229 protein-coding genes, 3 tRNA genes and 3 pseudogenes (2 of these 235 only partly in view) are annotated in these 223,478 nt (G+C 63.3%); 124 read left to right on the top strand and 111 right to left on the bottom strand.

Annotation, left to right across the window (positions count from 1 at the left end; genetic code table 11):
• The 6 genes and pseudogenes from CRO01_RS01460 to CRO01_RS01480 all read left to right on the top strand — a co-directional run.
• On the top strand, window positions 1–2,976 hold the 3' portion of the coding sequence (locus tag CRO01_RS01460; RefSeq protein WP_097007347.1) for a hypothetical protein. Its footprint begins 102 nt before the window's first position; 2,976 of the gene's 3,078 nt are visible here — the last part of the coding sequence; its start codon lies beyond the left edge, outside the window; it ends in the stop codon at window positions 2,974–2,976.
• 1 nt (window position 2,977) lies between these two features.
• A complete protein-coding gene (locus tag CRO01_RS01465) occupies window positions 2,978–3,814 on the top strand; it encodes a hypothetical protein (RefSeq protein ID WP_089787276.1) in 837 nt (278 codons plus the stop codon).
• 2 nt (window positions 3,815–3,816) lie between these two features.
• On the top strand, window positions 3,817–9,345 hold the full coding sequence (locus CRO01_RS01470) for a DEAD/DEAH box helicase (protein ID WP_097007348.1): 5,529 nt from the start codon (window positions 3,817–3,819) through the stop codon (window positions 9,343–9,345).
• A 224-nt stretch (window positions 9,346–9,569) separates the two neighbouring features.
• Window positions 9,570–9,917: pseudogene (locus CRO01_RS16860) on the top strand (DEAD/DEAH box helicase); the annotation flags it as partial.
• Window positions 9,918–10,547: 630 nt separating this feature from the next.
• Window positions 10,548–14,822, top strand: a complete 4,275-nt coding sequence (locus tag CRO01_RS01475) for a helicase-related protein (protein ID WP_245838512.1) — start codon at window positions 10,548–10,550, stop codon at window positions 14,820–14,822.
• Window positions 14,815–16,791, top strand: a complete 1,977-nt coding sequence (locus CRO01_RS01480) for a hypothetical protein (protein ID WP_097007350.1) — start codon at window positions 14,815–14,817, stop codon at window positions 16,789–16,791. Before CRO01_RS01475 ends, CRO01_RS01480 begins: the two co-directional genes overlap by 8 nt.
• A 1,084-nt stretch (window positions 16,792–17,875) precedes the next feature.
• Here CRO01_RS01480 and CRO01_RS01485 read toward each other — a convergent pair.
• The 3 genes from CRO01_RS01485 to CRO01_RS01495 all read right to left on the bottom strand — a co-directional run bounded on the left by CRO01_RS01485 (window position 17,876) and on the right by CRO01_RS01495 (window position 20,074).
• Window positions 17,876–18,142: a hypothetical protein gene (locus CRO01_RS01485; protein ID WP_097007351.1), complete on the bottom strand. Its 267-nt coding sequence runs from the start codon at window positions 18,140–18,142 to the stop codon at window positions 17,876–17,878.
• Between the two features lie 254 nt (window positions 18,143–18,396).
• A complete protein-coding gene (locus CRO01_RS01490; RefSeq protein WP_097007352.1) occupies window positions 18,397–18,750 on the bottom strand; it encodes a DUF7344 domain-containing protein in 354 nt (117 codons plus the stop codon).
• A gap of 331 nt (window positions 18,751–19,081) precedes the next feature.
• Window positions 19,082–20,074 carry an endonuclease/exonuclease/phosphatase family protein gene (locus CRO01_RS01495; protein ID WP_097007353.1) on the bottom strand — a complete coding sequence of 331 codons (993 nt, stop codon included), beginning with the start codon at window positions 20,072–20,074 and terminating at the stop codon, window positions 19,082–19,084.
• Window positions 20,075–20,235: 161 nt separating this feature from the next.
• Between CRO01_RS01495 and CRO01_RS01500 the strand changes: the two genes are divergently transcribed.
• The 4 genes from CRO01_RS01500 to CRO01_RS01515 all read left to right on the top strand — a co-directional run bounded on the left by CRO01_RS01500 (window position 20,236) and on the right by CRO01_RS01515 (window position 26,321).
• Window positions 20,236–23,139, top strand: coding sequence for a queuine tRNA-ribosyltransferase tRNA-guanine transglycosylase (locus CRO01_RS01500; RefSeq protein WP_097007354.1), 2,904 nt, complete (start codon window positions 20,236–20,238; stop codon window positions 23,137–23,139).
• 97 nt (window positions 23,140–23,236) lie between these two features.
• Window positions 23,237–24,271: a tRNA-guanine transglycosylase gene (locus CRO01_RS01505; RefSeq protein WP_097007355.1), complete on the top strand. Its 1,035-nt coding sequence runs from the start codon at window positions 23,237–23,239 to the stop codon at window positions 24,269–24,271.
• On the top strand, window positions 24,268–25,164 hold the full coding sequence (locus CRO01_RS01510; protein WP_097007356.1) for a hypothetical protein: 897 nt from the start codon (window positions 24,268–24,270) through the stop codon (window positions 25,162–25,164). The genes CRO01_RS01505 and CRO01_RS01510 overlap by 4 nt, the downstream gene beginning before the upstream one ends.
• Window positions 25,164–26,321 (top strand): BREX system ATP-binding domain-containing protein, encoded by a 1,158-nt coding sequence (locus CRO01_RS01515; protein WP_097007357.1) that lies wholly within the window; start codon window positions 25,164–25,166, stop codon window positions 26,319–26,321. The genes CRO01_RS01510 and CRO01_RS01515 overlap by 1 nt, the downstream gene beginning before the upstream one ends.
• A 265-nt stretch (window positions 26,322–26,586) precedes the next feature.
• Here CRO01_RS01515 and CRO01_RS01520 read toward each other — a convergent pair whose 3' ends face one another.
• From CRO01_RS01520 to CRO01_RS01540, 5 genes are all read right to left on the bottom strand, one after another.
• Window positions 26,587–27,366, bottom strand: a complete 780-nt coding sequence (locus CRO01_RS01520; protein WP_097007358.1) for a hypothetical protein — start codon at window positions 27,364–27,366, stop codon at window positions 26,587–26,589.
• 154 nt (window positions 27,367–27,520) lie between these two features.
• Window positions 27,521–27,901 carry a hypothetical protein gene (locus CRO01_RS01525; RefSeq protein WP_097007359.1) on the bottom strand — a complete coding sequence of 127 codons (381 nt, stop codon included), beginning with the start codon at window positions 27,899–27,901 and terminating at the stop codon, window positions 27,521–27,523.
• Between the two features lie 2 nt (window positions 27,902–27,903).
• Entirely contained in the window at window positions 27,904–28,755 is an 852-nt protein-coding gene (locus CRO01_RS01530; RefSeq protein WP_097007360.1) for a ParA family protein, read from the bottom strand.
• A gap of 132 nt (window positions 28,756–28,887) precedes the next feature.
• A complete protein-coding gene (locus tag CRO01_RS01535; RefSeq protein ID WP_143824884.1) occupies window positions 28,888–29,997 on the bottom strand; it encodes a competence protein CoiA family protein in 1,110 nt (369 codons plus the stop codon).
• 116 nt (window positions 29,998–30,113) lie between these two features.
• Window positions 30,114–30,941, bottom strand: a complete 828-nt coding sequence (locus CRO01_RS01540; RefSeq protein ID WP_097007362.1) for an HFX_2341 family transcriptional regulator domain-containing protein — start codon at window positions 30,939–30,941, stop codon at window positions 30,114–30,116.
• A 134-nt stretch (window positions 30,942–31,075) separates the two neighbouring features.
• On the opposite strand from CRO01_RS01540, the gene CRO01_RS01545 reads away from it, so the two are divergent.
• The 7 genes from CRO01_RS01545 (at window position 31,076) to CRO01_RS16285 (ending at window position 37,657) form a co-directional block, all read left to right on the top strand.
• On the top strand, window positions 31,076–32,071 hold the full coding sequence (locus CRO01_RS01545) for a DUF2797 domain-containing protein (protein WP_097007363.1): 996 nt from the start codon (window positions 31,076–31,078) through the stop codon (window positions 32,069–32,071).
• Complete coding sequence (locus CRO01_RS01550) at window positions 32,068–34,722, top strand: hypothetical protein (RefSeq protein WP_097007364.1); 2,655 nt, start codon at window positions 32,068–32,070, stop codon at window positions 34,720–34,722. The genes CRO01_RS01545 and CRO01_RS01550 overlap by 4 nt, the downstream gene beginning before the upstream one ends.
• Before the next feature lie 438 nt (window positions 34,723–35,160).
• A complete protein-coding gene (locus CRO01_RS01555) occupies window positions 35,161–35,520 on the top strand; it encodes a hypothetical protein (RefSeq protein ID WP_097007365.1) in 360 nt (119 codons plus the stop codon).
• Window positions 35,517–36,248, top strand: coding sequence for a hypothetical protein (locus CRO01_RS01560; RefSeq protein ID WP_097007366.1), 732 nt, complete (start codon window positions 35,517–35,519; stop codon window positions 36,246–36,248). Before CRO01_RS01555 ends, CRO01_RS01560 begins: the two co-directional genes overlap by 4 nt.
• Window positions 36,249–36,415: 167 nt before the next feature.
• Complete coding sequence (locus CRO01_RS01565) at window positions 36,416–36,604, top strand: hypothetical protein (RefSeq protein ID WP_097007367.1); 189 nt, start codon at window positions 36,416–36,418, stop codon at window positions 36,602–36,604.
• On the top strand, window positions 36,597–37,385 hold the full coding sequence (locus CRO01_RS01570; RefSeq protein WP_097007368.1) for a resolvase: 789 nt from the start codon (window positions 36,597–36,599) through the stop codon (window positions 37,383–37,385). Before CRO01_RS01565 ends, CRO01_RS01570 begins: the two co-directional genes overlap by 8 nt.
• Complete coding sequence (locus CRO01_RS16285) at window positions 37,382–37,657, top strand: hypothetical protein (RefSeq protein ID WP_143824885.1); 276 nt, start codon at window positions 37,382–37,384, stop codon at window positions 37,655–37,657. The genes CRO01_RS01570 and CRO01_RS16285 overlap by 4 nt, the downstream gene beginning before the upstream one ends.
• A 382-nt stretch (window positions 37,658–38,039) precedes the next feature.
• Here the strand turns inward: CRO01_RS16285 and CRO01_RS16290 are convergent, their stop codons facing one another.
• From CRO01_RS16290 to CRO01_RS01575, 3 genes are all read right to left on the bottom strand, one after another.
• Window positions 38,040–38,909, bottom strand: coding sequence for a hypothetical protein (locus CRO01_RS16290; protein ID WP_143824886.1), 870 nt, complete (start codon window positions 38,907–38,909; stop codon window positions 38,040–38,042).
• A 117-nt stretch (window positions 38,910–39,026) separates the two neighbouring features.
• On the bottom strand, window positions 39,027–39,377 hold the full coding sequence (locus CRO01_RS16295; RefSeq protein ID WP_143824887.1) for a DUF7344 domain-containing protein: 351 nt from the start codon (window positions 39,375–39,377) through the stop codon (window positions 39,027–39,029).
• Between the two features lie 370 nt (window positions 39,378–39,747).
• The gene (locus CRO01_RS01575) at window positions 39,748–43,875 is read right to left on the bottom strand and encodes a hypothetical protein (RefSeq protein WP_097007369.1); all 4,128 of its coding nucleotides are present in this window, start codon (window positions 43,873–43,875) and stop codon (window positions 39,748–39,750) included.
• Window positions 43,876–45,118: 1,243 nt separating this feature from the next.
• Here CRO01_RS01575 and CRO01_RS01585 point away from each other — a divergent pair.
• From CRO01_RS01585 to CRO01_RS01595, 3 genes are read left to right on the top strand one after another with little or no spacing between them, the layout of a single operon-like run.
• A complete protein-coding gene (locus CRO01_RS01585; protein WP_179747365.1) occupies window positions 45,119–46,276 on the top strand; it encodes a tyrosine-type recombinase/integrase in 1,158 nt (385 codons plus the stop codon).
• A gap of 47 nt (window positions 46,277–46,323) precedes the next feature.
• On the top strand, window positions 46,324–46,653 hold the full coding sequence (locus tag CRO01_RS01590; RefSeq protein ID WP_143824888.1) for a hypothetical protein: 330 nt from the start codon (window positions 46,324–46,326) through the stop codon (window positions 46,651–46,653).
• 28 nt (window positions 46,654–46,681) lie between these two features.
• The gene (locus CRO01_RS01595; RefSeq protein ID WP_097007373.1) at window positions 46,682–47,152 is read left to right on the top strand and encodes a hypothetical protein; all 471 of its coding nucleotides are present in this window, start codon (window positions 46,682–46,684) and stop codon (window positions 47,150–47,152) included.
• Between the two features lie 530 nt (window positions 47,153–47,682).
• On the opposite strand, the gene CRO01_RS01600 is transcribed toward CRO01_RS01595, so the two are convergent.
• On the bottom strand, window positions 47,683–47,985 hold the full coding sequence (locus tag CRO01_RS01600; RefSeq protein ID WP_179747366.1) for a hypothetical protein: 303 nt from the start codon (window positions 47,983–47,985) through the stop codon (window positions 47,683–47,685).
• Between the two features lie 385 nt (window positions 47,986–48,370).
• On the opposite strand from CRO01_RS01600, the gene CRO01_RS01605 reads away from it, so the two are divergent.
• Complete coding sequence (locus tag CRO01_RS01605; protein WP_097007374.1) at window positions 48,371–49,423, top strand: NAD(P)/FAD-dependent oxidoreductase; 1,053 nt, start codon at window positions 48,371–48,373, stop codon at window positions 49,421–49,423.
• A gap of 85 nt (window positions 49,424–49,508) precedes the next feature.
• Here CRO01_RS01605 and CRO01_RS01610 read toward each other — a convergent pair whose 3' ends face one another.
• Both CRO01_RS01610 and CRO01_RS01615 read right to left on the bottom strand, forming a co-directional pair.
• Window positions 49,509–51,020 carry a multicopper oxidase family protein gene (locus tag CRO01_RS01610; RefSeq protein WP_218839108.1) on the bottom strand — a complete coding sequence of 504 codons (1,512 nt, stop codon included), beginning with the start codon at window positions 51,018–51,020 and terminating at the stop codon, window positions 49,509–49,511.
• Entirely contained in the window at window positions 51,017–51,403 is a 387-nt protein-coding gene (locus CRO01_RS01615; RefSeq protein WP_097007375.1) for a DUF302 domain-containing protein, read from the bottom strand. Before CRO01_RS01615 ends, CRO01_RS01610 begins: the two co-directional genes overlap by 4 nt.
• Window positions 51,404–51,626: 223 nt before the next feature.
• Between CRO01_RS01615 and CRO01_RS01620 the strand changes: the two genes are divergently transcribed.
• A complete protein-coding gene (locus CRO01_RS01620; RefSeq protein WP_097007376.1) occupies window positions 51,627–52,553 on the top strand; it encodes a complex I NDUFA9 subunit family protein in 927 nt (308 codons plus the stop codon).
• A gap of 677 nt (window positions 52,554–53,230) precedes the next feature.
• Here the strand turns inward: CRO01_RS01620 and CRO01_RS01625 are convergent.
• Window positions 53,231–53,707, bottom strand: a complete 477-nt coding sequence (locus tag CRO01_RS01625) for an SHOCT domain-containing protein (protein WP_097007377.1) — start codon at window positions 53,705–53,707, stop codon at window positions 53,231–53,233.
• A 138-nt stretch (window positions 53,708–53,845) separates the two neighbouring features.
• Between CRO01_RS01625 and CRO01_RS01630 the strand changes: the two genes are divergently transcribed.
• Together CRO01_RS01630 and CRO01_RS01635 are read left to right on the top strand one after the other, a co-directional pair.
• Window positions 53,846–54,154, top strand: a complete 309-nt coding sequence (locus tag CRO01_RS01630; RefSeq protein WP_097007378.1) for a thioredoxin family protein — start codon at window positions 53,846–53,848, stop codon at window positions 54,152–54,154.
• A gap of 25 nt (window positions 54,155–54,179) precedes the next feature.
• Complete coding sequence (locus CRO01_RS01635) at window positions 54,180–54,911, top strand: plastocyanin/azurin family copper-binding protein (protein WP_097007379.1); 732 nt, start codon at window positions 54,180–54,182, stop codon at window positions 54,909–54,911.
• Between the two features lie 253 nt (window positions 54,912–55,164).
• On the opposite strand, the gene CRO01_RS01640 is transcribed toward CRO01_RS01635, so the two are convergent.
• The 9 genes and pseudogenes from CRO01_RS01640 to CRO01_RS01680 form a co-directional block, all read right to left on the bottom strand.
• Window positions 55,165–56,184, bottom strand: a complete 1,020-nt coding sequence (locus tag CRO01_RS01640; protein ID WP_097007380.1) for an SDR family oxidoreductase — start codon at window positions 56,182–56,184, stop codon at window positions 55,165–55,167.
• A 6-nt stretch (window positions 56,185–56,190) separates the two neighbouring features.
• Window positions 56,191–57,534, bottom strand: coding sequence for a vitamin K epoxide reductase family protein (locus CRO01_RS01645; protein ID WP_218839109.1), 1,344 nt, complete (start codon window positions 57,532–57,534; stop codon window positions 56,191–56,193).
• A pseudogene (locus CRO01_RS01650) lies at window positions 57,527–59,479 on the bottom strand (glycoside hydrolase family 15 protein). The gene CRO01_RS01645 and the pseudogene CRO01_RS01650 overlap by 8 nt, the downstream one beginning before the upstream one ends.
• 170 nt (window positions 59,480–59,649) lie before the next feature.
• Window positions 59,650–61,935 (bottom strand): copper-translocating P-type ATPase, encoded by a 2,286-nt coding sequence (locus CRO01_RS01655; protein WP_097007381.1) that lies wholly within the window; start codon window positions 61,933–61,935, stop codon window positions 59,650–59,652.
• 152 nt (window positions 61,936–62,087) lie between these two features.
• Window positions 62,088–62,285, bottom strand: coding sequence for a CopZ family metallochaperone (locus CRO01_RS01660; protein ID WP_097007382.1), 198 nt, complete (start codon window positions 62,283–62,285; stop codon window positions 62,088–62,090).
• Window positions 62,286–62,400: 115 nt separating this feature from the next.
• A complete protein-coding gene (locus tag CRO01_RS01665) occupies window positions 62,401–62,754 on the bottom strand; it encodes an SHOCT domain-containing protein (protein WP_097007383.1) in 354 nt (117 codons plus the stop codon).
• 6 nt (window positions 62,755–62,760) lie between these two features.
• Window positions 62,761–63,177, bottom strand: a complete 417-nt coding sequence (locus CRO01_RS01670; RefSeq protein ID WP_097007384.1) for a DUF302 domain-containing protein — start codon at window positions 63,175–63,177, stop codon at window positions 62,761–62,763.
• Between the two features lie 95 nt (window positions 63,178–63,272).
• The gene (locus CRO01_RS01675) at window positions 63,273–63,623 is read right to left on the bottom strand and encodes an SHOCT domain-containing protein (RefSeq protein ID WP_097007385.1); all 351 of its coding nucleotides are present in this window, start codon (window positions 63,621–63,623) and stop codon (window positions 63,273–63,275) included.
• 57 nt (window positions 63,624–63,680) lie between these two features.
• Complete coding sequence (locus CRO01_RS01680; protein ID WP_097007386.1) at window positions 63,681–63,983, bottom strand: hypothetical protein; 303 nt, start codon at window positions 63,981–63,983, stop codon at window positions 63,681–63,683.
• 113 nt (window positions 63,984–64,096) lie between these two features.
• Between CRO01_RS01680 and CRO01_RS16980 the strand changes: the two genes are divergently transcribed.
• Window positions 64,097–64,231 (top strand): hypothetical protein, encoded by a 135-nt coding sequence (locus tag CRO01_RS16980; protein WP_259370004.1) that lies wholly within the window; start codon window positions 64,097–64,099, stop codon window positions 64,229–64,231.
• 118 nt (window positions 64,232–64,349) lie between these two features.
• Here the strand turns inward: CRO01_RS16980 and CRO01_RS01685 are convergent, their stop codons facing one another.
• Both CRO01_RS01685 and CRO01_RS01690 read right to left on the bottom strand, forming a co-directional pair.
• The gene (locus CRO01_RS01685; protein ID WP_097008297.1) at window positions 64,350–64,940 is read right to left on the bottom strand and encodes a DUF7343 domain-containing protein; all 591 of its coding nucleotides are present in this window, start codon (window positions 64,938–64,940) and stop codon (window positions 64,350–64,352) included.
• 132 nt (window positions 64,941–65,072) lie between these two features.
• A complete protein-coding gene (locus CRO01_RS01690; protein ID WP_097008298.1) occupies window positions 65,073–66,476 on the bottom strand; it encodes a permease in 1,404 nt (467 codons plus the stop codon).
• A gap of 178 nt (window positions 66,477–66,654) precedes the next feature.
• Here CRO01_RS01690 and CRO01_RS01695 point away from each other — a divergent pair, with 178 nt between their 5' ends.
• From CRO01_RS01695 to CRO01_RS01705, 3 genes are all read left to right on the top strand, one after another.
• A complete protein-coding gene (locus tag CRO01_RS01695; protein WP_097007387.1) occupies window positions 66,655–67,038 on the top strand; it encodes an SHOCT domain-containing protein in 384 nt (127 codons plus the stop codon).
• Window positions 67,039–67,041: 3 nt separating this feature from the next.
• On the top strand, window positions 67,042–67,686 hold the full coding sequence (locus tag CRO01_RS01700) for a hypothetical protein (protein ID WP_097007388.1): 645 nt from the start codon (window positions 67,042–67,044) through the stop codon (window positions 67,684–67,686).
• Window positions 67,687–67,839: 153 nt separating this feature from the next.
• On the top strand, window positions 67,840–69,306 hold the full coding sequence (locus CRO01_RS01705; RefSeq protein WP_097007389.1) for an amidohydrolase family protein: 1,467 nt from the start codon (window positions 67,840–67,842) through the stop codon (window positions 69,304–69,306).
• Between the two features lie 295 nt (window positions 69,307–69,601).
• On the opposite strand, the gene CRO01_RS01710 is transcribed toward CRO01_RS01705, so the two are convergent.
• The 3 genes from CRO01_RS01710 to CRO01_RS01720 form a co-directional block, all read right to left on the bottom strand.
• A complete protein-coding gene (locus CRO01_RS01710; RefSeq protein WP_097007390.1) occupies window positions 69,602–70,612 on the bottom strand; it encodes a tyrosine-type recombinase/integrase in 1,011 nt (336 codons plus the stop codon).
• 322 nt (window positions 70,613–70,934) lie between these two features.
• Window positions 70,935–71,861, bottom strand: a complete 927-nt coding sequence (locus CRO01_RS16870; RefSeq protein WP_245838483.1) for a hypothetical protein — start codon at window positions 71,859–71,861, stop codon at window positions 70,935–70,937.
• The gene (locus CRO01_RS01720; protein ID WP_097007391.1) at window positions 71,858–72,097 is read right to left on the bottom strand and encodes a hypothetical protein; all 240 of its coding nucleotides are present in this window, start codon (window positions 72,095–72,097) and stop codon (window positions 71,858–71,860) included. Before CRO01_RS01720 ends, CRO01_RS16870 begins: the two co-directional genes overlap by 4 nt.
• 274 nt (window positions 72,098–72,371) lie before the next feature.
• Between CRO01_RS01720 and CRO01_RS16440 the strand changes: the two genes are divergently transcribed.
• Both CRO01_RS16440 and CRO01_RS01725 read left to right on the top strand, forming a co-directional pair.
• Window positions 72,372–72,512 (top strand): DUF7557 family protein, encoded by a 141-nt coding sequence (locus CRO01_RS16440; RefSeq protein ID WP_179747367.1) that lies wholly within the window; start codon window positions 72,372–72,374, stop codon window positions 72,510–72,512.
• A 72-nt stretch (window positions 72,513–72,584) separates the two neighbouring features.
• Window positions 72,585–73,013 carry a universal stress protein gene (locus CRO01_RS01725; RefSeq protein WP_097007392.1) on the top strand — a complete coding sequence of 143 codons (429 nt, stop codon included), beginning with the start codon at window positions 72,585–72,587 and terminating at the stop codon, window positions 73,011–73,013.
• Between the two features lie 30 nt (window positions 73,014–73,043).
• On the opposite strand, the gene CRO01_RS01730 is transcribed toward CRO01_RS01725, so the two are convergent.
• From CRO01_RS01730 to CRO01_RS16445, 3 genes are all read right to left on the bottom strand, one after another.
• Complete coding sequence (locus tag CRO01_RS01730) at window positions 73,044–74,411, bottom strand: nicotinate phosphoribosyltransferase (RefSeq protein ID WP_097007393.1); 1,368 nt, start codon at window positions 74,409–74,411, stop codon at window positions 73,044–73,046.
• Window positions 74,412–74,489: 78 nt separating this feature from the next.
• Complete coding sequence (locus CRO01_RS01735; RefSeq protein WP_179747368.1) at window positions 74,490–75,515, bottom strand: sulfite exporter TauE/SafE family protein; 1,026 nt, start codon at window positions 75,513–75,515, stop codon at window positions 74,490–74,492.
• A gap of 17 nt (window positions 75,516–75,532) precedes the next feature.
• On the bottom strand, window positions 75,533–75,682 hold the full coding sequence (locus CRO01_RS16445; RefSeq protein ID WP_179747369.1) for a DUF7512 family protein: 150 nt from the start codon (window positions 75,680–75,682) through the stop codon (window positions 75,533–75,535).
• A 363-nt stretch (window positions 75,683–76,045) separates the two neighbouring features.
• Between CRO01_RS16445 and CRO01_RS16450 the strand changes: the two genes are divergently transcribed.
• The 3 genes from CRO01_RS16450 (at window position 76,046) to CRO01_RS01745 (ending at window position 77,069) form a co-directional block, all read left to right on the top strand.
• Window positions 76,046–76,216 carry a hypothetical protein gene (locus CRO01_RS16450; protein ID WP_179747370.1) on the top strand — a complete coding sequence of 57 codons (171 nt, stop codon included), beginning with the start codon at window positions 76,046–76,048 and terminating at the stop codon, window positions 76,214–76,216.
• On the top strand, window positions 76,213–76,467 hold the full coding sequence (locus tag CRO01_RS01740; RefSeq protein WP_097007395.1) for a HalOD1 output domain-containing protein: 255 nt from the start codon (window positions 76,213–76,215) through the stop codon (window positions 76,465–76,467). The genes CRO01_RS16450 and CRO01_RS01740 overlap by 4 nt, the downstream gene beginning before the upstream one ends.
• Before the next feature lie 71 nt (window positions 76,468–76,538).
• A complete protein-coding gene (locus CRO01_RS01745; protein ID WP_097007396.1) occupies window positions 76,539–77,069 on the top strand; it encodes a DUF1684 domain-containing protein in 531 nt (176 codons plus the stop codon).
• Here the strand turns inward: CRO01_RS01745 and CRO01_RS01750 are convergent, their stop codons facing one another.
• Window positions 77,070–77,462 carry a helix-turn-helix domain-containing protein gene (locus tag CRO01_RS01750; protein ID WP_097007397.1) on the bottom strand — a complete coding sequence of 131 codons (393 nt, stop codon included), beginning with the start codon at window positions 77,460–77,462 and terminating at the stop codon, window positions 77,070–77,072.
• A gap of 120 nt (window positions 77,463–77,582) precedes the next feature.
• Here CRO01_RS01750 and CRO01_RS01755 point away from each other — a divergent pair, with 120 nt between their 5' ends.
• Window positions 77,583–78,002 carry a VOC family protein gene (locus CRO01_RS01755; RefSeq protein WP_097007398.1) on the top strand — a complete coding sequence of 140 codons (420 nt, stop codon included), beginning with the start codon at window positions 77,583–77,585 and terminating at the stop codon, window positions 78,000–78,002.
• A gap of 23 nt (window positions 78,003–78,025) precedes the next feature.
• Here the strand turns inward: CRO01_RS01755 and CRO01_RS01760 are convergent, their stop codons facing one another.
• Window positions 78,026–79,141 (bottom strand): aminotransferase class V-fold PLP-dependent enzyme, encoded by a 1,116-nt coding sequence (locus CRO01_RS01760; protein WP_097008299.1) that lies wholly within the window; start codon window positions 79,139–79,141, stop codon window positions 78,026–78,028.
• A 105-nt stretch (window positions 79,142–79,246) separates the two neighbouring features.
• Between CRO01_RS01760 and CRO01_RS01765 the strand changes: the two genes are divergently transcribed.
• Window positions 79,247–80,500, top strand: coding sequence for an outer membrane protein assembly factor BamB family protein (locus CRO01_RS01765; RefSeq protein WP_097007399.1), 1,254 nt, complete (start codon window positions 79,247–79,249; stop codon window positions 80,498–80,500).
• A gap of 2 nt (window positions 80,501–80,502) precedes the next feature.
• The gene (locus CRO01_RS01770; protein ID WP_245838484.1) at window positions 80,503–81,963 is read left to right on the top strand and encodes a hypothetical protein; all 1,461 of its coding nucleotides are present in this window, start codon (window positions 80,503–80,505) and stop codon (window positions 81,961–81,963) included.
• Window positions 81,964–81,985: 22 nt separating this feature from the next.
• Here CRO01_RS01770 and CRO01_RS01775 read toward each other — a convergent pair whose 3' ends face one another.
• From CRO01_RS01775 to CRO01_RS01785, 3 genes are all read right to left on the bottom strand, one after another.
• Window positions 81,986–83,056 (bottom strand): DUF7350 domain-containing protein, encoded by a 1,071-nt coding sequence (locus tag CRO01_RS01775; RefSeq protein ID WP_097007400.1) that lies wholly within the window; start codon window positions 83,054–83,056, stop codon window positions 81,986–81,988.
• Window positions 83,057–83,121: 65 nt separating this feature from the next.
• Window positions 83,122–84,402, bottom strand: coding sequence for a DUF7405 family protein (locus CRO01_RS01780; RefSeq protein WP_097007401.1), 1,281 nt, complete (start codon window positions 84,400–84,402; stop codon window positions 83,122–83,124).
• A gap of 81 nt (window positions 84,403–84,483) precedes the next feature.
• Window positions 84,484–86,484 (bottom strand): hybrid sensor histidine kinase/response regulator, encoded by a 2,001-nt coding sequence (locus tag CRO01_RS01785; RefSeq protein WP_097007402.1) that lies wholly within the window; start codon window positions 86,482–86,484, stop codon window positions 84,484–84,486.
• 180 nt (window positions 86,485–86,664) lie between these two features.
• Between CRO01_RS01785 and CRO01_RS01790 the strand changes: the two genes are divergently transcribed.
• Together CRO01_RS01790 and dpsA are read left to right on the top strand one after the other, a co-directional pair.
• A complete protein-coding gene (locus tag CRO01_RS01790) occupies window positions 86,665–86,943 on the top strand; it encodes a DUF2171 domain-containing protein (RefSeq protein WP_097007403.1) in 279 nt (92 codons plus the stop codon).
• A 103-nt stretch (window positions 86,944–87,046) separates the two neighbouring features.
• Window positions 87,047–87,580 (top strand): DNA starvation/stationary phase protection protein DpsA, encoded by a 534-nt coding sequence (gene dpsA, locus CRO01_RS01795; protein ID WP_097007404.1) that lies wholly within the window; start codon window positions 87,047–87,049, stop codon window positions 87,578–87,580.
• Window positions 87,581–87,707: 127 nt separating this feature from the next.
• Here the strand turns inward: dpsA and CRO01_RS16455 are convergent, their stop codons facing one another.
• Entirely contained in the window at window positions 87,708–87,872 is a 165-nt protein-coding gene (locus tag CRO01_RS16455) for a hypothetical protein (RefSeq protein ID WP_179747371.1), read from the bottom strand.
• A gap of 147 nt (window positions 87,873–88,019) precedes the next feature.
• On the opposite strand from CRO01_RS16455, the gene CRO01_RS01800 reads away from it, so the two are divergent.
• Complete coding sequence (locus tag CRO01_RS01800; protein ID WP_097007405.1) at window positions 88,020–89,219, top strand: tRNA sulfurtransferase; 1,200 nt, start codon at window positions 88,020–88,022, stop codon at window positions 89,217–89,219.
• A gap of 14 nt (window positions 89,220–89,233) precedes the next feature.
• On the opposite strand, the gene CRO01_RS01805 is transcribed toward CRO01_RS01800, so the two are convergent.
• Together CRO01_RS01805 and CRO01_RS01810 are read right to left on the bottom strand one after the other, a co-directional pair.
• Window positions 89,234–90,022: a J domain-containing protein gene (locus CRO01_RS01805; RefSeq protein WP_097007406.1), complete on the bottom strand. Its 789-nt coding sequence runs from the start codon at window positions 90,020–90,022 to the stop codon at window positions 89,234–89,236.
• A 122-nt stretch (window positions 90,023–90,144) separates the two neighbouring features.
• Complete coding sequence (locus CRO01_RS01810; protein ID WP_097007407.1) at window positions 90,145–90,414, bottom strand: DUF7571 family protein; 270 nt, start codon at window positions 90,412–90,414, stop codon at window positions 90,145–90,147.
• A 162-nt stretch (window positions 90,415–90,576) separates the two neighbouring features.
• Between CRO01_RS01810 and CRO01_RS01815 the strand changes: the two genes are divergently transcribed.
• Window positions 90,577–91,068, top strand: a complete 492-nt coding sequence (locus CRO01_RS01815) for a redoxin domain-containing protein (RefSeq protein WP_097007408.1) — start codon at window positions 90,577–90,579, stop codon at window positions 91,066–91,068.
• Window positions 91,069–91,214: 146 nt separating this feature from the next.
• On the opposite strand, the gene CRO01_RS01820 is transcribed toward CRO01_RS01815, so the two are convergent.
• Both CRO01_RS01820 and CRO01_RS17050 read right to left on the bottom strand, forming a co-directional pair.
• Window positions 91,215–91,318, bottom strand: a tRNA-Gln gene (locus CRO01_RS01820).
• Window positions 91,319–91,354: 36 nt separating this feature from the next.
• On the bottom strand, window positions 91,355–92,107 hold the full coding sequence (locus tag CRO01_RS17050) for an HNH endonuclease (protein WP_097007409.1): 753 nt from the start codon (window positions 92,105–92,107) through the stop codon (window positions 91,355–91,357).
• A gap of 153 nt (window positions 92,108–92,260) precedes the next feature.
• Between CRO01_RS17050 and CRO01_RS01830 the strand changes: the two genes are divergently transcribed.
• From CRO01_RS01830 to CRO01_RS01840, 3 genes are read left to right on the top strand one after another with little or no spacing between them, the layout of a single operon-like run.
• Entirely contained in the window at window positions 92,261–94,918 is a 2,658-nt protein-coding gene (locus CRO01_RS01830) for an AAA domain-containing protein (protein ID WP_097007410.1), read from the top strand.
• Window positions 94,919–94,955: 37 nt separating this feature from the next.
• Window positions 94,956–95,171, top strand: a complete 216-nt coding sequence (locus CRO01_RS01835) for a hypothetical protein (RefSeq protein ID WP_097007411.1) — start codon at window positions 94,956–94,958, stop codon at window positions 95,169–95,171.
• A gap of 44 nt (window positions 95,172–95,215) precedes the next feature.
• Window positions 95,216–95,614, top strand: coding sequence for a DUF5820 family protein (locus CRO01_RS01840; RefSeq protein ID WP_097007412.1), 399 nt, complete (start codon window positions 95,216–95,218; stop codon window positions 95,612–95,614).
• A 32-nt stretch (window positions 95,615–95,646) separates the two neighbouring features.
• Here CRO01_RS01840 and uvsE read toward each other — a convergent pair whose 3' ends face one another.
• The gene (gene uvsE / locus CRO01_RS01845; RefSeq protein ID WP_097007413.1) at window positions 95,647–96,564 is read right to left on the bottom strand and encodes a UV DNA damage repair endonuclease UvsE; all 918 of its coding nucleotides are present in this window, start codon (window positions 96,562–96,564) and stop codon (window positions 95,647–95,649) included.
• A 463-nt stretch (window positions 96,565–97,027) separates the two neighbouring features.
• Between uvsE and CRO01_RS01850 the strand changes: the two genes are divergently transcribed.
• Complete coding sequence (locus CRO01_RS01850; protein ID WP_097007414.1) at window positions 97,028–97,477, top strand: UPF0179 family protein; 450 nt, start codon at window positions 97,028–97,030, stop codon at window positions 97,475–97,477.
• A gap of 97 nt (window positions 97,478–97,574) precedes the next feature.
• On the opposite strand, the gene CRO01_RS01855 is transcribed toward CRO01_RS01850, so the two are convergent.
• Window positions 97,575–98,420, bottom strand: a complete 846-nt coding sequence (locus CRO01_RS01855; protein ID WP_097007415.1) for a succinylglutamate desuccinylase/aspartoacylase domain-containing protein — start codon at window positions 98,418–98,420, stop codon at window positions 97,575–97,577.
• A gap of 261 nt (window positions 98,421–98,681) precedes the next feature.
• The gene (locus CRO01_RS01860; protein ID WP_097007416.1) at window positions 98,682–99,773 is read right to left on the bottom strand and encodes a TIGR04053 family radical SAM/SPASM domain-containing protein; all 1,092 of its coding nucleotides are present in this window, start codon (window positions 99,771–99,773) and stop codon (window positions 98,682–98,684) included.
• Window positions 99,774–99,938: 165 nt separating this feature from the next.
• Between CRO01_RS01860 and CRO01_RS01865 the strand changes: the two genes are divergently transcribed.
• The gene (locus CRO01_RS01865; protein ID WP_218839110.1) at window positions 99,939–100,262 is read left to right on the top strand and encodes an Htur_1727 family rSAM-partnered candidate RiPP; all 324 of its coding nucleotides are present in this window, start codon (window positions 99,939–99,941) and stop codon (window positions 100,260–100,262) included.
• Window positions 100,259–101,467 carry a TIGR04347 family pseudo-SAM/SPASM protein gene (locus tag CRO01_RS01870; RefSeq protein WP_097007417.1) on the top strand — a complete coding sequence of 403 codons (1,209 nt, stop codon included), beginning with the start codon at window positions 100,259–100,261 and terminating at the stop codon, window positions 101,465–101,467. Before CRO01_RS01865 ends, CRO01_RS01870 begins: the two co-directional genes overlap by 4 nt.
• A gap of 141 nt (window positions 101,468–101,608) precedes the next feature.
• Here the strand turns inward: CRO01_RS01870 and CRO01_RS01875 are convergent, their stop codons facing one another.
• A complete protein-coding gene (locus tag CRO01_RS01875; protein WP_097007418.1) occupies window positions 101,609–101,884 on the bottom strand; it encodes a DUF2249 domain-containing protein in 276 nt (91 codons plus the stop codon).
• Between the two features lie 112 nt (window positions 101,885–101,996).
• On the opposite strand from CRO01_RS01875, the gene CRO01_RS01880 reads away from it, so the two are divergent.
• The 3 genes from CRO01_RS01880 (at window position 101,997) to CRO01_RS01890 (ending at window position 104,588) form a co-directional block, all read left to right on the top strand.
• On the top strand, window positions 101,997–102,662 hold the full coding sequence (locus CRO01_RS01880; protein WP_097008302.1) for a helix-turn-helix domain-containing protein: 666 nt from the start codon (window positions 101,997–101,999) through the stop codon (window positions 102,660–102,662).
• Between the two features lie 198 nt (window positions 102,663–102,860).
• Entirely contained in the window at window positions 102,861–103,169 is a 309-nt protein-coding gene (locus tag CRO01_RS01885; protein ID WP_097008303.1) for a DUF7521 family protein, read from the top strand.
• A gap of 129 nt (window positions 103,170–103,298) precedes the next feature.
• Window positions 103,299–104,588 carry an O-acetylhomoserine aminocarboxypropyltransferase/cysteine synthase family protein gene (locus CRO01_RS01890; RefSeq protein ID WP_097007419.1) on the top strand — a complete coding sequence of 430 codons (1,290 nt, stop codon included), beginning with the start codon at window positions 103,299–103,301 and terminating at the stop codon, window positions 104,586–104,588.
• Window positions 104,589–104,683: 95 nt separating this feature from the next.
• Here the strand turns inward: CRO01_RS01890 and CRO01_RS01895 are convergent, their stop codons facing one another.
• Both CRO01_RS01895 and CRO01_RS01900 read right to left on the bottom strand, forming a co-directional pair.
• The gene (locus tag CRO01_RS01895; RefSeq protein WP_097007420.1) at window positions 104,684–104,983 is read right to left on the bottom strand and encodes a cupin domain-containing protein; all 300 of its coding nucleotides are present in this window, start codon (window positions 104,981–104,983) and stop codon (window positions 104,684–104,686) included.
• Window positions 104,983–105,210 carry a DUF2249 domain-containing protein gene (locus CRO01_RS01900; protein WP_097007421.1) on the bottom strand — a complete coding sequence of 76 codons (228 nt, stop codon included), beginning with the start codon at window positions 105,208–105,210 and terminating at the stop codon, window positions 104,983–104,985. The genes CRO01_RS01895 and CRO01_RS01900 overlap by 1 nt, the downstream gene beginning before the upstream one ends.
• Before the next feature lie 141 nt (window positions 105,211–105,351).
• Here CRO01_RS01900 and purM point away from each other — a divergent pair, with 141 nt between their 5' ends.
• From purM to CRO01_RS01915, 3 genes are all read left to right on the top strand, one after another.
• Entirely contained in the window at window positions 105,352–106,326 is a 975-nt protein-coding gene (gene purM, locus CRO01_RS01905) for a phosphoribosylformylglycinamidine cyclo-ligase (protein WP_097007422.1), read from the top strand.
• Between the two features lie 91 nt (window positions 106,327–106,417).
• A complete protein-coding gene (locus tag CRO01_RS01910; protein ID WP_097007423.1) occupies window positions 106,418–106,789 on the top strand; it encodes an AtzH-like domain-containing protein in 372 nt (123 codons plus the stop codon).
• 2 nt (window positions 106,790–106,791) lie between these two features.
• The gene (locus CRO01_RS01915) at window positions 106,792–106,998 is read left to right on the top strand and encodes a hypothetical protein (RefSeq protein WP_097007424.1); all 207 of its coding nucleotides are present in this window, start codon (window positions 106,792–106,794) and stop codon (window positions 106,996–106,998) included.
• A gap of 19 nt (window positions 106,999–107,017) precedes the next feature.
• On the opposite strand, the gene CRO01_RS01920 is transcribed toward CRO01_RS01915, so the two are convergent.
• Window positions 107,018–107,977: a zinc-dependent metalloprotease gene (locus CRO01_RS01920; RefSeq protein WP_097007425.1), complete on the bottom strand. Its 960-nt coding sequence runs from the start codon at window positions 107,975–107,977 to the stop codon at window positions 107,018–107,020.
• Window positions 107,978–108,050: 73 nt separating this feature from the next.
• Window positions 108,051–108,338 (bottom strand): hypothetical protein, encoded by a 288-nt coding sequence (locus CRO01_RS01925; RefSeq protein ID WP_143824889.1) that lies wholly within the window; start codon window positions 108,336–108,338, stop codon window positions 108,051–108,053.
• 173 nt (window positions 108,339–108,511) lie between these two features.
• Between CRO01_RS01925 and CRO01_RS01930 the strand changes: the two genes are divergently transcribed.
• The 4 genes from CRO01_RS01930 (at window position 108,512) to purF (ending at window position 111,732) form a co-directional block, all read left to right on the top strand.
• Window positions 108,512–109,570: a M20/M25/M40 family metallo-hydrolase gene (locus tag CRO01_RS01930; protein WP_097007427.1), complete on the top strand. Its 1,059-nt coding sequence runs from the start codon at window positions 108,512–108,514 to the stop codon at window positions 109,568–109,570.
• Between the two features lie 52 nt (window positions 109,571–109,622).
• Window positions 109,623–109,850: an LSM domain-containing protein gene (locus CRO01_RS01935; RefSeq protein WP_097007428.1), complete on the top strand. Its 228-nt coding sequence runs from the start codon at window positions 109,623–109,625 to the stop codon at window positions 109,848–109,850.
• Window positions 109,847–110,020, top strand: coding sequence for a 50S ribosomal protein L37e (locus CRO01_RS01940; protein WP_097007429.1), 174 nt, complete (start codon window positions 109,847–109,849; stop codon window positions 110,018–110,020). Before CRO01_RS01935 ends, CRO01_RS01940 begins: the two co-directional genes overlap by 4 nt.
• A gap of 269 nt (window positions 110,021–110,289) precedes the next feature.
• On the top strand, window positions 110,290–111,732 hold the full coding sequence (gene purF, locus CRO01_RS01945) for an amidophosphoribosyltransferase (RefSeq protein ID WP_097007430.1): 1,443 nt from the start codon (window positions 110,290–110,292) through the stop codon (window positions 111,730–111,732).
• Window positions 111,733–111,768: 36 nt separating this feature from the next.
• Here purF and CRO01_RS01950 read toward each other — a convergent pair whose 3' ends face one another.
• The gene (locus CRO01_RS01950; RefSeq protein WP_097007431.1) at window positions 111,769–112,788 is read right to left on the bottom strand and encodes a ComEC/Rec2 family competence protein; all 1,020 of its coding nucleotides are present in this window, start codon (window positions 112,786–112,788) and stop codon (window positions 111,769–111,771) included.
• Window positions 112,789–112,821: 33 nt separating this feature from the next.
• On the bottom strand, window positions 112,822–113,205 hold the full coding sequence (locus CRO01_RS01955) for a DUF3006 family protein (protein WP_179747372.1): 384 nt from the start codon (window positions 113,203–113,205) through the stop codon (window positions 112,822–112,824).
• Between the two features lie 82 nt (window positions 113,206–113,287).
• On the opposite strand from CRO01_RS01955, the gene CRO01_RS01960 reads away from it, so the two are divergent.
• Entirely contained in the window at window positions 113,288–114,172 is an 885-nt protein-coding gene (locus CRO01_RS01960) for an alpha/beta fold hydrolase (RefSeq protein WP_097007433.1), read from the top strand.
• 15 nt (window positions 114,173–114,187) lie between these two features.
• Here CRO01_RS01960 and CRO01_RS01965 read toward each other — a convergent pair whose 3' ends face one another.
• Window positions 114,188–114,598, bottom strand: a complete 411-nt coding sequence (locus CRO01_RS01965) for a transcriptional regulator (RefSeq protein WP_097007434.1) — start codon at window positions 114,596–114,598, stop codon at window positions 114,188–114,190.
• A gap of 120 nt (window positions 114,599–114,718) precedes the next feature.
• Here CRO01_RS01965 and CRO01_RS01970 point away from each other — a divergent pair, with 120 nt between their 5' ends.
• Window positions 114,719–115,327 carry a hypothetical protein gene (locus CRO01_RS01970; protein WP_097007435.1) on the top strand — a complete coding sequence of 203 codons (609 nt, stop codon included), beginning with the start codon at window positions 114,719–114,721 and terminating at the stop codon, window positions 115,325–115,327.
• A gap of 16 nt (window positions 115,328–115,343) precedes the next feature.
• On the opposite strand, the gene CRO01_RS01975 is transcribed toward CRO01_RS01970, so the two are convergent.
• From CRO01_RS01975 to CRO01_RS01985, 3 genes are all read right to left on the bottom strand, one after another.
• On the bottom strand, window positions 115,344–115,541 hold the full coding sequence (locus tag CRO01_RS01975; protein ID WP_097007436.1) for a hypothetical protein: 198 nt from the start codon (window positions 115,539–115,541) through the stop codon (window positions 115,344–115,346).
• A 55-nt stretch (window positions 115,542–115,596) separates the two neighbouring features.
• Entirely contained in the window at window positions 115,597–115,947 is a 351-nt protein-coding gene (locus CRO01_RS01980; RefSeq protein WP_097007437.1) for a helix-turn-helix transcriptional regulator, read from the bottom strand.
• A gap of 138 nt (window positions 115,948–116,085) precedes the next feature.
• The gene (locus CRO01_RS01985; RefSeq protein WP_097007438.1) at window positions 116,086–116,523 is read right to left on the bottom strand and encodes an acyl-CoA thioesterase; all 438 of its coding nucleotides are present in this window, start codon (window positions 116,521–116,523) and stop codon (window positions 116,086–116,088) included.
• Window positions 116,524–116,602: 79 nt separating this feature from the next.
• Here CRO01_RS01985 and CRO01_RS01990 point away from each other — a divergent pair, with 79 nt between their 5' ends.
• Window positions 116,603–117,184, top strand: coding sequence for a methyltransferase domain-containing protein (locus tag CRO01_RS01990; RefSeq protein WP_097007439.1), 582 nt, complete (start codon window positions 116,603–116,605; stop codon window positions 117,182–117,184).
• Between the two features lie 23 nt (window positions 117,185–117,207).
• Entirely contained in the window at window positions 117,208–117,639 is a 432-nt protein-coding gene (locus tag CRO01_RS01995) for a DUF3054 domain-containing protein (RefSeq protein ID WP_097007440.1), read from the top strand.
• A gap of 11 nt (window positions 117,640–117,650) precedes the next feature.
• On the opposite strand, the gene CRO01_RS02000 is transcribed toward CRO01_RS01995, so the two are convergent.
• On the bottom strand, window positions 117,651–118,937 hold the full coding sequence (locus tag CRO01_RS02000; RefSeq protein ID WP_097008304.1) for an MFS transporter: 1,287 nt from the start codon (window positions 118,935–118,937) through the stop codon (window positions 117,651–117,653).
• 414 nt (window positions 118,938–119,351) lie between these two features.
• Here CRO01_RS02000 and CRO01_RS02005 point away from each other — a divergent pair, with 414 nt between their 5' ends.
• Both CRO01_RS02005 and CRO01_RS02010 read left to right on the top strand, forming a co-directional pair.
• Complete coding sequence (locus tag CRO01_RS02005; RefSeq protein ID WP_097007441.1) at window positions 119,352–119,597, top strand: hypothetical protein; 246 nt, start codon at window positions 119,352–119,354, stop codon at window positions 119,595–119,597.
• 58 nt (window positions 119,598–119,655) lie between these two features.
• On the top strand, window positions 119,656–120,654 hold the full coding sequence (locus CRO01_RS02010; RefSeq protein ID WP_097007442.1) for an ornithine cyclodeaminase family protein: 999 nt from the start codon (window positions 119,656–119,658) through the stop codon (window positions 120,652–120,654).
• Window positions 120,655–120,657: 3 nt separating this feature from the next.
• On the opposite strand, the gene CRO01_RS02015 is transcribed toward CRO01_RS02010, so the two are convergent.
• On the bottom strand, window positions 120,658–121,710 hold the full coding sequence (locus CRO01_RS02015) for a presenilin family intramembrane aspartyl protease PSH (RefSeq protein WP_097007443.1): 1,053 nt from the start codon (window positions 121,708–121,710) through the stop codon (window positions 120,658–120,660).
• 85 nt (window positions 121,711–121,795) lie between these two features.
• On the opposite strand from CRO01_RS02015, the gene CRO01_RS02020 reads away from it, so the two are divergent.
• The gene (locus CRO01_RS02020; protein WP_097007444.1) at window positions 121,796–122,074 is read left to right on the top strand and encodes an acylphosphatase; all 279 of its coding nucleotides are present in this window, start codon (window positions 121,796–121,798) and stop codon (window positions 122,072–122,074) included.
• Window positions 122,075–122,175: 101 nt separating this feature from the next.
• On the top strand, window positions 122,176–123,615 hold the full coding sequence (locus tag CRO01_RS02025; RefSeq protein ID WP_097007445.1) for an NAD(P)H-hydrate dehydratase: 1,440 nt from the start codon (window positions 122,176–122,178) through the stop codon (window positions 123,613–123,615).
• A gap of 166 nt (window positions 123,616–123,781) precedes the next feature.
• Here the strand turns inward: CRO01_RS02025 and hflX are convergent, their stop codons facing one another.
• Entirely contained in the window at window positions 123,782–125,080 is a 1,299-nt protein-coding gene (gene hflX, locus CRO01_RS02030; RefSeq protein WP_097007446.1) for a GTPase HflX, read from the bottom strand.
• A 270-nt stretch (window positions 125,081–125,350) separates the two neighbouring features.
• Between hflX and CRO01_RS02035 the strand changes: the two genes are divergently transcribed.
• Window positions 125,351–125,656 (top strand): FUN14 domain-containing protein, encoded by a 306-nt coding sequence (locus CRO01_RS02035; protein WP_097007447.1) that lies wholly within the window; start codon window positions 125,351–125,353, stop codon window positions 125,654–125,656.
• A gap of 27 nt (window positions 125,657–125,683) precedes the next feature.
• Here the strand turns inward: CRO01_RS02035 and CRO01_RS02040 are convergent, their stop codons facing one another.
• Complete coding sequence (locus CRO01_RS02040) at window positions 125,684–126,409, bottom strand: ribosome assembly factor SBDS (protein WP_097007448.1); 726 nt, start codon at window positions 126,407–126,409, stop codon at window positions 125,684–125,686.
• 151 nt (window positions 126,410–126,560) lie between these two features.
• On the opposite strand from CRO01_RS02040, the gene CRO01_RS02045 reads away from it, so the two are divergent.
• The 4 genes from CRO01_RS02045 (at window position 126,561) to mutS (ending at window position 131,616) form a co-directional block, all read left to right on the top strand.
• Window positions 126,561–127,106, top strand: a complete 546-nt coding sequence (locus CRO01_RS02045) for a type IV pilin N-terminal domain-containing protein (RefSeq protein WP_097007449.1) — start codon at window positions 126,561–126,563, stop codon at window positions 127,104–127,106.
• Between the two features lie 58 nt (window positions 127,107–127,164).
• A complete protein-coding gene (dacZ, locus tag CRO01_RS02050; RefSeq protein ID WP_097007450.1) occupies window positions 127,165–127,980 on the top strand; it encodes a diadenylate cyclase DacZ in 816 nt (271 codons plus the stop codon).
• 2 nt (window positions 127,981–127,982) lie between these two features.
• Window positions 127,983–128,765, top strand: coding sequence for a mechanosensitive ion channel family protein (locus CRO01_RS02055; protein ID WP_097007451.1), 783 nt, complete (start codon window positions 127,983–127,985; stop codon window positions 128,763–128,765).
• 61 nt (window positions 128,766–128,826) lie between these two features.
• Complete coding sequence (gene mutS, locus CRO01_RS02060) at window positions 128,827–131,616, top strand: DNA mismatch repair protein MutS (RefSeq protein WP_097007452.1); 2,790 nt, start codon at window positions 128,827–128,829, stop codon at window positions 131,614–131,616.
• 14 nt (window positions 131,617–131,630) lie between these two features.
• Here the strand turns inward: mutS and nucS are convergent, their stop codons facing one another.
• A complete protein-coding gene (gene nucS / locus CRO01_RS02065) occupies window positions 131,631–132,383 on the bottom strand; it encodes an endonuclease NucS (protein WP_097007453.1) in 753 nt (250 codons plus the stop codon).
• Window positions 132,384–132,472: 89 nt separating this feature from the next.
• On the opposite strand from nucS, the gene CRO01_RS02070 reads away from it, so the two are divergent.
• A complete protein-coding gene (locus tag CRO01_RS02070; protein ID WP_097007454.1) occupies window positions 132,473–132,988 on the top strand; it encodes an HPP family protein in 516 nt (171 codons plus the stop codon).
• 57 nt (window positions 132,989–133,045) lie between these two features.
• On the top strand, window positions 133,046–134,764 hold the full coding sequence (locus CRO01_RS02075) for a glutamate--tRNA ligase (protein WP_097007455.1): 1,719 nt from the start codon (window positions 133,046–133,048) through the stop codon (window positions 134,762–134,764).
• An 18-nt stretch (window positions 134,765–134,782) separates the two neighbouring features.
• On the opposite strand, the gene rtcA is transcribed toward CRO01_RS02075, so the two are convergent.
• Both rtcA and CRO01_RS02085 read right to left on the bottom strand, forming a co-directional pair.
• On the bottom strand, window positions 134,783–135,817 hold the full coding sequence (gene rtcA, locus CRO01_RS02080) for an RNA 3'-terminal phosphate cyclase (RefSeq protein ID WP_097007456.1): 1,035 nt from the start codon (window positions 135,815–135,817) through the stop codon (window positions 134,783–134,785).
• 34 nt (window positions 135,818–135,851) lie between these two features.
• A complete protein-coding gene (locus CRO01_RS02085) occupies window positions 135,852–136,331 on the bottom strand; it encodes a DUF456 domain-containing protein (RefSeq protein WP_097007457.1) in 480 nt (159 codons plus the stop codon).
• A 123-nt stretch (window positions 136,332–136,454) separates the two neighbouring features.
• Between CRO01_RS02085 and CRO01_RS02090 the strand changes: the two genes are divergently transcribed.
• Window positions 136,455–137,180 (top strand): SDR family NAD(P)-dependent oxidoreductase, encoded by a 726-nt coding sequence (locus CRO01_RS02090; RefSeq protein WP_097007458.1) that lies wholly within the window; start codon window positions 136,455–136,457, stop codon window positions 137,178–137,180.
• Between the two features lie 3 nt (window positions 137,181–137,183).
• On the opposite strand, the gene tmcA is transcribed toward CRO01_RS02090, so the two are convergent.
• Window positions 137,184–139,502 (bottom strand): tRNA(Met) cytidine acetyltransferase TmcA, encoded by a 2,319-nt coding sequence (gene tmcA / locus CRO01_RS02095; RefSeq protein WP_097007459.1) that lies wholly within the window; start codon window positions 139,500–139,502, stop codon window positions 137,184–137,186.
• Window positions 139,503–139,858: 356 nt separating this feature from the next.
• Between tmcA and rpl7ae the strand changes: the two genes are divergently transcribed.
• The 5 genes from rpl7ae to CRO01_RS02120 all read left to right on the top strand — a co-directional run bounded on the left by rpl7ae (window position 139,859) and on the right by CRO01_RS02120 (window position 141,494).
• Entirely contained in the window at window positions 139,859–140,221 is a 363-nt protein-coding gene (gene rpl7ae, locus CRO01_RS02100; protein ID WP_097007460.1) for a 50S ribosomal protein L7Ae, read from the top strand.
• 9 nt (window positions 140,222–140,230) lie between these two features.
• A complete protein-coding gene (locus CRO01_RS02105; RefSeq protein WP_097007461.1) occupies window positions 140,231–140,455 on the top strand; it encodes a 30S ribosomal protein S28e in 225 nt (74 codons plus the stop codon).
• 2 nt (window positions 140,456–140,457) lie between these two features.
• A complete protein-coding gene (locus CRO01_RS02110) occupies window positions 140,458–140,691 on the top strand; it encodes a 50S ribosomal protein L24e (protein WP_097007462.1) in 234 nt (77 codons plus the stop codon).
• Complete coding sequence (ndk, locus tag CRO01_RS02115) at window positions 140,688–141,152, top strand: nucleoside-diphosphate kinase (protein ID WP_097007463.1); 465 nt, start codon at window positions 140,688–140,690, stop codon at window positions 141,150–141,152. The genes CRO01_RS02110 and ndk overlap by 4 nt, the downstream gene beginning before the upstream one ends.
• 120 nt (window positions 141,153–141,272) lie before the next feature.
• Window positions 141,273–141,494 carry a hypothetical protein gene (locus CRO01_RS02120; protein ID WP_143824890.1) on the top strand — a complete coding sequence of 74 codons (222 nt, stop codon included), beginning with the start codon at window positions 141,273–141,275 and terminating at the stop codon, window positions 141,492–141,494.
• A gap of 21 nt (window positions 141,495–141,515) precedes the next feature.
• Here CRO01_RS02120 and pyrI read toward each other — a convergent pair whose 3' ends face one another.
• Window positions 141,516–141,974 (bottom strand): aspartate carbamoyltransferase regulatory subunit, encoded by a 459-nt coding sequence (gene pyrI / locus CRO01_RS02125; protein WP_097007465.1) that lies wholly within the window; start codon window positions 141,972–141,974, stop codon window positions 141,516–141,518.
• Window positions 141,971–142,900 carry an aspartate carbamoyltransferase gene (pyrB, locus tag CRO01_RS02130; RefSeq protein WP_097007466.1) on the bottom strand — a complete coding sequence of 310 codons (930 nt, stop codon included), beginning with the start codon at window positions 142,898–142,900 and terminating at the stop codon, window positions 141,971–141,973. Before pyrB ends, pyrI begins: the two co-directional genes overlap by 4 nt.
• Window positions 142,901–143,203: 303 nt before the next feature.
• On the opposite strand from pyrB, the gene CRO01_RS02135 reads away from it, so the two are divergent.
• From CRO01_RS02135 to CRO01_RS16460, 3 genes are all read left to right on the top strand, one after another.
• Entirely contained in the window at window positions 143,204–143,635 is a 432-nt protein-coding gene (locus CRO01_RS02135; RefSeq protein WP_097008305.1) for a hypothetical protein, read from the top strand.
• Window positions 143,632–144,597 carry an alpha/beta fold hydrolase gene (locus CRO01_RS02140; protein ID WP_097007467.1) on the top strand — a complete coding sequence of 322 codons (966 nt, stop codon included), beginning with the start codon at window positions 143,632–143,634 and terminating at the stop codon, window positions 144,595–144,597. Before CRO01_RS02135 ends, CRO01_RS02140 begins: the two co-directional genes overlap by 4 nt.
• A 99-nt stretch (window positions 144,598–144,696) precedes the next feature.
• On the top strand, window positions 144,697–144,834 hold the full coding sequence (locus CRO01_RS16460) for a hypothetical protein (protein WP_179747373.1): 138 nt from the start codon (window positions 144,697–144,699) through the stop codon (window positions 144,832–144,834).
• A 25-nt stretch (window positions 144,835–144,859) separates the two neighbouring features.
• On the opposite strand, the gene pstB is transcribed toward CRO01_RS16460, so the two are convergent.
• The 4 genes from pstB to CRO01_RS02160 are packed head-to-tail and all read right to left on the bottom strand — an operon-like array spanning window position 144,860 to window position 149,555.
• The gene (pstB, locus tag CRO01_RS02145) at window positions 144,860–145,798 is read right to left on the bottom strand and encodes a phosphate ABC transporter ATP-binding protein PstB (RefSeq protein WP_097007468.1); all 939 of its coding nucleotides are present in this window, start codon (window positions 145,796–145,798) and stop codon (window positions 144,860–144,862) included.
• Window positions 145,795–147,348, bottom strand: a complete 1,554-nt coding sequence (gene pstA / locus CRO01_RS02150; protein ID WP_097007469.1) for a phosphate ABC transporter permease PstA — start codon at window positions 147,346–147,348, stop codon at window positions 145,795–145,797. Before pstA ends, pstB begins: the two co-directional genes overlap by 4 nt.
• Window positions 147,345–148,421 (bottom strand): phosphate ABC transporter permease subunit PstC, encoded by a 1,077-nt coding sequence (pstC, locus tag CRO01_RS02155; protein ID WP_097007470.1) that lies wholly within the window; start codon window positions 148,419–148,421, stop codon window positions 147,345–147,347. The genes pstA and pstC overlap by 4 nt, the downstream gene beginning before the upstream one ends.
• Before the next feature lie 30 nt (window positions 148,422–148,451).
• Window positions 148,452–149,555, bottom strand: a complete 1,104-nt coding sequence (locus CRO01_RS02160; protein WP_097007471.1) for a substrate-binding domain-containing protein — start codon at window positions 149,553–149,555, stop codon at window positions 148,452–148,454.
• Window positions 149,556–149,941: 386 nt separating this feature from the next.
• On the opposite strand from CRO01_RS02160, the gene dinB reads away from it, so the two are divergent.
• Both dinB and CRO01_RS17095 read left to right on the top strand, forming a co-directional pair.
• Complete coding sequence (gene dinB, locus CRO01_RS02165; protein ID WP_097007472.1) at window positions 149,942–151,252, top strand: DNA polymerase IV; 1,311 nt, start codon at window positions 149,942–149,944, stop codon at window positions 151,250–151,252.
• Between the two features lie 55 nt (window positions 151,253–151,307).
• Window positions 151,308–151,490 (top strand): annotated as a pseudogene (locus tag CRO01_RS17095) (DnaJ domain-containing protein); the annotation flags it as partial.
• Between the two features lie 29 nt (window positions 151,491–151,519).
• Here the strand turns inward: CRO01_RS17095 and CRO01_RS16880 are convergent.
• A complete protein-coding gene (locus CRO01_RS16880) occupies window positions 151,520–152,182 on the bottom strand; it encodes a hypothetical protein (RefSeq protein ID WP_245838485.1) in 663 nt (220 codons plus the stop codon).
• Here CRO01_RS16880 and CRO01_RS16885 point away from each other — a divergent pair.
• On the top strand, window positions 152,151–152,711 hold the full coding sequence (locus CRO01_RS16885; RefSeq protein ID WP_245838486.1) for a hypothetical protein: 561 nt from the start codon (window positions 152,151–152,153) through the stop codon (window positions 152,709–152,711). The genes CRO01_RS16880 and CRO01_RS16885 overlap by 32 nt on opposite strands.
• 13 nt (window positions 152,712–152,724) lie before the next feature.
• Here the strand turns inward: CRO01_RS16885 and CRO01_RS02175 are convergent, their stop codons facing one another.
• Both CRO01_RS02175 and CRO01_RS02180 read right to left on the bottom strand, forming a co-directional pair.
• On the bottom strand, window positions 152,725–152,958 hold the full coding sequence (locus CRO01_RS02175; protein ID WP_097007474.1) for a DUF5822 domain-containing protein: 234 nt from the start codon (window positions 152,956–152,958) through the stop codon (window positions 152,725–152,727).
• A gap of 33 nt (window positions 152,959–152,991) precedes the next feature.
• Window positions 152,992–153,231: a hypothetical protein gene (locus CRO01_RS02180; protein ID WP_097007475.1), complete on the bottom strand. Its 240-nt coding sequence runs from the start codon at window positions 153,229–153,231 to the stop codon at window positions 152,992–152,994.
• A gap of 94 nt (window positions 153,232–153,325) precedes the next feature.
• Between CRO01_RS02180 and panB the strand changes: the two genes are divergently transcribed.
• Window positions 153,326–154,141 (top strand): 3-methyl-2-oxobutanoate hydroxymethyltransferase, encoded by an 816-nt coding sequence (gene panB / locus CRO01_RS02185; protein WP_097007476.1) that lies wholly within the window; start codon window positions 153,326–153,328, stop codon window positions 154,139–154,141.
• A gap of 31 nt (window positions 154,142–154,172) precedes the next feature.
• Here panB and CRO01_RS02190 read toward each other — a convergent pair whose 3' ends face one another.
• Complete coding sequence (locus CRO01_RS02190) at window positions 154,173–154,964, bottom strand: alpha/beta fold hydrolase (RefSeq protein WP_097007477.1); 792 nt, start codon at window positions 154,962–154,964, stop codon at window positions 154,173–154,175.
• A gap of 173 nt (window positions 154,965–155,137) precedes the next feature.
• On the opposite strand from CRO01_RS02190, the gene CRO01_RS02195 reads away from it, so the two are divergent.
• The 3 genes from CRO01_RS02195 (at window position 155,138) to CRO01_RS02205 (ending at window position 158,090) form a co-directional block, all read left to right on the top strand.
• Complete coding sequence (locus CRO01_RS02195) at window positions 155,138–155,380, top strand: DUF7127 family protein (protein WP_097007478.1); 243 nt, start codon at window positions 155,138–155,140, stop codon at window positions 155,378–155,380.
• Window positions 155,377–157,638: a CDC48 family AAA ATPase gene (locus CRO01_RS02200; protein ID WP_097007479.1), complete on the top strand. Its 2,262-nt coding sequence runs from the start codon at window positions 155,377–155,379 to the stop codon at window positions 157,636–157,638. Before CRO01_RS02195 ends, CRO01_RS02200 begins: the two co-directional genes overlap by 4 nt.
• 98 nt (window positions 157,639–157,736) lie before the next feature.
• Window positions 157,737–158,090 carry a cupin domain-containing protein gene (locus CRO01_RS02205; RefSeq protein ID WP_097008306.1) on the top strand — a complete coding sequence of 118 codons (354 nt, stop codon included), beginning with the start codon at window positions 157,737–157,739 and terminating at the stop codon, window positions 158,088–158,090.
• On the opposite strand, the gene CRO01_RS02210 is transcribed toward CRO01_RS02205, so the two are convergent.
• Together CRO01_RS02210 and CRO01_RS02215 are read right to left on the bottom strand one after the other, a co-directional pair.
• Complete coding sequence (locus tag CRO01_RS02210; RefSeq protein ID WP_097007480.1) at window positions 158,087–158,416, bottom strand: hypothetical protein; 330 nt, start codon at window positions 158,414–158,416, stop codon at window positions 158,087–158,089. The two genes, CRO01_RS02205 and CRO01_RS02210, sit on opposite strands and share 4 nt — an antisense overlap.
• 52 nt (window positions 158,417–158,468) lie before the next feature.
• The gene (locus tag CRO01_RS02215) at window positions 158,469–160,163 is read right to left on the bottom strand and encodes a histidine kinase N-terminal 7TM domain-containing protein (protein ID WP_097007481.1); all 1,695 of its coding nucleotides are present in this window, start codon (window positions 160,161–160,163) and stop codon (window positions 158,469–158,471) included.
• A gap of 247 nt (window positions 160,164–160,410) precedes the next feature.
• Between CRO01_RS02215 and CRO01_RS02220 the strand changes: the two genes are divergently transcribed.
• Window positions 160,411–161,328 carry an A/G-specific adenine glycosylase gene (locus CRO01_RS02220; protein WP_097007482.1) on the top strand — a complete coding sequence of 306 codons (918 nt, stop codon included), beginning with the start codon at window positions 160,411–160,413 and terminating at the stop codon, window positions 161,326–161,328.
• Window positions 161,329–161,347: 19 nt separating this feature from the next.
• Here CRO01_RS02220 and CRO01_RS02225 read toward each other — a convergent pair whose 3' ends face one another.
• Window positions 161,348–163,132, bottom strand: a complete 1,785-nt coding sequence (locus tag CRO01_RS02225; protein ID WP_097007483.1) for an acyl-CoA dehydrogenase family protein — start codon at window positions 163,130–163,132, stop codon at window positions 161,348–161,350.
• A gap of 99 nt (window positions 163,133–163,231) precedes the next feature.
• On the opposite strand from CRO01_RS02225, the gene CRO01_RS02230 reads away from it, so the two are divergent.
• The 4 genes from CRO01_RS02230 (at window position 163,232) to CRO01_RS02245 (ending at window position 165,587) form a co-directional block, all read left to right on the top strand.
• Window positions 163,232–163,807, top strand: a complete 576-nt coding sequence (locus tag CRO01_RS02230) for an NADPH-dependent FMN reductase (protein WP_097007484.1) — start codon at window positions 163,232–163,234, stop codon at window positions 163,805–163,807.
• 138 nt (window positions 163,808–163,945) lie between these two features.
• Window positions 163,946–164,542, top strand: coding sequence for a YIP1 family protein (locus tag CRO01_RS02235; RefSeq protein ID WP_245838487.1), 597 nt, complete (start codon window positions 163,946–163,948; stop codon window positions 164,540–164,542).
• Window positions 164,543–164,725: 183 nt separating this feature from the next.
• Window positions 164,726–165,004, top strand: coding sequence for a HalOD1 output domain-containing protein (locus CRO01_RS02240; protein ID WP_097007486.1), 279 nt, complete (start codon window positions 164,726–164,728; stop codon window positions 165,002–165,004).
• Between the two features lie 49 nt (window positions 165,005–165,053).
• Complete coding sequence (locus CRO01_RS02245; RefSeq protein ID WP_097007487.1) at window positions 165,054–165,587, top strand: HAD family hydrolase; 534 nt, start codon at window positions 165,054–165,056, stop codon at window positions 165,585–165,587.
• 8 nt (window positions 165,588–165,595) lie between these two features.
• Here the strand turns inward: CRO01_RS02245 and CRO01_RS02250 are convergent, their stop codons facing one another.
• The 7 genes from CRO01_RS02250 to CRO01_RS02280 form a co-directional block, all read right to left on the bottom strand.
• Window positions 165,596–166,255: a uracil-DNA glycosylase family protein gene (locus CRO01_RS02250; RefSeq protein WP_097007488.1), complete on the bottom strand. Its 660-nt coding sequence runs from the start codon at window positions 166,253–166,255 to the stop codon at window positions 165,596–165,598.
• Between the two features lie 218 nt (window positions 166,256–166,473).
• A tRNA-Thr gene (locus CRO01_RS02255) sits at window positions 166,474–166,547 on the bottom strand.
• Window positions 166,548–166,558: 11 nt separating this feature from the next.
• A complete protein-coding gene (locus tag CRO01_RS02260; protein WP_097007489.1) occupies window positions 166,559–167,041 on the bottom strand; it encodes a GNAT family N-acetyltransferase in 483 nt (160 codons plus the stop codon).
• A 45-nt stretch (window positions 167,042–167,086) separates the two neighbouring features.
• Entirely contained in the window at window positions 167,087–167,671 is a 585-nt protein-coding gene (locus CRO01_RS02265; RefSeq protein WP_097007490.1) for a CBS domain-containing protein, read from the bottom strand.
• 102 nt (window positions 167,672–167,773) lie between these two features.
• Entirely contained in the window at window positions 167,774–168,538 is a 765-nt protein-coding gene (locus CRO01_RS02270; RefSeq protein WP_097007491.1) for a GTP cyclohydrolase III, read from the bottom strand.
• Window positions 168,539–168,610: 72 nt separating this feature from the next.
• Window positions 168,611–168,931: a DUF5785 family protein gene (locus tag CRO01_RS02275; RefSeq protein WP_097007492.1), complete on the bottom strand. Its 321-nt coding sequence runs from the start codon at window positions 168,929–168,931 to the stop codon at window positions 168,611–168,613.
• 49 nt (window positions 168,932–168,980) lie between these two features.
• Window positions 168,981–170,396, bottom strand: coding sequence for a DUF7289 family protein (locus CRO01_RS02280; RefSeq protein ID WP_097007493.1), 1,416 nt, complete (start codon window positions 170,394–170,396; stop codon window positions 168,981–168,983).
• A 269-nt stretch (window positions 170,397–170,665) separates the two neighbouring features.
• Here CRO01_RS02280 and tbsP point away from each other — a divergent pair, with 269 nt between their 5' ends.
• Entirely contained in the window at window positions 170,666–171,481 is an 816-nt protein-coding gene (tbsP, locus tag CRO01_RS02285; protein WP_097007494.1) for a transcriptional regulator TbsP, read from the top strand.
• On the opposite strand, the gene CRO01_RS02290 is transcribed toward tbsP, so the two are convergent.
• Both CRO01_RS02290 and mct read right to left on the bottom strand, forming a co-directional pair.
• Window positions 171,478–173,250, bottom strand: a complete 1,773-nt coding sequence (locus CRO01_RS02290) for a helicase HerA domain-containing protein (protein ID WP_097007495.1) — start codon at window positions 173,248–173,250, stop codon at window positions 171,478–171,480. The two genes, tbsP and CRO01_RS02290, sit on opposite strands and share 4 nt — an antisense overlap.
• A 154-nt stretch (window positions 173,251–173,404) precedes the next feature.
• The gene (gene mct, locus CRO01_RS02295) at window positions 173,405–174,574 is read right to left on the bottom strand and encodes a succinyl-CoA:mesaconate CoA-transferase (protein ID WP_097007496.1); all 1,170 of its coding nucleotides are present in this window, start codon (window positions 174,572–174,574) and stop codon (window positions 173,405–173,407) included.
• A gap of 174 nt (window positions 174,575–174,748) precedes the next feature.
• On the opposite strand from mct, the gene glmS reads away from it, so the two are divergent.
• Genes glmS through citE form a run of 5 tightly spaced genes read left to right on the top strand, consistent with a single transcriptional unit; the run spans window position 174,749 to window position 180,170 of the window.
• Window positions 174,749–175,189, top strand: coding sequence for a methylaspartate mutase subunit S (gene glmS, locus CRO01_RS02300; protein WP_097007497.1), 441 nt, complete (start codon window positions 174,749–174,751; stop codon window positions 175,187–175,189).
• A 4-nt stretch (window positions 175,190–175,193) separates the two neighbouring features.
• Window positions 175,194–176,627: a methylaspartate mutase subunit E gene (locus tag CRO01_RS02305; RefSeq protein ID WP_097007498.1), complete on the top strand. Its 1,434-nt coding sequence runs from the start codon at window positions 175,194–175,196 to the stop codon at window positions 176,625–176,627.
• Between the two features lies 1 nt (window position 176,628).
• Entirely contained in the window at window positions 176,629–177,969 is a 1,341-nt protein-coding gene (locus CRO01_RS02310) for a methylaspartate ammonia-lyase (protein ID WP_097007499.1), read from the top strand.
• Window positions 177,970–177,980: 11 nt separating this feature from the next.
• Window positions 177,981–179,093 (top strand): 2-methylfumaryl-CoA hydratase, encoded by a 1,113-nt coding sequence (gene mch / locus CRO01_RS02315; RefSeq protein ID WP_097007500.1) that lies wholly within the window; start codon window positions 177,981–177,983, stop codon window positions 179,091–179,093.
• A 39-nt stretch (window positions 179,094–179,132) separates the two neighbouring features.
• Window positions 179,133–180,170: an L-malyl-CoA/beta-methylmalyl-CoA lyase gene (gene citE, locus CRO01_RS02320; RefSeq protein ID WP_097007501.1), complete on the top strand. Its 1,038-nt coding sequence runs from the start codon at window positions 179,133–179,135 to the stop codon at window positions 180,168–180,170.
• 30 nt (window positions 180,171–180,200) lie between these two features.
• Here citE and CRO01_RS02325 read toward each other — a convergent pair whose 3' ends face one another.
• Window positions 180,201–180,773 carry a response regulator gene (locus tag CRO01_RS02325; RefSeq protein ID WP_097007502.1) on the bottom strand — a complete coding sequence of 191 codons (573 nt, stop codon included), beginning with the start codon at window positions 180,771–180,773 and terminating at the stop codon, window positions 180,201–180,203.
• A gap of 129 nt (window positions 180,774–180,902) precedes the next feature.
• Here CRO01_RS02325 and CRO01_RS02330 point away from each other — a divergent pair, with 129 nt between their 5' ends.
• From CRO01_RS02330 to CRO01_RS02340, 3 genes are all read left to right on the top strand, one after another.
• A complete protein-coding gene (locus tag CRO01_RS02330) occupies window positions 180,903–181,298 on the top strand; it encodes a hypothetical protein (RefSeq protein ID WP_097007503.1) in 396 nt (131 codons plus the stop codon).
• A 123-nt stretch (window positions 181,299–181,421) separates the two neighbouring features.
• Entirely contained in the window at window positions 181,422–181,769 is a 348-nt protein-coding gene (locus CRO01_RS02335; RefSeq protein ID WP_218839142.1) for a helix-turn-helix domain-containing protein, read from the top strand.
• Window positions 181,769–182,107: a hypothetical protein gene (locus tag CRO01_RS02340; RefSeq protein WP_097007505.1), complete on the top strand. Its 339-nt coding sequence runs from the start codon at window positions 181,769–181,771 to the stop codon at window positions 182,105–182,107. The genes CRO01_RS02335 and CRO01_RS02340 overlap by 1 nt, the downstream gene beginning before the upstream one ends.
• A gap of 229 nt (window positions 182,108–182,336) precedes the next feature.
• On the opposite strand, the gene CRO01_RS02345 is transcribed toward CRO01_RS02340, so the two are convergent.
• Window positions 182,337–182,418: transfer RNA gene (locus tag CRO01_RS02345), tRNA-Ser, on the bottom strand.
• Between the two features lie 55 nt (window positions 182,419–182,473).
• A complete protein-coding gene (locus CRO01_RS02350; protein ID WP_097007506.1) occupies window positions 182,474–183,226 on the bottom strand; it encodes a hypothetical protein in 753 nt (250 codons plus the stop codon).
• Window positions 183,227–183,298: 72 nt separating this feature from the next.
• On the opposite strand from CRO01_RS02350, the gene CRO01_RS02355 reads away from it, so the two are divergent.
• Window positions 183,299–183,490 (top strand): hypothetical protein, encoded by a 192-nt coding sequence (locus CRO01_RS02355; protein WP_097007507.1) that lies wholly within the window; start codon window positions 183,299–183,301, stop codon window positions 183,488–183,490.
• A 667-nt stretch (window positions 183,491–184,157) separates the two neighbouring features.
• Here the strand turns inward: CRO01_RS02355 and CRO01_RS02365 are convergent.
• Together CRO01_RS02365 and CRO01_RS02370 are read right to left on the bottom strand one after the other, a co-directional pair.
• Entirely contained in the window at window positions 184,158–184,790 is a 633-nt protein-coding gene (locus CRO01_RS02365) for a uracil-DNA glycosylase (RefSeq protein WP_097007509.1), read from the bottom strand.
• Between the two features lie 142 nt (window positions 184,791–184,932).
• Window positions 184,933–185,964, bottom strand: coding sequence for an Mrp/NBP35 family ATP-binding protein (locus CRO01_RS02370; protein ID WP_097007510.1), 1,032 nt, complete (start codon window positions 185,962–185,964; stop codon window positions 184,933–184,935).
• 147 nt (window positions 185,965–186,111) lie between these two features.
• Between CRO01_RS02370 and CRO01_RS02375 the strand changes: the two genes are divergently transcribed.
• The 6 genes from CRO01_RS02375 (at window position 186,112) to CRO01_RS02400 (ending at window position 190,071) form a co-directional block, all read left to right on the top strand.
• Window positions 186,112–186,402 (top strand): 50S ribosomal protein L21e, encoded by a 291-nt coding sequence (locus tag CRO01_RS02375; protein ID WP_097007511.1) that lies wholly within the window; start codon window positions 186,112–186,114, stop codon window positions 186,400–186,402.
• Window position 186,403: 1 nt separating this feature from the next.
• Window positions 186,404–186,760, top strand: coding sequence for an RNA polymerase Rpb4 family protein (locus CRO01_RS02380; RefSeq protein ID WP_097007512.1), 357 nt, complete (start codon window positions 186,404–186,406; stop codon window positions 186,758–186,760).
• Window positions 186,761–186,807: 47 nt separating this feature from the next.
• Window positions 186,808–187,389 carry a DUF655 domain-containing protein gene (locus CRO01_RS02385; protein ID WP_097007513.1) on the top strand — a complete coding sequence of 194 codons (582 nt, stop codon included), beginning with the start codon at window positions 186,808–186,810 and terminating at the stop codon, window positions 187,387–187,389.
• 103 nt (window positions 187,390–187,492) lie between these two features.
• A complete protein-coding gene (locus tag CRO01_RS02390; RefSeq protein ID WP_097007514.1) occupies window positions 187,493–188,332 on the top strand; it encodes a 16S ribosomal RNA methyltransferase A in 840 nt (279 codons plus the stop codon).
• Window positions 188,332–189,498 carry a mechanosensitive ion channel family protein gene (locus CRO01_RS02395; protein ID WP_097007515.1) on the top strand — a complete coding sequence of 389 codons (1,167 nt, stop codon included), beginning with the start codon at window positions 188,332–188,334 and terminating at the stop codon, window positions 189,496–189,498. The genes CRO01_RS02390 and CRO01_RS02395 overlap by 1 nt, the downstream gene beginning before the upstream one ends.
• A complete protein-coding gene (locus CRO01_RS02400; protein WP_097007516.1) occupies window positions 189,499–190,071 on the top strand; it encodes a HemK2/MTQ2 family protein methyltransferase in 573 nt (190 codons plus the stop codon). It abuts the gene before it with no gap.
• 34 nt (window positions 190,072–190,105) lie between these two features.
• Here CRO01_RS02400 and CRO01_RS02405 read toward each other — a convergent pair whose 3' ends face one another.
• On the bottom strand, window positions 190,106–190,327 hold the full coding sequence (locus CRO01_RS02405; protein WP_097007517.1) for a hypothetical protein: 222 nt from the start codon (window positions 190,325–190,327) through the stop codon (window positions 190,106–190,108).
• Window positions 190,328–190,443: 116 nt separating this feature from the next.
• On the opposite strand from CRO01_RS02405, the gene CRO01_RS02410 reads away from it, so the two are divergent.
• Together CRO01_RS02410 and CRO01_RS02415 are read left to right on the top strand one after the other, a co-directional pair.
• On the top strand, window positions 190,444–191,442 hold the full coding sequence (locus CRO01_RS02410; RefSeq protein ID WP_097007518.1) for a 5-methyltetrahydropteroyltriglutamate--homocysteine methyltransferase: 999 nt from the start codon (window positions 190,444–190,446) through the stop codon (window positions 191,440–191,442).
• 58 nt (window positions 191,443–191,500) lie between these two features.
• A complete protein-coding gene (locus CRO01_RS02415) occupies window positions 191,501–192,571 on the top strand; it encodes a methionine synthase (RefSeq protein ID WP_097007519.1) in 1,071 nt (356 codons plus the stop codon).
• A 39-nt stretch (window positions 192,572–192,610) separates the two neighbouring features.
• On the opposite strand, the gene CRO01_RS02420 is transcribed toward CRO01_RS02415, so the two are convergent.
• The 3 genes from CRO01_RS02420 to CRO01_RS02430 form a co-directional block, all read right to left on the bottom strand.
• Window positions 192,611–194,398, bottom strand: a complete 1,788-nt coding sequence (locus tag CRO01_RS02420; protein ID WP_097007520.1) for a sensor histidine kinase — start codon at window positions 194,396–194,398, stop codon at window positions 192,611–192,613.
• 159 nt (window positions 194,399–194,557) lie between these two features.
• A complete protein-coding gene (locus CRO01_RS02425) occupies window positions 194,558–196,012 on the bottom strand; it encodes a DHH family phosphoesterase (RefSeq protein ID WP_097007521.1) in 1,455 nt (484 codons plus the stop codon).
• Window positions 196,013–196,100: 88 nt separating this feature from the next.
• On the bottom strand, window positions 196,101–196,385 hold the full coding sequence (locus CRO01_RS02430; RefSeq protein ID WP_097007522.1) for a DUF357 domain-containing protein: 285 nt from the start codon (window positions 196,383–196,385) through the stop codon (window positions 196,101–196,103).
• A 153-nt stretch (window positions 196,386–196,538) separates the two neighbouring features.
• On the opposite strand from CRO01_RS02430, the gene CRO01_RS02435 reads away from it, so the two are divergent.
• Together CRO01_RS02435 and CRO01_RS02440 are read left to right on the top strand one after the other, a co-directional pair.
• Window positions 196,539–197,621: an NAD(P)/FAD-dependent oxidoreductase gene (locus tag CRO01_RS02435; RefSeq protein WP_097007523.1), complete on the top strand. Its 1,083-nt coding sequence runs from the start codon at window positions 196,539–196,541 to the stop codon at window positions 197,619–197,621.
• Between the two features lie 68 nt (window positions 197,622–197,689).
• Window positions 197,690–197,980, top strand: coding sequence for a DUF7545 family protein (locus CRO01_RS02440; RefSeq protein WP_097007524.1), 291 nt, complete (start codon window positions 197,690–197,692; stop codon window positions 197,978–197,980).
• A gap of 39 nt (window positions 197,981–198,019) precedes the next feature.
• Here CRO01_RS02440 and CRO01_RS02445 read toward each other — a convergent pair whose 3' ends face one another.
• The 5 genes from CRO01_RS02445 to CRO01_RS02465 form a co-directional block, all read right to left on the bottom strand.
• The gene (locus CRO01_RS02445; RefSeq protein ID WP_097007525.1) at window positions 198,020–198,679 is read right to left on the bottom strand and encodes a 2,5-diamino-6-(ribosylamino)-4(3H)-pyrimidinone 5'-phosphate reductase; all 660 of its coding nucleotides are present in this window, start codon (window positions 198,677–198,679) and stop codon (window positions 198,020–198,022) included.
• A gap of 132 nt (window positions 198,680–198,811) precedes the next feature.
• A complete protein-coding gene (locus CRO01_RS02450; RefSeq protein ID WP_097007526.1) occupies window positions 198,812–199,318 on the bottom strand; it encodes a YciE/YciF ferroxidase family protein in 507 nt (168 codons plus the stop codon).
• Window positions 199,319–199,377: 59 nt separating this feature from the next.
• Window positions 199,378–199,851, bottom strand: a complete 474-nt coding sequence (locus CRO01_RS02455; protein WP_097007527.1) for a plastocyanin/azurin family copper-binding protein — start codon at window positions 199,849–199,851, stop codon at window positions 199,378–199,380.
• Window positions 199,852–200,031: 180 nt separating this feature from the next.
• Window positions 200,032–200,328 carry a DUF7521 family protein gene (locus CRO01_RS02460; RefSeq protein WP_097007528.1) on the bottom strand — a complete coding sequence of 99 codons (297 nt, stop codon included), beginning with the start codon at window positions 200,326–200,328 and terminating at the stop codon, window positions 200,032–200,034.
• Complete coding sequence (locus CRO01_RS02465) at window positions 200,325–200,702, bottom strand: winged helix-turn-helix domain-containing protein (protein WP_097007529.1); 378 nt, start codon at window positions 200,700–200,702, stop codon at window positions 200,325–200,327. Before CRO01_RS02465 ends, CRO01_RS02460 begins: the two co-directional genes overlap by 4 nt.
• A 241-nt stretch (window positions 200,703–200,943) precedes the next feature.
• On the opposite strand from CRO01_RS02465, the gene CRO01_RS02470 reads away from it, so the two are divergent.
• Window positions 200,944–201,585 carry a helix-turn-helix domain-containing protein gene (locus tag CRO01_RS02470; protein ID WP_097007530.1) on the top strand — a complete coding sequence of 214 codons (642 nt, stop codon included), beginning with the start codon at window positions 200,944–200,946 and terminating at the stop codon, window positions 201,583–201,585.
• A 153-nt stretch (window positions 201,586–201,738) separates the two neighbouring features.
• Window positions 201,739–202,296, top strand: a complete 558-nt coding sequence (locus tag CRO01_RS02475) for a hypothetical protein (protein WP_097007531.1) — start codon at window positions 201,739–201,741, stop codon at window positions 202,294–202,296.
• A 9-nt stretch (window positions 202,297–202,305) separates the two neighbouring features.
• On the opposite strand, the gene CRO01_RS02480 is transcribed toward CRO01_RS02475, so the two are convergent.
• On the bottom strand, window positions 202,306–202,821 hold the full coding sequence (locus CRO01_RS02480) for a DUF309 domain-containing protein (RefSeq protein ID WP_097007532.1): 516 nt from the start codon (window positions 202,819–202,821) through the stop codon (window positions 202,306–202,308).
• Window positions 202,822–202,931: 110 nt separating this feature from the next.
• On the opposite strand from CRO01_RS02480, the gene CRO01_RS02485 reads away from it, so the two are divergent.
• Window positions 202,932–204,050, top strand: coding sequence for a mechanosensitive ion channel family protein (locus CRO01_RS02485; RefSeq protein ID WP_097007533.1), 1,119 nt, complete (start codon window positions 202,932–202,934; stop codon window positions 204,048–204,050).
• Between the two features lie 14 nt (window positions 204,051–204,064).
• Here CRO01_RS02485 and CRO01_RS02490 read toward each other — a convergent pair whose 3' ends face one another.
• Together CRO01_RS02490 and CRO01_RS02495 are read right to left on the bottom strand one after the other, a co-directional pair.
• Window positions 204,065–204,469 (bottom strand): universal stress protein, encoded by a 405-nt coding sequence (locus CRO01_RS02490; RefSeq protein WP_097007534.1) that lies wholly within the window; start codon window positions 204,467–204,469, stop codon window positions 204,065–204,067.
• Between the two features lie 52 nt (window positions 204,470–204,521).
• A complete protein-coding gene (locus CRO01_RS02495; protein ID WP_097007535.1) occupies window positions 204,522–205,964 on the bottom strand; it encodes a bifunctional metallophosphatase/5'-nucleotidase in 1,443 nt (480 codons plus the stop codon).
• 147 nt (window positions 205,965–206,111) lie between these two features.
• Here CRO01_RS02495 and CRO01_RS02500 point away from each other — a divergent pair, with 147 nt between their 5' ends.
• The 4 genes from CRO01_RS02500 (at window position 206,112) to CRO01_RS02515 (ending at window position 208,937) form a co-directional block, all read left to right on the top strand.
• Window positions 206,112–206,351: a DUF5816 domain-containing protein gene (locus CRO01_RS02500; RefSeq protein WP_097007536.1), complete on the top strand. Its 240-nt coding sequence runs from the start codon at window positions 206,112–206,114 to the stop codon at window positions 206,349–206,351.
• A 65-nt stretch (window positions 206,352–206,416) separates the two neighbouring features.
• On the top strand, window positions 206,417–206,734 hold the full coding sequence (locus tag CRO01_RS02505) for a DUF7116 family protein (RefSeq protein WP_097007537.1): 318 nt from the start codon (window positions 206,417–206,419) through the stop codon (window positions 206,732–206,734).
• Between the two features lie 134 nt (window positions 206,735–206,868).
• On the top strand, window positions 206,869–208,626 hold the full coding sequence (locus CRO01_RS02510) for an ABC transporter substrate-binding protein (protein WP_097007538.1): 1,758 nt from the start codon (window positions 206,869–206,871) through the stop codon (window positions 208,624–208,626).
• Window positions 208,627–208,736: 110 nt separating this feature from the next.
• On the top strand, window positions 208,737–208,937 hold the full coding sequence (locus CRO01_RS02515) for a dodecin (protein ID WP_097007539.1): 201 nt from the start codon (window positions 208,737–208,739) through the stop codon (window positions 208,935–208,937).
• A gap of 1 nt (window position 208,938) precedes the next feature.
• On the opposite strand, the gene CRO01_RS02520 is transcribed toward CRO01_RS02515, so the two are convergent.
• The 4 genes from CRO01_RS02520 to hisD all read right to left on the bottom strand — a co-directional run bounded on the left by CRO01_RS02520 (window position 208,939) and on the right by hisD (window position 213,613).
• Entirely contained in the window at window positions 208,939–209,307 is a 369-nt protein-coding gene (locus tag CRO01_RS02520; RefSeq protein WP_097007540.1) for a HesB/IscA family protein, read from the bottom strand.
• 88 nt (window positions 209,308–209,395) lie between these two features.
• Window positions 209,396–210,859 (bottom strand): oligosaccharide flippase family protein, encoded by a 1,464-nt coding sequence (locus tag CRO01_RS02525; protein WP_097007541.1) that lies wholly within the window; start codon window positions 210,857–210,859, stop codon window positions 209,396–209,398.
• 185 nt (window positions 210,860–211,044) lie between these two features.
• Window positions 211,045–212,205 carry a glycosyltransferase family 4 protein gene (locus CRO01_RS02530; protein WP_179747374.1) on the bottom strand — a complete coding sequence of 387 codons (1,161 nt, stop codon included), beginning with the start codon at window positions 212,203–212,205 and terminating at the stop codon, window positions 211,045–211,047.
• 133 nt (window positions 212,206–212,338) lie between these two features.
• Window positions 212,339–213,613: a histidinol dehydrogenase gene (gene hisD, locus CRO01_RS02535; RefSeq protein ID WP_097007543.1), complete on the bottom strand. Its 1,275-nt coding sequence runs from the start codon at window positions 213,611–213,613 to the stop codon at window positions 212,339–212,341.
• 179 nt (window positions 213,614–213,792) lie between these two features.
• Here hisD and katG point away from each other — a divergent pair, with 179 nt between their 5' ends.
• The 3 genes from katG to CRO01_RS02550 all read left to right on the top strand — a co-directional run bounded on the left by katG (window position 213,793) and on the right by CRO01_RS02550 (window position 216,745).
• A complete protein-coding gene (gene katG, locus CRO01_RS02540) occupies window positions 213,793–215,916 on the top strand; it encodes a catalase/peroxidase HPI (RefSeq protein WP_097007544.1) in 2,124 nt (707 codons plus the stop codon).
• A 128-nt stretch (window positions 215,917–216,044) separates the two neighbouring features.
• The gene (locus CRO01_RS02545; RefSeq protein WP_179747375.1) at window positions 216,045–216,320 is read left to right on the top strand and encodes a hypothetical protein; all 276 of its coding nucleotides are present in this window, start codon (window positions 216,045–216,047) and stop codon (window positions 216,318–216,320) included.
• Window positions 216,317–216,745: a type II toxin-antitoxin system VapC family toxin gene (locus tag CRO01_RS02550; protein ID WP_097007545.1), complete on the top strand. Its 429-nt coding sequence runs from the start codon at window positions 216,317–216,319 to the stop codon at window positions 216,743–216,745. Before CRO01_RS02545 ends, CRO01_RS02550 begins: the two co-directional genes overlap by 4 nt.
• Window positions 216,746–217,076: 331 nt before the next feature.
• On the opposite strand, the gene CRO01_RS02555 is transcribed toward CRO01_RS02550, so the two are convergent.
• The 3 genes from CRO01_RS02555 to CRO01_RS02565 all read right to left on the bottom strand — a co-directional run bounded on the left by CRO01_RS02555 (window position 217,077) and on the right by CRO01_RS02565 (window position 219,588).
• On the bottom strand, window positions 217,077–217,916 hold the full coding sequence (locus CRO01_RS02555) for a DUF726 domain-containing protein (protein WP_097007546.1): 840 nt from the start codon (window positions 217,914–217,916) through the stop codon (window positions 217,077–217,079).
• A gap of 87 nt (window positions 217,917–218,003) precedes the next feature.
• On the bottom strand, window positions 218,004–218,216 hold the full coding sequence (locus tag CRO01_RS02560; RefSeq protein WP_097007547.1) for a hypothetical protein: 213 nt from the start codon (window positions 218,214–218,216) through the stop codon (window positions 218,004–218,006).
• A 7-nt stretch (window positions 218,217–218,223) separates the two neighbouring features.
• Entirely contained in the window at window positions 218,224–219,588 is a 1,365-nt protein-coding gene (locus tag CRO01_RS02565) for an NAD(P)/FAD-dependent oxidoreductase (protein WP_097007548.1), read from the bottom strand.
• A gap of 112 nt (window positions 219,589–219,700) precedes the next feature.
• On the opposite strand from CRO01_RS02565, the gene CRO01_RS02570 reads away from it, so the two are divergent.
• Complete coding sequence (locus CRO01_RS02570) at window positions 219,701–220,510, top strand: enoyl-CoA hydratase/isomerase family protein (RefSeq protein WP_097007549.1); 810 nt, start codon at window positions 219,701–219,703, stop codon at window positions 220,508–220,510.
• Between the two features lie 12 nt (window positions 220,511–220,522).
• On the opposite strand, the gene CRO01_RS02575 is transcribed toward CRO01_RS02570, so the two are convergent.
• Window positions 220,523–222,460, bottom strand: a complete 1,938-nt coding sequence (locus CRO01_RS02575) for a cbb3-type cytochrome c oxidase subunit I (RefSeq protein WP_097008308.1) — start codon at window positions 222,458–222,460, stop codon at window positions 220,523–220,525.
• A 175-nt stretch (window positions 222,461–222,635) separates the two neighbouring features.
• On the opposite strand from CRO01_RS02575, the gene CRO01_RS02580 reads away from it, so the two are divergent.
• Window positions 222,636–223,478: the 5' portion of a D-2-hydroxyacid dehydrogenase gene (locus tag CRO01_RS02580; RefSeq protein ID WP_179747376.1), read on the top strand. Its footprint extends 126 nt past the window's final position; 843 of the gene's 969 nt are visible here — the first part of the coding sequence; its start codon is at window positions 222,636–222,638; its stop codon lies off the right edge, out of view.

The raw sequence follows: 223,478 nt of genomic DNA on the forward strand, positions 1-223,478 counted from the left end.
AAGAAGACGCCCGAACAGTTCCGAGAGACCCACGTCGACATCGATCGGATTTACGCAGACACGCTGACCCCACTCGGTATCTCGGGCGACTTCGTTACCCAAGAGAACGTACTCGACGCGATTACTGCGTCGAATATCGACGACCCGAACCGTATTTTCATCCTCCGTGGTGAACCCGGATCGGGTAAAAGCCAGCTCTGTGAGTGGACAAAGTATCAGATCAATGGTTACGGCGAGGATGACGATGGCGTCGAAGATTACGTCGCCTTGCACGTCTCCCGTAGCCAGACCCGAATGGATCAGATCATCGACGTCCTCACTGAACCACTCGACGTCGATACTGATGTCAGAAACATCGACGATCTCGACCCCGCCGATGCGGCGAGCGCCATCGTCGAGTATATGCGCGGTATCTGGTCGACCGAACACTTTTCAGACCAAGAAATACAGGAACTGACCGAGAGCAGAGGCGATAATAGCGACCTGCGAGAAATCTTTGCCAAGAACATCAGGGAGTATCAGGAAGCTCTCGAGTCTCGTGACGAGAATCCCGACTTCAATCTGCTAACCCGCGCAGATTTCCGCACTCTACGCCTACAACTGAGCTTCAGTACGAAGCTCACGGAGAACAAAGACGTTCTGTACTCTGTCTTGAAGAACGAGGCTCACGAATACCTTTCCCGCAATCTCGTGGGCGACTTCAAGGAACAGCTACAGCAATACTCGGAGATGTATCAAGAGCGCGGTATCCGGCCGGTACTCATCTGTGAGGACCTCACGACGTTCAGCGTCCTGAAAGAGCAACTACTAGACCACATCTTCGAACTTAGTAGTAGCAGCTACGACATCGTCCTCGGTTGGACGATCGGCTGGGAGCAGGACAACATCGACGACGCCCTCGCTCGCGAAGACGCAGCGACGTACATGCAAGGCCGATCCGAGGGGTACCTAACGATGACCGACGAGAACGGCGAGGCGTACTTCCTCGACGACGATGCTTCGGTAGCCCTCGCCCGATCGTATCTAGGTGCCATCGAACGGAATTCTGATGCGGCAGATGCGCCTCAGGACGTTGCAGAAGCTTTCGACGGTTTATACCCGTTTAACGAGCGCTTCATACACGTCGCTTATCGACAGCTAAACGACGAGGGAAGCAACCGGAAGACGCCGCGACTGTTGCTTCTTCGAGTGGTAAAGCACTGTCTCAAGTCGACGTGGGCACCTTACGAAGCGATGAAGTCGAACTCGTTCGTCGACACGCCGACCTTCGAGATCGACATGAAATACGACCAAATCTACCAAGACGTCAGCCGCTGGTACGGAGTTCCTGTCGAGGACGGCGTCGGGGTCAAGGTCGGCATCTTCGAAACGTTCGGTATCGAACTACCGGACGACGACACTGCCGCTGTGAAAGGCGATTACGTCGTGTTCGACAAGGGCAAGGGGAGTGCGGTACTCGATAAGATCAAGAACCCGCCGGTACCGGATCACGAGGTCGATACCGAGGACGACGGAGACGATACAGAAAGCAACTCTTCTGAGGTCGAAGACGGCGAAGAAGCAGCAGACGACGAGGATCCAGAAGACGAGCAGGTTGAGGTCATCGACGAACCAGAACTGAGCGAGGAAGAACGCGAGCGACAGCGCAAATTCCAGGAGTTCCAGGACTGGGTCACGAGCGGCGAAGAGTATCCCAGTTCGGACACGCTCCACGACGGCGCAGTCGCCGTTCTCGAACGGTGGCACAACCCTACGCGCCTGAGTAATCCGAACTCCTCGACGCGGTCGGTCGGTGGGATCTACTACGCTCGCGGCGACAGTATTCCGGTCTCCATTCAAGGGGACCAACAACGCCAAGCTAGCGTCGACATCGAACTCGAATGGGGCGCAGAACACGCCGATCTCTACACACCGATGCTGGAGTACGGACTGTTCGATATGTTCGACCCGACGACGACGAACTTCGATCAGCTCCGTGCGTGGGCAGACACTAACGTCGCCCAGTTCCAGCATGAAATGCGCGAAGAGATCGAGGACTGTCTTCCCGAGGAACTCACGATAGAGAAAACGCTGGTCCTCGCACAGTTCTTCCTTATCAACGCTGCCCGTGGAGTTGAGGTCGACGACGATCAGATCCCCACAGAAATCGTCTTCGAGGAGTACGACAGCAATCAGTCGTACGGTAAACCGATCGTCGAAAACTTCGATCGAGATAGCGCGTTTGGACAGGCGTTCACCGACCTCACCGTGTCGTCGGGGGATATTAGTGACCTCATCGAGGGGTTCTTCCTCCTCAAATCGAACGTCGTAGACTACGAGCGCCTGTCTGAAGCACGTAGGGAGGTTGCCGAAGACCTCGAGGCACACGTCGACGCTGCGATGGTCATCGATACCGACGAACTCGCTGACGCGTACAAGGTCGGAACGACGCGAAATAACGCCAATACCAAGGTATCGAGTCTTTTCGATCGGATTTCGGATTACGCAGCAGAACTCCAGCGGCTCACGGTCGACGACGACGCATCACACATCCAGGACGCGCTTGAACCCGTTGAACGGTGGTACGACAGCGGCCATACGGTCGACCAGCTCGCAGAGTGGTTCGAGACGTTGTATCAGTGCGCAGGTGCGATGGACGTTCCGATCAAGTCGAGTTACGAGGACGCCTACGAACTGCTCACCGAATCGCCGGAGGAAGTGAAGCTCACGGCCTTCCGTGATGACGTCGAGCAGTTCCGTAACATGGGTGACGCAACCGGTGTGACGTTCATCGCTCGACTTCACGACTTCGCCCGGAGCCAAGACGAACAAGCAGCGTGGGAGATATACGAGGCGTTCGACTCGCTGATCAGCGATCTCCAAGACCAGGAACACGCTACCGGGGCCGATCTCGAACATCGCATCAAGCAACTCAGCGAGTACAGTAACTACGAGCAGAAGCGCCAGTCGATCGTCTCTCTGACGGAGGATCTGTAAAATGAGCGAATCGAAATCACTACCGACGGCCGTTGACGCTCTCGAAGACAAGGCTCGAGAACACAAGCAGGCACAGAACACGCAGTATCACGTCTCGGTCGCGCGGCACAACATCAGCGAGGTGAACGACGAACTCGACGACCTCGCCGAGCGCCTTCGAGACCTGAAATACTACAAGAAAGTGCTTGAGGAGGCCTTCGACGGTTCCGCGCCATCGATGACCAGTAGTGCGGTTCAGGTGGCAGAGAAAGCGGTCGAGGTGACTCAAGAGGATCTACTCGAGAACGTCCAGAGCGACGATATGGGCGAGGGAGACGCGGAACTCGACGATCTTGGCGCAGACGGTCAGAGCGACCTCGAAGTCCAGCTGACACCGGACGTCGAGACCCATATCGAGCAGATTCGCTCGGCGAAGAAGCAGGTAAAGAACGTCACCGAGACCATTGAGAGTCAACTCGACAGCAAGCGCAACGATTGGAGTACAAAGGTCGCGGCAGCGGAAGAACTCCAGAAGATCCTCGGTGGGCAGGACTCGGACTTCGCGCGTACACTCAACCACATGCACACGTTGCTGACGCGGGAGTTGATGGACTCGAGCGGAAGCGCCACGAGCTTCGTATCAAAGTGGGATAACGCCACCAGCGACTGGGAGAAACATCAATCGCTCCAGAGCTTCGACGACTTTCAAGAGAAACACGACCTCTCAGACTCCACGATCGAGGACGTAAAGACGCTCAGTAAGTCCCAACAGCTTACGTTGGCTGATGTCTCGCTCGACTCGCTCGAGGAGATGAAACGCGTGGATGAACTGGAATCGGCGGTGGAGCTTAACCTGTAACGATGAAGGACCCCGTCGCCAGCGCGGAACAAATGCAAGCCGCATACCACGACTACTTTATCGGTCGTGGTGGACGGGCTGCGCGTAGCGTCGCTAATCGCCTGGCGGACGGCGAGGACGACATCACGGGGATGCGCGGCCCCTACCTTCAGGCACTCGACATCCCGAACTGGAGCGGCCGTTCGTGGGACGCGTTCGCCAGGTCGGCACGTCTCGAGCCGCATATCCGCCGGGCTTTCTCGAAGATCGGCTTCGAACGACTCTACGACTTCCAGGAGCGTAGTATCGAGGCCATTCTTGAGGGAGATGATACTGTCATTACTGCCGCGACGGGACGAGGAAAAACTGAAGCGTGGCTCATTCCCATCCTCAACCGCATCCTCGAAGACAAACGGCATGGTGACGGGGGTGACGATACGAGCGTCAAGGCCACGCTCATCTATCCGACGAAGGCGCTCGCACAGGACCAGTTGAAGCGCCTCCTCCAGTACCTCTACCTCATCAATAACCACCTACGGTCGGAACAACAGATTACCGTCGGTATTTACGACGGTGATACCCCGCGGAATGTCGGCGAATCAGGCTCCGAAGGGTACCTCAATGCGACCTTCCGTCACTTCGAGTGCCCTGGGTACAATGACGAACTCGACAAATGCCAAGACTGCGGTGGTGGTGTTCGGATCCGAAACACCGGCGCTCGGTTCAAACTCATCCCAGAGAAAGCGCACTGTGAAGACGATGATCCGCACGACGTTCCGCTCGATTTCCTGCGGCTAACGAAGAACGACATCCTCGAGAACGGTGTTGACATCCTGCTCACCAACCCGGACACGATCAACTACCGACTCATCAACACTAACGCCGAAGACGAACACGAGCGGTTCGTCTACGAACCCGAGTTCCTCGTCTTCGACGAGGTCCACACCTACGACGGCCTGTTCGGGAGCTACACGTCGACGCTGATGAAGCGAATCCAGTCGCTCCGCGAGGAACGCGGCCTCGACGACTTACAACTCGTCGCGAGCAGTGCGACCGTCGAGAACGACGTCGAGTTGTTCCAGAAGGTTAGCGGTGCCGTCGACGTCAAACAGGTGAGTGAGTCACCACGCAACCTCGATGGGGACGCTCCGGACGAGATTCCGGAAGAGCTAACGTCGAACAGTCTGTCCGTCGACCGCATTCTGCGTGCGACGGCCGCGCCGGACGACGTTGTTCCGGGCCTCGATGCGTTCGACTACACGCTGGAGGATGCATCGAGTTACGACCGTGACCGTCGGGAGACGCTAGTGAGTGACGCTCTCTTCGACCATCTCACCGAGGTCGAGGATGACCTCGGCGCACAGGTCGTTCGCTACGTCCACCAGTTGCTGTACGACGAGCCGCTCACACGGTCCCAGCTACACGACGAGTTAGCGACGACGCTGAATCTCGACACCGATGAAGCATCGAAACTGGTGTCGAACGTCCGGACCCTCGGTGAGTTTTCCGGTATGCTGGAGAACCGAAGTCACGTGTTCTCTTGGCCGATCGACGGCTTCTATACGTGTCCATCGTGTGACGCAACGTACCGCTCCCCACAGGACGACTGTAACGAGTGTGGATTCGACTTCGTCACGCGCTCTACCTACTGCCGACACTGTAGCGACGAACACCTTGTCGGATGGTACTGTCCAGGCTGCGACCAACTAGAGCCGTACACGCCGACCGAACACGGGACGATCGACCAAGACGAGGAACACGTCTGCCGCCGATGTGAGGAAGCGCGCGACGATGTCGTCCAGATGGTTCGTACGACGTTCCAGCCGTTCCTCGAGTGCCTCGACTGTGGACACCGAACCGAGCGAACGACGACCCGTGACTGTCCCGAGTGTGGTTCCAAGACCGTCAGGACCGACGATGAGACGTTCACCTGCGTTAATCCGAAGTGTGAGTCGGCTCACGAGATTGAACGAGTCTGCGACAGCTGTGACGGGACCGACTTCGGACTAGCTACTGTTGCGAGTCGGTTCGATTGTCCAGAATGTGGCGCAACTTACGAAGACCCCGAGCAGGCCCCTGACCAGTGTGTCGACTGTGGTTCCTCACTCACCTCGACGAGGTTTCTTCCCTGGGTCTGTGGGAGCGACGATTGTAGTCGGGTCCTCTTCGATGATTCCCCCAATCAATGCGACTGTGGCTCATCGTCGTTCGTAAAGCGCGGACTCTTCGAGATTCACGACGACCAACACTGTCGTTCGTGTGAGACGGCATTCCTCGGCGACGAGGGTTGCAACTGTGACGATCCGGACATCCATCCGCGGACCGGTCACCATCAGGCCTACAAGACGATCGACACCAGGGGGTGGATTCACACGATGAGTTCGCAGCCGTCGGCTGTCCCGTGCCCGCATCCGTATGCCCGGTACGAGATTGACCGCCGGTTCGACGAACTGATGCGAGGTCCGAGCAACCTCGCGGTGACCACCTCGCAGTACATGTTGCGCCGCGTCGCCGACAAGGAGGGCCAACAGGCGGCGAAGCTCCTGTCGTTCGCTGACTCTCATCGTGACATGAAGGAGCTCAGTCGTGACTTCTCGGAACCAGAGGTCGAGACCCTTCTTGATCAACTGTTAATCGAAAGTGCATCGTCCCGAAATGACGGGAACGACTGGACACCGTTTAATCAAGTCCTCGAGGACGCGGCGAACATCGTCGGCGAGGTAAACGATGCACTGGAACCGCCGCGAGTCACAAGGAGTGTCGAGTTTGACCTGAAGTCACGATTGAAAGATCAGCCCCGAAAGCGCTGGGACGACGATGACGCGCTTCGGGATCGACTCACCCGACGCGCACTCGAACACACCTACAGCCAGCGTTTGGGCGAGCGGGATGGCTCCCTCACCGAAGAAGGACTGCTCGATGTCCGCTTTGGCCCAGGTCTCGACGAACTCGATGGTGATGAGCGCGCTATCGTCCGCGAACTCGCCGACGAGGGCAATGACTATCGTGTCGCAAACTTCGACCATCCGAGTCCCGACAGGCCCGCCGAAGCAGTCGTCGACAAACTGGTCGACCGAAATATCCTCTCCTACGGACACTCTGATGACTACGTCTCGTTCGATCCGTCGGCGCTCGCTGTTACGGTTGCGGGCGACGGTGATGGTATTCGGTTCGACCCTGATACTGAGCGGTACTACACGACGCTCCAGCACCAGTTTGGTCTGGATACGCAGTCCACTGTTCAGTCCGGAACGTCGCTCGCCGAACGTGCCTCGACCTCCCATCCCCGGTTCACACAGCGTGCCCACCGTGCCGAATACTCAGAGACGCGGATTCTCATCTCTGAGGAGTATCTCGGGGCGACGAATAAGCGCAAGCGTCGGGAGTTAGAGTACCTCTTCCGCGAGGAGAACTACCCCCACCACCTCTCTTCGGGACCGACGATGGAACTCGGGGTCGACATCGGCAACCTCGACGCACTCCTGCTGTATGGGACGCCGCCGAACATGAACGCGTACCTCCAGCGGGTCGGGCGTGCAGGGCGTAGCTCCCATTCTTCGATGGTCCACTCGGTCAGTCAGCGCAACCCGATCGACTACTACTACTACGACCACCCGGACGAACTCATCGACACCGACCCGACTCCAGTACCGCTCAACGAACACAACGAGGAAGTCCTACGCGTTTCGCTGTCATGGGGAATCTTCGACTACGTGGCGGCTAACTTCACTATTCCGTGGGACGTCAGTCGACACGGTCGCGCGCGGTCGATCGATGGTGGAGATACCTATCACCGTCGGAGCATGCTCGACGAGAGCGAACGTGACGATGCCAGTAAACTGACCCACGTGATGTCCCTCGGTGCCGACACGCTGTCGCTCGGTAGCGACGACTCAAAACTCGACGTACTCGGCGAAGTCGTCGACGACTATGAACGAGACATCGCCGACTACCTTGAATCTCTCCTCGACTACCGCTACTGCGAAGAATGTGAGCGACGGTATGCTACTGACGACGACCGCGAAACGTGTACCGACAGTGACTGTGAGGGAGAAATCCTGCACGCTCAGAGCGAGTTCGGCCACCTTGTCGACGACGTTCTCGCGAACTTTGACGAGCGCTACATCACTGGATACCGCGAGTACAAACAGGGGCTGGAAAGTGAGTTGTCCGACCTGAAACGACGTAACTCTCGGTTGCGTCGTGACCAGCAGCGGGCCGGGTCAGACGAACGGGCACGCATCATGCGCGAACGCCGGGGCCTCAAGGACCGCATCGAGGTTCTCGAGGACTACCTCTCTGATCTGGGCGGCGCGAGCTACTTCGACTTCCTCAGAGAGTCCCGTGAAAGCAAATACGACTTCTCGATGCGGAGCGTCGCCACGACGGCCGGTCTGTCTCTGGTTGACGAAGGGTACAACCGCCGGAACGTCGGCGATCAGGGGAGCGGCCGTGCGATGCAGATGGCGCTCTCAGAACTCCACCCCGGTGCCGCCTACCTTGACGGCGGGGAGACGTACACCGTCTCGCGCGTCCGACTCGACGACAAGGCTAGCTCGGACCTCCGGGATACCGTGAGCGAAGCCGTCGACGGAGATCACCTGGCCGAGGAACTCGTCTGCCCGGCGTGCCACACCTCGCACGACCTCGACGCTGACGGGTGTGATTGCGATAACGATGTACCGCTCAAGCGACGCCGACTGGCGGTACTCGATTCGGTCGATGCCTACCACGACAACCTCAAACTGACCGCAGAAGGTGACGAAGCGCGCTACCTCCACGACGAACCGAACAAACCGATCCAGAACACGTACGCCGAGCGGGAGACGTCGATACTCGAGTTCGACTCTGAACGGACGTTCGAACTCCAGGATGCCGATGGCGATCCTCTCGGGACGATCGAGTACGGCGATTACTCGGTCCTGCTGCATACGAAGAGCTACAAGACGAAGTACAAGTCCGGTGAGGTCGATCCGAGGCCGACAGCCTTCGAGGTATGCGGTGAAGAGAACTGTCCAGGCGTCATCTATCGTGACGATGACGACGAGCGTCGGTGCAGCGCCGACCCTGACCACTTCCCTAACGGCCGCGGTGCTGACTCCGAGTTCATTCGCCTTGGATACCAGTACGACACTCAGGGTGTCCGAGTTGACCTCAACGACCGCGACCTGTCGCACACGTTGGCTCACGGCCTCCGAGTCGCGCTGCAATACCTCGGCGGCGTCAACATTCGTGACCTCGCCGAATATGTCGGCGAGGATCACGTAGACGTCTTCGAGTCTCAAGAGGGCGGGTCCGACGTCGCGCGACTCCTCTTCGAACGGACGGACGGAGAGTTCCGGGCGTTCCACCGTGCAGTCGGGCTTATGCGCGATCAGTTCGACTGTGACTGCGAGAACGGGTGTCCGTCCTGTCTCTACCAATACGGCTGTGACGTCAGGAACGACCAGCGGTCGTTCGACCGAGAACGTCTTCGAGACATCCTCGCCAACGGTAGCGTGATCATTCAGCCGATCACGAACCACGAAATCGACGAACAGCTCACCGACTGACCAACATCCCACACAAATTGCCACCGATGGATTTCGACCCACTCGAACTCGCGAACTCGATGCGCGAATCGTACGCTGAACACTACGCCGGCTCCCAACCACAGCGAGCCGTCAAGAACCTCGTCTCGCGGTACCACGACGGGTCTGGCGAGTCACTGGAGGAGGACCTTCCTGAGTTCATCCGGACGAAAGGCCCCTTCCTCCAGGTGCTGGACCTTCCACGGATGAGCGACACCTCTTGGGAGACGTTCGCCAGTAACCAGGGCCTCCACGACGATGTCACCGAAACGTTCTCTGAGGCCGGGTTCCGATCCCTGTATGAATTTCAGGAGTCAGCGGTCGAATCGGTTCTCGAGGACCACCACACGCTCCTGACCGCAAGTACGGGTCGGGGAAAGACCGAGGGATGGCTCATCCCTATCCTTCAGTTCATTACTGAGGCAAAAGCGGGTCAGCACGGCGACCATCCACCAGACAGCGTCAAGTGCGTCCTCACATACCCGACAAAAGCACTCGCACAGGACCAGTTGAAGCGATTGATCGACTACCTCTTCACGCTCAATCGAGATCGGTCGTCGGACGAGCAAGTGACCGTTGGTATCTACGACGGTGACACTAAGCGTCGCGACCCCGACGAACTCGCGTACCTCCAGACCACGTTCCAATACTTCGACTGCCCGTGCGACGAGTGTGATTCGTCGCTGACGGTTAGGCAGCGTGACGACGACTCGTTCGTCGTCGAACCGATGGTGGAACACGAGGACGACCTCACGTTCGATTTCATCAAGGTCACTCGTGACGCCATCGTCGAATCGCCAGCGGACATCCTGTTGACGAACCCAGACACGATCAACTACAGGCTCTTCAACGTCAACGGTGACGAGGAACAGCAGCGCTTCGTCGCCGAGCCGAAATACTTCGTGTTCGATGAGATCCACGAGTATTCCGAACTCTTCGGTTCGTTCACGTCGACGCTCATGCGCCGGTATATTCGAGAGCGGCAGGAACTCAACGGGTACGAGAGTGAGGCAGACGACGATCTCACCATCGTCGGTGCGTCGGCGACCGTGGAGAACAAACGGACGGTCTTCCAGCGCATCAATCCGTTCGTCGACCCTGACATCGAAGTTGTCGAAGAAGACGAGCGTACCCTCGACGCACCGTTCCCCGTCGACATCCCCGACGAATTTGTTTCGGCAGAAATGAGCGAAGAGGAGTTACGTGCCGGGGACACCGATGCCGCGAGGCAAGCACTTGACGCCGCTGCCGTAAAGGATGGTAGTGAGGACGTTGATGATGCGCTCTACGAACATTTAGTCGAGGACGAAGGTGGGCCCCTTGAGTTCGTCCGCGGGATCTACGCGGCGCTCCGTGAGACCCCACTTCGGCCAGTCGGTCTTCGGGGCCGCCTGATCGACGAGGCTGGGCTTTCTGAGTCCCAGGCGGAGACAGTCGTAGCGAACTTCATGACTATCGGCGAGGTGTCGGGCATTCTCGAGCGCCGCGCCCACTTGTTCAGCTGGCCGCTCGACGGTTACTACACGTGTATTAACTGTGGGACAGTCTACGACACCCCGCAGTCGTCCTGTACTGAGTGCGGCCACCACTTCGTGACGAAACTCTCGTTGTGTAACGAGTGTGGTGAAGAGTCGCTTGAATCGTGGTTCTGTCCAAACTGTGAGCGCCTCGCACCTCATACCGTCACGTCGGAAGAAGGCCGTTTCGAGTATTTCCAACGGAGAGAATGTCAGTGTGAGACCATCGACGGCGAAACACCGGAGATGGTTCGAGTTTACTGGCGACCGTACTACGAGTGTACGGACTGTGGCGAGCGTCAGAAGATTGACCATCAGCATGACTGTCCCGACTGCGACGCCTCGATGGTCCTCGACGATTCGATGGAGAAGCACGTTTGCACCAACCCAGACTGTGACGGCGAACTCACGGTCGAGGAAGCACGGGAACCCGAATGTCATTCCTGCCGTTCCACTGCGTTAGAGCCGCTTGCAGACGAAGATGTTCAGTATTGCACCGAGTGTGGAGAAGTCTATGAAGATCCGGAGGGTCAGGAGTGCACTACGGACGACTGTGACGGCGAACTCACGCCCAAACGGTTCCTCGGATGGACGTGCAGCGACCCCGGGTGCGACGAAGTGTATTTCGGTAATCCACCCGCGTCGTGCAGTTGCAATAAACGGAAACTCGTTCGATCCGCGCTGTTCGACATCAACATGGTCGACGAGTGTCAGTCCTGCGGGCACGAGTTCCTTCCTAACGGTCCACACAACTGCAACTGCGACGATCCCGAGATTAGCCGCCGGGCGAAGGGCTACGGGAACTTTCGGATGGTAGACGATAACGGACGAATCAGGGAAGCGAGTAACTTCTCCGGCGGACTGCCGTGTTACCACGAAGATCGGCGAGAAACCTACGCGAAGAACCGGCGATACGACTCGATGCTCCGTGGTCCGGCCAATGCTGCTGTGACGAGCGGGCGCTATTTGTTGCGTTCACTGGCAGATCGCGACGATCCCAGTACCTTCGGAGAATCGAAGATGCTCTCGTTCGCGGACAGCCAGTCCGACATGAAGGAACTCGAGCGGAACTTCCGCGAACCCGAAGAGTCGTTCTTCTTCGACCAGTTGTTCGTAGATAGCGTCAGCTCGGAGGCCGACGAATCGGGTTGGGCAACACTGTCCGACGTCGTGGAGTGCGGAGTAGACGATGCACACCAGTACGAAGGGCAATTAGTCGGTAAGGACGGTAACGCCCCGCAGATGTACGAACATCTGACCGGCTACGACCAGTCGGTCGACGAATACCTGACAGAAGAATTGCTATCTCGCGTCTTTGAAGGTAAGTACAGTCAGCGTTACCGCAGTAGCCAGCTTAGCGACGAGGGGCTGGTCGACGTTCGGCTGGACGCCGGACTTGACGAGCTCAGCGAGGGCGAGCGTGAGTTACTCGTAGAGGCAATCGGTCAGAACCACCATTATGAGCCGAATCTGGTGGACGAGCTCGAGAACGGACACGACCATCTCGACTCCCTCGTCGATCGCGGTATTCTACGTCGCATCGAAGAGGAGGGGAGTCGGTTCGTCATGGTCGACGAAGATGCGGTCGAATGTGCGGTCGTCGACAACGTGACGCCGACGAACTACAGTCCGAGCCAAGAGGAATACGCGACCTCGCTCGAAGTCACTCTAGGGCTCGCACCGGATGATGTCATCGAGTTCGGAACGACGATAGAGGACCGGTCGGAGTTCTCTCACTCCCACTACTCCCTGACTGCTCAACAGGTTTCGACGTCCGACCCGATGATGTTGCTCGCGCGGGCATACTACGGTGAGACCGATCGCGACGAGCGGCGAAAACTGGAGTACCAGTTCCGACAGGGGCGGTATCCACACTTCCTCTCGTCCGGGCCGGCGATGGAGTTAGGTGTCGACATCGGCGACCTCAACACGCTCCTCCTGTACGGGACCCCGCCGAACGCCAACTCGTACCTTCAGCGAATCGGACGTGCGGGTCGGGCTTCGGGCAATTCCCTCATTCACTCGGTCAGCCAGCGGAACCCCATCGATTACTACTACCACGAACACCCAGAGGAACTCATCGCGGCCGACCCCCAGCAGGTTCCGCTCAACGAGGTGAACCACGAAGTGCTCCACCAGTCGCTTTCGTGGGCCGTCCTCGACTGGGCTGCGACGACCCGATGGGTCCCATGGCGCCGCGAACAGAGCGGTCTCGAAGACCTCATCGTCTGTGGCAACGAGCCAGTACCGCGAACGGAGCCCCGACCGAACGACGTGATGACGTTCACCGGGGTGCTTTCGTCCACGAACTTCCAAGTCCAGAGTTGGAACGATGATGCTCCGCTCGAAGCACTTCGAAGACTCCTCGACGAGAACCGGGATGAAATCGAGCGGTGGTTGGAGGACCTCCTGTCGTTCAGCGTTTGTTCAGCGTGTGGCCGAAAGCACGCCGCTGGCTACGGCGGGGAGTGTCAGCGTAACGACTGTGACGGTGTCGTCGAGTCGGTTCTCGATAAGCATGGGGACATCGTCGAAGGGATCCTCGCCGGAACCGAGGACAAACAGAGCTTCGAAGAGACTATCGTCGATCTCTATCGCGACCAGCAAGACGACATCTACGACGACATCGATGAACTTGACGAGGAAGTAAGCGATCTACGGCGAGAAGAACGGAATACTCGCGACCGCGACGAAAAGCGCCGCCTACGAGAACAGCGAGAGCAGGTCGAGCGTCAACTCGACCAACTGAACGACTATCTCGACCGACTCGAGGACATGGACTTCGGTAGCTATCTGAACCGGGAGAGTCCTGCTGCGTTCGGATTGCGGTCGGTTGGTAGCTCGGTCGATTACCAACTCGTCGGTGAAGACTTCGAGCACGTCAGCGACGGGTCACGCGAGCGCCGCATCGCTCTCTCTGAACTCCATCCTGGCGCTGCGTATCTCTACGACAGCGAGACCTACGTCGTGACACAGGTGTACTGGGAGCCGCTGGAATCCGCACGCATCACTGACGACCTCGAAGATGCGGCTATTTGTCCGACGTGTGCTTCCGAGTACGATAGCGACACTTCCAACTGCGAGTCGTGCGGGACGCGACTGAAGCCGCTCGTCACTCAGGTCCCGGAGCGAGTGATCGCATATCAGCACGATCTCCCGCTCAGTTCGACGCCGAGTACCCAGCAACTTCAACCCTCGACGGTCTACCAGAACGATACGGAACCCCAGAGCACGTACGCTCCCGTCGAAACCGATGCCGGCGATTCGTTCGAGGCGACGTTCTCCCGGGACATCGTCGACGAAAACGGGACCGTCCACGGACAGTTCGAGTACGGAGACGTCACGCTACTCGCCTCGACGAGCAAATACTGGGCGACCTACAAGGACGGTGGAGCAGACCCGTTACCGAACGTGTTTGAGATGTGCGGTGTCGACGGATGTAACGGAGCAATCGCGAAAACCGGAGACTCGGCATACTGTACGAACAACGTCGAACATCCCGTCGATGAGAGCGAGGCTGTCCGGCCCGCAACGAAGTTCTCTACGAAGGCGGCCCGGGTACGCTTCGACAGCGAAGAACTCGAACACGGCTTCGCTCACGGCCTCCGAGTCGCACTCCAGTACATCGGCGGCGTTAGCGTCAGGCAGGTTCCAGAATCCATCGAGGACGAAGGAACACTAGTCTACGATTCCGACGAAGGCGGAAGCGGCATCACCGTGCTGCTAACTCAAGATGACGGAGAGAAATTCGAACGCGCCGTCGAACTCATGCGTGAGGCGTTTTCACCGGACGAGTCGAAGTGTAACTGCGAGAACGGATGTCCGTTCTGCCTCTACCAGTATGGGTGTGTAGAGCAGAACGACCCCGAATCGTTTGCAAAGGACGAACTGCTAGACCTGCTATCTCACGAGCTTCACCTCGAACCGAGGAACGATGAGTAATCCACTCAACGCCGCGAACGAACTCCGAACGCAGTCACCTGAGCGCCTCTGGGCGCTTTCAGCGGAGAGCGTGTACTCTGCACTCGCCGCAACAGCAACTGGGGAGCCCATACAGGAACGCCTCGAACCGCATGTTCGGACTGAAATTATCAGAACGAATGACGAACGAGGCCGCGATCCCGTCGTCTCGATACACGAGTGGCTGCTCGACGAACTCGGTCTCGTCGACAACGGCACCATTTCGCTACTGGGAATGGTAGTGCTAATCTCGGACGAGCCACAGCCGTTCATCCGAACAGCTACTGTCGCTCGGCTTCAGCCAGCTGAGATGGTGCTTCGCTCGTGCAACGAAATCGAGGAGGATAACGTCCCGAGACGCGAACTCGACAGCCTGCTCGCCGACGAGTGGGATGAAACCGTTCTTGCTCCCCTCTTAGGGTCGCTCGGGTTCATGACGATCTATCCCGATAGCGTCAACCTCAATCGAGAACGGATCGACAGTTCGCTGTCGGCCCAGCAGACAATGTCTACCGAGACAGTTGTTGCAGAAGCCTATCGCGACATCCTCTCTCGCGTCGTCGAATCTGCGGACGCAGCCTGTCTAGAAGACCTCGTGCAGCGATTAATTGGAACAACTCCGACGAAGGGAGAACTGGAGGTGGCCGAGGTAGCAAACCTCGCCAGTACGCAAGCGATCACAGTCGATGAAACGGAAGTCGAAGACGCAGTCCGTAACCAGCGGCAGGAATACGAGGACGAATTCGACCAAGTGCGATCACTGCTGGTGCCATCAACTGAGGCCGACTTAGAGAGGGTCAACACGGACCAGTCGGTCGGACTCGACGATGTATCGGAAGATGCGGATCTTAGCGCTGATGAACGGGAGGCAGCTCTCAAAGTCGTCGCCACTGTTGCGGCATACCCCGTTCTGGCGACGTTCGACGTGCACTTCGTTACTGAGCGGTGGCCGAGCGTAACGCCGTACTCTCTCTACCAAGCACTTTCATCAGTTCCGGGAGTCGAGTGTGAGGTCAGCGACGGCCTCGTCGAATTTGAGACCGTGCCAGAAGCTGTCGATGTCGAGGCTGTACGAGACGAATATACGAAACACCTCGTGGAACGCTGTTCGGACATTCAGAGTCGCATCGACACCCTCTCTCAAGAGACGGTGTCATTCCCACCTGACCCCGTCGCGACCGAGTCGATGGTGGTTCAGGACTACGAGTCGATCGACAGCGGGGCGATCGCACCGACCTACTTCACCTACACGCTCGTCGATCCGGACGCTCTCGGAGAGCAAAAGATGGACGCCTACGTCGGAGATTCACGTGGACTCGGTAGAGAACGGGCACGTCTCCGCCGCTGGCATGAGAGGCGCTCGTCGGGACTGAAACCGTACACTGCAATGACCGACCGCTTGTTCAGCCTCGGCCTCGAGCGCGACATAGAGGACAAGGTTTTGCGCATCATGACACCGTTCGACGACGACACGTTCAACGAGTACGTGGCCCAAATTCGTCGTCTTCTCGAACATGGCTTCGAGCTTCGTTTGCTCACTCGCCATACGAAGGAACCCTGGGAGTGGCGGCGGCTTCAACGAAACCTGCTGAGCGAGATCAAAGAACATCGTGATCGAGTGACGGTGCGTTCCTATTCGCGGTTCAAGGAACACCAGCGTGTGACGCCCGATATGGACTTCCGCGATCTCAATGAAATCGGGATTCATGGCAAACTCCAGACGGTCGGTGCACCGGAGGAAGGGGCAGCACTCCTCGGGTCTGCGAACTTCATGGAGAACAGTTACGACTGGAACCCCGAATGTGGGATCTACACCGAACGAACGCAGTTTGTTGATGCCGCAGTCGAATTCTTCGACATCGTATGGGACATCTCGGCGGCTGACGAATTATCGATTGAGCGCTTGCAAGAGATTCCCGATCACCAGCTAGTACCAACGTACTATAGCTAGCTTGTCCTGCCTAGCAAGCGCATTTGGATCTCTGCCTCAGAAACATACGTTAGTATATAAGTAGTACAAATATGTAGATAGCCCAACTGGCGACTGAAGTTCTTCGCAAGTTGGCTCAGTCGATTCGTCGCCTTAATGGCTCATAGGCATGGGTTCTTACGGACTCAAAACCACCCTCACGACTCCACTTTTTGCTATATAAGCGTATTAGAAACGATAATACCCCATCTAATGGCGAGAAAAAGCGTGAGAGGTGTCGCCGATTTTTGCCATTGTCGACTTCACACTTTCTAAGGAGTTTATAGAAACCGAAATAGGATTTGAGTTTTTGTTTCCCACTAAAACTGCCGAAAGACGATGCTGGTGACAAATATAGCTTCTCGGGATGACACAAATGTGTGCAAACTGCCCACATCGGTCTAAAAATCGCAGGCCATCGAGACGACTCTGAAATCATCCAAATGATATTCTGTGTATCAACTCCCGTATTATAAATAATATTACTATTATGCAGCACGCTTGGCATACATCATGAGAGAATTTTTACTGTAATGTGGGCAGATTGCCCACAGAGTTCTAGAAATCGCAAGACGAAATCCGAAACACAATATTCAAAATCAGACATGTGCTAGGTAGCCCACTATACATAAGATGGTTTTTATAATTCAGATTTAATTCGCGTCCGGAATAGTTTGACTGATTATCATAATGTGGGCAGGTTGCACACATTCCTTGAGAATTGGTGGACGTGGCAAGAGGTATCGTATGAAAATTCTGGTATTAGGATGTTTGTCAGTATTACATAAACTCCTATACACTATTGGCCACCAAATTGAACTCCATCTGTTATTTCTGCGTTTTCAGACCCCACTGCTATTATTAACTCGTAGGTTTTGGCGAATCGCCATACTGCAAGGGGTCTAGTGTGTTGGAGTCATCGTGAGAACGTCTAATTGGCTCGCCAATACGGATCCTTCGAGATTGCACACAAGAGCGTTCCAGCGTGACGTCTTGAGCGACGTGGTTTCCTACCGAAAGTCGCCGCTGCCCAGTGATTCATCAGAGCCAACTCGTACAAAATTGGTCATTCGCACCAGCAGCGAACTCGACTCTCATCCTCTTCGGTTTCGACCTCACACGTGAATGAATCTCCTTCAGGGAACATGATGAACCGATCTTCTTCAACGTTTTTGACGCAGTCAACGTCCTCTATCTCCCAATTCGCATCTTCACCATCCTCCCATGTGTAGTAGTCATTCTCGCCTTCAACTGCAAAATCAAGGATCCCAGATCCACTCCCGAGAATGTGTTCAACTTGTTCCAGCGTGGTTGACTGAGAGATTCTTGGCATGGTCGAGTGTTCTGTGTTCACACAAATTAATACCGGCTACTTTGGCGGCGCTGTGTCACTATTTCAAAAGGGAAGTTCGTGCCACCGATGGAGGATGGCAACTCCCAAGCTTCCCAGGTGGGGACGACGTAATTTTAGAGCATACCACGCATCCCACTACGCGGTAGGCCGTCGTCCACTGGATCAAATGCGGTCAAGAGATAAAGATATTGGCCGCGTAGACTGGTGACTTACTTTATTCTGAAGAGGTGACCTTAGACCGAGATGGCGAGCTGAGCGAGCACAGAGATCGATGCGTACCTCTGGAGACGGGAGGTTACCACTACCTCCTTCGCTGATTCATCGTACTCAATCAAGCCCCTCGCGCTGAGTTTCGGGAGGTGCGTTTGGATCAGTCCGTTGTAGGCTGATTCGTAATCGCCTGTACTGACCTGCGTGGGCGGAGTTCCGGTCTCTATCCCTCGAATGACCCTCGCGATGTGACGGACTGTTACAGAGGCGTTCTCCTCGAACAGAGAGAGGTACCGAATGAGCAGGTTACGCCGTTCGTTGCCGAGGAGTTTGTGAACCGAAGCCGGTTGGGTGTCGACGTCACTCTTAGCTGCCATTCTTCTCCACCTCCGTTGAGGGCAATGCGATAGTTGCGTCTACTATTCCATCGTCGGACTTTTGCGAATCGTCCTCGACTATGTACATGCTGTCTGCTCCAGACAGCGCGGGTTCGGTGTCTTCACCACCGGGCCCACTTCTGTGGACCACCGCGCGTCAAAAACGTGTAGGTCGAGAACCGTCTTAACCGTAGGTAAATCGGCTCAGTGACCAACAAACCAAGCTTTGGGGTTCGCCTCTCTTAGAGAAACCGGGTTCTGTCAAAACCTCCCCCAGTTGATAGAACTCGTATGCTGGATAGAAGGGCTATCCTCACTACCGTTAGCAGTCTCAGGTAGAGAAGTTAGGCGAAAATCGGACAAAAAGCGGAGCGTGATCACTGCATTCGAGTCCATCAGCGTCATAATAACAGTCCTCAGGATTCAGGCTCTCTGATGCGATCACGTGGTCGAATCGTTTCCCCGTCAGGGTATCACAGTCTCCCGTAGGATGACTGATGTCTAGTGTATCGAGATCACCGTAACCGTAGATTGTTCGAAAGACATCTACCATCCCAACATCCTCTAGACCTGTCAGAATGTTGCACTCTGCGGCCTGCCATCGCTCCGATAGTGCATCGTCCTTCTCGCTTCGCCACGGAATCACCTCACCGTCCTCGGTCTCAGCCTTGGGTGCATTGAAGTCCCCTGCGAGTATTCGGGGCCCGGTCTCTTTCGCGAGAATGCGATTGTATACGTTCTCCAGAACCTTGATCTTCTCCTCTCCGAACATATTCCCAGGCACGGTCCGTACGTTCCAGAGATCAATCGTTGTGTCTCCGAAATCAACCTCTGCGTTGAGAATCTTCTCAGGGAAATTTGTATCCCAGTGCTTGCGGGTAGCGTCACCAAACGGGGGCTCACTGATACTTGGCGTCTGTCTACTGAGGTCTTCCAGAGCACTATCCTCGTGTATCGCAATGAGATTCCCGTTCACCCCGTTGAAATCTTGGAAGGGGGGCACGTCAAGCTCTCCGAGTTTGCGACTCCAATCCAAGGTATCCACGATTTCTGCATACCCGGCAATGCTCTCCAGTTTGTTATACCAGAGTTCACGCCGGTTAGTCGTCACTTCGTTGAGCATCAGGAGATCGGGACAGTCGGCATTCTCCACAATGAACCGAATCTGCTTGTCAATTCGGTCAGGTGATCCGGCCGGCGGAAACGCACCCTGGACGTTCCACGAAAAAACCTCCATACCGTCTATGTCTGGCTCTAGAATTATAATCCAATCCCAGCGTTTGAGATACGCGCGCTGTATTCCAGCACGACCGCTAATCTCCATCACCTGCTGTGGGTTTCAACAAGACCAGAAAAACCCACCTCCGGCTCGGGTACGTCCTAACGTGATAATATTTTCATCCGTTCCGGAACTACACTTCGACGAAGCGGAAAGGGAGATTCATAAGGAGGAACCAACTTAGCGTAAGACGGTGAATAGAATCTGTGAGATTTTACGTTCCTGAGTGGGACGACGCGGTCGATTCCCACTACGATTTCCGACACGACGAACTCTCTACTCTCGACCGTCAGGAGCGGGATCTAGATTACATCTGGGATATTTTCGAGCGCGACACAACCCCGATCGATGGCGTGCTAATTTCGCGTGAACAAGTTGAAGAGACGACTCGCAAAGCAAATCGTCTCGCCGAGTACGGGGTCTACGATGACCCGGTGTTGTCCGTTCCAGAATGGCTTCCTACGATCAGCGACTGCGGCGCGTGGGGCTACAAGTCACTCCCGTTCCCTCCGTACGGGAACGCCGAGATGCTTGACTTCTACGAAACGCTGGAGGTCACAGTCGGCGTTACTATCGATCACCTCGTTTTGGGTTCGGGGAAAGACAAGGGTCGTCTGTACCTCGACGAACGCGCCTTCCATACCGATTTCAAGAAGAGTGACATCCCAGACGCACTGACTGACGTCGTCGATTTGATGGTCGACGAGTGGCCCAACGAATGGCCTACTTACGTCGAGGAGTACGAACCGTCCATCTGTACTCAATCGAAGAAGGAGGTCGAGGCCTTTGCTCCAGAAGACTTCCAAGGCGACGTCGATACGGTACTTGCGCGATTGGCTCGTGATCCCAGAGCGGTGTACCGAGAGGACGACGCAGCATTCCGCTACGAGCTTACTCTCCGGAACGCTCAGGAGATGTACGACCTGTACCACCGAGGTAACTACCCGTTCCGGCTAATGGTAGCGATCCAGGGCTGGAACCCCGAGACGTATATCGAGGCCACGGAAGAAGTGCTCGACATTGGATACGATTATCTCGGTATCGGTGGCGTCGCTGGCAGTCCCATCCACGACGTCAGGCAAATCGTGAAGGGCGTCGGAAAGACTGTAAAGGAGTTTGAACGCGAGAATAACACTCGCATTGACTCGCACGTCTTCGGGTTTGCGAAGAGCGAAGGATTCGAGACGGTCGGTCGATCGGGGATGACCAGTTTCGATAGTGCGAGTATGCTCCGTTCGGCATGGACAGGAGGGCAGAATTACCGGCTTGACAACAACGAGCGATACGACGCGATTCGGGTTCGTTACCCATCTAACCGCGATTCTCTTGCAGAGGCCGTGGAGAAGTCCCTTCGAGGCCGCGAGACGCTAGTTGCGTTGAGAGCCTTCGATTCTGAGGAACCCATCGTTGACGCGCTCTATGAGTGGGAGAAGAAAGCAGAAAAGGTCCTTCCAGCCACTCGAGAATATCTACGTGAACACCGTCACGACGAGCAATACGACGCTTCGCTACTCCAAGAAGTCGAAACCGCTTTTAGAGACGATTTCGAGTACGCCCGAGAGCTCCAAGCGAGCTTCAGCGACAATCTTCGAGGAAAGCTGGTCAAACTTCTTCGGAAAGACGATCCCGAAGACCCGGTTAGCTTCGAAGAGTATTCTGATTTACTAACCGTCGCACAGCAAGAGTTCGAGCCTTTCCCGCGTATGACTACCATCCTTGAAAACGACGATCCTGAAACTACTTATGACGCGATTTGGACCGTCGTTCGAGATTACGCGACGTGGATCGGCGACGAAGACCTCTTAGAAGAGTACCAGCGTACACTGCAAAACCGACCTTGGGAGAAGTGCGATTGCTCGATCTGTACCGAGAACAGTATCGAGGTCTGTATCTTCCGTGGTAACGACCGCAACCGTCGACGTGGATTCCATAACACCCGACGGTTCTACGACGAGTTCACCGACGAGCTACCGAAAATCCTCATCGGAATTCGAGGTACGGCATCTCTGAACGGCTACGAAACTATCGAGGACTACCTTCGAGCCGAGCATCCAGACTTCTGGCAGCAGGTGCATGATCTCCCAGTTGCCGAAGTTGGCGTTTTGGATGCCGGCGGTGTACGGGAATGGTGGGACGAGACCCCCACCGGCGTTTCGCTTGCCCGGAGTCGCATGGCTGAAAACCTTGGCCAGCAAGCAGAGCGATACCAGAAGGTGTTCCTCCACACACCTGACGGAGAAATCGACGAGCACATCGTAGATGCCGTGGAAGAAAGCAACTGCACAATCCAGACGTTCCAAGATCCATCGAAACTGCGCCAGAATGCTTTGGAAGCGTGCGGAGAGAATTACATAGCTGGGGATGACTTCCTGCCTCACCCACCCAAAATCAACGTCCAGGATGGGCTCGACATTTTGGTTATCGACCAATGTTCTGGCTCGAAGGACATCCCCGAAGGTGCACCCGTCTTCGATGATAAAGAGACGCTCCAATTCTCGAGAGAAGAGCTCTTGGAGCGCGATAATGTTCCCGGAATCAACGCCAAGGATCTCTACACGGGCCGACAGCAGGAGTTCGTGAAGGAAGCGGTTAGACGGCTCAAAGGAGAAGGTCACGATGTCGAGCGGTACTTCATAAGTGCAGGCTTCGGCCTCGTTTCCGAGGACGAACCGTTGCCGCCATATGAAGTGACGTTCAGTTCGATGGGCGTTGCCGACATCAGGGAGCGATCTAAACAACTCAGCATTCAGGCCGACTTAGAGCAGGTGCTGAACGAGTCAGACTACGATGTAGTCTTCTTCACTCTCGGGAAGGATTACTACACCAGCATTGACATCGATAATATGGTCCAGAACGTTCGTTCTGACCGTATTGGAGTCGTCTTCAACCGGGAACTCGTCGACGACCAGTTCGATAATATCGTGTCAGTGCCTGCCCGCACAGAAGACGCGAAAAACCACGGCACAATCGTAGTAGGGTTGAAAGGACACTATATGAAGAATTTCGCACACCGTATAGACAGTGTCGAATCACTGGAACCTGAAGCGATTGAGGGCCTCTGTCGTCGTGTAGAAGAGGAACCTACTCAGATGGCCTTCGAGAAGTATTAGACGAGAAATTACTAAGGCGAACCTCTATACTTCACCTCTTCTGATCGTCTATCGCCCCATTATCTAAGTAAGATAACAGCATATCCGAGCGGGAGGGATGCTGTACAGACAACGGAAACTCGATCTTCCCCACGGAGAACTGGATACACCAGTTCTCTTCCCAGTTAGGAACGTGGGGAAGCGATCGAGTGATAACACTCCCAAGTACGTCGGCACTATCCCGGAGTTTTCCGCGGCGATGATTAACGCTCGATCGATACGGAACCGGGACCCGATGTGGAATCGGCTAACGAATGGTGTGACCCTCCGCGAAGAGATGGATGTTCCAGAGGATACCATCATCTTCGCTGATAGCGGTGGATTCGATTTTTCTGAGCAGGAGATCGACACTACACCGAAAAAGACGATCAAAACTCAACGGAAATTAGATAGCGACATACACGGAACAATTGACATTCCTTTATCCAGAGAAAACCGTGCAGCAGAGAACCAACGGCGTATCGACCGAAGCATCGAGTTTGCTCTCGAAGCAAGTGATCTCCATACTGGTGATGCTCTTCTCTTTGCAAGCGTTCACGGGTACGATCCAGAAACGATTCGTAACAATATCCAGTACCTGGAGAACCACGGAGATTTTGACGGATACGCACTCGGGAGTATGGTCCCAATCCGGACGGACTACAAAAAGGTAACAAAGCTGGTACTGGCTGCAAGAAATGCGACAAAGAAGCATCTACACGTTTATGGGCTCGGTGGATTAGTCTATCAGCCACTTTTACTTTATCTCGGTGTCGATAGTTTTGACTCGTCGGCGTTCATCAGAAGTGCCGGCAATCGTAACTACTTGATACCTGGTTTTGGAGGGGAGGAGCTCCACAACATCGAGGACTTGGATCGGTTGCCTTGCCCCTGTCCGATCTGTGGGCAACGGAGTTTAGAAGACATCCGGGAAGATCGAACCGCGCTCACTCAACATAATCTCTGGGCGCTTGCAACGGAGCTTCGGCGATTCAAATACATAGCTGAGTCCGATCGAGACGTCGAGAATTATCTCGATCTTCGGTTCCAGGGCAACGAAGTCACTAAGAGAGCCTATGAAACCGCAAAACAGCAAGTGAGGAGGCTCACATGAGTGACGAACGAGCGACGATCCGTCCAGTCACACTGAGCCGTCTGGTCGAACTCACACACGCCTGTGCAGACGACGAGAAAACGACAGAGGATCTCGAGACTGCCCTCGATGTAAGTCATCGGCGAGCGCGAGAAACAGTCCTAGAAGCGAAACGGATCGATCTTCTGGACGAACGCGAGTCAGATGATGTTTCCTTTTACGAGACCACTGCTATCGGTGAAGCATTCTTAGAGGCGATTCAAGATGAGGACTGGCAGCAAGTGAGTTCAATCCTCGCGACTCGTAGCCCTCACTACGGAGCATTTCTCGAGGTTCTGGAGCAGATCGAACCGACAGACCTCGATGCCCTTCTGGAGAGCCTGGAAGAAGACCAGAAGTATACACCCTATTCGTTCAACCAGACCGGCATAGAGGTCGTCGGTGACTGGGCTGAGCGATTAGGTCGCGTTCAGCGGAATGCCTTCACTGGGAGCTACTATTTGACCAGCCACTCTAGCATTCCGGATAACTTCCCTTTCGTGGTGCTTGACGCTTATGACAACCTCGAACAGACGGCTGGCATAGATTTGCGACAGCGCTATCTGTCGATACCGCAACTTCGGGAAGAAGTCTGTGAACGAGTTGGATGTTCACGTGAGGGTTTCGACGAGGCGCTGGTCGCTCTTTGCCAGCAGAACGTCGGCAAGCTCGAGCTGTCGGGAGCCCCGATGGATACGGAGGCTAAAGATTCTGCTCTCGGGATAAAGCAAATTTCCTTGGCAGATGAGGGAACGTTGGTCTCCACGTCGCAATCAACACAGCAGGTGATGTCTGGCGTCGAATTGTACGACAAACAATACTACTACCTCGCGGTCCACGACCGCGACGTCACGTTCCACCAGGAGGATACATAATGTCCGACGCATTCGACATTTCAGACGAACAGCAAGACTACTCACAGTACGGTCTCGAGGCCAATCCGTTTCCGTACAGTCCGGTTCCCGCAGAGGACCCCGAAATATACTGTGGTCAACAGCACGTCTCCGAAAAGATTAGTTCCACAGTCTCTACGATGCTTTCGACTGGAAAGTCCAAGCATCTCGTTATTACTGGGAAATACGGCAACGGAAAGTCGCATACGCTCAAATATACCCGCTCGCTGTTACGGGACCGGGACGATGTCGTCGTTGGGTACGTTGCTCAACCGGGCGAAGGCTTTCTCGACATCTATCATGAGTTCGTGTACGACCTAGGTTTCAATCGAGTCCAAGAGTTGGCCTACGAGTACCTCGCCTCGGTTGCTCGTGACGTCACAGATGCGAATCCAATTAGCGCGAGCGCAATGAAATCGCTCATCGATGAGGGAGAAATCCTTCTCTCTGAGATCGTCCCGGAGGCAGTTCGACGATTAAGCGATGTGACTCACTTTGCCGACTTTGCTCGTGCGATCGTACACATGGTGTACGAAGACACCAACCTCTATGCTTGGCAGTGGTTGACCGCAGAGGGTATCCGGTATGAGCAGCGCAAGGAGATGGAGATCCACAGCGCACTCGATGACGATACGATGGGCGTCCGGGCGTTTACCGCTTTCAAGAATATGCTACTCGAGCTCGGTTATACTGGCGTATTCGTTTTCGTCGACGAGTTCGAGAGTATCGCCCGTCTCAGCCCAAAAAACGAGCAGGCTACGCTCAACAGTATTCGACACCTGATGGACCAGAATAGTTCCGGGCTGTGTATGTTGTTTGGCTGTGCTCCCGAAGTCTGGCAAGACGTCATGAGTGAGTATCATGCTTTTAGCGAGCGAATCGGAGAGGAGGTCGCTCTGAAACCCCTCACAAACGAGCATCTGAACGATCTGGTATCAGACTACCTCAGCCGAGAGCGCAATGGGCCAAACGAAGATTCTTCAATAGACCCGTTTACTGATGAAGCGTTGGACGTGATTCTACAACGTTCTCAGGGTAACGTTCGCCAGGCCCTGGCTATCTGTAGCCGCGTGCTGGACTCTGCTATTGAGGAAAGCCGAGAGCAGGTCACACCTGAATTCGTTCAAGAATCGATGTGAAAAGTGGTCTACTGAACGAACATCCCACTAGTTATGGGGCTTCTGTCCCTCAAGCCATTTTGAACCGCGTCGAGGATGGGCAGTTTCAGAAGGAGAAACACATCCCGCTAGGTTCATGGGCACTCTGACATCAATACGGCAGCCAGACCGTATGATCCGATACATGCATACGCCTACGTATATTTCGGAAACCCATCTTCATTTGTTCGATTCACCAAGATCAATTTCTCCCAATAGAACCGTAGATCAGCAGGAGGCGTAGCGGTCAGACTCGAGTAAGAGCTTCGTAGCTCTCGTCGTCTGCGAGTTCGTAGAGGCGGTCGAGGTTTGGGTCGGGCACTTCTATTCTCGCCTCATACTCGCTATCTCCCCAAGTGGCACCGAGAACGGGTCGCACCATAGCGCGTACGTGCTCGTAGTCTTCGGGGTCAAGCGCTTGGAGATCGTGGTCGTTTTTGATTTGCTGCACGTCGTGTTGCCATCCAGCGTAGGGTTTCTCGACGTCAATGCTGACACGGGTGCCGTCAGCGTGAGTGAGGAGGTCAACGATTCCACCACGACCGTTGAGCAGTTTCTGCGTGATGACTTCGGTCGCGCTAGTGACGTAGCGATCGACGAGATCAACGACGGCGGATCCAGGGATGGAAGCCGACACACCGACATCGCTCAGACTTTTTTCGATGTCCATGCTGGCGACCGGGACCTTTGCTGACTCGATCGGGACGATACGCGGCCTTTGCGTCGCGACTTGTTGAATTTTGACGTAATAGCTGTCTATCGTCCCCTGCGTGTAGCCCGTCCCCTGAATGTAGAGGGCGGCGTCAGGATCAACGTACCAACCACTGGTACTGGAGAGAGCAGACAGGTCCACTTCAAGGTCGGATCCTTGCTCGACTGGGATCTGGCCCTGGATTTTGTACTCTGGCTCGTTTATAAACCTGTTCTCGATCTTGGTTGCGTCGAGTTCCACCGGCAGCTCGAGGGGACCTCCACCATCGTGGAAGCCGTGATCGTCAGCGGTGGGTGATGCGTTTGATTGACTCATCGCAAGTGGAGATTTTGATTGGTCAGGTAAATACCCTAGCCCACTGACGGATCCTCTCCGAGCACTTGTATCTATAGTTAGAATGGGCTGAGAGACAATATACGGCGAGAATATGTGGATATAGGTTTTCCTATAGGATACGATATAGAGGCATCTATAGGTTTTTTGTCGCCTTATCGCTGACCGCCTCGCGCGTCGCTTTCATAGCCTCCGGTGCGGCGGTTCCAAGTCCAAGCCGAAGCGCAAGCCGAATAACCTCGCTCCGATCAACGTCCTCCTGGTCGACATCGAGCTCGTCCTGAAGACGATGACCGACATCATCCAGATGCTCGGGATGGTTCTCGAGAGCGCGAACTAATGCTGCCATTGGCCCGTCCCAGACACTGACGACCTTCTGCTGATCTCCTTCGTCGATTTTCTCCAGTTCTTCAAGAATCGCGGTTTTGAGGTCATTCCGTTTCTGTTCTGCACTCACTTCGTCCAATCGGTCTCCTTGGCTGGTCTGCTGTTTCAGCTCTTCAATTTCGTCATCCATGGTTAGTTACCACTGACGCGTTCTATGAGCGCTTCAGCGTTGGTACGATATGCGTCACGTGCTTTACGGGCTGTTCCACTCGGATTGTCCAGCGCAAAGATTGACTGTCCCTGCTCGGTTGCGTTCCGGATGTCTTGCGAAGAGGGAACATACTTTGGCGCGATTGCTCTAGGGTACTCCTCGCGATAGGCATCAAGATACTCGCCAGCGAGTTTCGTACGTGAGTCAACTTTGTTCGGGAGGACCATCGCCAAGTCGACATTGATGTTGAAGTTGGCCTCGACCTTCGCGAGATCGTCACGTAACGCGCCAACTTGTTCGGCCTCGAACGGTCCCATTTCGACGGGGGCGAGCACGTTCTGTGCTGCCCAGAGTCCGTTGTAGGTCACGTTCGTCGTCATTCCTGGCAGGTCGATCAGTACGGCGTCGTAGCCAAGCGGGTCAATGTAGTCGTCAAGGAATTGCTTGAACCGGGAGTACCGGTCGGAAGCATCGTCGATGTTCGCAAGTTCCGCGTCAAGCGTATCCAGTCCAGGATGTGCCGGGATTAGATCGACGCCCTCGTCGGTCTGCACGATGAGTTCCTCAACAGCCTCGTCGCCGAGCTTTTCGACGATCGTCTCCCAGGCGTCGTCGAAGACTGTCGAAATGTTCGGCCAGGCGTCGTCGTTCTCGATGGCGGCCTGTGTGCCCTGCCAGACGCCGAATGATTTTGCGAGGTCTCCCTGTTTACCGGCAAGATCGATGAGCAGGACGTCGTGTCCTTGCTCAGAAAGTGCGACGCCGAGATGTGCGATACTGGTGGTCTTTCCTGTTCCTCCTTTATCGAGGAAACTGGCCACTCTTGCGCTCATTTATGTATTCCTATATGCTCAGATATAGGGTAACCTATAGGATAAACCCTTGTCAGACATCCCTAAGCAACTCGTCAATAGATGTCGTCGAGGACTCTCGGTTCGTCTTGGACTATTGATGTCCAGAGTGAGTTATTCTTTCGAGAGGTACGGCTCGAGGCTATCGAAGAAGTCACGAAAACGATAGTGGAACTTCTCTGAGGGTGTAAACGCCGTTTTCACCTGATCTGATTGTCCGTTCGCATCCTTCTTTCCCAGTTCTAAGAGATAGCCGTTATCGGGGGTAGAAATGACTTTCAGCCAGGCCGTTATGGGATCGGCGTACGCTTTGATCCAGCAAACATCCAGATCCTGCCACTCTCCCTCGACCTGCTTTTTTTCGAGTGCCGAATTGAGTACGTCCGGAGCATGCTGAAGACGGCCGATGTCATCTTCCCTGAGCGGAACGTGGACAAACTCGGGGCGTTGTCCTTTCTTGCCTTTACTCAGCTTCAGGTAGAACCCTCCAGCAGGTGCTTCAGCGAATTGCAGAGATCGGTTGGTGGGTTGATGTGGTTTACTTAGCCACACTTGCTGATGCGTCGTCCAAGACCTGTTTGACCGCTGGCGCTGCCCCCGTTCGAAGGCGTCGCGAATCGATGGCTGGTGGTGATCCAGGTAGTCAGGGGGGAGTGGAACTTGGATCTCAGGAGTCGAAGGCTCATCTACAACTGGCCATGATAGCCCATCGTGCCCTCGAAGCTGAGGAAGAGCCTTCGGCCAAACGGGCTGGATATGATCAATAGCGACGTCGTACTCGGCATAGTGCTGTTCAGATAGCCAGAGGACACTGAAACCTTCGTCGTAGTAATCTTGGTCAGTCGCAAAGAGGTCTTTCGAGTTGTTCCGGTGCTGAACCTCGACGGCGATTCCCTTCCCGAGAGGAGACCGTGGTTCTGGAAATTCGACGAGAACATCTGCCCGGCGTGGACCGACTGATTTCTCGATACTGACGTCCGCATCAGGGTAGGTGGTTACGAGTTTCGAGAAGGCGATTGCCTTCATCCGCAGGTGGGGAATCGACTCACCGCGACATTCGTCGTTAGTCTGATGACGGAAATGGCGGGCGACGAAACTACCGCGGCGACGATGTTCGTCGACGACACTCATCGCGTCATCGCAGACAGGACAGACTAGCGCATCGGAAGATTCTGCTTCGTGGGGGAGGACACGCTCACCATCGCGAGTTGCTGTGAATGGCATGATTCAGGGCATACTGAACTGACCGTAACTGAATGATAGGCATCCAACTATTATCTGTTTCACGATACTGGTGGCGACGTTCTCTGATTAATCTACCGTGGTCCCTTGGATTCTGGTCAGCTTCTGTCAAGCATGTATGCGAACGCTTCGAGAGTATTCTGACCTTCCTCGGTTGCTTTGACGTATTTGTTCCGGCCTTTCTTGTACGTCTCTACGTACCCGTCTTCTCGAAGCGAGTCGAGTAAGTGAGAGTCGAGCAGGCGGTACAGGCCGCGTGTGTCATCGCCTTCATGATCAGCGAGAGGATCAATCCCTGCGGCGACTGCAAACTCGATACACTCCTGTTTCGTTACCGGACCCTCGTTGACGATATACTGGAGAAGCTTGAGCGGGGCATAAGAGGGCGCTTGGATTGGATACGTTGGAAGGCGAGAGATGCTGGTCACATTTTTCGCCACCGGTACCTCTTTGTCTTGCCCGTATTCTGAGGCACTCACGTAGATTGGTTCAGCACCGCTCGTGACCATACAGGCGATCATGCCTGCAATCGCGGTGACCTTCCCTCCCGAGGCGAGATTGACATAGACCTCGTGGTCTTGGTTGGCTTGAATGAGTTCAGCAACTGTTCTCAGGGTATCATACAAGTCGAAGATATTGCAGATGTTGTCATCGTCAACATCAATCCCAGCACCTCTCAAATCATCGTGAATGTCCTCATAGTACCCCGGCCGCTCATCGGGGTCATCCCCTTTGTGGTAGATGAGATACACGCGATCTGCGCGCATTCGAATCGCTGGGACTGTGACACGCTCGTATTCGTACCCCAGCGGGACAATGTGGACACGATCAGAAACATTCAGGCCCTCGAACGAGACTGACTCCTCTTCCGTGCGCGCATTTGGGCTCTCACCTGAAAAGGTAGTCTTGTCCTCGTTACTGCTCATAGGCGGGTTTGTACGGGACAGATTATGAATAATGCGGTTATTCTGGTAACGTCGTTACAATACGCAATATCAGCAACAATGCTGTTTTGTCAGCGTAGTATTTTTGTATCCTTTCTTCGTGTCACGTCTAGTAGATGCAGAATAAGCAGGAAACGTTCGCTTCCTTCAGTTCCCCTCGGGTCGCAGCGGACGCCGCCTCGATAACTGGAGTCATCGACTTCGTCTCCTGGTACAACGACGAACCCGCGCTCAAGTTCGCGCAACCGGACGTACCGATCCATCAGCGTCCGGACCTTCCCCTATCCGAACTCGTGGGGACAGAGATTCGAGTGACAATCTCTGAAGAACAATACTGTACGCTATGTGGGGAACCAACTGAAACTTCCCCTTGTCCAGACTGCGCCGGAGAGCCGCCTCATGCGACGTGTGTGATGCATCCTGCGACCCACTGTGAGTACAAAGCCTGCCCATACCCAGACTACAAACAACGGTCGTGCTCGCATACGCATCTCGTCTACCTCGCGGCAACCGACCGGATCAAGGTTGGCATCAGCCGAGAGTCTCGAGCACGCTGCCGCTGGGCCGAACAGGGTGCCTCTCACGCGATCCCCATCGCTCGTGCGCCTAACCGAAAGGCAGCAGGGATTATCGAGAAGGCCATCGGCGAGGAGTGGCCGCAGCGCCGTCGCCACGAGTGGTACCAGCCGATGGAAAACAGCGTCGACCAACTCACAGATGACGCCCTCGCTACGGCGGCCTTGATCCCGGAAAAGCTCCAACCATGCTACTTCTGGGCTGACAGCGATCGGCAGGACGTTCGTGATGCTGTCGTCGATGTACCTTCCATCGAGGCGCCGGCCCTTGACCAGCGACTGACGACTAACCAATACTCGTTGTCAGCGGGAGAGTCGCGGGAGGGCCGAGTGCTCGGGATTCGCGGCGGACTGCTGGCGACTGACTCGTTCGTCGCTAACCTCAAAGGCCACAGTAGTCACGTGCTCACGATCGAGACTGACGACCCATTCTTTGAGGAGACCGATCTGCGCATTCAGCCGAACGAAGAGGATCATTCGCAGGAACGCGAACAGCCATCTGAGTACATCCCCGCCACCAAGGAGGGTGCTGCATGACTGAGTTTTCCTACGACATCATCGAAGACGAATACGGCGAAAAATTGGCTATCGAGTTCGAATACGACGAGGATGTCAAGAATCGCTTGAAAGGTCTTTCGTGGGACACGACTCACCGTGCCTGGGACCCAGATGTCGGCGCGTGGACGATTGAACTGACGCCAGCGAGTATCCAGGCATTCGAAGAAGAGTTCGACGTGACCGTCCCCGATGAATACAGGTCCGGCGAGATCACTGGTGGTGACAACGAAGAAACTGACACGGGAGTCGACTCTGGTACAACTGACTTCCAGCCAGCAGCTGAGAAGAGTAGTGCCACCACCAGCGATAGTACAGGATCCGACTACGACGAGGACGCAGCTATCGAAGATGCCCTCGTTGACACGCGCGACATTTCGGCCAGCGGGCATGGGTTAACCACGTATCCTGCCGCGCAGCGAATCGACGACGTTCCTGTCCACGTCTATAACGTCCTCATCACGACAGGGGATCAAGCGCAGTCGGCTGCCGAGCGCCGTCGGCGAGCGTACTCCGCTATGCGTGAAATCCGTGAAGAGTACGAGGATCAAGCACCACCGATGGCGTACGCTGGCGACCTCGAGGTCGTGTCCCTCCACCCAATCCCCGGCGATGGTACTCTCGAAAGCGAGGACGTTCGCGAGCTCAAAGAGGCGGGAAAGCGAACGCTAGAGTTGTCTAACCAAGCCGAGCGTGCACAAATCCAGCGCCTCGTAGAGGAAGCGTTCAAACACCGTGTCGCCGACCAGGATTTCATTGTCCACGGCATGCACAAGATTCTCGAAGGCGAGCCCGTTCCCATCCAAGCTGGAACTGGAAATTTCCGCTTGCACGAGCGCTTCGACTGCGCCATTACCGTCGCATCGTCAGGACAGGTCTACCTCCACGTGAACCCCAAGACGCGTGTCCAAACCGACTATACGCTCGACAAACTCGAGAACCATCGACTCTATCCCGGGCTACGACTCGTCACGACCTACAATGGGCGTGGGTATCGACTCGGCCGCGTTCAGTCTGAGAGGGCTCGCGATCCGACAATCGACGCCGAGACAAGTGTCGTCGACTACCATCGAGATGACAATCCGCTCGTCGACGACAAGACAGTTGAGCGAATCGACAGCGCGAACCGCCGCGTCGTTACTGCATACCCTATGGGTTCCGGTGGAAAACAGACCTTCCCTCAAGAGTTGCTAGCCCTCCAAGGACACACCGCGAATCTCGCAAACTTCGACGGCGATTTTTGGGCGGAAGCACAGCCGAAGATGCGCCGTTCAGCATCCGCTCGTGTCGAAGACGCCGTGGAGTTCGCTCGGCAAGTCGGTGACGTTCCCTTCGACGGGACTACCCTTTCCTTCCCCGCTGACGCACCACTCTTCGCTGGCGACTCTCATTTTCGTGTCGAACAACTGTACGAGATCGACGCCGAGATTCTCAAGTTCGCCAACGGCCGTCTTGGGTCGCATCCGAAGGAAGTCGGCCAGAAAGGTGTCTACAAACCGCCTGCGTCGTTCAACGTCCTTTACGTCTATCCGCAGCAATTGGAAGGCGACCAAGCCGATTCATTCTGGGACACGTTCTCGCGGAAGCTCAGGTCCATAGGTGCTGAACCGGACAGCCGATCGGACATTACGTTTGATCCGACGCCGAAAAGCGACGGACCAGGCGACGTCGACATCCAAGTTGGTCGCCAGATTTCGAGTGACCACGAGTATGATGCCGCGTTGGTGGTTCTTCCTCCAGAAGAGGGCGCGCTGATCTCGTTCTACCAGCCCTACGACGAGCTTAAGGAAGTTCTCGCCGAGAAAGGACTCCACTCCCAGATGATCGATCGGAAGTCGATGAATGAGCTTGGCTACCACCAGAATATCGCTCTCGGGTTAATCAGCGCAGCTGGCGGAATCCCGTTCACCGTGGAAGGCTCGTTGCCAGGCGATGCCGATCTCTACCTCGCGTTTGATGTCGGTCAGTATTTCGACGACGATGACGATGGTCTCCAAGACGGAATTCGCGTCGGCGCGTCCGTGACCGCGATCACGAACGAAGGCGCGGTTCTCGGGTACGCCCACACAGGCCCGCAAGCAGGTGAACGCATTCCTGCATCGGCACTCCGCCGGATCGCCAGACAGTCGCTGTTAGGGTACGAAGAGCGCCGCGGCGACGCGCCCGACCATATCGCTATCCATCGCGATGGCTTCATGAACGATCCGATTGAGCCGGCTCTCGGGTTCCTTGACGAGCGCGGTATCTCCTACGATGTGGTCGAAGTACGCAAGCAGGCACCCGCCCGGATCGTCAAGCAGGAGGGTGGATTCGCGACTCCTGATAAGGCGATCGCCTGCATCAACGACGAACAACACCTCGCATATATCGCGACGTATGGCCAGAAAGAACCGCTTGCCAAGGGCACAACTGGAACACCACGACCGATCACGGTTGAGCGCAAACATGGAGACACAGACATCGAGACGCTCACACGACAGGTGTATCTCCTCTCGCAATGCCACATCGGCGTCGCGAACACGACGACGCGACTACCGATCACGACAGCCTACGCAGACCGCGCGGCGACCGCGGCAGCAAAAGGACATCTCCCATTGACAACGAACTTAGAGACAGGTATCGGCTTCCTCTAAACTGGCTGGGCACAGTGACAGGACACACCTCCTCGAAGTGATCGATATTATCGTTTCAGAATGACCTCCAATGATAAAACTATCACCTAGCCCGACAAACGGCGACTGACGTGATTCCCCTGCCTCAATGGCGAATACCCCTACCCACTTGTGGACCCACCTTCTTATGTGGTTCTCACCACAGCCTCGACTATATGGTCTAAGATGTTCTAATAGGGCCTCTAAAACAATTAAAATCCGTGAGGCGTTTCTGGATGCGCACCATGTACACCACACTGTTCTGTGACATTTCTATATATAAGCCCTGGAGGAGATGGGTGGGATCGAAGAAGAACAAGCAATAATTTCTGGTAAACGGGTGCACCACATGCACCACGTAAATATGCAGTACACCACACCCTCCTTGAGTATAAGTGGAACGTTACCTGACCTCCTCACATGGGTGACGAACTCAACATCACCAACACAGAACCCGACGAATTTCGGGTTGAAATTGGCACCAGTTCTCTCGGTGAGGTCGCAGAGGTGATCGTCCAGCTCGAGAGGCCGATGCATGAGGGTACTCTCACGACCGACGAGGTGGCTCAGTTGCGCGCTGCCGCCACTGCTCTGCTGGCCAGGCTTGCTGACCACAACGCGGGCGTCACTGCTCGCCGTGATGGCGCCAAGAGTCAAGGACGAGTCGCGTTCGGCCGGGAGCACGAAGGTGAGGCAGGTATTGGACTGTTCATCCGTGCTGAGGACCTCCCCGTCATCGCCGAAGAATACCGCACTTGGAAGGAGAAACAGGAACAATGACTCTGTTCGAGAGCAATGTCGACGTCGATGTCGACAAAGAAAACGAAGAGGAAGAGACTACTACATCGGTTGAAGAGGAGGAACAGACTGCCACCACAAGCGAGGAACAGACATCGAAGCCCACGACGGGCGCTGACGAAGCCCCAACTGAGGAGTCTGTGAAGAGGTCGAGAGATGCGCCCAAGGAGGATGCGGTCGAGCAAGCGAAAAAGGTCAGCAGAGATCGTCCTAGTTTTCAAGGCGGGAAGAACGTTCTAGACCAGCATACGGCCGAACAGCCGGCGGACCTCACGGACAGCCACCCAGACTTACAGCGCCGTGGTTTCCTCAGCCCCGTGCTCCGGAAGGGAATCTCAGAAGCTGCGAGAGATCCCGCCTCACCGCTCCATGATACAGACATAATAGAGGATGCGGTGAAGCGCTTGGCTGCCGATGAGGAACGGTTGGAGACGGTGGTGGAAAAAAGCGAGCACGCACGTTTGCTGGCGAGAGCACGGCGCAATTCAAGAAAGCTGTGGGCGATCCCAACCCAGGAAATGGCACGTGTTGCTGATTCGCGGATGTATACTCGTGAACGGCGTGCCGTTCGCGTTGCGCACGAGCACGCTGCAAGGGCAGCTCTTGAGAAGGTTCCCAGTGGCGAATGGATTGAAAACGCTCACGTCGATGTCGAGGGCCTCGACACGCTTCTCGACGCACAAGGATGGACCGTCTTACTAAACCACTGACTGTCTGATTTTCAAGGCTTGGTGATCCTCGACGATGGCAACAGTCGAAGAGGTTGGAAACACAGAAACTGGTGGTTCGTGGCTGCGCAGTGTGTCCCACTACCCGGGGGTTCCGAGACACCAGTAATTAGCACTAAGTGTAGTGCAATCTTTAGCACTAACTACTGATGCCCAAGACGACCGTTACGAAGACCACGAGTACCACCACCAACTCCGACGGTGAAGACCGAACTGTCGAGCAGTATCGAACGACTGTTCCCAAGGGCATTGCCGAGGCGATGGACCTCGCGGGAGCACGTGTCGAGTGGAACATCAAGAGCGGGAACACGCTCGAAATCACAGTCACCGATGAGTGACGCCACCACCAGCAAGGCGCTCGCGGTCATTCGACGATCGCAAGGCGACGAGGATGGTGCCAGCCTTCGCCTCCAGCGCGAACAGGTGCCTTCGCTCGCGAGCGACCTTGCCGACGAGTACGATGTCGTTGACCTAGGTGTCCACACTGGATTTAGCATACTCTCGCGAGACAAGGACGACCCGAGAATTGACGATAACGACGAGATCCTCAACGCGATCGATCGCGTACGAGCTGGAGAGTACGACCACGTGGTCGCCTGGGACGACTCCAGACTGGCCCGCGACGACTTTTTCGCGGAATGGCGGCGTGCAGCTGCCTCGGGCAGCGCCGAGTTCGCATTCGTCGCTGGAGACGTTGATGTCGACAGTATGGAACATGGCGTTCGCCGAACAGTCGAAACCGCAATCAAACGCGAGGAAATCAAGAAAGCTCGGGAGGCTGTGAACGACCGCGAACAGCGAGCAATGTGGAACTCCCGGCCACCGGTCGGTCTCGAGTTCGACGACGCGCGCGAGTATCTGGTGGCAAGTAAGCAGTTCGACACCGTCGTGGACGCGCTCGCAATGCGCGCCGACGGCGTGTCGTATCGTTCGATCGCAGACGAGACCGGACTCTCCCGCGGAGCGATTGAGCGGTGGGTCAACCACGTTGAGGACCGAGCGCAGTCATGCCGCGATGGCGGTACCGCACGTACGCTCCTCGACGCCGCCCCGGACGACGCAATTGACGACTATGAGGGAGACAACCTGTCTGCCACCAGTGGGGGTGAGGCAGCGTGACCTACGACGAGACACTTCCGAAGCTCATGTCCGTAATTGACCGGACCGAACTCGTTAGTGAGGATTCTCTACCAACGTTGTCGCAAGCACGGGTAGTTGCGCCTGCTGGGAGTTCATCGGTAGACGTCGCGGTTGTTCTTAACGCGGCTCGTGACGGTGAGGATCGGCAGGTGACCGTGCGTACTGACGCTGACGGGATGCGCGCGCTCGGAGAGTCGCTCATTGAGGCGGCCGACTCAGTGTCTCCCAACGACGATCGTAGTGACGAGTAGCATCGCTCATTCCTCTGGTATGTAGTAGCAACCATTCCCGTTGAAATCCTAATGTAGGGCTTTGTTTTAACGGTCGTGCTGGATACAGAGGATGTAGCAGCACCGAGAGTATCTTTTGTGCAAGCACATCTGACCGAATCAGCCGCAAGGATGAGCGTGCGTACTGAGCACGTTATTCGCGCGGTCGACGGGAGCGCAACTCACTGAACGCGAGCAAAGCGAGCGTTCAGCCTTTTTCGCCCACGTTTTTGCCGCGAGCGGTTCGCGCGGAGCGCGAACCCGAGCGGGAAAAAGGTGGTCTGTATCGACCGGTTCGAGCAACGTCGATTCCAACCATCTGTGACCGATTTGCGCCCTGTATTCAGCACGTCATTCCTATACGTTACCCTAAATCATCAGCGATCGCCTCTAGTATCGTTTGCTCTTCTTCGATCGATTTTTTGACGAGCCTGAGACACGGCTCGCAGAACATCAGCTTCCCCTCCCAATTTTTATATTTCAGCGTCGGACCCTGGACAGGAACGTCGCCGCAAATGAGACACTGTACTGACTCTCCACCATCAGTTCGACATGACATCGAATGGGTATCACTAGAAGATCGCTGAGCCATAGGCGTATCCAAGTACCGCCACTCTGGTCGATGTTTGAGTCGCATCGCTACCTCTCTTACTGGGTCGATCTGCTCGCACACGGTATCTAGTTCGTTTCGCATCTGCTGGTGTGCTTTCGGAGCGCTTCCAGAGATCGAGATAGGCGATGAGTGATTCTCTTCTCCTTTCTTGATTGCCGTAATGAAAGTGAGATATGCAGTTAGCTCTGCTGCCACCACTGCCGCGTTAGTTGCTGAGGAGGGTTCACCGAGAAAGAACGGATATTCCTCTCCATCAAGGTAGTAGCTCGACACAACACTCACTTTGCCGTTCTTCCGAAATTCGACCTCCAGATTGATGGTCGGTTGTTTGGCTTCTGGTGACCGGCCGATAGCTCTCGCTAGCCTCACTGACCCGTCCCCATCAACGGAATACAGTTGGTGATGGTCGAATTGAGAGCGTACTACTGACTCAATCTCTTGCCAAGTCTGAGCTGAACCTCCAGTTCCATCACGAAGTTGGGCAAAGTCAAGCGATTGATCTTGGAATGACGGAGCACTCGTCGGGAGGTCTTTGATAGCCGTTTTGAGTGACTTAATCGCTGATTCGAACTCTGATACAGTAGGTAATCGTTCGGGAGATTCTTCCAGTGATTTGATCACAGATCAGTCTACAAACTCATGGTATTAGTCTATATGCTGGCTAAAATTGAGGTCTCTATAACACACGTAGATGTGCTCTACAGGTAGTTTTCTCTGTTAGATCCCGTGTCTCTTTAGTCACGGACTTAACGGGCGTGACTCGATCTCAGATCCAGGCAGGAGAACTGCAAAAGCGTAGTAGCGACGAAGGTGCTCCCCAGGGGCAACAGTGGTGGAGTCGTAGTTGATGACGTTCGCCGAGTCAAGCTTCGGGAGATGGTATTGAGTGCTCGTTGTATAAACTGACTGCCGGGATTTCTTGTCGACGGGTCCTTGAGTCTGGGATTCGAGTCTTGCTACTTCCGTAGCGAGTTCTCCCACGTCGATCGGATCGCCACCACTGTTCTCAAGCAACACCATGGCGATCAGGGCACGTCGTCGACTGCTCAGAAGGTCACCCCACTTGATGGTGCCGTCGCTATCTGGCATAGGTGACCTCCCAGTCTGGTTCGTCTGCAATGATAGTCCGATGCCTCTCGACTCGAGCGAGACATTTTAGTCTCGCAGCGTCTGATTCGATCATGCGGTTTGCCTCCAAGCGGACCGCACGACAACCCGCGCCCCAAACGCGGGTTTTCGATATGAGAGTGTTGCTGTCGTGCGGTCTGTGTAATCCTGTGTCCTTGTATAAAATAAGCAATTGTATCTTGCGCTACTGGGGCTGAACTCAATACTTCCACCTATCTTGACCCGATGATACGTCCTCTTCAGAAACTGACTGATTGTGCTCAATCCAACTGACCTTCGTACCGCCAACTCTGAAACTGCTCACTTACAGGTTGGTGGTCCAGAGCGTCAGTCAATCAGCAGACGAGCGTGCAGGCATTTTTTCTTGTGAGACGGCGGCAGAGAGGTTTTGAGCAAGTGCGTCCCAGTCGGCAGGCGACGTTGGTGGAATATAGGAGGGCGTCTCGTCCACTTTGAAGCTGGCGTTATTGGTCATAACTAGTAACGCTCGCTTCAAAGTGGATTTCTCGAGTCGAAGCTGGTAGCCTTCTCGAGGAATATAGTCTCCTTCCGCCAGTAGTCCGAGGTTCTCGAAGTCGTCCACCCAATTGGAGATCGTTCTTGTCGAGACATCGATCCCGCAGTCCTCAGCGAAGTCTTCCAAGTCTCCTCTGGTAAAGCACAACGTTCCGCTCTGCTCCTTGAAGGGGAAGCTCTGGGGGTCCGGCGATTGGTCGCAGGCGGCATTGGACAAGTGGTGGAGGAGATCAATTGCGCGGGGGGTGACTGGGAGACGCTGTCGCATTGGCGCGGCGAGATCGTCAAGTTCGACCAGTCGGTCGACGGGCAGAGAGGTTGGGACGTTCGTGATCAGGTAGGCGTGTTTCGTTTCATCGGCGAGAATGGGGCGAATCCTGTGGACCGCCTGTACGAGCTCTTTTTCACGTGTTTCACGGAATAGAGCGCCGATGAGGCCCGAATAGTGCTTCGTCGGGACTGCACGTCCACACCCATCTTCATCTTCGTAATTGAGCTTTCGGTACACAGGCGGGTTCGCAGCAAGCTCCCCCTCATTCCGTCTGGTACTGCATTCCTTCCCGCCTGCTCGAAGATCGTCGCGATGTTGGGCAAGCAATTCGGCTTCAGTCTTGAGGTCTGAAATGTGCGGGTGCGGGGCGCCAATGCAGAAGACTGCATCACATCCAGTACGGTTTAGCCCACGTGCGGCGTGGTAGTGGAGGTGTTCACTGTTCGGTGGGAGGTCGAACTTGCTCTCGAGATCCTGCCGCATAACGAACAGCGGCTGGTCAAACTGTCGTCCAGCCTCGTCGATAGTCGCCTGGATTCTTTCACGAAGTGAGTCTGACTTCTGCACGGTCCCCCCGTGATACTGACCATCGGTTATCTGCGTCAGTACCATGTCGACCTCAAGGGTTTCGTCGCCAGTGATGAGTGGCTCAGGATCGCCGAAGAGTGCGCCGATACGCTCGGGTGTCGCCGTGGCATCAAGAATAAGTGGCGAGGATGGGAGATCAGATAGGAGTGGAAGGGACCGGAAATAGAGTCTCTTGCTACCGAGTTCGACATCTGCTCGCGCCTGTTCAGTTTGCTTTTGAATGAAACTGCTCTCGTCTTCTCTCCAGTTACACTTTTCACAGACGCGAGTTCCGCGCTCATCAACTGCGAGTTGCGTCGTGCAGCGCGGGCAGTGTGACAATTTGAAGGGGAAAGCGATCGCTTTGGAAAGTGGTTCGCGAGGAAGTCCGGCCTCAATTGCAGCAGCGATAAGCGCATCGAATGCTAGCGGAACACCGTTCCAATTACCGTCCTCGATACGCGCCAGAATCGTCTCGTTGAATTTGATTTTCGCCTTCGCAAAGGCTTCGCCGTACTGCCAGGGTTGGTCCTTCGAGGGGCGTTTGAACTCGCGATGATGGCCAGCTACATCGTTGCGAGTCTCGTAGGATGCCCACCAGCTTTGAGGAGGTTGAACGTCAACTAACGATCCTCCGTTACTCAGAGCTTCCGCGATCCTGCCGGCGAACTGGCCAACCGCTTCCAGCGTACGAGTTGCAGCTGATTTCTTGTTCGCGTTTGTTTCGCCGATTTCAGTGAGCGTCGTTTCAAGCTGAAGCAGCTGGTTCGCAGAAAGTGTTCGTTCTGAAATCAGTGATCGCGGCTTCTCATCGACAAGGACGTCACGACTCTCATTCGCAACTGTCTTTAGTTGGAGATACTCATGGACGCCGACGATAGCATCCTCGTATTCGAGATCATCGAACTGTCGAAGATATGCGCATTCATCTCCTTCATGCGGGTCCAGTAGCAGGTGTGCTTTGACCGGGCCAACTTCGTCAACGACGCGTTCGAACCGTTCTCGAAGCGGATTATCAGGCGGACAGTTGTAAATCGGGCACATCGACGGGCACCGGCTAGTCTCCCCGTGGGTCGGGCATTGCTCGTCCTGATGGTCCGCGTCCATGCATTCGTTGTACTGTTTCTGTTCGGCCCCTTTCAGGTGGTACACGTCGTCGGGGGTAGCGTCATCTTTGATGAACTCACGAGCCTTCTCATGCATACCGAACAGGATACTGTACGGGCGTTCGCGCTGGGCCGCCGCGATTGCAGCGTTCGTGGTTTTTCCGGTCCCGGGCGGGTCAGCGAAAATCGTGACTGAGTCGGTGTCGATAAACTCGCCGTAGCGTTCTCCTTGGAGGGCTTCCCAGCGTGCTTCGACATCGAACGACGTTGACTCGTCTACTGGTGGCGCACAAGATTGAATCTGATATTGGGTAGTCAGCAAATCAGGCTGCTCAAGTTCCCATCCATGATCGATGTCGCGTTCTTTGAGGGCCTCTAGAACCGATATTCGTTTGTCATTGTCGGGAAAGTCGACATAGGTTCCTGATGAGGTTTCCTTTTCGACGAAGTCGTCAGTTTCGCAGATTCCAAGGGCGACTGCCGCTTTGCGTAGGACCCACAGCGGGGTTCGATCGTATTTATCTCCGTTCGGCCGTTCTGTTCCGGCCTCAGGTACCCATATTGGGATTGAATATCCACGATCCCGGAGGGCATCTACTGCCTGAGGGAATTCAGCCCCAGTTAATTCGTCGTCATCACTAATTCCGTCTGCTAGAGCAACAAGAACGACCGCGTTTCCATTCAGGCTTTGCCCAGTATCGTGGAACTTATCACGATCGGCGAAGGTCGACTGCCCAGAATTGTGTTCCTCGTGCCATGGCGGACCGAATCGGGGCGGCGTCTTTTCGCCGTGCCAGACGTCAGCAACCTGCTCTGCCAGTTCACGAACATCAATGTTTTCTATAGCTGCTTCAACGAGGCTTCGATCAGTAGTTAACTGCAAGCCATCTAGTGATTCAGATAGCTCCTGCCGATGTTCCTCCGCTTCGTGCCAGCGCTTTTGACGGTACTTTTCTTGTTCGCGTTTATCCTCGACCCACGTTTGGAGCGCCTCTTTCCAGGAATCTGCGTTTTCGATATAATTTGGCCAAAGAGATGCGACGACGGACCCAACTCGGCTCGTATGTTCTACACTGGTGACCGCATTTGCCCACGTTCGCACCTTATTCAGTAGCTCGGCGTCAACATCCTCAATCGGCGTGACCGAGTACGAGACTGCTTCCGGATCAATGGGAGCAACCACGGCATCATGGTCCCCGTGGAGGGAAAGCGGCGCCTTGTACTGGCGGTTTTTGTTGTTTGCCCAGTCGGGATCAATAACGCGCTTGGCACCAGGGACGCGGTTGTTGACACGTCGTTCAGCATCTCTGAGCCAGTCGTTTGATCGGTCAATAAATTCTTGGAAGACCCATCCACGAGCTTCCGGGTCATCGTCGAAGAGGTCAGCAATCGGGAGTGTAACACTGGGTGCGCCAAGAATGTAGGCGCCGCCGACGGAATCAAGCATGAATATCGCGTCGTATCCTCCGTACAGAGCCGCAAATTCGTCAGCATAGGCTTGGAGAGCTTCCTCAGCTGTGGCGCGTGTAGATTTAGAGAGGTTACCACGCTTGGGCTTTAGGTCGTCAGCGAGGTCTATGTCTCCCCAAGCTCCGACGGCACGAAGATCAGCTGCATCGGGCGTAGGTGATTTTCCCGGTTTGTATTGGTAGTTCGTGCCATCAAGAGTCGCTGCTGTCCAATTATTCATTGAATTTGGCGATTTGTAGGACGTCAGGACGTACAGAGACCGGTCAACCTGACCGACTACGTGATCGAAGTCTTGATGAATCGTCTGCATCCGACGCTTCTTCTCAAAGCCGTTCTCAATCTCGTCTACGTTGTCGTTCTCACGGGTCCGGTACCACCCCTTCTTGTCGTAGACGAGCCCTGTCGGATTATTGAGTACCGTACTTAACGGTTTGAGTGCAGGTTTGATTCGTTCGTAATGCGTCTGGATGTCCGTGTGGGTGAGCGAATCGGACGCGTCTATGGTGGGAGGGCGGTTTTCGTTCGACATGTAGTTGCGAAGCCCGACGCCCGAAGACGCCACTCGGCATTTCTAGCGTTGCCACTGGTGGATGCCAGGGCTTAAGATAGCCGAGTGAGAACCAAGGGTGTAGGCTCCGGGGTCCCCCCGGTTCTCAGGCAGTTAGGCTCTTAGCGTGTCGTTTATTCTGACGGAGTCACCGGGGTGTATCCAATTCCCTCTTAAAACGCTATGGATATTGATTCAGAGCCCACATGACTGCTCTCGGTTACTAAGATGGTGATCCAGCTATCTATGGGTCCTTAAGCGTCCATTCTTGGGAGTCGGTCAGTTGTATAGTATCGACAGCCGAAAAGTGAGGTCGGATTAGTTCCTGCCACCACGTAGTTGGTGTCTCATATCCAGCTTGGTGACTGGGCCAGACGTCGTAAATGAACTCTCGCTTCGATACTGGTCGCCCCTTGTCAGAGAGGTATTCATATGCTGCTCGTACTGCGCGTTGTCGGTCCTGAACTCGAGGCTCATATCGTTCTTCAGGTTGTATAGCGAGATATTGGTCCATGTTTGTCCAGTCGTGCACTGCAACACGCGTGCCATGTGGTTTCTCCGGGTCTAATTGCGAAGCTATTGAGGAATCCCGATGAATCGATGGGTAGTGCCAAGTAATGCTTTTGAGCCACCAAACACAACCAGATTGTCCAACGTCCTTCTCCACCAGTATGTCTCGCTGGCTTAACGAGGACAAACGGTCTAATATTGCCCGCTGACTTATCGGAAGATCACTTGCAACTTCTGCTGTCGTGAGAACAGGGCTGTCTGCCTCCAAGAAGCATTCGAGAATCTGGTCGTCGTCAACTTGTTGTGGCCGCCCTCCAGACATTTTTGAGAACGTCTTCGAAGAGACGTTCTAAATCGTTCGATATAGTTCGTCTGGACGAACTATCTAATATTGCTCAAAACTCGCGCCATTGTGGCTATGGACGATGTTTTACGAGATCAAATTCCCTTTGAGATGTTGGAAGAAATGCTCAGCGTTTAATACGGTCATTGCTCTCACCGACTCTTGGATCGTTCCCGACGACGACAACTGATCGTCGTCGTGAAGTACAGCCGGGCGATGCCACGCCCGGCAACGAAGCGCGCACTCCACCAATGCAAGCCACGTACGCGCCTAGAGCAGAGTATCGCTCGCAAATCAATAAATCCCCGGTCTACAGCGAAGCAGCTCCCGCGACGAATGGACGGTCGAACTCGGAACGGGGGTGGTTATAACGTGAACGTCGAACCAGACCACGGAGCTGCTGACAACGCGGAAAATCTAGACACGATTCGCTCTGAACTAGACACGATCCGCCAGAAACTCGATGAAGGAAGTACGCTCCAGCCGATCGGGCCCGAAGAGGCAGTAGAAGTCTACTTGGAAGACCGTCGTGAGGAGCTCGTCGAATCGACGGTTCAGGACTACCAGCGGAGCTTGGAGTTCTTCATCGAGTTCTGCGGTCTCGAGGGGATCGACAACCTCAACACGCTCACCGGCCGGACGTTGCGCGAATATCGAGCCTGGCGGCGGACTGAGTCGTCACATAAGACGCTCAGTCCGAAGACGATGCGGGACGAACTATACCTAATGAGGAACTTCCTCAAGCTCCTCGAGGACATCGAAGGAGTAGAAGCGGGCCTGGCCGATAAAGTCCAGACCCCAGAGCTCAGCTACGAAGACGAAGTCCGGGAAGAACACCTGTCGGCAGACCGCGCGAAGGAAATCATCCAGTATCTGGAAGACTACGAGTATGCAACGACCGAACACGTCGTCTGGCTTCTACTCGGAGCCATAGGCTGTCGTCGAGGCGGCGTTCACTCGCTTGACCTCAAAGACATCCACACCGATCGCAACGAACTCTTCATCGAGTTCTGCCATCGGCCTGATCAAGGGACGACGCTGAAGAACAAGAAAGCTGGAGAGCGAGAAGTGAACATCTCCGAAAACGCGGCAGAAGTCATCGACGACTACATCGAAAACAACCGTACTGAAACAACCGATGACTACGGTCGCGAACCCCTGATCACGACCACACACGGGCGAATGGCAAAGTCGACAATCAGCAAGTACGTTTATAAGTGGACTCGTCCATGCGAAATCGGCAAGGACTGTCCACACGGCCGCGATCAAGCTGACTGCGAAGATGCACAGACCATCGACAACGCCTCCAACTGTCCGTCTTCGCTATCAACTCACACCGTCAGGAAGGGCTACCTGACAGCTGAGAGGTCGAACAACATCCCGATCGAAATGCTGGCTGACCGCTGCGACGTCAGCCCAGAAGTTCTCAAGAAGCACTACGACCAGCGTGACAAGACCGATCGACGAGAGCTGCGTCAGGAAATTTACGAGGAAGTCTACGGCAACAGCCAGGGAGGGTATCTGAGCTAACTATGGACCGCGGACACCCCTCAGAAAAAGACGCTTCCGGACCGGATATGGCCGACATCATCCGTCTAGAAGCCAAGCTCCTTGGAGAACCAGTCGGTGAGTCGGAGCAAACGCTGTTTGATACCGCTCTCCGAGCGCGTCTAGTGATGCTCCAAGACGACTGGGACGAGTCACTAATTGTCCCTGGACAGGTCTACGCCGAAGCTGTGGATCACAATCCACAAGCGGACGCTCACACGGCCATAGAGTTCGCTGACGTCGTTACCCGTTATCTCGAGAAACGGGGACTCGAAACACTCGACGACCTGCTCAACTGGGAGCCAAAGCTCCTGAACCAGTACAGGTACGAGAAACAAGCTCAGCAGGAGTCCAACTAAATCGTCGACCTCGATCCTTTGCCAAGATATGACTACTGACGACACTCTTAGTGAGAACTCGGCCAACGAACTCGACATCGAACAGCTATCAGCTGAGCAGCTCGAAACGGTTCGCGACAAGATCGAGACCGAGCTCGAAAAGCGAGCGCAGGACGCTGATCTCACCGATAGCCGCACTACAGACCTCGTCAACGATCAGTGGGTCAATTGGCGAGAACTGAGTGCTCATCCTAATTTGAAGGCCGTCAAGCCGTGGATCCTTCGCGTCACTGGTCTGCACACTAAGTACGGCGTCGACGGTGAATGGCTCGACAAACAGCAGATCGACGGCGACTACCACATGGACGTTTCTGGCCTTGAAAACGGAGATGTCATCAAAGTCAGTGGCGCTAGCCATGCCAACCGTAAGCATCGCTACTACCGTGTGACAGCTGTTGGGAACGGGCGACTCTACCACGAGAAAATCAGCGAGAGTGAGGCTATCGAGGCAGTAGACTGACCTAGTCACTCGGCAGATAAAATAACTCAACTCTCTCAAAAATACGTAAGCTGCAAATCCCGTGGTCCAAGTGACCAGGCAATCTCTATCAGTAGACTAAGAATCGATGTGTGGCGCTTCTGGGATGCTGTGATTCAATTGTCTGTTGTAGACAAGTGAACTCAGTTTCCAGTCAGGTGCCATACCCAAGTCACCCAAGACACCCCATCGGTTCCGTCGTAAGCATCAGGTGATATGAGTCGTCTCACCTCGCAGGGCTGGTAGGTGTCACTGACGAGCCAGTCGACGAGTTCGAGGACGCGCTCAAGGAGCACACGCTCGCCAACATCCGGCCGCTGTTCTCGTTTTGGGACGCGAACGTGGCCTTGCCGGAGTAGTTGGTGGGTATTTTCACTCGACACGCGGGGTGGTGCTCATTCAAAACAAGGGGTGTGCCGAGACACACACCACCGTCGAAGTGTTCTAAGTGTGCTCCAGCCAGCGCGGTATTTCGTCCGTCGAGTCGCCTCGTCGACCGACCAGACAAACGGTCACGTCTCTTCGAAGATGTACTCAACCACGTCGTCGGTGACGTCCTCGTCGATAAAGTCCGGGTGATAGATGTAGAACTCGGCGAAGTCGTGGAAGAGATTCCCTTCCTTGAAGTAGTCCTTGTTGGGACCGTCAACAAGCCTGCCGAAAAAGTGGTCACGGTGAGAGTTGACGTACGTGCTGAGGCTCGACTGGGTGATGGTCGATACCTGGGAGGTGGTAGCGTCGACCAGTTCCTTCGCGAACCCACTACCGGAACGATTGTGGACTCGGTCCAACGGATGAATACACGCAGCGTCCATCTGGGTCTTCTCGCTGGCGACAGAGCGGTCACCGTCCTCGCGCCGCTAGAGGTGATACTACTGAATCTTGCGACCGGTGAAGTCAGAGTATCAATGTCTTCCATCACACACCAGCACACAAAGTGCTTGGGGCGGCACCTATGCGACTGAATTCAGGACCATATTCGAAACTCACCCAAACCACTCTCGCCGTCACGGTCACTGTCAGGTGATGCGGCCGCAAGGGAAATGAGGGCACCTAGATCGAACAAACGTCTTGTCGAACTGACCTCTCCGTTCCGTAACGGCGACCGGTCTGTCCAACTCTTACAGGCCTTGGCGTAGCTATTACTCAAAAACCGATGCGTCGAACCTCGAACGCACCGGCGCGACTGGCCGACTACCCATGAAACGGACGGTCGTCCTCGGCGGTGGAGAGGCGGGTCTGATCGCCGCGGCGTACCTCGAACGTATGAGCGGGACGGACACTGTCGTGGTTTCCGAGCGAGAGCGCCACGTGTTTTCATTCCTGCTCTATCAGGTGATGAAGGGAATGCCGTTCGACGAGGCGACACTCGACCTACGGGACGCGTTCGCAGACAGGGACGTCACCGTCGTCCGGGATCACGTCCATGGGCTGGACGCAACTGAGAAGCGAGTCGACTTACGGAGCGGATCGATAGAGTACGACATTCTCCTGATCGCGCTCGGCGGTGTGACCAGACTCGACGCTGTCGACCGCAGTCGCGTGTCGGACGTTCGGACAGACGCCAGGGAGATTCAGCGTGCAGTACACTCCGGGAACGTTCACGATGTCGTCATCGTCGGTGGTGGCCCGGTCGGCATCGAGACGGCGGCGACGCTCGGGCCCCTCAACGTCGGTCTCGATGTCTCGCTGCTCACGTCGGGCGATCGCCTGCTCGCCGACTTTCCGGAGCGTGCGGGACGCATGGTCGAGCGAGAGTTGGGGCGACGCGGCGTCGACGTCCGGACGGAGACGCGCGCGACCAAAGCGACGGAGAACGGCATCGTCCTAGACGGAGAGCGCGTTGAGCACAGTGACCTGACGATCTGGGCGGGCGGAGTCAAACCGAACCCGGTGATCGAGCACTTCGACCTCCTGCGGACCAAGCGGGGCTTACTCGTCGACGCGTCGTTGCGCTGTCGAGGCGCCAACGACGTATACGCTGTCGGAGACGTGGTCGACTACCCCGGAAAGGTCAAAGACGGGTACTCGGCAGGACTGGAAGCCAGACGAGCCGCGAAGAATGCGCTCCGAGAGTTGCGGGGACGGCGACCGAAAGAGTACGATGAGCGGTGGCATCCGAGAATCGTCTACCTTGGTCGGACCACTGCCCTGTTCGCGGCGGCCGGGATCGTCCATTGCGGGGCAGGGCCGGCGATTCTGCGAGCTATCGCCGCCAGAGGCTACCCATTCTTCTGGAGCTACGTGTACTGACTGTGTCTGACGCGCTCGGGCGACCGCGGCGAGATAATTGTGCGTCGGGCGGTTGCCGAATGGCGAAGATCACCGGATGCGGAGATCACTGGACGTACCGGAGGACCCGCGCCATCCCGGATTCAAGGTGATAGAGGTTGTGGCAGTGGAACAGCCAGTCGCCGGGGTTGTCCGCGAGGAAGTCGATGGTCACCTCGCCCATGTGGGGCGGGACGATCACGGTATCCTTGACCGCGTCGCCGACCCGGAAGAAGTGCCCATGGAGATGCATCGGGTGGAGCACCGGGCTGCGGTTCTCCATCCGAATCCGGACGTGTTCGCCCTCGCGAACGCGCAGCGGGTCGGCGTCGGGGTAGGCCTGCCCGTCGATTAGCCACTCGACGGATCCGCGGGCACGCGACAGCGTCAGGTCGAACTGGCGATCCGGCTGACCGTTGATGCCCTCCAGCGGCGAGATGGCCTGAAGGTCCCCATACTGGAGTCGGCGCCCCTCGGCGGACGGTGTGGTCGGAGACTGGTCACTCTCCTCGTACCGGACGACGGCGCGCGCCGGCGGTTCGTCACCGTCGAGCGCGTCAGCCCGGAGCTCCCACGCGCCGGGGTTGTCGGCCTCGACAACGACGTCGTAGCGTTCTCCCGATCCGAAGACGAACGAATCTGCCGCGACTGGGTCGACCGGCCGGCCGTCGGCGTGCGTGACGGTAAGTTCGTGTCCGGCGAGTCGGACGCGGAACGCCGTCGCGCTCCCGGCGTTGACGAACCGGAACCGGACGCGCTCGCCGCGCCAGACGTCGAACGTCGGCGCGGACTCGGGGAGCCGACCGTTGACCAACAGCCCGGCGTACGGCGGGCGCCTGTCGCCCATCTGGCCTCCCATTCCTCCCGGTCCTCCGCCTCCGCCGCCCATCCCGCCGGGACCGCCACCACCTCCACCGGGACCGCCGCCACCGTCACCAGGACCACCGCCGCCTCCCATTCCACCGGGACCGCTGTCGGAGTCGAGTTCCGAAAGAGGCTGGGGCTCCCCTTCGAGGTAGTCGTCGAGTACGACGACGTACTCCCGGTCGTACTCGACGTGTGGATCGGACTCTTCGATGATTAGCGGGCCGTAGAGTCCGCGATCGAGCTGGAGCCCGACGTGACTGTGGAAAAAGTACGTCCCCGCGGGTTCGGCCCTGAATTTGTAGGTGAACGTCTCACCGGGCGAGATCGGCGGCTGGGTGACGTTCGGGACGCCGTCCATCGTGTTGGGCACCGGGACGCCGTGCCAGTGGATCGTGGTTCCCTCCGAGACGTCGTTGGCGATTTCGGTCTCGATCACGTCGCCCTCGCTCACCCGGAGTTCGGGCCCGGGGAACTCGCCGTCGTACACCCAGTTCTCGGCCGAGGCGTCGGCGCCCGGCTCCACCGTCCCCGGCGCCGCGGTGAGCGTCGTCGACGCGTCTGCAGGAGCATCGACGGGCTCCTGGGGAGACACCGGCTGGTAGTCGTCACCCGAGTTCTGCCCGCCCTGATCGAGACAGCCCGCGGCAGCGCTCGCGCCGGCCGCGCCGAGCGACAGCAGGAATCGACGGCGGGAGGAAGACGGCAGGGTCACAGATCACCCAGCGCACGGTCGAATCGGGCGGCCGCGTCCTCTGCGACCGCGTCGAGGTCGGGGTCGTCGGCGACGCCCAGGAGCCGTTCCGGGTCGATCGCGCTCACGACGACGTCGCCGTCGTCGCTCTCGTAGACGATGACGTTGCACGGCAACAGCGCGCCGAGTTCGAGATTGACGTCGAGCCCCTGGCGGGCGAGCTCCGGGTTGCAGGCACCGAGGATGCGGTACTGCCGGAACTCTTCGTCAAGTTTCTTCGCGAACGTCGCCCGGATGTCGATGTCGCTGAGGATGCCGAATCCCGCGTCCTCGAGAGCGTCGACCGTCTTCTCGACGACCGCGTCGAACTCGCCGTCGACACGCTTCTGTGTAGTATATTCCACACAGAACAATACGGCACGAGAGGTTGTTACCCGTTTTGTATCGCAACCTGATGAATATGCATTCTGGTGGGTTTCTGAAGTCCATATTTCTATCACTGCGTCGCCGCAGGCGTCGGTAGATTATATGTGATTGTGGTATTCGTGCAATATCTACTGTGCGGCCCAGGCAACTGATCGATTGGCGTACCGGCGTTTTACGCCCGTGGTCGGTGTAGCTGTTACCATGGATGTACTCGTAACGGGCGGCGATGGCTTCGTCGGCCGGCACCTCTGTTCCGAACTCCTCGACCGCGGCCATGACGTCACCTCGCTCTCGCGAACGCCCGACCCGTCGGTCCTGCCGAGCGAAGTGGACCTGCAGCAGGGTGACGTGACCGACTACGACTCCATCGAGGACGCGTTTGAAGGGAAAGACGTCGTCGTCAACCTCGCGGCGCTGCCGCCGCTGCACCAGCCGCCGAAGGAGACCAGCCACGACAGCGTCTGCATCGGCGGGTCGATCAACGCCGTCGAGGCCGCCGAACAACACGGCGTTTCGAAGTTCGTCGAGATGAGCTCTCTGGGGGCGGATCCGAACGGCGACACCGCCTACTGGCGGACCCAGGGACTTGGGGAGAAAGTCGTCCGCTACTCGGAGCTCGACTGGATCGTCTTCCGGCCGTCGTTCATCTTCGGCGATGGCAGCGAGACGTTCACTTTCGTCAGGCGCCACACCACGCCGTACGTGACGGTGCTCCCCGACGGCGGGGACCACCCGAGATTCCAGCCGATCTGGGTCGGGGACTGCGTGGAGATATTCGCGGACGGCATCGAGGACGACGCGTACGACGGCGAGGTGTACGAACTGGGTGGTCCCGAGGTGCTCTCGTTCGGCGAGGTCGCCCGCATGCTCTACGAGGCCGACGGAAAGTCGGTGGAAATCGTCCCGGTACCGATGGTGCTCGCGACGGTCGCGCTGTACGCCGTCGACCCGATCCCGTCGATCCCCCTCGGCGTTGATCAGGCGCGGGCGCTAAAGATGTCCAACGTCACCGATCACAACGACGTCGGAGCGTTCGGGTACGATGAGTCGGACCTAACGACGCTCTCTGCGTATCTAAGGGGCGAGCAGCGACACCGCCCGCAGCGGCGCCCAGTTCCGAGCGACTGAGCCGACCAGTGCGTCTGGGCGGCGCAGTAGACCATAGGGGACTCTATCTCCATCACAGTCGAGCGCGTAAGTGTGATCAAGAGGAACTATACGTGACCACAATCATTGTCGCTGCCATGAGTACGGACATGACTACAACACGGCGTCCGACGAGGTGGTGCGCCAACAGTCGAAAATCGATGACGAGGCCGAAGGATGCCGATGTGGGAGGCTACCATGGAGTCTACGATTGTGAACACTAGAGTGATCCACTCGCTGCCGGTGGCGCGGGGACAGAGAAGCTAAGCCACTCCTGGAACGTCTCGCTGTACAGGATACCGGGATCGAGAGCAGCGTAGAGACAAAAAAGCGCTGGCGAACCATCTGCTCGGGGACTTCGGTGCTGTGGCCCGCATCGCACTCGTACCGCTCGTCGACTTCGCGTTCGTTGGCAGCTAAACTGTGACTCTCGTCAGCTTCGTCGTGACCACTATGGTCCTCCTGCTGTCCGATTGCTCTCCGTCTCCAGGCGCCTCACTGTGATCGTCCATATGCGATCCCCTCATGAGTGGGATACGCTTCCCGTGGTGAAAGTGTGAGGTCCGTTCGGTTGACGAGGATACCGCCTCGCCGATCTGTCTGGGAATGCCCAGAGCCCAGACGACGGACGAGTTGCTCTCTGCTCTGATCGCCAGCGATCAGTGTCGACTGCGACGACGCATTCCGCGTCGACGGCATCCGTGCCGATCAGAGTGCGTGTGACCGGTGGATTCGGGCGCTTGCTGGGCAGCGTTCGTCGTGTCGGCATCAACGGGGTCGTCCGACGGTCCGGGTTCGCCACCGATCTGGTCCTCCACGTGGGCGACCGAATCGGTCTCCAGCAGGGTCTCCAGTCGCCGCTCGAACTCCGCGTCGTCGATCTCTCCGACCGCGTACTGGCGTTTGAGCGTTTCCAACGCAGCGTTCTCGTCCGTTGAGCTGGCATCAATGCTCTCAGGACGGTCGTCCGTGTCCCGTTTGGCCAGGACCCACGCCGTACCAGCACCGACGAGCAGTGCTGGAAGGAGCCAGTTCCAGGGGATCGCTGATCCTGCCGCGACGAGACCGGCACCAACCGCCACCAGGCCGACGATCCAGACTCGTCCCGTCGATAGATCCAATATTGATCTACTCATACATTACTAGTAGTACCCCAAACTCAAAAGCTCTTGCTTAGACAGGAACTATGCCCTAATACTCCTCGAACCTTCGACTCCTTTGTCCCGCAGCTGTTAGGGGAAATGTGCTTAAGTGACAATACCATAGCATTGGGTGTGACTGAAGTCATCCTCTTCGCGCAGGAAACCTGTGGAGCATGCGCGACGCAACGAGAGAAAAATAACGGCATCGAGGACGAGTATCCGGACGTCGAGTTTCGGGAGATCGACATCCGGGAAGAGATGGACACGGCTGAGGAGTACGGCGTCCGGAAGACGCCCACGACGCTCGTCTATGCCAACGGTGAGCGGACAGCCGAGTTCATCGGGATCGTCGGCCGGGACGAATTGGAGTCGGCTATCAAGGACGCGAACCAGCAGTCATCCAGTTTCGTCGGGCGCTTCGTCGACGCCGTACGTGAGTAACTGACTCCGAACTCCATTCCACAGCATGACACACAACAGACGACAGTTCCTGGGGGCACTCGGCGCCGGTGCAGTCGCCAGCGCGGGGCCCACCCAACAAGCGACAGCACAGGAGACGCCCGTCGTCGAGATGGGGAACAACTACTTCGATCCGATCGGCTTGCACGTCGAGCCCGGCACCACCGTTCGCTTCGAGATCGCGGCCGGGTCGCACTCGGCGACGGCCTATTCGAATCGCATTCCCTCCGACGCGACTGCATTCGATAGCGGCACCATCTCGGAGGGTAGCTTCGAGTACACGTTTGAAGCACCGGGCACGTACGACTACTACTGCATCCCGCACAAGTCGGTCGGGATGGTCGGTCGCGTCGTCGTCGGTCGCCCTGGTGGGCCGGCCGAGGACAGTCAGATTCCGGACGGCGACGTACCCGAGAGCGACGACATCGTCGAGCAGGGATCGATCCCCTACGAGACGTTCGCCGATGGCGACGGGAGTACCGCCGGTGGACCGATGGGACACGGAATGGGATCGGGACCAATGGGCGGTTGGGGTGGCGGCCCGCTCGGCGGACTACCATTCGTAGGCGGTTCACTCGCCGTGCTCGGTGGCGTCCTCTACTGGGCGCTCGGTAGTCGCCACGACGGGTCGAAGTCTGACGACGCCGCGATAGAAACGCTCGACGCTCGCTACGCTCGCGGTGAACTCGATGAAGAGGAGTACCGCCGCCGACGGACCCAGCTAGAGGACGACAAATAGTCTCTTTCGAACACGAACGGCACGCTTGTGCTTCAGCAGTGTCTCAACCAGGTACCGTTCGTCCGGGTAATAGCTTTCAAGGACGAGAGCGTGAACAGACCCAACGCGCATCATCGTGTATCCCGTGAGCGCGATTGTGGCGTAGTGGTACTTCTCGAGGCCAGCGAGCCCAGTCTCGTCCGCGTTGCTATCGCGTTTCTGGAGACGGCGCGGTGGTACTACTACGTGAGTGGGGAACAGCGAGCAGTTGATCTTACCTTTTTTCGCGGTTTCGGAACATCAGCGCAGCCAGCAGCGCGATCCCGGCGCCGATCAGTGCCGCCCCGAGTTCCACCGGATGGGTGAACGCCCAGAGCTGGAGGCTGCGCTCGCGCGCGCAGTCGTCGAACCGGCCGTGCGCGCCGTGGTCCGTCTCGTCGTCGACCGGCTCCCAGAGGTTGTGCGCCCGGTCGGGATCGCTCGGTTCGTCGGTCATCTGGGAGCTCCACCCCTCCGAGGCCAGTTTCCGGTCGAGGCGCCGCGGTATCACGCGGTTCCCCAGGATCGCCTTGACCGTCGAGCGGCCGACCCACAGCTCGCTGCGATCGTTCCGGACCGCCCAGACGATCGCCTCGGCGGCGACCTCGGGCTGATAGATCGGCGGCACGGGCTGGGGCGCCTTCGGCAGGCGACTTTTCACCCAGTCGAACTGGGGCGTGTTGAGCGCCGGCATCTGGACCATCGTGAGCTGGACGTCGCTGTCCTGGTGGATGAGCTCGCTGCGGACCGACTCGGTGAACCCCTGGATCGCGTGCTTGGCACCGCAATAGGCCGATTGGAGCGGAATGCCGCGGTAGGCGAGCGCCGAGCCGACCTGCACGATCACCCCTTCATCCATCCGGTCGAGCGCGACCTCGGTGCCGTACACGAACCCGAGGTAGGTTACTTCGGTCACGCGCCGGTACTCCTCGTGGTCCATCTCGGTCGCGGGCGAGAACACCGACGTCATGGCGGCGTTCACCCAGACGTCGATCCGCCCGAGCTCGTCCTCGACGGCGTCTGCCGCGTCCTCAATCTTCTCAGCGTCGGCGACGTCGGTCGGCACCGCCAGCGCCTCGCCGCCGGCGTCCTCGACGTCCTCCCGGGCGCCGTCGAGGCCGGCCTCCCCGCGCGCGAGGAGGCCGACCTGCGCTCCCCGCTCGGCGAACGCGCGGGCCGTCGCCCGGCCGACACCAGCCGACGCGCCCGTGACCACGACGACCGCAGAATCGTCCGTATCAGTTGTTTCAGGCATTGTATCTCACACGATGTACTCCTGCCAGAACCCGTACTGATCGCGGATCTGGCCCCGCGGGACGCTCAGGAGGATCAACAGCACGCCCGCGACGACGCCGCTCCACGTCGCGAGCGTCGGCGCGCCGAACAGCCACGGCGCGACCGCGATCCACGCGCCGAGCGGGACGTTGACGAACCGCGCTGCCCTCGCCGGCTCGCCCGTCGCGATCACCGCGATCGAGACGACGAGCGCGCCGGCGAGGTGGCTACTGTCGGCAAGCAGCCCGCCGGTTCCGAACACCGTCGGCGAGAGCATCAGCCAGAAGCCGATCGCCATCGAGGCGATCAGGTACCACGGGATAGAGACCCCCCAGAACATCCCCGCAGGTCGGTCCCGCTCGGATCGGGTGTCCCCGTTCAGGCCGGCGTCCTCCTCGGAGAGGTGCCCGCCCATCCAGAAGGCGTGCCACAGCGATGCGCCCTCGTCGGTCCGCCGGTCAAGCAACTGGACCATCGCGGCGACCTCGTCGACGGTCAGCGAGATCATCCAGAGCATCCCGAATGCCGACAGGAGACAGAGCGTGCACCAGGTCCCGACAAGCACCGGCTGGGTGATGACCAATAGCACCTGAACGAACCCCAGCGGGATCACGACGATGCCGAAGAAGGTCACCATCCACGGCATCGTCCGCCAGCGGCTCTTGTCGCCCATAAAGCCCATCAACGCCTCAATCGCGTACGCGACGGCGCCCAGGCCGGCGTCCGAGACGGGAAACGCCTTCGACACCCGCGAGTCGAGAATCTGGACGGTCCCGTCGCCGAAGAAGGGATCCCAGACGTGGTTGATGTAGCCGAGCTGGTAGGCCGCCATGTACTGCGAGGCGAAGAAGCCGAACATGCCCAGCGCGATCAGCGGAAACCGCTGGGCCGCCGTCGAGGGGTTGTACGACCACCCCGATGGCACCGTCGCGCCGTCCATCTCCATGCGCATCATGATAATGACCGAGAACATTATGACCAAGATGCCAACGAGCGTGTCATTGAGGTACGCGGCCGCCGTCGGCGCATGGAACACCAGCGGCGCCAGCAGCAGCCAGACGCCGACGCCGCCGCTGGCGTACGACGCCCACGGGTTCTTTCGCCAGATCGTCACGACGCCGAGCGCGACGAGCACCAGTCCCGTCACGACGTCACTCCACGTCATCAGCGCGCTCTCGTACCCGTGAGCGTTCGGGCTAAAGACGAGCCAGATGCCCAGCGAGATGATGCCGTACTGAATCCACAGCTCCTTCAGCGGGTGGTTCAGCATCATCTCACCGGGTTCTTGCATGCCTCCGCCGTCGTCCTGATTCTGAGTGCTGTCAGCCATCCTGGTCCTCCGGTCGTGAAGTTCCTGCGTTGTCGAGCGCGAGCGCGCCGTTGATCAGCCCGATCTGGCTGAACGCCTGCGGGAAGTTCCCCAGCAGTTCGCCCGTCTCGCGGTCGATCTCCTCCGAGAGCAGGCCGAGCGGGCTGACGAACTCGCAGACGTCCTCGAACAGGTCGCGGGCCTCGCCCTCGCGGCCCGCCAGCGCGAGCGCGTTGACCAGCCAGAACGAGCAGACCACGAACGCGCCCTCCTCGCCGGGGAGCCCGTCATCGTCCTCGAAGCGGTTGACCAGCCCCTCGTCAGTCGTCAGCCGGTCGCGGACGGCGTCGATCGTCCCCCGTACCCGCTCATCATCGGCCGGGAGGAATCCGACCATTGGGACGCGCAGCGCCGCCGCGTCGAGTTGATCGTCGGCCTCGAACGAGCGGACGAAGCTGTCGAGCTCGTCGCTATACCCCTTCTCGAGAATGGTCTTCTTGATCTCCCCACGAACGTCGCGCCAGCGCTTGACGGGCCCCTCGTAGTCGGTCTCGTTGACGATCCGAAGCGCTCGGTCGATCGCTGCCCAGCACATCACCTTCGAGTAGACGAAGTTCTGCGGATCGTCGCGGACCTCCCAGATCCCGACATCAGGCTCCTCCCACGCCCCGCAAACGTAGTCGACTATGTCCCGGATCGCCGCCCAGGTGCGGTCGGTGATCTCGGCACCGTAGCGCATCGTCTCGTGGACGCCGACGATCAGCTCGCCGTACACGTCGAGCTGGCGCTGCTCATGGGCGGCGTTGCCGACCCGGACCGGCGCCGAGTCCCGATAGCCCGAGAGGTGATCAAGCGTCCGCTCGGGCAGGTCGTCGTCGCCGTGGAGCCCGTAGACAGGCTGAATGTCAGTCGGCGGGCCCCGCGAGCAGTGCGAGAGACAGAGCTCGAAGTATTCCTTCGCCTCCTCGACGTGGCCGAGTTCGCCCAGCGCCTAGACGGTAAAGGCCGAGTCGCGGATCCAGTTGTACCGGTAGTCCCAGTTCCGGACGCCGCCGACGTCCTCGGGCAGCGAGGTCGTCGGCGCGGCACAGATCGCACCGGTGTCGTCATGGATCAGTAGCTTCAGTGCTAGCGCCGACCGGACCGCCAGATCGTGGTGTGCCCTAGCGACGGGACACGTCTCCCTGGCCGAACACTCGTGGGCCCAGTCTCGCCAGTACGCGACGACGTCGTCGAGTATCCGCTGGTGTTCGTCTGGTTGCACCGGGATTTCGCGGTCGTATCCAAGAACGAGCCAGCGCGTCTCGTCCGCCTCGAGTGTCAGCGAGGTGCCAGCGCAACCCTTGTCGACGCCGAACTCGACCGGACTCGTGAGAAACGCCGCCTCGCCGTCTCCCCGGGCGACGACGCCGTGGTTCGATCTCTCGACATCCGGCTCGGTCTGCGCGTAGTCGAATCGCGGCTCGAACAGGATGTCCAGTTCAACCGGACCGACCTCGCAGTCGACCTTTCGGTACAGCACCCGGTGGGCGTTCTCGGCGCCGTCGATCGCCTCCGGTACGGGCATGAAGTCGGTCATGGTCGCTCGGCCGGACGCCGTCTCGAAGCGTGTCCGCAGGATATTCGTCCGATCGAGGTACCGCTGGCTCGTCTCGAACGAACGGCTCGGACTGACGGAGAATCGCCCGCCGCCCTCGGCGTCGAGCAGGCGAGCGAACAGGCTCGGCGACTCGACGTGCGGGAAGCAACACCAGTCGACCGCGCCGTCGCGACCGATCAGGGCGACCGTCTCCAGGTTGCCGACGACGCCGTACTCCGCGATCGGTTTGTACTCGGTGCACTCTTCGCGCTCAGTACCGGCGTCCTGCACGTTCGGTGAGGGCATGATTGGGTCGGTCGCCGTAGCGTCGACGTCGTCTCGTCGACGACGAGACCAGTGGCTGGGGAGCGGCGTCACGTGTGGCATATCACGAACCCGGTGTTCAAGCTAGGGGTGCGGGGGTCGCCCGGCGTCCGAACCAGGAGGCGCCGGAGTCGAACGCAAAAAGTACCAGTTGACGCGGCGCGGCGAGCGGTACTTGCGCGGGGAGTTCCACGTCGCGCTCCTGATGGAAGATGAACCGTGAGGCCAACGCCTCAGTCCGCTGCACTGGGATGGCCCGACGCATCGACGCCCGGGAGCGACGGGAGATCGAGATCGACCCGGCGGAGCAGCTGCGCGTTGATCGCGACGATGACCGTGCTAAGCGACATCAACAGTGCGCCGACCGCGGGCGACAGCAGGGTCCCGATCGGTGCGAGCACGCCCGCGGCCAGCGGGATGGCAAAGACGTTGTAGCCGGCGGCCCATACGATGTTCTCCTGCATCTTCCGGTAGCTCGCCCGGCTCAACTTCACGAGACGGACGACGTCCATCGGATTGTTCTGGACGAGGATCACGTCGGCCGACTGGACGGCGACGTCGGTCCCGCTCCCGATCGCGATCCCTACATCGGCTCGCGTCAGTGCAGGCGCATCATTCACTCCGTCGCCGACCATCCCCACGAGCTTCCCCTCGTCTTGAAGTTCCTGAACTTTTTTGTCTTTGTCTTCAGGAAGGACTTCCGCGAACACTGTGTCGATCTTCAGTTCATCGGCGACAGCGTTTGCGACATCTTGGGAGTCTCCGGTGAGCATCGCTACCTCGATACCGAGGTCGTGAAGCGCGTCGACAACCGCGTAGCTCTCCTCGCGGATCACGTCGGCCATTGCGAACGCGGCAACCAACTCTCTCTCGCGAACAAGATACACTACGGTCTGTGCGTTCTGGCCGGCTTCGTCGGCGAAGCGCTGGAGATGGTTGGGGACCTCGCTATCGAGTTGGGTCAACAAATTCGGCCCGCCGACGTACACCTCGTTCCCGTCAACACTCGCTCGGACGCCCCTTCCCTTGATAGCCTCGAAATCGGCCGCATCAGGAGCAGTGAGGTCACGCTGTTCAGCGGCCTCGCGGATGGCCCGCGCAATCATGTGTTCTGAATCGCTTTCGACAGCCGCAGCCAGCGCGAGTGCCTCGTCTTCGGCGACGCCGTCAACGGTCACCATGTCGACGACGCCGTGCTCGCCTTCGGTGAGCGTCCCCGTCTTGTCGAAGATGATGGCGTCCAGGTTCCGTGCCTCCTCCATCGCGATCCGGTCGCGAACGAGCATCCCGTTGCGCGCCGCGAGTGACGTATTGATCGCAACAACGAGTGGGATCGCGAGCCCAAGCGCGTGCGGGCAGGCGATGACGAGGACCGTAACGACTCGTTCGATGACTGTAGCGTCGAACGATACTGCGATTGTCCACGCGATGGCTGTCACGACTGCCGCCCCGAGCGCGACGTAGAACAGCCACCCGGCCGCTCTGTCGGCCAGCACCTGCGTCTTGGACTTGCTCTGCTGGGCTTCCTCGACGAGTCGCATGATGCCCGCAAGCGTCGTCTCCTCGCCTGTCGCACCGACGCGCACGCGAAGGCTGCCGTCGCCGTTGATCGTCCCGCCGATGACCTCGTCGCCGGGTTCTTTCGAGACCGGCTTCGACTCTCCGGTGATCATTGACTCCTCGACGTCTGAATCTCCCTCTTCGACGATGCCGTCAGCAGGGACACTCGCGCCCGGCCGGACGAGCACGAGGTCGCCCTCGGAGAGCTCGCTCACCGATACTTCTTCGGTGTCGCCGTCGTTGGTGATTCGCTCGGCGGTATCGGGCATCAACTTCGCCAGTTCGTCGACCGCGCTGGAGGCCCGTCGCACCGACCGCATCTCGATCCAGTGACCGAGCAGCATGATGTCGATCAGTGTGACTAGTTCCCAGAAGAACGCCGACTGCGTCGGGAACACGACGCTCGCGAGGCTGTAGACGAACGCCACGGTGATCGCCATTGAGATCAGCGTCATCATTCCCGGCGACCGGTCTTTCAGCTCCGGCATCGCCATCTGGAGGAACGGCACCCCACCGTACGCGAAGACAATCACCGCGAATACGGGGTTGATCCATTCGCTCCCCGGGAATGCTGGGACAGAGAAACCGAGCCACGCCTGCAACGTTTCGCTGTACAGGAGGACGGGAATCGACAGGAGCGTCGAGACAAAAAAGCGCCGGCGGAACATCTGCTCGTGGCCCGCGTGCATCCCGCCATGGCCCTCACCGTGCCCCTCGTGGGAACCGGAGGCGTGACCCTCGCCGTCGTGTTCGGCGTGCGTATGGTGCTCTTGGTGAGTCGCTTCACCCTCTGCGGCTGGGTGAGTCTCTTCTGATAGTAGCCCCTGTTCTCCCCGTTGCTCGTCAGACTCGTTGACCGCTTCATCGTGGTCGCCAGATCCGTGCTGGTGGTGACTGTCGTTGTCCTGCTGGTTTTTCCCTCCGGTGGGGTTCTCACGTGTATCGTTGTGGTCGTCCATAGGTCATGCTCTCTCTTGAGATGGATTCGCTGGCTTCCTGAATGTTTGGCCCCTGAAATCGTGCATCAAGGCCTATGTGAACAAACACCGAGGAGAACAGTGGGCCGTTCACCGAGGAGCGTTCTGTGCTATCCTCAGATTGGGGGTGATCCTCAGGCGTGAGCGGTGTATCCGGCGTCTTCGATGGCCTCCACGAGGGCCGTGGCATCTGCGTCACCATCGACACTCGCCTGTTCGTTCTCCCGGTCGACAGTCGCGTCGGTCACACCGGAGACTCCCTGAAGCGCCTCTTCGACCGTCTGTTCACAGTGGCCGCACGTCATTCCCTCTACGGTGATGATTGTCGTCATACAAGAGTACGTACGTTCCCCTCTCTTTAGCGAATTTCTCCTTCGATTATGCTGCTATGGGGGCGCCCAATCCTTGAATTAGAAACATACATCTCCAATATGATTTAGAAGATGGTTACTTTGACTGTTCGAGTTTGTCCCGACGGGTTTCGAACTCTTCGTCGGTGAGTTCGCCACGGGCGTACGCAGTGCGAAGTTCCTCCATCGCGGGATTCCGCGACGACCGCGAGTCCGTCACCCGGCGGAAGACGAGGTATCCCCCACCGAGGAGGACGAGGAAGAAGACTAGCTGGACGAGCATCCCGACGAGTGGCCACCACCCGCTGGTCGTTCCGTAGCCACCCATCATTCCACCGTATCCCATCATCCCGCCGAATCCCATCCCCATCGTGAGCATGGGGAGGACGATGATCGCCCCCAAGATGAGGAGGATGAGAGTCGTGGTGTCGAGTTGGTTCGATGATGCCATCGGGTATTAGGCCTCCGAGATGGATTCGAGTTCGGTGCCAACACTCGAGAGGACGCGTTCGAACCGGTCGTGAACCTCGGTCGCAATCGAGTTGAGCGCCTCGTTGTCAGCGATACCGACGAGTTGTTGTGGGTCGACTGCGCTCACCATGACCTCACCGTCGTTGGTTTCGTAGACGATGATGTTACATGGGAGGAGCGCGCCGAGCTCGATTTCCTCGTTCAGGCCCTCGTGTGCTAGTCCCGGGTTGCACGCTCCGAGGATGCGGTACTGTCGGAATTCTTCGCCGAGCTTCTCTTCAAGTGTCGCCTGGACGTCGATGTCACAGAGGACGCCGAAGCCTTCGTTTTTGAGTGCCTTTCTGGCCGTCTCGACCACTTTGTCGAATTCACCGGCAACTGAAGTCTGTATTGTGTATTCCATGGTATATTATACCCCGTTTACGGGGTTAATGATTTGGTGCCGCAACGGCGGGCGTTGGGAGTGTGGTGACCCGGTTGGAACAGCAACTGTTCCGGTCATCCGGTACGTTCGAGCTGTTTTCGCCGTCGATCGAATTCGTCATCCGAGAGCTCACCGCGGGCGTAGCGCTCGCGGAGAACCGACAGCGACTGCTCATCGTTCCCGCCGGATCCTCGGTTGAGGATCGCATGGGCGAGGTAGAGCGGGACGGCGATGAGGAGCCCCATCCAGAGGAGCCCCCAGAATCCCATCGCTCCGCCGAAGAGCCCCCCACCGCCCATCATGCCGCCGCCGTAGCTCCCGCCACCGTGGGCAACAGCCGTTCCAGTCGCCGCGACCAGCAGCGGGACGGCGAGTATCGTGAGTCGACGAGCAGTGCGTCCGACGTGAGTGGTAAGTTGCGTCATTATCTTGGGTTTATGAGTCGTGGTGTTGGGTCGAAGCGATCGAAACGGTCAGGGTTGTCAGCAGTGGTCCTGCCCGTACATTCCGTCGTTGTAGTCGTCGTCAGCCATGTCCTGGGCCATCTCGTCGACGGTCACACCCATGTGGGACTCCATCCACTCGACGCTACTAGGACCCATGTGGTCAGTCATGTGGCCTTCCATCCAGGCCGCCCAGTCGTCCGCGGTCGCATTTCTGTCGTACGGTGGCGCATCGTCAGCAGTCGTGTTGGTGCCGTGTGCGCTGACCACGGGCGCGGCAAACGCGAATCCGACGATTGCAAGCGCCACGAGCAGCCAGCCGCCGAGTTTGAAGTTGGTCATTGTTGTTCTCCTCGGTTACTCGTAGAACCGCTTGGGAGTTATCACGATGGGTGTGAATACGCACAGAAGATCGTTCGAGAACGTGTATAGGGCGTTTTAATCGTTTTTGAGGGATGAGATCGTTCATCCACGTCAAATTCGGCGGGCTCCGAGCTCACATCCTTGCTGCTTTGGAAAGACTACAGGCGGAGCAGGCCGAGGTGGTTCACTTCGGCGTCAAGGAGGGCATGAAGACCCTGCCGAGATAGGGGCAGAGCCAGAGCACGGGACAGGCACAGGCCGCCGATTAACACGGTGCCCGATACTGCATCGGATACCTCACTGTCGGCCGATAGTCCCACTGGGCCTAGACTGCTGCCCCTGTGGCTAGTGCTCCTGATTCTGTCGCAGATCGTCGCTCGGATAGATACGGTACGTCCGCCCTTGACGTTCGCGATACAACAGACCCCGCCTCTCGAGAGCACTGACCGTCTGACTGACCTTGCTCTTCGAGAAGTTCGAGCGATCCCGTAATTCGATCTGCGTGATGCCGGGCGAGGAGACGATCGGTTCGAGAATCCGCCGTTCGTCGTCCGGCAAGAGGTCCAACACGCGAGCCTGCGGCTGAGACTCTGGATTGATGGCCTCATCTGGCTGGGTGTCAGCCGCCGGTGCTGTGCTCTCAGGGTCGGCTGGTTCCGACATCTCCTTCTGTGAGCGATCGTTTGCGTCTGTGCTGGTGAAGTCGTCGCGGACTGCGAGATACCCTCCACCGATGACCGCCGCGGCGAGAAAGGTCCAAAGGAAGTACCAGAGCGGATTCGTTCCGTGAACCGCCCCCATCGACGTGCCCATCATCGAGCCCATTTGTTCGATGGCTTGCTGTTGCTGGTACGCTTGCCAGCTGAGCGCACCACCGACGATGAAGATGGCAGCGACGAGGAGACCGACCAGCGTGTCTGATCGACGTCGATTCATCCATCCCACCTCGATTTGTCGTGATCCCAGTTCATGCGTGATAGTTTGCGAGACACCGCCGTACCAGTTGTGATTAGCCGACGCAAAACTCGAAGCCGCTTGGTCGCGATACTTGCTCTCGAGACACAGCAGTCAATGATGTTCATGACTCTGAGAGGCTCCCGTCCCTGAAACCTGTGGATGTTGATTGGCAAACTCGGAGGGGTGCTTCTCGAACGATCGCTTGCAGGTCTTCGAGCAGAAGTAGTACGTCTCGCCGTCGTGGGTGCTGCTCGGCCCGCTATCGTCGATCCGCATCCCACAGACCGGGTCACGATACTGGCCAGGTGCACCCAGCCCTCGGCGATAGACGTAGAGGAGGACTCCCGAGAGGGCGAACGCGACGAGGTTGAGGTAGAACGTGTAGTTGAGTTCGAAGTACGTCTGTTCGGTCGCCGTCTCACCACCGGCCAAATCCGGGACAATGTTGAGGGCGTCGAACAGTAGCTCCATGAGGAAGCCGGTGAACGCCATCGTGACGAAGAAGACGCCGAGGATGTACAGCATCACCTTCCAGCCGTAGTATTTCCGATAGACGTTCAACACGGGAATCGTGATGAGGTCCGCGTAGACGAACGCGATGACGCCGGCGAAGCTGATGCCGCCGCCCCAGAGTGCAACGGCGAAGGGAACGTTGCCCATACTGCCGACGAAGCTGAGGACGGCAATTGCGACACCCATGATTGCGTTCTCGGCGGTCACGAGGAGGCCATCACCCTGGATGAACAGCGTATTCCAGACCCACTGCGGGACGAAGACGATAACGAACCCGGAGATGAGGAAGCCGGCGATGACGTCCTTCCAGATCATCGACCACTCCTTGCGGTACTGGTTCCCGATCTTGTACCAGCCGCCCCACGACAGCAACTCCTCGCGCCACCCGCCACGACTGGACAGCTCCTGTCGGTAGGTCTCCATACAACCCTGCGAGCAGAACTGCAACGTCTCCCCACCGTCAGTCGTGAGGGTGAACTCGTCTTTGCCCTCCATCCCGCACGTAGGGTCCTCAGTAACACCCGCTTCGCGGTCTCGCTCGTTGAGCGTCTCCCGGACCTCGTCGAAGAGGTTCTCGGGGAGCGTGAGGTGGACGATGACCGCCATGACTGCGATGAGAATGAGACCGCCAAGCAGTTCCGCGACGAGGAACTTCCAGCCCAGCAGAATCAGAATCATCAGCCCGAGCTCGACGATGAGGTTCGTCGACGCGAACATGAACGCCAGGAAGTTCACCACGTGGGCGCCCTTCTTGAACAATCCCTTCCCGATGGCGACGGCCCCGAAACTGCACCCACTGCTCGCCGCTCCGAAGGCAGTCGCCTTCGTGAGGCCGCTCAGGTCATCATCACCTAGGACCTGGGCCATTCGCTCCTTGGAGACGTAGACTTGGACGAGACTCGTGATCGTGAGCCCCATGATGATCGCCCACGCCGCCGTCCAGAGAAATCCAACACCGATGCGGAGGGATTCGAAGATTCCCTCAATCATCGTCGTCTGCATGATTGTATCAATGTAAACATCATCTATTGCAGTTCCCGTTAACATCTCCCTCTTTAGGGAAGGCCTCAGCCATGGATTCAAAAGTTGCATGGTTGGATTGCAGAGGGTTCGAAGGCGTAATCGCATTGAACTGTGACCACGTACTTGACACTAGAGGCTGGCTCACGGAGGGACATATATGCCTGAAAATACGGAGGACACACGCTTGGTCACGATTCTCCTCATCATCGGTGCGTTTGTCATCTTCCCGATGTTCTTCATGGGCTTCGGGATGATGGGATTCGGGCCGATGATGGGCGGTATGTGGGGCGGTGGAATGTGGAGCGACGGGACGATACCGGGCTGGATGTTCATCGTTGGAATCCTGATGCAACTCCTGTTCCTCGCTGCCCTCGTGGGCGGTGGCTATCTCATCTACAGGGTTGTAACGGGCAGTGAGAGTGGCTCAGACCAGGCGCTCGAAGAACTTCGGCTCGCGTACGCTCGCGGCGAGTTGACCGACGACGAATACGAACAGCGACGAGAGGCTCTCCAACGCGACACGGAATCACGCCAGGACTGAAGGATGACGCTGACACCTGACCGCCGTTACACGACTGGCCAACCCTCGCTCCCAGCTTGGCTCGACCGATACACGACGCTGGGCCTCTATGGACTACTCGTTGGAACGGGACTCTGCTTGCTCGCATTCATCACGAATCCGGTGCCAGACCCCTCGTTCCCGTGGGCGACGCTGCCGGAGTTACTTCGACTGCCGTTCGAGCAGCCTCGGATTGAGCACTGGCCAGCAAGCTACACCATCGGTATTTGGCTGTGGATTATTGGATTTCCGTCGTTGTTCCTCGCTGGGTACAGGCGATTCGGAACGCAGACGCCATTCGGATCGACGCTGTGGCTCGCTGGTCTCCCCACGTTGGCGATGGTTGGCTGGACGACGTACTGTCGGTTCTTCTGGCCGAAACTCTATCCGCCGACGTGGAATGCCCCATCCTATACGTTCGTCTGCTGGCTGTACTGTTCCTCGTACGACGTGATCTGGAGTAACACCGCCTACGTGGTTGCCCTGTTCGGTATCGTCGCGACGATCTTTGTAGTACGACGACGAAAGGGGGCCGGGTACGTCCTTCTCGGGTTTGGGCTCCTCGCACTTCCCCTCGGACTGCCAGCTGTGTACGATGGGTACCGACGAACGACGCAAACAGTCACCTGAACTTCCACCAATGGTGCGTGATCGCCCCGGTCTAGCCGGTCACTCCAAACGAGATGCGGTTTTTCCTACTCTCGGACCGTACATAGGCTCTCAACTGGGTGAAAACGGACACCAATAATAGCAACTAGATAAATATCTGAATAGTGGGCGCAAATGACGGCTGACATCGCGATTCACGACGCATACGTTCTCACGGTCGATGACCGAAATCGGCTCTACGAACGGGGTACGGTACTCATCGAGGATGGTCGCATCACCGATGTGCGATCCTCCCGGAACGACGATGCGAACATCGCGGCCGCCCGCGTCATCGACGGCGAGGGCACACTCGTGATGCCGGGGCTGGTCAACGCCCACACTCACCTCGAGCTGACGCCGCTGATCGGCGCGTTCAGCGATCTCGACCTGATGGAGATGATGAGCGGGATGACCGCCATCTTCGGCCACATCGCCGAGGGCGAGTACGACTACCTCACCAAGGCGGGGTACGAACTTGCTGCCCTCAACTTCCTCGCCGGCGGCGTCACTACCGTCAACTCGATGGACGTCCGGCCGAGCGCGGGCGCGGAGACGTTCGGCGAGGCGGGGCTCCGCGGGTTCTTCGGGATGGCACTCTCCGACCTCTTCTGGGACGTCCCCGCCGACGAGCAGTTCGCCCGTGCCCGCAGGTTCATCGACGAGTACCACGACACGTACGACGGACGGATTCGAGCGACAATCAACCCCCACGACGACTGGTCGTGTACGCGCGAGCTGTGGGAGCGCACCGCTGATCTCGCCGCCGAGTACCCCGACCTGCTTGTTCACACCCACCTGCTCGAACTCGAGGAGAGCAACAAAATGGCGCGGTCGAACGGCGCCGAAGACTCACTCAACCTCCTCGACGACGTTGGCCTACTGGACGACCGACTGGTGGCCGCCCACTTCCGACTGGCCGACGACGAGGACATCCGACGGACTGCCGACGCGGACGCGTCGGTCGCACACTGCCCGTCCATATTCTGTTACTGGAACACGGACGGCGACGTGCAGTGGACGCCCGTACCGGAACTTCGAGAAGCGGGCATCGACGTCGGTCTCGGCATCGACGACCACTACTGGCACGATTCGTACAGTATGTTCGGTGAGGCGCGGCAGGCTCGGCTCGCTGCGAACCTCAAGCGGTCAGCCGGTCAGTACGACTCGATGGAACTGGTGCGAATGCTCACCACCGAGGGAGCAGAGGCACTCGGCGTCGGTGACGAGATCGGCAGCCTCGAACCCGGCAAGCGAGCCGACGTCATCCTACTCGACGTCGACAAGCCGAAGTTCACGCCGCTGACCAATATCCCGGCACAGATCGCCAACAACGCGGCGCCCGCAGACGTAGAAACGGTCATTGTGGACGGCGACGTGCTTATGCAGGATGGCGAAGTGAAGACGATGGATGCCGAAGCGGTGTGCAACCGCGTCAAGACCGCGGTAGACCGCTTTGAGTCGGAGACGGACTGGGAACTCGGCATTGGGGGGAGCGAACCACCAGGTGCTACGGATGTCGCCCGCGATCTGCCCAAGCGTGGCCCCGCTCAGTTGCTCGGCCGCCTCGCGTTCCAGTCGGTCAGAGACAGATTCCCGTTTTGATCCCACTGTGATTGAAGATTGTCAATAACAGCGGATACACAGACGTTGGCATTTGCGGATCTAATGATTCATTAGATTAGCAACAACCGCCTTCGTCGGGAACAGACTCCGCACTCGCGGCTATTGCGGCAGAACGCCTCGACGCCGATGACGTCGAATTCGCGTGCATCGTGACGACCGACATCGACGCCAGTGAAGGTGTTGTTTCGGCGCTCTCACGAAACGGGTTTGACGGGCGCGTTCAGTTCAAAAATGGGTTCGAGTTGATGGAGAGATTGCTTGACTCGTCGTCGCGTTACAGGTCGTCGAGGTAGTCCCTCCGCTGTTCCATCCGTTCGCGCTCTGTACGCCGGTCGTAGTGCATGTCAATCACTTCCTGACTGACGTTCGCTCTGTCACTGACGACCTTGTCGGGCATATCGTTGTTCAGACTGTGCGTGATACTTCCGCGACGAATCGCGTGGGGGCTGACCGACGACGGGCACTTCGAGAGGTGGTCGCGCTCGGTCGCTTCGCACTCGGCCGGGTTTCGATCATGCGGGCACTCTCCGTCGTAGCGACAGGGCTGTGTCCACCTGTAGACGTACACTCTGAGTGTCGATTTGCAGGGACGGCCCTGTGCAGTCGTCAAGAGAGGTTCTCGGTCACAATCGTCTTTGACGTCGCGGCGCTGGCTCTCGATCCAGTCGTCGAGGAGTTCACAGAGGTCGTCCGAGAGAGCGACGAGGCGTTCGCCGTCCCCTTGGTTCTTGATGGGCGTTTCTGTCTCAGGTCGATGCCTGACCTTCAGGTACTGTTCGTCCGGATAGTAGTCCTCAATGTCAAGGGCGTGAATAGACCCGACGCGCATCATCGTGTGCCACATGAGCGCGATCGTGACGTGCTCGATCGACGCGTAGTGGTACTTTTCGAGCTCGGCGAGCACGCTGGTGGCGCGGTCACTGTCCAGCATGACGTCGCGGGCGTTCTGCTCGGGCGTGATGTCCGGCGAGAGAACTTTCTCGCTGAGGTCCTGTTCGACGCCATCAACGGTCTCGAGCCAGCGAATGAACACGCGGAGAGTGTCCATCTGAGTTTTCTCCGAGACTGGCGAGAGGTCACCCTCGTCTCGCCGCCAGACTCGATAGCGCTGGAGCTGCCGCCCGCTAAGGTTGTTGAGGTTCTCGATGTCCTGCTGGTCGCACCAGCGGACGAAGTGACCGAGACGGTACTCGTGAGCTTCGAGCGAAGCTTCGGCAAGTTCGTTGCCCTTGTCCGCGAGGTAGAGTTCCAACGCGGTGTCGGGTTCGATTGGTTCCAGACTCATGGTTCCTGGTGGCGATCCAGAACCTATCAGGAACCTTTTACAGGGTGCGCCTCATACGGTGGAAACCGTGAGAGGGCGATGCTTTCGTCGCTCGAAAGCAAGCCTGCAGCGCCCATCCTGTTGCCGCCCGTTTTGCTACCAATACCAAACCCGACGAAGAGACTTCAGTAACCACGATTTCCGGACTTGCGGCGTTCGGGAAACGCACCCCTAACTCGGATGTGAAAATTCCCCACGAGAAAGCTACGGCCTCGCCGATGCGACGTGATTCGTCCCGTCGGGAACGCATACGGCAACGTCCGGCACCGCCAGCAAAGCGCCGTCAGGCGCTCGTGACCGTTCGATCGGGGGTCGCGGAACGAAGGGTGGCGACGGCGCGCTCGACATCGGCGGGCACGAAGATTTCCGCATCGAGATCTTTCGTAACTCCCGGGCTCACGATGCCAGCCTCGCAGATGCGGCTTGCGACGGCCGTGTCGTCCCCGTCGTACAGATCGACGACGGCATCGACCTCTGCAGCCTCGCCTTCGTTCGTGATGCGGAGTTCGACGCGCCCGAGTTGATTGTTGATCGCCTCGACATTGGTCGCGCTGCCGTCCTCGTCGTAGAACGCGACGCGGTCGAGGGTGAGGTGGTCGCTCTCGTCGCCGATGTACCGAAAGAGGCGCTCGGAAATGTCGTCGTGAATTGTCGCCCCCTCGGAGCCGTCTTCGAAGAGTGTGCCGATCGGGTTGAGGTCTGCTCGCAGGTCGCTGGCGATCGTGGCGCGGTTCCCGGTGTTCGTCTTTAGACGGAGATAGTCGGCGACGAACGGGTCGAATTCCTTCGGAAGGTCACCGTCGTACATGTTGGAGAACGCCCTGAGGTCGGCGTCGAAGTTGATCAGCGGCGGGAGAGGCGCCAGCTGTTTCCCGACGGGAACCCACGGCTTGCCACCCGTCGGACGGTCGCTGGAGTCGGTGGTACTCGGAACGACCTGCTCGAAGTAGCCGAATCGATCGAACAGTGCGCCGAACACGGCGCTGAGAGCGGTGACCGCAAGCACGCCAGCAGTGAGGAGATGTGACACCGGCGCCGGAAGGGTGAACTGGAAGAGAGCGACGAACACGCAGGTCACCATTCCGACGACGAGAAGAAACGACCCGAGGTTCGGATCTCGTCCGGTGAGGAACTCGATGCCTGCGAGGAACGTCGATCCGGTTTCGGCGTCCTGAGCCGACTGGTCCGACGGATACTCTCGGCGGCTCATGAGTCGGTCACCGCCATCACGTCCGCGTTCTTGGCGTCGGCGGCCCGTCGGAGTACTTGGACAAGGTGAGCGACCCAGAGCCCTGCCGTGAACCCGAAAAGGGTACCGACGGCCGTGATGCGGAGTGTTTCCTCGAGTGGTGCGAACGCCGCGCCGATACACAGGGCACCGAAGACAATCATGAGAGCGTACTGGACGTGAGTCTCACTGTTCACTCGACGTATCTCGTCTAGCATATTGTGTCGAAGTAGGTCTCCAAGCGCCTTAACTACGATTCTTGACATAATTACCGAATACGTACCGCGAACAGGTCAATACGCGACTTTAGCGCCGGTTACGAAGCTCAGGCGGAGGACGTCCCCGTCGTCAGGTGGGCAGCGGGTGAACGGTCATCTGGGCAGTTGGTGCAACCTCTATAGCGCCCGCGCATTTTTGGCACGGCGCAGAGCTAGCGTATCGCCCAGCCTGCACAAACGGTTATCCCCGCGGTCGCCGTCACCGCCACGTGGCATGAGCACGATCGAACTCGACGACCAGCTTGTGGCGCGTATCGAAGGGCATCTCGAAGAGGACGAGTCCATCGAGGAGTTCATCGAAGAGTTGGTCTCGATCTATGAGCAAGAGGGACGATTCCTGCAAGAGGGCGCGTAATCCGCTGTTTACGCCGTTGCAACGGGTGGGCGACCCCGTATGGGTATACGCTCGGCCGTCGTAGCCACGCCCATGCACGTGCTCGTTCCGATGGACTACTCGGAACTGTCCAAAGAGGCGCTTCGCACGGCAGTTACAGTCCACGCTGGCGCCGACATCACCGTCCTGCACGTCCTCGATTGGCACACGAGTGACCGCGGGCCGGGTGGCTGGGGTGATACGCCCGACGAGTTCGACCAGTGGCTCGAGGGCGCCAAAGAGCGGGCCGACGAACTGTTCGCGGAAGCGCGTTCGATCGCCGACGAGCACGACGCCGAGGTCGCCACCGAAACCATCGTCGGCGACGACGCGAAACAGATCGTCCGGTACGCCGAGGACCACGAGATCGACCTGATCGTCATGGGCAGCCACAGCCGCTCGTTGCCGGCCCGTATCCTGTTGGGCAGCGTTTCGGAGACTGTCGTCCGTCGGGCGCCAGTGCCAGTGACCGTCGTTCGGTGACCGCAGACCACCGCCGGCGGCCGCATCCCGTCACAGCTCCCGATCACGTAGCTCGCGCTCCGTGTCAGCCGCCAGCGCGTCGAGGCCGTCGCTGATCCGCACCTCGTAGTCGGTAGGATCCCGAACGCGGCGGGCCGAGTCGGGGAGCCTCCCGATCTCTCGACGTGTCCGCGCCCGGATCGAATCGAGGTCCGGCGCGTCGTAGACCAGCCGCCCGTCCTCGAAGATTGTCTCCAGTTGTGGAGTGCCTTCGGCGTCCTCGCCGCGGCGGGCGAGCACGTCGTGCTGGTACTCGCCATCCCGTTTGACACGGTAAAATTCCTTCTGTCCGGGGTAGGTCGCTTTGCCCGCCGAGAGCTTCATTCTCGGGGTGAGATCGCCGTCGCGCTCGACGGCGGTCAGTTTGTAGACGACGCCGCTGTCGGGGGCGTCCGTGCTGGTCGTCAGCGCTGTCCCCGGTCCGAAGGCGTCCGCGACGCCGCCGCTGTCGAAGAACTCGCGGAGGGCGTACTCGTCGATGCCCGAGGAGACGACGATGTCGGCGTCGTCGACGACCTCGTCGACCGCGACCGAGAGATCTGCGAGGTCGCCGGAGTCGAGCCGGACGCCGCCCAGCCGGACACCCCGGTCGTCCGCGACGGCGACCGCGCGCTCGGCGCCGCCCACGGTGTCGTAGGTGTCGATCAGGTAGACGGCGTCGTCGCCGTACACGTCGGCGAACGCCTCGAAGGCGGCCCGCTCGCTCTCGAAGCTCTGGACCCACGAGTGGGCCATCGTCCCGTAGGTCGGGACGCCGAAGCGCTGGCCGGCGAGGATGTTCGACGTGCCGTCGAAGCCGCCGAGATACGCCGCCCGCGCCGCCTTGAGTCCGGCGTCGACGCCGTGTGCCCGGCGCGAGCCGAAATCGACCAGCGTCTGTGCGTCGCCGTGACGCCGTACCACGTCGGCCATGCGAGCGCCCTTCGTCGCCACCAGCGTCTGATAGCCGATCTGGTTGAGCACCAGCGTCTCGAACAGTTGGGCCTGCGCGATCGGCGCCGTCACCTCCAGCAGCGGTTCGTTGGGGAACACGGGCGTCCCCTCCGGCAGGCCGCGGATCTCGCCGGTAAACTCGAACTCGTCGAGGTGGGATAGCAGCGATTCGTCGAAGCCCAGATCGGCGAGAAACGACAGCGCGTCGTCGTCGAACGTCAGCGTCTCGACGTACGCAATCACCTGCTCGAGTCCGGCGGCGATCGCGTACCCCCGGTCCGGCGGAAGATGCCGAAAGTACAGCGAGAACGTCGCGTCCGGGTTGTGATCTGATTCGAGATATCCCTGCAGCATCGAGAGCTCGTACCGATCGGTGAACAGAGCGAGATCCCGCGGCCCGACGTGACCGAACGCGGAGCGAGGCATAGTCGAGACGACGACGACCGCGGGGAAATACGTTGAATGTGCTCGTTCGCGAAACCGTCGTCCCGGACGCTGTCCGCGTCAGTCGGCCGCGACCGTCGACGGTTCGGCGTCCGCGCGGAGTTCGCGGACGCTGCTCACCACGACGGCGCCGCTGACCAGCAGCGCGGCACCGAGGATGATGACGAGGCTCACGACACTGAGCACGTCGATGCCGACGTAGTTACCGACGTACCGGACGGCGACGGCGAGCGCGCCCAGCAACAGCATGACGCCGAAGTACACCTTGATGTCGTCCTCGTCGACCAACTCGGTCGCTCCGGCCCCGATCCGGGCGCCCAGCGCGCTACCGGCCAGCAGCGGCGCCACGATACTCAGATCGACCGCGCCGCTCTGGGCGTACAGGAACGACCCCAGCCCTCCCGAGAAGACGATCTCGAACAGGTCCGTCCCGACCGCGACCGGTACCGGGACGCCGATAGCGTAGAACAGCGCGGGCATCCGGATGAACCCGCCGCCGACGCCGAGGAAGCCAGACAGCAGGCCGGTGGCAAAGGCGACCAGCAGCACCATCCACAGCGAGACGGTGATCCCGCCCCGCAGCGAGATCATCGGCGGCACGCGGTAGGACTGGATCTTCTTTGCGATGTCGGGGATGTCGTCGGCGTCGAACTCCTCGTCGGCGTCGTCTTCCACATCGTGACTGATGCCGCCGCCGCTGTCGCTGCCGACGGCCTCGTAGGTGACGAACGCGCCGATCCCGCCCAGCAGCGCGACGTAGGCGACGCTCACGACACCGTCGGCGAGGCCGATATGTTGGAGATACTCCAGCCCGATCTTCCCGACCTCGATGCCGGCGGTCGTCCCGACGATCATCGAGATGCCGAGTTTGTAGTCGACCTGTCCCAGATCGCGGTGTTTCAGCGTCGCGATGACGGAGGTCCCGAAGACGAACGCGAGCCCGCTACCGACCGCGACGTTCGTGTCGTAGCCCATCACCAACAGCGCGGGCGTGACGAGGAACGAACCCCCCATCCCGAAGAACCCAAAGAGGATCCCGATGAGGAACCCGAACCCGGTGAACATCCCGAGCAGCGCGGCGCTCATGCCGAGTACCTCCATCGTCAGTCACCCCTGATGAAGTCGACGACGTACTTACCGGCGACCGATTCGAGCGCGCCATAGCCCACGTAGAGGACGATCGCCTCCAGCAGGACGAGCCCGATCAACGCGGCGGCCAGTGCAGTTCCGGAGAGCGATTCGAGTCCTAGCATCTGCTTTCGAACACCCAATTCGTCGACCGCGGTTTTGTATGGATCATGGATTACTACTCGCTCCAACGTAGCAGGATTAGGGTATTAACGCTTTTGGGATCAGCGCACAATATTGGATGGGCGTAGTTCGGCTATAACATATGAGAATCTGACGTAGATATAGAACTGCGGCAGTACCCCCGTGAATTACCCCTATTTGGCGGGTCAAATCGATCGCGCGCGACCCCCGACGCGTTGCGACGGTCAACCCCTAGCATCTCGACGAGTGACGGCCGTCTCCGGCGACGTGAACGACCCATACGCTTTTGATCTACCCGATAGTATTGCACCCATGGCTCAATACATGTGCCCAGAGAACTACAGATGAACGTTACAGACGACACCAACACGCAGGACGCCAGAGCGCACCGCCGGCTGACGGCCGTTCAGGCGTCGCAGACGATTAACGGTCGCGTGAACTGGGCCGACTACACCCATACCGATCGCGCGCCCGGCGCTGTCGACATCGCCGCAGGCATTTCCACGCGAATATGACCTCGCATACGAACGCACACGCCCAGTCGTCGGCGTCAGCCGACTCAGTCGTGCTCGGCATCGTCCACGCGGTCGCTGACGCCGACGGTGCCGATCCGACCGCGCTCCCGCCGCTCGGCGAGGCCGTCGACACCGACGCGCTGACGACTGTGCTCGACTCGGCCGGACGCCGCTGCCGGATCACGTTCAGGTACTTCGACTACGTCGTCACGGTTCGGGGTGACGGAGCGGTCACCGTCGACTCGCAGTAGCCGACCCTTCGCGTCTCGATCGATTGACCGTCGCCCCAACGCATCTTAGGATTCGGCGCGTACGAACTGCTATGAGCGACGACTGGCGATCGGCGATCGAACACCAACGCGAGCAGAAAGACAGCTACTTCGCCGACGATCCGCGGTCCCCGATCCCTCAGGACGAACCCTTCGACGGGCTGTCCTACTTCCCGATCGACGAGGATTATCGCTTCGTCGTGCCGCTGGAGACCTACGACGACCCCGAAACGGTGATCGTCGGCACCAGCACCGACGGCGAACAGGAGTATCACCGGTGGGGCGAGTTTCGGGTGACGATTGACGACGAGGACGTGCCGGTTCAGGCCTACAAATCCGATCCGTCCGACGACCGGCTGTGGGTGCCGTTCCGCGACGAGACCAGCGGTCAGGAAACCTACGGCGCCGGTCGATACCTCGATTTGGAGCCGGACACGCACCGCCGCGCCGACGGCTGGGTGCTCGATTTCAACGAGGCGTACAACCCGACCTGTGCGTACTCGGATCGGTACGAATGTCCGCTGCCACCGACCGAAAACTGGCTCGGCGTCGCGGTTCGCGCCGGCGAAAAAGACTACGAGTAGCTACCCTTCGATCGAGGCGGTCACGTCGTCGGCGTGCTCGTACTCTTGGATGAGCTGACCCATCTTGGCGTACCAGTCGTTGAGCATCCGCTGCATGTCGTCGGCGACCTGCTCGGGGTCGGTCGGGTAGTAGACGTGGTAGTACCCGCCCTGATCGTAGTTGATCTGCTCTTTCTGGATGAAGCCGGTCTGAAGGAGCCGCTGGATCGAGCGGTAGGCTGTCGAGCGCTCGCGGTCGACTCGCTCAGCGACCTCGTCGATCGTCAGGGGCTCCTCGCTGTCGACGAGCGCGCCGTAGCAGTCCCGGTCGAGTTGTTTGAGCCCGTGGAAACACTCCAGCAGCCCCTCGCACGCCATATCCTGCTGCAGTTGTTCGGACATCGAATCAGGCATTTGAACGACGTTGGGACTACGTGGGCATAAGGATTTTTGTGAACGCCGTGCAATCACGCTCGCACCGCTCTCGCACGACGAGTCGAAGCCGTTTTTCGGATGGCCCGCCCGTCATCGGGTATGACTGAGCCGACCGCACACCACTTCGGCGTGACGGTGTCTGACCTCGACCGAGCCGTGCAATTCTACCGCGACGTGCTCGGCCTCGACGTGTCGAGCCGCTTCACCGTCGGCGGCGAGGCGTTCTCGACGGGTGTCGACGTTGCCGGCGCGACGGGCTCGTTTGCCCACCTCGACGCCGGCGGTGCCCGCGTCGAACTGGTCGAGTACGACCCCGAAGGCGAAGACGCGACCGGCGACGCGCTCAACCGCCCCGGCGCGACACACCTCGGCCTCGAAGTCGACGATATCGACGCGATCTACGAAGAACTACCCGACGGCGTCGAGACACTGAGTCCGCCCCAGACCACCGAGAGCGGGACGAAAATCCTGTTCGTCCGCGATCCCGAGGACAACTTGGTCGAACTACTCGAACCATAGGTCGGCGTCGCTATCTTGTCCGGTCACCACTCCTCGCCGAGCGCGTCGAGCAGCAGATCGACCTCCTCGGCGGTGTTGACGGCGTGGACCGACGCCCGAATCGCTTCCGGATGGGGTAGGTCGCGCACGACGACGCCCTCGTTGGCCAGTCGCTCGACCGTCGCTTCGGGGTCGTCGACAGCGATCGTCACGAGTCCCGACTCCGGCGTCGCCGGGCTGCGAAGCCGCTCCTCGGGGACGCCGTCGGCCAACCGGGCGGCCAGCGTCTGGATTCGTTCTTCGATCGCCTCGACGCCGATCTCCTCGCAGATCTCGATCGCCTCACCGAGCGCGGCGTACGGCGCCGGACTGGTCGTCCCGATCTCGAACCGGGCCGCGCCGTCGTGCCACTCGTACTCTCCTTCGGCGTCCTCGACGCCGCGGTAGCCGATCGCTGCGGGTTCGAGATCGCCGACGGCGTCGTCGTCGACGTAGAGGAAGCCGGCGCCCCAGTTGCCGAGCAGCCACTTGTGGCCGGCCGCAGCGACGGCGTCTGCGCCCCACTCGTCGACGTTCATCGGCGCCTGCCCGGGCACCTGTACGGCGTCGACCAGCACGAACGCGCCGGCGTCGTGGGCGATATCCACGAGTTCGGCGACCGGCAGTCGAGTGCCGTGAGTCCACGTGAGCGCACTGAAACAGACCAGCTTCGCGCCCTCGACGGCCTCGCGGTAGGCATCCATGTCGATCCGGCCCCGTTCGGTTCCGACGACGCGGACTTCGACGCCGCGGTTTCGTTCGAGTCGATCCCACGGGAGGACGCCCGCGGGATGTTCGAGGTCGGTCCGGACGACCACGTCGCCTTCTGCCCATTCCATCGCCCCGGCGATCCGGTTGATCCCGTCGGTCGTGCTCTGGGTGAGCGCGATCTTGTCGGTCTCGGCGCCGACGAAACCCGCGACCGTCTCGCGGGTGTCGTCGTACAGGTCGAACGCGGCGGGGTACATCCCCTCCGAGACCGGCGCGTCGTACTCGTGGTGTTCCAGACAGGACTCGGCGGCGTCGACGACGCGGTGAGGGCTGGGACCGCTCGCCCCGAAGTTCATGTACGCGACGGAGCCGAGCGCCGGCACCTCAGCGCGGAGTTCCTCTGGCGTCATACCCCACACTACCGTCCTCTGGCGTGAAAACGGCGTCGCGGCGCCGCGGCGCTGCGGCGCCCCCAACGCGTAGCCTTTTTCGACACCGGCGGCCAAGATCGCACGATGAAGCGAACGACGGTCGTCGCCGTCCTCGTCGTCTTCGCCGTGCTCGTCGCGGGCCTCGCCGTCGGCTTCGTGCAATTTTCCGGCAGCAGCGGGAGCCTCGACGAGCAGTGGGTCAGCGACACCGCGCGGGATCACACCGGGAACCACCACCCCGTCGCGGTCGTCGAGCGATCCGGCGGCGACGACGTGATCGCGCCGATCAACGATGTCGGCGAGGATTCGAGCATGACCGAGACCTCCTGCGCGCTGACGGCGCTCGACGGACAGTCCGGCGACATCGACTGGCAGACGGGGATGCCGGTCGAACACTGTCACATCCACACGTTCTCTGACCCGCGGATCGCCGACGTGACCGGCGACGACACGCCCGACGTGCTCGTCGGGACGGGGCGAGACGCGCTGGTCGCGTACGACGGCACCGACGGCGCCGAACTCTGGGACCGCGAGTTCGAGACGATCGGCTACAGCCCCCCCGTGCTGACGAACCTGACTGACGCGCCCGGCGAGGAAGTCGTCGCCGTCGACTTCCGGGGGAACGTCTACGCCGTCACCGCCGACGGTCAACCGCTGTGGAATCGCTCGCTCGACGCCACCGTCTGGGCCGAGCCCGCCGTCGGCGACTTCACCGGCGACGGCACGACCGAGATCGCCGTCGGATCGGACGAGGGAACGATCCTGCTCTCGACCGACGGCACCGTCGAGCGCCGCTTCGACGCCACGGCGCAATCGCTCGTCGACGCTGACATCGACGGCGACGCCGACCCCGAACTGATCGCGGCCGACGTGGGCACCGACGAGGGAACCGTCACCGCGCTCGACGCCGCCTCGGGCGAGCGCCGCTGGAGCGTCCAGACCGTCAACGACCCGTCGATCCACGCCCTCGGCGACGGCGACGACGACGGCGCAGCCGAACTCTACGTCACCGTCCGCGGCGGCGGCGTGCTCGCGCTCGACGCCGAAACGGGCGAGCGCGACTGGGAGACCGAGATCGCAGTGGGCGGCGACACCATCGTCGCGCCGCCGACGCTCGGTGACCTCGGCGGCGACGCCAGCCCCGAACTCGTGGTTCCGTCGGGCAACGGCGTCGTCGCGGTGCTCGACCCCGCGAACGGCGACGAACTGGCATCGTACGAGCGCGACGTTCCCGTCTGGGCGCCCGCGACGCTGGGCGACACCGACGGCGACGGCGACCGCGAGATCCTTGCGATGTACGGCGACGGCCGCGTCGTCGCGCTCGACTACGAGGCCTGACCGTGTCCCGAACTCGCCTTCCGATCGGCCGCGCGCTCGGCGTCTTCCTCACTGTCACGCTCGCGGCGTCGGGAACCGCCAGCGCACATCAGGTCGGCGGGACGCGCTTCCAGACGCCGATCCCGCTGTGGTTGCTGTTCGGCGGCGCCGCCGCGACGGTCGGGCTGACGGCGGTCGGGCTCGCGGTCGGCGGCTCCCGGCCCACGGTGTCGGCGGCCGATACCACTGCGTCAGCAGCCGATACCACCGCGCCGGACGCCGAAGCGACCGCGGCGTCACGCCGCGTGCTTCGGATTCCGACTCCGGTCGGCGACGCCGCCGCGACGCTCGCCCGCGTCGGCTTTCTCGCGCTCGTTTCGCTCGCCATCGTCGCCGGCTTCGTCGGCCCGCAGACGCCCGCCCGAAACGTTGCGACGCTGTTCGTCTGGGCGGTCTGGCTCAAGGGCGTCGGCATCCTCGCGGCCGTCGTCGGCGATCCGTGGCCGGTGCTCTCGCCGTGGCGCACGGTGTACGAGGGGCTGGCCCGGATCGAGGGCGAGGAGATTTCCATCATGACCTACCCCGAGCGCCTCGGCGAGTGGCCGGCGCTGATCGGCGTCCTCGCGTGGGTCGGCATCGCCGAAAATCTCACAGTGCTCCCGCGCTCGCCCGCCGGCACTGCGGTCGTCGTACTCGGCTACGCGATCACGATGCTCGCGGGCGGGCTCGTCTTCGGTCGCGCGTGGTTCCGTCGGGCCGACGCGCTCGCTGTCCTGTATCGACTGTTCGGACGCGTCGCCCCGCTCGACGTTCGCCGGACCGAGGATGGCTACCGCGTCGGCCTCCGCCCGCCGTGGCGCGGCTGTACGGCTCCCGCTCGCTCGCTCGGCGGCGTCGCGGTCGCCGTGGCCGCGGTCTACACCGTGAGCTTCGACGCCTTCACCGGAACGCCGGAGTACCGCTCGATTCTCTTCTCGCTCCGCGACGCGACCGGCCTCGGCCCCCAAGCGAGCGTCCTGCTCTATCTCGCCGGCGTCGTCCTGTTCGTGGGCGCGTTCGTCGGCGTCGCAGCGCTGACGACGCGGCTCAGCAACTCGGCGGCGACGGCCGCGGGATGGCGCCCCGCCGCGCTCGCGCTGGCGCCGACGCTGCTACCGATCGCCGTCGCCTACGAGATCGGCCACAACTACCCCTACGTCCTCGGCACGCTCGGCCAGCTCGTCGGCGTCCTCGCGGGCTACGTCACGTCGTCGGCGCCGACGCTCACGCCGCTGTCGTGGCTGTCGGTGCAGGGCTTTTGGGCCTCACAGGTGGTCCTGATCGTCGCGGGCCACCTCGTCGCCGTCGTCGCGGCCCACGCCGTCGTCGTCGAGTACGCCCCCGCGGCACGCTCTGCGATTCGCGTCCACGCGCCGCTGGCGGCGCTGATGGTCGCCTACACCGTCGTCTCGCTGTGGACGATCTCGCGGCCCGTCGTCGCGTAACTCGCTCGAAAAAGCGTAGCCGTCACTCGGCGGTGAACTCCACCGCCCCCATGTCGAGGAACGCCATCTCGTAGCCCTCGTGACGGGCGACCTGCGGCGGCGTGTCGACCGCGATCGTCACCTGATCGCCCGACTGGACGCCGTCGAGTTCGGCGCCGTAGTGATACCCGAGGTCGGGGTGGAGCGCCTCACCCAGCCCGCCGTCGTAGACGGCACTCCCGTTGCGGCTGACGGTGGCCGACAGCCCCATCAGCGGCAGCGGGACCCGGTTGTACGGCGTCCGCGGCGACACCGCGAGGTAGGCTGACGCGTCGACGAACGAGGGATCCTCGACGACCGTGGCGACGATGTCGGCGTCGCCGCTGGATCCGGTGCCGATCACGCGGCCCGGAAGCTCTCCCTGTGCGGGCACGGTCGAGGTCGGCATCATATCCATCTCCATCAGCTCGGCGGCGCCCTTCTGTCCCTGTACGTCGAGCGTCTTGTACGGAATCGAGTTCCGCGTCGCCTGCTCGTACTCGAACTCGATGTCGACCGGTTCGAGTCCCTCAAAGCGCCCTTGGAAAGCGCCAAGTTTCCTAGCGCCGACGCTGCCCGGCCGCACCGTGACGGTGTAGGTGCCGTCGCCGTCGAGCGCGTAGTTGTCGCCGTAGTGAAAGCCCATGTTCTGGGAGATCATCGGCCACGGCGGCTTCCCGGAGACGGCCTCGCCGTCCTGTGTGATCGAGAGCGTCAGTCCGCCCCCGACCGAGAGCACGGTGCCGGTGTCGCCGTCCCACAGCGTCGCCATCAGGTGGACGGCGTCGCTTTCTTGGACGTTGACGCGCTGGGTACCCGCCGACTCCATCGTCCAGAACCGATGGGGGTACGAATACATCAGCCCGACTTTGGCGTCGCCGACGCTGCCCATCCCGATCATCTCCATCTGCTCGATGTGGGTCGGGTAGTAGACGGCGTCCGGGCGGTTCGCAACTAGCGGCGGCTCGCCGCCTCGCCCGCTGGTGTTCTCGTCGGTCTCGAACAGGCCGGCACAGCCCGCCGTCGACGCGGCACCGAGCGCCCCCGCGGTGGCGAGGAATCTCCGTCGCTCCATGCCGTCGTCTTGTCGCGGTGCGGTGATACGGCTTCTGATTCGTGGGAGGACGTATCAGTCGCCGCTCAGGCGTCGGGCTGTGGCGTCGGCAACGCACGGCTCGACCGCGGGGGAAGCAGGAAGTTCCCGCGGCGCTGGACCGTCATGTAGCGTTTGATTCCGTTGTTGTTGATCGTCCCGACGGCGGTGTTGTCGGCCACGTCGTCGCCGGTCATCTGCTCGCGCGTCTCGACGAAGTCGGCGATCGAGCGCTGTAAGGAGAGGAAGTGAAGCCCGGCGGCGCCGCCGTCGGTCGAATCGAAGTCACGCCGGAGCATGATCGGCGAGTCGTCGTTGTCGCGGGCGCGAGCGGCCTTCTGTGCGTGCCCGACGACGCCCGAGTTGTCCATCACGTCGTCGGCGCACTCGCCGACGCCGCTGTCGTTACCGAGATTCTCGCCCGTTCCCTCGACGCGATCTTCCTCGGCGTGGGCCGGACAGAACATCTTGCTGACGCGCTGTTCGCGGCTGTCCTGCTCGTACCACTGCTGGAGGTGCAGGCGGATCTTGGAGAGCTGCTGGTTCGTGCCGCCGGCAAAAGGACCGTCGGGGATCGTCACGCGGTCCTCGCTGGCCTGATTCTTCTCGAAGCCAGACTCGAAGCCCATGTACAGCGGCGCGTCCTCGGGCACCGGCTCGGAGTCGGGGATGCCGACCACGTCTTGGTTCTCGGCCGGCAGGCCGTCGCCGATAAACCCCGTTCGCCGGTCGACTTTTTCGAGGACGCCGCTCACGTCGGTCTCGATGTCGACGCCGTTGAGCGCGTCGCGGTTGCCCAGTAGGGCCTCCTCGGCGCCGATGACGACTTGGGCGTAGTCGCTGGCCAGATGCACGACGGCGTCCTGCTGATCGAGTTCGGGATCTTCGAGATCGGTCAGCGCCCGAGGCTCCTGCAGGCGGGCCGAATCGGGCAGCGCGGCGTCGTAGCGCCCGAAGTACGCCGGGGAGTAGCCGGCGGTGAACAACAGGCCGTCCGAGCCGCGCTGGTAGGCGCGTTCGAGGTTCCGGAAGGCGGCCTCGACCTGCTCGCGGTCGGGGTCGTCGGGCGTCCCGTCGCCGGCGTAGTCGAGAAACACCAGCACGTGATGTCGGGGTGGGACGTGGTTACCGTGCTCGTCGGTGGTGAGGGCGTCGTTCCACGCGTGCTGCCGGGCCGGGAACGCCGAGAGGTCGTCGGGGCCGGTCGGGATGTCGGGGGCCTCCTCGCGCTCAGTACAGGCCGACAGCGCCGCGGCGCCGCCGATCGCCACGGCCGCTTTCGTGAACTCGCGGCGGGAGATGCCGCGTCCTGACGCGGGGTCTGTCATCACGCGCGGCTAGGGCTGCAACAGCCAAGGAGGTTCTGGTTGCGGTCGTTCGTCGAGATGGCGGCCGACAGCGGCCGGCGCTCACTCTGGGCGTTCGCGCACGTCGCCGAACTCGAAGCGCGCGCCGCCAGAGGCGCTCTCGGTCGCCTCGATCGTCCAACCGTGGGCGCTGGCGACCTCCCGGACGACCCACAGGCCGATGCCCAGCCCCTCCTCGGAGGTCGTGAACGAGGATTCGAAGGCGTGCTCCCGGATCTCGGCGGGCATGCCCGGACCGTCGTCCTCGACGTAGAAGCCAGTCGAACGCGCGGTGGCGTCCTGTTGCGACGAGTCGGACGACGAGTCCGAAGCGTCGGCGGGAGCGGCGTCCTCGTCGGCGGCGTCGAGCAGTCCGACTTTGATCGTCACGTCTTCGGCGCCGTGTTCGAGGGCGTTTCTGAACAGGTTTTCGAGCATTCGCAGCAGGCGCGAGCGGTCGGCCGCGATCGCCCCCGACGACTCGATGACGAGTTCGGCTTCCGGCGTCGAGACGTTCCCCCACGCGTCTTCGACGGTCGTTCGAAGGGTGAGCTGTTCGGTCTCGGTGACGGTCTGGCCGTGACGCGCCAGCGCCAACACGTCGCCGATGATCGTCTCCATCCGGTCGAGCGCGTCGCGGACGTTCCTGAGGGCGTCGATCTCGCCGGCCCGCTCGCCAACGATGTCGATGTAGCCCTGCGCGACCGACAGCGGATTTCTGAGGTCGTGGCTGACGATGCTGGCGAACGCTTCGAGGCGCTCGTTCTGGCGTTCGAGTTCGCGCTCGCGCTTCTTGCGCTCGGTGATGTCGCGGATGACGCCGACGGTGCCGCGGCGCTCGTCGCTCTTGGGCAACAGCGCGATCTGGTTCTCGCAGGGGATGCCCGTCCCGTCTTTCCGGTAGACCGTGATCTCGACGGCTTCTTTCTCCCGATCGTCGTCGCCAAGCCGATCGATGGCCTCGCGCTGGCGTTCGACATCGTCGTCGTCCAGAAGGATGGAGACGTGCTCGCCCAGCAGCCCCTCTCGGGAGTAACCAGTCATCTCCAGCAGGCCGTTGTTGACCGTCATGAAGTGCCCGTTGGCGTCGAGCGCGTACATTCCGTCGCCGACGGTCTCGACCAGCCGCTCGTACCGGCGGAGGGCGCGCTCTTGCTGGTCGAACTCGCCGCGAATCGCCATCGTGTCGAGCACGTGGCCAGTCGCCTCGCCGACCTCTTCGAGCGCGCTCCGTTCGGCCTCGCTGAAGCCGCTCGGCGCGTCAGTGTAGACGCCGAGGATGCCCCGCAGTTCGCCGTCGACCGCCAGCGGTAGGAACGCCGCCGCGGTACAGCCCCGCTCGACGGCGGCGTCGCGCCACGGGACTGATTCGGAATGGTTTTCGACGTCTTCGACCCACTGGATCTCGCGGGCCCGCAGCGTCCGTTCGAGCACCGTCTCGGCCGAGCCGGGCCTGATCCCGAACGTGCGGGCGGTGGGCCAGTCGGCGGTCGCCGCGCTGGTCACCCACGGAATGACCTGTCGCTCGCCCGGGTCGTACTCGCCGACCCACGCGAACGTGTAGCGCCCGCCCTTGGTGAGCTGGTCGCAGACAGCGTCTTCGACGTCCATCGGCGACGTGGCGTCGACCAATCCGTGTCTGACATCTCGAACGAGGTCTTCGGGCTGGTTTCCGCCCGGTGGGCCGCCGTCGCCCGCCCCACAGACGACGGAGTTTGCGACCCAGCCGCCGAAGGCGTCGTCGTCGGGACTATCGAGAAAGTCGACGACCTCTGCCAGCGCGGTGGCCTCACTGCTCCCGGTCTCGTACGGCGACTGTACCAGCAGCGTGATCTCGGGGTGATGCCGACGGACGGCCGGCAACAGATCTGAACGGTCATTGAGGGTCTGTCTGTCGGTGACGACGCAATCGACAGCATCATCCTCGATACGATCGATCGCTTCGTCCGGATCGGCTGTTCCGATGACAGTGATTCGGGGATACGACCACTCCAGTGGCGCCGCGAGACGCTCTGCAGCGTCGGGATCAATACTCAAACAGAGAACGAGAGCACTGTCAGTCATGCCGTGATCCCCACCCGGAACGCCCGTTGCGGGCTGTGGCTCCCGCTGTTCATCGACACGTCAGTCGGGACGGCGCATCGTGTAATAATCTTTTTCGTTGCGCCATTCTGGCCGAGTACGTCGCCCTCCGGCAGCTTTGGGGGCGGTGTTTTTGCTCGCTCGGGGAGACACGGTGACACGATGACGACCGATCGCTCTCGCGCGGCCGACAGCGACGTGGGAAAGCCGATCGTCGACGCTGACGGCGACCGATTGGGTCGGATTGCCGGCGTGACGGGGAACCGGATCGAGATCGCGCCCGATCCGGACGCGTTCGACCGTTTTAAGGCCCGATTCGGCTGGAAAGACCGGGACGGGGATACGCACCAGATCGACAGCGGACGTGTCCGGGATGTGACTGACAGCGAAGTGGTCGTCGACGCTCAGTGGACCGCAAAATGGTTCGATACTGGTAATTGAGTAGCTTTGATTCTATTCTACAGAACTATTTTTTAGGGTTGCCAAAGAAGTGTTGTTGTATAGGCAACCTTTAAGTGGGTCGCGCGCGTATGCACGAAGTGCAATGAGCACCCAGAAGTCCGTACTCCAAGAGGCCGGCACCGTCGAGGAGAACGCCCTGCGAATCGATCAGGACAAAGCCGAACAGCTCGTCGACGCGCTCAACACCGACCTCGCGGCGACCGAGGTGCTGTACCACCAGCTCCGCAAACACCACTGGACGGTCCACGGCTCGGAGTACCGCGATCTCCACCTGTTCTACGAGGAAGCCTACGAGAGCGCCAGCGAGGGCGCCGACCACCTCGCCGAACGCGCCCAAGCGCTCGGCGGCGTCCCCACGAGCCGTCCCGCAGACTTCCAAGAGCGCTCGCCCGTCGAGCCCGAGCCCGAGGATATCTACGACGTGCGCACGATGATGGAAAACGACATGGAGATGTACGGTGACATCATCGAGACGGTCCGCGAGCACATCGAACTCGCGGAGAACCTCGGCGACTACGCCACCGCCGAACTGCTGCGCGAGCAGATCGAGGAACTCGAGGAGTTCGCCCACGAGATCGAGCACTTCCTCGAGCACGACTCGCTCACCGAGTGGTAAACTGACGCGAGCGAGACGTTTCGACGGCCGAGGCGGCCCGACGTACGGCTTTTTCTCCCGCGTCGCATCGGACTGACTACAGGCGTCGATGCCACTGGTCGCACTGAGGACGAAGCGACAGCTACGATTATCGTTCGGGAGAAACAGTGAGATCGGTTGCAATCCACGCGTCGCTGTTGCCCTGCTCCGTGAAGACGGTGTTACCCGGAGAGGTTTCACAGGCTGCGACGACCTGCTCGGTAGTGTCCTCAGCGGCGTCGGCCGTGCGATCGTTGTCTGCCTCGGCGTCCATCGAGTGTGATTAGGTAGGCCTAAATCTAAAAGGGTTTTGGTCCGCCTAAGACTCAGCCGACGGAGGTGTCTCGATAGCTGGCGTCGCACCGAGGCGTCCGACCGGCCGTCCAAAGCGCGTATATTGGACGACCGAGTACGGGCGGGCATGCAACCACCGGGAGCGGACACGGTGCTCGTCCGCCACGGGGATCTCAACACCAAGAGCAGGCAGGTTCAGGGGGCCATGGAGCGGCGTCTCGTCGCCAATCTGCAGGCGCTGCTGGCCGACCGCGGCGTCGACGCCGAGGTCGAACGGCGCTGGTCGCGGCCGTTGATCCACACGAGCGAGCGACAGATTGAGGACGCCCTCGACGCCGCAACGAGCGCGCCCGGCGTCGTCTCGGCCAGCGCAGTGCGGGCCGTTCCCGCGGAGCGCCAAGCCATCGAGACGACGCTTGCGGAGGCCGCCCGCGAGCACTACCACGAGGGCGCGTTCGCTGTGAGGGGGCGCCGAGCCGACAAGAGCGTGCCCTTCGACAGCGAGGACGCCCAGCGCTTCGGCGGGACGGCCATCTGGGAGGCCGTCGAGGACGAGTTCGAGCCCGAGGTCGATCTCGACGACCCCGATCTGGAGTTTTTCGTCGAAATCCGCGACGGCGAGGCGTTCGTCTTTCTGGAGAAAGTCCCGGGACCGGGCGGGCTGCCGCTCGGCACGCAGGACCCCGTCGTCGCGCTGATCAGCGGCGGCATCGACTCGCCGGTCGCCGCCTTCGAGGTGATGCGCCGTGGCAGTCCGATCGTCCCCGTCTACCTCGATCTGGGCGACTACGGCGGCGTCGACCACCGCGAGCGGGCCGTCGACTCCGTGCGAACCCTCGCGTCGTACGCGCCGAACCACCCCTTCGACCTACGCATCGTCGACGCCGACGAGACCGTCGATCTCCTCGCAGACCGATTCGAGGCGGGCCGGATGCTCGCCTTCCGGCGGTACATGTACCGCGTCGCCGAGCGCGTCGCCGAGGAGACCGGCGCCGTCGGCATCGTCACCGGCGAGGCTATCGGCCAGAAGTCGAGCCAGACGACCAGCAACCTCGGTGTGACGAGCAGCGCGACGACGCTTCCGATTCATCGACCGCTGTTGACCGTCGACAAGCAGGAACTGATCGAGCGTGCCAAAGACGTGGGGACGTACTCGACGGCGACGATCCCGGCGGGCTGTAACCGCTTTGCTCCAGATCAGGCCGAAACCCACGGCGACCTAGCGTCGATCGAAGCCCGCGAGCCCGACGACCTGTTCGAGCGCGCCGAGCGCGACGCCGACGCCGCAGAGGTCGTCGGACTCGGTCGCGGCGCCAACGGCATCTGATCTAGCGCAGCCTGTCAGAACGGCGCCCGGGCGAGCAGCGGCTTCGCGCTCGGCGCGATCTCGAAGGAAAATCGCTCTTTGTCCTCGATTCCGCGTCCCGACGGACCACGAGCGAACACGTTCTGCGTGTACTGCAGACCTCTTATTTCGACATCCTCGGCAAGCGCCTCCGCGATGACGACTACCCGTAGCTCCTCGCCCGACTCGACGGCGATATCAGAGCCCGTCCAACCGTCCGGAAGCTTGGGCTCCGACGGGCGGTACTCCTCAGCGCTTTCGTAGGCGTTGTCGTCGCTGCCGACGAACGAGAGCGACTGGGTCCCCCGCCAGCGGACGGTCCGATCGCTCGTGTTCTCGACGGTCAGAAACGCGACGGGTCGATCGTCGTCGCCATCGGCCGGCAACGCGTGGTCGGCAACGAGTTTAGCTAGGTCAGCGCTGTCGTCGACTCCCACTAATCGTAGCGTCAGGTACTCGCCACGGAGTTCCAGCCCAACTCCGTTCGTGCAGGTGATCGCCGTCGAATCGTCGTGGATCGTCGCCTCAGCGCCGGCTCCTGCTCCGGGATGGCAGGTCGCCGTACCGCCGTCGGTCGACGCGCGCCGTCCCGCCCGAGCGCGTGCTGCCCGCGCTGCGGCGTCGTCGGCTTGGATCGACTCGTAGGCCTTCTTGATCCGAATGAACTCCTCGGTCGTGCCCCCCTGATCCGGGTGATGAGACTTCATCAGCGACCGGTAGGCGTCGCGGACAGCGTCGTCGCCGGCACCCGGAGCAACGCCGAGAACGTTGTACGGACTATCCATCTTAATCCTCTTCTCTACTCGCGAGTAAAAATATTTTTTGCAAAGCTTCTGTATATCTATAATATTGGCCGCCGAACACCGACCGACAGTACGACGAGCCCCGGGCGCTGGGGCCCACGCCGTCAGAACGAAACGGCGTCCCGGTGCCAGCCGGGATCCTCGCCCGTCTGATCGATCAGCTCTGATCGACACGCCGGGCAGTAGTCCGGCGTTCCGGATTCGTTTCGGGGAACGTACACCGCGCCGCCACACTCAACGCACGCGTCGGGAACGATCGTCACGCAGTCCGCACAGACGTTGAAGTCGTCGACCGTGAGTTCGCGCAGGGGTTCGAGTTGTTTGTCCAAGAGGTACTCGTCGATGACCGCCTGACAGTTTTGGCACGGTTGCATGGCGATGCCTGTAGAGAGATGTGACCACACCACATAGGTTTGACGCCCGCGGTACACTTCGCCGTTCGACGCCGAACACCGGCTGTCGGATGTCCGACTGGCTCGCTCGGCCGGAGAACGTTCGGCAGGTGGATCCTTTGTCTCGGAGCCCGTAGCCGTCGTATGCTCGACGTAGGCGAGTCAGCGCCCGAGTTCACGCTCCCGAAGGCAGGCGGCGACGTGTACAACGACATCGAGCCGTTCGACCTCGCGGACGCGCTGGGCGATGGCCCGGTCGTCTTAGCGTTCTTCCCGGCGGCGTTCACCAGCGGCTGTACCGCCGAGATGTGCGCCTTCCGGGATTCGATGCATCGCTTCGACGACCTCGACGCCGACGTGTACGGCATCAGCGTCGACCTCCCACCGGCGCAGAACGTCTGGATTCTACGGGAGGAACTCGACTTCCCGATGCTGTCCGATTGGGACCACGAAGTCATTCACGACTACGGCGTCATCGAACCCGAGATGTACGGCCAGTTCGAGGCGGCCCGACGAAGCATCTTCGTCCTCGACGCCGCGGGAACGGTCGCGTATCGGTGGGTCGAAGGCGAGGGAGAGACGGACTTCGAGGCGGTCGTCGAGACGGTGCGGGACGCCGTTGCCGAGGTTGCGTGAGGTGGACAGTTGCTGCTGGTGGTTCGATGGAGCGGAGACTGTAAAGATAGTCCCGGGCGGACGAACCACGAAGGCTCGAATCCTCTCGCCTTCTGCTTCGAATCCACCGTCCGCTATTCGCTGCTCACGTTCGTTCGTCGCAAAAGTAGTCCCGGGCGGATTCGAACCGCCGTCATAGGCTGTCTTCCGCGATAGGCGCGAACCGATCACGTCCAAAGGCCCATATGATTGGCCACTACACCACGGGACTTCGCATCCCGGTCTACCCACTGGCAGCACAATAGTGTTACTTTTTGCTGTCGTCACTGAGTGCCATCTCCCCCTCTTCTACACCCCTATGGCAACTGCGGCACAGGGTTACTACGTTATCCATTGTGTGTGCTTGCTCGACGCTATCGAACTCGCGTACCGGTGTGAGATGGTGTACGTCGGGATTACGACCCAAATCGTCTTTGTTCCGTCCGCAAGCTTGGCATTCATAATCGTCACGTCTGCGTGCAGCACGTCTGATACGCCACCAAGACTGGCCATAGTTGATTGGACCTCCCTTCCACTGGTGATGATCCGAACCCACAACGTTCTCTGAGAGCCACTGACCGTAGCAGTTCATATTGCAAAAAAATCCCCGCTTATTATCCTCTTCTTCTGAGGGAAGAACTTGCTTCTTTTCTCCACAATGACCGCATTCTACGGTGTTTCTTGGTTCTTTCTTCTGAGGATTGTCTGGAAGTAGGCCTTTAGCAGACTCAACACAGTCTGGGCAGTATGTCCCCTCTTTGTTTGATGGATAATAAGAAAAGGTAGAGCTACAGGTTTCGCAGACAGCTATGGATTTCTCATCTTCCCAATTACCATTGTGTTCCCCTGCGTTTGGATTGCAATCATCACAAAATTTCCTGCGTGCCTTTGAATCGTAAAAGTCTGCCCCACACCCCTTGCAGCACCGGTTTGGCAAAGGCTCGTCGTGAACGATTGTATGATGTTGGCGTACTCCCTGCATTGTAGACAGAGTTTTTCCACATGAGGGGCACTCAGACATTTGTTTCTGTTATTGGTGGATGAATACTTTGATTTTACGCTGCCAAAAATGTCACTATAGATACCTTTTTAACACCGTCCTTTGTATCCAACCATCCACAGTACGAAGCCCACAACCCGAGTGCTTTTCCCCCCGGACGCCCGACCCAAGCGCGTGCAGATACGGGGAGAGATCGTCGACGTTGGCGACGTGCGGGAGATTTCGACGCAGTACGGCGAGCGCGATCTCGCCGAGGTGAGCGTGCGCCGCGACGACGCCGCCGATCCCGAGACGGTCACGCTGTGGGGCAAGTGGGCCGAGACCGCCGAGTACGTCGAGGCGGGCATGGAACTGGTCGTCACTGACGCCGAGCGCGACGACTACGACGGCGAGCAGCGGTACGCGACGACCGGCGACTCCTTCGTCGTCGTCGAGCCGTCCTTTCTGGTCAACGTCACCGACGTTCGGTCGTGGGTCCAGTGCCCGCGGATGTACTACCTCAACAAAATTTCGGGCATCCCGCTGAACTACCCCGTCGTCAAGGGGACGATCGTCCACGAGGTGTTCGGCGACCTGCTTCGGGGACGGAGCCTCGACGACGCCGTCGAGGATCGAGTCGCCGAGGCCGGCCTCGAACTCGGACTGCTCGGCCGCGAGGCCGACGCCGTCGCCGAGGAGGTGCGCCAGAACGCCGCGGCGATCGACGGCTGGCTCGCACAGGGAACGCTTTCGGACACCGACCAGTGGCGCAGCGAGCAGTTGCTGATCAGCCATCGCTTTGGCATCAAGGGCCGGGCCGACGCGATCCGGCGGGGGATGCCGGTCGAGCTCAAGACCGGTAAGAACACCAACCGCGAGCCGCGGTTTCAGGACAAGATTCAGGCGGCTTGCTACGGCCTGCTGCTCAAGGAGAAGGGCGTCCCCGCCGACACAGGGACGCTGCTGTATACCAAAAACACGACGCTCGATCGCGGCGAGGCCACGGGCGATCTCTCGCCGGCCAAGGAGTTCTCGATCGGCGCCGGCCTCCGGGACTTCGTCGTCCGCGCCCGCAACGAGATCGCGGCGATGGAACACGGCATGCGCGTGCCGACGGGCCACGAGGCCGACGCCAACTGCGAGTACTGCTTCGAGCAGGACGCCTGCATGGTCGTCTCCGGCCGGCTGGATCAGGAATCGAAGGCCGGCCAGATCGGCCGCGCCGTCCCCGACGAAGAACAGGAGTACTTCGAGCGCTTCTACGAGCTCCTCGAAACCGAGCGCCGAACGGTCCACGCCGAGTACGCCAAACTCTGGGAGCAGACCGCCGCCGAGCGAGCCGACGACGACCGCGCAGTGATCGGCCTCGACTATCTCGGTAAGTCCGAACTCCCCGGCGGTCGCTGGGAGCTTCGCGCCGAGCGATCGGGCGACGCCGTCTCGAAGATCCGCGAGGGCGACGTGGTGCTGGCCAGCGACGGCGACCCGGTCGACGGCCACGCCGAACTCGGGCGCGTCGAGCGCCTCGGCACCGACGAGATCGTCGTCTCGACCGACGAGCCCGTCGAGTTTTCCCGGATCGACGTGTACCCCTCGGAGCTGTCGGTCGACCGGATGTTGACCGCGCTCCACGACGCCGTCCTCAAGGGCGACCCGCGCCGGAAGGACGTGCTGTTCGGGCGCACGGAGCCCAAATTCGGACGCACTTCCGAGACGTTCATCGACAACAACGACGCCCAAGACGAGGCCGTCCGGAAGGCCGTCACCGCGGACGATCTCGCGCTGATCCACGGCCCGCCGGGCACCGGCAAGACCTACACGATCGCTCAGGCTGTCCGTGCGATGGTCGACCGGGGCGAGCGCGTGCTGCTCTCGGCGTTTACGAACCGCGCGGTCGACAACGCCATCGAGGCGCTGCGAGAGCAGGGCTTCGAGGAGATCGTCCGCGTCGGGACGAAAAGCGGCGTCCGAGAGGACATGCTCGATCTCCGACTCGACGAGCGCGGCGATCCCGAGGAACGCGCCGCGGAACTCGAAGACGCGCCGGTCGTCGCGGCGACGACGGCGACCTGCGGATCGCGCGTGATGAGCGAGCAGTCGTTCGACGCCGCCGTCGTCGACGAGGCCTCGCAACTCACCGAGCCGAACACGCTCGCCGCGATCAACCTCGCCGACCGGTTCGTGCTGGTCGGCGACCACCACCAGCTCCCGCCGGTCGTCCGGAGCGAAACCGAACTCTCGACCTCGTTGTTCGAGCGCATGATCGACGAGTACCCCGCGGCGTCGGTGATGCTCGACCGCCAGTACCGGATGGCCCAGCGCATTCAGGCGTTCGCGTCGCGGGAGTTCTACGACGGCGAGTTGCGGCCCGCGACGCCCGAGGTCGCCGGTCGAAGCCTCTCCGATCTCGACGGCGTCGACGCCGACGCGCTCCCCACCGACCTCCGAGGCCGCGTGACGATGCTCGACGTGGAGGGCGACGCCGGCCGCCACACCGACGCCGTCGAAGCCGAGCGCGTCGCCGAGGCCATCGAGCGCTTCGGCGCCGCAGGCATCGGCCACGACCGGATCGCCGTGATCGCGCCGTTCCGCGCGCAGGTCGCGGAGATCTCACGCAAAGTGCCCGACGGCGTCGCCGTCGACACGGTCGACCGGTTTCAGGGATCGAGCAAAGACGTCGTGATCGTCTCTTTCGTCGCCACCGACGGCCTCGACAGCCCGATCTTCGAGGACTATCGGCGCATCAACGTCGCGCTCACCCGAGCCAAGCGCTCGCTCGTGCTCGTCGGCGACGCCGACGCGCTGGCCACCCACGACCGGTACGCTCGGATGGTCGAGTGGGCCGAGAAGTGACCGACCGACATATGTCGGTGGCTTGTGACTCCCACCTATGACTGATGCAGACTCCTCGCCGGTGATCGAGACGCGCTTTGCGGTTGCTGCGGTCGGCATCACCACCATCCTCGGCGTCGGCTTCGCGCCGGCCGCCGCCGTCCTCGGCTCGTCGACTGTCTCCGAGCCGGTACTACTCGGACTGATCGCCGGGCTCCCGACGGTGATCGTTGGCTTTCTCGCGATGGGGCACCTAGCCTACCACTACGGCTGAGCCGTCACGAACCGTTTTTGCCGCCGCGCCGACTACCTCCTCGCGTGACCGACTACGACGACCTGCCCGACGACTGGGTGGTCTGGAACGACGAGCCCGACGGGCGCAGCGTGCTCGCCTACCGCCCCGACGTGTTCGACTCGCAGGCGTTCCCGCCCGAGTGCATGCCGACGATCTACCTCACCAGCGGTCGCCCCTCCCGGCGACCCGCCGGATCGGACCCGGTCGAGTCCGGACGGGACTGGCACGTCACGCTGTATCTCGAACCCGACGTGGAGCGCTCGGACGATCGCTACGAGAGCCGTGACGACGCCGTCGCGGGGGTCGTCGACCTCGCCGCGCGCTTTGCCGACGGCGACATCGATTACCGAGCGCTGTATCAGGTGCCCCGCGAGGACTACTTCGAGAAGCTCGACGAACTGACGGGCCGAGAGAAGGCGTAGAACGAGGACTGAGACCGCAACGCCCTTCGCAGCTACGACGTGCCGACGGCCGGGTCGGTCCCGTCCCGGTACTGCAACAATGCTTTCTCCTTCGACTTGGCTTCGAGCATCACGTCGGCGCCGTCGAGCAGCCAGTCGGGAACCGTCGAGACGTACTCGGCGTGGGCCTGCGGACGCGCGTCTTCTCCGTACAGCCGTGCTGGCTCGGAGTAGTGTGCGATCGGCCGCACGTCGCCCCACGTCTCGGCAGCCAGTTCGAAGGCCTCCCTGTACGTGCGTCCCCGACTCGTGAACTGGTGGTGGTGGTAATCGAACACGACGGGCACGCCGAGCGGTTCCGCGACCGCCTCGACCAGTTCGGGGACGCTCCAGAGGCCCTCCTTGTCGTCGTTCTCGACCGTCAGTCGCTCGCGAGCGGCGGGCGAGAGGCGGTTCACGGCCTCCCGGAAGCGAGCGGCTGTGGCTTCTTTGTCGCCGTAGTGGGCGCCGATGTGAACGTTGATGCTGTAGTACGGCGTCCGGGGCAGGTCGAACAAGTCGAGCCACGCGCCGTGGACTTCGAGGTCGCGGAGGGAGTTCTCGACGGTCTCGGCGGACTCGCTGGCGAGCTTGCACCAGTGGCTCGGGTGAAAGGTGAATCGAACATCGTTCTCGCGGATCAGTCGGCCACACTCGGCGGCGATCCGTTCGATCTCGTCGTAGTCCGGCAGGTCGGTCAGCTCGAACTCGGAGTTCCACGGGACCAGATCGGACGTGCAGCGGTAGAAGTAGATGTCGTGGTCGACGTTCCAGCGCAGAATGTCGTACAGATCGGAGAAGTTCTGCAGCGCGAGTTCGGACGCGTAGTCGAGCCCCCGCGACTCCCACGTCTTCCGTTGCATCCCGCGATTGCATCGCAGCGGGGGCTCGTGCTCTCTCAGCGTCCGATTCAGACAGGCGTATCCCAACATCGACGTAGCGTCCTGTTGGCGTCGTATCCAGATAACCGCACGGGTACACGAAACTGCGGTGGCGCGGGCGGGTCTACGGTGGGCCGGAAGCGCACCCGCCGCTACGAATGGATTTCCCGGTGTCGGCGACCACTGCACGGTCACGTGGCTCTGTTGAATCCTTCAGCCACGAACGGAACGAGCCCTTCCGATTGTTCGGTGCAGAGGGCGTATTCGGCACGCCACCCGTATCAGTTCGCTCACTGGAAGGAGAGTCAGTTCAGACGCCAAACCAACGTAAGAGAGCGCCGACGAGGGCGATTGCTCCTCCAAGAATGAACGTTCCTGGGAGGGGGAGTACGAACAGTAAGGCACCGAGAGCGATGACGGCTGTGGACGTTCGCATCGTGAGTGGGTTCGAGTTCGAGCCGTTTGTGTCTGGTGCCCCGAAAAGCGTAACCGCGCCGAATCGCTACTCGAACGCATGGGGCAGGTGACGCTTATTGGAACGCGGCTCGCCGAAGCAGGCGAGGAGTTCGTCTACCACGGCGAGGCCAGCGGTTGTGATGGCTGTCCGTACCGCAGCCAGTGTCTGAATCTCTCTGAGGGCGTAAAATACGAGATCACATCGGTCAGAGACAACGCGCAGGTGCTCGATTGTGCGATGCACGACGCCGGCGTGCAGGCCGTCGAAGTCGAGCCAGCGGCGGTCCGAGCGAACGTCTCGGCGCGCAACGCCTACGCCGGCTCGAAAGTCACGCTCGAAGGACCGTGTCCACACACCGAGTGCCCGAGTCACGAGTTCTGCGAGCCGGATGGCGTCGCGTTCGAGGAAGAGCACCGGATCGACGAGATCGTCGGCGAGCCGCCCCACGACTACTGCATGCTCGACCGGGACCTGACGCTGGTCGAGTTCGCGCCCGCTGACGAGTAGCGCAGTCGCCTTCTCGGGGCTCGAAGCGCAACGCGCTTGGGCGTCCTCGCAAACGAAGTGAGCGAGGGCTCGTCACGAGCAAAGCGAAGTGACGGTATCACTCCGCGCTTTGGGGCGGCTCGCTCGACAGCTCCGTGATCTTCTCGGCGGCGTAGCCGAAGATTTCGTCGTACCCCTCGGCGGAGAGCAACACCGGATAGAACTCCTCTTCGGCGACGACTGGGACGCCGTCGGCGGTCGCAAACCGTTCTCCGGCGTCGACGAGTTCGAAGTTGTTCACCGAGACCAGATGATCGTCGGTCCCCGATTTGGGCACCGACCGGGTCAGCCTGAACACGGGGACTGACGCCGACGCCGGGCCGGGCTCGACGCCGAAGCGCTCGCGCAGGTCCGCGGCGACGGGCCCCGACAGTGCGCCCAGTTCCTCCAGAAACGCGATGGCGATACGGATGGCGGCCGCCTCCGCAGCGTCTGAGCCCTGCAGTCCGCTCTCGATCTCGATAGTTCGGATGGCGCGGAACAGCCGGCCCTGAATGAACTCGCCGGTGTCGACGACTGATTCGACCGGCAGTGACCGGCCCAGCCGCTCGACCAGCGGGTCGATCCGGTCGCTCACCATGAACGGCTCGGGGTGGGACTGGGTCGCGTGCATCGACAGCGCGGTCGTCCCCTGCAGTCGCTCGGCCAGTTCGTGGGCCAATCGCTTCTCGTGGGCATCAGCGTCGGGGTCGCCCGGGAACACCCGGTTGAGGTCGGCGTCGAGATAGCGCTCGCCGGCCTCGATCGCTCGCTCGTTGGCGATGACGAGCAAGACGGGACGCTCGACCGGCGGCGACGCCTCGATCAGGCGCTCGACTGCACTGACGCCCGAGGGCTCGTCGCCGTGGATCCCGCCGACGATAGCCAACTCCGGCGTTCCGTCGCCCAACTGTTCGACTCGCATTGGTCGATTGTACGGCCGGGCGCCCTTATCGGGTTCGGTCTCGGGACGCCGTCGGCAGGGTTAAAAAACCGCCGTCGAACGGTGGGTGCCAGTTCACTGCGCTGGAGCGCCAACGTTCACGTGCTGGCTGATCGCCAGCCCACACGTCGCACCACACCTCACAGCACGACCGGGGTATCGTCGCCAAGAGGGCATGTCAGCGAGGGTCTTCGACCCGTCCGATTTTCTATCTCTCTCAGCGGCCCGCACAGCCCATTCGCGTCAACTGTCGGCGCGCTCTCTGGGGAGTGGGCCGTCGTACTCCTCGGGAACGAACGGGCAAAGCGGGTCGCTCGCCAGCGGATCGCCGGTAGTCGCGTACGCCCGCGAGCGACTGCCGCCACAGACGGCTCGGTACGGACAGGCGCCGCACTTCCCGCGAAGTTCGTCGGGATCGCGCAGACGTTCGAACAGCGGGGCGTTTCGATAGAGATCGACGATCGAGTCCTCGCGGACGTTCCCGGCCGACTCTGGTAGGAACCCCGACGGGTAGACCTCGCCGACGTGGCTGACGAAGGCGAACCCGTCGCCGGCCGTGACGCCGCGGCGTCGTCGGCGTCCAGCGTCGTTGCCGTCCGCCTCCCGCTCGGCTTGCTCGCGCTGGATGCCGACGCGGCGGTAGTGGGGCGCTTCGGTCGTCTTGATCCCGAACGGCTCCTCGTCGGCGGCGTCCTGCAGCCACTCCATTACCGCCTCGGAGCGCTCGGGCGAAACGGGATCGAGCGCGGCGCCCCGGCCCACGGGAACGAGGAAGAACACGCTCCAGAGCACCGCCCCGAGATCGCGGACCCGGTCGCGGATCGCGGGAAGCCGATCGGCGGTGTCGGCACAGACCGTCGTGTTGATCTGCAAGGGCACGCCCAGATCGCGGGCGTGCTCGGCGGCCTCGATCGTCTCCTCGAAACTGCCGGCCTCGCCGCGGAACGCGTCGTGAGACGCCGCCGAGCCGCCGTCGAGACTGAGCGCCATGCGCTTGAGCCCGGCGTCCGCGAGGTCGGCGAGTCGGTCGCGGGTCAGCGACCGGGTGCCACTCGGCGTCAGCGAGACGTTCAGTCCGAGGTCGGTGCCGTAGTCGACGAGCTCGACCAGATCGTCGCGCTTGAGCGGGTCGCCACCCGAAAACACGACGAGCTGGTTCTCGTCGAACTCGGCGGTCTGGTCGAGCAGGCGCTTTCCCTCCTCGGTGGTCAGTTCGTCGGGATGCCGGTCCGGGACGGCGTCGGCCCGGCAGTGATCGCAGGCCAGCTCGCAGGCCTGCGTAAGTTCCCAGATCAGTACGAGCGGTCGACGGTCGGTGTCTACGTGCACGGTGATTCCCTCCGGTTCGCCGCGGCCCCGATCGTCCCGCCGTCCGAAACGATCGGCTGTCGCGGCCGTCTATCGGACGACTTCGAAGTGATCACTCTTGGAACACACCTCCGTTCCCAGAATCTGATACTGGGCGTGACGGGCTTTTATCGATAGTTCGTTCGGACTCACATGGACGACGGATCGACGCGGATGGAAAAAGCGACGCGCGCTCGGGTCGGGGAGGAACCGCGGAGCGATCCCCTCCCCGAGTGGGACGTGTTCGTGCGGGAGGATTCGGGTGGTGTGATGCGCCACGTCGGCAGCGTCAGCGCGCCGACGCCTGAAGCGGCCCACGAGCACGCCAGCCGACTGTTCGGCTGGTTTGCCGACGACGTGTGGATCTGCGAGTCATCCGAGATTCACCGTTTCTCGACGCACTCGCTGGGCGAGCGCGGCGAGACTGCGACGCCCGACTCGGGAACCGAACCGCGACAACACGAGTGGGACGAATGATCTCGATCAGCAAACTGCTCTGTGACCTCGACGCCGAGGGCGACGGGTTGCGCTACGACGCCGCCGACGAGTCGAAAAAGCCCCAGATCACCGAGGACAAACAGCGTCGGCCGGTCGTCGTCTGGAACGTCACCAAGCAGTGTAACCTCTACTGCGACCACTGCTACGCCGGCGCCGAGTCCGCCGCGGCGCCCGGCGAACTGACGACCGAGGAGGGCAAAGACCTGCTCGACGATCTGGCCGACTACGGCGCGCCCGTCGTGCTGTTTTCGGGCGGCGAGCCCTTGGCCCGCGAGGACCTGCCCGAACTCGTCGCGTACGCCGCCGACCGTGGACTCAGACCCGTGCTTTCGACGAACGGAACCTTGCTGAACCGCGAGCGAGCCCGAGAACTGCGCGACGCCGGACTGGCCTACGCCGGCGTCTCCGTCGACGGGCTCCCCGAGCGCAACGACGACTTCCGGGGCAAAGAGGGCGCCTTCGAGCAGGCGGTCCACGGCATCCGGGCGTGTCTCGATGTCGGCCTCAAGACGGGACTGCGCTACACGATCACGAAGAAAAACGCCGACGACCTCGAAGGCGTGGTCGACCTGCTCGCGGACGTCGGCGTCGACCGATTCTGCTTCTATCACCTCGACTACGGCGGCCGCGGCGCCGACATCAGCGACGTGGACCTCACGCCCGAGGAGCGCCGGGGCGCCGTGCGTCGGCTCTGTGATATGACCCGCGAGTACCGCGACCGCGGCGAGGAGATCGAGACGCTGCTCGTGGGAAACTACGCCGACGCCGGCTTTCTGGTCGAGTACGCGCGCGAGGAACTCGGCGAAGCGCGCGCCGACAGCATCTACCGGTATCTGCGACGCAACGGCGGCGACCCGACGGGCGAGCGCGTCGCCGACATCGACTATCAGGGCGACGTGCACCTCACGCAGTTCTGGCAGGGCTACAGCCTCGGAAACGTGCGGGACCGCTCCTTTGGCGACATCTGGGCGGACGAGTCGAACCCGCTGCTGGGACGGCTCCGCGAGCGCGAGGACCACCTCACGGGGCGCTGTGCGGACTGTCAGTACAAGGAGATCTGCCGGGGCGGCTCGCGGCTGCGCGCACTGGCCGAGCACGACGATCCTTTCGCGCCGGACCCGCAGTGTTACCTGACCGACGCCGAACGAACCGGCAACCGGACGCCGCCGATGCCCTCGGACTGATGAATCCAGTTCTCACGCGGCTGGAACGGGAGGTGGCCTTTAGTGGGATCGTTCGAAATTTCGGTGTGATGACGCCACAGCCCATCGCGTCGGCCCGTCCGGACGGACAGTCGACCGACGTACCCCGACCAACTGCACCGATCAGGCTTCGGCGTCCTCGCGCCAGATCGCCGTCACCGTCGCGTCGTCGAGGTCGACGGTGTCGTAGACGTACCCGCGGTCGTCGAGTTTCGGGTACAGGTGCTGTGGCGCACGATCGTTCAACTGAAACAGGACGATCTCGTCGTCGAGTTCGGCGAGCAACTCCAACGTCTCGGACAGCGGCTTCGGCGGCCCGAGCTGCCGGACATCCAGCGTTTCCCGGGGGCGCTGCGGTGCGTCGACGGTCTCGACGGCGCGGTCTTCGAGCGGTTCCATGGTCGGACGTTCGCGCCGGCGCGCTACCCCGGTTCCGCCGAACACGTTCGCGTTCGGCGTCCCCGATGCACCGGAAGCCGACGGACGCGGCCATCACAGCGGTGAGACTCACATGACTCAGGCACGACTCTCGGTAACCCTACCGGACGGCACGTGGATCAAGGACGTATCGACCGACCACCCCGAGGCGACGTTTCGGGTGCTCGCCGCCATGCCCGGCGAATCGGCTGGCTTTGGGCTCGTCCGGATCACCGGCGACGATCTGGCGAGCGTGCTGGAAGCGATGGGCGACCACGAGGTGCTGACATCGGTCGACCCGCTGGAGGGAAGCGACGATCGGGTGCTCGTTCAGTTCGAGACGACGCGGCCGCTGTTGCTGTTCTCGGCCCGCGAGTCCGGCGTCCCGATCGAACTGCCGATGGATATCCGGGACGGCGAGGCGTCGATGGAGGTGACGGCCTCCCGCGACCGGCTCTCGATGCTCGGCGAGCAACTCGACGCCTTCGGCCTCCCCTTCGAGGTCGAACTCGTCCGCGAGCGCGTCGACAGCGAGCGCCTGCTGACCGACCGCCAGCGCGAACTCCTCGTCGAAGCCGTCGAGCGGGGCTACTACGACACGCCTCGGGAGTGCTCGGTGACCGAACTGGCCGAGGCGATCGGCTGCGCGAAATCGACCTGCAGCGAGACGCTGCATCGCGCCGAAGAGCGGGTGATCAAGCAGTTCGTCGGCGACCTCCCGGACGCCGAACCCGAGCCCGAACTGGATGTCGGCCGGTGACTCGTTCCCACCAGCTGGGAATTGTAATGTTCGTTTAGGGAATCTGACGCCGAACACTCCACAGGGATGCCCAGCCATGCCACCAGACTACACGCCCGGCCGCGTTCCGGCGCCGTGCCCCGATGAGCGCCGGCGGGCGACGATATCACGATCGAACCGTTCGACGACAGCCCGGTCGCTCGGGAGGCGGTGATTCCGATGGACCACCTCTCGGCGGTCATCGTCATTGCCAACACGATCACGCTCGTGTTCGGCGGGGCGATCACCGGCCTCGCACACCGCGCCGCGGCACGGACCGGCTCGCCGGCGCTGCGCTCGCTCAGCGTCGGCCTCGGCCTCGTCACGCTCGGGACGTTGCTCGGCGGCGGGCTCCACCAACTGCTCGATGCACCGCTGCTTGCCAGTCTCGCCGTCCAGAGCATCTTCACCGCGACGGGATTTGTCGCGCTGGCGTACTCGCTGTACGCCGAGCGGACGCCCGTCGTCGAGACGGTCGATACCGTCTGATCGGCGCCGTTGTCCGATCTAGAACAGGAGCTGCAGAGGAGGCGTCACAGAAAGTGGCAAGCGTCGTGGTGGGGCCACACGAGTTCGCATCAGCATTTATCTACCCGGCGTGAAAACGGGTGAGTGAATATGAGCGACGACGACACGCCCGGGTTTTTCACCCAAAGCGTTCACGCTGGACAGGAACCAGATTCGGCCACCGGTTCGCGCGCACCGCCGATCTATCAGACCACCTCCTACGAGTTCGACGACGCAGAGCACGCCGCGTCGCTGTTTGCCCTCGAAGAGACGGGCAACATCTACAGTCGGATCATGAACCCGACGAACGGGATGCTCGAGCAGCGCCTCGCAACGCTCGAAGGCGGCGTCGGCGCCATCGCCACCTCCAGCGGGATGGCGGCGCTGGATCTGGCGACCTTCACGCTCGCGTCGGCGGGCGACAACATCGTAACGGCGTCGTCGCTGTACGGCGGCACCTACACCTACTTCACCCACACGGCGCCACGGCGGAACGTCGAGACGCGCTTCGTCGACACGCTCGACTACGACGCCTACGAAGAGGCCATCGACGAGGACACCGCCTACGTCCATCTCGAAACCATCGGCAACCCGTCGCTGGTGACGCCGGACATCGAGCGCGTCGCCGAGATCGCCCACGACAACGGCGCGCCGCTGTTCGTCGACAACACCTTTGCGACGCCGTATCTCTGCAACCCCTTAGAGCACGGCGCCGACCTCGTCTGGCACTCCACGACGAAGTGGATCCACGGCAGCGGCTCGACGGTCGGCGGCGTCCTGATCGACGGCGGCTCGTTCCCGTGGGAGGAAGGCAACTACTCCGAGATCGCCGAGGACAACCCCGCGTATCACGGCCTGAACTTCCGCGAGACGTTCGGCGACGCTGCCTTCGCCTTCACGGCCCGCGCACGGTCGATGCGCGACCTCGGCAACCAGCAGGCGCCGTTCGACGCGTGGGTCACGCTCCAGAAGCTCGAAACGCTGCCCCTGCGCGTTCAGCGCCACTCCGACAACGCACAGATCGTCGCCGAGCACCTCGACGACCACCCCGAGGTCGAGTGGGTCACCTACCCCGGTCTGGCCGACCACGAGACCCACGAGACCGCCTCGGAGTACCTCGACGGCGGCTACGGCGGCATGATCACATTCGGCCTCAGCGAGGGCGAGGAGGCCGGACGCAAGCTCTCTGAGTCGACCGAACTCGCCAGCCTGCTGGCGAACGTCGGCGACGCCAAGACGCTGATCATCCACCCCGCCAGCACCACCCACCAGCAACTCACCGAGGAAGAGCAGATCGCAAGCGGCGTCACGCCGGACCTCGTTCGCCTGTCGGTCGGCCTCGAAGACGTCGAGGACATCATCGCCGACCTCGATCAGGCGATCGAGGCAGCGACCGAGTGATCGGCTGACCGACCCGGCGACCGAATGATCGGCTGACCGACCCGGCGACCGAATCATCGCCAGACTTCTTCGGTGCGACGCCGTTCCGGACTCGATCAGGAACGCGGCGCCAGCACCAACAGCGCTTCCGCGTCGGTTTGTGCAGCCGGCGAGACGTACTGATCGCCGTCGAACCGGACTACGTCGCCCGGCGCGAGTTCGTACGTCTCCTCGCCCAGCGTCACGTCGATCGCGCCCGAGAGCTGATGGAACACGATCTGACGGTCGGGATGCTGGTGGGGCGCGATCTCCTCGCCTGCTTCGAGCGACAGGCGGATCGTCTGGGGCTCCTCGCCGGGAAACAGTTCGGCGTGGGGCGCTCCCTCGAGTTCGTCGAGCGACTGGTGTGAGACCATTATTCCTTGGGGAGCTTTGCGACGAACTCCTCGGGGCCGCGCTGTTCGACTTCGTAGTTTTCGGCGTCGAACGAGTCGATTTCGGCTTGCATTTCGTAGAACAGCGGTTTTGGCTCGTGGTCGTTGACGATGGTGAGCGTCTCGCCGCTGTCGAGGTCGTGGAACGCGGCGTGGATCTCGTCGTGACGCTGTACGGGCGGGATCTCGCGGGCGTCGATCGTCGTCATGCAGCCCGATCTTGTCGGGGCGCGGCCGTCCGGCTTGCCCCGAACATGTTCGGATCGCGGCGTCGACACGTCGAGGAGTCGGCGTCCGGTGTCGCCGGGCAGACCGGTGGGCTTTTGCCGGCAGCCGTGCGCTCTCTCGGTATGAGTGACGACGAGGACCGCCTCACCTACTCGGAGGCGGGCGTCGACATCGAGGAGAGCGAGGCGGCGACCGCGGCGCTGCTTGACGCCGTAGGCAACGTCGTCGACACGGAGTACGCCGGCCTGCTGGACATCGGGGACCGATTCCTCGGGCTGGCGACCGACGGCGTCGGGACGAAGCTGCTGGTCGCCGAGGCGTTGGGCGACTACTCGACGGTCGGGATCGACTGCATGGCGATGAACGCCAACGATCTGGTCGCCGCCGGCGTCGAGCCGGTCGCGTTCGTCGACTATCTGGCCGTCGACGAGCCCAGCGAGAAGTTCGCCGAGCAAGTCGGCGACGGCCTCGCAGCGGGCGCCGAGGAGGCCGGCGTCGCGCTGCTAGGCGGCGAGACGGCCGTCATGCCCGACGTGATCGACGGGCTGGATCTCGCGGGCACCTGCGCCGGCCTGACGCCGAAAGACGCGACGTTCGACGGCGACGCCGAACCGGGCGACGCGCTCGTCGGGTTCCCCTCCAGCGGCGTCCACTCGAACGGGCTGACGCTGGCCCGCGAGGCCGTCACGCGCGAGCACGAGTACGACGACCCGTTCCCGCCGAACCCCGGCCGGACGATCGGCGAGGAACTGCTCGAACCGACGCGGCTGTACACCTACTTACTCGACCCGATGCGAGAGCACGGCGTCCGCGCGGCGGCCCACGTCACCGGCGGCGGCTGGACCAACCTCGAACGCATGGGCGAGCACCGCTACGAGATCACCGACCCACTCCCCGCGCAGGATATCTTCGAGTTCGTCCAGCAGGAGGGCAACGTCACCGACGAGGAGATGCACCGGACGTTCAACATGGGTACCGGCTTCGTCGCCGCCCTGCCCGCCGAGCGCGCCGAGGCGCTGGCCGACGCCACGGACGGGCAGGTCATCGGGACGGTCGAGGCAGGCGACGGCGTCGCAGTCCGCGGGCTGGAACTGTAGGCAGCGGCGCACTCGCCCGATGTCTCGTTAGAGCCGGAACTACTCGGAACGAGTCGGCGGTTTCAAGCCACCCGTCGCCGTGGTTGCTCGCATGACCGCCGCAGAGACGATCGGCGAGTACTACGACGCCCTGCAAAGCGGCGATCCCCTCGCCCCGTTTTTCTCGGACCGTGCGACCGTCAAGTTCGGCGTCGGCGAGTCGCTGTTCGGCGCCGACGAGATCCGTGCGGCGCTGCGCGAACAGACCGCGACCACCGAGGACTGGCAGGTCGATTCGACGCGGCTAGACGTGACAGCGGGCGACGGCTACGCCTGGTTCGGTGACGAGGTCGAACTGGCGTGGACCGACGCCGGGACGGGCCAGCGATGGACGTTCGATACGCGCTGGAGCGGGACACTCGAACGAATTGACGGCGAATGGCAGTTCGTCTCGATGCACGTCAGCGCCCCACGGAGGCTCTGAGTATGGTGGGACCGACGCGAGAGGAGGCGATGTCGCGCAGCGATTATCGCTACCTCGCTGCGGCGTTCGTCGCGCTGCTGGCTATTTCGGGCGGGCTGGTCGCGCTCCAGAGCGACGCCTCGCTCGTCCTCGTCGCGCTTTCTGTCGTCGGTGGCACCGCCGTGGGGCTGGTGCTGGTGGCGTACTTGCGCTGGACGTTCCGGAGCTAACCGGCGAGAACAGAATCGTTCAGGGATCGACGCGGCGCAGCCACGCGTCGGCGTCGTCGAGTTCGGCGTCAGACGGCAGATTCTCGGGACCGTCCCAGACGGCGTTCGCGGCTTCGACGCCGCGTTGGTCGGCCACGCGCTCGAAGAAGGCCTTGCCGCGCTCGTACTGGCGTCGCTTGACGCCGAGGCCGAGCGCACGCCGGACGAACGAGGCGATCGGGCCGCGGCCCTGCCGGCGGGCGTCGAGCTTCGCCCGGAGGTCGGCGTACTCGCCGTCGAAGGCGTGGTCCATTAGCAGTTCTGCGTACCCCTCGACGACCGTCATCGTGGCGTCGAGTTCGCGGAACGACTCGCGGTCGAGACGCCCACCCGCCAGCGTCTCGATGCCGTCTTCCATCTGCGCTTCGAGGTGGTCCGAGAGCCACGGCGCGGCGCCGAACTCGGCGGCGTGGGTAACTTCGTGGAAGGCGATCCAGCGCCGGAACCGCTCGTACTCCACGTCCAGCGTGTCGGCGACGCTGCGGATGTTCGGGTGGACGAAATACAGCGCGTGGTCGGTGTCCTCGCCCTCGGCGAGCAACAGCGGGTCGTACTGGCCCAGCACGTTCCGACCGAGGAAGGCGAGCATGAAGCTCATCGTCCCGGTGTTGAGAACGCGCGAGACGCCCGGCAGCGCGACCTCGGTGTGCTCTTCGAGCGGGCGCATCACGCGCGAGAACGTCTCGACGTTGGCGTCGATCCAGTGGTGGCGGTTCTGTATCTCGACGGTCCGGGGCACGTCGAAGTCCACGTCGCCGACCGCGCTCACGGCCGCGCGGGCCTCCCGGACGTCGGCGGCGTACCCCTCGCGCTCGGTCTCGGACAGATCGAGCGCGCCGGGGTCGGTGCTGGCGCAGGCAGCCTCGGCGACGGCGTCCCAGTCGATCGCGCCGGTTCCCGACGCCCCCGTAACCGCACGGACGCTACGATAGAGACTCATTACCTGACGAAAGCGCTGCGCGGGCAAAACCCTTCTCCCCCCAGTGCGTGTGGCTGTTTCGACGATCGGTCGATTACTCGGTCGTCGTCTTGAACTGTTCTAGACGACCTTCCGATTCCTCGTCAAGGTCTTCTTCAGTCTCGCCGGTGGCGTACCGGATCGCCGCCCCGATAGCGACCAGCACGAGCAGGGGGACGATCACCTTGGCGAGGCCGCCCCCGCTTTCCTCGTCCTCGGCTTCGGCGTCCGTCTCAGCGTCTTCGTCGGTCGAGATGCTCAGCAGGCCCTCCTCGCCCGGACTGCTCGGGCCGACCTGAACGCTCCCCTCCGGACTGAACTCGAACAGTGTGATCTTCGCCATGTCCTGACGTTCGTCGAGGATCGACTTAGGCATATGGGGACGGCTACCTGCGCATGCAGGGTCGGCTGGATGCCAGCGCAACCGGCAGCCGCGCGACGCCGCCGTCCGGGCGCCGTTACCGGCGAGCAACTCGCCGACCGAGATTTTGAAACGCTGGCCCGGCAAGTGGGTGTATGGACGACAGCCAGCGCGGCTTTCTCGACGACCTGCTGACGACCGCGAGTCCCTCGGGCTACGAATCGGCCGGACAACGCGTCTGGATCGACTACGTCTCCGAGTTCGCCGACGAAGTCCACACCGACGAGTACGGCAACGCCGTCGCCGTGCTGGACGGCGGCGACCCCGAAATTGCGATCGCGGGCCACGCCGACGAGATCGGCTTCATCGTCCGGCGGATCGACGACGACGGGTTCGTCCACCTCGGGCGAATCGGCGGCTCGGACCGATCCGTCTCGCGGGGCCAGCACGTCACGATCCACGGCGACGACGGGCCGGTCAGCGGCGTCGTCGGCCAGACGGCGATCCACCTCCGCGAGGGCGACGACGAGTACGACGACGTGCGCGAGCAACACGTCGATATCGGCGCCACGGACGGCGACGCCGCCCGCGAACTCGTCGAGGTCGGCGACCCGATCACCGTCTCGACGACGGTCGAGGAGCTGGAGGGCGACCGCCTCGCCGCCCGCGGCGTCGACAACCGCGTCGGCGTCTGGACGGCCGCCGAAACGCTTCGCCGGGCCGCCGAGCGCGATGTCGACGCCACGGTGTACGCCGTCAGCACCGTCCAAGAGGAGGTCGGTCTGCAGGGCGCTCGCATGGTCGGTGTCGACGTAGACCCCGATGCCGTCGTCGCGGTCGACGTTACCCACGCCGTCGATTACCCCAGCGCGCCGAGCGACCGGACTGCCGACGTGGCGCTGGGCGAGGGGCCGGTCGTCGCGCGCGGCAGCGCGAACCACCCGGTCGTCGTCGACGCCGTCCGCGAGGCTGCCGACGCCGAGGAGATCGAGGTCCAACTCGAAGCCGCAGGCATCCGGACGGGCACGGACGCCGATGCCTTCTACGTCCAGCAGGGCGGCATCCCGTCGCTCAACCTCGGTCTGCCGAACCGCTACATGCACACGCCCGTCGAAGTGATCGACTTGGCCGACCTCGACGCCGCGGCGGAGCTGCTGGCCGGCTTCGCCGATCTGGCCGGCGAGTACGACGAGTTCGCCGTCGATATCGCGTAACCCGCGACCGTTCACCGGTACGTTTATACGCCCGTCGGGTGCGAATTGGCGTATGAGCGGAAGACCGCTGGACGTACTCGAGGCGTCGCTGGGCGAAGACGTACAGGTGCAGCTCAAGGGGGGCCAAATCTTCGAAGGCACGCTCGCGGGCTACGATCAGCACATGAACCTCGTGCTCGAAGACGCGGTCGAAGGCCTCGCAGACGACCCTGCCGAGGACGAGTCGGTCGAAGACACAACCATTATACGCGGCGATAACGTCGTTTCGATCAACACATGACCGGTGCAGGAACCCCGACCCAAGGGAAGAAGAACAAGACGACTCACGTGAAGTGCCGCCGCTGTGGCGAGAAGTCCTACCACGTGAAGAAAAAGAAGTGCTCGTCCTGTGGCTTCGGCAAGTCCGCCAAGCGCCGAGGCTACGAGTGGCAGTCGAAGGCCGGCGAGTAACTCCGGATCGCTTTCTCTCTCGTACTCCACGTCCGTAGCCGCTGGCTCGTCGAGCCGTGGCTGCTTCGAGCGCAGTGTCATTCCAGTAGCTGTTAGATTCCCTCGGCAGCGACGTGGCGACGTGGAGCAGGACGCCATCCGAAAAATATGCACGAACGTGACTAAATAACCCGTCAGAACCCGACGACAAAACACATTTGCGAGGATTTATGCCGGGTGGCCGGCTAGCCCCGACTATGTCAGACGGGCGGGTTGCTAACCCGGACGGGATGACCGAGAAGTGTGGCGTCGTCGGCGTCTCGCTGCGAGACCGCGCCGCTGCACGGCCGTTGTACTACTCGTTGTACGCGCTCCAGCATCGCGGTCAGGAGTCGGCCGGCATCATCACTCACGACGGCTTCCAGCAGCACAGCCACGTGGAGATGGGGCTGGTCGGCGACGCCTTCGACCAGTCCGACGTGGAGGACCTAAACGGCGCGGCCGGGATCGGTCACGTCCGATACCCGACCGCAGGGAGCGTCGATTCCTCGTGTGCGCAGCCGTTTTCGGTGTCGTTCAAGAGCGGCTCGCTCGGGCTCTCGCACAACGGCAATCTGGTCAACGCCGACGAGATCCGCGACGAACTCGCGGGCATGGGCCACGCCTTTACCTCCGACGGCGACACGGAAGTCATCGCCCACGACCTCGCCCGCAACCTCCTCGACGAGGACCTCGTCCGCGCGGTCAAGCGGACGATGGGCCGAATCCACGGGTCGTACTCGCTGACGATCATGCACGACGACACGGTACTGGGCGTCCGCGACCCCGAGGGCAACCGGCCGCTGTGTATCGGCGAACTCGAAGACGGCTACATCCTCGCCAGCGAGAGCGCCGCGATCGACACACTCGACGGCGAACTCGTCCGAGACGTGAAACCCGGCGAACTCGTCGTGCTCCACGAGGACGGCACCGGCTTCGACACCTACCAACTGTTCGACCGCGACGACACCGCCCACTGCTTTTTCGAGCACGTCTACTTCGCGCGCCCCGACAGCGTCATCGACGACAAGCTCGTCTACGAGGTGCGACGCGAACTCGGGCGCCAGCTCTGGGAGGAAAGCGGCGTCGAGTCGGATGTCGTGATGCCGGTGCCCGACTCCGGCCGGGCCTTTGCCAGCGGCTACGCCGAGGCTGCACAAGAAGAAGGCGAGGATCTGGAGTTCGCCGAAGGGCTGATGAAAAACCGCTACGTCGGCCGCACCTTCATCATGCCGACACAGGACGAGCGCGAGCGCGCGGTGCGCCTGAAGCTCAACCCGATCAAGAGCACGATCGAGGGCAAGACCGTCACGATCATCGACGACAGTATCGTCCGCGGGACGACCTCGACGCAGCTCATCCAGCTTCTGAAAGATGTCGGCGCCGAGGAGGTCCACGTCCGAATCGGGGCGCCACAGATCATCGCGCCCTGTTATATGGGGATCGACATGGCGACGCGCGAGGAGCTGATCGCGTCGGATCGCTCGACCGAGGAGATCCGCGACGAGATTCAGGCTGACAGCCTCTCTTATCTCTCGATCGACGCCGTCGCCGAGGCGCTCGCGGCCTCGCGCGGCGATCTCTGTCTCGGCTGTGTCACCGGCGAGTACCCCTACGACATCGAGGGCGAAGACACCGACCGCGACGTTACTCGCCCTGTCATCGACGACATCTCACAGCCCGCAGACGACTGACCGCCCGCTGTCGACGGCCGCCCCGTACTGCTTGTTCTACGCGACCGCTCGCCTTCCGACAGCAGCCGTGCCGCCGCGCAGGCTCGGCGTGATCGTCCCGCGCTCCTCGACGCCGTCGTCGGGGGAAGCTTCCGACGCCGCGGCGTCCTCGAACTCCAGTGGCGCTGTCGTCGCCGCGGTCTGGGTGGCGACCTCAACGGCGTCGCCGTCGCTACGGAAGACGATAGAGCCGTGCAGCGCGGTCCAGTACGTGTCGACGTTCCTAGCGGCGAGCCGTTCCAGTGGCTCGTCGTCGGGGTGGCCGTACGGTGAGTCGTACGCCGAGGAGACCACTGCGACCGACGGCTGGACGGCGTCGAGCAGCGCGTCGGAGCTGCTGGAGTAGCTGCCGTGATGACCGACCTGATAGACGGTCGCGGACAGGTCGTCGCCGTACTCGGCCGCGAGCTGTCGTTCTTCCTCGGCACCGATGTCGCCGGTGAACAGGAATCCCACTTGCTCGTGTTCGAGGTGGACGACGAGGCTGTTTGCGTTGAGTGCCTCCAGTTCGCTGTCGGCGGGCGGATGAAGGATGTCGGCCTCGGCGCCCTCGATCGGGACTTCGTCGCCCTCGTGGGCTCTGATCAGTTGCACGTCGTAGCGCTCGACGGCGTCGAGATACTCCTCGTGTGTCGCCGACGACGAGACGGTCCCGGAGTCGTAGATCGTTCCGATCCCTTCGGCCTCAGTCTCGTAATACTCGATGACGTCGGCGTGGCCGCCGATGTGGTCGGCGTGAGCGTGGGTCGTCACGAGATGATCGATCCGCTCGATCCCGCGATCGCGCAGATACGAGAGCACGATCTCACCGTCGTCGTCCCAGTGGCCCGAGTCGATCAGCATCGTCTCGCCGGACGGGGCGACCACGAGCGTCGCATCGGCCTGTCCGACATCGATCGCGTGGACTTCGAGGTCGCCGGCGTCGCTCTGCTGGCTCGACTCGGGGACGCCGATTCCACCCACACATCCCGCCAAGAGCACGACGACAACGACTGCGCTGATCGATCGGCGATCCATCCGTCTATGACAGTTTCGCGTGCCTCTTGATCGTTATGGCCCCTCTTCGAGGTCTTCGAACCGCTCTTCGGCGGCCCGGCGACGGCGTCGCGTCGCGGCGAGGTCGTGTCGCAATCGCTGTATTTCGCCGTCCTCGAACAGGATCGACAGTACGGCGCCGGCCTCGCGGGCGTCGTCCGGAAGCCGGTCGGTCGACACGAGTCGTTGGCCGATCACCTCGTCTGCTCGTTCGAGGAGGACGACGGCGTCGCCGCGTTCGATTCGGTCGACGACGCCGGTCAGCGTCGCTGACTCGCCCGCCGTCGGATTGTCTCTGGGGTCGTTCCTGCGATCGTTGCCACCGAATCCGAACGGCAGCACACTTCCAGCCATCGAGGCGAGCGTTGCAACGAGTTCGCGCCGTGTGAGCAACGTCATACGCCGCGTGGTGCGGATTCGTATTTGAATCTGTGGCGCGGGTCCCGGAACCACTTTGCCGAGTCGGCCAGCTAGCAATCGCATGGGACTGGAAGCAGACGTACTCCCCGTCGAGTCGCCCACGTCGACGATCAGAGCGGTCGACGGTATCGACCTGCACGTCGTCGCCGCCGGCCGGGAAGACGATCCCGTCGTGGTGTTGCTCCACGGGTTTCCGGACTGCTTCTACGGTTGGCGCCACCAGATTCAGCCGCTCGTCGACGCCGGGTATCGGGTGCTCGTTCCCGACCAGCGCGGGTACAACCTCAGCGACAAGCCGTCGGGACTGGGCGCGTATCGACTCGGGCGACTCTCGGCCGACATCGCGGCGCTGATCGAGTCCGAAGGCGAGGACTCGGCACACGTCGTCGGCCACGACTGGGGTGCGATGGTCGCATGGGATCTCGCGCTCCGTCGACCGGAGTATCTCGACCGTCTCGGGATTCTGAACGTCCCGCACCCGGCAGCGTTTCGATCGACGCTGCGGTCGAGTCCACGGCAGCTACTCCGTAGCTGGTACGTGTTTGCCTTTCAGCTACCGCGCGTTCCCGAGTGGGCGCTCTCGCGCAGCGAGTTTGCTGGGATGACAGAGGCGCTCGAAGAGACAGCGAATCCCGCGACGTTCGACTCGCGCGATTTCGAACGATATCGCAAAATCTGGGCCGAGCCGGGGGCGTTGACAGGGATGCTCAACTGGTACCGGGCGATAGCGCGCCGGCCAGATATCCCGGCCCGCGAGCGCGTCGACGCCCCAACGTTGATCGGCTGGGGTGAGCAAGACACCGCGCTCGTGCCGGAACTCGCCGAGAAGAGCGCGCGCTACTGCGAGGACGTTCGCGTCGAGCGGTTCCCCGAGCGAAGCCACTGGGTCCACGTGGAGGCGCCCGAGGCGGTGAACGACCTACTGATCGGACACCTCGACAAATAACCGAGCCGTCTGCGATCAGCGGTCGGGTCGAGGCGCCTGCTCGTAGCGCTCGATCTCCTCGGTCCGCTCGATCCGGTCGTAGATCTCTCGCAGCGTCTCCTCGGCGCGCAACAGTCCGTGGCGGTCGAGAAACGCCCTGCCCTCCTCGGTGACGCCGTAGAACGTGTAGGGAAGGTCCCTGCTGCGCTGGTCGTCCGGGAGGGTTACCGTCTCGACGACGCCGACTTCGATCAGCGTCTGGAGGTGGCCGTGGATCGTCGAACGACTCTTGGATGGGTTGACGTAGTCCAGTTCTTTCAGCGACGGCAGTCCCTCGGGGTGGCCCAGCAGATCCTGCAGCAGCGCGAAGCGCGTCTCCTGCGTGACCACGTCGAGACGCCGGCGCTCGCGTTCGATCTCCGCCGGGGGCGCGTCGGACCGACTCATGGGAGTACGTTGTACCGCTTCGACAATAACCGTTTTGGTGCATACCAAATCGGTTGCTGCAGAACTATTTCGTCCCATCGAGAGAGAAGCTATTTGCCCGCTCCGTGAGAGCCGCCGGATATGGCCGAGGACACGTCGCCGGGCGACGATGCGCCGCCGAGCAGTCCCTCCCCCGAGTCGGTGCTCGCCGACGCCGAAGACCACCTCCCCGGGCGGTCGCTGACGCCCAAAGAGTACGAACATCTCAAACGGTCCGTCGCGGAGCTGACGCCGATCTTCCGCCACGACCGGTCGTACTTCGTGCTCGGCAGCTACGGGACGCCGGAGATTCGCCGGCTTCAGCTAGTCAAGGATCGACTGAACCGCCGCCCAGACGCGTACGCCTTTCTCATGGTCGACGTGCGCCGCGAGTGGACCAACACCTACCTCAAGTTTCGCCTGCTCGCCGACTACGCCGACCTGATCGTCGGCGTCGCCGAGCACGACGGCGGCGGCTTCCTCGTCGAGCAGGGCACCGTCGTCACCGAACCGGCGTACTTCGAGAAGACACACTTCCTCAAGCGCGAGTACGACGACCTCCCGGCGGCGGCGATCGACACCGACGTGGACCCCGAGAACCCCTACAGCGGGATGCAGACGCCGCTGTTCGAACTTGCCGACGACGCCGGCCGACTCCACCGCTGGCAGACGGAGTCGGAGTTGGAAGGTCGTGTCGAAGAGTTACCGTGAAAGCGGCGCGCGGCGTCTACTCGCCGGCGCGCACCCGGCGGACCGCGATCACGACCGCTGCGGCGACGGCGACGGCGCCGAGAACTTTGGTGAGCGTGCCCATACGGGAGCCGTCACTCGCCGTCTCGTCGTTCGGCGTCACTTCGATACCGTCTGGTTGGGCGGGCTGTTCGTCGCTCTCTGCGGAGGACTTGCGCAATCGTTCGAGCGCCATACATGACAGTTGAGCGGGATAGTTTATAAAACTGGTAGCCCGGCGGAAAATTCGGTTACTCTTCGTAGGCGAGGTTCATCATCCACTGCGAGAACGCGTCGCTTTGCCCGTCGATCTCCTCCTCGCCGATAAACGGCGAGAGCATGTCCCCGGCCATCAGCAGCGAGAAGTCCAGATCGCGGGCCGTCGGCGAGATGTAGTAGGTGTTGTGCCCCTCGTAGACCGTCTCCTCGCGGTCGACGAGTCCCTTTTCGGCCAGCGACTCGATGATGCGACTGCCCTTCCGCGAGGAGATGTCGAGTTCCTTCCAGAACTCGCTCTGGTGGATGCCACCGGTCTCTCTGACCAGCTCCAGACCGGCGCGCTCGTCCTCGGACAGCGCCTCCTCGGCTGCCGAAGCGCTCACTGGCACCACCTCCGCGACGCGGGACGGGAAACTACGACCATACGATACGTACCACGGTCGAACCGCTTAAAAGTGGCCTTCCCGGCGGGTCGGCACCGTTCTCCACGGCGAGGTCCGCACACGGCGTCCGGACGCCGATCAGTCGCTGGTTTGTTCGAGGGCGTACTGGTGCAACTCCTCGCCGCGCTCGGACTCGACGGTCAGATCGGGCACCTCGACGGGCGTGCCGTCCTCGACGGCCACGAACACGAAGTCGGATTCGGTCGTCAGTTCCGTTTTGCCGGTCCGAGGATCTTCCCGGTACGTTCTGATCCACACGCGAACGCTCGTGCGGCCGGTATCGTAGACGAACGCCTTGACGAGTACGGTGTCGCCGACCGGGATCGGCCGCTTGAAATCGAGTTTGTCGACGCTGGCGGTGACACACGAGTTGCCCGCAAAGCGCATCGCCGACATCGCGCCGTCCTCGTCCATCCACTTCATCACGTTCCCCCCGTGGGCGGTCTGGTAGTTGTTCGCGTGGTTGGGCTGGACGCGATGGCGGTTCTCGATCCGGGTGTCGAGCAAGGTGGGCATGGCTGTGCTTTCGCTGCGCTGGGCAAAAGTCCCCGCCTTGCGGGGCGTCACTTATCAGCGCGCCGACCGTACCACCGGCATGGTCACCGACGGCGACGTTCGGCCGTTCGATCGGTTCGCCCCCGCGTACGACCTCGTGATGCCGGGGGCCGACGCCGCGACGATCCGGCAGGGCCTCGCGGTCGCAGAGCGCGACGTGCGCGTCGGCATCGACGTGGCCGGCGGGACCGGACGCGCCGCGAGAGCCGTTCCGGAGGTCGACTGGACGGTCGTCGACGCCGCCGCGGGGATGCTCCGTGTGGCGCGACGCCGCGGCGTCGACGGCGTCGGCGGCGACGCGGCGCGGCTTCCGATCGCGGACGAGTCGGTCGACGCGGTGACGATCGTCGACGCACTGCACCACGTCGGCCGCCCTGACGACGCGCTCGCTGAAGCCGCCCGCGTTCTCGCACCCGGCGGCGTGCTGGTCGTCTGCGAGTTCAATCCGGGCACGCTCCGCGGGAAGTTCTTGACTGCGTCCGAGCGACTCGTCGGCTTCGACTCGCAGTTCTGGCGCCCCGAGGAACTCGCGGCGCGGGTCGAACTGGCCGGACTGGAGCCGTACCTCCCAGAACTGGGATTCGGCTACGCCGTCGCCGGACGGAAACCCGCAGACCGATAGTGCTGGAAGCCCGATGCCGAGGCATGTCCACGCAGAGAGCGCGGGCCGCACCCGCCGTCGAGAAGCTCCGTCGCTCGCTGGCAGTCGCCGCCGGCGACGTGCTCGCCATCGTCGCTGTCGTCTCTTGGGGGCTGTACAGCCACTACGGCGCCGCCGCGTTCGCCACGCCGGCCGAGTCGCTGTCGACCGTCCTGCCGTTCGTGCTCGGTTGGCCGATCCCGGCCGTGCTGGCGGGCGTCTACGACGACCAAGTGATCGCGGACGCCATCGCCAGCGTGCGCTACACGGCCGTCGCGTGGATCGCGGCCGCGAACATCGGGCTGCTTCTGCGAACCTCGCCGGTGTTTGGCGACTCGGCGATCTGGCCGTTCGGTCTCGTCATCACCGGAACCGTGCTCGTCGTCCTGCTGGGCTGGCGCGCCCTCGCGGCGTGGCTGGTCGGCACGCTGGACTAACCTACTCAGCGCTACGCTCCGAAGTCCGTTCCTAACGCGACGACCGCGACCAGCGCCGCGGTTACCGCGACGCCGGCGAGCGCGGCGAACAGCAGCCACGACGACCCCCACGTCAGGATCGCACCCGCGATACCTCCGCCCAACGCGCCGACGCCGAAGACGCCGAGATAGGTGAATCCGTACGAGAGGCCCCGACGACCGCTCGGGGTGGCCTCGGCGACGGCCGCCTGATACTGGGGCTGGACGAAAAACAGGAAGAAGCCGAGCAGCGCGCCCACGACCAGAAACGCCGCCAGCCCGGCGTTGGCGGCCGGTAGGAACGCGACGGCAAGCACGGCCATCGATGTCATCGCCACCGCGATGCCGACCGCAGGCGGCGCTCGGTCAGTGACCTTGCCGCCGACGTACTGCCCGGCGATGCCGACGGTCAGGATGGCGACGTAGACGTACCGATCGGGGGCGAATCTCGTTCCTGCGACCTCGATCGGTTCGAACGCCGCGAACCCCCCGAGGATGTCCGGGAGAAACGTCAGAAAGCCTCGATAGAACAGGCCCGAGAGGATCACGATGGCGAAGATGGCAACGAACGGCCCCGCGAACAGCGCCCGAGTACCGCGCACGAACTCGGGAACACTATCGACCGCGTCGGTCTTCGCGGTGCCACCGTCGGATCGAGATTCGGCGTCGCCGTCGGATCGGGACGCGGTGCCGTCACCCATCTCGGCCGCAGCGGTCTCGTCGACATCGACGCGGAGCGCCAGCGCGACGCCGACGGCCGCCGGAACAGCCAGCAACAGCGTCACCGTGCGCCACGGCAGCACTTCGAGCAGCAGGAGCGTCGCCAGCGGCCCGAACGCGATGCCGACGTTGCCCGCCATTCCATGATACGCGAAGGCCGTCCCGCGCTCGTCGACGCCGGTGCTGATCAGCGACAGCCCGGAGGGGTGGTAGATCGAGGCTGCGGCGCCCCACAGCACGAGCGCGAGACCGACGACTGCGAGCCCGAGTGTCGGCGACGACGGCGTCAGTCCGAGTAGCGCGAACGCGGCGCCCATGCCGACCAGACAGGCGACGATCAGGCGGTGGGAGCCGAGCCGATCGGCGAGCACGCCGGCCGGGACGGCGCCGAGGCCAAAGAGCGCGTAGCCGACCGTCACGACGGCGCCGATCGCCGCCTCGGTCGTTCCGAACTCAGTGAGCCAGACCGTCACCAGCACCGGGATCGACAACTCGTAGGTGTGGACGGTCGCGTGACCGAGCATCACCAGTCCGACGATCGCTCGGTCGTTTCGGTTCACGGCAGACAGTAACGCGGTCGAGATGTTCAAGGCGTCGGTCGGAGCGATTCGGACCGACCGTTCGATATCGGACTCCGGGCCGACCAGTGTCCGATATCTTAGACGAGGCCGAACTCGTCGTTCGGCGTATTCGCTGCACGTATTACTCTCTCGACTGACTATTTCGACCCGTTTCGAGACCGTTGGGCGAAATTCGAATTTTGTCGCCCGTTGATGGTGTGCGCAGTTAAAATCCGTCCAGATTCTAACCGAGATTATCAGCTTGTATATTTTCATAACTTACAGAGAACCACTAGATTGCCATCTGAAATTGGCTGCATTGAGAACTCATTGAATATCGATCGCCAACGGGTGAAATATCGGCCACCTACGGGAAACGCTTATATGCATATTCCTCATAGTATAGAATAGATTATGACTGGGTACTACGACCTCGTTCTCGGCCTCATCCCGCTCGTCCTGTTCGGCGTCTCCGGGACCCTCTCGCTCGCCGGCGTGACGCTGACCAGTGCCGCCACCGTCGCCGCCGCTGTCGGTCTGTTGATCGTCGGCCACGCGCTGTTCGTCAACGAGCCTGTCGCTCCTGAATCCAACGTGCCCACCGGCGCCGCCGACGAGACGCCCCAGTCCTCGACGGTCGGCCCGGTCAACGCCGACTGAACTCTTCGTTTCTCTCCGGATCGTCTACTCTTTTTGCTCTCGCTCGCCATCTCCCGACATGGTCACTGCGCGATTTCTCACCAGCGACGAGGTCGACGGCCTCGCCGCACCCGCCGAGTACGTCGACGCCGTCCGCGAGGGCTACCGCCAGCGTGGTGCGGGCGCTCCGGCCGAGCCCCGAACGAAACTGCTCAACGCCGATCCGCCGGGGATGCTCACCGAGTACGCCGCCGTCCTGCCCGAGACCGGCGCGATGGGCGGGTACGTCTACGCCGCCGGCTTCGGCGCGGCCGACGCGTGGTTCATGACACAACTGTTCGACGCCGAGACGGGCGAGCCACGCGCCATTCTCGACGGCGCGAGCATGAACCCGTTCAAGACCGGCGCCACGGGCGCCGTCGGCGTCGACGCGCTGGCCCGCGAGGACGCCACGTCGATGGCGGTGATCGGTAGCGGCCCGCAGGCCAGAGGACAGGTCCGGGCGACCGCAACCGTCAGAGAGTTCGAGCGCGTCGACGTGTTCTCGCCGACCCGAGAGCACCGCGAGCGCTTCGCCGAGGAGCTGGACGAGCGACTCGACGCCGCCGTCCAGTCGGTCGAGTCGAGCGCAGCGGCCCTCGATGGCGCCGATGTCGTCGTCACGGCGACCAACGCCAACCGGCCGGTGTTCGACGGCGACCTGCTCGAGCCGGGCACGCACGTCACCGCGATGGGCCAGTACGACGCCGAGAAGTTCGAACTCGACGCCACGACGATCGAGCGCTCGACGTACGTCGTCGACCTCCGCGAGCGCGTCGACCTCGACGCTGGCTCGTACATCAACGCCGTCGACGCCGACGCGGTACCCGCCGACCACGTCCACGCCGAGCTCGGCGAGGTTGTCGCAGGAAACCGGCCGGGCCGACGCTCCGCCGACGAGATCACCGTCTTCGACAGCGGCGGTACCGGCATCGAGACGGTCGCCGGCGCACAGTTGCTCTACGAGAAAGCCCAACAGCGAGATCTTGGAACGGAGATCGAGTTCTCGCCCGCCAGCGAGGCGCTCACCGGAAAATAGTCCTCAGAACGACGCGATCCCGACCGCTTGGGCCAGCGTGATGCCGCTGGCGAGCGCGCCGATCAGGTAGCCCAGAATCGTCCCGCCGTTGAGCAGCGGGAGCCCGGCGTGCGGACGCCCCTTCAGCACCATCCGGAGGAGGATGAGCAGGCCGGTCAGCGTCCCGAGCATCGCGGTCAGTGCGGGCAGGTTCAGCGTGACCACCGGAACCGATAGCTGGGGTGCGGCACTGACAGGGATGAAGGCGGCCGCGCTTGCGACGAGGATCGTCGGCATCACCGCGTCGCCCAGTCCGATGTACAGCGCGTCGCGGATCTCATCGTCGTCCGTGTGCCCTTCCTCTGGCTCATCACCTGCGTCCGACTCTGCGACCGCGCCGCCGTCGGTCGCTTCGCTCGCCGCTGCGTCGGCGTCGTCCTCGGTCATCTCCTCGCCGGCACCGAGTGTTCGGAACGAGTACGACAGGCTCGTGGGGATGATAAACAGCACGGGGACGTTCAGATCCATCACGCCTTCGGCGAGCGTGAGCATGTGCTCGGTGCCGTAGACGCTGATCGCGTCGTAGATCGCCAGCACGAGCAAAAACAGGATGGCGGGCAACAGCCCGAAGCTGATGCCGAACATCCCGGCCGCGCCGGCACCCATCAACACGCCAGCGGCGTCGATGACGTACCACTCGGGGTAGACGAGCAGACCCCCGGCGACCGCCAGCGCGGCGAGCACGGGAACGAGCGCGACCGACGCGCCGCCGACCGAGACGACGCCGACCGGTGCGATGGCCGCGAGGACGTACCACGCCAACATCGCGCTGGTGCCGATGATGAAGGCGCGGATCAGCCATTCCACGTCGTACTTGATAATCAGCAACATCCCTGCCGTGGCGACGAGAATCGCGCCGAAGAACACGAGCCCGTTGGTCGGGTCGGTGGGATCCTCGACGGCCTGATAGTTGCTCTGCTCGAACGGTTCGACGAGCGCGAGCGCGCCCATCTGGACGAGCACGAACAGCAGGACCGTTCCCGCGACGGCGGCGTAGAGCCGCGCACGATCGTTCATACCAGCGCTTGCGACTCCGGGGTTATCGTCGTTGCGCTGTCGGCCGGCCCGACCATTTTTGATCGCAGCGAGAGAGCACACACGTATGCCAGATCGCACGCGAGCACACGTGTTCGTCTCCGGACGGGTACAGGGCGTGTTCTACCGGGCAAACACGCGCGATACCGCCCGCGCCAACGGCGTCGACGGCTGGGTGAAGAATCTCGAAGACGGTCGCGTCGAAGCGGTCTTCGAGGGCCCCGAGGACGCCGTCGAGGAGACGGTCGAGTGGTGTCACACCGGCAGTCCGGCCGCCGACGTCAACGGCGTGGAGGTCGAGTACGATGACCCGCAGGGCGAAGACGGGTTCGAGATCAGACGCTGAGACGCGGCGGCCCGACGCGTCCGACGCCGAGAAACGGCGTCCGGACTAAGTCGGTCGCCGCCTCCGGCACCATTTTGCGACCGGGCGGCGAACCGCGACGTATGATCACGAGCGACCGCATGGCCGCCGTCGACGCCAACGCGGCGGCGCTGGGCGTCCCGCGAAAGCAACTGATGGAGTCGAGCGGCAACGCCGTCGCCCGCGTAGTGCGCGAGTACGCCGATCCCGGCGCGACGGTCGCCGTCGTCGCTGGCCGGGGCAACAACGGCGGCGACGCCTTCGTCGCAGCGCGCTTTCTCGACCAGTACGACGTGTCGGTCCACCTGCTCGGGCGGGCCGAGACGATCGGCACCGAGATCGCCCGCGAGAACTGGGATGCGCTGGCGGCAGGCGAGTACGAGACGGTCGAGATCAAAGATTCGCGCAGCATCGACCTGCCCGACGCCGACGTGATCGTCGACGCCATGCTCGGCACCGGCGTCACGGGCGCGCTGCGCGAGCCCGCCGCGACGGCCGCCGGCGCGATCAACGATGCCGAGGCAACCGTGATCGCGGTCGACGTTCCTTCCGGCGTCGACGCCGATACCGGGGCGGCGCCGGGCACGGCAGTCGAGGCCGACCACGTCGTCACGTTCCACGACCAGAAGCCGGGGCTGTCCGATCTCGACGCCGACGTGACGGTCGCGGACATCGGCATCCCCGAGGCGGCCGAACTGTTCGTCGAGCGTGGCGATCTGCTGGCGCTCGACCGCGACCCGCAGAGCCACAAGGGCGACCACGGCGAGGTGCTGGTGATCGGCGGCGGCCCCTACTCCGGTGCCCCGGCGCTGGCGGCGCGAGCGGCGTTCCGTGCCGGCGCCGATCTGGTCCGAGTGGCCGTCCCCGAGTCGATCGCATCCGACGTTCGGAGCTTCTCGGAGAACTTCATCGTTCGCCCGTTGACCGGCGAGGCGCTCGCGCCGGGGCACGTCGACGAACTCCTCGATCTCGCAGCCGAACAGGACGCCGTGCTGATCGGTCCCGGCCTCGGCGACGCCGAGGTGACGCGCGACGCCGTCGGCGAGTTTCTCGCGTCCTACGACGGTCGGGCCGTCGTCGACGCCGACGCGCTGGACGCCGTTCCCGAGGTCGAGACTGACGCCGACCTCGTCTGCACGCCCCATCAGGGCGAGCTCCGAAGCATGGGCGGGCCGGCGGTCGACGACTGGGAAGACCGGTCCGACGCCGTCGCGTCGTTCGCTGCCGAGGTCGACGCGACGCTGCTGGTCAAAGGCGCCTACGACGTGATCTCGGACGGCGAGACGACGCGGGTGAACCGAACTGGCAACCCCGGCATGACGGTCGGCGGCACCGGCGACGTGCTCGCGGGCGTCACGAGCGCGCTGGTCTCGGCGCTCGACGACCCGGTGCAGGCGGCTGGCGTGGCGGCGTACGCGAACGGACGGGCCGGCGACCTCGCCGTCGACGAGCACGGCTACGGGCTGGTTGCGACCGATCTGCCGCCGCTGGTGGCCGACGCGCTGTGGGACGACACGGCGTGAGGAACGACGCGAGGTGAGCGCGGATGGCGAACAGGCGACGACGGGTACTCACACGGCGCTGCGTCGCGCGATCGCTGGACGCCGTGGAGCGGTTGGTCAACGCATACGCCGGGTGGCCGCGTTCTTGGACATAAATCTGTAGAACCGGAGCGGCGTCTCGACGCCGCTACGCGGACTCGACTGGACGGCTGAGATCGCCGGCACGAGCGCGGGACTGCTCGACGATCGCCGGTCGAGCCTCGAAGTCGACGACGACGTCCTCGTCGCCGTAGGTGACATCGTTGACACGCGCGTTGTCGTGGATCCACGAGACGACGCTCATCGTGTCGTCGGTCATCGGCAAGACGAGGCGCTCGCGCTCCCAGTCGGGCAGTTCGGTGTCGATCCGGTCGAGGAGGTCGCCGACGTTGGTTCCCTCCTTGCCGCTGACGGCGATGGGATTCGGCGCCAGCGCGGCGAGCGCCTCGCGCTTCTCGGCGAGTTCGTCCTCGTCGACGGTGTCGATCTTGTTCAGGACTGTGACGATCGGCGCCTCGTTGCGCTCGTAGAGCGTGTCGTGGCTGGTGACGAGCTTCTCGCGGATTTCCTCGACCGGATCGCTCACGTCGACGACGAGCAAGACGAGGTCTGCACGGTACACCTCATCGAGCGTCGATTTGAACGACTCGACGAGCCAGTGGGGAAGATCACCGATAAATCCGACCGTGTCCGTCAGGAGCACGTCCCGGCGCTCGAAGTCCATCTTGCGGGTCGTCGTCCCGAGCGTCGTGAACAGCCGGTCCTCGCTTTCCGCGGTCGTATCGAGGTCGGGATGTAGGTCCTCGTTTTCGTCGATGCCGACGTCTTCGGCCAGCCGTCGCATCAGCGTCGACTTGCCCGCGTTGGTGTAGCCGGCCAGCGCGACGAGATCGAAGCCGGACTCGCGGCGCTGTTCCCGCCGGTCTTCCTCGGTCGCCGCGATCCGGTCGAGTTCGTCTTTGATCCGGCTGATCTGGTTTTTGATGTCCTGTTCGCGGCTCTCGTCGTACTCGCCCAACCCCATGAAGCCGGGCCGCTCCTCGCGCTTGGCGAGGCTGGCTTTGGCCTCGGCGCGGGGGAGCTCGTAGCGCAGCTCGGCCAACTCGACCTGTAGCTGGGCCTTCCGAGTCTGTGCGCGCTGGCCGAAGATGTCCAGAATCAGCGTGAACCGGTCGATCACTTCGACGCCTTCGGGGAACTTCTTCCCGAGGTTGAACGTCTGATAGGGGTCGAGACGGTTGTCGAAGATCACCGCGTCGGCGTCGTTGGCTTCGACGAGCGCGGCCAGCTCCTCGGCCTTGCCCTCGCCGATTTCCAGCGCGGGATCCTCGCGACGCTTCTGGGTCAGTTCGCCCGCGACGGTGTAGCCCGCCGCGCGCGCCAGTTCGCTGATCTCGGACGTATCGGCGAGTCCGTCGTCGACACGCTTGGCGATTATCGCAATCATGGGGTGCGTTCGGGGCGCTCTCTACGTAGGTGGTCGTAGGCGCTCGTCGTATTTAAACGTCGGCCGGCGTCGGCGCTCGGCGTCTGCCGGCATCGCCGTCCCGTCGTTGGCGTCTGGACGCCGATCCGTCGCCGGGCTCACAGCACCGACGGCGCTGCTGTCGGCTCGTCGCTACGCGGCCCAAGCGCGCCGCATGCTTGCGGTAGGAACTGGCTATCGCAAGCGCCCGAGCCACAAAGGTGATATAGGCCCGGGCTACCCAGTACGGGTATGGAGCTAGACCCCCAGCAACTGGGTCTCGAACTCGGAAGCGGCGCCGTCATCGGCGGTCTGATCGGCTTCGCGGCGAAGAAGCTCGCCAAACTGCTGGCCGTCATCATCGGCGTAGAGCTCGCACTGTTCAAGTTCCTCGAATCGAAGGGCATCCTTACCGTCGACTGGGAGCGGCTGACCAACGGGTTGGTCAGTACACAGGAGAAGGTACAGAATCCGGGCTGGATCGAACCGATCCTCTCGACGCTGTCGATCGGCGCCGGCTTCACCGGCGGCTTCCTCGTCGGCTTCAAGCGCGGATAACGGACGCTCGCGGCCGGTAGGGTCCGATTACCGCGTTTTGATGTCGTCTTCGTCGCGCACGATCTGCGTTTCGGCTTCGCCGCTGGTGACCTCGTTGGCGCGATCGAAAAACTCGTTTTGCAGTCCCGCGGGGAACTGCAGCACGCCGATCCACGAGCCGTCGCTTTGCCACTCCTCGCTCTGGAGGTCGCCGAACTCCCGGAGCTTCGCTTGCGCGCTACCGGCCTTGTCCGCCGGCACCTGCACCGCGACGGTCACCTCGTCGAACCGGATCGGAATGACGGGGCGAAGCGCGTCGAGGGCGTCGTCGACCTGCTCCTCTACGGGCTCCATCGGGTCGACGTCGAAGCCGGCGTCCTCCAGCGCGCTCTCGATCCGGTCGGGCGGGTGGGGCGCGTCGTCCATCTGCGGGTTGACCGCGTTGCGCGTGATCTGGTTGACGAGCTGTTTGTGCTTTCGCTCTTGCATCTCGCGGCGCTGCTCGGCCGTGATCTGGATCTCTCCGCGTTCGATCACTTCCGGAATGATCTCCAGTGGCTCCGTCGTCCCGAACACTTCTTCGAGATCCGACTCTGCCGGTCGGTCGCCGCGGCTAGCGTTCTCGAACACGTCCTCGGCGGCGATCACGTCTTCGAGATCCTCCTCGAACTCTCCGCGCTTTATCGACAGCGCGGCGTCCGGATCGACCAGCACCTCGAAGCGCTCGCCGTGGGATTCGAGTCGCGCCGTCACGGCATCGTCAAGCGATATCATATCAGTGGGTAAAGCGGCCGGCGTAAAAAGGTGTTTCCCGACGGCCCCCACTGCGACCGCGCGACGGCGACCGACTCCGATCGTTCCCCCGCGGAGCATATTTCCCCACCGACATCGACGAATTTATCTCTGAATGGGCTAACGCCGAGATGTGTCCAGAGCCTCGGCACCGGTGGTCGGAGCCGTGCTGTTGATCGCCGTGACGGTCACCGCAGCCGGACTCGTCGCATTCGTCGCGTTCGAGGAGGTTGAGGAGCCACCCCCACCGACGCCACAGAACGCCGAAGTGACAGGGGCGCTCGTCGAACCGGCAGACAGTCCACAAGCCTGTGGTGGGGATTCCATCCGGCTCGTTCACCAGGGCGGCAACGCTGTCGAGCTCTCTCGGACGTACATTCTCGTCCGACCGCTCGACGGGCCGGCGTCGGAAGCCAGAATCGAGAACCTACCGACCGACGGCACCACCTTCGAAGACGAGCAGATCGCGTACGATCCTGACAACCTGATCAACGACAACTGCGTCCGGGGCGTCGCCGCAGAGAATCGAGGGCAGTGGACCGCGGGAACCCGCATCCAGTTCGACCTCAACAGCGGTGCCGGCACGCTCGACGCCGGCGACCGTATCGAAGTCGTCGTCGTCCACGAGCCCTCGGGCGGTGTCGTCGCCGAGGTTCAGTTGACGATGCGGGATCAGTGACGACGCCATCGGACGGGTCACAAAAACCTTTTCTCCCGCCGTGGAGTGTGTACGGCCAATGTCGGACCTACGAGAGCTGTTCGGGGACCTGTTCGACGGCGTCGATGGAATCGTCCTGTTCTCGCCGAGCAGTTCCTACTACGAGCGGTTCGACGACATCGACGACGACATCGACGTGATGCTGGTCGGACCGGAAAACGACCACGACGCCGACGCCTACGTCGAGTTGCCCGTCGCGTTCGAGAACCCCGCCGATCGGATCGAGTTCGCCATCGAGGGCGCTATCGACGAAGGGCTCGTCGACGAAGGCGACGAGTTGCTGTGTGCGCTCAGCCTGTTCGAAGACGACGCCGATTCGCTCACGCGCGTCCGGGCCAACCCGAGCGAGGGCTCTGGCGTCTACGATCTCTTTGTCAACTCGCGGGCCGAACCCGACGTGATCCGGGCGGTGTTCGAGTTGGCGGTCGAACTCGGCCAGAAGGGCCAGAAGGGCAAACCCGTCGGCGCCCTCTTCGTCGTCGGCGACGCCGGAAAGGTGATGAACAAGTCCCGGCCGCTCAGCTACAACCCCTTCGAGAAGTCCCACGTCCACGTCGGCGACCCGATCGTGAAGGTGATGCTCAAGGAGTTCTCGCGGCTCGACGGCGCGTTCGTCATCAGCGACGCGGGGAAGATCGTCAGCGCCTACCGGTACCTCGAACCCGCCGCTGAGGGCGTCGACATCCCCAAGGGGCTTGGCGCACGGCACATGGCCGCCGGTGCGATCACCCGCGACACGAACGCCACCGCGATCGTCCTGAGCGAGAGCGACGGACTCGTGCGGGCGTTCAAGGGCGGCGAGATGGTGCTGGAAGTGGACCCGGAGAACTACTGACCATGTACCCGCTGCAGTCGTTCCCTGAGAACGTCACAGTGCTTCGAGAGCCGGTGCTGGTCGCGCTCGTGCTGTTGCTCGTCGGGATCGGCCTCGGACTGCTCGTCGGTCGCGTTAACAAACAGATCCTGACCGCCGCCGGCGTCCCCGACGCCGTCGAGGGGACGCCGTTCGAGCGAACCGCGAGGAGCCTCGGCACGTCGACAGTGTCGCTACTGGCGCGGCTCACCTCGTGGTTCGTCTACGGCGTCTCGATTCTGGCTGCGATTCGCGTCGCCAACTTCTTCAACGCGCCGTCGTTCTGGGTCGGCGTCGCCGCGTTCGTCCCGCGGCTGTTCGTCGCCGTCGTCGTGATGATCATCGGCTTCATCGCTGCCGACAAAGCCGAGCTGGTCACCAGCGAGCGCCTGCGCGATGTTAAACTCCCCGAGATAACCCTGCTCCCGCTCGCGGTGAAATACACCGTGTTGTACATCGCCTTGCTGATCGCGCTCAGCCAAGTCGGCGTCAACACGCTGGCCCTTCTGGTGTTGCTGACCGTCTACGTCTTCGGCGTCGTCTTCCTCGGCGGGCTGGCGTTCAAGGACTTCCTGTCCTCGGCCGCCGCCGGGATGTATCTGCTCTTGAACCAGCCCTACGGCATCGGCGACGAGGTCCGGATCGGCGACCGCGAGGGGATCGTACAGGAGGTCGATCTGCTCGTGACACGCATCGAGAACGACGAGGAGGAGTTCATCGTTCCGAACCGCAAGGTGTTCGAGCACGGCATCGCGCGGACGCGGTAGATCGGCGTCGCGGCGGCGCCGGAGCGGAGAGTATTTTTGCGCCCGAGCGCTGGTCCCGGACATGGACGCGGCGCTCGGACCACCCGAGGCGATGGCCGACAGGCGCGAGGATCTGACGCCGATGATGGCCCAGTACCACGACCTCTGTGCGAGGTACGACGACTCGCTGGTGCTCTTTCAGGTCGGCGACTTCTACGAGGCTTTCTGCGGGGCGGCCGAAACCATCTCCCGCCTGCTGGAGATCACGCTCACCAAGCGCGAGGACTCCACGGGCACCTACCCGATGGCCGGCATCCCGATCGACAACGCCGAGTCGTACGTCGAGACGCTGTTAGACGCCGGCTATCGGGTCGCCATCGCCGATCAGGTCGAGGACCCCGACGGGGTCAGCGGCGTCGTCGAGCGCGCCGTCACCCGCATCGTCACGCCGGGAACGTTGACCGAGGACGAACTGCTCGACACCGACGACAACAACTTCGTCGCGGCGCTTGCCGCCGACGGGAGCCAGCACGGCCTCGCGCTGCTGGACGTTTCGACGGGCGAGTTCTACGCGACCGCGGTCGACGCCGACGCCGCGCTGCGCGACGAGATCAGCCGGTTCGATCCCGAGGAGGCCATCGTCGGTCCCGGCGCTTCCGGCGATCCGTTCCCGGACGGCTGCATGGTGACGCCGCACGACGAGCGCACGTTCGAGTTCGACGCCGCCGCCGAGCGCGTCGAGGCGTACTTCGGTGCGCCCGACGCGCTGCTGGCCAGCGACGTGGAGGTGCGGGCCTGCGGCGCGTTGCTCGCCTACGCCGAGTACACCCGCGGCGGCCGCTACACCGAGTTACACCCCGACATCACTACCGACGACGCGGACGCCGAGGAGGGAGGTGGCAGTGACGCCGACGGTGCCGACGCCGGCAGTGACGACGCCGACGGGGACGATACTGACGCCGACGACGCCGCTTCGGCGTCCGACGAGACGGTCGGCTCGCTCGACTACATCAACCGACTCACCCGCTACGACCCGCGGGAGTACATGGTCCTCGACCGGGTTGCGATCCGCAGCCTCGAACTGTTCGAGCGCCGGACGGTCCACGACAGTGCCGGACCGGCGCTGATCGACGTGCTCGACGAGACTTCCTGTGCGATGGGAAGCCGGACGCTCAAAGACTGGCTGCGCCGCCCGCTAATCGACCGCGAGACGATCGAGGCCCGCCACGACGCCGTCGAGGAACTCGTCAGCGGACTCCAGCGCCGGGAAGCCGCCGCCGACCTGCTGCGGGACGTGTACGACATCGAGCGTCTGATCGCCCGCGTTGCTCGGGGGCGGGCCAACGCCCGCGATCTGCGCTCGCTCAAGGACACGCTCGACGTGGTTCCGGAACTCCGCGACGTGCTCGACGGCGTCGAGTGCGACCGGCTGGTCGACGTCCGCGAGCGCCTCGACGAGATGGAAGACGTCCGCGAACTGATCGGCGACGCGATCCAGCCCGATCCGTCGATCGAAGTCACTGAGGGCGGCGTCATCCGCGAGGGGTACAGCGACGACCTCGACGATCTACGGGAGACTGAACGGACAGGTAAACAGTGGATCGACGACCTCGAAGTCAACGAGCGCGAGCGCACCGGCGTCGACTCGCTGAAGGTCGGCCACAACTCGGTCCACGGCTACTACATCGAGGTGACGAATCCGAATCTCGACGCCGTTCCCGAGGACTACCAGCGCCGCCAGACGCTGAAAAACTCCGAGCGCTTCTACACGCCCGAACTCAAGGAGCGAGAAGACGAGATCATCAGCGCCGAGCAGCGCGCCGACGATCTGGAGTACGAACTGTTCCGAGAGGTCCGGTCGTCGGTCGCCGAGGAAGCCGAACGCGTGCAGGCGCTGGCGGCCACGCTCGCGGAACTGGACGCGCTCGTCTCACTCGCCACGGTCGCCGCCCAGCACGACTACTCGCGGCCGGAGCTCGGCGCCGACGGCATCCGGATCGAGGCTGGCCGCCATCCCGTCGTCGAGCGCACCGAGGAGCGGTTCGTCCCGAACGACGCCGGACTCGGGCCAGCGGGAGACTTCGCCATCCTCACGGGACCGAACATGTCGGGCAAGTCGACGTACATGCGCCAAGTGGCGCTGATCGTCGTGCTCGCCCAGTTGGGCAGTTTCGTCCCCGCCGAGCGCGCCGAAATTCGGCTGGTCGACCGGGTGTTCACACGGGTCGGCGCCAGCGACGATATCGCTAGCGGGAAATCGACGTTCATGGTCGAGATGACCGAACTCGCGGAGATTCTCGACGGCGCAACCGAGCGCTCGCTGGTCCTGCTCGACGAGGTCGGCCGCGGCACCAGCACCGCCGACGGGCTGGCTATCGCCCGCGCCGTCACCGAGTTCGTCCACGACGAGATCGGCGCGACGACGCTGTTTGCCACCCACCACCACGATCTGACGACGATCGCCGACGACTTCGAACGGGTCGAGAACCTGCACTTTGCCGCCCGCCGGGATGGGGGGACCGTTTCGTTCGACCACGAACTCAGCGACGGCCCGGCGACGGCGTCCTACGGCGTCGAGGTCGCCAAGATGGCCGGCGTGCCGGATGCCGTCGTCGAGCAAGCGCGCGACCTACTCGACGAGGACGCCGAGTCGCAGTCACAACCGACCGCTGACGCCGCAGACGAGCCCGCCGACGAACCGCCGTTCGCGGAGGGACGGGGCGACGCCGCGATCCGGCAGGCCGTCGGCGACGGCGGCGGCCCGCTCCCGGAAGGCGTCGCAGCGAAGCTCCGGAACGCGAATCTCGCCGACACGACGCCGCTGGAGGCCCTGCAGTTGCTCGACGAACTCCAGCGCGAACTCGAAAACTGACTCTCTCCTCGCCGCTACTCGCTCGGTTCCGGCGTCAGCGAGACGAACTCCAGCCCGTTTCGTTCGAGCAGTTCCCGCGCGCGATCGGTCACCGACGGCGCGACGAGCAACCCTCGAATTTCGGCGTCGTCGTGGAGGTCACGCTGTAGGGCGTCGACGTAACGCCCGAGTTGGCCGACGGCATCGGGTCCGACGCGCTTTCGCTTGAGTTCGACGGCGACCGTTCTACTGCTTCGATCCTCGCCGTAGATGTCGATCGCGCCGGCGGTCGTCTGGCGCTCGGTCGCAAGCGGCGTGAAGCCGACTTCGAGCAGTTCGGGGTCGTCGAGGATGCGCTCGCGGAGGTCTTCTTCAGTGCCCGAGATGGCGAGTTCGCTCCCGTCGTCGACGACGAACGCAGAGACCTGCGTGACGCGCTCGAACCGAACGTCGAGGCGCTCCTCGGGCGTCGACCGGCGGCTCCGAATCCGGAGCGCGCCGTCGTCGAGTTCGGCCTCTTGGGTACAGCCCGGGGGCTGCCAGTTGACGGGCTGTTGGCCTTCGTCGGTGTGGACGAGGATCGACCCGTCGGGTTTGAGCATCACGTGACGGTCGCCGGGGCCGAGCGTGCTCGACGCCCGGCCGTCGTACTCGACCGTACACCGGCCGAACACGGTGATCATCGCCCCCGCCTCGATCCCCTCGGCGACGCGCGCTCTGGCTTGCTCGGGCGCCGGATCGACGAGGGTGTCGGCCCGCGCCGACCGGCGGTCCTCCGTTGCGGTCACTGGCGCTCCGTAGCGCCCTCACGGGCTTAAAGCGTCTGTTCGCCGTCGGAAGGCGGGAGGCTTTTCCGGCATCCCGAGAAGTGGTTGGCGTGCTCCGCGACACCGGACTGACGGGCGCGTACGCCGGCGTCCTCGTGGGCGTGCTCGGCGCCGTCGCGTGGGCGAGCGGGAACCCATTCATCTTCCCGAGCCTCGGCCCGACCGCGTTCCTGCTGGCGCGCTCGCGCACCGGCGCCGTCGTCGCGCCCCGCCGGGTGATCGGCGGGCACGCCGTCGGCGTCGTCGCCGGACTGGCGGCCCACCACCTGATCGCGCCGGGCGCCGCGCTGTCGGTCGCCGCGCCCGCCCTTTCGACCGACGTGTTGCGTCTCGCGGTCGCCGCCGCGGTGTCTGTCGCCGCCACGAGCGTCGGGATGCTCGCCGCCGACGTGAACCACCCGCCGGCCTGCGCGACGACGCTGATCGTCTCGCTCGGGATCCTCCCGAGCCTCCGTAGCGGCGCCGTCGTCGTCGCCGCCGTAGTGGTGCTCGTCGGTGTCCACCGGGTCGCGCTCCGGGCGCGAGCGGCGGTCCTCCAAGCCGCTGGCGAGGCCTCCGAAGCCTGACCGCTCGCCGCCGTCAATCCACCGCAGTTTTGACGCCCCGGCCGATATTCGGGAGTAATGAACGACGACCTCCGCGAGCGCATCGAGCGCGAGGCCGAAAAGCACGCGCTGATCAACGCTGTCAAGCACGAGAGCGACGCCGATGTCGGGGCGATCATGGGCCCGCTGATGGGCGAGAACCCCGAGTTCCGGGAGCACGGCGACGAGATCCCCGGTATCGCCGGCGGCGTCATCGCCGAGATTAACGGACTGAGCCACGAGGAGCGCCGCGAGCGTCTCGGCGAGATAGCGCCCGAAGAGCTCAACGAACTCGACAGCGAGGACGACGAGGAAGAGGAGATCCTGCCGGACCTCCCGCGAGCGGACGAGTACGACCAGATCCGGATGCGCGTCGCGCCCAATCCCAACGGCCCGTGGCATCTCGGCCACGCCCGGATGCCCGCGGTCATCGGGACGTACAAGGAGCTGTACGACGGCTGGTTCTGCGTCCGGTTCGACGACACCGACCCCGAGACGAAGCGCCCCGATCTCGACGCCTACGACGAGATTCTCGACGCCATCGAGTATCTCGGCTTCGAGCCCGACGAGACCTATCTCGCCAGCGACCGCGTCGAGACGTACTACGAGCACGCCCGCGAACTGATCGAGGCCGGCGGCGCGTACACCTGCTCGTGTTCCGGCGAGGAGTTCTCGAATCTCAAGAACTCGGGCGAGGCCTGTCCCCACCGCGACAAGGACGTAGAGACCACCCGCGAGGAGTTCGAGGCGATGGTCGACGGCGAGTACGACAGCGGCGAGATGGTCCTGCGCGTCAAGACCGATATCGAGCACAAAAACCCCGCACTCCGGGACTTCGTCGCGTTCCGGATGGTCGACACGCCCCACCCGCGCGAGGAAGCCAGCGAGTACCGCTGCTGGCCGATGCTGGACTTCCAGAGCGGCATCGACGACCACCTGCTGGGCATCACCCACATCATCCGCGGTATCGACCTGCAGGACTCCGCCAAGCGCCAGCAGTTCGTCTACGACTACTTCGGCTGGGAGTACCCCGAAGTGATCCACTGGGGCCACGTCCAGATCGACGCCTACGACGTGAAGATGAGCACGTCGACGATCAAGGAACTGATCGACGACGGCGAACTGGACGGCTGGGACGACCCGCGTGCGCCCACCCTCGCAAGCGTCAGCCGGCGGGGCATCCGCGGCGACGCCATCACCGACGCGATGGTCGAGCTTGGAACCTCGACGAGCAACGTCGATCTGGCCATGTCGTCGGTCTACGCCAACAACCGCGACCTTGTCGACGACGAGGCGGACCGCTACTTCTTCGTCCGCGAGGGAACCGAAGTCGCGCTGACCGGCGACGGGCCCGACGAGGCCACCCCGCAGCGCCACCCCGACCACGAGGACCGGGGCACCCGAGAGATCCCCGTCGGCGACGCCGTCGTCGTCGAACCCGAAGACCTGCCCGACCCCGAGGAGCGCGTCTGGCTGAAGGGTCTGGGCTGCGTGCGCTACACGCGCGACGCGTTCCAGTTCACCGGCGACGACATCGACGCCGTGCGCGAGGAGGGCGTCGACGTGATCCACTGGGCGCCCGCCGACGAGTCAGTCCCGGTACGGATGCGAACGCCCGAGGGCGACGTGGAAGGCGCCGCAGAACCCGAGTTCGCCGAGACCGACGCCGACGAGGTCGTGCAGTTCGAGCGCATCGGCTTTGCGCGAGTCGACCGCCACGACGACGAGGAGTCGGTCGCGTACTACGCACATCCCTGAGACGAGACCGCGATCGCGCTACCGTCTGTCGAGCGTCTCTCGGACCCTAATTCTCGCCGCCGCGGCACCTTCGGCACCGCTCTCGATTTCGGCGTCGACGCCGAACTCGCCGAGAAGTTCGATACTCGACTCGACGTGATCCGTGACTTCGGGAATCGCTATTTCGCCGCCCGCGAGCGCCAGCCAGACGAGCAACTGGTCGGCGAGGTGTCGGTCCACTACGGCCGCGCTTTCCTCGAACGTCCGGAACGATCGGACGGCATCCTCGCCGACACGTTCGGCGGGCTTTCCGCGCTCGCCCAGCGCGTCCGCGCCGGCGAGTGCGTTCTCGTAGTCGGCCCGGAACGTCAGCGCGGTGCCCGTCGAGTCGGCGTCGGCGTACGTCGCGCTGCGCTCGATCACGTCGACGCCATCGGGCAGCGCTGCGGCTGCACCACGGGCTTGGCGCTCGGCGACTTCGGCGTCCGCGAGATCAGCCGACGCTACCGAGTAGATGCGGACGCCGCGGCGCTCGCCCCTGTCTGTGAGTTGGATTTGCGTCGGCGTCGAGGGCGCCATCGAGAGCGTCGCGGCGCCGCCGCCGGCCGGGTAGAAGCCGCGCCGATCGACATCGAGCGCGGCCTGTACGTCGTGACGCCGAAGCAGCGGCAGTTTGACGTTCCGGACGGCGTCGATCGGCGGCGACCACTTCACGTCGGTGCCGCCGCGGATCGTGACCGCGAGCGGCCCGTCGATTGCGGCCGCCAGCGGGAGGACGGCGTCGAGTACGAGCGTCACGCTGCCGGCGGTCCCGACATCGACCTCGTACCGGCCGCCGGATGGCGAGTCCGGTTCGAACGTCAGCGTCTCGGCGCCGAGGTCGGCACCCTCGACGTCGGCGTCACAGACCGCGGCGAGAAGTTCGACGGCAGCGAGGTGCTGGTGCTTGAGGCCGGGGTCGTCGCGTGCACCCCGGACGTTTTCGATCCGGACCGATTCACCGGCGAGCGCGGCCAACGAGAGCGCCGAGCGGACGATCTGGCCGCCGCCGTCGGCGCCGTCGAGTTCGATCACGCTCCCGAGTACGCGGCGTCGAACAAAAAGCGACTCACGTCACCGCGAGCACGAACCCGACCAGCATCCCGAAGGTCAACAGTGCCTGAACTGCCGTCCCGCCGAGGATGCCGACGGTCGTCGCCGCCGCGGTTCGCAGCCCCCGACTGACGTCCTGGTGACGCCGCAGTTCCAGTAGAAAGACGGCGACGGCGACGCCGAAGATCATTCCGAGCGGGCCAGTAACCAGCAGTAGTGCGATCCCGACGACGCTGGCGACCGCGGAGACGCCCCACGACGCCCCGCCGGCCCGCGCCGAAACGGCGCTGGCGAGGAAGTCCGCCGAGAACGCGACGACGCCGACCAGCACCAAGCCGACGACGGTGATCGCCCCCGGTTCGGAGAAGCCGCTGTACGCCCAGTAGCCGAGCACCGCGGCGACGGAAATCGGCGGGCCGGGCGCCAGCGGGACGATGCTGCCGACGACGCCGACGATCAGCAGGGCGACGGCGACCAGCAACGCGACATCTACCATACCCGCCAGAAGGTCCGGAAGCCGTATAGGAATTGGCGTTCGGGCGGGTCGGTAGTGGCGCCCGATCGACCACCCGGAGCGGCGAGCGCAACGATTAGGGCCCGGCCCTCGCAAGCCCGTTGCATGACGAAAACCGCCGTGATCGTCGGTGCCTCGTCGGGAATCGGCCGAGCGCTCGCGCACGAACTCGCCGAGGCGGGCTACGATGTCGGCCTCACCGCCCGGCGTACCGAGTTGCTCGAAGAGATCGGCGCGGAACTACCCACCCACGCCTACGTCGCCACGATGGACGTGACCGACGCCGAGGACGCCCGGTCGGGGTTCCGGGAACTCGCCGACGCGATGGGCGGCGTCGACCTCGTCGTGCTCAGCGCCGGCGTCGGCGACGAGAACTGGGCTCTCGACTGGGAACCGGATCGGGACGTGATCGACGTGAACGTCCGCGGGTTCGCCGCCCTCGCAACGGCGTCGATGGCCCACTTCCGCGAACGGGGCGGCGGCCACCTCGTCGGCATCTCGTCGGTCGCCGCGCGCTTTGGCAACGGCGCCGCGCCGGCGTATAATGCCTCGAAGGCGTTCGTCTCGACGTATCTGGAAGGGCTGCGGTACAACGCAAACGGCCGAGAGGACGACATCACCGTCACGACGATCGAACCCGGCTTCGTCGACACGGAGATGGCGCTGGGCGAGAACCTCTTCTGGATGTGCTCGCCAGAGACCGCGGCGGCCCAGATCCGCCGCGCGATCGAAAAGGGGCGCACCCACGCCTACGTCACTCGACGCTGGCGACTCGTGTCGTGGTTCCTCAGCGCGATGCCGGAGTTCGTCCTGAAGCGGCTGTTCTCCTGAGTCTCAGTCGTAGCGCTCGCGCTCGGCCAGCGCGACCTCGCCGCCGTACCGATCCACGAGGGGTTGGAACGCCGCACCGAGCGCGCGCATGCACTGGCCCGAGGAGTGAAAGCCGAGCAGGTCCTCGACGGTCTCCCAGTCCCGTGCCTGAAGGACGCGCAGGATCAGCAGGCGCTCCTTCCGGTCGTCGAGAAGCCGGTCTTCGGCGTCGGCCTGTGATTCGGTATCGGAGAAGTACCGCACTGCGAGCCGCCGAAACGGCCGCGGCGATACGTCGAACATCCCCGGCCCGTACGACGAGCCGACGACGACGCGCCACTCCCAGTCGGTCAGCTCCAGTTGGGGTTCGGCGTCGACCGCGCGCAGTGCCGCCCGCGCAACGTCGGGATCGAGGTCGGCGAGCCGATCCGAGAGCACCGAGCCGATCCGGCGGGCAAACCGCGCCGCGGTCCGATCCCGCAGGTCGCGGCCGGCGTCGGTCAGCGGATCGAGCATGATCGCCGAATACTCGCCGCTGGCGTCGTTGCGCGTCGTCGAGAGATGCACCGTCGAGAAGCCGTTTTCGGACCAGAATCCGAGGAGTTCCGGCGTCGCGCCGTAGCCGACGCCGAGCCAGTCGAGACCAGCGCCGTCGGGGGTCTCGGCCGCGCTCGCTCGCTCGCGCACGGCCGAGAGGAGTTCCGAGCCCAGTCCCCGAGAGCGCGCGGCGTGATGCGTTGCGATCCGGAGGACGCGCCACCCGACGGGGATTGCGGCGTCCTCGTCGCGGAGCTGAGTGGTCAGCACGTCGGGGAGCATGTTCCCGCGCACGCGCTCGCCGTCGTACATCCGGGCGCGCAAGTCGGCCGAAAGCCCGCCCTCGCGGGCCAACAGCGCGACCGAAACGACGTGCCCGTCGACGAGCAGCGCCTCGACGGCGAGATTCGGCGCGTCGAGCAGTCTGGCGAGGTCGTTCGGTTCGGTCCGGTAGTGGGCGAGCACGAGCAGGCCGAACGTCTCGCGTAGCAGGTTCGGATCGGCCAGCAACTCCTCGGCGTCGAGCCGCCGCCGCGTCGCGGTCTCGGGGTCGGCGTCGGCGACAAGTTGCTCGACCGGCGGGCGGGCGTCGAGCAGCAGGGCGTCGAACGCCCAGACTTCGACCGGGTCGCCCGGCGCGTAGCGGATCGGCTCGGACAGCGTCGCCTCGATCACCTCGTGGCGCCCCTCGTCGAGTCGGTCGCGGAACCGGACCGAGAACCCCCGTCCGGCACCCTCGTACCCGTGGACGGTCGTGGCGAAAGCGACGCGGTCGGCGTCGAGAAAGCGTTCGAGTAAGCCGACCGACAGCGCAGCAGCCTCGTCGACGATCACTGCGTCGGCGTCGCCGGCGCGTTCGGCGGCGTCGGCCGGTTCCGCAAACGTCAGCGAGCCGCTGTTGGGAATATCGATGCTGCGCGACCGGTTCGAGCCGTCGCTCGGCCGGTCGAGCAGCGCCTCGGCGCGCGCGAACAGTTCGTGCACGCTCCGGAACTCCGGCGCGGTCACGAGCACGTCGGCGCCGTCGGCGACAAGACTGCCGGCGGCCAGCCCGGCCGCGCTCGACTTGCCGCGGCCGCGGTCGGACTCGATCACGACCGCGCTGGCCTCGGCGGCGTCATCACGGTCGTTCGCAGCGCCTGCGAGTGCTTCGAGCGCGTTCAGGGCGTCGGCTTGGTCGTCGGTCAGACACGCCTCGTACGCTTCGGCCGGAAACACGCCACCGCTGGCGGACGCCGCGGTCGCGTCGGCGTCCTGCCCAATGAGACGCGGGGCCGGATCGGTCAGTCCGTCGTCCTCGACGACGCCGCCGTCAAGATCGAGGATGCCGACGCCGCGGTGAGCGCGCAGGGTTTCGACGAATCGACGCCTGAAGTGCCCCGTCACGTCCTCAGCTTCGAAGGGTGGGACGGCGAGGCTCTCGTCGAAGCCGTCGCGGCGCTCGGGCCACTCGTCGAGCGGCGGCGTCAGTAAGAGGAGGAGGCCGCCGCCGTCGACCGCACCCGCGACCCGTCCGACGGCGTTCGGGCGCAAGGCGTCGTGGCAGTCGATTGCAACAGCCTCGCGAGTCGTCCCGAGCAACTCGACCGCGCGGTGCTGCTCGACGCGCTCACAGTCCAGTCGGTCCTTCGGACCCAACAGTGTCGTCGCACCGCGGTCGATCCCGGCCGCGTCGAGCGCCTCGGCCGCGGCGTCGTAACAGCGGTCGCGGCCGCCCGCGAGCACCAGCAGGCGGCGCTCGTCGAGGGCGGCGGCTTCCGCTCGGAGCGCGGCGGCAACGGCCGCGACGGCGTCGAGGGATGTCACTACCGAACCGTTGTCGGGTGGGCAAGTAATCTCTTGGCTTCGCTGCTCGCTCGGCCGCCGAGACCCCGCCGTGGCATCGTCGTACCACAGACGCGAAGGGAGGGCTGCTCCCTGCTGCCCGGACCCACGGCTCAGATACTGGCACTGGCGTGTGTCGCCTTCCCACTGCCTCTCGCGTTTGAAAGCGCTTTTATGGGGTGGTGTGCAACGAAAGGTTACAGCCTGCGCGGGGTTGATGATGCTCCTAGCCACACAGGACAGTCGCCGGTCGCCGTCGCGGCGGTCGGAGCGGACGGCCAAACAGGCCGGCCGGACGGCAGGGGAGCGCGAGCCCACGCGCGGGAGGTGATCCACACATGCCAGTATACGTAGACTTCGACGTCCCAGCCGACCTCCAGGACGACGCCGTAGAGACCCTGGAAGTCGCACGAGACACGGGTACAGTCAAGAAAGGAACCAACGAGACCACCAAGGCGGTCGAGCGCGGCAACGCCGAGCTCGTCTACGTCGCCGAGGACGTTCAGCCCGAGGAGATCGTGATGCACCTGCCCGAGCTCGCCAACGAGAAGGGCATCCCGGTCGTCTTCATCGAGACTCAGGACGACGTGGGGCACGCTGCCGGGCTGGAAGTCGGTAGCGCCGCCGCGGCGATCGTCGACGCCGGCGAGGCGTCCGACGACGTCGAGGAGATCGCAACCAAGGTCGAGGACCTTCAGTAGAGATCTCCCATGAGCGCAGAAGAGTCTGAAAGCGGATCCACGCCCGCCGAAGTGATCGAGATCGTGGGCAAGACCGGGATGCACGGCGAGGCCATGCAGGTCAAGTGCCGCATCCGGGAGGGCGAGAATCAGGGCCGCATCATCACGCGGAACGTTCTCGGCCCCGTCCGAGAGGGCGACGTCCTCCAGCTCCGCGAAACCGCCCGCGAAGCCGACTCCATCGGAGGTCAGTGACGATGCCCCAGACGAGAGAATGTGACTACTGTGGCGGCGACATCCCCCCGGGAACGGGAACGATGCTCGTTCGCACGAGCGGTCAGACGATCCACTACTGCTCCAGCAAGTGCGAGAAAAACGCCGATCTCGGCCGCGAACCCCGCGATGTCGAGTGGACCGAGGCCGGCGGTAGCCGCGAGCGTCGCGCCGCCGACGCCGAAGAGGAACAGGACGCAGAGGACGACGAAGAATGAGCGAGCGCGAGCGCACCTTCGTGATGGTCAAGCCCGACGCCTTCGCGCGCGGGCTCGCCGGTGAGATTATCTCCCGGTTCGAAGAGCGCGGCCTGAAGCTCGTCGGCATGAAGCTCGAAGTGCTCGACCGCGAGCACGCCGAAGAGCACTACGGCGAGCACGAGGACAAGCCGTTCTTCGACGACCTCGTGGACTTCATCACGTCCGGCCCCGTCGTCCCGATGGTTTGGGAGGGCGAGGACGCGACCCGGCAGGTCCGCCAGATGATCGGCGCGACCGATCCCGCCGAAGCCGCACCCGGTACGATCCGGGGCGACTACGCGCTGGATCTCGGCCGGAACGTCGTTCACGCCGCCGACCACGAGGACGAGGGCGCGAACGAGCGCGAGATCTCGCTGTTCTTCGACGACGACGAACTCGTCGAGTACGACCAGCACGACGCGAGCTGGCTCTACGAGTAATCGATCGGTTTTCTCTTTCGCGGTCCACGTCGACGAGCAGCGAAGCGGCCGTCGGCGTCTATGTCAAACAACTGTTTGAGCGTTCGGAACGAATTATACGCTCACGCTGCACTCTCCGATATGGCAACTCGCAATTCTCGTCCGGAAGTGCCGACGTGGCTCGCCGGACTGATACTGGTGGCTGTCGTCGCAGCAAGCGGCTACGTGTTCGTCTTCGGCGGCGAGCCGAGGACGCCGATGCTTGCGCTGTTCGGGGCAGTCGGAACCGGAATCTCGCTGTTCACGCTGTGGCTCTTCTATCGCTTCGTCGTGGCAGTCGAGACAATCGCGGACGCGCAGTAATCGGCCCGAATCGCGGCGGCCTCAGGTGTCGATGTGGTCGGGCAGACGATCGCGGATAATCGTCTCGCAGTAGACACAGCGAACCTCGTCGTTGAGCACCTCGAACTTCGAGTCGACGGGTTCGTCGTCGGTCGTGATGCAGTTGCGGTTCGGACACGAGAGCACGCCTTCGACGAACTCGGGGCGATCGAGGCGGCGCTTGTCGACGACCTCGTAGTCGCTGACGATGTTGATCGTCGCGTCGGGCGCGATCAGCGAGAGCACGTCCACCTCGTCTTGGCTGAGTTCGCGGCCCTCGACTTTGACGATGTCCTTACGGCCGAGTCGGTCGCTGGGGACGTTCATGCCGACGCTGACCTCCTCGCCGCTCGAGCCGTCGATGCCGAGGATGGCGAGCACGTTCAGCGCCTGCCCGCCGGTGACGTGGTCGATCACCGTGCCGTTGCGGATCTTGCTGACGCGGAGTTCGTGGTCGCTCATTCCTCGTCACCTCGCTCGTTCGTGAGCAGCAGATCCAGCAGCGCCATCCGAACCGGGACGCCGTTGTGGGCCTGCTCGAAGTAGTGGGCGTGCTCGGTGTCGTCGATCTCAGGTTCGATCTCGTCGACGCGGGGCAGGGGGTGCATCACGACCAGCTCGTCGTCGGCGTCCTCCAGCGTGTCGGCGTCGATCTGGTACTCGCCGGCGATGGCGTGGTACTCGTTCTCGTCGGGGAACCGTTCGCGCTGGATCCGCGTGACGTAGAGCACGTCGAGTTCCGGGAGAATCGTCTTCAGATCGGTGTGTTCGCGCACTTTCGCACCGGCTTCGTGGAGGTCGTAGCGAACGCTTCGGGGGAGCTTGAGGCTCTCGGGACTGATGAAATGTTGGCGCACGTCGAAGTTCGTCAGGACGTTCGCCAGCGAGTGCACCGTCCGGCCGTACTTCAGGTCGCCCATGATGCCGACGGTCAGGTCGTCTAGCCCGTCCGCGGCCTCGCGCATCGTATAGAGATCCAGCAGCGTTTGGGTGGGGTGGTGGCCCGCGCCGTCGCCCGCGTTGACCAGCGGCACGTCGACGAACTCGCTGGCCATCTGGGCCGACCCCTGACGGGGGTGGCGAAGCACCAGCGCGTCGGCGTACCCCTCGATCACGCGGACCGTGTCCGCGAGGCTCTCGCCTTTCTTCACGCTGGAGGATTCGACCGATCCCATGTCGACGATATCGCCGCCGAGGCGCTTGATCGCGGTTTCGAAGCTCATCTTCGTACGCGTGCTCGGCTCGAAAAAGAGCAGGCCGAGCAGCTTGTCCGCGTGGCGCTCACGGACGGCTGCCGGGTTCGCGGCAATCTCGGCCGCGCGGTCGAGAACCGTCTCGACGTCCTCCCGTGACAGCTGTTTCGCAGTGACGAGGTGCTCGTGCCGCATTGTTACTCTGGCGTCGCCCGTCCCTCTTGAATCTCTCCATCTCAGACGGGGGTCAGCAGCGCCGCCGTTCGGCCCCGCGTCCCGAAAGATGTCTCATCTTGGTGATAGTACGCCGGTGATGCGAACGATCTAGGGTCGAACATAGCAACCGATGACTACGCGGGGGCAGATGCGAGCAGGCGACGCCGATATCCGAGGCAACGCAAAGTACGGCAGCGTTACTCGGCACACAGCATCGAACTATCGACACGGTTTATTCCGGCGTTGCTGGTACGACACAGCGCCCGAACGGGCATGATACACGTGTCAACGACTGAGTTCGCAAGCCACGGCTGGTGGGAGCGGTACAAGGAGACGGTCAACGACGACCCCGAGATGCAGGTACGAGGTCACGACAAGTTCGACACCAACTTCTACGTCGATATCGGCGACGAGCGGTTCCTGATCGAGATGAACGACGGACACGTCGACGACGTGGTCCCGGACCCGGCGCTGAACAACCGCTGGGAGTTCGGCGTCGAGGGCGACCGCGAGACGTGGGAGGAGTTCGTCGCGGAGACCCCGCCGGCGTTCAACCACGAGATCATCGCCTCGAACTATCGGGCGGCGGTCCGAAACGAGGACAACCGGCTGGAGCTGACGGGCGACAACAAGAAAATCTTCCAGAATCTGCGGGCGTTCCAGCGCGCGCTGGACCTGATGCGCGAGGCTAACGTCAACGGAGGTGGCTCATGAGCACCGAAGACATCGACGCCGTCGACGAGGTCACCGGACGCTACGTCACCGTCGACGTGGGGGGCGTCGACCACCGGGTCTACTTCGAGGAAAACGGTCCCGAGGACGGCATCCCGCTGCTGTGCCAGCACACGGCCGGCTGTAACAATCAGGAGTGGCGCCAAGTCCTCCGGGACGAGGAGATCACCGACCAGTTCCGCGTGATCGCCTACGACCTGCCCTTCCACGGCAAGTCGGCGCCGCCGACGAGCCAAGAGTGGTGGACCGAGGACTACTCGATGACCGGCGAGCAGTTCGCCGAGCGGATCGTCGCCATCGCGGACGCGCTCGAACTCGACGATCCGATCTATCTCGGCTGCTCGATGGGCGGGAACATCTCGCTCGAACTCGCCGACTGGTACCCCGAGCGGTTCCGCGCGATCATCGGGCTGGAGGCCGGCGCGCACAGCCCCGGCTTCTACATCGACTGGCTCGACCACCCCGAGGTCAATACCACGGAGGTCAACGCCTACTCCTGCTGGGGACTGATGGCGCCACAGGGCCCCGAGAACGCCCGGCGCGAGACGATGTATCACTACGAGCAGGGCGCCAACGGCGTGTTCAAAGGCGACCTGTACTACTACTCGGTCGACCACGACTACCGCGACAAGCTGGGCGGCATCGACGCGACCGAGACGCCGCTGTACGCGGTCAACGGCGAGTACGACTACCTGACGACACCCGAGGACGCCCGCGACATCGCCGACGGCGTCGGCGAGGGCGCGACGGCGATGGAGATGTCCGACATCGGTCACTTCCCGATGAGCGAGAATCCGACGCTGTTTAACGCCTACCTGAAGGAAATCCTCGCTGACGTGACCGGTGAGCGCGACGAGGCGCTGCCCGACACGATCACTCCGGAGGACGTGGGTGTCGAAGTCGAGAAAGTAAAGGCCGGTGCGGTGCCCGAAGAGGCCGACTGATCGCGACCACTTTTTTGCCAGTTATCGTCGTATACATGCCAAATACGTACACAGGCCGCCGATAACGTCTTATACAAGCAGCCTACTGTCTCAGGCAGGATGGACGACAGTGCGGAAGCGCGAGGACAGTACCGAGGCCGCGAAACTGACGACGGCGATATCGAAATCTACGACGCCGACAACGACGACGCGTGGATCATCTCTGACACGACGATGCACCGAGCGTGGAACGCCTGACGGGGCGGCGGGACGCCGAAGCCGATTATCCGAACTTACCGGTGACGTAGTCTTCGACCCGGTCGCTCTCGGGGTTCTCGAAGATCTTGTCGGTCTGGTCGTACTCGACGAGCTGGCCGCCGGTGAGGAACACGGCGGTCTGGTCGCTGATCCGGGCGGCCTGTTGCATGTTGTGCGTGACGACGACGACGGTGTACTCCTCGGCGAGTTCCTCGATCAGGTCCTCGATCTTGGCCGTCGCGACGGGGTCGAGCGCGCTCGCGGGCTCGTCCATCAGGATCACGTCGGGATCGACCGCCAGACAGCGCGCGATGCAGAGCCGCTGTTGCTGGCCGCCCGAGAGTCCGAGCGCGTTGTCGTCGAGCCGGTCGCTGACTTCCTCCCAGAGAGCTGACTGACGCAGACAGCGCTCGACGAGTTCGTCCTCGCGCTGTTGATCGTCGTTGCCGAGCAACCGTCCGAGCAGGCCGGTGTTCAGGTCGCCGTGTTTCCGCGGGCCGTAGGCGATGTTGTCCCGCACCGACTTCGGGAACGGGTTCGGGCTCTGGAACACCATCCCCACGCGTTTGCGGAGCTGCACGAGATCGGTGTCGCCCTCGTAGATGTTCTCGTCCCCGACTTCGACGGTGCCCTCCACGCGGGCGCTGTCGATACGGTCGTTCATTCGGTTGAGACACCGGAGGAACGTCGACTTCCCGCATCCCGAGGGGCCGATCAGCGCGGTCACGCTCTTTTCGGGGATCTCCATCGAGATGTCGTCGATCGCGTGGTCGTCGCCGTAGTAAACATCGAGATCCGACACCGAAATCGCGGCGTCGTCCTCGAACTCGTACTCCACCCACGACTCGTCGAGTTGCTCGTCGGTTTCGGCGTCGACCGTGTGTGTGCCCACAGCGGGGTCGCCGCTTCCCACGTCGTCCGCCGGCTGTTCCACTCGCGTCGATGTCGTCGATTGGTCACTCATTGGTGTAGTTTCCTCCTGAAGTAGATCCGCGAGGCGATGCCGATGGCGTAGAAGCCAAGCACCACCATCAGCAGCACGAGGGCGGTCCCCCACCCGAACGCTTCTTCCTGCCCGACCCCGGCCGTGATGACTGCATAGAGTTGGTAGGGCAGCGCGCTAGAGGCCTGCAGCAACGCCTCGTTCTGGACGAACGGCGGCGTCGCCACGAACCGGAACGAGCCGAGGATGCTCGGCGCGCGTGCCGGGAACGGCTGACCGCTGGTGACCAGTAGAATCGGCGCCGTCTCGCCGGCGATTCGTCCGACACCGAGGATGACGCCGGTGATCACGCCCGGCATCGCCGCCGGCAGGACGACGCTGCGAATCGTCTGCCACTGGTTGACGCCGAGCGCGGCGCTGGCGTCGCGGTACTCGTCGGGGACGCTCTTGAGCGACTCCCGGCTGGTGATCACGACCAGCGGGAGGAGCATGAACCCGAGCACGAACATCCCCGCCAGCAGCGAGTTGCTGTTGCCGAAGCGAGGCACCAGAAACGCGTAGCCGAACAGACCGTAGACGATGCTTGGCGTGCTCCAGAGCGCGTTCGTCGCCGTCTCGATGACGGCGGTGAACCGCCCCTGTTCGGCGTACTCGGTGAGGAACACGGCGGCGCCGATCCCCATCGGGACCGCGAGCACCACCGCACCGATCACCAGCCAGACCGTCCCGACGATCGCCGGGAAGATGCCGTTGAACTGCTGGCCCAGCATGACACCCTTCGTCACGAAGGGAACCGAGATGCTCAGCCCGGGACCGAGCTGTGCGCCTTCGAGCAGCTTCGGCAGCCCCTTGCGGACCACGAAGAGGATCAGCAACAGCAGCACGGCGATCATCCCGAAGGCGTTCAGACCGATCAGCAGGTACGCGCCGTTCTGGCGGCCCTGACTGCCGAACCCTTCCGAGACGATCGCGCCGCTCCAAGCGACGAGCAGGCTGAGCGCGATCGTCGCCAGCGGCACGACGATCGGCGCATAGAACGTCGCCTCCAGCGACGGCGGGTTCCAGAACCAACTCGCGTCGACGATACCCGTGACCAGCAGCGCGCCCCACGCCAGCGAGAGCAGCCCGACCGGGAGCGTGGTGCCGAGGTCCTCGGGGAGGACAGCGACCACCCCAACGGTCACCAGCGCGACTCCGAGCCCCACGGCCACGCTACCGGTCGCACCGACGCCGAAGGCGATCGTCGTCACCAGCCCGCCGACAGCGAAGCCGAGGACGCCGAACCCGACGCCAGTTCCGATCCCGGTGTACTGGTCGGCGGTGGTCTCGAAGATGCCGACGTACGACGCGAGCCCGGCACTGATCAGTCCAGCGCCCGCCAGCAGGAACACTGCGCCAAAGAGCGTGAACAGCGAGAGGCCCGCGACGGCGGTGTCGGGGCTCGTTCGCTGGAACAGCGTCGTCCAGCCCAGCAGGAACGTCATGATCGAGAGGCCGACGATGCCCAGCGCGACACGATCGAACGCGCCGAGAGCGGGCGCAGCAGTCCGGTTTGTGGCTTCTCCGCTCATGATTCACCCTGCAACTGGTGTTGCATGCGGTTCTCGACGTACTGCGATGCGATCGAGAGCGCTGTCACGCTGACGAACAGCACCACGCCGGCGGCGAACAGCGCGTTCATGTGGGTACTGCTCGCGACGCCGTACTGGCTCGCGATGAGGCTGGTCAGCGTCTCGGTGTTACCGAAGACGTCGTACAGCGGATCGGGGAGACGCTGGGCGTGGCCCAGAATCACGGTCGCCGCCATCGTCTCGCCGACCGCGCGGCCGACGCCGAGCAGCACCGCGGCGGAGACGCCCGAGAACGCCGCCGGGATCGTGATGCTCTTGATCGTCTGCCAGTCCGTCGTCCCGAGCGCGAGCGAGCCGCTTTTCATCGACTCGGGAACGCTCGAAATGGCGTCCTCAGCGACGGAGACGACCGTCGGAAGCGACATCAATCCGACGACGACGCCGACGATGACGAGGCTACCCGACGTGGGCAGCTCGAGGTTCTCCATCATGTAGTCGTTGAGGATCGTGAAGCCGATGAATCCGTAGACGATCGAGGGGATACCCGCGAGCGTCTCGATGGCGGGCTTGACGATCTCGCGGACGGCATCGGGCGCGATCTCGCTGATGAACAGCGCGCCCGCGACGCCGAGCGGGCCGGCGATCAGCATCGCCAAGATCGTCGTGACGAGCGTACCCCAGATCATCGGAACGAGAGAGTACACTTCCTCGCCGCGGGTTCGCCACATCGGTTCGGAGGTGTAGGTGAACATGTCCGCACCCATGTACCGTATCGCGGGCAGCGCCTCGACGATGAGGTAGACGGTGATCAGCGCGAGGATCGTTCCGGTGCCGATCGTCGCCAAGAAGCTCAGCGCCTTCGCTGTCTCCGCTTGATAGTCATAAAGCCCGTACGTGACCGTAAGCAGGAAGCCGACGATAGGCAGCGCCGTGAACGACGAGCCGATCAGGAACGCGACTGCCGACGCAAGCAGACACAGCGCTCCCGCTGCCCCGAGCGCGACGACGCGGTCGTCGGCCGCCTCGACCCCGAACCGCTCTCGTACTTGTTGGTGTAGTTCTGTCGTTGACATAAAATAACGGTAGTTGAACGGCGACGCGCGTTAGTTCGTCTGCTCGGGCAGCTTGGCGCGCTGTTCCTCGCGCTCCTCAGGCGGGAGCATGAAGTAGTCGTTCGGCTTGACGAAGTGGAGCTGGCCGAACTCGCTGAGCAGCATGTTGATGAACGCCGCCTCCTTCTTGCTGGTCCCCTCGTAGGTGTAGCAGTGAAGCTCGCGCGAGAGCGGGTAGTCCTTCGAGCCGAGGTTCTCGCCGAGCGTGTAGGTCGTGCCGTCCAGTTCGAGCGAGACCGCCGGGTTGCGGTTCTGGTCGACGAACGCGAGTGCGAGATAGGCGATCGCGTTGTCGGAGTTGGCGAGCGTCGTCTGGACCTGCTGGTTCTGACCCTGACGGACGTCGACGCCGGGCATCTCGGCCTCCGGGCCGCCGAGCAGATTCGTCCGGAACGCCGTGTCGGTGCCGGAGCCGACCGCACGGCCGACAGCCTGAATCTCCTTGTCGGGGCCGTCGTAGCTGGGGATTTCGGACCAGTTCGTGATGTTGCCCTTGTAGATGTCGCGGACCTGATCGCCGGTCAGCTTCGTGACGCCGGCGTCGTAGACCTCCTTGCTCACGGAGATAGGCTGGCCGTCACGTGCGACGACGTGGTCGGTGTACTTGTCGAGTTCCTCCTCGCTGGCGTCGGGAAGCTCGGCCGAGACGGGCGCGCTGGCGTCACCGATGTCGACCTGTTCGTTTGCGACCTTCTCGATGCCAGTCCCGGAGTGGCTGAGACCGACGCTGACACGGAACGGCGGCGCGGAGCCCTCTCCGGGCTCGAAACCGTACAGGCCGCCCCAGTAGTTGGCCAGCCGTTTGTCGTCGGGGTTGTCGATCTGATCGTAGCCGGGCGCCGTCCCCTCGGAGTTCGAGCCCCAGTACTCGCCGTCGTCGGCCGGGTGATTGGACGTCCAGTACGACGCCGCGTCGGACGTGATCGGATACACCGTCGAGGAACCGTCGGCCGTCAGCGGACCGGGGCCGCCGCTTCCTTCCTCGCCCGAACCGAGACAGCCGACCAGTGCCGCGCTGGCCGCGACGCCACTCGTACCAAGGAACGTTCGGCGCGACACAGTGCTATTCCGAGAGCCGCTTTCGTCAGGTGCCATCGAGTGAACACCAACCGGGAACACTCAAAAGCTATGCTAATTGCTATATTTACTGGCTATAGTCTATATACTGCAGTACGTACCGGTACGTGACGCTCCGTTCCGCGTCGGGGCGACTGTCCGCGAGTCGGCTTCGATATGAGATTGCTGGAGGAATTGGACGCTGTACGGCCGCATCAGCGACTCGATTTTGACTCAGACGCGACACGAAGCCTAGGCAATCGGTGTCTGTAGACCAAAGAGCGCTCCAGAAGTACAGCACTCGTACGGCCGCAAACAGATTTCTATATAGTTATACGTATCAAAACAGACCAGTTCGATCCCCAGCAGCACCGACGAACCGGCCAGCCGAGGGATTTAACGAATTCGGCCCGCAACTGACGGACATGACCGACCGGGGGGACGGAACGCTGCCGGGTGTCGACGGCGGCGCGCCCGACCAGATCGTCCTCCACGTCGATATGGACTGCTTTTATGCCGCCTGCGAGCGCCTGCGCGAACCCGAACTTGAGGGCGAACCGCTCGTCGTCGGGATGGGCTACGAGCCCGGCGACGACATCGGCGCGGTCGCGACGGCGAGTTACGAGGCCCGCGAGCACGGCGTCGAGAGCGCACAGGCCATCTCGACGGCGCTGGAACGGCTCCCGAGGAAGGCTGATCCCGACAACGGCGACCCCGCGGGCTACTACCGACCGGTCGATCTCGACTACTACTCGGAGATCGCCGCCGAGGTCAAAGCGATCCTCCACGACTGCGCCGACGTGGTTCGGGAGGTCAGCATCGACGAAGCGTATCTCGATGTCACCGACCGTACCGGCTGGAGCGTCGCCGAGGGGTTCGCGCGCCACGTGAAAAATCGGATCGAGCGCGAGGTCGGCGTCGTCGCCAGCGTCGGCGTCGCGCCCACGCTCAGCGCCGCGAAAGTCGCCAGTGACCGGGACAAGCCCGACGGGCTCGTCGTCGTCGAGCCCGGTGAGGTCGCCGATTTCTTCGCCCCGCTCGACATCGAGGCGGTCCACGGCGTCGGGCCGGTGACCGCCCGCGAACTCCGCGAGATGGGGATCGAAACGGCCGGTGATCTCGCTGCCGCCGATCCTCACGAACTCGAATCCCGCTTTGGCGAGCGCGGGAGAGAACTGTACGACCGCGCGCGTGGCGCCGACGACCGCGCGGTGACGCCGACGGGCGATCCAAAGAGCCTCTCGCGGGAGTCGGCGTTCGCCGAGGCCGTCGAGGACGCCGACCGGAAGCGCGACCAGCTCCGAGCGCTCGCGGAAGCCGTCGCCGACCGCGCCAGCCGCGAGGGCGCCCAGTACCGGACGATCGGCGTCAAGGCCGTGACGCCGCCCTACGACATCAACACGCGTGAGCGATCGCTGCCCGGGCCCGTCGAGGACGCCGATCTCGTCGAGGAGATCGCACTGGAACTATTCGCGGAGTTCGACGACGAGCCGGTCCGGAAAGTCGGCGTCAGGCTGTCGAACCTCTCGTTTGCAGGGGGCGAGCAGGCACGGTTGACGGGCTGGGACGGCGTCGATCGTTCGGGAGCAGAGGACCAACAGGCCACGGTGGACGCCGACGGGCCGGCTGCTGACGCACCAGTCGACGACGCCGAGACAGCTACCGACGAGGACGCCGAAGTGCAGGACGCGAACGGCCCGAACACGGCGGGCCAGTCGTCACTTGCGGACTTTTAGCGTATTCCTTGCAATTATATGGTTGCATATCCTTTGCGTCGGTAAACGGGTCTCTATGACGAAGGATTTCTACGATCTGCTCGGTATCGACGACGATGCCTCGAAAGACGAGGTCCGAGACGCGTTCCGGGAGATGGTCCAGGAGTACCACCCCGACCGGAACGACGACCCCCGAGCGACTGCGCAGTTCACTGCCATCAAGAAAGCCTACGACACGCTCAAAGATCCCTCTGAGCGCCAGTCCTACGACCGGCTCGGGCACACGACCTACGTCGCAAAGCGCATGGACGGGATGCCCGATCCGAGCAGCTGGCCGTCCGACGACGAGGACGGCGCTTCCTCGACCAGTTCCACGTCGAGCACTGGATCCTCGCGCACGTCGAGTTCCGGTACGTCGAGCACGACCGGCACATCCGGCAGCTCGACCTCACGGTCGACAGGCTCCAGCTCGTCCCGATCGACGACTGGATCGTCGAGTTCCGCCCGAACCGGTTCGGGGACGAGCAGTTCGCGCTCCAGTTCCAGCACGTCGAACTCGTCTCGCTCGGGGTCGTCGAGCACTTCGCGGTCCAGCACTGGATCGTCACGATCCAGTTCGTCGGGAACCGCCTCGAGTTCGTCCGGTTCCACCCGCTCCGGATCGTCGACCTCATCGCGCTCTGGTTCGAGCACCACCGGTTCCGGATCGTCGAGAACCAGTGCAAGCGCATCCGCCAACGCAACAACGAACTCGGCGAGCGCAAGTGGTTCGACCGTCGGCGACGGCGGCACCGCGCAAGCCAGCGGTGCTGACGCCGCCGCGGCCGCGGCCGGCGGATCGACCGGGACGGCTGGCGGTGCGACCGGCTCGGCCGACGACGCGGCAGCGAGCGAAGACGCCGGCGGCGTCGCCGCACTGTTGTTCGATAACGCGCTGGCGAACTGGTTCAAGACGGCCTCGCTGGGCTGGCCGCTGATTTTCCTCTCGATCGCGCTGTACGTCGGCGGCGTCGGCTACTACGGCTACGCCAACCGGTCGGGACTGTCGACGCTGGCCGGCGAACTCCGGACTGCTGGCACAGACGTGGAGGCACTGCGAGCGGTGCTCAGCAGCGGACGCTACGGCGTCACGTCGGGTTGGGAGTACGTCAACTCCGTCACGGTCGGCGGAGTCGGCGGCGCCGCGGGCGGGCTGTTCGTCGCCGGAGCGGCGCTCATGCCGATCGTCTTCCTCGTCGTGATCAGGAAGACCCGCCAGTACTACGGGTGGGACCCCTCGTATCTGTACGTCCTCGGCGTCGTCACGCCCGTAATCGGCCTCGGTGTCAGCGCCGCGGTCGGCACCGGCGCCGTGGCGTCGATCTCGGCCGTGCCGCTGGCGGTCGAACTGCTGTGTTACGGCGTCGTTCCGGGGCTGGCGATCGCGGGCTTGCTCGGTCGCGGATTCGTCTGGCCGCGGCTCAAAGCGATTCGGTCGTAACCGCGCTGTTCAGCTACTCCTGATTTCGCTTCGCGTACGCAAACACCGCCAGCGCGACGACGATCCAGACGACCGCACCGACCCGGACCGCAAAGAGCGCTCGGGACTGCCACGTCGGCAGTGAGACTGGGATCGACAGCGCGGCGACGGTCGGGGCGCCGACGAGGATCGTACAGACGAATGTCGTCTGCATCACCCAGCCGAAGTCGACGCCGTCGGGATCGGTTCGCTCGACTGGCTCAGGCACACACGAGAGTTTTCGGCCTGTTCTCTTGAACCTTTACAGAAGCGGCTGAGCGCCGAGGTAGACACCGACGCCGAGCACGGCGACGCCGATGATGCGAACGACCCAGCGCGCGCGGTCACCAACAGTGCGATCCTCGCCGTACTCGCCGTGGCGTCCGGTGTCGGCGCCGTAGAGGACGAACTGCAGGCGCACGACCGCTGCGGGCGCGACGACGGCTCCGAGCCCGATACCGATCGCCAGCACTGCCGCCAGCGTGTTGCGAACGTCGACCATGCGCGCCGATTATCGCGCGGGCGGGATAAAGCCACGTCACGCGACGACGGCCGGCAACCGTGGTTCTATACTGCAGTGGGGTCTACGCCCGGGTATGCCAACGACGGTCCGAGACGTCCGCGCGAAGGCGGGCGAGGAGCCGATCACGATGCTGACCGCGTACGACGCGCCGGCCGCAACGATGGTCGACGAGGCGGGAATCGACGTGATTCTCGTCGGCGACAGCGTGGGCAACGCGGCGCTCGGCCACGACTCGACGCTGCCGGTCACGGTCGACGAGATGGCGAGCCACACCGCCGCCGTCGCCCGCGGCACCGAGGACGCGCTGGTCGTCGCCGACATGCCCTTCTTGAGCATCGGAACGAGCCGCGAGGCCAGCGTCGAGAACGCCGGCCGAATGCTCAAGGAGGCCGACGCTGACGCGGTGAAAATCGAAAGCGGCCCACACACCGTCGAACTGACCGACCAACTGGTCGATCTGGGCATCCCAGTGATGGCCCACCTCGGACTGACGCCCCAGCGCGTCAAGGAACTTGGCGGGTACACCCGGCAGGGTACCGACGAGGAGTCCGCCCGAGAAATTCTCGACCTCGCGCACGCCCACGAGGACGCCGGGGCGTTCTCGCTGGTGCTCGAACACGTCCCCGCGAACCTGGCCGCTCGGGTCACGGAAGAACTGTCGATCCCGACCATCGGCATCGGCGCCGGCCCGGAGGTCGACGGACAGGTGCTCGTGTACAACGACGTGGTCGGGCTGAGCGAGCGCCCGCCGCCCTTCGCCGAGCAGTTCGGCGACGCTCGCAGCGAGATCGAGCGTGCGGTCGAGGGGTACAAAGACGCCGTCGAGAGCGGGGAGTACCCCGCCGAGGAACACAGCCACTACGCCGAGGACTTAGAGGAGTTGTACTGAGCCGATAGAGGTGTTGTACTGAGCCGGCGGGTTACTCGAGGGTTCCGTTGGCTTCCAGCCCGTCGATAAATCGACGCAGGACGCTGTTGAACGCGCCGGGCCGTTCGAGCATCGCAAGATGTGCGGCGTCCTCGATGGCGGCGTAGGCGGAATCGGGCAGGTTCTCCGCGAGATACTCGTGGTACCACGGCGGCGTCAACTGATCTTCGGCGCCACAGACCGCGAGCGCCGGGGCGTCTACCCGGTGTAGCTCCCCTCGAACGTCGAACTCGTTGACCGTCCGGAAATCGCGTCGGACGACATCCTGTCCCGTCGCGCGGAACATCTCGCTCGACGCGTCCCGCAGTTCGTCGTCGGCGTCGTGAAACAGCCGATCCGGCCCGTGGAGGAACTCGACCGCTCGGTCGAAGTCGTCGTCGAGCCACGCCAGCAGGTCGTCGAGAACCGAGAGCTTTGCGCCGGTGCCGGCGAGCACGATCGCACGGGGGTCGTACTCGCGTTCGAGCGCGACGTGGAGCAACACCGCCCCGCCCAGCGAGTTGCCCACCAGCACTCCGGCGTCGACCTCGCGGGCGACCGCGATCACGTCGTCGGCGTACATCGACAGCGTCGAGTAGCCCGGATCGGCGTCGACGTCCTCGGAGTCGCCGTGCCCGCTGAGATCGACGGCGACGACCGGGTACTCGTCGGCGAGTCTGGCTTGGCTCTTCCAGACGGAACTCGACCCGCCGCTGCCGTGGACGAACACGATCGGCGGGCCGTCGGCGCCTCGATCGAACCGGCGATACGCCGTTGTCCGACCGTGATGAGAAACCGAGTGCATGAGAATACGTTGACTCGTTCGGGACATAAACCCTCGCCGTCGAGGGATGCTGTCCGCTAATCGATCCGTATCCAGTGTGAACCGCATTTCATCCGATAGTCCAGAACCCCCCGTTATCGGCCGCATTTCAGCACAATATTTATATACTATGCTAACTAACCTGTGGTTAGGAAATGAACGTAGAACAGCTCTCGGAGCGCGAGGGACAGCACGCCCGACGCTTCGAATACGACGACAGGACAGAGATCGTCGCCGACTTGGGGGTCGGCGTCGAGGGGAACGTTGACGTACTCGACGACGCGGTGATCGTCGTGACCGAGGAGGGCGAACAGCTCGAACTCGACGTGCCCGAAACGGGTGCGGAAGCGTTTATCAAAAACGGCGTCCTCACCATCGAACTGGAGGCCGAGGCATGAAACTCTCCGTAAAACCACTCAAACAGAAAGACGCCGGCCGAGGGCTCGCGGCGGTCGACCGCGGATCGATGCGCGAACTCGACCTCGAAAACGGCGACTACATCGTCATCGAGGGCGGCGACGGGAACCGCGCGGTCGCCCGCGTCTGGCCCGGCTACCCCGAAGACGAGGGGCAAGGGATCATTCGTATCGACGGACGACTCCGTCAGGAGGCCGGCGTCGGCATCGACGACAGCGTCACCGTCGAGAAGGCCGACGTGCAGCCCGCGACCAGCGTGACGGTCGCGCTCCCCCAGAACCTTCGCATCCGGGGGAACATCGGCCCGCTCGTGCGCGACAAGCTCAGCGGGCAGGCCGTCACCGAAGGCCAGACCGTTCCCTTCCCGCTGTCGTTCGGTCCGATGTCGGGCAACGGTCGGTCGGTGCCTCTGAAGATCGCAAACAGCGAACCGAGCGGCACGGTCGTCATCACCGACTCGACCGACATCCAGATCAGCGAGACGCCCGCCGAGCAGATCAGCGCCGAGGGCCCCACCAGCGAGGGGACCCCGAGCGTCACCTACGAAGACATCGGCGGCCTCGACGACGAGCTAGAGCAGGTCCGCGAGATGATCGAACTGCCGATGCGTCACCCCGAGCTGTTCCAGCAGCTCGGCATCGACCCGCCCAAGGGCGTCCTGCTGCACGGGCCGCCCGGCACCGGGAAGACGCTGATGGCGAAAGCCGTCGCCAACGAGGTCGACGCCCACTTCGATACGATCTCCGGACCGGAGATCATGTCGAAGTACTACGGCGAGTCCGAAGAGCAGCTCCGCGAGGTGTTCGAGGAGGCCGAAGAGAACGCCCCCTCGATCATCTTCATCGACGAAATCGACTCGATCGCGCCCAAGCGCGAGGAAGCCGGCGGCGACGTCGAACGCCGCGTGGTCGCCCAACTGCTGAGCCTGATGGACGGGCTCGAAGAGCGCGGGCAGGTGACAGTCATCGCGGCCACGAACCGCGTCGACGCCATCGACCCCGCCCTGCGCCGTGGCGGCCGGTTCGACCGCGAGATCGAAATCTCCGTCCCCGACAAGGACGGCCGACAGGAGATCCTGCAGGTCCACACCCGCGGGATGCCGCTGTCGGACTCGATCGACCTCGAATCGTACGCCGAGAACACCCACGGCTTCGTCGGCGCCGACCTCGCCTCGCTGACCAAAGAGAGCGCGATGAACGCCCTGCGGCGGGTCCGCCCCGACATCGACCTCGAAGCCGAGGAGATCGACGCCGAAGTCCTCGACTCGCTACAGGTCACCGAACAGGACTTCAAGGAGGCGCTGAAGGGGATCGAACCCTCGGCGCTCCGCGAGGTGTTCGTCGAGGTGCCCGACGTGACGTGGAATCAGGTCGGCGGCCTCGACGACACCAAAGAGCGCCTGCGCGAGACGATCCAGTGGCCGTTGGAGTACCCCGAAGTGTTCGAGACGATGGACATGGAGGCCGCGAAAGGCGTCTTGCTGTACGGCCCGCCGGGGACCGGTAAGACGCTGATGGCCAAAGCAGTCGCCAACGAGGCCGACTCGAACTTCATCTCGATCAAGGGCCCCGAACTCCTCTCGAAGTGGGTCGGCGAGTCCGAGGAAGGCGTCCGCGAGGTGTTCAGCAAGGCCCGGGAGAACGCCCCGACCGTGGTGTTCTTCGACGAGATCGACTCGATCGCCACCGAACGCGGAAGCGGCGGCGGCGACTCGAACGTCGGCGAGCGCGTCGTCTCCCAGCTGCTGACCGAGCTCGATGGGCTCGAACAGCTGGAGGACGTCGTCGTGATCGCCACGACCAACCGTCCGGACCTGATCGACTCGGCGCTGTTGCGCCCCGGCCGACTCGACCGGCACGTCCACGTGCCGGTGCCCGACGAGGACGCCCGCAAGGCGATCTTCGAGGTCCACACCCGGAACAAGCCGCTGGCCGAGGACGTCGACCTCGACTGGCTGGCCCGCGAGACCGAGGGGTACGTCGGCGCCGACATCGAGGCGATCACGCGCGAGGCCTCGATGGCGGCCTCCCGGGAGTTCATCAACTCGGTCGAGCCCGAGGAGATCGGCGAAAGCGTCGGCAACGTCCGAATCAGCCGCGAGCACTTCGAGGCGGCGCTCGACGAGGTCGGCCCGAGCGTCACCCCCGAAGTCCGCGAGCGCTACGAGGAACTCGAAAGCGAACTCGAACGGACCGAGCCGGACACCCGCGAGGGCGACGTTACCCGGACGTTCCAGTGACGCTCTCGCCGGGCGACGCCGTCGGCCCGCGGTGATTTCGCTGTCTCCGCAGTGACGCCCCAGCCGCCTTTTTTGCGATCGGGGTCGACATGGCTCTCGTGTACTCGAAAGTCAGCATTGACGACGTAGAGGAACGATCAATCGAGGATATCGAGCCGGGTCTCAAATCGGTCGGCTACGAGACTCGCCCCGATCAGATGCGCCCCAGCGTCTGGGAGTTCGAGGAAGGAGAGCAGACCAACCACCACTACCACGAGCACCAAGAGGAGCTGTACCTCGTACTCGACGGGCGATTCCACGTCGTCGTGGGCGACGACAAGTTCGACCTCGAACCCGAGGACGTGCTCGTCGTCGAGCCGTCGGCCGAGCGCCAACTGACCGCCCTAGAGACGGGGCGGCTGTTCGTCGTCGGCGCGCCGAACGAGCCCGACGACGCCGTCGTCGTCGATTAGAACTGATACCGCCGCTCGTCTTTCTGTTGGGCCTGCGGGAACTGCGCGCCGCCGGTCATCTCCTCGTAGGTCATCCCCGAGAGGTACTCGTCGTAGGTCACGTCGTAGGCGCTCCGGAGGTGGAAATCTAGCTTGCCGGACTCGACGGTGCTCTGGAACAGCAGGCTGACCGCCTCTTCGAGCACGTCTTCGGCGTCCTCGGCGTCGAGCGCGGTCAGGAGCATGGTCAGTTCCCGGCGGGTTCCCTCGTCGAGGTCGATGTCGAGCTGTTCGTCCACGTCCTCGTAGGTCTCCTCGACGTCGTCCGTCAGGTCGTCGAGACTCATACCCTACGTACGGACGAGCCGGCAGAAACGCGTTTCGGCTGCGGGACGGCGGCTACGTCGGCTCGGTGGCGACCGGCCGTGATTCGGCGTCCGCGAGCGGGAGGGTGATGCGAAACAGCGCGCCGCCGGCAGCGCTGTCGGTGACTTCTATCGACCCGCCGTACTGCTCGACGAGCGTGTCGACGAGGTAGAGCCCGACGCCGGTGCCGGTGCTGTCGAGGCCTTTCTCCCCGCGCCCGAAGATCTCCTCGCGCCGGTCGGCAGGGATGCCGGGGCCGTCGTCCGCGATCTCGATGTGTACCGCCGAGTCGTCGCACTCGGCGCGCACGTGGACGGTCGGCGTCGGGCCGTCGTTGTGCTGGACCGCGTTGTTGAACAGGTTCGTGAACACGGACGACAGCATCTCGTTCGCTTCGACACGGCAGTTGTAGGGAATCTCGCCCTCGACTTCGAACTCGGCGTCGTCGAACTGCTGGCTCGCCTGTGTCACCTGCCTTCTGAGTAGGGCGCCGACATCGACCGGTTCGACATCGACCGTCGCCTCGCCCGTGATCGACGCCATCAGATTACCGACGTTCTCGGTGAGTTCGATGACGTGCTCGGCGCTCTCGGTCATCGCGTCGAGATGAGGCTGGCCGTCGTCGACGTGTTCGTCGAGCAACTCCCCGCGGCCCTTGATGACCGTCATATCGTTTCTGATGTCGTGACGAACGATGCGGTTGAGGATCGACAGCTCCTCTTCGCGCTGTTTGAGTTCCGTGATGTCCCTGAAGACGAGTAGACGGCCGCTCCGAGCACCGGAGTCGTCGTACAACGGCGTGATTCGGAAGTCGAACTGCCGGCGCTCGCCCTCGACCGTCAGTTCGATCTCCGAGCGCTCTTCGCCCTCGCCCTCCCCGACCGCGGGCACCTCGGCGTCGAGGACATCACTGATCGGGCGTCTGACCGGCTCTGGGCGTGCTGCGAGGCGGCGTCCGGCCTCGTTGACGTCGACGACGCGGCCGGTTCGATCGACGACGAAGACGCCGTCCCGCATGTTCTCGATGACTTTGTTCCGCGCGACGGGGACGATATCGAGCAGTTCGAATCGCGCGACGCCGAAGAGGAATCCGACGACTTTGACCGTGCTGGTCAGCGGCAGCGGGTCGATCGGGACGAGTCCGAGCCACCAGACGGCTTCGCCGACCAACACGAGCACGATGCTGCCGACGAGAATCGTCGACTGTTTGAGAAACGCTCGCTGGGTCAGCGACAGATCCAGCAGTAGATAGATGCCGACGATGAGATAGCCCACTGCGACCGACGCGAACAGCCAGTAGAGCGGTCCAAAATGGGGGACGAGCAGGTTCGCTGCGGCGTCGTACTCGTAGCCGTAAAACAGACCGTGGGCGTCGTTCGTCCAGACGAGCAACTGCGAGAGCACCGGCACCGCGGCGATTGCGGCGCCGGTCCGGTAGGTCAGCCACTCCTCGTGGTCGGTGTACTCGATGGCGGTGATCATGTAGCCCGCGGCCATGAACGTCATCGGGACGAACCGCCAGTTCCACCAGAATAGCTTGGCCGAGAGATCCGTCGACACGAGCTGGACGATGTAGACGGCCGAGAGAAGTATCAGCCCCGCAACGTCGAAAATGAACCCGGTGGCGCCTCGCCGGTCCCGGTAGCGCCACAGTCTGGCGACGAGGGCGACGCTGACCAGCAGGGCCAGCACGTACGGGACGACGTAGTGCGTGTATTCGAGTGCCATCTGGGTGTCGTAGCGCTTACGCCGACGAGCCGGTGGAACGGCAGTCGTCGAGTTGAGTGCGTCGCCGGCGGTCTATCCGGTGGTTGGACTCCGTTAGTAAAAAATCACCCTTCATAAATTATAAATTCGTATATCATTGTGACCATCCCGGTCGCGCGACGACGCATCGCAAACACGATGCCGCCCGGCCCGACCCACGGCGCCGGGAACCGCCAGACCCAAATCCGGCAGGCCCAACCATTCCCTGATGAGCGAGTCCCCGGAGCTGCTGCCGGACGACGCCGACGCCGTCCGTACTGCCCTCGTCGAGTGGTACGAGGCGTCCCACCGGTCGTTCCCGTGGCGCGAGACGACCGACCCCTACGAGATCCTCGTCTCCGAAGTGATGAGCCAGCAGACGCAACTCTCCCGGGTCGAAACGGCGTGGGCCGAGTTTCTGGAGCGGTGGCCGACTGCCGCCGATCTCGCGGCCGCCGATCGATCCGAGGTCGTGGCGTTCTGGACCGACCACAGCCTCGGCTACAACAACCGGGCGCGCTACCTCCACGAGGCGGCCGGACAGGTCGTCGACGACCACGGCGGCGAGTTCCCCGAGACGCCAGAGGGGCTCCAAGACCTGCAAGGCGTCGGCCCCTACACCGCCAACGCGGTGGCGAGTTTCGCGTTCAACAACGGCGACGCCGTCGTCGACACCAACGTCAAGCGCGTGCTGTATCGAGCGTTCGACGTGCCCGACGACGACGCCGCGTTCGAGGACGCCGCCGCCGAACTCATGCCCGAAGGCCGATCCCGCGTCTGGAACAACGCGATCATGGAACTCGGCGGGGTGGCCTGCGAAAAGACGCCGTCGTGCGACGAGGCGGGCTGTCCGTGGCGACAGTGGTGTCACGCCTACGAGACTGGTGATTTCACCGCGCCGGACGTTCCGACCCAGCCGAGTTTCGAGGGGAGCCGTCGGCAGTTCCGGGGGCGCGTCGTGAAACTGCTGGGCGAGTACGATGAACTCGGACTCGACGAGATCGGCCCGCGGATCCGCGTCGACTACGCGCCAGAGGGCGAGTACGGTCGAGAGTGGTTACGCGGCCTGCTCGACGACCTCGAAGACGACGAACTTGTCGAGGTCGAGGAGCGCGAGAACGGCGTCGTCGCGCGACTGCAGCGGTAGCGCCGGAACAGCTGCAGACTCACTCGCTCGCCTGCGCTTCGGCGTCGACCAGCGACGCCGGGTTCACGGTATCGTACTTGACGATCGATGCGAAGACATCGTCTTCCATGGCGGAGCGGTTGCCCGACGTGACGCCGTAGGCGTCCTCGTCGCCGAATCGCGTTGCCACGAATCGGCGCGCGACGAGGGCTTTCCGTCCGTTCTCTTCCTCGTCGATCTGCCACTGCGCTTCGCCGAGGAGCAACGCCGCCGTAACGACATCGAAGAGCAGGTCCGACAGTCGCTTGGCGTGGTACTGCGCGTAGTCCTCGTCCTCGACAGCGAGCGTTCCCAGCGCGTCCTGCAGGTCGCGGAACGCCGACTTCACCTCGGCGGCGATCGGTTCGAGCGCTGGATGGTCGACGGCGTCGAGTTTCTCCCGGACGTAGGGGAGCAGCGCTTCGTGGGCGTTCTCCCGGTTCAGCGCGCGAAGCACGTCGAGCGCGAGGATGTTCGAGGGACCCTCCCAGATCGGGAGCACCTGCGCGTCCCGCAGCAGACGTTCGGTCGTGTGCTCCCGGACGTAGCCGTTCCCGCCCAGAATCTCCATCGCGTAGGAGGTCGTGTCGACTGCCATCCGGGCCGTCTTGTACTTCGCTATGGGCACGAACAGGCGCATCAGCTGGTAGGCCGCGGATTCGTCCTCACCGGTGCGTTCGCGCTCGTCGTACACCCTCGCGGCCTCGAAGGAAAACGCCACCGCAGCCTCGTAATCGACCGCCATATCAACGAGGTCGCGACGCAACAGCGGGTACTCCTCGATCGGGGTGCCGAACGCCTCGCGGTTGGCGGCCCGGACCTTCGCCTCCAAGAGTGCCCGCCCCATGACGCCGATAGCGCCCGTGGCGTTCGTCAGCCGCTCGAAGTTCATCATCTCGGCCATGTACTTGAACCCTGCCTGCTCCTCGCCGACGAGATACGCCTCGGCGCCTTGGAACTCGATCTCGCCCGTCGGGACGGAGATTGTACCGAGCTTGTCCTTCAACCGGCGGAAGTGCGAGTCGTTGACCTCGCCGCTTGGCTTCGTTCGGGGAACGAGAAACAGCGACAGCCCGGCGGTGCCCTCGGGCGCGTCCGGCGTTCGCGCGAGTGCGAGCGCGCCCTCGGCGTCGATGTTCGAACAGAACCACTTCTCGCCGTACAGTTCGTACACGCCGTCTTCGTCGGTACTCTCGGCGCGCACCTCGTTTGCTCCCACGTCGGAGCCGCCCTGTTCCTCGGTGAGAAACATCGCCCCCTCGATGTGGTCTTCGAGGTTGCGGGCGGTCAGCCCCTCGAAGTACTCCCCGAGGTCGCCGTCGTCGAACTTGTCGAGCACGATGGCGGCGCCGGTCGTCATCGAGACGGGACAGCAAAAGCCGCTGTCGACGTACGACAGCAGCGCTTGCATCGTGAGCGTGTGACTCAGTCCGACCGGCTCCTCTCGGTCCGGCGGCGCGTGAAAGGCGTCGTGGGTGACGCCGAACTGCTCGTAGACAATCTCCTCTTGCTCGTGGACCAGTGGGTGGTATTCGACCTCGTTGCGCCGGTTGCCGTACTTGTCGAACGACCGGAGTTCGTGGCCCGCTTCGTCGATGCGGTCGGCCGTGTCGGCCATGCGATGTCCGAGGACAGCGCCAAACTCCGAGAGGACGCCGTCGGCCCACTCGAACTCGTCGTCCGGGTAGATTCGCCGTGCCTCGAACTGCAGCGTCCGGTCCAGTTCCCAGTAGTTGCAGTCCCGCCCCTCGTCGAGGTTCCCGTAGTCGATCGCATCCGAGGACATCTTACGTGATAGTTGATGCAGAATGGGATAAAGTGCTCCCCCTGAGCCGACTGACCGAGAGACCAAACGTATTCCTCGGTCCCGGACGACGAACCGCGCATGTCCGACGCACCACACGTCGTTGCGATCTGTGGCAGTCTCAGAGAGGAAAGCTACACGCGAACGGCGCTCGGCGTCGCGCTCGACGCCGCCGGCCGGGCTGGCGCGACGACGGAGTTGCTCGACCTCCGCGCGCTCGACCTACCTGTGTTTGACGCCGACGCGCAGGACGCCGGCGACGCTCCCGAACTTACGCGTGCAGTCCGCGAGGCCGACGCCGTGCTCCTCGGGACGCCGATGTACCACGGCTCGTACTCGTCGGTGCTCAAGACCGCACTCGACTACTGCGGATTCGACGAGTTCGAAGACAAAACCATCGGGCTGCTCGCGGTGTCTGGCGGTCGGTTCCCGGTGACGGCGCTGGATCATCTGCGGTCCGTCTGCCGGGCGCTCGATGCGTGGGTCCTGCCGTATCAGGCGGTCGTCCCGCAGGCCTATCAGGCAATCGAGGACGGCGATGTCACCGACGAGGAACTGAGAGAGCGCGTTGAGACGCTCGGGCGGCGCGTCGTCCAGTACGCCAGCATCGAGGCCGATCCGGAGTCCTTCGAGAGCGAGGAGAACGTCGGCGCCTGAGAAGACTCTCTCCGCGGCCGTCGCATGGACCGCCGGAGGGCAACGTTTTATCGGACGCGGCCCCACCGTCCAGTCGATGACCGAGCGTGTGCCGGACCGACGGGGCGGGAGACGCTATCGAACGCGGGGGCGAGGCTCGTGAGCGGCGTCGCCGACCGGCCGAGCGCCGGCGACGGGCTAGCCGCCACGCTGGCGCGGTCGTGGTTCGAGGTACTCGTCGCGCCGCGGCGCTTCTTCCGCGAGCGCGTCGTTCCCGGCGATCAGGCGCCCGGCCTGCTGTTTGCGATGGGCGTCGTGCTGATCGTCCAGTCTACCCGTGCCGCCACTGGCATCGCCGTCGGACCGGGCAATCCGGGCTCGATGGCGGCACAGGCCTTTTGGATCGCCGTCGCGGTGTTGTTCGTGACTCCCGCCGCGTTGCACCTGATCGCGGCCTTCCAGACGGTCTTGCTGATCCCGCTGGCGTCAGACCGGGGCGGCGTCAGCGAGACAGTTCAGATCCTTGCCTACGCCGCGGCGCCCTGCGCGCTCGCCGGCGTTCCCAGCGTCGAACTCCGCGCGCTGGTCGGCCTGTACGCCGCCGCGCTGTTGGCGATCGGCCTCTCGACGGTCCATCGGATCGGTCTCGGTCGAAGCCTCCTCGTCGGAGCCGTCCCCGCATTCTTGAGTTACGGCCTCGGCTTCGGCGCCGTCGACGCCATCACGACGCTTTTGGCTCGCTGGTATATCATCTGAGTCCGACCATCGGTCGATTGCTTCCCGTGACGTGCCGAACCCTCGATGTCGCGACTGCGCGTTGGTGGTATTTTAGATATTCTCTCGGTGTTTCTAACATAAGGGGCAAATATCTGGTATACATTCAATATATGCAGAAAAATCTCGCCAGACTTTTATCGCACCGTAGTGTCCGATTTGACGATGACATCCGCTCCGAACCGAGACGAGTCGGCATCCCGATCGCTGAGCGACGCCGTCGTCAAGGCGCTCGCGGACGCCGAGGACGCCGATCCGCTCGACCTCGATCCGCTGTACGAGGTAATCGACCCGGACGCGCTGGACGCGCTGTTCGCCCGGACCGGAGACGGCGACCGACGAGAGGGACGGGTCGAGTTCCGAGCGTCGGGCTATCACGTCGAAGTGACCAGCACGGGGCGGGTACACCTCACCAGTCTCGACGCGCTCGAAGCCGACGATTGAGGACCGTTCTCACCGAAGTGCTCTTCTCGCACGCTGTCTAACGACGAGTATGCTCGACTCCTACAGCGGTGTCGTCTACGACCTCGATGGCACCGTCGTCGATCTCGATGTCGACTGGGCCGCCGTCGCCACGGCCGTCGAAGGCGTCTACGCCGACGCCGGCATCGACGTTGATGGGCAGGGCCTGTGGGCCATGCTCAACGAGGCCGACGACCACGGCATCCGCGGCCGGGTCGAGACAACTATCGCCGAGCACGAACGCGCCGGTGCGCGCTCCTCGACGGCGCTTCCGGCCAGCGAGGAACTCGCTGCGGTCGAACCGGTCGCCGTCTGTTCTCTCAACTGCGAGGCGGCCTGTCGGATCGCACTGGAGACTCACGACCTGTCGGACCACGTTAGGGCGGTGATCGGCCGGGACAGCGTCTCGACGCACAAGCCCGATCCGGAGCCACTGCTTTCGGCCGTCGACCGGATCGACGTGTCGCCGTCGGACGCAGTGTTCATCGGCGATTCGGAGCGCGACGCCGTCACGGCCCGGCGCGCGGGCGTCGCGTACGTCGACGTGGCCGAGCGACGTGAGTGAGGAACGGCCTACCGCACCATGTACAGCTCGTCGTCGGCGAGAAACCGACTAAGGTCAGTCGTCTGCCGGTAATCGCCCGCGAGCATCGCCTGCAGTCGCGCGACGAGGCGCTCGTCGTCGGTGTCGGTCCACTCGGCAGGATCCCGAACCGGCACGATCAGGAAGCCGCTTCCCCGAACCTCGTCGGCGTGCAGGTCACGCATGTCCAGCGTCGAGCGTGCCGGCCGTGCGCTGTAGTTCTGTAGCACGTGCCGCGTCGCACGCTCGCCGACGGGGACCAGCACGTGCGCCGCGATGGCCCGAAGTTCGGCGTCGAAAAACGGCTCCAGTTGAGCGTAGTCGTCCTCGCTTGGCGACTCGCCCGCCGGACAGCACATGTGCAGATAGCTCAGAAACGCGTTCGACGGGTCGAGCGTCCCGTCGTCGGCGTCGGCCAGCAGCCCGACTTCGCGCAGAACGGTCTGCAGGCGCCGCCCGGCCGTCGAGTCGGTGAACGGAACGCCGGTCGCCGCGCCGCCGTGGACGCCCGGGTGATCGCCGATCACGTGAAAGTCAGCGTTGGCGTCGCCGAACCCGAAGACTGCCTCGGGACCGTTCGACGAGCACGGTCGATCACAGGGCGGTTGCATGCCGAACGGGTTGCTCGTCCGGTCGGTTACGTTCTCCACGGCGGAGGCCTTGGCCGGCAGTCGATAAAACGCCCGCGGTTCGGCGTCAACACTGCGTGTCAGATGAGAACTTCGTCCTCACAGCCGTCGACCGGAACGCTAGGGCAGGGATTTGAACCACGGTCGTTCCCGTTCGCTCGCTAGCGCTCGCTCACCTCTCACTCTCTGGTTCAAATCCTACCGTCCACTCTTCGTCCTCACGTTCGTTCGAACAGAAGAGCCAGGGCAGGGATTTGAACCCTGGGAGTCTCGATTACAAGTCGAGTGCTTGAACCGCCCAAGCTCCCCTGGCGCAGGTAGTCGTTAGCCGGGGTCCTTTGAGTGGTTTTCGTCTTGCAGTCGCTTTTCTAGTACGACGCGATGCGGGTCGTACCCCCGCCGATCGTAGAATCGTCGTGCCGCCTCGTTGGCGGCCATCACCTCGACTGAGACGACCTCGACGCCACTGGCTTCGAAATCGGCTTCCGCCCGATCGAGCAATAGCGCTCCGACGCCGGCGTCGCGGTAGGCCGGCCTGACGAAGAGATTCTGGACGACTCCGCGGTCGACGTTCGTCTGAAACTGATCGGCCGCCCGCTCGAACGTGACGAAGCCGACGATAGAACTGCGCCCGCGAGCGACGAAGGCCTCGCCGGCGAGCGCGTGGCGCGTCAACGCCTCGCCAATCACCGACCGGTTCGCCTCGGGCTGGATGTGTGTGCCGTGGCGGCGCTGCTCGTGGGCCAGTGTGACCCACAGTTCGGTAAGTTCCTCGATATCGTCGACGGTCGGGCGTTCGATCTCCATCCTGCGCTGTCTCAGCGTCGGCGTCCGCGCCGATCCCACCGCTGGTCAGACATCTCGACAGTCGGCGCAGATCATCTGTCCGTTGAAATTCTGCAAGTCACGGGTTAGCGTGCCACAGCTCTCGCAGACGCTCTGGGACGAGTAGCCCGACTCGCCACGAGCGCGGTCGTCCGACAGCTCGCCGCCGATCTCACCGCCATCGGCGTTCGTACCGACAAACTGTGGCCGTCGCTCCTCGACGACGCCGTTGTCCAGCAGCGACGCCGCGGCGGTGAGAGCGTCGTCGGCGGTCAGAACGCCGACCAGTTCCTGTTCGTCGGTCACGAGCAGTCGCCGGGTTCCCTGTGTCGACATCAGATCGAGCGCCTCGACGAAGGGGCTGTCGGGTGCAGTCGTCGGTTCCGGCTCTCGCATCACGTCGCCGACCGTGGCGCCGTCGGTGTCTTCGGCGGCGTACCGGAGCAGATCGTGGGCCGTCACGACGCCGACGGGCCTGCTTCCGCGGACGACGGCGGCCAGCCCCGCCTCGTCGTCACACAGCACGTCCGCGACATCCGCGATGGCGTCGGACTCGCTGACGCCGACGTACTCCCGGGACATCATATCGCGCACTGTCACGTCGTCATCCATGTGGGTGAGTACCAATCGGACGGTCTAAAAGCTACCTACGCCACACTTATGTCCGTTCCCGGGGTAGGTTAGTGATTATGTGTGCTATCGTCTGCCAATATCTCAGCTGTCAGTGAACCAAACTTCATCGCCGCGAGCGCGACAGTGTTCCAGCGCATGCTTGGCGTCCATGCCCGCCTCGTGGGCAGTGGCTCCGGTTCCGACACCGACGCGGAGGTCGACACCGGCGATTTCGGAGACGTGTGCGATTGCGTCCTCGAACTCGGCTTTCGAGAGCGAGGGACACGCGGCGATCACGTTGTCGCCGCCGACGAAAAACGACAGCGAGTCGTTCTGGCCGTGCATGTACTTCATCAGGGCGGCGTACCCCTGTTCGATCTCGATAAACGACTCGAACGCGCCGACCTGATCGGTGTACTCGCCGGTCGCGTCGATCACGTCGAAGTGTGCGATCCGAACGTCCTCGTCGGTGCGGTGCTCGTCGCCGATCGTGCGGCCACAGAGGATTTCGCGGCGCTCTTTGTCCTGTGCGCTGCCCCGCTCTTGCAGCCGTTCGGTGGCGTCGGACAGCGCTTGGGACGGCGTTCGACCGGTCGCCACGGAGAGGCTGATCGTCACCGGATAGCGGTTCCCGATCGACTCTTGGATCATCGCGTGGTCGGACTCGTCGAGCCCGTTGGTCACGGCGATCATGTTGTCGAACCGGGTGAAAAAGACGTAGCCACCGCGGTTGCCGATCAGCTGTGCGAGGTCGGCGTACAGACGGGACTGTAGCGTCTGGAGGTCGACTTCGCGGCGCGGTTCCGGCGTCACTGTCCACGGGCCGTAGTTGTCGATCTGAACGAGCGTAACCTGCGTGTTCGTCACAGTATCACTGTCTTGTGACGCATCTCGTATAAGTGACGCGAAGCCGCGCCGCCGTCCGAATCGTCCGCAAAATCAGGCGCGTTTGATCTCGGGGTCCGAGCCGACGGGGTGGTAGTCCCAGTAGCCGCCCTCGCGGATCGCCGCACCGACTTTCTTGTGCATGTCCACGATCGTCTCGAACTCCTCGGCCTCGACGTGGCCGAAGATCTCTTCGAGGCTGACGACGCGCTGGTGGTTGATTCGGATCGGCTCGTCGCCGTGGTCGGCGACGAACTCCTCGGCCGACAGGGGGAAGTCCTCGTCCTCGTCGACCTTCTTGGCGATGATTGCCATCCCGTACTTGCGCATCCCTTCGCTGCCTTTCTCGTCGTCGGGATCGTGGGGCCAGTCCATACCACGCCATCCGGACGGATTCGGGAAAAACGTTCCTATGCCGACGGCCTCAACCCTGAATGGTCATCCGCTTTTCGAGTAGATGGAGGTAGTAGAAGTCGGGACCGGCGCTCTCGTAACTGATCTCGACGCTGGGTGCGTTCGCCGAGAGTTGGACATCGTCGCTCTTCATATTACTCTGTACGTTGAGGCTGTCGACGATGAGGCCGCCCTTGAACTCAGTGTTCCCGGTCGATTGGAGGTGCGCATCGGATTCGGGGGCGTACACCAACGCGTAAACGTTCCCTTTGATGTTGTCTCCGTCGCTAAAGACGTATCCGTCCGACGAGACGAAGATTCTGGTGCGTGCCGGTTCGTCCTCGTCTCCGACTGCGTCGTTCGGCCCGATGTCCGTCATGTCGAACCCATCCTGAACGAAAAAGGAGACATCGTGCGAACCGCCGTCAACCACCACATCGCCAGTGGGCTGGAAGGTTCCGTTGACGTACACTTCGATGTCGCTTCCGTTCGTCTCGATCGTGTGCGTCCCGTCAAGATCCTCGACACAGTAGAGATCTTTCGAGCTGTCGATCGTCGTCGGCAGGTCCTCGTTGATGGTTCCGCACTCGTTTTTCTTCATCTCGATCAGGGAATCGGCCGACGGCGTTTCGATCTCTCCTTCGGTATAATCGAAGTTCGCCTTGTTCTCTCCTGCGACGCTTCCTGCTTTGACGGGCTCGGTGAATGTACCCCCGCCAAGCTCGAAGGGAACGCTCATCTCCACTTTGATTTCACCGTCACTGGTGTCGCCGGTGTCGCTACAGTTTTCGACGACCGATCCGCGGGTCTGGGTGCTGAAGTACTCTTCCCAGCCGTGACAGTACTCGCTTTCGAGCGTGATGTAGATCGTGCCCTGCTCTAGGGGGTTCGACCGGCTCGCGTTGGTCGTCGGGAAGATGCGTTCGCGCTCGGAGAGCGACAGCGACCCCTGTAGCGACCCCGATCGGTCGAGGTCGCCTTCGAGAATCGTCACGGGAAACACCAGCGAGTTGTCCCGGTAGAAAAATTCGGGCGAGGAGACCAGCGAACTCCCCGACCCCTTCTTTCGGAACACGCCGCCGCCCTGATAGGCGACTTTGTCGCCGTCGTGTTCGTAGACCAGCGAGCGCAGATCCGTGTTGTAGATCACGTCTTCGCCGGAACCACGTTCGAGACGTACTTCGAGATGGCCCGTGCCGTCGACCGTTTGGACCTGTCCGTCGCGGTGTCCGAGATCGAACGACACTTGATCGCCATCTTCCCGAAGTTCGCTCGCGTCGACCGCTAACTGCGAGAACGCCGACTCGGTTTGGGACTGCTCGATGTCCGACTGGGTGTCTTGCAGCATCGCCGCGCCGAATGCCGCGACCGTCGCTGCGACCGTCAGTACGATTGCGATAATGAGGATCACACCGACGACCGGCCCGACACCCCTCTCAGACGACATATAGTTTCCATTCGGCACCCTGATTGTTAACCTTTGTTGCCGAGCCGACGAGTCCACAACTCAGCCTTCGTGGTTGTCGGTCGACGAGCGTTTCGCGATCGGCGGACCGAAGTAGACACATATTTCGCACCCCGGCGGATAGTACCCGTCTCGGCGGGACGGCACTGATGAGGAACCACGGCCGTTCGTTCCCTCACTTACGCCGTAATTTCAGCAAATTCTGGTAATCCGATAAAATTAAGTGTGTTAGCGATTAACAGAGACTCGTGATGAGTGATAATATACTCGACCGAACGCGAGAGGAACTCGTCCGAGACGCCGTCGAAACGGCGGCTGACGGACTGCTGGTCCGCAACCCGTCCGCTGAGACGATCCGCGAACTCGTCTCGGTGCTGTCGGACGCCGACGACCGGCCGGCCGTTCGCCTGCTCGGCCAGTCCGGCGTCGTCAAAAACGTCATGAGCGACTTCATCGTCGCCAGTAGCGCTGCCGACCTCGTCGAGGACGGGACGCTCGAAGTCCGCGCGAGCGAGTCGGTCACCGGGAATCCCCTGTTGATCCACGACGACGCCGTCGTCGCCGTCGTGACCGCGGGGCAGTCGGTCGCCGGGCTCGTCTCCGACGACGATTCGTTCGTCGCGGATGCCCGCGACGCCCACGAACAGGACTGGGCCGCCGCGGAGACGTACCCGCTCCGGACGCCGCCGCTGTCGGCGGTCCACGACGGCCTCTCGAAGGAACTCGGCGAGCACGCTGAGCAGGACTTCCGCACGATGCTCGACTCGCTGGAGACGGCCCGTGGCGACGGCGACGGCCTCGACGAAGTGACGATCAGCCTGTTGGTCGCCGCCAAGAACGAGGAGCTTCTCTACGACGTGAGCAAGTGGGGCGAGGACACCGGCGTCGCCAGCAAGGCGACGTTCTCGCGCACTAAGACCGAACTCGAAAACATGGGCTTGATCGACACGGAGAAGGTCCCGATCGACGTTGGCCGTCCGCGCCTGCGCCTCAAGCTCGGCGACGAGCGGCTCGAAGACGCCGACAACGATCAGCTCGCAACGGTCGCCCAGTCGATGCTCAACTAAGCGTCGAACTGTTCTAACAGCTCGTCCAGCCCGTCTACGTCTTCTTCGACACGCTGCCCACACGCGATCAGCGCGTCGAGATCGAACGCGTACTCGCTCTGTGCGTTCCGAACGAGATAGGGTCGATCGCGCAGTTCCGAGAGGAACGACCAGACGTACTGCACCTGCACGTCGATCCGATCCGCGATCGTCGCCGCCGACAGCGGCCCGTCGGCAGCGATCTCCTCGACGATCGCTCGCTGGGCGCTCTCGCCGACGTGAGCGCGCTCGGCGGCCTCGCTGACCTCGGACGCGATCGGCTCGTTCCGAACGTACGCCAGCACCGACTCGGCGTCGAGGTCGTCGCCAGCCGCCCCGGCTGAGTCACTCCCTGCGCCGTCTCCTGTGGCACCCGTGTCGATCGCAGCCGCGTCGGCGTCGTCCGCGACCGCCTGCGCGTCGGCGTCTTCGGGAGCCGATGTGCGTTGCTCGTCGGTGTCTTCGAACGCGGCCGTTCCGCCGTCGCCGGTCGGGAATGACGCCTGCACGACGGATTGGCCCTCGTCGTCGAAGTCGATCGTCGCGGTCGATTCCTGTAGTTGCTGGTTCTCGGCTTCGAGCTGTTCGATGTAGTCGTGGGCATCGTCGAGGTCGCTCTCTAACTCGTCGACGCGGGCTTCGAGTTCCTCGATGTGATCGTTCTTGGCGGCCAGTCGCGCCTCGACTTCCTCTGGCGTCGATGCCACGTCGCCCCGCGAGAACGCGTTGGCGAGCTGGCGGGCGGCGTTCGATACGTCCCGGGCGTTTTCGAGGTCCTGTTCTAACTGATTGATCTTGGCGACCTTCTTGTCGAGTTCCTGCTGGAGGTCGGCGAGCTCGCTCTCGCGTTGCTCTTCTTCCTCGGAGATCGTCTCCAGATCATCCATCAGCGAGTCGCTGACCGACTTGAGTTCGGGGCGCTCGAAGTCGTCGAGGCCGGGGGTCGCGCCGGCGTCGAACGTGCGCTTGCGGCGGAACTGGATCTGGCGCACGTCGACTTCGGTCCAGTCGGTCTGGAGGAACGCCTCGCCGTCGGCCAGTTCCGAGACGGCTTCCTGATACTCGGTGTCGACGACGCGGCCGACGACCTTTGTGTCGTTGTCCCACGTGAGCCGGTGCCAGACGAGCCAGTTCGCCTGCGTGATGAAGTCCTTTTTCACGTCGGCGGGGCGCTGGCTGATGCCCATGATCCCCAGCCCGTGCTTGCGCCCGCGCTTGCCGATCTTGATCAGCATCTTGCCCGTCTCGCCGCCCCCGCCCTTCTGTGGGAGGTACTCGTGGACCTCCTCGACGACCAGCAAGAACGGCTTCTTGAGCTTCTTCTCCTTGGTAAAGAGATGTCGAGCGGTTTCTCGGAGCAGTTCGTCCGCCACGTCTTCGTCGAGGTAGCCCGACACGTCGAGGATGATCGGGACGTTCTCCTCTAAGGCGAGGCTGGCTACTTTCTCGGCGTGGTCGGGTCCGATCTGGATGTCACACTCCTCGTCGGCGCCCGCGTGGAGCAGTTCGTACTCCTCTTTGAGGCCGTAGTACTCGCCGTCGGTGTCGACGATCAGGACGGGATAGCCCGCGTCGAGCAACTCCTCGATCACGACGCTGGCGGTGTTTGATTTGCCCGATCCGCTCTTGCCCGTGACGAAGCCACGGCCCGTTAGCACGTCGACGACAGGTAACTCCACCGACGCGCCCGAGTTGGTGTCGCCCGCCGCGGCGGTCAACTCGCCGATCCGGATGCGCTCTTGCTCGCTCACTTGCGGCCCCCTCCCGTGTGTGTCGCTCGCTGACTCGTCATTACCAGTACCGTTTCCCGACGCATACTTGAAACCTCGCCCGGCGGGGAAAATAGGTCGGCCGAACAGTCGTCCGCCATTGCCACCCGATCAGTCGTCCGCTATAGCTCCCCAATCAGTCGTCCGCCTCGGCCGGCGCGGCGTCGTCCAGCAGCTCGTCGCGATGTTCGTCGAGCAGCGGCGCGCGCTCGCCCGGTCGCGTCGGCGTCTCGGTCATTTTGATCGGGTTGCCGGCGATCGTCACGTCGGCGTCGACGCCGGGCTGGTCGACATCGACGTGCATCTCGCGTGTCTCGACGTGGGGATCGGCCGCGATGTCGGCGGCGTCTTGGACGGGCGCGACCGGCAATCCGTCGAGCGCCGCCAGCACGGCGTTGGTCGGCTTGCTCCGCGTCCACTCGGCGACGGCGTCGCGCAGTGACTCGCGGTTGGCGAGTCGGCTCTCCCGGTCGGGATACTCCTCGGCGAGGTCGGATCGACCGATGGCGTCACAGAGCGTCCGCCAGTGGTTCGAGCCAAAGGCTGCGATCACCACGTAGCCGTCGGCCGTCTCGAACGCGTCGTAGGGGAACAGCGTCGGGTGAGAGTTGCCCTGTCGCGTCGGCGCCTCGCCGTCGTAGGAGTGCTGGTAGACGGCCCGCTCGCAGAGGCTGATCATGGCGTCGTACATCGCCGTGTCGACGTACTGACCCTCACCCGTGCGATCGCGGTGGTGGACTGCCGCGAGGATCCCCACCGCATTGAGCGCCGCGGTGAAGAGGTCGCCGACGCCGGGACCGACCTTCGTCGGTGGACCGTCCTCCTGTCCTGTGATCTCCATGACGCCGCCGAGCGCTTGGGCGACAAGATCGAACGACGGCTGGCCCTGTCGGTGAGTCTCGCCCGTGCGCGGGTCGCCGAAGCCCCGGATCGAACTGTAGATCAGCTCGGGGTTGCGCTCGCGCAGAGTCTCGTAGCCGAGATCGAACTTCTCCATCGTGCCCGCACGGTAGTTCTCGACGACCACGTCCGCACGCTCGACCAGCGAGAGGAACGCCTCGCGGTCGGCGTCGTCGCCGAGGTTCAGCTCGAGACTGCGCTTGCCCCGATTGACGCTCTGGAAGTACCCGCCGTACGCTTCGGCGTCGGCGTCCTCGTAAAAGGGCGGGTTCGACCGAATGAGATCGCCGCCCGGGCGCTCGATCTTTACCACGTCCGCGCCCATGTCCGCGAGCAACATCGTACAGTACGGGCCGGCGAGCACCTGCGTCAGATCGAGCACGCGCAAGTCGTCGAGCGCTCCCATGCCGGATCCGTCGGGGAGGGAATGGAAAAACCTTCCCTATAGATCATGAAGAATGTGGTTGACTCTCAATCTTTGTGATTGTCTACCATCCGACTATATTGAACCCCTTAAGGAATATTATCATGAAAAACCATTAACTATAAGGATTCTTCATTCGACGCCTGAAACACCGACATGGCGAAGACAGTCATCCTCGGCGTCATCGGATCCGACGCGCACGTCGTCGGCATCACGATCCTAGAACAGGCCCTGTCCGCAGCGGGGTTCGACGTCGTCAACCTGGGCGTCCAGACCTCTCAAGAGGACTTCATCACCGCAGCGCGCGACGCCGACGCCGAGGCTGTACTGATCTCGTCGCTGTACGGCCACGCGGAGCAGGACTGCCAGGGGTTCCGCGAGCGCCTCGACGAGGCGGGCCTCGACATCGTCACCTACATCGGCGGCAACCTCGCCGTCGGCCAAGACGACTTCGAGGAGACCCGCCGGCGGTTCCGCGAGCTCGGGTTCGACCGGGTCTTCGACTCGGAAACCGATCCGGAGGATGCCATCGCGGCGCTCCGACAGGACCTCCAGATCGCTACGACGGAGGCCGAACGCCACCGGGTCGAGGGATAGCTCGATGCTGCGAGACGAGCCAATCCCCGGCGAGCAGTTGCGACGCATCGACGAGGAGATCCGCGGCAACTGGCCGACCGGCCAGGCCGTCGACTTCGAGGAGGCGATCGCGTTCCACGAGTCGCTGCCGGCCTCGAAGCGCTTCGCGGACGTGCTCGAAGCCGCCGAGAAGCCGCTCCTCCAGCCCCGGGCCGGCGTCCCGCGGCTCGACGACCAGATCGACCTGCTCGAACACTTGCAGAATGCGGGCCAAGCCGACCTGCTCCCGACGACGATCGACTCCTACACGCGCGACAACGAGTACGAGAAGGCCCAGCAGGGGCTCGACGACGCCCGCGCCGACGGCGAGGACACGCTCAACGGCTTCCCCGCGGTCAACCACGGCGTCGATGGCTGTCGGGAGCTGATCGAAGCGCTCGACGCCCCGATCGAGGTCCGCCACGGGACGCCCGACGCTCGCCTGCTGGCGTCGATCACTTTTGCAGGCGGGTTCCAGAGCTTCGAGGGCGGGCCGATCTCCTACAACATCCCCTACACCAAAGAGCACGACCTCGAAGAGACGATCCGCCACTGGCAGTTCGTCGACCGCCTCGCGGGCGCCTACACCGAGCGCGGCGTCCGGATCAACCGCGAGCCGTTCGGCCCGCTGACGGGCACGCTCGTCCCGCCGTGTATCGCCATCGCGGTGATGGTGATCGAGGGGATGCTCGCGGTCACGCAGGGCGTCCGGTCGATCACGCTCGGCTACGGGCAGGTCGGCAACCTCGTCCAAGACGTCGCCGCGCTGCACGCGCTGCGCTCGCTCGGCGAGGAGTATCTCGGTGACGACGTTGCGGTCACCACCGTCTTCCACGAGTGGATGGGCGGGTTCCCGCCGGACGAGGCCCGCGCGAACGGCGTCATCGGGCTCGGCGGGATGACCGCCGCGGTCGCTCAGCCGGACAAGGTCATCACTAAGTCGCCCCAAGAGTTCCAAGGTGTCCCGACCAAGGAAGCAAACGCCGCCGGTCTGCGGACGACCCGACAACTCGTCGACATGGTGATCGAGCAGAACGTCCAGCTCGTCGGCGTCGACCGCGAGCTGAATCTGATCCAGAAGGCCAGCCGCGAACTGATCGAGGAAGTCCTCGCGCTGGGCGACGGCGATGTCGCGCAGGGCACGCTTGCGGCGTTCGACTCGGGCGCGCTCGACGTTCCGTTCGCCCCAAGCGACAGCGCGAAAGGCGACGTGTTGCCGGCCCGCGACGACGACGGCCGCATCCGGATCTTCGAGTTCGCCGACCTCGCGCTGTCGGACGACGTCAAGGAGATCCACCGCAACCGACTGGACTCCCGGGCGGACACCGAAGGACGCGACCAGACGTTCCGCATGGTCGCCGACGACGTCGACGCGATCAGCGACGGGAAACTGATCGGCCGACCGCAGGGAGGTGACTGAGATGCCTCAAATCCGCAGCATCCGGGCGATCCCGACGGTTTCGGGATTCTTCTTCGACGACCAGCGCGCGATCAAGGCCGGCGCCGAGCGCGACGGCTTCGACTACCGCGGCGACCCCGTCACGCCCGGGTTCGACGCCGTCCGCGAGGCCGGCGAGGCGCTGACGGTCGAACTCGAACTCGCGGACGGCACCGTCGCGACCGGCGACTGCGCCGCGGTCCAGTATTCGGGCGCCGGCGGGCGCGACCCGCTGTTTCGCGCCGCCGAGTACCGCCCGGTCGTCGAGGAGGTCGTCGGCCCCGAACTGGTCGGGCGCGACGCCGACGCGTTCGCCGACAACGCGGCCGTGGTCGAATCGATGACGCCGGCCGCGATCGAGTCGCTCTCGCCCGCCCCGGGTCCCCACGGGAGCGGCGGCGTCCCCGACGCCGACGGTGAGCGCAGCGAGAAGCTGCACACCGCGGTGCGATACGGCGTCTCGCAGGCGCTCTGTGACGCCGCGGCGAAAGCCCGCGGGACGACCCGGACGGACGTGCTCGCCGACGCGCTGGGAACCGAGCCGGCGACCGAGCCAGTGCCGGTGTTCGGCCAGTCGGGCGACGACCGCCGGACGAACGCCGAGAAGATGCTCGTCAAGGGCGTCCCGGTGCTCCCTCACGGCCTGTTCAACAGCGTCGAGAAGGTCGGCGCCGAGGGGGAGAAGCTCCGCGAGTACCTCGCGTGGCTCGCCGACCGGACAACTGAACTCGGCTCGGATTCGTACGCGCCCCGATTCCACGTCGACGTGTACGGCGTGCTCGGCGACGTTTTCGGGCCGCCGTACGACCGGGCCGAGGTCGTCGACTACTTCGCCTCGCTCGCCGAGGCCGCCGCGCCCTACCCCCTGCAGATCGAGGGGCCGATGGACGAGGGCCACAGGAGAGAACAGGTCCGGGCGATGGCAGAACTGCGCGACGGTCTCGCGGACGCCGGCGTCGGCGTCGACATCGTCGCCGACGAGTGGTGCAACACGTTCGACGACGTTCGGGCGTTCGTCGACGCCGGCGCGGCCGACCTCGTGCAGATCAAGACGCCCGATCTCGGCGGCATCCAGCGCAGCGCCGAGGCGGTTCGGTACTGCGAGGGCACCGACACCCGCGCGTACCTCGGGGGCACCTGCAACGAGACCGACGTGTCGGCGCGGGCCTGCGCCCACGTCGCGCTGGCGACCGACGCCGCGCAGGTGCTCGCCAAGCCGGGCATGGGGTTCGACGAGGGGTACATGATCGTCGAAAACGAGATGCGCCGGACGCTGGCCCGGCGCGACGCCGACGGCCAGCGGGCCGCGGCCGCGGACGACTGACCGATATTCCAATGACAGACGATACCGATCCGACAGACTGGACCGATCCCGAGACGTTCCGCGCGGCCCTCGACCGTGCCGACACGCGCGAGAAGGGAACCTACTTCGAGGCGTTCGCGGAGGGCGACCGCATCGAACACGATCCGGGCATCCGCCTCTCCCGGGCCGGCAACGAGCGCTGGATGGCCCAGACGCTCAACCACGACCCGACGTTCTGGCGATCCGACGCCGCCGCCGAGCGGGGCTACGACGAGCCGCCGATCCACCCCGACTACCTGCTGGCGGCGACGATGGGCCCGAGCGTCGAGGATCTCAGCGAGAAGGGCGGCTACTTTCTCGGGCGCACCGGCGTGCGCTACCGGACCGATGCGGTCTATCCGGGCACCGAACTCCGGGTCGACTCGACGGTGATCGAGACGCGCGCGTCCGGTTCCCGCCCCGACTACGGCATCGTCACGTGGGAGACGACCGGCCGGGACGCCGACACCGGCGACGCACTTCTGTCCTACCGCCGGACGAACATGATCCCGCGGCGCGAGCCGATCGAGACCGACGGCGGGCAGACGACCGGCGACCGAGTCGATGCCGGCACCGAACCCGAACCGGAACTTCCCGACACTCTACTGACGCCCGATGGCCAGCATTTCGAGGACTTCAGCGACGCGCTCGACGACGCCGACGGACGGGACGCCGCGGTGGCGTACCGCCACGAGCGCGGGCGCACGATCGACGACGCCTTGCTCGCCGGACTCCCGCTGGCGACGCTCAACACCGCGAAGCAGCACCACGACGCCGCGACGATGGCCGACTCGCCCTCTGGCGAGCCGGTCGTCTACGGCGACGTGACCAGATCTATCGCGCTCGGTCACGCTCGTTCCGACGAGCGCACGTACCGCGAACTGGGGTACGACGACGAGCGTTTCCACGACTTCGTGACCGCGGGCGACACGGTCTACGGGTTCACGCGCGTGTTGGACGCCAGCGAGACGCCGACGATCGACGTGCCGTCCGGCGTCGACGCGACCGACGCTGGAGCAGTCCGATTCGAGCACGTCGCGTTCAACCAGAACGAGACGCCCGTTTACTCGGGAACCAGAACCGCGCTGATCGAGACGAGAAACTGACCGACCGCACGCGACACCGACCAGACTACGACATCCACCATGCCACGACTCTGCCGCACGTTCCAGACCGCACCGGCCGCCGTCCCCCGCGAGGACTCGGCGAAGTATCTCCGCTCGGGCCTGACAGCCGAGGGCTTTGCCCTCCCCGACTGGCTCGTGCCCGATCTCGAAGACGGCACAGCGCCGGAGATGAAAGACGCCGCGCTGGAGAACACGGTCGAACTCTTGCCCGAATACGCCGAGGACTTCGCAGGCGAGCTCTGGCCCCGCGTCCAGTGGGGGTACGACAGCGAGCGCGACCGTGACCGCGGCCGCGAGGAGATCGAGACGCTCGTTCGCGAGATCGGCGAGGAGATCGACGGCGTCGTCGTGCCGAAGGTCGGCCGCGTCGAGGACGTGCGACGCGCCAGCGAAGCCGTCGCGGGCTTCGAGCGCGACTACGGCGTCGACGAGGGCTCGATCGAACTGTCGGTCATCGTCGAAACGGCCCGCGCCGTCTCCGACCTCCCCGAGATCGCCCGTCTCGGAGACGACGGCCGGCTCTCCGGACTCGTCTTTGGGCCCGTCGACTACACCGCGGAACTGGGCGGGCGGGAGTTCGACGGCTCGCGCCCCGTCTGGCCCGGCTTACTCGAACGCCTCTCGAACGAGGCCAGTGCAGCCGATCTGGTCGCCGTTGGCGGTCCCTTCGACCAACTGTTCGAGGAGCGCGCCGGCGTGACCTTCTACAACGGCGACGCCTACGCCGACCAGGTCGAGCGCGAGGCTGCCGTCGGACTCGACGGAAGTTGGTCGCTCCACCCCAACCAGACCGAGCAGGCAAACCGCATCCACATGCCTCGTCCCGAGGAACTGCGCCGCGATGTCGGCCGGATCGAAGCGTTCCAAGACGCCAAATCCGGCGGGACCGGCGCCGTCTCGGTCGACGGCCAGATGATCGACGAGGCGACGTTCAAGAACTTCGCCAACACCGTCGAAACGGTGCGAGCGATCCACGAGACGCGCCCGCGCCAGACCGCAGAGCGGTTCGACGACGCGCTGTTGGAGCGGGCGCTCGCGCTCGACACCGCTTGGTGACGGCGTCACGACGCCGACACCGGGACGCGGTCAGTCGTCCTCGAACCCGCTCGCGGAGAAATCCAACTCGTCGTACTCGCTTAGCATTCGTTCGAGGTCCTCGCGCAGCGACTCGGCCAGCACCGTCAGTTCTTCGTACCGGTCGTCGGCCTCCAGATCGGCGTAGGACTTCTCGTCTTCGAGCGCAGAGAGCTTGGCTTTGAGCCGAAAGTACTCGTTCAGTCGCGTGTCGTAGGAGTCGAGCAACAACTGCGTCTCGACGGCGTCGCGGACCTCCTCCTCGGTGGCCGGCTTGACGAGGTACTCGTCGAACGCCATGTCGACGATGTCGAAGTCGGGCTCGATCGCCGTCACCATCACGACGCGGCAGTCGTACCCCTCCTCCCTGAGTTGCCGGAGCACCTCGTCGCCCGATAGTTCGGGCATCCGTCGGTCGAGCAAGACGACATCGACCTGCGCGTCGATGGCATCGAGCGCCTCCGCTCCGCTGTACGCGCGCCGCACTGAGTAGAGCTCGTCGAGATAGGTCGCGTACAGGTCCGTGACTCGCTCCTCGTCGTCGACGACGAGAATCGTTGCCTCCGGCCCCACGTGGTCGTCCATCACCCTGCCGTTTCGTATCACACGTGAAATAGCTTCGGCATGATGTCACTGTCGAGTTCGCTGAATGGAGATTCGCTGGCCCAGCAAATCTGAGTAATTTCCTTACTAATAGCTCCACTACACGTTCGTATGTCCGACACACCACCGCTGAGGGACCGCCTCAAAGCCGACCTGACGAGCGATTTCTCGGTCAGCGCGAGTGCCGCGCTCGCAGCGCTGGTCGCGCTGTTTGCGTTCGCTCGGATCGACGACTCGACCACGGGCGGACTGTTGCTCGCACTTGCTATCGCCGTATTCGTTCCATACGCGTACGAACGGGTCTGGCCCGAGGAGTACGCCAGCGTTCCGGCAGTCGTGTGGACCATCTCGGCAGCCCTCATCACGTCGGGGCTCTTCGTCGGCGTCTATCAGCTCAGCGTCGATGCGGGCGCCGGGGAGTACGCACCGGGCATCGCGTTCGTCGTGACCGTCGTGGTCCAGTACGCCGTCGCCGCATTGTTTATGCGTGCTCGACAGAATGCGTGAGAGCACACGGCCTGTGATGGATGATCTGCACCCGGAGCGCCCACGATGAGCCACTACACCACCGCCCAACGGCTGTTCTCCCCCGAGCGGCTGTGGCCAACGTCTCTCCCGGAGTGGATCGACGTGCCTGAGGATCCGGATCCGGACGAAGTCCTCGATTTGCTCGACGATCAGTACGCGAAGGCGATTCTACGACAGACGCGGGACACTGCGCTGTCGGCAAAGGAGATCAGCACGGCGTGTGACATCTCCGTCTCGACGGTGTATCGGCGTACTGAGCGGCTGGTCGACTGTGGGCTTCTGGCTGAACGCCGCATCGCACAGTCCGACGGAACCCACCACAGCACCTACGAAGCGCGGCTGGATGAGGTGACGGTCAGCCTCACTGACGATGGCTTCGAAGTGACGATCGACGAGAAGCCGACCGGCGATCTCGCCGACCGCTTTACAGACATGTGGGAGGGACTCTAATGTCGGTCCTGCAAGCGACTGTGGCACAGCAGTCAGACTATCTCCTCTTGCTGTCCGTGTCGCTGATCGCCGTCGGGCTAGCGCTGTTCATCGTATTTCACGCATTCCGGGGCTACCAGCGCAACGACAGCCGCCGGACGCTGTTTCTCGCCATCGGGCTCTGTCTCATCACCGTCGTCCCGATGACGCTCTCGATCGGCGTCAACTCGCTGGGCCAAGCGACCGATGTCCCGCCTCGCGTCTACACGTTCTTCCTACCGGTGCTCAGCCGACTGAGTGAGATCACCGGGCTTTGTACTCTGCTGTACTCGCTGCTCATCACGCCGGGACAATCGTGAGATGGCGCTCTGACTGGCTCTCCAGTCGGTCCACCGTCTACTCGAACTGCAGCATCTCCTGATCTGAGGTCAGTGTGCGAGCCCTCGCAGACGGCGGTGGGGATGGGATTTGAACCCGGTGCAAACGCTCGCTGTGCTCGCGTTTGCGTGATTCAAATCCAACCGTTTCCGAATCACTGCTCACAGTGGCGAGCACACGAGGTGCTCGCCGTTCGTTCGCAGTAGAATACGGTGGGGATGGGATTTGAACCCATGAGGCTGACGCCACCGGTTTTCAAGACCGGCGCAATAGGCCGCTCTGCCACCCCACCTCGACCCAACCTACGCGGGGCCCGCCTTAAGAACTAACGGATATCCGACGCGGCGTCACTCCCGGACGAGCGTCGGCCCGTCGTCGTCCTCGACGCGCAGTCCGAGATCGTCGATCTGCATTGCAGTGAACTCGGGGACGATCCGCCCAGCTGTGACCCGAGAGCGGACCAGCGAGACGAGCGACCGAAGGCCGGCAGCCGTGTCGATGGTGGGAAGCATCTCGGTGTACTCGACGGCGTGGCCGGCGTCGACGGCGCGGGTCGCCATCGTCTCGACGGCCGGCGGTTCGTAGGCGCCCTGAAAATCGATCGTGTCGGCGAAGCCGGCGTAGTACACGTCGCCGTCGGGCGTCGGTCCGAGGACGACTGGGTTGTTGCGGAGCTTCATCGCGGCGCCGTCGACGTGGGTTCGGGCGAGCAGCGGCGCAGTCGGCGAAATCGCGGCGGCAGACGTTGCCTCCTCGCGGTCGAGCAAGTGAGTGATCGTATTGCCCACTCGTGCCGAGCGCGTCGTGCCGACTTGCACCTCGAACCGGGTGTCGTCGGCGCCGTCGAGCGCGTCCCGAGCGAGCGCGCGCAGTTCCTCTTCGGCACTTTGCTCGCCGTGGTGTTTCTCGGGCAGATCCACGTCCGACCGGTAGTTCACCAGCAGGTCGCCGCCGCTGTCGGCGACGGCGCTGACGACATCTTTGTACGCGGCGGCGTACAGGTCGGCCGCTTCCTCGCCGGACAGCGGCGTCGTCTCGGCGAGTTCCGGCAGTACGAGCCCCTCGCGCGGCGGCTCCGCGACGACTGCGACGACTGTCATGGGTTGAACTCGCGCTCGCGGACCCTTGAACCCGCCGTTTTATTGCACCGCATCCGGTAGGAACGCCTCAGTATGCGACAGCGTCTGCTCGGCGGGCTCGGAGTGGTGATCGTCGCGGCACTCGTCGCCGGTGGCGGCTGGCGGCTCGCCGCGACGCTCGGGCAACCAGAGGCCGCAACCGCGGTGTTCGTCGTGGCTGCGCTCGTGATCGCCGCTGTCGTCGGGGTTCGGTCGCGGGACTGGACGACGACGCCGTACTGGTGAGAAGCGGCGTCGATCCGCCAGACGGACTCTGTTGAAAGCCTCAGAAGTTGATAGAACTTCTGTACGACATACAAAGGATGTGGTCAGCACGTCAACTTTGCCACTGTAGACACGCTTGTATGTAGTCTTCAGCGAAGATCGGGGTGGACTACTCCCAGTAGGAGTCAACCGATTTACCAGCGAGTCGTGCTCGGACGAACAGGTACGTGTAATGAACTGGGACGTAACCGAGACAGAGAAACCAGCCCTGTGGTTTCGAGACTAACTCCCATGTGCGGGCAACGCCCCTTGTCGTTTCTGTCGAAAGCGTTTCCAAGCCGGTGATCGACTCGAGAGCTGGTCCGACCACCACCACAAACACGGATACATAGAGAATAGCCACCACAATAATTTCGAGCGATTGTTTGGAACTCATCGTTCGGCAAGTGGCAGCCAGTAGATGGAGGCCCCAGATAAAACCATTCTGAGACTGGTTGGAAGATGGATGGTCGAGGTCGTCAAGAGACACTTCTGTAATACCTACCCCTGAGTCTGTCTCTTCATGCTACACTCTACAACAATTGGTCCGTGGCCGACTTGTGCCCTGCAGTCAGCAGAGGCACCGAGAACTGTCTTCAACGAAGGATTTCAACAACGCCACCGGACGACAACCGCGGGTCGATGGTGCCTATCGGCCGCGCCGTCCCTTCGTCTGTCGGTAGTCGGTCGCCATCAGCTCCGCAAACGACTCGACGAACGCCTGCGTCTGGGCGTCTGTCTGCTCCTCGGGCGCGATCATCGGCACGAGTTCGAAGCCGCGGCCGCGGATTCGCTCGCCGTGGTCCTCCACGATGTCGAGTTCGTCGGCGGGCGTCGTCGTGTACTCCGTGCCGATCGCTTCGAGCGCGCGCTCGCCGATCGGCACGAGGATCTCGGGGTTGATCATCCGGATCTCGGCGTTCAGATACGGCTCACAGTTGCCGATCTCCTCGTCGGTCGGCGCCCGGTCCGGATGCCGACAGCGGGTCAGGTACGTGAGAAAGGCGTTTCCGAGCTCCGGGTCCTCACTGTCGGCCGGCGACCCACAGAGGCCGAGCCGGCGGAGGATTTCGAGTAGCTGCCGCCCGGCGTCGTCGCCGGTAAAGGGTACGCCGGTCTCGTCGGCGCCGGGGCCGGGCATCTCGCCGACGAAGAGGAAGTCGGCGCCCACGTCGCCGTACCCGTGAGCGATCGACGAGCGCGTCTCGCAGAGTTCGGGGCAGTTCCGGCAGTCCTCGTCCATCCCGAACGGGTTCGACAGCTCCTCCTGATTTGCGTCCACAGGCCCGGATTGGCCGTGGACCGTAATAAGCGAACGGCACTGGCGCCGAAATGGCGTCGATCAGACGCCGCCGGTCGTCGTCACACACCGCCGGGCGCCGGCCGGCGCCCCTGAACGCCACCGTTCGGCTGGTCGAGCAGAACTACCTGCGTCGCCGGACGATCCCGGCGTTGTTCGCAACGTTTTCGGCCATTTCGCGGAACGCCGCACCGGTGTCGCTGTCGTCGTCGAGCACGATCGGACGCCCCTCGTCGCCGCCCGTTCGGACCTCGGGATCGAGCGGGATCGACCCGACCAGCGGCATGTCGTGTTCCTCGGCGAAGCGCTGGCCGCCGTCGCTGCCGAAGATGTCGTGCTCGCCGCCACAGTCCGGGCATTTGAACGTCGCCATGTTTTCCGCGATGCCGAGCACCGGCGTGTCGTGCTTGCCGAACATCTCAAGTCCTTTCCGGGCGTCGTCGAGCGCAACGTCCTGTGGCGTCGTGACGATGACGGCGCCGGTGACCGGCACGGTCTGCAGCAGGGTGAGCTGGGTGTCGCCGGTGCCCGGCGGCAGGTCGATCACCATGTAATCGAGGTGGCCCCACTCGACGTCCTCCCAGAGCTGGGTGAGCACCTTGTGGACCATCGGGCCGCGCCAGATCACGGGGTCGTCCTCGCCGACGAGAAAGGCCATGCTCATCAGTTTCATCCCGTACTGCTCGGGCGGGACGAGCTGCTCGTCTTTGGTGGCCCGCGGGGGCTCGTCGGCGTCGACCATCCGCGGGACGTTCGGCCCGTAGATGTCGGCGTCGAACAGCCCGACGCGGGCGCCCATCTCCGAGAGACCCGCCGCGAGATTGACGGCGACCGTGCTCTTTCCGACGCCGCCCTTGCCCGAGGCGACCGCGATCACGTTCTCGACGTTGGGGAACACCTGCTCCTCGGCGGGGACGCCGTCGTCGACGTTCGCGGACAGCGACACGTCCAGTCCCTCGGCGCCCAGTACCTCCCGCACCTCGTCTGCGATGGCTGTCTCGTTCGGGGAGTATGGCGCGCCCAGCGCCAGCGAGATGTGAACCGACTCGTCGCCCTCGAACGCAACGTCGTTGACGAGACCGAGCGAGACGATGTCGTCGCCGAGGTCGGGGTCCTCGACCCGGCCGAGCAGGTCGAGCACGTCGTCTTCGTTCATAGTCACACCTAGGCTCGGACCGGTCGAAAAGGGTTGTGAAGCATCGACGTAGCGTGGCGCCCGAGGAGCGTTCGGCCACGCGAGCGCGGCCTCGCGGACGGGAACGCACCATTTATTACGCCGAGCGGTCAAAGCGGGGATACGACTATGCCAAACTCTAATGGACCCCGTTCGGGCACCCGCAACAAGCTCGCTAACCACCCGCGCGAGAGTGGCGCATCTCCGCCGCAGCGCTCGATCGAGGACTTCGACGAGGGCACGAACGTCCACCTCAAGATCGACCCCAGCGTCCCCGATGGCCAGTTCCACCCGCGCTTCAACGGCCACACCGGAACCGTCGTCGGACGCCAGGGCCGCGCGTTCCAGGTCGAGATCAGCGACAAGGGCAAGACCAAGAAGCTGATCATCAACCCCGCGCACCTGAAGGCCCAAGAGTAGCATGACGATCTTCAAAGAGAAGATCGACGAGGAGTATCTCACCCTCGCAGAGACCAAAGAGCTGCTCGCGGATGTCGAGGCCGACCGGGCCGCCGACGAGGACCGCGAGATGCGCTACGAGCTCGCCCGTGCGATCGAGCACGTCAACCGCTTTGCGGTGCTCGACCCCGAGGAGTCCCAGCAGCTCGTCGACGACCTGCTCGAACTGGAGAAGGTCGACGAGGCGACCGCTTACAAGATCGCCAATCTCCTGCCGCAGGACCGCGACGAGCTTCGCGCGGTGTACGCCCAAGAGCGGTACTCGCTGTCGGGCGACGAACTCGACGACATCCTCAACATCGTCGCGCAGTACGCCTGACTGCGGGCGACCGTTTAAGTATTGGCTCGCCGTACACTCGTGGTACGATGAGCGACGCCACCGGCGACGAGTCGACGCTACGTCGAGCGGTCCTGCTGGATTACCTCGCACACGGTCGTGCCGACGATGACCGTCCACAGTACCAGAAACCTCCGCTGGCCTACTCGATTGCCGAGGACGACTTTCGGCTCTACGAAATCGTCTTCGAGGACGACGCCGACGCGAGCATCGGCGACCGCGTCGTCGTCGCCCCGGCCGAGGAGCGCGTCGATATCGACGAGCTCCGACGCATCGAGTACGGCGATCTCTCCGGGGGAGCACAGTCGGAACTGGAGTACGCCGTCGAAGATATCGTCACCGAGAACGAACAGCGATTCGTCGATTTCTACAACGAGGCCCAGCCGATCACGCTCCGGCTCCACCAGCTCAATCTCCTGCCGGGGATCGGCAAGAAGCTACGGAACTCCATTCTCGACGAGCGAAAGCGCACGCCGTTCGAGAGCTTCGAGGACCTCGAAGACCGCGTCGCCGGACTACACGATCCCAAGGACGTACTGGTCGAGCGCATCATCGAGGAGATCCGCGAGGACGATCTGAAGTACCGCTCGTTCGTCGATCCCGAGCAGTAACAGCGTCCAACTGCGAGATCCGCTGCCGGAACGAGTATTTCTCACACGCACGTGACTGCCGAGTCGGTGTGTTTACACCCGTCCGTTGCGTAGGCGCCAGGAAATGAGAGATCCCGACGGGTTGCTGGCTCGGGCCGGCGTTCGGGGGAACCCGGACCGCGACCAGCACTTTCTGATCGACGATCGCGTGCTGGATCGGCTTCCCGACTACCTCGACGACGCGGACGCGAGCCACCTGCTGGAGATCGGCGCTGGGACGGGCGCGCTGACCGACCGGCTGCTGGCGGTCGCCGATCAGGTGACTGTCGTCGAGCGCGATCCGAAACTGGCCGCCTTTCTCCGCGAGGAGTTCGACGAGGAGATCGCTGCCGGCGACCTGACGGTGATCGAGGGCGACGCGCTAGACGCCGATCTCCCCGACTTCTCGGCGTCAGTGTCGAATCTGCCCTACGGCGTCTCCAGCGAGATCGCGTTTCGGCTGCTCCCAGAGGGGAAGCCGCTCGTGTTGATGTTCCAAAAGGAGTTCGCAGAGCGGATGGCAGCCGGGGCCGGCACCGACGACTACGGCCGGCTGTCGGTGACTGCACAGCATTACGCCGATGTCGAGGTCGTCGAGACCGTTCCGAAGGAAGCGTTTTCGCCGCCGCCGGAGGTCCAGAGCGCAGTCGTCCGGACGACGCCGCGGGCGCCCGACTACGAGGTCGACGACGAGGCATTCTTCCTCGATTTCGTGAAGGCAATCTTCACGCAGCGACGCAAGACGCTGCGTAACGCGATCCGAAACACGGCCCATATTTCGGGGTTGGACGACGCCGACGCCGTCGTCGACGCCGTCGACGAGGAGCTGCTCCGCCGCCGGCCGGGGACGTTAGAGCCCTCGGAGTTCGCGGAACTGGCAGTGCTCGCTGGTGAGCACGGCTTCGAGCGGGGTGAGGCTGGCTGATGCTCGGGGGGGAGGCGGCAGCCGTCGTGGCGGGCATGCTACCAGTCGTCGACGCGGGGATGCTCGGTGTCGACGAGGTCGTCACGACACGGCGAGGGAAGGCGATCGTCTCGGTGCTCGCGTTGGCGGCCGCGATCGGCGCGGCCGTACTGGCGCGCCGCGGTCGGGACTGGATCGCCGATCGCTTCCGGCCCTCGGTCGCTGACGTCGTCGTCCCGATCGGCGTTCTCGCGGTGTTTGCCGCCGCGGTGACCGTGATCCTCGACGCGTGGGAGCTGAGCAACGACGTGCTCAACGTGCTCGGGACGCCCGACGGGCGGACGGTCCCCAAACTGATGGTGACCGGCATCATCGTCGTCGGCGGGTACGTCCTCACGAGCGCGATCCGCCGCCTCCTCGACGATCTGATCGGCAACAGCGATGCCGTCACGGAGCACCAGCGCGAGGTCACCTTCCGGCTCTCGCAACTGGTAGTCTGGATCCTCGCAGTGATCACCGTGCTGGGCGTCTGGCAGGTCAATCTCGAAGGCCTGCTGATCGGTGCCGGGTTCCTCGGAATCGTCGTCGGTATGGCCGCTCGCCAGACGCTCGGTGCCCTGCTCGCCGGGTTCGTTCTGATGCTCTCTCGGCCGTTCGAGATCGGCGACTGGATCGAGATCGGTCCCGACGGCCAAGAGGGGATCGTCAAGGACATCACGATGATGAACACCCGGATCCAGACGTTCGACGGCGAGTACGTGATGGTTCCCAACGACGTCATCGGCAGCCAGTCACTCACCAACCGATCGCGTAAGGGTCGCCTCCGGCTGGAGATCGAAGTGGGCGTCGACTACGACGCCGATGTCGATCGTGCGGTCGAGTTGGCGGACGACGCCGTCGACGACATCGAGGAGTCGCTCGACGTGCCCAGCCCGGAGACCGTGATCAAGCACTTCGCCGATTCATCGGTCGTGCTCGGCGTCCGTTTCTGGATCGACAACCCGAGTGCGCGGCGGCGATGGCGCGCCCGCACCGCGGCTATCAGCGCGGTCAAAAACGCCTTCGAAGAGGCCGGGATCACGATCCCGTTCCCCCAGCGCACCGTCGGCGGCCGCGAGGACGGCGGGCGTGACGCCGCTATCGGCAGTGAGGCCCCGGTGCCCGAGGCGGCCGGAGGTGATGAGTAAGTGGACCTCGCCGAGCGCCGCGGCGTCGAGACCGAGGTGTACCAGCCCGCAGAAGATTCGCGCCTGCTCGCCGCCGTCGCGGAATCCCGTATCGACGCCGACGATCGGGTGCTGGAGGTCGGCACCGGCTCGGGATACGTCGCGGAACGCGTCGCCGAGGAGACGGGCGCGAGCGTGCTGGCGTCGGACCTCAACCCCCACGCCTGCCGGCAGGCCCGCGCGCGCGGCCTCGGCGTCGTCCGGGCCGATCTGACGACGCCGTTTCCCGAGTCAGTGTTCGACGCCGTTCTGTTCAACCCGCCCTACCTCCCGGTCGACGAGTTAGCCGAGCGCGACGACTGGATGGAACTGGCGCTCTCGGGCGGCGAGACGGGCCGGGAAGTGATCGAGGCGTTCCTCGACGACGCCGGACGCGTGCTCGCGCCGGACGGGCGGATCTTCTTGCTCGTTAGCAGCTTGACGGGCGTCGACGAGGTCGTCGAGCGAGCAGGCGAGGCGGGCTTTAGCGTCGCCGCGCTCCGCGACGAGTCCTATCCGTTCGAGAGCCTGACGGTGTTGAAACTGATTCGGTGAGGAACTGTTCGACCGGCTCAGAAGGGTGGCCGACTTACGCTGCCTCGAAGCTGGCGTCGTAGCGCCGATAGAGGATGGTAAAGACGAGAAACACAGCGATGGCGCCGACGAGCGTCCCCGCCCAAGCGCCGTAGGGAACGCTGAGATCCGAAAAGAGCTGCCCGACCGCACCGCCGCCGACCGACATCAGGAAAATCACTGCGATCCCGAGAATAAAGCGGGTAACGAAGTTGTCTTCGACCGGATTCTGGTTCATACGAAGATTTTGTTCTAATATGACATAAGCATTCTGTGGAGACACCACCAAGGATTACTACAGGGCATTAATCCGAATAGGAAATATTAAAGCCCGTCATTTCGTAGATTGGGTCGATGACAGAACTCGTAGCGACGTCCCCCGGCCTCTATCCGTTGCCGGATTGGGCGAAAGAGGAACTCGCCGACCTCAAAGGTCGGCAGAAGCACGACATGATCAGCGGCGACGAGGGCGAAGAGGTCGTCGACGCCTACGAGCGTGCCCGCGAGGAAGTGGTCGGCGTCCAAGAGTCAGCCGGCCTCGACCGGATCGTCGAAGGACAGCTTCGCTGGGACGATATGCTGGCTCACCCGCTTGCGGTCCACGACAACGTCGACACGCAGGGGATCGTCCGGTACTACGACAACAACAACTTCTACCGCGACCCCGTCGTGCAGGGCGATCTCGACTTCGACGGCGACGTTGCCGCCGAGTTGGAGGCGACCGCCGAACTCACCGACGAGTCGATTCAGGCCGTGCTGCCCGGCCCGTACTCGCTGGCCGACCTCGCCACGGACGAGCACTACGGCGACGACGCCGAGTTCCTCGCCGCCGTCGGCGAGTTCCTCGCCGGCGAGGCCGAGGCGTTCCCCGAGGTGGAGACGCTGACGCTGCTCGAACCGTCGCTGGTCGAGAACGCGCCCGAGGACGGCGAAGACGAGCGAGCGTCGGAAGCGATCGACGCCGTCGCGTCGGCCGTCGACGCCGACGTTGTCGTCCAGTCCTACTGGGGCGCGCTGGAGGAGAAGGTGTACGCCCACCTGCTCGACGCCGACATCGACGCCGTCGGCTTCGACTTCGTCGCCAACAAGGAACAGAATATCTACAACATCAACGAGTACGGCGCGACCGACGACGTCGCGCTCGGGCTGGTCGACGGGCAGAACACGCTCGTCGAGACGCCCGAGACGATCCGCGAGCGCGTCGAGTGGGTCGACGACCAGACGCCCGGCGCTGACTTCGAGACGGCCTACCTGACCTCGAACACCGAGCTGTTCTATCTGCCGGTCAACAAGTCCGAGGCCAAGCTCGAAGCGCTCGGCGAAGCGGCCGACATCGCGGAGGTGAAAGCATGACTTCCGAAGCACCGATGGCGCTTCGACGTCATGCTCACACCTCAGAGAGGTGTTTTGCATGACTAACGAGAACAAAGATCAGTTCAAGCCCGCCGATCACCCGAACGACCACTTCATCATGACGACCGTCGTCGGATCCTATCCCAAGCCCAAGTGGCTCAACCGGATGCAGGATCTGTACGAGGAAGACGACGGCCCCGTCGACGAGGACGACTGGCAGGAAGCCCAAGACGACGCCGCGCGCCTGATCACCGAGGAGCACGAGCGCTCCGGACTGGACGTGATCGTCGACGGCGAGATGCGCCGCAACGAGATGGTCGAGTTCTTCGCCGACCGGATCGAGGGCTACGAGTTCAACGGCCCCGTCAAGGTCTGGGGCCACAACACGTTCGACAAGCCCAGCGTCGTCACCGACGTGGAGTACGACGAGTCGTGGCTGGTCGACGAGTACGAGTTCACCGCCGACGTGGCCGACAAGCCCGTGAAGGTGCCGATCACCGGCCCCTACACGCTCGCGTCGTGGTGTTTCAACGAGGCCTACGAGGACGACGCCGCGCTGGCGAACGATCTGGCCGACCTCGTCAACGAGGAGATCGAGAAACTCGTCGAGGCCGGCTGTCGCTACATCCAGATCGACGAGCCCGCGCTCGCGACGACGCCCGACGACCACCAGATCGTCGGCGACTGTCTCGAACGCATCGTCGACGACATCCCCGAGGAGGTCCGGATCGGCCTGCACGTCTGCTACGGCGACTACTTCCGGATCTACCCCGAGATCCTCGAGTACCCCGTCGACGAGTTCGACCTCGAGCTCGCCAACGGCGACTACGAACAGCTCGACGTGTTCAAAGATCCCGAGTTCACCGCCGACCTCGCACTCGGCGTCAGCGACGTCCACGTCGCCGAAGTCGAGTCGGTCGAGCAGATCAAAGAGAACATCAAAAAGGGTCTGGAAGTCGTCCCGCCGGAGCGACTCGTCGTCTCGCCCGACTGTGGCGTCAAGCTGCTGCCCCGCGATGTCGCCTACGGCAAGATGGAGAACATGGTGAAAGCGGCCCGCGAAGTCGAGGCCGAACTCGACGCCGGAGAGATCGACGTTGGCTTCGCCCACGCCAGCGCCGACGACTAACGTCCGGACTTCGTTTTCGATTTTTCGTCGACCGGATAGTTACGTGCTCGGCGAGCCGTCCGAGGGAGGACTAACGCCTGCCGCCTCGGAGTCCGTCTCGTCGAGACCGAGCAGACAGTCCGTTCCAACGTCGTCGTCTTCGGCGTCTGCCGACGGAAGCCGCATCGTGATCGTCGTTCCGTCGTCGGCCTCGATATCGAGCGTCCCCCGAGACGCTCTGACCGTCCAGCTGACGAGCCAGAGACCGAGCCCGCTGCCGTGTTCCAGCGGCGTCTCGCGTCCCCGATCGAGCACGGCGAGTTCGGGTTCGGGTAACCCAGTGCCGTTATCGCTGACGGTGAGTTCGAACCACTGCCCCGATCGTTCGCCCGTGATCTCGATTCGGGGCGTCGCGGCGTCGTTGTGTTCGATCGCGTTCTCGACGATTTCGTACAGCGCTTCCTGCAGCGAGACGTGAGCCCTGACGGTGGCATCGGCGTCGAACGAGGTCGCAACCTCCACCTCGGGATGGCGTGCGAGCAGATCGTCGAGGACGGCCTCGACCGCCCGCTCGGCGTCGACGTTCGCGTCGGTGCTGTCGGCCGGCGCTAGCGTGCGCTCGATCGAGCGCGCCTGATTGCTCCAGTCGACGAGGTCGCGTGCCGCCGTCTCGATGGCGTCGGCGTGCTCGGTCGTGTCGTCGTCCCGCGTAGGTTGCTGGAGGAAATCCGCGTGGCCGAGGATCTTGTTGGTCTCCTGCCGGACGTTGTGCCGGAGCACGCGGTGCAGCACGTCGAGTCGCTGCTCGCGGAGCTGCCGGTCGGTGATGTCGTGGAGCGTGATCAACCGGCCCAGCCGACGGTGGCGACCGTGCTCGATCGGTCGCGACGTGATCTCGAAGTAGCGTTCTCGGCCGTCGGCCGTGAGTGAGACCTCCTCAACCGCGTCGCTCGGGCCGTCCAGTTCGGCAAGCACGTCTGCGAGCGAGGGCAACAGCTCGTCGATATGAGCACCTTGCGGCTCGACGCCGTCGGCAAGCAGTGCTCGCGCGGCGTCGTTGTAATCGACGATCCGACCGCCGGCGTCGACGATGAGGACGCCGTCGGCGACCTGTTCGAAGACGATGCCGTGGGCGACCGTCGGCGCGATCGGTGGCACGTCGAACAGGTCCTTCTCGATGAGCGCCCACGTGCCGACGGTACCCGACACGGCGTAGGCGTAGGGCGTCGGATCGATGGGGAGTTCGATTGCGCCCGCGAGGAAGCCGAGGTTCAGCGCGACCGGTGCGAGGATCGACGCCAGCACTGCGACCGTGCGGGAGCGGTACCGTCTCGGAACCGTCACCATCAGGTGGACGAGCATTGCGGTGCCGATCACGACCAGCGCGTAGGAGTAGGCTGTGTGCAGCCAGAACCCGGCGGCCGGTGTCAGCTCCACCGTGGTGACGCCGTCGACGGTGATGGGGCTGATCGATCTGTAGATCAGGCCGTGGCGATGGCTCGTCCACGTCAGCGCGAGCAAGACGAGCGGTTCGATCGACAGTGCCGCGATAGACCGGCGCGTGAGCCAACGCTCGCGTCCCGTGTAGTCTAGTCCGAACGCCAGCCACGCCGTCGGGAGCGTGGCGATGCCGACGTACTGGACGTAGATCCACCCCAGTGATCCCGCCCCCGTCGAACTGGCTGCGGCCATGGCGCTGCCAAAGGCCCACACCGCGGCGCCGACGTTGAACACCGCAAACGGAACGGCGCCGGGGCTGGGCCGTTTTCCCCAAGCGTAGCCGGCGACGAGGAGGCAGATCCCCGCGACCGGCAAGAGCGTCAGCGTGTATACGTTCGTGAGCACCATGGTCAGCTACTGCGGAAATTGGTTCGTTCATAGCCTACTGTCGATCAATCATATAATGCTTCTGGGCAATGGAGGACAGACAGCAACCAGCGCAAAACACACAGAGGGCGCGGCGAGCGCGGCGCCGATACGAGAATCAATCTGTCTGCGATGAGGATGTCATCCGCCGTTGGACCCGTCGCCGCCCTCGACGCCCATGGCATCGAACAGCTTTCGCTTGACGGCTTCCTCGGTCAGCTGCAACAGCGTGTCGCGGTTGTCCTCGTTCGTCTCGATGCCGGTGAAGATGCCAAGCGGGATCTCGGCGCTGGCCTGTGTCGAGTGGCCCGCCGCCTCGCCGATCTCGCCGTAGGCGTCTTGGAGCACCTTGCCGATGTTCATCCGGATGTCCTTCGAGCGGGCGGCCAGATAGATCGTGTCGTCGGCGATGCCGAAGACGCCGGTCGTGGTGATTCCTTCCAGATTCAGGAGATGCTGGGCCGCTTGGGCCAGCGCGTCCCGGTCGCGGATGAACCCGGCGTTCGAGACCAGATGGCTACCCTGTACTTCGCGGCTCGTGATCGCTTCTGCGAGCACGTCCAGCGTTTCGGGCGACATCGACGGCGACTCGACCTGCTCTAAGGTGTCGTGGTTGGCGAAGGGGTAGAGATACGCCGCGGCGGTCAGGTCCGCCGGGTTGGTGTCACGCTTGAAGTCCAGCGTCTCGGCGCGGATGCCGTACAGCAGTGCGGTGGCGACCTCCTCGCCGACGTTCATGTCGAACTCTTGGATGTACTTCGTCATGATCGTCGACGTCGAGGACATGTTCGGACGCACGTCGACGAACTCGGCGTCGTAGTCGACATCGGGCTCGAAGTGGTCGATCAGCGCGTCGACATCGAGGTCGACTTGGAACTCGGCGGACTTGGCGTGGTCGACCAGTGCGATCGTGTCGTACTGGTCGGCGTTCTCGACCTGATCCCAGTCGTTGAGTTCGATCCCGAGCAGGTTGGCGAACGCCCGATTTTCCTGATGGCCGATATCGCCCATGTAGAAGATGTCAGCCTCGATGTCGAGATGTTCTGCGACGGCCTGCAGGGCGGTCGCGCTGGCGATCGAGTCGGGGTCCGGGTTGTCGTGAGTCAGAATCGCCATCCGGTCGCGGGTGTCCTCGATGACATCGGAGAGTTGGCGGGCCTTGTACTCCAGCTCGCCCGATTCGAGCGAGCGCAGCGCGAAGTCGGCGATCACCGACGAGGGGTTGATCACCACGTCGGCGCCGAGTTCGCTGAGTTCGTCGCCCGAGACGGGATCGCTCGCCCGAACGACGATGAACTGATCGTCGCCCTGCTCGCGGATCAGCTCCACCGCGGCCTTGTTCGCCTCGACGTCCGAGGACATGATCAACACGACATCGCGGTCAGCAATCTCCTCGACGATCGACTCGTCGCGAATGTCGGCGGTCTGGGCGTTCAGATCCTGATCGCGTAGCGCCTCGACGCGGCCCTCGTCGCGGTCGATGATGAGCACGTCCTTTTCTTGCTCGACCAGTTCCTCGGCGACGACGTGGCCGACGCTTCCACAGCCCAAAATCGCGTAGTTCGACGTCGAGGAGATCGTGACCCCAGCGCTCATGTGACCGGCACCTTGCGGGGGGCGGTACTTAACAATCCCGAAGAATCGCTGGGCGTGCGTGTGAGCGTCCCTACCGACCGAGCAGCGGTTAGACGGTAAACAAGTGCCCCTCGGTCGGTACGTCGAACAGACCGATCCGCGCCCCGGCGTCGAGCCACGCGTGCCCGTAGGAAAACGACGCCAGCGCGTTGACCAGATCGTCCTCGTCCCGGAAGTGGCGCCCGTCTTCGAGATACGACGACGCCATCTCGCGGCACTCTTCGGCGGCGTCGTGCATCGGCGTCCCCTCGGCCGGCGCGACCTCGGCGGCCTCGAGCGCCTCGGCGAGCAACCCCTCGTAGCGGTCGGTCTTCTCGTGGATGTCGGCTGCCATGCTGCCGTGTTGGCCTCCAATGTACTTCGGAGCGTCGGAAGCTTGCCGAACGAGGGTGCCGCCGCGGCGTCGGCCGACTCTGTGCCCGTCTAAGGTGCGCCGCTTGCGCACGACAACGCAAGCTAAATAGCCCGCGCGAAGCAACGTGTTCTCATGACCGAGGCCACTGAGGACGCCGTCGAGCACCGCACGCTGATCGTCGCCGGGACGGGCATCGCGGGGCTCACGGCGGCGATTTACGCTGGGCGGTCGAACAACGAGCCGCTGGTGATCGAGGGCGACGAGCCCGGCGGCCAGTTGACCCTGACGACGGACGTGGCGAACTACCCCGGGTTCCCCGAAGGCATCAGCGGGCCCGAACTCGTCAACAACATGAAAGAGCAGGCCAAGCGCTTCGGCGCCGACCTGAAAAACGGCATCATCGAGTCCGTCGACGACTCCTCGCGGCCCTTCCGCGTCGAGTTGCGCAGCGGCGACGTGTACACGGCCGACGCCGTGATCGCCGCCAGCGGCGCGAGCGCGCGCACGCTCGGCATTCCCGGCGAGGACGAGTTGATGGGCTATGGCCTTTCGACGTGTGCGACCTGCGACGGCGCGTTCTTCCGCGACGAGGACATGATCGTCGTCGGCGGCGGCGACGCCGCCATGGAGGAGGCGACCTTCCTCACGAAGTTCGCCGACACGGTGTATCTGGTCCACCGCCGCGAGGAGTTCCGCGCCGAGGACTACTGGATCGACCGCGTCGAGGAGAAAGTCGAAGAGGGCGACATCGAGATCCTGCGCAACGCCGAAGTGACCGAACTCCACGGCAGCGAGGCGGCCGGCGTCGAGAACGTTTCGCTGGTCCGCCACCCCGAGGGCCACCCGACTGAGAAGCTCGACGACGCCGACCTCGCCGACGAGGTCGAGCACTTCGAGATGGATGTCGGCGCGGTGTTCTACGCCATCGGCCACACGCCAAACACCGACTACCTCGAAGAGACCGGCGTCGAGATGGACGAGGAGGGCTACCTCAAGACCGCAGGCGGCTTCGACGGCGGCCAGACCGCCACCGACGTGCCCGGCATCTTCGGCGCGGGCGACGTGGTCGACTACCACTACCAGCAGGCGGTCACCGCGGCCGGGATGGGTTGTAAGGCCGCGCTCGACGCCGACGAGTACCTCGAAGAGCACGCCGAGTCCGACGCCAGCGGAGCGGCGGCGGAGGACGCCGCAGTCGCCGAGTCGGACGACTGATCGAGCCGGTGAGTCCTCTCTCGGGTCGAGAACATCCCTCTTTTAGGCCGGGGCGCCAAAGGGCAGGTATGGCATCCGACGAGATCACGTTCACCATCGAAGCGGACGACGGATCGAGCGACGAGCTGACGGTACCGGCCGACATGCTCGACTTGCTGGCCGAGGAAGAAGACGAGTCCAGCGCCACGGTCGTCGGCGACCTCGCGCTGATCAGCTGCGCCCAGCGCATCCACGGCGCCGTCCACCACGGCCACGGCGAGGCCGGCGAGGAACTCGAAGCGATCGAGGAGGAGACTCTGGATCGCTTCGAGGAGCGCTTCGGCCAGTCCTTCGCCGAGATGACCGGCCACGACCACTGACCGACGCCGACACGCGGTTTCTCTCCGATCCGACGGCGGTCACGCGCTCCACGTGAGCACGACGCCGTCGTCGAGTCGCTCCACGTCCTCCAGCGCCAGCGCCGGAAACTCCTCGACGAACCCCTCGCCGTCGGCGAGCGTCGGCGCGTCGCGGCCGCCGATGATCGTCGATCCGACGAACACCGACAACTCGTCGACCAACCCGGCCGAAAACAGCGAGAAGATGAGTTCGCCGCCGCCTTCGACCATCAACCGGTCGATGCCGGCGGCTTCGAGCTGCTCGACGGCGGCGTCAAGATCGACGCGCTCGGAACTCGTCGGGACGATCTCCGCGCCGGCCGCCCGGAGCGCGTCGATGCGCTCGTCCGGCGCGTCGGCACCGGTGAGAACGTACGTCGTCGCCTCGTCGTCGAGCACTCGCGCGTCCGTCGGCGTCCGCGCGCGCGAGTCGGCGACGACGCGGGCCGGGTTCGGGGACCACCCGTTCTCGGTCCGGCGCTCGCGTCGCTCGGCGTCGTCGAGCGTCAGACTCGGATCGTCGGCCAGCACCGTCCCGACGCCGACCATCACCGCGTCACTGTCGGCGCGGATCCGGTCGACCCGATCGAAGTCCTCTGGCCCGCTGATTGCGATCTGCTCGCGGCGGCGCGAGGAGAGCTTTCCGTCGGCGCTCGTGGCGGCGTTGACGACGACGTGCACGTCCCGACGCTGGCGCTCGGCGAGCAAAATCCTAGCGGTCGGGTTCGCATCGCGCACCGGACCCATCGGCGTCGCTTGGCGGCTGCCTCGGCCGTCGGACACGGCGACATCTCGAACGGCGCTGTGACGCCCTCACCGGAGCTTGCCGAGCAACTTCCGGAGCTTCGAGCCGTCGGCCTTTGCGGTCAGCGCCTTTTTCGCCGCGGCGTCCTCGTCGCGGTTTTCCGCCAGCGGCTCCGTCACATCGTCGTCGTAGTCGAGTTCTTCGGCCAGCCGGAGCAGCGACTCGTAGCGCTCGACCTCGATCGCCTCGATCTCGATGCCGGCGGCGAGCGAGCGCGCGTCGACTAGGTCTGGATCGTCAGTCGCCTCGACGACGCGCTGGCGGTCCGCGACGACGCCGTCGAGCGCCGAGCTACGTTCGGACCGAGACGAAGCGCCGACGGCCCGAAACACAGATTCGAGCCGGCGGGCGTGCTCGCGCGTCTCGTCGCGGTGGTCCGCGAACGCCTCTGTGAGGTCGTCGTCGCGGAACTCCAGCGTTACCTCGTCGAGAACGTCGATCAGTTCCGTCTCGACGTAGTACAGCGTGGCCAGTTCGTGCTCGAAGAGCGCTTCGAGCGTCTCGATGTCGTTCATGGCGCCTGATACGTCGCCACGCCCCTAATAGTTCCCAGAAACGCCGCCGCGGGTCGGCCTTACTCGACGACGATTGTGCCGGTCATCCCAGCACTCTCGTGGGGCTCGCAGACGTACTCGTAGGTGCCCGCCACCTCGAACGTGTACTCGTAGGTGAACCCGGAGTTTTTCGTCTCCTTCTGTCCGGACCAGTTCGCCCCGTCGGGCTGGGATGTCGGGACGACGTTGTGGAAGTCCGAATCCCACTCGAAGGTCACCGTCGTCCCCGTCGAGACGGTGAGTTCCTCGGGATCGAAGCTGGTGGCGCCGCCGGGACCGACGATCACTGTCGAGCCGCCGCTGCTCGTGTCGCCGCCATCGTCGCCGTTGCTCTGGTCGTTGCCACCGTTATCGGACTGATTGTCGTCGCCGCCGTCGACCGGCTCGGCCTCGTCACCGCTGCTGGTACAGCCGGCCAGCGCGGCCGTGGCTGCCGAGGTGGCTGCGATACTGACGAACGTGCGCCGGGAAACTCCGTCTGATCGATCTGTCATTGGTGCGTCCTCATTAGCGTGTACCGGCTGGGTACTGTTAATGGGGCGAGCACGTTCTCACGATACGGGAATCGAACCCCAAAATCGCATATAAAGGCTGAAAATGTGAAGGCAAACAGCTATCATCCAGCGAGATAGCGCGGCGTCACGACAAGGTGGGACAGCGTCGCAGTGACGCCGTCACCGGACCGCCAGCGAGTACGCGATGACGAGAAAGCCGGCAAGCACCATAATGCTCTCGACGACCACGCCGATCGCAAGCGACTCATTGAGAATGTCGGCGATCACGCCGGCGAGGAACGTTCCCATCGTTATCAGGCCAAAGCCCAGCGCCAGCGCTCCGAGCGATCTGCTGTCGGTGCGGCGATACGCTTTGAACGCGAAGTACGTGATGATCCCGCCGGTAATCAGTATCAGCGTCTTGATGATCGCCAACACCGTCTGTACTGCAGGTCCCGCCGTCGAGTGTGGACTCATAGCTCTTTGCTCACCTCCGACCACATGTCCGCGAGACGCTCGTCGGCCGTCCGGGCCGGGCGACTGACATCCACATCGAGGCTTCGATCGTCTTCGAGGATGAGTCGGACCTCCTCGAAGGCGACCTCGTAGCGCGTCGTGTGGTGGCCGTCGCCTCGGACTTCGGTCAGCTCTTCGAGCAAGGTTGCGTCCGACATCGTGTCGAGCTTTCGGTAGATTGTCGACAGTGGGATGTCACAGTCGTCCGAGAGTTCGCTCGCGGTCATTGGTTCGTCGAGTTGCCGGATGATCGTCCGGCAGTCGGGATCTTCCAGCGCACCGAGGAGTGACTCGATTTCTGGAACCTCCTCGTCGGCAAACGGATCCCGTACCATCCTATCGTCCATGATCGGCTAACGCACATAAATGATCTGTTCCGGCGCCGTGAGGGACTCCCGCGCAGACGAACGGCGGTGAGCGCGGCGAGTTGGACGGTCGATCGATCATACCGTCGTCTTGCCGCCCTCGTCGGGTAGGCTGTGGGGCGAACATGTTCGCTATCACGACGACAGGACGATTCCCGTGCGGTGACAATGCCCAGCCCCGCTTTTTGACACGTGGTCCGAACGAACGGATATGAGCGAAGGTGTGCGCGCACAGATCGAGATCGCATCGCCCGGCGAGTGTCCGGTCGCCGCGGCGGCGGCAGACGCCGACGCCCGGATCGACAGGATCGACCGCGCCTCGGGCGGCCGCGACGGCGTCGTTACCGAGGAGTTCGCAGTCGACAGTGACGCCGACGTAGCAATCGAGGCGACGCCAGTCGCAGAGCGCGACGGCCAGACGGTGTATCGCTTCGAGCGCGACCGGACCGAACCGTGCGCGTGCGATCTCGTCGAGCAAACGGGGCCGCCACTGGCCGACGTGAGCGCCGCCGACGGCGGGCTCGAACTGTCGTTTCGGGCGGTCGACGTTGCGGAGGTTCGGGCGGTCGTCGCGGCGCTTGGCGACGCGTTCGACGGCGTCCGATTGCGGTCGCTCGGGCACGGGAGCGACGCTGACGACGCCGACGCCGTGCTCGTCGATCGCTCGGTGTTAACCGAGCGCCAGCGACGCGTTCTCCGGCGCGCTTACGAACTGGGCTACTTCGAGTACCCGAAAGGCGCCAACGCCAGCGAAGTCGCCGACGAACTGGGTATCGCGCGCTCGACGTTCACCGAACACCTCGCGGCTGCCCAGTCGAAACTCTACGAGGCTATCCTCTCGATCGAACGCTGAGCGCCACCGAGAGGGTCTTACGCGCTGCTTCTCTGCCAGAAATAACAGAATAAATATATTAATAACAATGATTATGTATTCTGAGTGTATAGTATTGTATGTTGGTCGGTATCACTAGACAAGCAACACCGATGTCGCGGACAAACCTCAACGATGGCAACGAACCACACCGGCTGTACGAAGGCGGTTGTACGAACCCTCAGATCGACTGAGTTCGTCGGACAGGGGCACTACACCCTCGACGAGACGATCAAATCGGCACTCCGTTCCGAATCCTCTGCGGTGTACGATATCACCGAGACGCCCCAGCAGAACGCCTACGATCTGGTTATCAACGGCGACGTTGCGATCAGCATCTTCAGCCAGTTCACGGGAACCGAAGTCGCGCTCGTCCGCCGGAACTACCGGGACGAAACCATCGCACACTCGATCAACATCGCACACGACATCCCCGAGCGCCATCAGGACCGCTGGCGCGTCGCGCAGGCGAAGTACGGCGGCTCGGACGTACAGGGCGATCGGTGTACGTTCCTCGTCATCTCGGGCGAACATCCCTCCCCGGACTCGCTCGTGTTTGCCTCCTCTGTCCACGACGAGTACAAGAATATGCTGCTGTGGTTGCTCCTGTTCGGACTGGCGTTGTTCGGTGCCTTCTGGGCGTGGTATCTCATCTCAGTCGGTGCGCCGTCCATCCCGGCGCCGTACTGGTAACCGACGCAGCTACTCGATGCGCTCGGCGTGGTCGTAGTCCTCCGCTGTCGCTTCGGGCAGGTCATCGTCCAGCCGGATCTTCCACCCCTCCAGCGCTGTCGGATCGTCCAGCGCGTTCGTGAGCGTGGTACGCACGTCGAGCACGTCGACGCCGTAGTAGTCGTGTGGAACGCCCCGCAGGTACTGGAGCGCGGTTCGAAACAGCGAGCGCATCCCGTCGTCGTTCTCGAAGTCGAAATGCTTGTACGCGCCCGCCGCGACCTGCACCATCCCGTGGGCGAAGGCGCTCTCGGTGGTTCCGCTCCCGTAGTTGTACCACTCGTGCTCGAAGCAGTCGTGCGATTCGTGAAAGTCGCCGGCGTTGTAGAGGCGAACGCCGTGGACCACGGCCCGCCGCAAGGTGGCGTGCTCCCACGCGCCCGAGCCGTCGACGGTGGCGACGCCGTCGTCCGCGTCGCCGGGCCGCCATCCGGTGGGGTTGCCCACCGGCGGTTCGACGGTCGGATCGCGCGTGTGCTCGTCCATGTCCGTATCGAGGGCGTCGAGGCTGGTAACTCCACCGCTGGGACCCAGTTCCGTCGTCGGATCGCGACCGGTCACAATCCTTATTCACGAGTGCGCGAGATGTCTGGTGTATGACTGCCGGCCTCACGCGGGCTGTCCTCGCTCAGCTCCCGCCCCGGATCGCTCCCGTCGTCAGCGCCGTCGCGGAGGCGGTTCCGAGCGATGTCTGGAACCTCGTCGAGGCCGGGCTAGTGTTGCTCGTCGGCTGGTACGTCTCCAAGCTGGTCGTCCGGTCGGTCGGCCGGATGATCGCTCGCCAGTTCAAGCGCCCGAGCATCACCCAGACGGTGCTCCGAGGTATCCGCGTGAGCGTCCTACTCGTCGCGGTGGCCATCGCCGGCCGGATCGTCGGCTTCCAGCCGGGCAACATCCTGCTGTCAGTGACGGTGTTCTCGGCGGTCGTCGCCGTCATCCTCGCACCGATCGTGGGGTCGGTGATCAGCGGCCTGTTCGTGCTCGCCGATCAGCCCTTCGAGATCGGGGACATGATCGAGCTCACCGACAACAACGGCGGTCAGAAGGGGTTCGTCGAGGACATCACGCTCCGGTACACGAAGATGTTCACGCTGGACAACACCTTCATCGTCGTCCCGAACTCGACGATCCGCGAACGGGACGTTGTCAACTACTCGGCCGAGGACGAGCGGACTCGCCAGTCGCTGTCGGTACTCGTGACCTACGAGAGCGACCTCGCGGAGGCGCGACGCCTGTTCGAGCGTTCGGCGCGGCAGGTCGACAACGTCATTCCCGGCGGGCCGGGAATCCGGGTCGGCAGCGCGCGCTACGACGCCGCCCCGACCTGCTTTATCGACGAGTACGCGGACCACGGCGTGTTGCTGACGCTTCGCTACTGGCTGCAGGAACCGTACAAGCTACTGGTCGCGCGCTCGCAGATCCAAGAGAACCTCTGGGAGGAACTCGACGGCGCCGACGTGGAGTTTGCGTACCCCCACTCGCATCTGGTGTTCGACGAGACGAGCGGGCAGGCGAACGTCTCGGTGTCCCAGCAGGGCGGACGGATGGCCGCCACAGGGCGACCTGCTGATCGGGACCGAGCAGGCGGAGCCGGTCGGCAGGCAGTTGGTCCCACCAGAGACGTTGCCGAGACAAGCGACGCCGACTCGGAAGCGACAGCAGATCACACCGAGCCGGAAGCACCGTCGGACGACGCCGATTCCAACGCTCAGTAAGCCCGACGGCGAACTCAGTTCGCCCGAACAGTAACGAGCTCGCAGTCGACGCGGTCGCGGAGGTAGCTTTCGACATCCGGGTCGTCGACGAGCTTGCGGATCATACTGCGCCAGCGCCCGGCCTGTTTGTGGCCGATGACGACCACGTCGGCGGCTTCCGAGGCGACCTCTTCGAGGATCGTCTCCTCGACTAAGAATCCCTTTCTGACCGCGTATCTGACTTTGCGGGGCGTGTCGAAGGCCGCTTCGACCGATTGTTTGAGCTCCGAGCGCGTCACGTTGTGGCTGTTGTGGTACAGGTCGACGTGGAGGACGGTCAGTTCGGCGTCCCGCTCGCGTGCGATCTCGATCGCCTTCGAGAGCGTGTTCTTCGAGTGGACGGTCAGCGGATACCGCACCGGGACCACGACGTGACTCATCGGCTAAACGCAGCGCCCCCCGAGGTGTAAGTGTTCGTTCTCACGGCTCGTTTCACTCGTCGTCAGCCGGCCGCACCGTCCCGGTAGCGCCTGACGATCCCGCTGTGTCGCCCCCGTCGGTGGTCGCCGGCGTATCGACGCCGAGGCGACGGACCCGCCCCTCGATGGCCGGGTCGACGCCGCGCTCGCGGGCGTACTCGACGAGCACGTCGTACTGGATGTCGAGCGTCTCGACGCGGTGAGAGGCGTCGAGCGCGGGAAACTCGTGATCGGTCCCGAGCAGATACTCGGAGGTCGCCACGGTGTAGGTGGCGTCTGGAGCGACCGGAGCGCCGTCGACCCGGACCGTCTCCAGCGCGGCTTCGGCGCCGTCCCAGACGATTTCGGCGCCGCTGACGTGGGCGTGCCACCACTCCGGCTCGCCGAGTTCGACGGTCGAGCCGCTGGCCTGCCGGCAGATCGACCGGAGTTCGGCGCCGGAAACCTCGGCGACGACGATCGGCTCCTCGAAGGGAACGACGCTGATCAGGTCCGCGACCGTCACCTCGCCGGAAAGCGGTTCGCCGGCGCGGATGCCGCCGCTGTTCTGGAGGCCGACATCGGCGTCGCTGGCCCACCGGTAGGCGTCGGCGACGAAGTTGCCGACGCGGCTCTCGCCGCGAAACGCCGTCTCGTGGGTGCGCTCGACCGGCCGTGCGACCGTGTCGACGACCGTATCGAGGTCCGCCGCGGTCTTGCGCTCGCGCAGCGCCGCTGCGACGGCCTCGTCGATGGGCGCGTCGGCGACGGCGTGGCGCCGTGCGGCCGGTTCGTCGCCGTCGAAAGTGATCTCGTAGAGGGACTCGCCGTTGGCGGCGGGGCGGGTCAACACGGCGCCGCCGACTCTGGCGACGCGCTCGGTGTGGGTGTGGCCACCGAGCACGGCGTCGACGTCGCACTCGGCGGCGATCCGCTCGTCGTCGGCCATGTGCGCCAGCACGACGACGTAGTCGACGCCCCGGTCGCGTAGCTCGGCGGCGGCGTCCGCGACGGCGGGGATCGGCTTCGTCACGGTGAGATCGCTCGCCGTCGGCGTGATCGAGGGGGTCGTCGGCGTCGTGACGCCGACGACGCCGACCTCGTGCGGTCCGGCCTCGACGACGGTCCACGGCTCGGCGCCGGCGTCGGCACCGAAGCGCTGCCCGTCGAGTTCGACGTTCGCGGAGACCCACGTCTGTGGTGACTCGTCGACGAGTCGCCGAAGTCCGTCGTAGCCGTGATCGAAGTCGTGGTTGCCGAAGGTGTCGACATCGGGATCGATCTCCGCGAAGAAATCGAGCGCCTGTCGCCCGTCGGTGACCAGCGACAGCACGCCCGGAGCGGTGTTGTCACCGGTGCCGGCAAGCACCGTCTCCGAGTCGCGGCGCCGCTCGATCGCGCCCGCGAGTCGGCCGATCCGCTCTGGCGCGTCGTAGGCGTTTTCCACGTCGGAGTAGTGGAGAAGTCGGAGGGCCATACATCGCTAGTGAGGGCAGCACGACTAATATATCCTCTACCCGCCCGAGAGGTTCGTCGCGGCGAGGAGGGCGTCGCGGCGTCAGCACGACAGGGGCGTCGCGGCGCTGTCGAATCACCTTTCCTCTCGGCGCGGAAAGGGACGAGCATGGAGACGCATACGACGCCCGACGGAGAGACGGTCTACGTTGCCACCGACGAGGGCGACCGCGGCTCGAAAGCGCCCTTTTACGTCGCCTACGTGACGCCCGACCGCGAGCGCAAGTACGGCTGGTTCTGCGGTGAGTGCGAGACCGTCGACAACGCGATGGACGCGATGGGCCGGATCCAGTGTAACCGCTGTGACAACCTCCGGAAGCCGACCGAGTGGGACGCGGCCCACGAGTAACCGGGTGCAACAGCCGTTCTCGTGGAGGATAGCTTTATTACGTGTGACAGCGTAGCACGAATTGAATGGGTACTGTTAACACCCAACTCGTCGAGGAGGCCAGAGAGGTTTTCACCCGCTTAGGATACACCGTCTCGGGCGACGGAACGGAGTTCACCGCCGAGCGCGGCTGGAAGGCAGTCCGGGTAACGACACTCACGGAGCCTGCCGAGCCGCCGAAGTCGGGCGGGCTACACTGTTTCGTGACGCGACAGCCGGACGCCCGCGAACTCCGTCGTCGGCTATCCCGATCCGATCCGGACTACGACTGGGCGATCATCTCGGTGGAGAACAACGACTACGAGGTGATCCGGGCGCCACCGGGCCCCGCGGCAACAGCGTAGCACCGATACTTGACAGTGGCTGCGTTTCACGCTATATTCTCCGACGGTTCGGACAGAATCGTCACGCTGAGTCGATACGTCAAGACTCGACTCATTCGGTAACTTGTAAGGCAACGCGAAAACAAAGGGTGGGTATGCCCTCTTCCAGCCCAGGACCCCGTCGCCGGGAACTGCTCGGCGCGCTCGGAGCGTCGGCGCTCGGCTCGACTGCGGGCTGTACGAACCTCCTGTCCCAGTTCGCGTGGGACAGCCCTAACGACCTCTCGCTGACGATTGCGACGGTCCCCGCCAGCGTCGATACCGCGGCCATCCAGATGGCGCGCCAGCTCGAACAGAACCTCCAGCGGGCCGGCATCAACGCAACATACGAGCCACAGAGCGAGGCGTCGGTCCTCCGGAGCGCCCTGATGGACAACGACTTCGACCTGTTTATCGCCCGCCATCCCGGCGTCGACGACCCGGACAAGCTTCGCACCATGCTTCACACCCGCTACAGCGAAGAGGCGGGCTGGCAGAACCCCTTCGGCTTCACGGCGCCGTCGGTCGACGAGTTGCTGGTAACACAGCGATCCCAGACCGGTCAACAGCGACACGAGACGGTAACCGAGATTCAGGATCGGCTGTACGAGCGCCAGCCGTTTAGCGTTCTCGCGTATCCAGATCAGCTAACCGTCGCCAGCACCGAACTCGACCTCGAACGGACGCCGAACGGGCTCATCGAGGCCCCCGACTACCTCAAACTCGGTACCGCTAACCCGAGTTTCGACCGCTTGCGCGTCGGTATCCTCGGCGCCACGCTGACTCGCAACCGCAATCCCATCGCCGTCGACTACCACAGCCGCACCAAGGTGCTCGACCTGATCTACGAACCGCTCGTCGAACAGGTCGGCGACGACTACATTCCGTGGGTCGCCGCGAACGTCGAGTGGGACGCCACAAGCGGCCCGACGACTGCGCGCGTCACGCTGCGAGAGAACCTCGCGTGGCACGACGGCGAGCGCCTCGATGCCGACGACGTTGCGTTCACCTACCGGTTCCTGCAGGATACGGCCATGGGCAACGAGTCGGCGCCCGTTCCGGCACCGCTGTACCGGAGCAGATCGAGCTTGGTCAACTCGGTGTCGGTCCAGTCGGACAGAGTGATCGAACTGGAGTTCGGCGATACCAGCCGTCCCGTCGCCCGTCGCGCGCTGACCGTCCCGCTGTTCCCGCGGCACGTCTGGACCCAGCGCACCGAGGTGGTCCGGACGTACATGACACAAGCGCTGGTCTGGGAGAACAAGCCGGCGATCGGCAGCGGTCCGTACCGGTTCGAGAACGCGAGCGCCGGCAACCGGCTCGTCCTCTCGAAAAACGAGGACCACTTCCTGTTCGACGGGCGCAGCCTCGGCGACCGGTACGCCCCGTTTACCGCCGGTGGGTCCTTCGAGGAGCTCCGGTTCGATGTCATCGAGCAGTCGCTACTGCTGATCGGCAGCGTCGAGGACGACACCATCGACATCGGCGCATCGCCGATCTGGCCCGAGCACGCCGAGGGTGCAAAACAGGCGCCCAACGCCGAGTTGCTGTCCGGCGGCAACGGTGAGTTCTACATGCTCGGATTCAACACGCGTCGACACCCGCTGAACAACCACCAGTTCCGGACCGCCGTCGCCCGGCTGATCGACCGCGAGTACGCCGTCGAAGAGATGATGTACGGCCACGCAGAGCCGGCTGATTCGCCCCTCGTTCAGACCGAGTATCTCCCCGAGCAGTTCGCTTGGGACGGCCAGCCCACCTTCGGCGCCTTCCCCGGTGATGCGGGCGAGGTCGACCCTGAGAGCGCCAAGGAACTGTTCCGGGACGCCGGGTTCCGCTACGACGACAGCGGCAAACTCGTCACGCAGAACTAGCCGCCACGGCTACAGACGATAACGACGTTCGCGTTGTATTTGCCCGCAGGTCACCACCACACCTCTACCGGCGAACCATTAAGTTGGTACGCCAACGACTAGCACGTGCCATGGTCTTCAAGAAGATCACGCTGATCGGCACGAGCACCGAGAGCTTCGACGCCGCCGCCGACAACGCGCTCGACCGAGCCGAATCGACGCTCGACAACATCCACTGGGCGGAGGTAGAAGAACTCGGCGTCGAGGTCGCATCGGCCGACGATCGAGAGTACCAAGCCGAGGTCGTGGTCGCGTTCCAGCTCGACGAGTAAGTCAGGTCCGGAACGACTCGCCACAGCCACATTCGCTGACGACGTTCGGATTCTCCACGTGGAACCCTTCAGCTTGCAGGCCGTCCTCGAAGTCGACGACGCTGCCCTCGACGTAGTTGAGGCTCGCCGGATCGACGAACACGCGCAGGTCGTGGTGCTCGTAGATCGTGTCGTCCTCGTCGGGGTCGCGGTCGAAGCGCATCCCGTAGGACAGCCCTGCACAGCCGCCCTGTTGGACGAACAGCCGGAGTCCGGCCTCGTCCGTGTCCATCTCCTCCTGTTCGAGCAGCGCGAGCGCACGCTCGGCGGCCGCCTGTGTCACCTCGATCGACGGCTGGCCCTCCCCGCCGGACGCCGCGTCAGTACTCATGGACGTAGATAACGTCGTCACGTAGATAATACTGACGCCGCCGGGAGTTCCCACTGGATACGGCTGTGCCATTCCGACACCCGAACTCTCATCGTAGCATGGAGGCCGCTCGCCGCGGCTTCAACAGCCCACTCACCGTGGCGAGTACCGCCCAGATGCCGACGCCGAGCGCCACGACGCCGAGCAGAGTCACGACGCCCGTGACGTGGGGCCGAAGCCACAGCACCGCCGCGCCCATGCCGCCGCTGATGAGCCCCGAGGCCGCCGCCGTCGTCGCTAGCGTTCGGGTATCCAGTGGCAGTTCTTGATGGATGAGGAAGACGTTGCCAGCGGTGTAGGCGCCGAAGGTAACGACGGTCGCCGCGGCGGCGCCGACGACGCCGTACGCGGGGATCAACGCGACGTTGAGCAGGACGTTCGCCACCGAGGTCACGCCCTTTGCGATCGCGCGCTCGCGGGCCCGGCCGAGGTAATCGAGGCTCTGTGTCGTGACATTCGTGATCGCCTGAAACAGGACGTAGATGCCGAACAGTTGGAGCACGGGGACCGCCCCGAGATACTCGCGTCCGACGCCGTAGCGGAGTAGCGGCCCTGCGACGAGGGCGATTCCGACCGCCGCGGGAACGTACAACAACAGCACGTACTGGAGCGACGACTCGTAGAGCCTGCCGGCCCGGGCGAGCGTCCCCTTTGCCTTTTCCTCCCCGAACGTCGGCGAGACGGAGAATCCGAGCGCGCCCGCCGGGACGAGCGCGAACTCCGAGACCTGCTTGCTGAGGACGTAGAAACTCACGTCGACGGGCGTCAGGAAGTACCCGATCAGCACGGTGTCGATGCGCTTGTCGAGGACGTTTGCCGCGCTACTGGCGGTTAGCGGGACGCTGTAGCGCAGGATGCGGCTTCGAAGCTCGGGGTCGCCCCCATCGTCCTCGTGGTCGGCGTAGAACCGCCGATAGAGGATCGCGCCGCCGAGCAGCGCGGACACTGCCGCACCGAGAAGGTAGCCGAAAATCGCCGCGACGACGCCGCCGCCGGCCGCGACGAGCCCGATCACACAGATCGCGCGCACGACCTGCTGGACGACGTTGACCGCACCGCTCACCGGGACGCGGTTGAACGCCTGAAAGAGGTTCGCGTTGAACGAGTGGATCGAACTGGCGACCAGATAGCCGGCACCGACGACCAGTACCGGGGCGAGCGCCGGCTCACCGAGCGCCGTCCCCAGCAGACCGCTCCCGAGTGCGAGCGCTCCCGCAACGACGCCAACCAACAGGAGTCGGTAGGTCAGCGAGATGCGGATCACCGCTGGAACCTGCCCGGGATCGGATTCGCTGAACTTCGTGACGAAATAGGCGGCCGAGCGGCCGAGACCGAGACTTCCGAGGAGCTTTGCGACGCCGACGATCGAGAGCGCGAGAAACAGCAGTCCGTACTCCCGGGGCGTGAGAAACACGTTCGCAAGCAGCACCAGCAACGCCGCGTTGGCGACCATCTTGCACGCCCGCGCGACGAGCGTCGCTTTCAGCCCGTCGAGCACCCGATCGGTGTTCATGACGGCGCAGCGTCTCGTGATACTCGGCGTTCGGTTCCGAACACTACGCGCTGCCAGCACATTTGTGGGGTTAGTTATATCCTCTATAATCGCACGAATGCGGCGTTATCGACGGCCACTCTGTTTCTGGGGTCTGATGGAGCTGCTCCTACTGACTCTGCTGTCCGGGAGCGTTCGCAGAGTGTCTACTGCACCGGGAGCGGGCCGGTGGGGCGTCGATCGGTATCGGCGTCGGGCTGCTGGCCGACAGTTTCCCGGCAGAAGTCGGCGAGCCGCGTGGCCTGACGCCCCCACGACAGCGAGAGCGCGGTCTGACGGCCACGCTCGCCCAGTCGAGTACGGCGCTCCGGCGATTCGAGCAGCTCGCCGAGCGCGTCCGACAGTTCGACCCGGCTTTCGGGCCGGACCAGCACTGCGTTGTCGTCGTCCACGGCGTACTCGCGGATCCCCGGTAGGTCGGTCGAGACGACGGGTGTCCCACAGGCCATCGCTTCGAGGTTGACCATCCCGAAGCTCTCGGCGTGAGACGGAAGACAGAACACGTCGGCAGCAGTGTAGTAGCCCGGCAGATCGTCGTGGGGAACGACGCCGTCGACGACGACCGACTCGGCGATGCCGCGCTCGCGCGCTGCCTCGTGGACGGCGTCGGCGTCGCCGCGCCCGACCAGCCGCAGCGTCGCGTCGTCGGCGTGGGGAGCGAAGGCGTCGACGAGATCGAACACGCCCTTGCGATCGACGAACCGGCCGACGAACAGCACCGTCCGCTCTTCGGCATCGAACGCCGGCGGCGCGTCGGGCCGAAACAGGTCCACGTCGACTCCCGGCCGGACGACGTGATCGACGTGGTAGCCCAGTTTCTCGCGGACCTTACGGGCGGTGTCTGCGGTGTTTGCAACGTCGGCCGTCGCGGCGGTGAGTCGGTCGCGGGCCTTCGCACCGACGCCGACGTTCTCGACGCCGTGGATCAGATAGACGACTTCGGCGTCGACCAGCCGCGAGATCAACAGGTCGTCCATGAACTGGAACGTACAGAGCACGTCGACGTGCTCGTCGATGTGCGAGACCACGTCCCCCCACGCTGACCGGGCCGCCATGGCGATCTTCGAGAGGTTCTGCCTGCTCAGGGGGACGACCCGATCCGCGGCGTCTGCCAGCCGTCCCTCGAACGGCGGTATCTCGATCAGCTCGACGCCGGAATCGCGCAGCAGCGGCGTCGTCTCGCCGGCTTCGGTGTAGAGGTACACCTCGTGATCGTCGGCCAGCTCGGCGGCCATCCGCTGGACGTAGATCGCGATGCCGCTTGCGTGTCGCGTGCCGGCCGCTTCGTGATAGAAGCCGAATTCCATACGCATAGCTACCCATAGCAGGGTTTTGTTATAGCTCGTATAGGGGCAGTAAAGAGCAACTACGCCGAACCACCGCGCACGCTCGGCAGGATCGAACGTCGCAGTGTCCGCGGCGTCGCGACCGCTCCGGGACCTACTCCTCGCGGAGCCGCCGCCGGACGCTTTCGGCGTGGGCTTCCAGCCCTTCGGCGTCGGCCAGCGTGGTGATGGTGTCGCCGAGCGACTCCAGCGCGTCCCGATCGAGGCGCTGGACCGTCGTCGACCGGACGAACGTGTCGACCGAGAGGCCGCCGGTCAGCTTGGCGCCGCCGCCGGTCGGCAGGACGTGGTTGGTGCCGCTGGCGTAGTCGCCCGCGGCGACCGGCGTGTACGGTCCGAGGAACACGCTTCCCGCGCTGTCGATCCGGTCGAGGATCGCCTCGTCGTCGTCGGCGACGATCGAGAGGTGTTCGGGCGCGTACGCCTCGGTGAACATGATCGCCTCGCTCATCGACCGGGCGTGGAACACGCCGCTGGCCTCCGAGTCGAGCGCCGCGCGGATCACGTCCTCGCGCTCGCGGTCGGCCGCCTGCCGATCAACGGCTTCAGCGATGGCGTCGGCGAGGGCCTCGTCGTCGGTGACGGCGACGACCGAGGCGTTCTCGTCGTGTTCGGCCTGCGCGACGAGATCGGAGGCGACGTGCTCGGGATCGGCGGTGTCGTCCGCGACGACGACGATCTCGCTGGGGCCGGCCAGAAAGTCGATCTCGACATCGCTCCGAACCTCTGCTTTGGCTGCGGTCACCCAGCGGTTACCGGGGCCGACGATCTTCTGGACCCGGTTGATCGATTCGGTGCCGTAGGCCAGCGCACCGACGGCCTGTGCGCCGCCGACGCTGTAGACGGCGTCGGCACCGGCGGCGTGGATCGCTGCGAGCGTGGCGGGGTTGATCTCGTCGGCCGGCGGCGTCGCAACCGCGACCTGTTCGACGCCGGCGACTTTCGCCGGGACGACACCCATGATAGCACTGGAGGGGTAGGCGGCGGTGCCGCCGGGCGCGTAGACGCCGACGCGCTCGATCGGTCGGAACCGACGGCCGAGTTCGCGGCCGTCGAACGTCTCGCGCCAGTCTTCGGGGACCTGCGCCTCGTGGAACTCGCGGACGTTCTCGACGGCCGTCTCGATGGCCTCGCGCAACTCGTCGTCGATCGCCTCGTAGGCGCGCTCGGCCTCGTCGGTGATCTCCAGACTGCCGACCTGTACGCCGTCGAACTCCTCGCAGAAGTTCCGAACTGCTACGTCGCCTTCCTCTCGGACCCGGTCGACGATCTCTCGAACGTCGTCTCTGACCGCCGCGACGCCGGCGTCGCGCTCGAACAGCGCGGATCGCTCGTCGGGACCGAGATCGGCGACTGCACTCACTCTCATACCCGTCGATGGGAACGGCGCGAACAAACCGTTTCTGGATCGGCGGTGTGGCGGGCGATCGATAGGAAAGATCAGTGGCCGCCAGCGCGCAATAATATATCGTTACCGGGAACCCTCATTCGCATTTCCACAGGTTTTTTTGGTAGTAGCAGAAAGCACCGTTCGAGCTGACAACACCGATGTCACAAAATAATCACGAGTGGTGGCCCAACAAGTTGGACCTGGAAGTCCTCGATCAGAACGCCGAAAACGTCGGTCCGTACGACGACGACTTCGATTACGCCGAGGAGTTCCAGAAGCTCGACCTCGAAGAAGTAAAGGCCGACCTCAAGGACCTGATGACGTCCTCGCAGGACTGGTGGCCGGCCGACTACGGACACTACGGGCCGTTTTTCATCCGGATGGCGTGGCACAGCGCCGGTACGTACCGGACACACGACGGCCGCGGCGGCGCGTCCGGCGGTACTCAGCGCCTCGCACCGCTCAACAGCTGGCCTGACAACGGGAACCTCGACAAGGCCCGCCGACTGCTCGAACCGATCAAGCAGAAGTACGGCCGCAAACTGTCGTGGGCCGACCTGATCATTCTGGCCGGGAACACCGCGCTGGAGTCGATGGGTATGCAGACGCTCGGCTGGGCTGGCGGCCGCGAAGACGAGTACGAGCCCGACGAGGCCGTCTACTGGGGTCCCGAAAGCGAGTGGGAGGCACCCCAAGACCAGCGCTTCGACGAGGACGACGAACTCGAAGAGCCCCTCGCAGCCACCGTGATGGGCCTCATCTACGTCGACCCCGAGGGCCCGAACGGCGACCCCGACCCGCTCAAGTCCGCAAAGCGGATCCGACAGGCGTTCGGCCAGATGGCGATGAACGACAAGGAGACGGCCGCCCTCATCGCCGGCGGACACACGTTCGGCAAGTCCCACGGCGCGGAAAACGACGCCATGGGTCCCGAACCTGAGGCCGCCCCCATCGAGGAGCAGGGCCTCGGCTGGCCCGACTCCGGGCAGGCGTCCGAGACGACCACCAGCGGCATCGAGGGCGCGTGGAACCAGTGGCCGACGATGTGGGACACGTCGTATCTCGACAACCTGCTCGACTACGAGTGGGAACTGACCGAGAGCCCCGTCGGTGCGAAGCAGTGGCAGCCGGTCGACGAGGAAGCCCAAGACACCGTCCCGGACGCGCACGATCCGTCGGAGAAGCACGACCCCATGATGATGACGACGGACATCGCCCTCAAGCGCGATCCGGAGTTCAGAGAGATCATCGAGGAGTTCCAAGCGAACCCGCCCGAGTTCCTCGAGGCATTCTCGCGTGCGTGGTACAAGCTGATCCACCGCGACATGGGCCCCGAAGATCGGTTCCTCGGTCCCGACGTGCCGGACGAGACGATGCTCTGGCAGGATCCGCTTCCCGACGCCGACTACGATCTGATCGGCGAGGACGAGCAAGCGGAACTCAAAGCCGAGATTCTCGACTCGGAGCTGACCGTCCCGCAGCTGGTCAAGACCGCTTGGGCAGCGGCGTCGACGTACCGCGACAGCGACAAGCGCGGCGGCGCGAACGGCGCCCGCATCCGACTGGAGCCCCAGCGGAGCTGGGAGGTCAACGAGCCGGCGGAGCTAGAGTCCGTCTTGGAAGCCTACGAGGAAATTCAGGCCGACTTTAACGACTCCAGATCCGACGATGTGCGCGTCTCGCTCGCGGACCTCATCGTGCTGGGCGGCAACGCGGCCGTCGAACAGGCCGCGTCCGACGCCGGCTACGACGTGACGGTTCCCTTCGAGCCGGGACGCACGGACGCCACGCAGGAACAGACCGATGTCGAATCCTTTGAGGCGCTCAAGCCGGAAATCGACGGCTTCCGCAACTACTTCGGCGGCGAGTACGACGCCCCCGAAGAGGAGCTGCTGGTCGACCACGCCGACCTGCTCGACCTGACGGCCTCGGAGATGACGGTGCTCGTCGGCGGCCTGCGCGCGCTGGACGCCAACTACCAGCAGTCCGACCTCGGCGTCTTCACCGACCAGCCCGGCACGCTGAGCAACGACTTCTTCCAGAACCTGCTCACCATGGACTACGAGTGGGAGCCGGCGGACTCGGAGGGCGTCTACGAACTGCGCGACCGCGAGACGGGCGAGGTCGAGTGGACGGGCACCCGCGTCGATCTCATCTTCGGCTCGAACTCCCGACTCCGGACCATCGCTGACGTCTACGCCAGCGAGGAAGAGAAGTTCGTCGAGGACTTCGTCGACACGTGGCACAAGGTCATGAGCCACGACCGCTTCGATCTGGAGTAACGGCGTCGCGTCTCTCTACTCTTTTGCGTTTTTGTGGCAGTTTCAGTCGTTTTCGCCGAGATTGTCGACGCCGATACATCGGATTTCTGGTGACAACATTTACCCAGTAGAAGACTCTACTCTCGTTCATGGCAACGTCGGTGAAGATGGACGATGATACGAAAGACCGCCTCGAACGGTTACAGGCGGAAATCCGACTAACAACCGGAACCAAGGTCACCCAACAGGAGATTCTGGCGCGGTTAGTCGAAAACGCGATCGAGTCGAAGGCCGATCTGCTCGACTCGTTCCGCGAGGAACGCGTTCCAGTCTCCGAGAGTGACCGCCGTGCCTTCCACGAGGGGATGGTTTCCTCGGGAACGGCGACGAGCGAAGAGGATATCGACGACGTGCTGTACGGATGAGCGTTCTCGTCGATACCGGCGTGTTCTTCGCACACCACGACACCGACGCCGAACGACACGACCGCGCCCTCGCAGCGTTCGACGACCTCCTCGGTGGTGTATATGGCCAGCCGTATGTCTCTGACTACGTGCTCGACGAGGTGGTGACGCTCACCCGAGTTAGGACGGGATCGCACGACGCCGCTGACACCGTGGCCCGGCGCATTCTCGGAGAGAACCCATTTCCGCAGGTCTTCGAGACGATCCACGTCGAACCAGACGACGTGAGAGCGTCAGTCGAACTGTTCCGAGAGTACGACGATCCAGAACTCAGCTTCACGGATCTGACGACGATCCACCTGTGCGAGTCTCGGGATATCGATGCGGTACTGAGCTTCGATGACGACTTCGACGGGTTAGTAGAACGGATCGAGCCAGCCGAGTAACTCCTCTAAACGCCGTCGCTCTCGAACGTAGTGTGTCGCCCGGAACACTAACGACCGGTATCATCCGTGGGCGGCAGGCCCTGTCAACCGGGAAACCCTCGTGCCGGGCGGGTCGAGCGACGCTCGACCGAAGTCAGTGAACCGCGTGTCGCGCACCCGGGTTCTCCGCGCTGTCATCGCGTCCTGACGGACGTGCTCGGGCGGGGACTAAAGGTACGCAGCCGGAGGTAGTCGTGCCCCGGCAAAAAGGGTGTCGTGCCGAGACGCGGCGTCGCGCCGAGCGGATCTTGTCGGCCGCACCCTGACGCCGCACCGAAAGCTCCGGCCCCGATCACCAGTTGGCGACCACGTCGTCGACACAGCCCTCGTCGGCGTCGTAGTACGAGAAGTGGTCCGGCACGTAGCTCACGTCGTGGTCCCAGTAGTTGGCCGGCGGCGTCCCCTCGATGCCATTGGCCCCGAGCGCGCCATCGAACTCGGCGGTGCCGTAGGCCCAGTTGAGCACGCTGTCGTCCTCGTTCCAGTAGTTATCCACCCGGCCGACGACCTGCTCCAGCGCCGGGCCGTACCGGCCGGAGGCGCTGGCCGATTGATCGTCCGCGGCCGCGCCGAGCAAGGTTAGCGCGTCGACGGTCTCGCCGCGCCCCCACGACGCCAGCGTTTGGGCCGCCGAAAGCACGACCTGCGCGCCCAGCGAGTAGCCGACGTACCGCACCGTGGCGTCCGGACAGGCCGCCAGATAGTCGAGCGTGAACCGGGCGAGCTTCGGCCCGTTCTTTCGGGCGATTTCGGTCGTCTCCCACCAGTCCCACAGCGGGTTGTCGGCGTCCCACGCGTAGCCGATCGTCGTTCCGCCGTAGCCCGAGTCCGCCAGCGAACTCTCGACATCGCTCGTCGTTTCGGCCGCCTCGCCGGCCTTGGTCTTGTACCCGTGGACGAAGACGGTTAAATCGGGGGCGCAGCTCCCGGTGTCGACACCGGGGACTGCACCGTTTGTCGCGTACTCTTGGGGTCCGTACCGGTCGTCCCTGACGACCGACCCCCACTCGATGTCGAAGTGCCCTCGCGTCGTGACCAGCGGAACGGTCTCGGCGGCCTGTACGCTCGTTACGCTACTCGCTACGCCGATCGCTCCCGCGCCCGCCAGCTTACAGAACGTTCTCCGTTTCATAGCTCCGCCGCCAATAATTCCAGAAACAATCGTGATAAATACCCGTGAATGTGTGAGTCCGAAAGCCAAGTTGAACGCGTTGGAAGTTCAGTCCTCGATCTCGACGATGCCGAGTTTCCACAGGACGCCGACGACGAACAGCCCCACCGCGACCGCGAACCCGGCGAGAAACAGCGGCGCCGCGACGGTGCGAGCGAGGTCGTAGCCGACGGCAAGCCGCGTAAAGCCCATCGTGACGAAGCCGCCGACCAGCAGCACAGCGGCGAGCCCGACGAGTTTCGACAGCGTCGTCGAGCGCATCTGTGCGCTACAGTTGGTACTCGGCTTCGCGCAACTGGACGTACTTGCCGTCGCGGTAGCCGAACTTCCGCCACTTGTACTCGCCGACGACTTTCAGCCCCTCGATGCCCGAACGGAGCTGCCAGCGCAAGAGGGTGTCGTCCTCGGGGGCAAGCAGGTCGTTGGCGACGCCGAAGGTCCGATCCCAGTCGCCGGGGCCGTACTCGGCGACGATGTCGGCGAAGGTGACGTTGCGCAGCAACTCGTCGCCGATTGCGTCTTTCCACTCGTCGTTGTAGCGCCGAAGCTCGTCGTTCGCGGCGAGTCGGCCGGCGATCCGCCCCGAGCGCACGGCGACGTGGTAGCCGCCTTCGTGGAACGCCGAGGTCGTGCCCATCGCGCCGCCAGCGACGGCGATGCCGGCTCTGGTCGGCGAGTCGATCGGGCGCGTCGAGGAGATGGCGTACGTCTCGGTGCCGCCGCGCTTGCCTCGATCCTCGGCCAGCGGGAAGTCCTCCTCGATGTCGTACTCGTCGCCGTACTCGCGTTCGAGCAGGCGCTGGATGTACTCGCTTCCCGAGGGGATGCTGTCGTCCTCGGGCCGCAGGAGGGCGTAGTCCTCGCGGTTCTCGACCTCGTCGATGTCCATGCCGATCGGCATCGTCAACCCGATGCGAGCGACGTTGCCGTCGTTGGGGAACACCCACGGATACGCCGTCTCGCCGGGCATGTAGCCCCACCAGAACTTCAGGCGGTCCTCCTCGAAGACCTCCTCGGGCACCTCGCGGTGTTCCTGATAGGCGATGTGGTTGGCGTGGGTCGTCCCGACGTAGTCGGTGATGTCGTCGGCGAGGAACCGGTCGAGCACGCGGTTCGTGACTTGGCGCTGCGGGCCGTCCGCGAGCACGAGATACTTCGCGCCGATGTCCTCGCCGTCGCGCAGGCTGAGGACGTGACGGGGCTCGCCCGAGAGGTCAGTCTCCACGTCGGTGACGCTGACGCCGGTCCGGTAGTCGGCGCCCTCGCTTTCGGCTTCCTCGCGGAGCCAGTCGTCCATCCGAGCGCGCTGGAACGTGTACCCGAACTCGGGGTAGCTCGCGTCCATCCCGGTGGTATCGAGCGAGAGCGTTTCGTTCGGACCGACGAAGTCCGTGCCCGAAAGCTCCCGGAGGATCACCTCGTCGGGAATGCGCTCGTAGTCGATGTTCATGATGTCGACCCAGTAGTCGAGCATCCCCGCTGCGTCTGTCGAGTCTGGCCCGAGCCTGTCACGATCCTCGCGTGGGACGCCCTTCTCCAGAACCACCGCCTGAGCGCCGCCCTTGGCGGCCTCCCAGCCGGCACACATCCCCGCGGGACCGCCACCGACGACGGCCACGTCGTACCGCTCCATACACCGAAGGGTCCGGGCCAGCGATATTAATGTCCCGATAGCCTCGTCATCGGTCCGGTGTGAGGTGACAGCCGCGCAAGAGTATTTCAGGACGGGGCGTGCAGCAACAGGTATGGGAGCAGAGGGTTTCGATGCCGACAACGACCACGTCGACGTGGAGCGCGACGGAGCGGTGGGGAGGGTTACGATGAACCGACCGGCGGCCTCGAACGCCGTCGACGAATTGATGGCCGGCGGACTGCGCGACGCCGTCATCGAACTCACCGAGTCCGACGACGACGTGCGCTGTGTCGTGCTGACGGGGACCGACGGCTGGTTTTCGACCGGCGCCGATCTGACGACGCTCGCCGGCGACGAGACCGACGGGCGACGACTGCGGGCGCTGGCGTCCCGCATCCACGCCGCCGTCAAGCACATGGCGACCGCGCCAAAGCCCGTGATCGCGGGCGTCAACGGCACCGCGGCGGGCGCCGGCTTCGGGCTGGCGATGGCCGCCGACCTCGTCGTCGTCTCGGCCGACGCCAGCTTCGAGTTCGCCTATCCGCGACTGGGGCTGTCGGGCGACGCCGGAATCACCTACCGACTGCCCGAACTGGTCGGCCACCGCCGGGCGCGCGAGATCGCGCTCCTCGACGAGCCCATCGACGCCGAGCGCGCCGTCGAGATGGGGCTGGCCACGGAGGCCGTTTCGTCGGCCTCCTTCGAGAACCGTGTCGACGACCTCGCCAGCGAGCTAGCCTCGGGACCGACCCGCGCGCTCGGTGCGACCAAACGCCTGATCGAAAATAGCCACGGCCGGTCGTTCGAGGAGCACCTGCAGGCCGAGACGGACACGATTGCTCGCCTCGCGGGCACGGACGACTACGAACGCGGCTACGACGCGTTCTTCGAGGATCACGAACCGGAGTTTCGGGGCGAGTGAGCGCGGGGTCGGTCAGCCCCGACTGTCGGCGTCGTCTGGTTGCTCTTCAGGGTCGCTGTCGTCGGATGCCGTTCCCGAACCGGCGTCCGGCGGCATCTCCGCGTCGGCGTCCGGCGGCGCCGTCGTGCCGCCGTCTGACGCCGAGGCGTCATCGCTGGTAGCCACCTCTGTATTGGTGGCTTCTGCCGGTTGGGCATCGGCGTCTTGCTGTTCGCCCCCGTCGTAGGCGATAGCGCCGCCGCCTGACCCCGGCATCCGGTGCTCGCGGAACCAGTCCCACTCGCGGGTCTTCAGCCCGCGGTCGTCGAGGTTCCACGGATCGTCGTCCTCGATCAGCGGCCCCTCGAACGCCGAGGTGAAGAAGTTGTAGGCCCAGATGAGCTGTCCGGCAAGTAGGATTACGGCGCCGAGCGTCGCAATCTGGTTGAGGGTGGTGAACAGCTCTTGGGGGCCGACGGTGACGTTGTAGTTGGCGTACTTCCGGGGCATACCGAGATAGCCCAGCAGGATCAGCGCGAAAAAGACGATGTTCGTGCCGACCATCGTCAGCCAGAAGTGCCACTTGCCGAGCCGGGGCTGGTACATCCGGCCGGTGACCACCGGGAACCAGTAGTACGTCCCGGCGAAGAATGCAAACCCGATCGCACCCATCACGACGTAGTGGAAGTGCCCGACCACGTAGTGCGTCTCGTGGATCAGCAGGTTGACCGGCACCGCGGCGAGGAACACGCCGGTGACGCCGCCGATGATGAAGTTCGAGATGAAGCCGAGACAGAACAGCATCGGCGTCGTCAGGCGGATCGAGCCGTTCCACAGCGTCGTGATCCAGTTGAACACCTTGACCGCGCTGGGCACCGCGATCGCCAGCGAGACGGCCATGAACGCGCCCTCCAGCCGGGGGTTGAGCCCCGACGCGAACATGTGGTGTGCCCAGACGCCGAAAGAGAGGACGCCGATGGCGAGCGTCGAGTAGACGACGAACTTGAACCCGAACAGCTTGCGTCCGGCAAACCGGGGTAACACGTAGCTGATCACCCCCATCGGCGGCAACACCAGAATGTACACTTCGGGGTGGCCGAAGAACCAGAACAGGTGTTGCCAGAGGATCGGGCTCCCGCCCTCCGGCGCGAAAAACAGCGTCCCGAAGTTACGGTCGGCCAGCAGCATGAGGAGTGCGCTGCCCAGCAGCGGGAACGCGAACAGAATGATCCCGGACTGGGTGAGGATCGTCCACGAGAAGATGTCGAGGTTGTGCCACCCCACGTCCTCGCCGCGCTCGGTGAAGATGGTGGCGATGAAGTTGATCGCACCCATCGTCGCCGAAACCCCCGAGAGGTGCAGCCCGAGCATCATCAGGTCCGCGCCGGGGTTGATCATCCCCGCGCTGGCGGCCGGCGTCCCCTGTGCCGTACTGGAGGTCGACAGCGGCGGATACATCGTCCACGAGGTCTGGGCGCCGGCGACGCCGTCGAAGATCGGCCAGAGGAAAAAGCCGCCCCAGATCAGCAGTGCGGCCGGCGGCAACAGCCAGAACGCGATGGCGTTGATCCGCGGGAACGCCATGTCGTCAGCGCCGATCAACAGCGGGACAAAGTAGTTAGCGAAGGCGGCGATAAACGGCGTCCCGAACAGGAACAGCATCGTGATGCCGTGGTTGGTCAGCAACGCGTTGTACACGTTCGTCGGGATGAGCGTCTGGCCGGGCTGGAGCAGTTCCAGCCGCATCGTGACGACCATCAACCCGCCGACGCTGAACGCCGTCACCGCGAACAGCCCATAGAGGATGCCGATGTCCTTGTGATCGACGGTCGTCAGCCAGCGCAGTATTCCGCCGGGCTTTTCGACCGTCTCCTCGCGCTCTTGCTCGACTGTGCCTCCGGACGGCGCCGTCGTTCGCCAGCCGCCGAGCTGGTCGATCCACGCCGCGACGGCGACCAGAAGCAGGCCCATGAGGATCGTCAGGAGAACCTGACCAGCTACCATACGTGTCTATGCTCGTCTGTGCTAATCAACGGCAGGGGTCGGTCCGACGACTCCCTGCCGGAGCGACGCCGTCGACGAGTCGAAACCAGCAGTGTTCGCCCCCGGACTGGCACTTATGAACCCCACTACCGACCACTGCGACATGAGCGATCAACACGACGTGCTCGTGCTCCGCAAGGGAACGCACGGCATCCCGGTCGAACAGTACGCCGACGCGCTCCGCTCCCGGCTCCCCGACCGCGAGGTCACGCTCGCACGGACGCCGGCGGCCGAGCGCGAGAAGATCGAAGACGCGCGCATCGTGACGGGGATGGTGCTCGACGACGACGTTCTCGATCACGCCGAGAGCATGGAAGTGTTTGCCTGCGCTTACGCCGGCGTCGGCCACCTTCCCCTCGACCGACTGCGCGAGCGCGGCGTCACCGTGACGAACGCCTCGGGCGTCCACGGCCCGAACATGGGCGAGCACGTCGTCGGCAACGTGCTCTCCTTTACGCGGCGGTTCCACGAGGGGTTCCGCCGCCAGCGCCGCAACGAGTGGCGCCACTACCAGACCCACGAACTCCACGACAGTACTGTCACCGTCGTCGGGCTGGGCGCGATCGGGCAAGCTGTCGTCGAGCGCCTGCAGGGCTTCGGCGTCGACACGATCGGCGTCCGGCACACGCCCGAGAAAGGTGGCCCGACCGACGAAGTGATCGGCTTCGACGAGGACGACCTCCACGACGCGCTCGGTCGCACGGACTACCTCGTCCTCTCGTGCCCGCTGACCGACGAGACGCGAGGGCTGATCGGCCACGACGAGTTCGTCACGCTCCCGACCGACTCCGTCTTGATCAACGTCGCCCGCGGCCCCGTCGTCGACACGGACGACCTGCTCACCGCGCTCCAGAGCAACTGGATCCGCGGCGCCGCGCTGGACGTGACCGACCCCGAACCGCTCCCCGCGGACCACCCGCTGTGGAATCTCGGCAACGTCCAGATC

Source organism: Natronoarchaeum philippinense, from assembly GCF_900215575.1.
Taxonomy (GTDB): Archaea; Halobacteriota; Halobacteria; order Halobacteriales; family Natronoarchaeaceae; genus Natronoarchaeum; species Natronoarchaeum philippinense.

Excerpts from the sequence above, each read along its gene's own strand:
- CRO01_RS01465 (WP_089787276.1), top strand. The coding sequence starts at position 2,978 with ATGAGCGAATCGAAATCACTACCGACGGCCGTTGACGCTCTCGAAGAC.
- CRO01_RS01470 (WP_097007348.1), top strand. The coding sequence starts at position 3,817 with ATGAAGGACCCCGTCGCCAGCGCGGAACAAATGCAAGCCGCATACCAC.
- CRO01_RS01475 (WP_245838512.1), top strand. The coding sequence starts at position 10,548 with ATGAGCGAAGAGGAGTTACGTGCCGGGGACACCGATGCCGCGAGGCAA.
- CRO01_RS01480 (WP_097007350.1), top strand. The coding sequence starts at position 14,815 with ATGAGTAATCCACTCAACGCCGCGAACGAACTCCGAACGCAGTCACCT.
- CRO01_RS01485 (WP_097007351.1), bottom strand. The coding sequence starts at position 18,142 with ATGCCAAGAATCTCTCAGTCAACCACGCTGGAACAAGTTGAACACATT.
- CRO01_RS01490 (WP_097007352.1), bottom strand. The coding sequence starts at position 18,750 with ATGGCAGCTAAGAGTGACGTCGACACCCAACCGGCTTCGGTTCACAAA.
- CRO01_RS01495 (WP_097007353.1), bottom strand. The coding sequence starts at position 20,074 with ATGGAGATTAGCGGTCGTGCTGGAATACAGCGCGCGTATCTCAAACGC.
- CRO01_RS01505 (WP_097007355.1), top strand. The coding sequence starts at position 23,237 with ATGCTGTACAGACAACGGAAACTCGATCTTCCCCACGGAGAACTGGAT.
- CRO01_RS01510 (WP_097007356.1), top strand. The coding sequence starts at position 24,268 with ATGAGTGACGAACGAGCGACGATCCGTCCAGTCACACTGAGCCGTCTG.
- CRO01_RS01515 (WP_097007357.1), top strand. The coding sequence starts at position 25,164 with ATGTCCGACGCATTCGACATTTCAGACGAACAGCAAGACTACTCACAG.
- CRO01_RS01520 (WP_097007358.1), bottom strand. The coding sequence starts at position 27,366 with ATGAGTCAATCAAACGCATCACCCACCGCTGACGATCACGGCTTCCAC.
- CRO01_RS01525 (WP_097007359.1), bottom strand. The coding sequence starts at position 27,901 with ATGGATGACGAAATTGAAGAGCTGAAACAGCAGACCAGCCAAGGAGAC.
- CRO01_RS01530 (WP_097007360.1), bottom strand. The coding sequence starts at position 28,755 with ATGAGCGCAAGAGTGGCCAGTTTCCTCGATAAAGGAGGAACAGGAAAG.
- CRO01_RS01535 (WP_143824884.1), bottom strand. The coding sequence starts at position 29,997 with ATGCCATTCACAGCAACTCGCGATGGTGAGCGTGTCCTCCCCCACGAA.
- CRO01_RS01540 (WP_097007362.1), bottom strand. The coding sequence starts at position 30,941 with ATGAGCAGTAACGAGGACAAGACTACCTTTTCAGGTGAGAGCCCAAAT.
- CRO01_RS01545 (WP_097007363.1), top strand. The coding sequence starts at position 31,076 with ATGCAGAATAAGCAGGAAACGTTCGCTTCCTTCAGTTCCCCTCGGGTC.
- CRO01_RS01550 (WP_097007364.1), top strand. The coding sequence starts at position 32,068 with ATGACTGAGTTTTCCTACGACATCATCGAAGACGAATACGGCGAAAAA.
- CRO01_RS01555 (WP_097007365.1), top strand. The coding sequence starts at position 35,161 with ATGGGTGACGAACTCAACATCACCAACACAGAACCCGACGAATTTCGG.
- CRO01_RS01560 (WP_097007366.1), top strand. The coding sequence starts at position 35,517 with ATGACTCTGTTCGAGAGCAATGTCGACGTCGATGTCGACAAAGAAAAC.
- CRO01_RS01565 (WP_097007367.1), top strand. The coding sequence starts at position 36,416 with ATGCCCAAGACGACCGTTACGAAGACCACGAGTACCACCACCAACTCC.
- CRO01_RS01570 (WP_097007368.1), top strand. The coding sequence starts at position 36,597 with ATGAGTGACGCCACCACCAGCAAGGCGCTCGCGGTCATTCGACGATCG.
- CRO01_RS16295 (WP_143824887.1), bottom strand. The coding sequence starts at position 39,377 with ATGCCAGATAGCGACGGCACCATCAAGTGGGGTGACCTTCTGAGCAGT.
- CRO01_RS01575 (WP_097007369.1), bottom strand. The coding sequence starts at position 43,875 with ATGTCGAACGAAAACCGCCCTCCCACCATAGACGCGTCCGATTCGCTC.
- CRO01_RS01590 (WP_143824888.1), top strand. The coding sequence starts at position 46,324 with ATGGCCGACATCATCCGTCTAGAAGCCAAGCTCCTTGGAGAACCAGTC.
- CRO01_RS01595 (WP_097007373.1), top strand. The coding sequence starts at position 46,682 with ATGACTACTGACGACACTCTTAGTGAGAACTCGGCCAACGAACTCGAC.
- CRO01_RS01600 (WP_179747366.1), bottom strand. The coding sequence starts at position 47,985 with ATGGACGCTGCGTGTATTCATCCGTTGGACCGAGTCCACAATCGTTCC.
- CRO01_RS01605 (WP_097007374.1), top strand. The coding sequence starts at position 48,371 with ATGAAACGGACGGTCGTCCTCGGCGGTGGAGAGGCGGGTCTGATCGCC.
- CRO01_RS01620 (WP_097007376.1), top strand. The coding sequence starts at position 51,627 with ATGGATGTACTCGTAACGGGCGGCGATGGCTTCGTCGGCCGGCACCTC.
- CRO01_RS01625 (WP_097007377.1), bottom strand. The coding sequence starts at position 53,707 with ATGAGTAGATCAATATTGGATCTATCGACGGGACGAGTCTGGATCGTC.
- CRO01_RS01635 (WP_097007379.1), top strand. The coding sequence starts at position 54,180 with ATGACACACAACAGACGACAGTTCCTGGGGGCACTCGGCGCCGGTGCA.
- CRO01_RS01640 (WP_097007380.1), bottom strand. The coding sequence starts at position 56,184 with ATGCCTGAAACAACTGATACGGACGATTCTGCGGTCGTCGTGGTCACG.
- CRO01_RS01645 (WP_218839109.1), bottom strand. The coding sequence starts at position 57,534 with ATGGCTGACAGCACTCAGAATCAGGACGACGGCGGAGGCATGCAAGAA.
- CRO01_RS01655 (WP_097007381.1), bottom strand. The coding sequence starts at position 61,935 with ATGGACGACCACAACGATACACGTGAGAACCCCACCGGAGGGAAAAAC.
- CRO01_RS01660 (WP_097007382.1), bottom strand. The coding sequence starts at position 62,285 with ATGACGACAATCATCACCGTAGAGGGAATGACGTGCGGCCACTGTGAA.
- CRO01_RS01665 (WP_097007383.1), bottom strand. The coding sequence starts at position 62,754 with ATGGCATCATCGAACCAACTCGACACCACGACTCTCATCCTCCTCATC.
- CRO01_RS01670 (WP_097007384.1), bottom strand. The coding sequence starts at position 63,177 with ATGGAATACACAATACAGACTTCAGTTGCCGGTGAATTCGACAAAGTG.
- CRO01_RS01675 (WP_097007385.1), bottom strand. The coding sequence starts at position 63,623 with ATGACGCAACTTACCACTCACGTCGGACGCACTGCTCGTCGACTCACG.
- CRO01_RS01680 (WP_097007386.1), bottom strand. The coding sequence starts at position 63,983 with ATGACCAACTTCAAACTCGGCGGCTGGCTGCTCGTGGCGCTTGCAATC.
- CRO01_RS16980 (WP_259370004.1), top strand. The coding sequence starts at position 64,097 with ATGAGATCGTTCATCCACGTCAAATTCGGCGGGCTCCGAGCTCACATC.
- CRO01_RS01685 (WP_097008297.1), bottom strand. The coding sequence starts at position 64,940 with ATGAATCGACGTCGATCAGACACGCTGGTCGGTCTCCTCGTCGCTGCC.
- CRO01_RS01690 (WP_097008298.1), bottom strand. The coding sequence starts at position 66,476 with ATGCAGACGACGATGATTGAGGGAATCTTCGAATCCCTCCGCATCGGT.
- CRO01_RS01695 (WP_097007387.1), top strand. The coding sequence starts at position 66,655 with ATGCCTGAAAATACGGAGGACACACGCTTGGTCACGATTCTCCTCATC.
- CRO01_RS01700 (WP_097007388.1), top strand. The coding sequence starts at position 67,042 with ATGACGCTGACACCTGACCGCCGTTACACGACTGGCCAACCCTCGCTC.
- CRO01_RS01705 (WP_097007389.1), top strand. The coding sequence starts at position 67,840 with ATGACGGCTGACATCGCGATTCACGACGCATACGTTCTCACGGTCGAT.
- CRO01_RS01710 (WP_097007390.1), bottom strand. The coding sequence starts at position 70,612 with ATGAGTCTGGAACCAATCGAACCCGACACCGCGTTGGAACTCTACCTC.
- CRO01_RS16870 (WP_245838483.1), bottom strand. The coding sequence starts at position 71,861 with ATGAGCCGCCGAGAGTATCCGTCGGACCAGTCGGCTCAGGACGCCGAA.
- CRO01_RS01720 (WP_097007391.1), bottom strand. The coding sequence starts at position 72,097 with ATGCTAGACGAGATACGTCGAGTGAACAGTGAGACTCACGTCCAGTAC.
- CRO01_RS16440 (WP_179747367.1), top strand. The coding sequence starts at position 72,372 with ATGAGCACGATCGAACTCGACGACCAGCTTGTGGCGCGTATCGAAGGG.
- CRO01_RS01725 (WP_097007392.1), top strand. The coding sequence starts at position 72,585 with ATGCACGTGCTCGTTCCGATGGACTACTCGGAACTGTCCAAAGAGGCG.
- CRO01_RS01730 (WP_097007393.1), bottom strand. The coding sequence starts at position 74,411 with ATGCCTCGCTCCGCGTTCGGTCACGTCGGGCCGCGGGATCTCGCTCTG.
- CRO01_RS01735 (WP_179747368.1), bottom strand. The coding sequence starts at position 75,515 with ATGAGCGCCGCGCTGCTCGGGATGTTCACCGGGTTCGGGTTCCTCATC.
- CRO01_RS16445 (WP_179747369.1), bottom strand. The coding sequence starts at position 75,682 with ATGCTAGGACTCGAATCGCTCTCCGGAACTGCACTGGCCGCCGCGTTG.
- CRO01_RS16450 (WP_179747370.1), top strand. The coding sequence starts at position 76,046 with ATGAACGTTACAGACGACACCAACACGCAGGACGCCAGAGCGCACCGC.
- CRO01_RS01740 (WP_097007395.1), top strand. The coding sequence starts at position 76,213 with ATGACCTCGCATACGAACGCACACGCCCAGTCGTCGGCGTCAGCCGAC.
- CRO01_RS01745 (WP_097007396.1), top strand. The coding sequence starts at position 76,539 with ATGAGCGACGACTGGCGATCGGCGATCGAACACCAACGCGAGCAGAAA.
- CRO01_RS01750 (WP_097007397.1), bottom strand. The coding sequence starts at position 77,462 with ATGCCTGATTCGATGTCCGAACAACTGCAGCAGGATATGGCGTGCGAG.
- CRO01_RS01755 (WP_097007398.1), top strand. The coding sequence starts at position 77,583 with ATGACTGAGCCGACCGCACACCACTTCGGCGTGACGGTGTCTGACCTC.
- CRO01_RS01760 (WP_097008299.1), bottom strand. The coding sequence starts at position 79,141 with ATGACGCCAGAGGAACTCCGCGCTGAGGTGCCGGCGCTCGGCTCCGTC.
- CRO01_RS01765 (WP_097007399.1), top strand. The coding sequence starts at position 79,247 with ATGAAGCGAACGACGGTCGTCGCCGTCCTCGTCGTCTTCGCCGTGCTC.
- CRO01_RS01775 (WP_097007400.1), bottom strand. The coding sequence starts at position 83,056 with ATGGAGCGACGGAGATTCCTCGCCACCGCGGGGGCGCTCGGTGCCGCG.
- CRO01_RS01780 (WP_097007401.1), bottom strand. The coding sequence starts at position 84,402 with ATGACAGACCCCGCGTCAGGACGCGGCATCTCCCGCCGCGAGTTCACG.
- CRO01_RS01785 (WP_097007402.1), bottom strand. The coding sequence starts at position 86,484 with ATGACTGACAGTGCTCTCGTTCTCTGTTTGAGTATTGATCCCGACGCT.
- CRO01_RS01790 (WP_097007403.1), top strand. The coding sequence starts at position 86,665 with ATGACGACCGATCGCTCTCGCGCGGCCGACAGCGACGTGGGAAAGCCG.
- dpsA (WP_097007404.1), top strand. The coding sequence starts at position 87,047 with ATGAGCACCCAGAAGTCCGTACTCCAAGAGGCCGGCACCGTCGAGGAG.
- CRO01_RS16455 (WP_179747371.1), bottom strand. The coding sequence starts at position 87,872 with ATGGACGCCGAGGCAGACAACGATCGCACGGCCGACGCCGCTGAGGAC.
- CRO01_RS01800 (WP_097007405.1), top strand. The coding sequence starts at position 88,020 with ATGCAACCACCGGGAGCGGACACGGTGCTCGTCCGCCACGGGGATCTC.
- CRO01_RS01805 (WP_097007406.1), bottom strand. The coding sequence starts at position 90,022 with ATGGATAGTCCGTACAACGTTCTCGGCGTTGCTCCGGGTGCCGGCGAC.
- CRO01_RS01810 (WP_097007407.1), bottom strand. The coding sequence starts at position 90,414 with ATGCAACCGTGCCAAAACTGTCAGGCGGTCATCGACGAGTACCTCTTG.
- CRO01_RS01815 (WP_097007408.1), top strand. The coding sequence starts at position 90,577 with ATGCTCGACGTAGGCGAGTCAGCGCCCGAGTTCACGCTCCCGAAGGCA.
- CRO01_RS17050 (WP_097007409.1), bottom strand. The coding sequence starts at position 92,107 with ATGTCTGAGTGCCCCTCATGTGGAAAAACTCTGTCTACAATGCAGGGA.
- CRO01_RS01835 (WP_097007411.1), top strand. The coding sequence starts at position 94,956 with ATGACTGATGCAGACTCCTCGCCGGTGATCGAGACGCGCTTTGCGGTT.
- uvsE (WP_097007413.1), bottom strand. The coding sequence starts at position 96,564 with ATGTTGGGATACGCCTGTCTGAATCGGACGCTGAGAGAGCACGAGCCC.
- CRO01_RS01850 (WP_097007414.1), top strand. The coding sequence starts at position 97,028 with ATGGGGCAGGTGACGCTTATTGGAACGCGGCTCGCCGAAGCAGGCGAG.
- CRO01_RS01855 (WP_097007415.1), bottom strand. The coding sequence starts at position 98,420 with ATGCGAGTCGAACAGTTGGGCGACGGAACGCCGGAGTTGGCTATCGTC.
- CRO01_RS01865 (WP_218839110.1), top strand. The coding sequence starts at position 99,939 with ATGGACGACGGATCGACGCGGATGGAAAAAGCGACGCGCGCTCGGGTC.
- CRO01_RS01870 (WP_097007417.1), top strand. The coding sequence starts at position 100,259 with ATGATCTCGATCAGCAAACTGCTCTGTGACCTCGACGCCGAGGGCGAC.
- CRO01_RS01875 (WP_097007418.1), bottom strand. The coding sequence starts at position 101,884 with ATGGAACCGCTCGAAGACCGCGCCGTCGAGACCGTCGACGCACCGCAG.
- CRO01_RS01880 (WP_097008302.1), top strand. The coding sequence starts at position 101,997 with ATGACTCAGGCACGACTCTCGGTAACCCTACCGGACGGCACGTGGATC.
- CRO01_RS01885 (WP_097008303.1), top strand. The coding sequence starts at position 102,861 with ATGGACCACCTCTCGGCGGTCATCGTCATTGCCAACACGATCACGCTC.
- CRO01_RS01890 (WP_097007419.1), top strand. The coding sequence starts at position 103,299 with ATGAGCGACGACGACACGCCCGGGTTTTTCACCCAAAGCGTTCACGCT.
- CRO01_RS01895 (WP_097007420.1), bottom strand. The coding sequence starts at position 104,983 with ATGGTCTCACACCAGTCGCTCGACGAACTCGAGGGAGCGCCCCACGCC.
- CRO01_RS01900 (WP_097007421.1), bottom strand. The coding sequence starts at position 105,210 with ATGACGACGATCGACGCCCGCGAGATCCCGCCCGTACAGCGTCACGAC.
- purM (WP_097007422.1), top strand. The coding sequence starts at position 105,352 with ATGAGTGACGACGAGGACCGCCTCACCTACTCGGAGGCGGGCGTCGAC.
- CRO01_RS01910 (WP_097007423.1), top strand. The coding sequence starts at position 106,418 with ATGACCGCCGCAGAGACGATCGGCGAGTACTACGACGCCCTGCAAAGC.
- CRO01_RS01915 (WP_097007424.1), top strand. The coding sequence starts at position 106,792 with ATGGTGGGACCGACGCGAGAGGAGGCGATGTCGCGCAGCGATTATCGC.
- CRO01_RS01920 (WP_097007425.1), bottom strand. The coding sequence starts at position 107,977 with ATGAGTCTCTATCGTAGCGTCCGTGCGGTTACGGGGGCGTCGGGAACC.
- CRO01_RS01925 (WP_143824889.1), bottom strand. The coding sequence starts at position 108,338 with ATGGCGAAGATCACACTGTTCGAGTTCAGTCCGGAGGGGAGCGTTCAG.
- CRO01_RS01930 (WP_097007427.1), top strand. The coding sequence starts at position 108,512 with ATGGACGACAGCCAGCGCGGCTTTCTCGACGACCTGCTGACGACCGCG.
- CRO01_RS01935 (WP_097007428.1), top strand. The coding sequence starts at position 109,623 with ATGAGCGGAAGACCGCTGGACGTACTCGAGGCGTCGCTGGGCGAAGAC.
- CRO01_RS01940 (WP_097007429.1), top strand. The coding sequence starts at position 109,847 with ATGACCGGTGCAGGAACCCCGACCCAAGGGAAGAAGAACAAGACGACT.
- purF (WP_097007430.1), top strand. The coding sequence starts at position 110,290 with ATGACCGAGAAGTGTGGCGTCGTCGGCGTCTCGCTGCGAGACCGCGCC.
- CRO01_RS01950 (WP_097007431.1), bottom strand. The coding sequence starts at position 112,788 with ATGGATCGCCGATCGATCAGCGCAGTCGTTGTCGTCGTGCTCTTGGCG.
- CRO01_RS01955 (WP_179747372.1), bottom strand. The coding sequence starts at position 113,205 with ATGACGTTGCTCACACGGCGCGAACTCGTTGCAACGCTCGCCTCGATG.
- CRO01_RS01960 (WP_097007433.1), top strand. The coding sequence starts at position 113,288 with ATGGGACTGGAAGCAGACGTACTCCCCGTCGAGTCGCCCACGTCGACG.
- CRO01_RS01965 (WP_097007434.1), bottom strand. The coding sequence starts at position 114,598 with ATGAGTCGGTCCGACGCGCCCCCGGCGGAGATCGAACGCGAGCGCCGG.
- CRO01_RS01970 (WP_097007435.1), top strand. The coding sequence starts at position 114,719 with ATGGCCGAGGACACGTCGCCGGGCGACGATGCGCCGCCGAGCAGTCCC.
- CRO01_RS01975 (WP_097007436.1), bottom strand. The coding sequence starts at position 115,541 with ATGGCGCTCGAACGATTGCGCAAGTCCTCCGCAGAGAGCGACGAACAG.
- CRO01_RS01985 (WP_097007438.1), bottom strand. The coding sequence starts at position 116,523 with ATGCCCACCTTGCTCGACACCCGGATCGAGAACCGCCATCGCGTCCAG.
- CRO01_RS01990 (WP_097007439.1), top strand. The coding sequence starts at position 116,603 with ATGGTCACCGACGGCGACGTTCGGCCGTTCGATCGGTTCGCCCCCGCG.
- CRO01_RS01995 (WP_097007440.1), top strand. The coding sequence starts at position 117,208 with ATGTCCACGCAGAGAGCGCGGGCCGCACCCGCCGTCGAGAAGCTCCGT.
- CRO01_RS02005 (WP_097007441.1), top strand. The coding sequence starts at position 119,352 with ATGACTGGGTACTACGACCTCGTTCTCGGCCTCATCCCGCTCGTCCTG.
- CRO01_RS02010 (WP_097007442.1), top strand. The coding sequence starts at position 119,656 with ATGGTCACTGCGCGATTTCTCACCAGCGACGAGGTCGACGGCCTCGCC.
- CRO01_RS02015 (WP_097007443.1), bottom strand. The coding sequence starts at position 121,710 with ATGAACGATCGTGCGCGGCTCTACGCCGCCGTCGCGGGAACGGTCCTG.
- CRO01_RS02020 (WP_097007444.1), top strand. The coding sequence starts at position 121,796 with ATGCCAGATCGCACGCGAGCACACGTGTTCGTCTCCGGACGGGTACAG.
- CRO01_RS02025 (WP_097007445.1), top strand. The coding sequence starts at position 122,176 with ATGATCACGAGCGACCGCATGGCCGCCGTCGACGCCAACGCGGCGGCG.
- hflX (WP_097007446.1), bottom strand. The coding sequence starts at position 125,080 with ATGATTGCGATAATCGCCAAGCGTGTCGACGACGGACTCGCCGATACG.
- CRO01_RS02035 (WP_097007447.1), top strand. The coding sequence starts at position 125,351 with ATGGAGCTAGACCCCCAGCAACTGGGTCTCGAACTCGGAAGCGGCGCC.
- CRO01_RS02040 (WP_097007448.1), bottom strand. The coding sequence starts at position 126,409 with ATGATATCGCTTGACGATGCCGTGACGGCGCGACTCGAATCCCACGGC.
- dacZ (WP_097007450.1), top strand. The coding sequence starts at position 127,165 with ATGTCGGACCTACGAGAGCTGTTCGGGGACCTGTTCGACGGCGTCGAT.
- CRO01_RS02055 (WP_097007451.1), top strand. The coding sequence starts at position 127,983 with ATGTACCCGCTGCAGTCGTTCCCTGAGAACGTCACAGTGCTTCGAGAG.
- mutS (WP_097007452.1), top strand. The coding sequence starts at position 128,827 with ATGGACGCGGCGCTCGGACCACCCGAGGCGATGGCCGACAGGCGCGAG.
- CRO01_RS02075 (WP_097007455.1), top strand. The coding sequence starts at position 133,046 with ATGAACGACGACCTCCGCGAGCGCATCGAGCGCGAGGCCGAAAAGCAC.
- CRO01_RS02085 (WP_097007457.1), bottom strand. The coding sequence starts at position 136,331 with ATGGTAGATGTCGCGTTGCTGGTCGCCGTCGCCCTGCTGATCGTCGGC.
- CRO01_RS02090 (WP_097007458.1), top strand. The coding sequence starts at position 136,455 with ATGACGAAAACCGCCGTGATCGTCGGTGCCTCGTCGGGAATCGGCCGA.
- rpl7ae (WP_097007460.1), top strand. The coding sequence starts at position 139,859 with ATGCCAGTATACGTAGACTTCGACGTCCCAGCCGACCTCCAGGACGAC.
- CRO01_RS02105 (WP_097007461.1), top strand. The coding sequence starts at position 140,231 with ATGAGCGCAGAAGAGTCTGAAAGCGGATCCACGCCCGCCGAAGTGATC.
- CRO01_RS02110 (WP_097007462.1), top strand. The coding sequence starts at position 140,458 with ATGCCCCAGACGAGAGAATGTGACTACTGTGGCGGCGACATCCCCCCG.
- ndk (WP_097007463.1), top strand. The coding sequence starts at position 140,688 with ATGAGCGAGCGCGAGCGCACCTTCGTGATGGTCAAGCCCGACGCCTTC.
- CRO01_RS02120 (WP_143824890.1), top strand. The coding sequence starts at position 141,273 with ATGGCAACTCGCAATTCTCGTCCGGAAGTGCCGACGTGGCTCGCCGGA.
- pyrI (WP_097007465.1), bottom strand. The coding sequence starts at position 141,974 with ATGAGCGACCACGAACTCCGCGTCAGCAAGATCCGCAACGGCACGGTG.
- pyrB (WP_097007466.1), bottom strand. The coding sequence starts at position 142,900 with ATGCGGCACGAGCACCTCGTCACTGCGAAACAGCTGTCACGGGAGGAC.
- CRO01_RS02140 (WP_097007467.1), top strand. The coding sequence starts at position 143,632 with ATGAGCACCGAAGACATCGACGCCGTCGACGAGGTCACCGGACGCTAC.
- CRO01_RS16460 (WP_179747373.1), top strand. The coding sequence starts at position 144,697 with ATGGACGACAGTGCGGAAGCGCGAGGACAGTACCGAGGCCGCGAAACT.
- pstB (WP_097007468.1), bottom strand. The coding sequence starts at position 145,798 with ATGAGTGACCAATCGACGACATCGACGCGAGTGGAACAGCCGGCGGAC.
- pstA (WP_097007469.1), bottom strand. The coding sequence starts at position 147,348 with ATGAGCGGAGAAGCCACAAACCGGACTGCTGCGCCCGCTCTCGGCGCG.
- pstC (WP_097007470.1), bottom strand. The coding sequence starts at position 148,421 with ATGTCAACGACAGAACTACACCAACAAGTACGAGAGCGGTTCGGGGTC.
- CRO01_RS02160 (WP_097007471.1), bottom strand. The coding sequence starts at position 149,555 with ATGGCACCTGACGAAAGCGGCTCTCGGAATAGCACTGTGTCGCGCCGA.
- dinB (WP_097007472.1), top strand. The coding sequence starts at position 149,942 with ATGACCGACCGGGGGGACGGAACGCTGCCGGGTGTCGACGGCGGCGCG.
- CRO01_RS02180 (WP_097007475.1), bottom strand. The coding sequence starts at position 153,231 with ATGGTCGACGTTCGCAACACGCTGGCGGCAGTGCTGGCGATCGGTATC.
- panB (WP_097007476.1), top strand. The coding sequence starts at position 153,326 with ATGCCAACGACGGTCCGAGACGTCCGCGCGAAGGCGGGCGAGGAGCCG.
- CRO01_RS02190 (WP_097007477.1), bottom strand. The coding sequence starts at position 154,964 with ATGCACTCGGTTTCTCATCACGGTCGGACAACGGCGTATCGCCGGTTC.
- CRO01_RS02195 (WP_097007478.1), top strand. The coding sequence starts at position 155,138 with ATGAACGTAGAACAGCTCTCGGAGCGCGAGGGACAGCACGCCCGACGC.
- CRO01_RS02200 (WP_097007479.1), top strand. The coding sequence starts at position 155,377 with ATGAAACTCTCCGTAAAACCACTCAAACAGAAAGACGCCGGCCGAGGG.
- CRO01_RS02210 (WP_097007480.1), bottom strand. The coding sequence starts at position 158,416 with ATGAGTCTCGACGACCTGACGGACGACGTCGAGGAGACCTACGAGGAC.
- CRO01_RS02215 (WP_097007481.1), bottom strand. The coding sequence starts at position 160,163 with ATGGCACTCGAATACACGCACTACGTCGTCCCGTACGTGCTGGCCCTG.
- CRO01_RS02220 (WP_097007482.1), top strand. The coding sequence starts at position 160,411 with ATGAGCGAGTCCCCGGAGCTGCTGCCGGACGACGCCGACGCCGTCCGT.
- CRO01_RS02225 (WP_097007483.1), bottom strand. The coding sequence starts at position 163,132 with ATGTCCTCGGATGCGATCGACTACGGGAACCTCGACGAGGGGCGGGAC.
- CRO01_RS02230 (WP_097007484.1), top strand. The coding sequence starts at position 163,232 with ATGTCCGACGCACCACACGTCGTTGCGATCTGTGGCAGTCTCAGAGAG.
- CRO01_RS02240 (WP_097007486.1), top strand. The coding sequence starts at position 164,726 with ATGACATCCGCTCCGAACCGAGACGAGTCGGCATCCCGATCGCTGAGC.
- CRO01_RS02245 (WP_097007487.1), top strand. The coding sequence starts at position 165,054 with ATGCTCGACTCCTACAGCGGTGTCGTCTACGACCTCGATGGCACCGTC.
- CRO01_RS02260 (WP_097007489.1), bottom strand. The coding sequence starts at position 167,041 with ATGGAGATCGAACGCCCGACCGTCGACGATATCGAGGAACTTACCGAA.
- CRO01_RS02265 (WP_097007490.1), bottom strand. The coding sequence starts at position 167,671 with ATGGATGACGACGTGACAGTGCGCGATATGATGTCCCGGGAGTACGTC.
- CRO01_RS02275 (WP_097007492.1), bottom strand. The coding sequence starts at position 168,931 with ATGGACTGGCCCCACGATCCCGACGACGAGAAAGGCAGCGAAGGGATG.
- CRO01_RS02280 (WP_097007493.1), bottom strand. The coding sequence starts at position 170,396 with ATGTCGTCTGAGAGGGGTGTCGGGCCGGTCGTCGGTGTGATCCTCATT.
- tbsP (WP_097007494.1), top strand. The coding sequence starts at position 170,666 with ATGAGTGATAATATACTCGACCGAACGCGAGAGGAACTCGTCCGAGAC.
- mct (WP_097007496.1), bottom strand. The coding sequence starts at position 174,574 with ATGGGAGCGCTCGACGACTTGCGCGTGCTCGATCTGACGCAGGTGCTC.
- glmS (WP_097007497.1), top strand. The coding sequence starts at position 174,749 with ATGGCGAAGACAGTCATCCTCGGCGTCATCGGATCCGACGCGCACGTC.
- CRO01_RS02305 (WP_097007498.1), top strand. The coding sequence starts at position 175,194 with ATGCTGCGAGACGAGCCAATCCCCGGCGAGCAGTTGCGACGCATCGAC.
- CRO01_RS02310 (WP_097007499.1), top strand. The coding sequence starts at position 176,629 with ATGCCTCAAATCCGCAGCATCCGGGCGATCCCGACGGTTTCGGGATTC.
- mch (WP_097007500.1), top strand. The coding sequence starts at position 177,981 with ATGACAGACGATACCGATCCGACAGACTGGACCGATCCCGAGACGTTC.
- citE (WP_097007501.1), top strand. The coding sequence starts at position 179,133 with ATGCCACGACTCTGCCGCACGTTCCAGACCGCACCGGCCGCCGTCCCC.
- CRO01_RS02325 (WP_097007502.1), bottom strand. The coding sequence starts at position 180,773 with ATGGACGACCACGTGGGGCCGGAGGCAACGATTCTCGTCGTCGACGAC.
- CRO01_RS02330 (WP_097007503.1), top strand. The coding sequence starts at position 180,903 with ATGTCCGACACACCACCGCTGAGGGACCGCCTCAAAGCCGACCTGACG.
- CRO01_RS02340 (WP_097007505.1), top strand. The coding sequence starts at position 181,769 with ATGTCGGTCCTGCAAGCGACTGTGGCACAGCAGTCAGACTATCTCCTC.
- CRO01_RS02350 (WP_097007506.1), bottom strand. The coding sequence starts at position 183,226 with ATGACAGTCGTCGCAGTCGTCGCGGAGCCGCCGCGCGAGGGGCTCGTA.
- CRO01_RS02355 (WP_097007507.1), top strand. The coding sequence starts at position 183,299 with ATGCGACAGCGTCTGCTCGGCGGGCTCGGAGTGGTGATCGTCGCGGCA.
- CRO01_RS02370 (WP_097007510.1), bottom strand. The coding sequence starts at position 185,964 with ATGAACGAAGACGACGTGCTCGACCTGCTCGGCCGGGTCGAGGACCCC.
- CRO01_RS02375 (WP_097007511.1), top strand. The coding sequence starts at position 186,112 with ATGCCAAACTCTAATGGACCCCGTTCGGGCACCCGCAACAAGCTCGCT.
- CRO01_RS02380 (WP_097007512.1), top strand. The coding sequence starts at position 186,404 with ATGACGATCTTCAAAGAGAAGATCGACGAGGAGTATCTCACCCTCGCA.
- CRO01_RS02385 (WP_097007513.1), top strand. The coding sequence starts at position 186,808 with ATGAGCGACGCCACCGGCGACGAGTCGACGCTACGTCGAGCGGTCCTG.
- CRO01_RS02390 (WP_097007514.1), top strand. The coding sequence starts at position 187,493 with ATGAGAGATCCCGACGGGTTGCTGGCTCGGGCCGGCGTTCGGGGGAAC.
- CRO01_RS02395 (WP_097007515.1), top strand. The coding sequence starts at position 188,332 with ATGCTCGGGGGGGAGGCGGCAGCCGTCGTGGCGGGCATGCTACCAGTC.
- CRO01_RS02405 (WP_097007517.1), bottom strand. The coding sequence starts at position 190,327 with ATGAACCAGAATCCGGTCGAAGACAACTTCGTTACCCGCTTTATTCTC.
- CRO01_RS02410 (WP_097007518.1), top strand. The coding sequence starts at position 190,444 with ATGACAGAACTCGTAGCGACGTCCCCCGGCCTCTATCCGTTGCCGGAT.
- CRO01_RS02415 (WP_097007519.1), top strand. The coding sequence starts at position 191,501 with ATGACTAACGAGAACAAAGATCAGTTCAAGCCCGCCGATCACCCGAAC.
- CRO01_RS02420 (WP_097007520.1), bottom strand. The coding sequence starts at position 194,398 with ATGGTGCTCACGAACGTATACACGCTGACGCTCTTGCCGGTCGCGGGG.
- CRO01_RS02425 (WP_097007521.1), bottom strand. The coding sequence starts at position 196,012 with ATGAGCGCTGGGGTCACGATCTCCTCGACGTCGAACTACGCGATTTTG.
- CRO01_RS02430 (WP_097007522.1), bottom strand. The coding sequence starts at position 196,385 with ATGGCAGCCGACATCCACGAGAAGACCGACCGCTACGAGGGGTTGCTC.
- CRO01_RS02435 (WP_097007523.1), top strand. The coding sequence starts at position 196,539 with ATGACCGAGGCCACTGAGGACGCCGTCGAGCACCGCACGCTGATCGTC.
- CRO01_RS02440 (WP_097007524.1), top strand. The coding sequence starts at position 197,690 with ATGGCATCCGACGAGATCACGTTCACCATCGAAGCGGACGACGGATCG.
- CRO01_RS02450 (WP_097007526.1), bottom strand. The coding sequence starts at position 199,318 with ATGAACGACATCGAGACGCTCGAAGCGCTCTTCGAGCACGAACTGGCC.
- CRO01_RS02455 (WP_097007527.1), bottom strand. The coding sequence starts at position 199,851 with ATGACAGATCGATCAGACGGAGTTTCCCGGCGCACGTTCGTCAGTATC.
- CRO01_RS02460 (WP_097007528.1), bottom strand. The coding sequence starts at position 200,328 with ATGAGTCCACACTCGACGGCGGGACCTGCAGTACAGACGGTGTTGGCG.
- CRO01_RS02465 (WP_097007529.1), bottom strand. The coding sequence starts at position 200,702 with ATGGTACGGGATCCGTTTGCCGACGAGGAGGTTCCAGAAATCGAGTCA.
- CRO01_RS02470 (WP_097007530.1), top strand. The coding sequence starts at position 200,944 with ATGAGCGAAGGTGTGCGCGCACAGATCGAGATCGCATCGCCCGGCGAG.
- CRO01_RS02475 (WP_097007531.1), top strand. The coding sequence starts at position 201,739 with ATGGCAACGAACCACACCGGCTGTACGAAGGCGGTTGTACGAACCCTC.
- CRO01_RS02480 (WP_097007532.1), bottom strand. The coding sequence starts at position 202,821 with ATGGACGAGCACACGCGCGATCCGACCGTCGAACCGCCGGTGGGCAAC.
- CRO01_RS02485 (WP_097007533.1), top strand. The coding sequence starts at position 202,932 with ATGACTGCCGGCCTCACGCGGGCTGTCCTCGCTCAGCTCCCGCCCCGG.
- CRO01_RS02490 (WP_097007534.1), bottom strand. The coding sequence starts at position 204,469 with ATGAGTCACGTCGTGGTCCCGGTGCGGTATCCGCTGACCGTCCACTCG.
- CRO01_RS02495 (WP_097007535.1), bottom strand. The coding sequence starts at position 205,964 with ATGGCCCTCCGACTTCTCCACTACTCCGACGTGGAAAACGCCTACGAC.
- CRO01_RS02500 (WP_097007536.1), top strand. The coding sequence starts at position 206,112 with ATGGAGACGCATACGACGCCCGACGGAGAGACGGTCTACGTTGCCACC.
- CRO01_RS02505 (WP_097007537.1), top strand. The coding sequence starts at position 206,417 with ATGGGTACTGTTAACACCCAACTCGTCGAGGAGGCCAGAGAGGTTTTC.
- CRO01_RS02510 (WP_097007538.1), top strand. The coding sequence starts at position 206,869 with ATGCCCTCTTCCAGCCCAGGACCCCGTCGCCGGGAACTGCTCGGCGCG.
- CRO01_RS02515 (WP_097007539.1), top strand. The coding sequence starts at position 208,737 with ATGGTCTTCAAGAAGATCACGCTGATCGGCACGAGCACCGAGAGCTTC.
- CRO01_RS02520 (WP_097007540.1), bottom strand. The coding sequence starts at position 209,307 with ATGAGTACTGACGCGGCGTCCGGCGGGGAGGGCCAGCCGTCGATCGAG.
- CRO01_RS02525 (WP_097007541.1), bottom strand. The coding sequence starts at position 210,859 with ATGAACACCGATCGGGTGCTCGACGGGCTGAAAGCGACGCTCGTCGCG.
- CRO01_RS02530 (WP_179747374.1), bottom strand. The coding sequence starts at position 212,205 with ATGGAATTCGGCTTCTATCACGAAGCGGCCGGCACGCGACACGCAAGC.
- hisD (WP_097007543.1), bottom strand. The coding sequence starts at position 213,613 with ATGAGAGTGAGTGCAGTCGCCGATCTCGGTCCCGACGAGCGATCCGCG.
- katG (WP_097007544.1), top strand. The coding sequence starts at position 213,793 with ATGTCACAAAATAATCACGAGTGGTGGCCCAACAAGTTGGACCTGGAA.
- CRO01_RS02545 (WP_179747375.1), top strand. The coding sequence starts at position 216,045 with ATGGCAACGTCGGTGAAGATGGACGATGATACGAAAGACCGCCTCGAA.
- CRO01_RS02550 (WP_097007545.1), top strand. The coding sequence starts at position 216,317 with ATGAGCGTTCTCGTCGATACCGGCGTGTTCTTCGCACACCACGACACC.
- CRO01_RS02555 (WP_097007546.1), bottom strand. The coding sequence starts at position 217,916 with ATGAAACGGAGAACGTTCTGTAAGCTGGCGGGCGCGGGAGCGATCGGC.
- CRO01_RS02560 (WP_097007547.1), bottom strand. The coding sequence starts at position 218,216 with ATGCGCTCGACGACGCTGTCGAAACTCGTCGGGCTCGCCGCTGTGCTG.
- CRO01_RS02565 (WP_097007548.1), bottom strand. The coding sequence starts at position 219,588 with ATGGAGCGGTACGACGTGGCCGTCGTCGGTGGCGGTCCCGCGGGGATG.
- CRO01_RS02570 (WP_097007549.1), top strand. The coding sequence starts at position 219,701 with ATGGGAGCAGAGGGTTTCGATGCCGACAACGACCACGTCGACGTGGAG.
- CRO01_RS02575 (WP_097008308.1), bottom strand. The coding sequence starts at position 222,460 with ATGGGCCTGCTTCTGGTCGCCGTCGCGGCGTGGATCGACCAGCTCGGC.